General features: G+C 46.0%; 182 protein-coding genes and 3 pseudogenes (1 of these 185 cut by a window edge). 76 read left to right on the plus strand and 109 right to left on the minus strand.

From position 1 onward, the window contains the following. Together L5M17_RS01925 and L5M17_RS01930 are read left to right on the plus strand one after the other, a co-directional pair. Nucleotides 1-233 (plus strand): annotated as a pseudogene (locus L5M17_RS01925) (IS4 family transposase); the annotation flags it as partial. Between the two features lie 14 nt (nucleotides 234-247). Next, a pseudogene (locus tag L5M17_RS01930) lies at nucleotides 248-631 on the plus strand (transposase); the annotation flags it as partial. 457 nt (nucleotides 632-1088) lie between these two features. Here L5M17_RS01930 and L5M17_RS01935 read toward each other — a convergent pair. From L5M17_RS01935 to L5M17_RS01955, 5 genes are all read right to left on the minus strand, one after another. Further along, nucleotides 1089-2120: a DUF3137 domain-containing protein gene (locus tag L5M17_RS01935; protein WP_317629586.1), complete on the minus strand. Its 1032-nt coding sequence runs from the start codon at nucleotides 2118-2120 to the stop codon at nucleotides 1089-1091. Nucleotides 2121-2620: 500 nt separating this feature from the next. Beyond that, entirely contained in the window at nucleotides 2621-3331 is a 711-nt protein-coding gene (phoU, locus tag L5M17_RS01940; RefSeq protein ID WP_028760530.1) for a phosphate signaling complex protein PhoU, read from the minus strand. Nucleotides 3332-3401: 70 nt separating this feature from the next. Beyond that, the gene (gene pstB / locus L5M17_RS01945; protein ID WP_028760531.1) at nucleotides 3402-4220 is read right to left on the minus strand and encodes a phosphate ABC transporter ATP-binding protein PstB; all 819 of its coding nucleotides are present in this window, start codon (nucleotides 4218-4220) and stop codon (nucleotides 3402-3404) included. A gap of 33 nt (nucleotides 4221-4253) precedes the next feature. Beyond that, nucleotides 4254-5912: a phosphate ABC transporter permease PstA gene (gene pstA / locus L5M17_RS01950; RefSeq protein ID WP_028760532.1), complete on the minus strand. Its 1659-nt coding sequence runs from the start codon at nucleotides 5910-5912 to the stop codon at nucleotides 4254-4256. Between the two features lie 59 nt (nucleotides 5913-5971). After that, nucleotides 5972-8230 (minus strand): ABC transporter permease subunit, encoded by a 2259-nt coding sequence (locus L5M17_RS01955; protein WP_263144853.1) that lies wholly within the window; start codon nucleotides 8228-8230, stop codon nucleotides 5972-5974. 200 nt (nucleotides 8231-8430) lie between these two features. Between L5M17_RS01955 and L5M17_RS01960 the strand changes: the two genes are divergently transcribed. The 3 genes from L5M17_RS01960 (at nucleotide 8431) to L5M17_RS01970 (ending at nucleotide 11050) form a co-directional block, all read left to right on the plus strand. Next, entirely contained in the window at nucleotides 8431-8931 is a 501-nt protein-coding gene (locus L5M17_RS01960; RefSeq protein WP_028760534.1) for a glycine cleavage system protein R, read from the plus strand. Between the two features lie 470 nt (nucleotides 8932-9401). After that, nucleotides 9402-10055: a DedA family protein gene (locus L5M17_RS01965; protein ID WP_105249676.1), complete on the plus strand. Its 654-nt coding sequence runs from the start codon at nucleotides 9402-9404 to the stop codon at nucleotides 10053-10055. Nucleotides 10056-10228: 173 nt separating this feature from the next. Beyond that, the gene (locus L5M17_RS01970; RefSeq protein ID WP_105249677.1) at nucleotides 10229-11050 is read left to right on the plus strand and encodes a DUF2797 domain-containing protein; all 822 of its coding nucleotides are present in this window, start codon (nucleotides 10229-10231) and stop codon (nucleotides 11048-11050) included. Nucleotides 11051-11298: 248 nt separating this feature from the next. Here L5M17_RS01970 and L5M17_RS01975 read toward each other — a convergent pair whose 3' ends face one another. After that, nucleotides 11299-11982, minus strand: a complete 684-nt coding sequence (locus L5M17_RS01975; protein ID WP_113938903.1) for a DUF4136 domain-containing protein — start codon at nucleotides 11980-11982, stop codon at nucleotides 11299-11301. 400 nt (nucleotides 11983-12382) lie between these two features. Here L5M17_RS01975 and L5M17_RS01980 point away from each other — a divergent pair, with 400 nt between their 5' ends. Both L5M17_RS01980 and L5M17_RS01985 read left to right on the plus strand, forming a co-directional pair. After that, on the plus strand, nucleotides 12383-12976 hold the full coding sequence (locus L5M17_RS01980; protein ID WP_263144860.1) for a LysE family translocator: 594 nt from the start codon (nucleotides 12383-12385) through the stop codon (nucleotides 12974-12976). 26 nt (nucleotides 12977-13002) lie between these two features. Beyond that, complete coding sequence (locus tag L5M17_RS01985) at nucleotides 13003-13551, plus strand: DUF1415 domain-containing protein (protein ID WP_173497128.1); 549 nt, start codon at nucleotides 13003-13005, stop codon at nucleotides 13549-13551. 300 nt (nucleotides 13552-13851) lie between these two features. Here the strand turns inward: L5M17_RS01985 and L5M17_RS01990 are convergent, their stop codons facing one another. The 8 genes from L5M17_RS01990 to L5M17_RS02025 form a co-directional block, all read right to left on the minus strand. Continuing rightward, the gene (locus tag L5M17_RS01990) at nucleotides 13852-14754 is read right to left on the minus strand and encodes a cell division protein (protein WP_107946996.1); all 903 of its coding nucleotides are present in this window, start codon (nucleotides 14752-14754) and stop codon (nucleotides 13852-13854) included. Nucleotides 14755-15160: 406 nt separating this feature from the next. Beyond that, nucleotides 15161-16450 (minus strand): acetyl-CoA hydrolase/transferase family protein, encoded by a 1290-nt coding sequence (locus L5M17_RS01995; protein WP_263144864.1) that lies wholly within the window; start codon nucleotides 16448-16450, stop codon nucleotides 15161-15163. Nucleotides 16451-16619: 169 nt separating this feature from the next. After that, on the minus strand, nucleotides 16620-17756 hold the full coding sequence (locus tag L5M17_RS02000) for an ABC transporter permease (RefSeq protein ID WP_263144867.1): 1137 nt from the start codon (nucleotides 17754-17756) through the stop codon (nucleotides 16620-16622). Then, a complete protein-coding gene (locus tag L5M17_RS02005; protein WP_263144869.1) occupies nucleotides 17746-18702 on the minus strand; it encodes an ATP-binding cassette domain-containing protein in 957 nt (318 codons plus the stop codon). The genes L5M17_RS02000 and L5M17_RS02005 overlap by 11 nt, the downstream gene beginning before the upstream one ends. Then, on the minus strand, nucleotides 18699-19685 hold the full coding sequence (locus tag L5M17_RS02010) for an HlyD family secretion protein (RefSeq protein WP_411568930.1): 987 nt from the start codon (nucleotides 19683-19685) through the stop codon (nucleotides 18699-18701). Before L5M17_RS02010 ends, L5M17_RS02005 begins: the two co-directional genes overlap by 4 nt. 23 nt (nucleotides 19686-19708) lie before the next feature. After that, the gene (locus tag L5M17_RS02015) at nucleotides 19709-20410 is read right to left on the minus strand and encodes a TetR/AcrR family transcriptional regulator (RefSeq protein ID WP_198573577.1); all 702 of its coding nucleotides are present in this window, start codon (nucleotides 20408-20410) and stop codon (nucleotides 19709-19711) included. A 185-nt stretch (nucleotides 20411-20595) separates the two neighbouring features. Further along, nucleotides 20596-20943 (minus strand): hypothetical protein, encoded by a 348-nt coding sequence (locus L5M17_RS02020; protein WP_113938914.1) that lies wholly within the window; start codon nucleotides 20941-20943, stop codon nucleotides 20596-20598. Between the two features lie 593 nt (nucleotides 20944-21536). Continuing rightward, on the minus strand, nucleotides 21537-21737 hold the full coding sequence (locus L5M17_RS02025) for a hypothetical protein (RefSeq protein WP_198573578.1): 201 nt from the start codon (nucleotides 21735-21737) through the stop codon (nucleotides 21537-21539). Here L5M17_RS02025 and L5M17_RS02030 point away from each other — a divergent pair. From L5M17_RS02030 to L5M17_RS02070, 8 genes are all read left to right on the plus strand, one after another. Next, complete coding sequence (locus tag L5M17_RS02030) at nucleotides 21736-22593, plus strand: hypothetical protein (RefSeq protein ID WP_028760548.1); 858 nt, start codon at nucleotides 21736-21738, stop codon at nucleotides 22591-22593. The genes L5M17_RS02025 and L5M17_RS02030 overlap by 2 nt on opposite strands. Nucleotides 22594-22604: 11 nt before the next feature. Beyond that, nucleotides 22605-23933: a DUF4785 domain-containing protein gene (locus tag L5M17_RS02035; protein WP_263144875.1), complete on the plus strand. Its 1329-nt coding sequence runs from the start codon at nucleotides 22605-22607 to the stop codon at nucleotides 23931-23933. A 434-nt stretch (nucleotides 23934-24367) separates the two neighbouring features. Beyond that, complete coding sequence (locus L5M17_RS02040; RefSeq protein ID WP_263144878.1) at nucleotides 24368-27595, plus strand: winged helix-turn-helix domain-containing protein; 3228 nt, start codon at nucleotides 24368-24370, stop codon at nucleotides 27593-27595. Nucleotides 27596-27615: 20 nt separating this feature from the next. Further along, the gene (locus L5M17_RS02045; protein WP_219250208.1) at nucleotides 27616-27993 is read left to right on the plus strand and encodes a DP-EP family protein; all 378 of its coding nucleotides are present in this window, start codon (nucleotides 27616-27618) and stop codon (nucleotides 27991-27993) included. Nucleotides 27994-28576: 583 nt separating this feature from the next. Then, nucleotides 28577-29605 (plus strand): diguanylate cyclase, encoded by a 1029-nt coding sequence (locus tag L5M17_RS02055; RefSeq protein ID WP_105249692.1) that lies wholly within the window; start codon nucleotides 28577-28579, stop codon nucleotides 29603-29605. A 162-nt stretch (nucleotides 29606-29767) separates the two neighbouring features. Further along, the gene (locus L5M17_RS02060; RefSeq protein ID WP_263144881.1) at nucleotides 29768-32362 is read left to right on the plus strand and encodes an FAD-binding protein; all 2595 of its coding nucleotides are present in this window, start codon (nucleotides 29768-29770) and stop codon (nucleotides 32360-32362) included. Between the two features lie 105 nt (nucleotides 32363-32467). Continuing rightward, the gene (locus L5M17_RS02065; RefSeq protein WP_263144883.1) at nucleotides 32468-33346 is read left to right on the plus strand and encodes a DMT family transporter; all 879 of its coding nucleotides are present in this window, start codon (nucleotides 32468-32470) and stop codon (nucleotides 33344-33346) included. 119 nt (nucleotides 33347-33465) lie between these two features. Then, nucleotides 33466-33990, plus strand: a complete 525-nt coding sequence (locus L5M17_RS02070; RefSeq protein ID WP_263144885.1) for a lipocalin family protein — start codon at nucleotides 33466-33468, stop codon at nucleotides 33988-33990. Nucleotides 33991-34164: 174 nt separating this feature from the next. Here L5M17_RS02070 and L5M17_RS02075 read toward each other — a convergent pair whose 3' ends face one another. Both L5M17_RS02075 and L5M17_RS02080 read right to left on the minus strand, forming a co-directional pair. Further along, a complete protein-coding gene (locus L5M17_RS02075; protein ID WP_081729050.1) occupies nucleotides 34165-35757 on the minus strand; it encodes an ABC-F family ATPase in 1593 nt (530 codons plus the stop codon). Between the two features lie 382 nt (nucleotides 35758-36139). Then, complete coding sequence (locus tag L5M17_RS02080) at nucleotides 36140-38374, minus strand: heavy metal translocating P-type ATPase (protein ID WP_263144886.1); 2235 nt, start codon at nucleotides 38372-38374, stop codon at nucleotides 36140-36142. Nucleotides 38375-38529: 155 nt separating this feature from the next. On the opposite strand from L5M17_RS02080, the gene L5M17_RS02085 reads away from it, so the two are divergent. Further along, the gene (locus L5M17_RS02085; RefSeq protein WP_263144889.1) at nucleotides 38530-39009 is read left to right on the plus strand and encodes a MerR family DNA-binding protein; all 480 of its coding nucleotides are present in this window, start codon (nucleotides 38530-38532) and stop codon (nucleotides 39007-39009) included. Between the two features lie 14 nt (nucleotides 39010-39023). Here the strand turns inward: L5M17_RS02085 and L5M17_RS02090 are convergent, their stop codons facing one another. The 11 genes from L5M17_RS02090 to L5M17_RS02140 form a co-directional block, all read right to left on the minus strand. Then, nucleotides 39024-41072: an alpha/beta hydrolase family protein gene (locus tag L5M17_RS02090; RefSeq protein WP_028760559.1), complete on the minus strand. Its 2049-nt coding sequence runs from the start codon at nucleotides 41070-41072 to the stop codon at nucleotides 39024-39026. Nucleotides 41073-41150: 78 nt separating this feature from the next. Next, entirely contained in the window at nucleotides 41151-41393 is a 243-nt protein-coding gene (locus tag L5M17_RS02095) for a hypothetical protein (protein WP_028760560.1), read from the minus strand. A gap of 215 nt (nucleotides 41394-41608) precedes the next feature. Further along, nucleotides 41609-42367, minus strand: a complete 759-nt coding sequence (locus L5M17_RS02100; protein ID WP_011846385.1) for an SDR family oxidoreductase — start codon at nucleotides 42365-42367, stop codon at nucleotides 41609-41611. 24 nt (nucleotides 42368-42391) lie between these two features. Next, the gene (mmsB, locus tag L5M17_RS02105) at nucleotides 42392-43294 is read right to left on the minus strand and encodes a 3-hydroxyisobutyrate dehydrogenase (RefSeq protein ID WP_263144895.1); all 903 of its coding nucleotides are present in this window, start codon (nucleotides 43292-43294) and stop codon (nucleotides 42392-42394) included. 134 nt (nucleotides 43295-43428) lie between these two features. Next, nucleotides 43429-44598: an enoyl-CoA hydratase/isomerase family protein gene (locus L5M17_RS02110; protein WP_028760562.1), complete on the minus strand. Its 1170-nt coding sequence runs from the start codon at nucleotides 44596-44598 to the stop codon at nucleotides 43429-43431. Beyond that, the gene (locus L5M17_RS02115) at nucleotides 44598-45371 is read right to left on the minus strand and encodes an enoyl-CoA hydratase (protein ID WP_263144897.1); all 774 of its coding nucleotides are present in this window, start codon (nucleotides 45369-45371) and stop codon (nucleotides 44598-44600) included. Before L5M17_RS02115 ends, L5M17_RS02110 begins: the two co-directional genes overlap by 1 nt. Nucleotides 45372-45430: 59 nt before the next feature. After that, nucleotides 45431-46588, minus strand: coding sequence for an acyl-CoA dehydrogenase family protein (locus tag L5M17_RS02120; protein ID WP_113938930.1), 1158 nt, complete (start codon nucleotides 46586-46588; stop codon nucleotides 45431-45433). Nucleotides 46589-46676: 88 nt separating this feature from the next. Continuing rightward, a complete protein-coding gene (locus L5M17_RS02125; RefSeq protein ID WP_263144900.1) occupies nucleotides 46677-48176 on the minus strand; it encodes a CoA-acylating methylmalonate-semialdehyde dehydrogenase in 1500 nt (499 codons plus the stop codon). A 116-nt stretch (nucleotides 48177-48292) separates the two neighbouring features. Next, on the minus strand, nucleotides 48293-49483 hold the full coding sequence (locus tag L5M17_RS02130; RefSeq protein WP_263144902.1) for a thiolase family protein: 1191 nt from the start codon (nucleotides 49481-49483) through the stop codon (nucleotides 48293-48295). 291 nt (nucleotides 49484-49774) lie between these two features. Next, entirely contained in the window at nucleotides 49775-50716 is a 942-nt protein-coding gene (gene metA / locus L5M17_RS02135) for a homoserine O-acetyltransferase MetA (protein WP_028760567.1), read from the minus strand. Between the two features lie 70 nt (nucleotides 50717-50786). Next, the gene (locus L5M17_RS02140; RefSeq protein ID WP_113938934.1) at nucleotides 50787-51206 is read right to left on the minus strand and encodes a YbaY family lipoprotein; all 420 of its coding nucleotides are present in this window, start codon (nucleotides 51204-51206) and stop codon (nucleotides 50787-50789) included. A 117-nt stretch (nucleotides 51207-51323) separates the two neighbouring features. On the opposite strand from L5M17_RS02140, the gene L5M17_RS02145 reads away from it, so the two are divergent. Continuing rightward, entirely contained in the window at nucleotides 51324-52067 is a 744-nt protein-coding gene (locus L5M17_RS02145; RefSeq protein WP_028760569.1) for an SDR family NAD(P)-dependent oxidoreductase, read from the plus strand. A gap of 98 nt (nucleotides 52068-52165) precedes the next feature. On the opposite strand, the gene ompW is transcribed toward L5M17_RS02145, so the two are convergent. The 8 genes from ompW to phhA form a co-directional block, all read right to left on the minus strand. Next, nucleotides 52166-52813 (minus strand): outer membrane protein OmpW, encoded by a 648-nt coding sequence (gene ompW, locus L5M17_RS02150; protein WP_173497113.1) that lies wholly within the window; start codon nucleotides 52811-52813, stop codon nucleotides 52166-52168. Nucleotides 52814-53569: 756 nt separating this feature from the next. Beyond that, nucleotides 53570-54226 (minus strand): nucleotidyltransferase family protein, encoded by a 657-nt coding sequence (locus L5M17_RS02155; RefSeq protein ID WP_411568931.1) that lies wholly within the window; start codon nucleotides 54224-54226, stop codon nucleotides 53570-53572. Nucleotides 54227-54302: 76 nt separating this feature from the next. Then, the gene (locus tag L5M17_RS02160) at nucleotides 54303-54593 is read right to left on the minus strand and encodes a hypothetical protein (RefSeq protein ID WP_263144908.1); all 291 of its coding nucleotides are present in this window, start codon (nucleotides 54591-54593) and stop codon (nucleotides 54303-54305) included. Nucleotides 54594-54679: 86 nt separating this feature from the next. Next, nucleotides 54680-55330 carry a maleylacetoacetate isomerase gene (gene maiA / locus L5M17_RS02165; protein WP_263144910.1) on the minus strand — a complete coding sequence of 217 codons (651 nt, stop codon included), beginning with the start codon at nucleotides 55328-55330 and terminating at the stop codon, nucleotides 54680-54682. A gap of 87 nt (nucleotides 55331-55417) precedes the next feature. Beyond that, a complete protein-coding gene (locus L5M17_RS02170; protein WP_028760574.1) occupies nucleotides 55418-56404 on the minus strand; it encodes a fumarylacetoacetate hydrolase family protein in 987 nt (328 codons plus the stop codon). A 384-nt stretch (nucleotides 56405-56788) separates the two neighbouring features. After that, entirely contained in the window at nucleotides 56789-58327 is a 1539-nt protein-coding gene (gene tyrR, locus L5M17_RS02175) for a transcriptional regulator TyrR (protein WP_113938940.1), read from the minus strand. A 268-nt stretch (nucleotides 58328-58595) separates the two neighbouring features. Then, a complete protein-coding gene (locus L5M17_RS02180) occupies nucleotides 58596-58934 on the minus strand; it encodes a 4a-hydroxytetrahydrobiopterin dehydratase (RefSeq protein WP_028760576.1) in 339 nt (112 codons plus the stop codon). Nucleotides 58935-59065: 131 nt separating this feature from the next. After that, a complete protein-coding gene (phhA, locus tag L5M17_RS02185; protein ID WP_113938941.1) occupies nucleotides 59066-59866 on the minus strand; it encodes a phenylalanine 4-monooxygenase in 801 nt (266 codons plus the stop codon). Nucleotides 59867-60187: 321 nt separating this feature from the next. Here phhA and galU point away from each other — a divergent pair, with 321 nt between their 5' ends. The 6 genes from galU (at nucleotide 60188) to L5M17_RS02215 (ending at nucleotide 67303) form a co-directional block, all read left to right on the plus strand. Next, nucleotides 60188-61096, plus strand: a complete 909-nt coding sequence (gene galU, locus L5M17_RS02190) for a UTP--glucose-1-phosphate uridylyltransferase GalU (protein WP_028760578.1) — start codon at nucleotides 60188-60190, stop codon at nucleotides 61094-61096. Continuing rightward, nucleotides 61096-62109 carry a UDP-glucose 4-epimerase GalE gene (galE, locus tag L5M17_RS02195; protein WP_028760579.1) on the plus strand — a complete coding sequence of 338 codons (1014 nt, stop codon included), beginning with the start codon at nucleotides 61096-61098 and terminating at the stop codon, nucleotides 62107-62109. Before galU ends, galE begins: the two co-directional genes overlap by 1 nt. Before the next feature lie 91 nt (nucleotides 62110-62200). Further along, the gene (gene napF / locus L5M17_RS02200; protein ID WP_168823154.1) at nucleotides 62201-62683 is read left to right on the plus strand and encodes a ferredoxin-type protein NapF; all 483 of its coding nucleotides are present in this window, start codon (nucleotides 62201-62203) and stop codon (nucleotides 62681-62683) included. Nucleotides 62684-62794: 111 nt separating this feature from the next. Then, nucleotides 62795-63244: a polymer-forming cytoskeletal protein gene (locus tag L5M17_RS02205; protein WP_113938943.1), complete on the plus strand. Its 450-nt coding sequence runs from the start codon at nucleotides 62795-62797 to the stop codon at nucleotides 63242-63244. Between the two features lie 318 nt (nucleotides 63245-63562). After that, nucleotides 63563-64537: a LysR family transcriptional regulator gene (locus tag L5M17_RS02210; RefSeq protein WP_113938944.1), complete on the plus strand. Its 975-nt coding sequence runs from the start codon at nucleotides 63563-63565 to the stop codon at nucleotides 64535-64537. A gap of 468 nt (nucleotides 64538-65005) precedes the next feature. Continuing rightward, complete coding sequence (locus tag L5M17_RS02215; RefSeq protein WP_212600042.1) at nucleotides 65006-67303, plus strand: OmcA/MtrC family decaheme c-type cytochrome; 2298 nt, start codon at nucleotides 65006-65008, stop codon at nucleotides 67301-67303. A 107-nt stretch (nucleotides 67304-67410) separates the two neighbouring features. Here the strand turns inward: L5M17_RS02215 and L5M17_RS02220 are convergent, their stop codons facing one another. The 8 genes from L5M17_RS02220 to L5M17_RS02255 all read right to left on the minus strand — a co-directional run bounded on the left by L5M17_RS02220 (nucleotide 67411) and on the right by L5M17_RS02255 (nucleotide 78503). Next, on the minus strand, nucleotides 67411-68094 hold the full coding sequence (locus tag L5M17_RS02220; RefSeq protein WP_212600041.1) for a DUF2982 domain-containing protein: 684 nt from the start codon (nucleotides 68092-68094) through the stop codon (nucleotides 67411-67413). Nucleotides 68095-68151: 57 nt separating this feature from the next. After that, nucleotides 68152-68853 carry a YdcF family protein gene (locus tag L5M17_RS02225; RefSeq protein WP_263145386.1) on the minus strand — a complete coding sequence of 234 codons (702 nt, stop codon included), beginning with the start codon at nucleotides 68851-68853 and terminating at the stop codon, nucleotides 68152-68154. Nucleotides 68854-69071: 218 nt separating this feature from the next. Further along, nucleotides 69072-69989 (minus strand): fructokinase, encoded by a 918-nt coding sequence (gene mak / locus L5M17_RS02230; protein ID WP_263144916.1) that lies wholly within the window; start codon nucleotides 69987-69989, stop codon nucleotides 69072-69074. A 61-nt stretch (nucleotides 69990-70050) separates the two neighbouring features. Further along, nucleotides 70051-70857: a 3'(2'),5'-bisphosphate nucleotidase CysQ gene (cysQ, locus tag L5M17_RS02235; protein WP_263144918.1), complete on the minus strand. Its 807-nt coding sequence runs from the start codon at nucleotides 70855-70857 to the stop codon at nucleotides 70051-70053. Between the two features lie 357 nt (nucleotides 70858-71214). After that, nucleotides 71215-72324 (minus strand): dTDP-4-dehydrorhamnose reductase, encoded by a 1110-nt coding sequence (gene rfbD, locus L5M17_RS02240; RefSeq protein ID WP_263144921.1) that lies wholly within the window; start codon nucleotides 72322-72324, stop codon nucleotides 71215-71217. 6 nt (nucleotides 72325-72330) lie between these two features. Further along, the gene (locus L5M17_RS02245) at nucleotides 72331-73095 is read right to left on the minus strand and encodes a phosphatase (RefSeq protein WP_028760589.1); all 765 of its coding nucleotides are present in this window, start codon (nucleotides 73093-73095) and stop codon (nucleotides 72331-72333) included. 50 nt (nucleotides 73096-73145) lie between these two features. Next, nucleotides 73146-76367 carry a DEAD/DEAH box helicase gene (locus L5M17_RS02250; protein WP_263144924.1) on the minus strand — a complete coding sequence of 1074 codons (3222 nt, stop codon included), beginning with the start codon at nucleotides 76365-76367 and terminating at the stop codon, nucleotides 73146-73148. Between the two features lie 261 nt (nucleotides 76368-76628). Beyond that, nucleotides 76629-78503 carry a DUF885 domain-containing protein gene (locus L5M17_RS02255; RefSeq protein ID WP_263144927.1) on the minus strand — a complete coding sequence of 625 codons (1875 nt, stop codon included), beginning with the start codon at nucleotides 78501-78503 and terminating at the stop codon, nucleotides 76629-76631. Between the two features lie 567 nt (nucleotides 78504-79070). Between L5M17_RS02255 and L5M17_RS02260 the strand changes: the two genes are divergently transcribed. Continuing rightward, nucleotides 79071-79280, plus strand: a complete 210-nt coding sequence (locus L5M17_RS02260) for a cold-shock protein (RefSeq protein ID WP_006080998.1) — start codon at nucleotides 79071-79073, stop codon at nucleotides 79278-79280. A 110-nt stretch (nucleotides 79281-79390) separates the two neighbouring features. On the opposite strand, the gene L5M17_RS02265 is transcribed toward L5M17_RS02260, so the two are convergent. After that, nucleotides 79391-81337, minus strand: a complete 1947-nt coding sequence (locus L5M17_RS02265) for a monovalent cation:proton antiporter family protein (RefSeq protein ID WP_263144929.1) — start codon at nucleotides 81335-81337, stop codon at nucleotides 79391-79393. A 171-nt stretch (nucleotides 81338-81508) separates the two neighbouring features. Between L5M17_RS02265 and L5M17_RS02270 the strand changes: the two genes are divergently transcribed. Next, nucleotides 81509-82399 (plus strand): GGDEF domain-containing protein, encoded by an 891-nt coding sequence (locus L5M17_RS02270; RefSeq protein WP_028760593.1) that lies wholly within the window; start codon nucleotides 81509-81511, stop codon nucleotides 82397-82399. 140 nt (nucleotides 82400-82539) lie between these two features. Here the strand turns inward: L5M17_RS02270 and tilS are convergent, their stop codons facing one another. From tilS to rpsB, 17 genes are all read right to left on the minus strand, one after another. Beyond that, on the minus strand, nucleotides 82540-83979 hold the full coding sequence (tilS, locus tag L5M17_RS02275) for a tRNA lysidine(34) synthetase TilS (protein WP_263144933.1): 1440 nt from the start codon (nucleotides 83977-83979) through the stop codon (nucleotides 82540-82542). Nucleotides 83980-84020: 41 nt separating this feature from the next. After that, a complete protein-coding gene (gene dnaE / locus L5M17_RS02280) occupies nucleotides 84021-87494 on the minus strand; it encodes a DNA polymerase III subunit alpha (RefSeq protein ID WP_263144935.1) in 3474 nt (1157 codons plus the stop codon). Nucleotides 87495-87644: 150 nt separating this feature from the next. After that, nucleotides 87645-88277, minus strand: coding sequence for a ribonuclease HII (gene rnhB / locus L5M17_RS02285; RefSeq protein WP_263144939.1), 633 nt, complete (start codon nucleotides 88275-88277; stop codon nucleotides 87645-87647). Then, entirely contained in the window at nucleotides 88277-89455 is a 1179-nt protein-coding gene (gene lpxB, locus L5M17_RS02290; protein ID WP_263144940.1) for a lipid-A-disaccharide synthase, read from the minus strand. The genes rnhB and lpxB overlap by 1 nt, the downstream gene beginning before the upstream one ends. A 241-nt stretch (nucleotides 89456-89696) precedes the next feature. Continuing rightward, a complete protein-coding gene (lpxA, locus tag L5M17_RS02295) occupies nucleotides 89697-90467 on the minus strand; it encodes an acyl-ACP--UDP-N-acetylglucosamine O-acyltransferase (protein ID WP_028760598.1) in 771 nt (256 codons plus the stop codon). After that, the gene (fabZ, locus tag L5M17_RS02300; protein WP_006080990.1) at nucleotides 90464-90928 is read right to left on the minus strand and encodes a 3-hydroxyacyl-ACP dehydratase FabZ; all 465 of its coding nucleotides are present in this window, start codon (nucleotides 90926-90928) and stop codon (nucleotides 90464-90466) included. The genes lpxA and fabZ overlap by 4 nt, the downstream gene beginning before the upstream one ends. A 31-nt stretch (nucleotides 90929-90959) precedes the next feature. Further along, the gene (gene lpxD / locus L5M17_RS02305; RefSeq protein ID WP_105249717.1) at nucleotides 90960-91985 is read right to left on the minus strand and encodes a UDP-3-O-(3-hydroxymyristoyl)glucosamine N-acyltransferase; all 1026 of its coding nucleotides are present in this window, start codon (nucleotides 91983-91985) and stop codon (nucleotides 90960-90962) included. A 3-nt stretch (nucleotides 91986-91988) separates the two neighbouring features. Continuing rightward, nucleotides 91989-92486: an OmpH family outer membrane protein gene (locus tag L5M17_RS02310; protein ID WP_028760600.1), complete on the minus strand. Its 498-nt coding sequence runs from the start codon at nucleotides 92484-92486 to the stop codon at nucleotides 91989-91991. Between the two features lie 64 nt (nucleotides 92487-92550). Beyond that, on the minus strand, nucleotides 92551-95031 hold the full coding sequence (gene bamA / locus L5M17_RS02315; RefSeq protein ID WP_131523800.1) for an outer membrane protein assembly factor BamA: 2481 nt from the start codon (nucleotides 95029-95031) through the stop codon (nucleotides 92551-92553). A gap of 31 nt (nucleotides 95032-95062) precedes the next feature. Then, a complete protein-coding gene (gene rseP, locus L5M17_RS02320) occupies nucleotides 95063-96433 on the minus strand; it encodes a sigma E protease regulator RseP (RefSeq protein WP_028760602.1) in 1371 nt (456 codons plus the stop codon). 39 nt (nucleotides 96434-96472) lie between these two features. Continuing rightward, entirely contained in the window at nucleotides 96473-97663 is a 1191-nt protein-coding gene (ispC, locus tag L5M17_RS02325) for a 1-deoxy-D-xylulose-5-phosphate reductoisomerase (RefSeq protein WP_263138103.1), read from the minus strand. Between the two features lie 4 nt (nucleotides 97664-97667). Then, nucleotides 97668-98525, minus strand: a complete 858-nt coding sequence (locus L5M17_RS02330) for a phosphatidate cytidylyltransferase (RefSeq protein WP_131523803.1) — start codon at nucleotides 98523-98525, stop codon at nucleotides 97668-97670. 20 nt (nucleotides 98526-98545) lie between these two features. Then, the gene (locus tag L5M17_RS02335; protein ID WP_212600030.1) at nucleotides 98546-99373 is read right to left on the minus strand and encodes an isoprenyl transferase; all 828 of its coding nucleotides are present in this window, start codon (nucleotides 99371-99373) and stop codon (nucleotides 98546-98548) included. A gap of 81 nt (nucleotides 99374-99454) precedes the next feature. Next, complete coding sequence (frr, locus tag L5M17_RS02340; protein WP_012088724.1) at nucleotides 99455-100012, minus strand: ribosome recycling factor; 558 nt, start codon at nucleotides 100010-100012, stop codon at nucleotides 99455-99457. A gap of 21 nt (nucleotides 100013-100033) precedes the next feature. Beyond that, the gene (pyrH, locus tag L5M17_RS02345; protein ID WP_006080981.1) at nucleotides 100034-100771 is read right to left on the minus strand and encodes a UMP kinase; all 738 of its coding nucleotides are present in this window, start codon (nucleotides 100769-100771) and stop codon (nucleotides 100034-100036) included. A gap of 68 nt (nucleotides 100772-100839) precedes the next feature. Then, nucleotides 100840-101691: a translation elongation factor Ts gene (gene tsf / locus L5M17_RS02350; protein WP_028760606.1), complete on the minus strand. Its 852-nt coding sequence runs from the start codon at nucleotides 101689-101691 to the stop codon at nucleotides 100840-100842. Between the two features lie 120 nt (nucleotides 101692-101811). Beyond that, the gene (rpsB, locus tag L5M17_RS02355; protein ID WP_028760607.1) at nucleotides 101812-102540 is read right to left on the minus strand and encodes a 30S ribosomal protein S2; all 729 of its coding nucleotides are present in this window, start codon (nucleotides 102538-102540) and stop codon (nucleotides 101812-101814) included. A gap of 283 nt (nucleotides 102541-102823) precedes the next feature. Between rpsB and map the strand changes: the two genes are divergently transcribed. Genes map through dapD form a run of 3 tightly spaced genes read left to right on the plus strand, consistent with a single transcriptional unit; the run spans nucleotide 102824 to nucleotide 107119 of the window. Further along, nucleotides 102824-103654: a type I methionyl aminopeptidase gene (gene map / locus L5M17_RS02360; protein WP_226058787.1), complete on the plus strand. Its 831-nt coding sequence runs from the start codon at nucleotides 102824-102826 to the stop codon at nucleotides 103652-103654. Between the two features lie 33 nt (nucleotides 103655-103687). After that, entirely contained in the window at nucleotides 103688-106273 is a 2586-nt protein-coding gene (gene glnD, locus L5M17_RS02365; protein WP_131523804.1) for a bifunctional uridylyltransferase/uridylyl-removing protein GlnD, read from the plus strand. 21 nt (nucleotides 106274-106294) lie between these two features. Beyond that, entirely contained in the window at nucleotides 106295-107119 is an 825-nt protein-coding gene (gene dapD, locus L5M17_RS02370) for a 2,3,4,5-tetrahydropyridine-2,6-dicarboxylate N-succinyltransferase (RefSeq protein WP_028760609.1), read from the plus strand. A 134-nt stretch (nucleotides 107120-107253) separates the two neighbouring features. Here the strand turns inward: dapD and L5M17_RS02375 are convergent, their stop codons facing one another. The 4 genes from L5M17_RS02375 to L5M17_RS02390 all read right to left on the minus strand — a co-directional run bounded on the left by L5M17_RS02375 (nucleotide 107254) and on the right by L5M17_RS02390 (nucleotide 112287). Further along, on the minus strand, nucleotides 107254-109185 hold the full coding sequence (locus L5M17_RS02375) for an HD domain-containing phosphohydrolase (protein ID WP_263144947.1): 1932 nt from the start codon (nucleotides 109183-109185) through the stop codon (nucleotides 107254-107256). A 172-nt stretch (nucleotides 109186-109357) separates the two neighbouring features. Further along, a complete protein-coding gene (purU, locus tag L5M17_RS02380; RefSeq protein ID WP_263138433.1) occupies nucleotides 109358-110224 on the minus strand; it encodes a formyltetrahydrofolate deformylase in 867 nt (288 codons plus the stop codon). A 165-nt stretch (nucleotides 110225-110389) separates the two neighbouring features. After that, entirely contained in the window at nucleotides 110390-111871 is a 1482-nt protein-coding gene (locus L5M17_RS02385) for a PTS transporter subunit EIIC (RefSeq protein ID WP_113938960.1), read from the minus strand. Beyond that, nucleotides 111823-112287, minus strand: a complete 465-nt coding sequence (locus L5M17_RS02390) for a flavodoxin (protein WP_113938961.1) — start codon at nucleotides 112285-112287, stop codon at nucleotides 111823-111825. Before L5M17_RS02390 ends, L5M17_RS02385 begins: the two co-directional genes overlap by 49 nt. A 121-nt stretch (nucleotides 112288-112408) precedes the next feature. Between L5M17_RS02390 and L5M17_RS02395 the strand changes: the two genes are divergently transcribed. Then, a complete protein-coding gene (locus L5M17_RS02395; RefSeq protein WP_263144950.1) occupies nucleotides 112409-112603 on the plus strand; it encodes a hypothetical protein in 195 nt (64 codons plus the stop codon). Between the two features lie 121 nt (nucleotides 112604-112724). Here L5M17_RS02395 and truC read toward each other — a convergent pair whose 3' ends face one another. Both truC and L5M17_RS02405 read right to left on the minus strand, forming a co-directional pair. Beyond that, nucleotides 112725-113570, minus strand: coding sequence for a tRNA pseudouridine(65) synthase TruC (gene truC, locus L5M17_RS02400; protein WP_263144951.1), 846 nt, complete (start codon nucleotides 113568-113570; stop codon nucleotides 112725-112727). Further along, a complete protein-coding gene (locus tag L5M17_RS02405; protein ID WP_028760615.1) occupies nucleotides 113557-113877 on the minus strand; it encodes a YqcC family protein in 321 nt (106 codons plus the stop codon). Before L5M17_RS02405 ends, truC begins: the two co-directional genes overlap by 14 nt. A gap of 162 nt (nucleotides 113878-114039) precedes the next feature. Between L5M17_RS02405 and L5M17_RS02410 the strand changes: the two genes are divergently transcribed. Both L5M17_RS02410 and L5M17_RS02415 read left to right on the plus strand, forming a co-directional pair. After that, complete coding sequence (locus L5M17_RS02410) at nucleotides 114040-115053, plus strand: DUF3549 family protein (RefSeq protein ID WP_263144954.1); 1014 nt, start codon at nucleotides 114040-114042, stop codon at nucleotides 115051-115053. After that, the gene (locus tag L5M17_RS02415) at nucleotides 115050-115436 is read left to right on the plus strand and encodes a DUF3301 domain-containing protein (RefSeq protein ID WP_006080967.1); all 387 of its coding nucleotides are present in this window, start codon (nucleotides 115050-115052) and stop codon (nucleotides 115434-115436) included. The genes L5M17_RS02410 and L5M17_RS02415 overlap by 4 nt, the downstream gene beginning before the upstream one ends. 1745 nt (nucleotides 115437-117181) lie before the next feature. Here L5M17_RS02415 and L5M17_RS02420 read toward each other — a convergent pair. Together L5M17_RS02420 and L5M17_RS02425 are read right to left on the minus strand one after the other, a co-directional pair. Next, complete coding sequence (locus L5M17_RS02420) at nucleotides 117182-117487, minus strand: DUF962 domain-containing protein (protein WP_263144958.1); 306 nt, start codon at nucleotides 117485-117487, stop codon at nucleotides 117182-117184. After that, a complete protein-coding gene (locus L5M17_RS02425) occupies nucleotides 117480-118118 on the minus strand; it encodes a GNAT family N-acetyltransferase (protein ID WP_263144961.1) in 639 nt (212 codons plus the stop codon). Before L5M17_RS02425 ends, L5M17_RS02420 begins: the two co-directional genes overlap by 8 nt. 149 nt (nucleotides 118119-118267) lie before the next feature. Between L5M17_RS02425 and L5M17_RS02430 the strand changes: the two genes are divergently transcribed. After that, the gene (locus L5M17_RS02430) at nucleotides 118268-118501 is read left to right on the plus strand and encodes a DUF2789 domain-containing protein (protein WP_028760620.1); all 234 of its coding nucleotides are present in this window, start codon (nucleotides 118268-118270) and stop codon (nucleotides 118499-118501) included. Nucleotides 118502-118512: 11 nt separating this feature from the next. On the opposite strand, the gene L5M17_RS02435 is transcribed toward L5M17_RS02430, so the two are convergent. Continuing rightward, complete coding sequence (locus tag L5M17_RS02435) at nucleotides 118513-118920, minus strand: DUF3192 domain-containing protein (protein ID WP_028760621.1); 408 nt, start codon at nucleotides 118918-118920, stop codon at nucleotides 118513-118515. A 164-nt stretch (nucleotides 118921-119084) separates the two neighbouring features. Between L5M17_RS02435 and L5M17_RS02440 the strand changes: the two genes are divergently transcribed. Both L5M17_RS02440 and L5M17_RS02445 read left to right on the plus strand, forming a co-directional pair. After that, nucleotides 119085-119468, plus strand: a complete 384-nt coding sequence (locus L5M17_RS02440) for a hypothetical protein (RefSeq protein ID WP_131523814.1) — start codon at nucleotides 119085-119087, stop codon at nucleotides 119466-119468. Next, nucleotides 119468-120241, plus strand: coding sequence for a Zn-ribbon-containing protein (locus tag L5M17_RS02445; RefSeq protein ID WP_263144964.1), 774 nt, complete (start codon nucleotides 119468-119470; stop codon nucleotides 120239-120241). Before L5M17_RS02440 ends, L5M17_RS02445 begins: the two co-directional genes overlap by 1 nt. A 95-nt stretch (nucleotides 120242-120336) precedes the next feature. Here L5M17_RS02445 and syd read toward each other — a convergent pair whose 3' ends face one another. Then, on the minus strand, nucleotides 120337-120987 hold the full coding sequence (syd, locus tag L5M17_RS02450) for a SecY-interacting protein (protein WP_028760624.1): 651 nt from the start codon (nucleotides 120985-120987) through the stop codon (nucleotides 120337-120339). A 59-nt stretch (nucleotides 120988-121046) separates the two neighbouring features. Here syd and queF point away from each other — a divergent pair, with 59 nt between their 5' ends. After that, nucleotides 121047-121904 (plus strand): NADPH-dependent 7-cyano-7-deazaguanine reductase QueF, encoded by an 858-nt coding sequence (queF, locus tag L5M17_RS02455; protein ID WP_263144967.1) that lies wholly within the window; start codon nucleotides 121047-121049, stop codon nucleotides 121902-121904. 82 nt (nucleotides 121905-121986) lie between these two features. Here queF and L5M17_RS02460 read toward each other — a convergent pair whose 3' ends face one another. Then, complete coding sequence (locus L5M17_RS02460) at nucleotides 121987-122928, minus strand: LysR family transcriptional regulator (protein ID WP_263144971.1); 942 nt, start codon at nucleotides 122926-122928, stop codon at nucleotides 121987-121989. A gap of 123 nt (nucleotides 122929-123051) precedes the next feature. On the opposite strand from L5M17_RS02460, the gene L5M17_RS02465 reads away from it, so the two are divergent. Beyond that, a complete protein-coding gene (locus L5M17_RS02465) occupies nucleotides 123052-125040 on the plus strand; it encodes an alkyl/aryl-sulfatase (RefSeq protein ID WP_263144975.1) in 1989 nt (662 codons plus the stop codon). Between the two features lie 171 nt (nucleotides 125041-125211). Here L5M17_RS02465 and L5M17_RS02470 read toward each other — a convergent pair whose 3' ends face one another. Beyond that, a complete protein-coding gene (locus tag L5M17_RS02470; protein WP_263144978.1) occupies nucleotides 125212-125757 on the minus strand; it encodes a hypothetical protein in 546 nt (181 codons plus the stop codon). Between the two features lie 88 nt (nucleotides 125758-125845). Then, entirely contained in the window at nucleotides 125846-126715 is an 870-nt protein-coding gene (locus L5M17_RS02475) for a 4'-phosphopantetheinyl transferase family protein (RefSeq protein WP_317629583.1), read from the minus strand. A gap of 648 nt (nucleotides 126716-127363) precedes the next feature. Here L5M17_RS02475 and L5M17_RS02480 point away from each other — a divergent pair. The 10 genes from L5M17_RS02480 to L5M17_RS02525 all read left to right on the plus strand — a co-directional run bounded on the left by L5M17_RS02480 (nucleotide 127364) and on the right by L5M17_RS02525 (nucleotide 150885). Further along, nucleotides 127364-128233 carry a transcriptional regulator gene (locus tag L5M17_RS02480; RefSeq protein WP_263144980.1) on the plus strand — a complete coding sequence of 290 codons (870 nt, stop codon included), beginning with the start codon at nucleotides 127364-127366 and terminating at the stop codon, nucleotides 128231-128233. Next, nucleotides 128230-136311, plus strand: coding sequence for a type I polyketide synthase (locus L5M17_RS02485; RefSeq protein ID WP_263144982.1), 8082 nt, complete (start codon nucleotides 128230-128232; stop codon nucleotides 136309-136311). Before L5M17_RS02480 ends, L5M17_RS02485 begins: the two co-directional genes overlap by 4 nt. Further along, on the plus strand, nucleotides 136308-138572 hold the full coding sequence (locus L5M17_RS02490) for a PfaB family protein (protein ID WP_263144985.1): 2265 nt from the start codon (nucleotides 136308-136310) through the stop codon (nucleotides 138570-138572). The genes L5M17_RS02485 and L5M17_RS02490 overlap by 4 nt, the downstream gene beginning before the upstream one ends. Further along, nucleotides 138569-144574 (plus strand): beta-ketoacyl synthase N-terminal-like domain-containing protein, encoded by a 6006-nt coding sequence (locus L5M17_RS02495; RefSeq protein WP_317629584.1) that lies wholly within the window; start codon nucleotides 138569-138571, stop codon nucleotides 144572-144574. The genes L5M17_RS02490 and L5M17_RS02495 overlap by 4 nt, the downstream gene beginning before the upstream one ends. A 123-nt stretch (nucleotides 144575-144697) precedes the next feature. Beyond that, nucleotides 144698-146344, plus strand: coding sequence for an eicosapentaenoate synthase subunit PfaD (gene pfaD, locus L5M17_RS02500; RefSeq protein ID WP_263145393.1), 1647 nt, complete (start codon nucleotides 144698-144700; stop codon nucleotides 146342-146344). A gap of 726 nt (nucleotides 146345-147070) precedes the next feature. Beyond that, the gene (locus L5M17_RS02505; RefSeq protein ID WP_263144987.1) at nucleotides 147071-147619 is read left to right on the plus strand and encodes a hypothetical protein; all 549 of its coding nucleotides are present in this window, start codon (nucleotides 147071-147073) and stop codon (nucleotides 147617-147619) included. Nucleotides 147620-147847: 228 nt separating this feature from the next. Next, nucleotides 147848-148276, plus strand: coding sequence for a helix-turn-helix transcriptional regulator (locus tag L5M17_RS02510; RefSeq protein ID WP_131523824.1), 429 nt, complete (start codon nucleotides 147848-147850; stop codon nucleotides 148274-148276). A gap of 390 nt (nucleotides 148277-148666) precedes the next feature. Continuing rightward, on the plus strand, nucleotides 148667-148843 hold the full coding sequence (locus tag L5M17_RS02515) for a DUF1328 family protein (protein WP_028760636.1): 177 nt from the start codon (nucleotides 148667-148669) through the stop codon (nucleotides 148841-148843). A 23-nt stretch (nucleotides 148844-148866) separates the two neighbouring features. Then, nucleotides 148867-149061: a hypothetical protein gene (locus tag L5M17_RS02520; protein ID WP_028760637.1), complete on the plus strand. Its 195-nt coding sequence runs from the start codon at nucleotides 148867-148869 to the stop codon at nucleotides 149059-149061. A gap of 144 nt (nucleotides 149062-149205) precedes the next feature. Then, entirely contained in the window at nucleotides 149206-150885 is a 1680-nt protein-coding gene (locus L5M17_RS02525; protein ID WP_263144992.1) for a diacylglycerol kinase family protein, read from the plus strand. A gap of 50 nt (nucleotides 150886-150935) precedes the next feature. Here L5M17_RS02525 and L5M17_RS02530 read toward each other — a convergent pair whose 3' ends face one another. The 3 genes from L5M17_RS02530 to L5M17_RS02540 all read right to left on the minus strand — a co-directional run bounded on the left by L5M17_RS02530 (nucleotide 150936) and on the right by L5M17_RS02540 (nucleotide 154365). Then, nucleotides 150936-151595, minus strand: a complete 660-nt coding sequence (locus L5M17_RS02530; RefSeq protein WP_113941067.1) for a hypothetical protein — start codon at nucleotides 151593-151595, stop codon at nucleotides 150936-150938. A 213-nt stretch (nucleotides 151596-151808) separates the two neighbouring features. After that, on the minus strand, nucleotides 151809-152885 hold the full coding sequence (locus L5M17_RS02535) for an L-dopachrome tautomerase-related protein (protein ID WP_168823228.1): 1077 nt from the start codon (nucleotides 152883-152885) through the stop codon (nucleotides 151809-151811). Nucleotides 152886-152994: 109 nt separating this feature from the next. Next, a complete protein-coding gene (locus L5M17_RS02540; protein WP_028760641.1) occupies nucleotides 152995-154365 on the minus strand; it encodes a sigma-54 interaction domain-containing protein in 1371 nt (456 codons plus the stop codon). Between the two features lie 246 nt (nucleotides 154366-154611). On the opposite strand from L5M17_RS02540, the gene L5M17_RS02545 reads away from it, so the two are divergent. Both L5M17_RS02545 and L5M17_RS02550 read left to right on the plus strand, forming a co-directional pair. Beyond that, complete coding sequence (locus L5M17_RS02545; RefSeq protein ID WP_028760642.1) at nucleotides 154612-155067, plus strand: hypothetical protein; 456 nt, start codon at nucleotides 154612-154614, stop codon at nucleotides 155065-155067. Nucleotides 155068-155343: 276 nt separating this feature from the next. Then, nucleotides 155344-155898, plus strand: coding sequence for a BON domain-containing protein (locus L5M17_RS02550; RefSeq protein ID WP_105249747.1), 555 nt, complete (start codon nucleotides 155344-155346; stop codon nucleotides 155896-155898). A 249-nt stretch (nucleotides 155899-156147) separates the two neighbouring features. Here L5M17_RS02550 and L5M17_RS02555 read toward each other — a convergent pair whose 3' ends face one another. From L5M17_RS02555 to L5M17_RS02565, 3 genes are all read right to left on the minus strand, one after another. After that, on the minus strand, nucleotides 156148-156552 hold the full coding sequence (locus L5M17_RS02555) for a DUF3224 domain-containing protein (protein ID WP_113941065.1): 405 nt from the start codon (nucleotides 156550-156552) through the stop codon (nucleotides 156148-156150). Between the two features lie 129 nt (nucleotides 156553-156681). Beyond that, a complete protein-coding gene (locus L5M17_RS02560; protein WP_263144998.1) occupies nucleotides 156682-157458 on the minus strand; it encodes a hypothetical protein in 777 nt (258 codons plus the stop codon). A 213-nt stretch (nucleotides 157459-157671) separates the two neighbouring features. Continuing rightward, a complete protein-coding gene (locus tag L5M17_RS02565) occupies nucleotides 157672-158742 on the minus strand; it encodes a polysaccharide deacetylase family protein (RefSeq protein WP_263145000.1) in 1071 nt (356 codons plus the stop codon). A 395-nt stretch (nucleotides 158743-159137) separates the two neighbouring features. On the opposite strand from L5M17_RS02565, the gene L5M17_RS02570 reads away from it, so the two are divergent. After that, nucleotides 159138-161774, plus strand: a complete 2637-nt coding sequence (locus L5M17_RS02570) for a TonB-dependent receptor (protein WP_263145003.1) — start codon at nucleotides 159138-159140, stop codon at nucleotides 161772-161774. Between the two features lie 67 nt (nucleotides 161775-161841). Continuing rightward, nucleotides 161842-163398: a tryptophan halogenase family protein gene (locus tag L5M17_RS02575; protein WP_263145006.1), complete on the plus strand. Its 1557-nt coding sequence runs from the start codon at nucleotides 161842-161844 to the stop codon at nucleotides 163396-163398. Nucleotides 163399-163407: 9 nt separating this feature from the next. Here L5M17_RS02575 and L5M17_RS02580 read toward each other — a convergent pair whose 3' ends face one another. Beyond that, a complete protein-coding gene (locus tag L5M17_RS02580) occupies nucleotides 163408-164337 on the minus strand; it encodes an AraC family transcriptional regulator (protein ID WP_219250156.1) in 930 nt (309 codons plus the stop codon). A gap of 545 nt (nucleotides 164338-164882) precedes the next feature. Between L5M17_RS02580 and L5M17_RS02585 the strand changes: the two genes are divergently transcribed. The 4 genes from L5M17_RS02585 (at nucleotide 164883) to L5M17_RS02600 (ending at nucleotide 170420) form a co-directional block, all read left to right on the plus strand. Then, a complete protein-coding gene (locus L5M17_RS02585) occupies nucleotides 164883-166175 on the plus strand; it encodes an MFS transporter (protein ID WP_263145008.1) in 1293 nt (430 codons plus the stop codon). Continuing rightward, the gene (locus L5M17_RS02590) at nucleotides 166172-167044 is read left to right on the plus strand and encodes an ROK family protein (protein WP_263145012.1); all 873 of its coding nucleotides are present in this window, start codon (nucleotides 166172-166174) and stop codon (nucleotides 167042-167044) included. The genes L5M17_RS02585 and L5M17_RS02590 overlap by 4 nt, the downstream gene beginning before the upstream one ends. A gap of 197 nt (nucleotides 167045-167241) precedes the next feature. Next, nucleotides 167242-169983, plus strand: a complete 2742-nt coding sequence (locus L5M17_RS02595; protein WP_263145014.1) for a family 20 glycosylhydrolase — start codon at nucleotides 167242-167244, stop codon at nucleotides 169981-169983. A 194-nt stretch (nucleotides 169984-170177) separates the two neighbouring features. Further along, nucleotides 170178-170420 carry a hypothetical protein gene (locus L5M17_RS02600; protein ID WP_168823252.1) on the plus strand — a complete coding sequence of 81 codons (243 nt, stop codon included), beginning with the start codon at nucleotides 170178-170180 and terminating at the stop codon, nucleotides 170418-170420. A gap of 129 nt (nucleotides 170421-170549) precedes the next feature. On the opposite strand, the gene L5M17_RS02605 is transcribed toward L5M17_RS02600, so the two are convergent. The 3 genes from L5M17_RS02605 to L5M17_RS02615 form a co-directional block, all read right to left on the minus strand. After that, nucleotides 170550-171059 carry a YgjV family protein gene (locus L5M17_RS02605; RefSeq protein WP_028760654.1) on the minus strand — a complete coding sequence of 170 codons (510 nt, stop codon included), beginning with the start codon at nucleotides 171057-171059 and terminating at the stop codon, nucleotides 170550-170552. Nucleotides 171060-171198: 139 nt separating this feature from the next. Beyond that, the gene (locus L5M17_RS02610) at nucleotides 171199-171810 is read right to left on the minus strand and encodes a Crp/Fnr family transcriptional regulator (RefSeq protein ID WP_219253582.1); all 612 of its coding nucleotides are present in this window, start codon (nucleotides 171808-171810) and stop codon (nucleotides 171199-171201) included. 23 nt (nucleotides 171811-171833) lie between these two features. Then, the gene (locus L5M17_RS02615; protein ID WP_131525338.1) at nucleotides 171834-172460 is read right to left on the minus strand and encodes a fumarylacetoacetate hydrolase family protein; all 627 of its coding nucleotides are present in this window, start codon (nucleotides 172458-172460) and stop codon (nucleotides 171834-171836) included. Between the two features lie 207 nt (nucleotides 172461-172667). Here L5M17_RS02615 and L5M17_RS02620 point away from each other — a divergent pair. Then, nucleotides 172668-174695, plus strand: a pseudogene (locus L5M17_RS02620) (methyl-accepting chemotaxis protein). 19 nt (nucleotides 174696-174714) lie between these two features. Here the strand turns inward: L5M17_RS02620 and L5M17_RS02630 are convergent. Next, complete coding sequence (locus L5M17_RS02630; RefSeq protein ID WP_263145022.1) at nucleotides 174715-175728, minus strand: succinylglutamate desuccinylase/aspartoacylase family protein; 1014 nt, start codon at nucleotides 175726-175728, stop codon at nucleotides 174715-174717. Between the two features lie 124 nt (nucleotides 175729-175852). Then, a complete protein-coding gene (locus L5M17_RS02635; protein ID WP_173497081.1) occupies nucleotides 175853-176431 on the minus strand; it encodes a MarR family winged helix-turn-helix transcriptional regulator in 579 nt (192 codons plus the stop codon). Nucleotides 176432-176661: 230 nt separating this feature from the next. On the opposite strand from L5M17_RS02635, the gene L5M17_RS02640 reads away from it, so the two are divergent. Then, complete coding sequence (locus tag L5M17_RS02640) at nucleotides 176662-177867, plus strand: MFS transporter (RefSeq protein WP_173497080.1); 1206 nt, start codon at nucleotides 176662-176664, stop codon at nucleotides 177865-177867. Nucleotides 177868-177965: 98 nt separating this feature from the next. On the opposite strand, the gene L5M17_RS02645 is transcribed toward L5M17_RS02640, so the two are convergent. Together L5M17_RS02645 and L5M17_RS02650 are read right to left on the minus strand one after the other, a co-directional pair. Then, a complete protein-coding gene (locus tag L5M17_RS02645) occupies nucleotides 177966-178529 on the minus strand; it encodes a PhnA domain-containing protein (protein WP_263145027.1) in 564 nt (187 codons plus the stop codon). A gap of 134 nt (nucleotides 178530-178663) precedes the next feature. Further along, nucleotides 178664-180883, minus strand: a complete 2220-nt coding sequence (locus L5M17_RS02650; RefSeq protein ID WP_263145030.1) for a TonB-dependent receptor — start codon at nucleotides 180881-180883, stop codon at nucleotides 178664-178666. A gap of 336 nt (nucleotides 180884-181219) precedes the next feature. On the opposite strand from L5M17_RS02650, the gene L5M17_RS02655 reads away from it, so the two are divergent. Further along, nucleotides 181220-181933 (plus strand): DUF2461 domain-containing protein, encoded by a 714-nt coding sequence (locus L5M17_RS02655; RefSeq protein WP_263145032.1) that lies wholly within the window; start codon nucleotides 181220-181222, stop codon nucleotides 181931-181933. Nucleotides 181934-182027: 94 nt separating this feature from the next. Here the strand turns inward: L5M17_RS02655 and L5M17_RS02660 are convergent, their stop codons facing one another. Beyond that, nucleotides 182028-182624 carry a TetR/AcrR family transcriptional regulator gene (locus tag L5M17_RS02660; RefSeq protein WP_131525344.1) on the minus strand — a complete coding sequence of 199 codons (597 nt, stop codon included), beginning with the start codon at nucleotides 182622-182624 and terminating at the stop codon, nucleotides 182028-182030. A gap of 196 nt (nucleotides 182625-182820) precedes the next feature. Here L5M17_RS02660 and L5M17_RS02665 point away from each other — a divergent pair, with 196 nt between their 5' ends. The 5 genes from L5M17_RS02665 to L5M17_RS02685 all read left to right on the plus strand — a co-directional run bounded on the left by L5M17_RS02665 (nucleotide 182821) and on the right by L5M17_RS02685 (nucleotide 189636). Beyond that, nucleotides 182821-183447 carry a glutathione S-transferase gene (locus L5M17_RS02665; RefSeq protein ID WP_263145035.1) on the plus strand — a complete coding sequence of 209 codons (627 nt, stop codon included), beginning with the start codon at nucleotides 182821-182823 and terminating at the stop codon, nucleotides 183445-183447. A gap of 78 nt (nucleotides 183448-183525) precedes the next feature. Then, entirely contained in the window at nucleotides 183526-184194 is a 669-nt protein-coding gene (locus L5M17_RS02670; protein WP_014610189.1) for a glutathione S-transferase family protein, read from the plus strand. Between the two features lie 239 nt (nucleotides 184195-184433). Then, the gene (locus L5M17_RS02675; protein ID WP_263145040.1) at nucleotides 184434-185825 is read left to right on the plus strand and encodes an RsmB/NOP family class I SAM-dependent RNA methyltransferase; all 1392 of its coding nucleotides are present in this window, start codon (nucleotides 184434-184436) and stop codon (nucleotides 185823-185825) included. A 288-nt stretch (nucleotides 185826-186113) separates the two neighbouring features. Continuing rightward, complete coding sequence (locus L5M17_RS02680; protein WP_006080915.1) at nucleotides 186114-186275, plus strand: hypothetical protein; 162 nt, start codon at nucleotides 186114-186116, stop codon at nucleotides 186273-186275. 238 nt (nucleotides 186276-186513) lie between these two features. Continuing rightward, complete coding sequence (locus L5M17_RS02685) at nucleotides 186514-189636, plus strand: NAD(P)-binding protein (RefSeq protein WP_263145042.1); 3123 nt, start codon at nucleotides 186514-186516, stop codon at nucleotides 189634-189636. Between the two features lie 42 nt (nucleotides 189637-189678). On the opposite strand, the gene L5M17_RS02690 is transcribed toward L5M17_RS02685, so the two are convergent. Together L5M17_RS02690 and L5M17_RS02695 are read right to left on the minus strand one after the other, a co-directional pair. Then, nucleotides 189679-189897 carry a hypothetical protein gene (locus tag L5M17_RS02690; protein ID WP_251068800.1) on the minus strand — a complete coding sequence of 73 codons (219 nt, stop codon included), beginning with the start codon at nucleotides 189895-189897 and terminating at the stop codon, nucleotides 189679-189681. Nucleotides 189898-190079: 182 nt separating this feature from the next. Then, complete coding sequence (locus L5M17_RS02695; RefSeq protein ID WP_131525348.1) at nucleotides 190080-191753, minus strand: diguanylate cyclase; 1674 nt, start codon at nucleotides 191751-191753, stop codon at nucleotides 190080-190082. 245 nt (nucleotides 191754-191998) lie between these two features. Between L5M17_RS02695 and L5M17_RS02700 the strand changes: the two genes are divergently transcribed. Beyond that, nucleotides 191999-192850, plus strand: coding sequence for a DMT family transporter (locus tag L5M17_RS02700; protein ID WP_263145046.1), 852 nt, complete (start codon nucleotides 191999-192001; stop codon nucleotides 192848-192850). Between the two features lie 62 nt (nucleotides 192851-192912). On the opposite strand, the gene L5M17_RS02705 is transcribed toward L5M17_RS02700, so the two are convergent. From L5M17_RS02705 to L5M17_RS02715, 3 genes are all read right to left on the minus strand, one after another. Further along, nucleotides 192913-193452, minus strand: coding sequence for a YfaZ family outer membrane protein (locus L5M17_RS02705; protein ID WP_028760670.1), 540 nt, complete (start codon nucleotides 193450-193452; stop codon nucleotides 192913-192915). A 166-nt stretch (nucleotides 193453-193618) separates the two neighbouring features. Next, a complete protein-coding gene (locus L5M17_RS02710; RefSeq protein WP_263145049.1) occupies nucleotides 193619-194137 on the minus strand; it encodes a GNAT family N-acetyltransferase in 519 nt (172 codons plus the stop codon). 91 nt (nucleotides 194138-194228) lie between these two features. Further along, nucleotides 194229-195599 carry a magnesium transporter gene (locus tag L5M17_RS02715; protein WP_028760672.1) on the minus strand — a complete coding sequence of 457 codons (1371 nt, stop codon included), beginning with the start codon at nucleotides 195597-195599 and terminating at the stop codon, nucleotides 194229-194231. A 151-nt stretch (nucleotides 195600-195750) separates the two neighbouring features. Between L5M17_RS02715 and L5M17_RS02720 the strand changes: the two genes are divergently transcribed. Continuing rightward, a complete protein-coding gene (locus L5M17_RS02720; RefSeq protein WP_012588182.1) occupies nucleotides 195751-196236 on the plus strand; it encodes a glutathione peroxidase in 486 nt (161 codons plus the stop codon). A 1014-nt stretch (nucleotides 196237-197250) separates the two neighbouring features. On the opposite strand, the gene L5M17_RS02725 is transcribed toward L5M17_RS02720, so the two are convergent. The 5 genes from L5M17_RS02725 to L5M17_RS02745 form a co-directional block, all read right to left on the minus strand. Then, the gene (locus L5M17_RS02725) at nucleotides 197251-199104 is read right to left on the minus strand and encodes a M1 family metallopeptidase (protein WP_173245966.1); all 1854 of its coding nucleotides are present in this window, start codon (nucleotides 199102-199104) and stop codon (nucleotides 197251-197253) included. Nucleotides 199105-199717: 613 nt separating this feature from the next. Beyond that, a complete protein-coding gene (locus tag L5M17_RS02730; RefSeq protein ID WP_113941039.1) occupies nucleotides 199718-200689 on the minus strand; it encodes a PstS family phosphate ABC transporter substrate-binding protein in 972 nt (323 codons plus the stop codon). 495 nt (nucleotides 200690-201184) lie between these two features. Beyond that, nucleotides 201185-202483, minus strand: a complete 1299-nt coding sequence (gene phoR / locus L5M17_RS02735; RefSeq protein WP_105249762.1) for a phosphate regulon sensor histidine kinase PhoR — start codon at nucleotides 202481-202483, stop codon at nucleotides 201185-201187. A gap of 80 nt (nucleotides 202484-202563) precedes the next feature. Next, nucleotides 202564-203253 (minus strand): phosphate regulon transcriptional regulator PhoB, encoded by a 690-nt coding sequence (phoB, locus tag L5M17_RS02740; RefSeq protein ID WP_006085167.1) that lies wholly within the window; start codon nucleotides 203251-203253, stop codon nucleotides 202564-202566. A 186-nt stretch (nucleotides 203254-203439) separates the two neighbouring features. Then, entirely contained in the window at nucleotides 203440-204408 is a 969-nt protein-coding gene (locus L5M17_RS02745; protein ID WP_263145055.1) for a porin, read from the minus strand. A 291-nt stretch (nucleotides 204409-204699) separates the two neighbouring features. Between L5M17_RS02745 and rdgC the strand changes: the two genes are divergently transcribed. Next, a complete protein-coding gene (gene rdgC, locus L5M17_RS02750; protein ID WP_113941038.1) occupies nucleotides 204700-205614 on the plus strand; it encodes a recombination-associated protein RdgC in 915 nt (304 codons plus the stop codon). 171 nt (nucleotides 205615-205785) lie between these two features. On the opposite strand, the gene L5M17_RS02755 is transcribed toward rdgC, so the two are convergent. Further along, nucleotides 205786-207597 carry a M61 family metallopeptidase gene (locus L5M17_RS02755; protein ID WP_263145057.1) on the minus strand — a complete coding sequence of 604 codons (1812 nt, stop codon included), beginning with the start codon at nucleotides 207595-207597 and terminating at the stop codon, nucleotides 205786-205788. Nucleotides 207598-207731: 134 nt separating this feature from the next. On the opposite strand from L5M17_RS02755, the gene L5M17_RS02760 reads away from it, so the two are divergent. From L5M17_RS02760 to L5M17_RS02780, 5 genes are all read left to right on the plus strand, one after another. Further along, nucleotides 207732-209894, plus strand: coding sequence for a tetratricopeptide repeat protein (locus L5M17_RS02760; protein WP_263145060.1), 2163 nt, complete (start codon nucleotides 207732-207734; stop codon nucleotides 209892-209894). A 151-nt stretch (nucleotides 209895-210045) separates the two neighbouring features. Continuing rightward, nucleotides 210046-211602 (plus strand): GGDEF domain-containing protein, encoded by a 1557-nt coding sequence (locus tag L5M17_RS02765; protein ID WP_105249767.1) that lies wholly within the window; start codon nucleotides 210046-210048, stop codon nucleotides 211600-211602. 56 nt (nucleotides 211603-211658) lie between these two features. Continuing rightward, entirely contained in the window at nucleotides 211659-213014 is a 1356-nt protein-coding gene (gene ppnN / locus L5M17_RS02770; RefSeq protein ID WP_028760679.1) for a nucleotide 5'-monophosphate nucleosidase PpnN, read from the plus strand. Nucleotides 213015-213035: 21 nt separating this feature from the next. Further along, entirely contained in the window at nucleotides 213036-213854 is an 819-nt protein-coding gene (gene xni / locus L5M17_RS02775; RefSeq protein WP_263145062.1) for a flap endonuclease Xni, read from the plus strand. 99 nt (nucleotides 213855-213953) lie between these two features. Then, nucleotides 213954-214376 carry a DUF3192 domain-containing protein gene (locus tag L5M17_RS02780; protein WP_028760680.1) on the plus strand — a complete coding sequence of 141 codons (423 nt, stop codon included), beginning with the start codon at nucleotides 213954-213956 and terminating at the stop codon, nucleotides 214374-214376. Between the two features lie 99 nt (nucleotides 214377-214475). On the opposite strand, the gene L5M17_RS02785 is transcribed toward L5M17_RS02780, so the two are convergent. Continuing rightward, the gene (locus L5M17_RS02785; protein ID WP_263145065.1) at nucleotides 214476-217310 is read right to left on the minus strand and encodes a S9 family peptidase; all 2835 of its coding nucleotides are present in this window, start codon (nucleotides 217308-217310) and stop codon (nucleotides 214476-214478) included. A gap of 254 nt (nucleotides 217311-217564) precedes the next feature. On the opposite strand from L5M17_RS02785, the gene L5M17_RS02790 reads away from it, so the two are divergent. After that, on the plus strand, nucleotides 217565-218572 hold the full coding sequence (locus L5M17_RS02790; protein ID WP_113941031.1) for an isocitrate dehydrogenase: 1008 nt from the start codon (nucleotides 217565-217567) through the stop codon (nucleotides 218570-218572). A 221-nt stretch (nucleotides 218573-218793) separates the two neighbouring features. Here L5M17_RS02790 and rlmM read toward each other — a convergent pair whose 3' ends face one another. From rlmM to L5M17_RS02810, 4 genes are all read right to left on the minus strand, one after another. Beyond that, nucleotides 218794-219879 (minus strand): 23S rRNA (cytidine(2498)-2'-O)-methyltransferase RlmM, encoded by a 1086-nt coding sequence (rlmM, locus tag L5M17_RS02795; protein WP_263145067.1) that lies wholly within the window; start codon nucleotides 219877-219879, stop codon nucleotides 218794-218796. A 177-nt stretch (nucleotides 219880-220056) separates the two neighbouring features. Next, entirely contained in the window at nucleotides 220057-220449 is a 393-nt protein-coding gene (locus L5M17_RS02800) for a DUF423 domain-containing protein (protein WP_011918954.1), read from the minus strand. A gap of 28 nt (nucleotides 220450-220477) precedes the next feature. After that, nucleotides 220478-221152: an alpha/beta family hydrolase gene (locus L5M17_RS02805; RefSeq protein ID WP_212600334.1), complete on the minus strand. Its 675-nt coding sequence runs from the start codon at nucleotides 221150-221152 to the stop codon at nucleotides 220478-220480. Beyond that, nucleotides 221133-222044, minus strand: coding sequence for a transcriptional regulator GcvA (locus tag L5M17_RS02810; protein WP_105249769.1), 912 nt, complete (start codon nucleotides 222042-222044; stop codon nucleotides 221133-221135). The genes L5M17_RS02805 and L5M17_RS02810 overlap by 20 nt, the downstream gene beginning before the upstream one ends. Before the next feature lie 227 nt (nucleotides 222045-222271). Between L5M17_RS02810 and L5M17_RS02815 the strand changes: the two genes are divergently transcribed. Next, nucleotides 222272-222508 carry a hypothetical protein gene (locus tag L5M17_RS02815; protein WP_198572079.1) on the plus strand — a complete coding sequence of 79 codons (237 nt, stop codon included), beginning with the start codon at nucleotides 222272-222274 and terminating at the stop codon, nucleotides 222506-222508. A gap of 135 nt (nucleotides 222509-222643) precedes the next feature. Here L5M17_RS02815 and thiI read toward each other — a convergent pair whose 3' ends face one another. The 3 genes from thiI to pomA form a co-directional block, all read right to left on the minus strand. After that, nucleotides 222644-224098, minus strand: coding sequence for a tRNA uracil 4-sulfurtransferase ThiI (thiI, locus tag L5M17_RS02820; RefSeq protein WP_028760687.1), 1455 nt, complete (start codon nucleotides 224096-224098; stop codon nucleotides 222644-222646). A 452-nt stretch (nucleotides 224099-224550) separates the two neighbouring features. After that, nucleotides 224551-225477 carry a flagellar motor protein MotB gene (locus L5M17_RS02825; RefSeq protein ID WP_113941028.1) on the minus strand — a complete coding sequence of 309 codons (927 nt, stop codon included), beginning with the start codon at nucleotides 225475-225477 and terminating at the stop codon, nucleotides 224551-224553. 3 nt (nucleotides 225478-225480) lie between these two features. Next, nucleotides 225481-226248 (minus strand): flagellar motor protein PomA, encoded by a 768-nt coding sequence (gene pomA, locus L5M17_RS02830; RefSeq protein ID WP_173497062.1) that lies wholly within the window; start codon nucleotides 226246-226248, stop codon nucleotides 225481-225483. Nucleotides 226249-226562: 314 nt separating this feature from the next. Between pomA and xseB the strand changes: the two genes are divergently transcribed. From xseB to dxs, 3 genes are read left to right on the plus strand one after another with little or no spacing between them, the layout of a single operon-like run. Next, a complete protein-coding gene (xseB, locus tag L5M17_RS02835; protein WP_006080884.1) occupies nucleotides 226563-226802 on the plus strand; it encodes an exodeoxyribonuclease VII small subunit in 240 nt (79 codons plus the stop codon). Nucleotides 226803-226804: 2 nt separating this feature from the next. Continuing rightward, a complete protein-coding gene (gene ispA, locus L5M17_RS02840; protein ID WP_212600336.1) occupies nucleotides 226805-227686 on the plus strand; it encodes a (2E,6E)-farnesyl diphosphate synthase in 882 nt (293 codons plus the stop codon). A gap of 21 nt (nucleotides 227687-227707) precedes the next feature. Further along, nucleotides 227708-229576, plus strand: coding sequence for a 1-deoxy-D-xylulose-5-phosphate synthase (dxs, locus tag L5M17_RS02845; RefSeq protein WP_105249771.1), 1869 nt, complete (start codon nucleotides 227708-227710; stop codon nucleotides 229574-229576). A gap of 127 nt (nucleotides 229577-229703) precedes the next feature. Here dxs and grpE read toward each other — a convergent pair whose 3' ends face one another. After that, on the minus strand, nucleotides 229704-230324 hold the full coding sequence (gene grpE / locus L5M17_RS02850) for a nucleotide exchange factor GrpE (protein ID WP_028760692.1): 621 nt from the start codon (nucleotides 230322-230324) through the stop codon (nucleotides 229704-229706). Between the two features lie 100 nt (nucleotides 230325-230424). Between grpE and nadK the strand changes: the two genes are divergently transcribed. Further along, nucleotides 230425-230686: the 5' end (the start) of an NAD(+) kinase gene (nadK, locus tag L5M17_RS02855; RefSeq protein WP_081729057.1), read on the plus strand. 617 nt of this gene lie beyond the right edge of the window; only the first 262 of its 879 coding nucleotides appear in the window; its start codon is at nucleotides 230425-230427; the stop codon falls past the right edge of the window.

Below are 230686 nucleotides of genomic sequence, written 5' to 3' on the forward strand. Positions count from 1 at the left end.
TGATGGTTCAATGCCTGTTGTGGCTAGTTGGTTTACACGCACAGCAACAGGGCTGGGATAAGCATTTTCAGGCCAATACCATTGGGCATCGAACGGTACTCTCAACGATTCGCTTGGGATTGGAGGTACTCAGGCGGCCTGATTATCAAATCACGGAGAAAGAATTGCTGGCGGCCTGGGTATTATTCGCCAATCAGTTGCTCAAATATGGCTATGCTATGGCTGATTTATGAGGGGATCCTTCAGTGCCAAGCGACTGATGGGTATAAGAGGCGTTGCAGAAATCATTGCCACTGCCGCGGTGTCATTTGCCGGAGATGGCTCTGGCTATCATGGTGCTCGGCATTTTTCTGCAAATTTAGGACTGGTTCCTAAAGAGTTTTCCAGTGGGGGAAAACAAAAATTGGGCGGCATAACCAAACGAGGTAACAGCTATCTGCGGCGGCAACTGATCCAGGGAGCTTGGTCGATTATTCGCTATGCAAGTAAGAGTAATGACAGGATCTCCGTATGGGCCTTAAAGGTGATTGAGCGGCGAGGTAAACAGAAAGCGGCAGTAGCAATTGCAAACAAATTGGCGCGGATCATCTGGGCTATGCTGTTTCATCGCAGCGAATATCGGCCTTGTTAATATGTAAAAATCGAGTATTAAACTCACCCCAAAAACACGACTACAGATAATGAAGTAACAGGTAATACCGGCCTTTGCAGATGCTGAGAGAGTACAAGGAGCATATGACTCCGAAAGGACGATAAGCAGCAAAGGCGCGGTTCTCATTAAGGCCAGAGAACAAAGATTCTCACAAACAGGTCGGATATACGTACGCAGTATTACTTTCTGTTACTCAAAAAGTGGTTGATCTATTCGAGGTGTCCATATAGGACTTGCTGCGCGTCGGTGAGTAAATGCCATGGCAAGCCTTTATGAGTGGATACCAACAAACGCTAAGCCTTCAAGATCTGAGCAACCTCTTCTCTCGACGAATAAAAACCTGCTCAAAGTACAGTTCAAAATACAGAGAAAAGAACAGCTCTAGTTAACCCGCTAATGTATTAATCCTCTCAAGTGTCTGCTGTGTCGCCAGATTTTACGCGGCTAGATAATCCAGTTTTAACTGTTTGATGATGCCAGTAATCAAGACTAACTCCTGCTGTAACAGCGGAATTTTCGACATATCATGGGTGGGTAAATTGATATCGACGGTATCAAATAAATTGCCAAAATAGCTCGCCATGATCAGCACTTTATTGGCTTTAAATTCGATACTTAGCCCCGACCCGCGCGCCGTTTTACGGAATAACTGTTCCAGTTCGACGAGGCGCTCCATTACGGCGGGAGACAATAGATATCGCGCGTAATGCTGGTCGTGGGAATACACTTCAAACATCGCTTCAAAGGTCACGCTTTCGAGTTTCACTCTGGGTTTCTTTATGCCTGCCATGGTGTTACCAAGGGAGCCATAGTCTTGACTGACGATGGTATGGGATTCAAAGCTAAAGGGCATCGTCATGATCACTACCCCACCTTTAAATTGGATCTTGTCTGACTTGCTGCCGCGGGATTTTAAGGTTAATTCGCAAAATTCGAAGCTGATATCCTCTACCTTGCCGCGAATATGATCCTCTGATTGTTGCTTGCTAAAACGGGGCATAAGTTCGAAATCGGCCACTGAATCAAGGTTGACACAGGAGTCGGGGCTATAACGGTAATCCCCTAGTTTTTTGAGTAAAACAGGCAAGATTTTATATTTGTAATGGCGCTTATATTGCATTTCAGGCAGATGAACCCACATCAAAATGCCGGCGAGGACGATCAGGCTCAAAATGGTTGGGTCATGGTTAGAGGCTAACGAGATTAAATCAAAAGCCAGTGCGGGCAGGCACACTAGCCACCCTAGACGCTTCGCCCATTTTTTACGGGAGAGTTTAGTTTCAAGCTTTTCAATACGATAGGCTTCTAGCGGCGCTAATAGCTGCAATAGCTCGGCTTTAGCTTCCTCGTACAGTGGCGGTAATTCAGCGCGGGGGAAATCAGCGGGTAAATTCGCTTCAGAAATATGATTTCGAATACTTTTAAGGGCTTCGAAACCTTGCTTTAAAGAATGCAATAATGGGCTCATCAACTTATCCATGTTATCGCCGACACAGCGCCCATTCCGTTGCGCTGCTAACCCCAAACCTTAGCGGTAACAAATAGGAGTGGCGGTTAAATTCTGAGGTTAACATGCTGTGATATCAATCCACAGCTAAACACAAAAACGCTAGCACTTAGGCTTCGACTACTTTCACTATCTAGGTCTACCGCCCTTTTCCAACAGCTAAAACTTATTGCAAGCATCAGATTAAACAAAGGTTAATTTATTGTAAATACAAAAATGACCTTCTTTATTCGCAGTACCGTTCCAGAATGCCAGTTCATAATCTAATTTAACTATTTAATTTAGCTATCCAATTTCACAATCCATAGCCCAAAAGCCTAGCTCGCCTCTCTATTTCACGATCCTAGCTCACTATCCTAATCAACGATCCTAGCTCAGCATCCTAAAAGCAAAACGCTCCACAGAGACTGCGGAGCGTTGTATTCAGCGAATGGCATTAAGACAGCAGATTAATACTTGTGTTAGCCTTTCATGTCTTTTTCCATATCTTCGTAGGAAGTATGGCGAACGTCTTTGCCTTTCACGTAGTAGATGATGTATTCACAAATATTTTTACAGCGGTCACCGACACGCTCAACTGCGCGTGCTGCCCATAATACGTCGAGTATGTCTGGGATTGAACGCGGATCTTCCATCATATAGGTCATTAACTGGCGAATGATGCCTTCATATTCACGGTCAAGCTTAGCATCTTCTTTATGCAGCTCTAACGCGGTATCTGCATCCATACGGGCCAAGGCATCTAAAGTCGCATGCAACATCCGAGTCGCATGACGCCCCATATTTTCAATGCTAACTAACAAAGGCTGCTGATTATTCAAACGTTTATCTAATGCCGCTTTTGCAATCCGCACACAGGCATCACCAATACGCTCAAGATCTGCGATGGTTTTTGAAATAGCGATAATCAAGCGTAAATCACTGGCCGCAGGTTGACGCTTAGCAATAATACGTGTGCATTCTTCATCAATGGAAACTTCCATCGCATTGACCTTATGATCGCCTGCAATCACCCGCTGAGCTAACTCGGCATCAAGGGCACTTAAGGCATCAATCGCTTGCTCTAGCTGACGTTCAACCAAGCCACCCATGGCGAGCACTCGATTACGGATATCATCCAGCTCAGCGGTGAACTGACCCGAAATGTGCTTACTTAAATTCATGTTTTCCATTGCGTTCCAACCTGTTACTTAACTGTTGACCCATACCAAGCCGTGGTGGCCTTATCCGATACTCAAGCGATTAACCGTAACGTCCTGTGATGTAATCTTCAGTCTTACGTTTTTTCGGCGTGGTGAAAATCGTATTAGTATCAGCATATTCAACTAATTCACCCATATACATAAAGGCTGTTTGATCCGATACCCGCGCCGCCTGTTGCATGTTGTGAGTCACGATAACCACAGTGTATTTCGTCTTAAGCTCAGTGATTAACTCTTCAATCGTCAGCGTCGAAATCGGATCGAGTGCCGATGTTGGTTCGTCGAGTAATAGCACTTCTGGCTCAATCGCTATCGCACGGGCAATCACCAGACGTTGCTGTTGACCGCCAGACAAACCAAAGGCGTTATCGTGTAATCTGTCTTTAACTTCGTCCCAAATCGCCGCGCCGCGCAATGAACGCTCAGCCGCTTCGTCGAGTTCACGACGGTTATTCAGCCCTTGCAATCTCAAGCCATAAACAACGTTTTCGTAAATCGACTTAGGGAAAGGATTTGGGCGTTGGAACACCATACCGACATTACGGCGCAGGGCCGCGACGTCAATCTTTTTGTCGTAGATATTCTGGCCGTGCAGCAATATCTCGCCGCCAATATGACAATTATCAACTAAGTCATTCATGCGGTTAATACAGCGCAATAGTGTCGATTTACCACAACCACTGGGGCCGATAAAGGCAGTGACTTGCTTCTTGGGGATCTTCATCGATACATTAAACAGCGCTTGCTTATCACCATAGCGCAAATCTAAGTTACGGATCTCCAGCGCGGTGTCGTTCTGGCTTAAGTTAGCTAAATCAAAGTTATTGGTTTTCATTGCTGTCGAATCTATAGAAATCATATTTAGTCCTAATACTTTCAGGATAATCGCTGATTAGTGCTCAAGCGAACGATATTTTTCACGTAAGTGGTTACGCACGCTAATGGCCGTCAAGTTGAGTGCCACAATCACAGACACCAGCAAGAAAGAGGTCGCATACACCAGAGGACGTGCCGCTTCAACGTTAGGACTCTGGAAGCCCACATCATATATATGGAACCCTAAGTGCATGAACTTACGTTCTAAATGCACAAACGGGAAGTTAAAGTCCAGTGGTAATGTTGGCGCTAATTTAACGACACCCACCAACATCAGCGGTGCCACTTCACCAGCAGCACGAGCGACCGCTAAAATCAAACCCGTCATGATCGCTGGACTCGCCATCGGGATCACAATCCGCCACAGGGTTTCAGCCTTAGTCGCGCCCAGTGCCAAACTACCTTGACGCACCGCGCTTGGAATACGACTTAACCCTTCTTCAGTCGACACAATAACCACTGGCAGCGTCAAAATCGCGAGGGTTAATGCCGACCAAATCACCCCTGGCGAACCAAAGGTAGGAGCAGGCAAAGCTTCAGCGTAAAACAACTGGTCGATGGAACCGCCCATCATGTACACGAAGAAACCTAAACCGAATACACCATAAACAATCGAGGGCACACCCGCTAAGTTGATTACCGCAATACGGATCATCTTAGTAATCGGGCCTTTCTTAGCATATTCATGTAGATAAACCGCCGCGACCACGCCAAATGGCGTCACGATAACCGCCATCAACATCACCATAAACACAGTGCCGAAAATCGCGGGGAACACGCCGCCCTCAGTGTTGGCTTCACGCGGATCGTCACTCATAAAGCGTCCAATACCGACAAACCACTTACCAATTTTTCCTATGAGTCCTAAGTGATTCACATAGGTCACATCGAGAACGGTATCGAGCTTCAGTTCAACTTCTTCGCCGCGCATATCTCGGACAATAACCGAGTCACGCGCCGCATCATCACGCAGGGCAAATAACGCTTTTTCAAGCACTAAGTAATCTTCTTGCAGTTGAGCTCTCTTGGCGACCAACTCAGCTTTAATACTGTCGGTCAGTTCCCCATCCAGCTCGAAACGACGCTCCTGCAAACGCAATTTTTCAATGGCGTAGTTAATCGAGCCAATATCTTGCTTCTGCAAATCAACCGCTTTGTCCGATAAGGCAACTGCGCGTTCGATATGCTCCATTAAGGAAGATTCAATCGCATCATTCACTAAATCAAGACGCTTGCCATTTTCAATCACGGCTATCGGATAACCGTAGAAGTTACCGTTTTTAGCCCGCTCGATCAGTGCGACCTCGCTTGGCACAGAACGACTAACAATGTCCGTACCTAGTATCCAACGGAAATCCAAACCCACAAATTCACGGTTACCGGTTTTCACTAAGTAACGGGTCACAAACTCGCCCGGATGTTGCTTAAACACATGGCCAGCAGCAATCAAACGCTCAGTCGGTACTTCTTCCCTATCGTAAACCTCACCAATTAAGGTCGAACGTACACCCGTGTTATCTTCAAGCTCCCACTGGTAAACGGTTGCAGGCCAAAAGTAACTTAAGCCGCGCCATGCGATTAACAATAATAAGCCTAAGACGGCAATCAAACTGATGCTCACGGCACCACCCGTCATCCATATCCATGGCGAGCCTGATTTTACCCACTTACCCATTGCACAAACCTCTCAAGGTCACTGGCGAAATAGTATTTAATGTCATTGTCTTATCCCCGTTACAGCGAGCTATAGCGTTCACGTAGACGCTGTCTCACCACTTCTGCAATGGTGTTAAAGAAGAATGTAAAGATGAATAGTACGAACGCAGCAAGGAAGAGCACACGATAATGCGAGCTACCGATAGCCGATTCAGGCATTTCAACCGCAATGTTTGCCGCCAAGGTTCGCATCCCTTCGAACACACTCCATTCCATGATGGCGGTGTTACCTGTGGCCATCAGTACGATCATGGTCTCGCCAACGGCGCGGCCAAGGCCCATCATAATGGCCGAGAAAATACCCGGACTTGCGGTTAACAACACCACGCGTGTCAATGTCTGCCAAGGCGTCGCACCTAAGGCTAAGCTGCCGTTAGATAAATGACGTGGTACAGAGAAAATGGCATCTTCAGCGATGGAGAAAATCGTTGGGATCACCGCAAAGCCCATGGCAATACCGACCACCAGCGCGTTACGTTGGTCGAAGGTGATCCCCAGTTCGTTAGTGATGAATTGACGGGTATTACCATCAAACAGCGCCACTTCGATGATTGGGCTGACCGCAAAAGAGAACCACCCCACGAAACAGACCACAGGGATTAACATCAGCTCTTGGTACACTTCGGGTAAACGTTGTTTCCACTTACCCGGCAACCTGCTCCAGCCATAGGCAGACGTGAGTATCGAGGTCGGCAATAAGATCAGTAGAATTAAAATGCCGGGGAGATGCTCTTCAATCAGTGGCGCTAACCACAGACCCGCCAAGAAGCCTAAAATCACCGTTGGTAATGCTTCCATGATTTCAATGGTCGGTTTCACGAAACCGCGCACCTTAGGCGACATAAAGTAAGCCGTGTAAATCGCACCAGCAACGGATAAAGGCACGGCAAATAACATGGCATAAAATGCCGCTTTCATTGTGCCGTAGGCCAATGGCATTAAGCTCAGCTTAGCTTCGAAATCGTCAGAGCCTGAGGTCGATTGCCATACATATTTAGGCTCTGGATAACCTTCATACCACACCTTGTCCCACATAGCGCTCCATGACACTTCTGGGTGGGAGTTTTCCACACTGAAGATATGCAGCTTTTTGTCCGCCTCAACGACTATGCCGTTTGAGCGTGGGGTAAAGCCCATTTTACCGGGGTTTTTAAGGTCAAACTTTGCATCAAACAGTTCACGATGGCTCGTGGTATAGAGTAGTGTTAGCTCACCCTCAGGGCTCACAGTCGCAAAACTCTTACGATAAAACTCAGAGGTAATCGAGCTGATGGGCGGTAAGTCATCAAACTGACGAATCTCTTGATATAAACGCCCTTTTTCACCATTAACTTGGAAGTACTGCACCACAATACCTGTGTCATAACTGACCAGTAATGAACTCGCTCCCGCCAGCAAAGCCACGTTATTGACTTGTGCCTTAGCACGTTCAACATCAATCACCTGCAGCAGATCTAAGCTGTCAGTATCACGGATGTCGTACACGAAAATTTTATTGCCAGTTTGCAACATCAATTGACGTTGATCGGGCGTCATCAGCTCATGGGAGACTTTCTTCGGCGCATCTTGAATTTGTGACGTCGTAGAAACCCACTCCACTTCTTCAGTCATCATGTTCTCTTGCCCTTCGAGACGAGTGAGGCGCCAAACACCACTCTCATCTTGATAAGCAAAACTCATTTTGTCTGAGCTATAAGTAAAGGTCAGCTTATGAATCGCGCTGCCTGTCTCATCGACTGTTATGGGGGTTTCACCTGCGGGATAACGCAGTTTAGGTGTGATTAAACGTTTGTTATTGGGGTACGTTAAACCAAACTCTAGGCCCGCCACTATGACCTGACCATTACTTAATCCCAGCGCAAAACGTTGTTCGCTCGGTACAGCAACGGCGGCGCTGGTGACGGTAACACCCGCTGGTAACGTCGGGGTAAAGCTAGAAAGTAAGCTACCGTCGGCAACAGTATAGAAGTCCACTTGACCATGAACGCTCACACGGTACATCACCTCATTTTGCTCTTCAGCACCCACCATTAAGGTCGGCACATCCGCGTGTTGATAGCTCACACTCTTAACGGGTGTGACATCAGCACTGTCGAAAATGGGTTTAATCACATACAACAGATAAAAGAAGATCAACAATAAGGCGACAAATACCATAGTGCCGCCGATAGTGACGCTGATTTGCGCCGCTTTATCCTTAAATGCCCTGCGATTCGAGCGTCCGCCTTTAAGCATACTGTGCGATGCAGAACCAGGTTGAGTGACCTGACTTTCCATTAAGAACCTCTATTATTAATAGCTAGCGAGTTTTTTCGCTAGGATTTGCCGAGTGCTATGCTTACACTGTTTGAACGTAAACTGAGCAATAACAACATCCTTTATTCTAAGTGCGTTGGATTATATGACGCAAAGATGACAGTTGTGTTACACCCCGTTTTAAAACAGGTGCCTTTTACAAAAAATAGGAGTCAGTCACTATGCTACGATACTTAATCACACTACAAGCACCTGATAGAAAAGGATTAGTAGAACAAATCGCCCATGCTGTGAGTCGTCATGGCGGCAACTGGCTCGACTCAGAATTACGCCATATTGACGGTGTCTTTGCCGCGATATTGTTACTCGAAGTGCCGTCACTGCGCATGGACGAGCTTATTGAGGCCCTAGAATGCATCGATAGCCTGTCCCTCACCTACTCCAAAACCTCGGTCGCCCTTAAGCCTATCAAACGCTTAAGTTACAACCTAGTGGCCTATGACAGACCCGGACTTGTGCTCGATATATCTAATAAAATCAATGCAATTGGCATCAATATCGAGCAGTTTAGTAGTCAATATGAAACCGCAGGCCACACAGGTATAGCTTTGTTTCGGGCGACCATCGGCCTTGGACTCACAGATCTAGCCCAAGAAGATCAACTGGTAGAATCCCTCTATGCTCTTGGGGATGATCTCGTGCTCGATAGATTAAGCCGTTAATGCCATTAGCTTTTACGGCAAGCTAACACTTAGCACACCAATACATTTAGAGAGCGCTCTCGCAATAGTACTTTCAAACAGCACTTAAAGTGCGCTTAAAAACAATGCTTAAAAACCGACATTCGCGGCAAGGTGTTCAAATTAAGTTAAGCCAGTGCAATCAATACTGGATAGTTGGAATCGTTAGAATGCGCATAGGAATCAGGCAAGTGGGTTTGTAAGTTGATGTCATCATTTAAAATTTATTAACCCTATAATAATGCTTAATATTTTTACTATAAAAAGCCCACAAAACCCGATTACTGAACCATAAACACACTAACACCAACAAAATTTAATGTTGTAACTGCCTTTCGATTCATGCTCCCTTGGTAGAATAACCCACGAAACACCATAGCTCCGGTTCAAAATTGCCGCTTTCGAGCTTTTCCATCTTTATGTTTTATCAATTATTTTAGGGAGTAGTACGTATGGAGCAGTTATACGAACTGGCCCAAGCCATGATACACAATGATCTGGCGGTTTTAGCCAATCCTAAAATCGCCCTCATGGTCAGCGCATTAATTTGTGGCTTTTTAGTGTTAGAAAATGGCTTTATTCCCACCGCGTTTTTACCCGGAGATAGCCTACTCTTTCTCACTGGAGTGCTGATTTATCAAGATATTCTTCATATCGGTATTATGCCGTTATTGGTTCTAGCAACCTTTACAGGTACAGCTATAGGTTATTTACAGGGTCGATTTTTAGGGCATACCCAAATTTACCAAAAACTGCTGTCGAATATTGATATCAAACATCAGGAAAAAGCGACCCACCTTATTGATAACTATGGAGTGATAACCCTGCTACTCGCACGTTATATTCCTTTTGTTCGTACCGTTTACCCCTATATTTTAGGTGCAACGGGTATTTCTTCCCGTCGTTTTTTACTCATTAACTTCATCAGCTCAATGGTGTGGATTTTTTCCGTTGTTGGTTTTGGGTATCTCATTAGCCATACCCAATTAGCAACAAAATACCAAACACAATTTATGAGCATAATCATTTACTTACCAGTAGCCTTGCTTACTTTCGGTATTATTGCCTTAGTGTACAAATGGTTAAGTAAAACAAAAAAGGTTTAGGTGCACTCAGTCAATCGACTCACTTATCGACTTACTTATCGAAAAATCCTATCTAAACTGACTTGGATAATCTTGTATACTGACGGCCACGCAATGACGATATAACGAAAGCGTGCACTAGAACGCATGATGAGCGACTAAGCTGCACCAGAACGCAACACATTAGGATGACCATGTTAGGAACGCTAAAAAAGATGCGCGTGCAGTTAGATGACGCGCAACAAGTGCAATATCAACTCGTTGTCGGTGATGAGTTACTCCCTCTCAATCCATTGATAGGTAAGCAATTAACCTTGACCCACACGGGTAATATCTTCTGCTGCAACTGCGGTAAAAAGAGCAAGAAGAGTTACTCGCAGGGCCATTGTTTTGTCTGTATGCAAAAGTTGGCGAGTTGCGATATGTGCATCATGAAGCCGGAAACTTGTCATTACGACCAAGGCACTTGCCGCGAACCAGAGTGGGCCCAGAGCCACTGTTTTGTGCCGCATTATGTCTACTTGTCAAATACCTCGGGCGTTAAAGTCGGCATTACCCGCCACACTCAACTGCCCACCCGTTGGATTGACCAAGGTGCTACCCAAGGTTTACCGATTTTTAAAGTCTCAACAAGGCAGCTCTCAGGCTTAGTCGAAGTAGAATTGGCAAAACTGGTTAATGATAAAACCCATTGGCAAGCCATGTTAAAAGGCCATGCCGACGATATTGATTTAAATGCTAAGGCTGCGGAACTGATCCCACAAATTGAGGCTAAGTTACACGAAATCGGCATGCAAAAAGGCGATTACAGTATCGAGCGTTTGCACGAAACGATTCAGCCAATTCATTATCCAATTGACACCTTTCCGAAAAAGATCACTTCGCACAATTTCGATAAAGATGTGGTCGTCAGCGGAATTTTGCAGGGGATAAAGGGGCAGTATTTAATGTTTGATACGGGCGTGATTAACATTCGTAAGTTTTCATCCTACGAGATCACAGTCGAGCACGACTGAAACAGTCTGAAATCAAAATGGAACTTCCCTCCATTAAAATGAAAAAGCGCGGCAGTTTTCACTGTCGCGCCCTTTATTGAGATGGCTGTCACTAAAGTACCATGTCCCACAGTTCAAAAATGGGAGCTAGCACCACAAACATGGGACCAAGACACCTCAATTAAGCACTAATCCCGTTTATCTGACGAATGCTCCTACCCAAATGCTGACTCAATTCACTTAGAACTGAACTAAAGCTCAAACGCTGACTAAGGAGCCACATTAACCGACGGCATATTGGCTAACATACTGGCAATGAGACTGTCGAAATTTTCGGTTAGCTCATCCATCTTTTTAATGTTGCCAAAACCTTGGGCAAGCACTCGCCAAATTGGCTCATCAACGCCCTGTATTTTAGTGGGTTTAAAGAGCGCTATCACCACGGTACCTTTGTCATACTTTTGGGTATTCACACCGTCGGTTGACAGCCCAGCGACTAACCCTGTCACTGCCAAAATTTGTTCATCACTCATTTCAGTTCCCATAGCGACGCCAAAGCCAACCTGAAAATCCGCCAGTAGTGGATCTTCGACCCAGCGATATCCCTTACTCTGCAAAGTTTGCTTTAATACGGCTTGCATGTGTTGCAACACTGGCTGCGGATCTAAGCGTTTATCTGTGATGATTTTTTGAAATTTAGGATGCCAAGTGAATGTCATTGCCGTTGACGGTAATTCACTGAGATCGCCAGACATCACGATTGTGGTTCGCAACGGCTGCGCCGCGTTATCCGTCACAGTTACGCACCCAGTAAGACCTAAAACGCTGCTAAAAAGCAGTATTAACACTCTCAAATACCGACTTAACACTCGGTCGGGAACCCAGCAAGGAACTCGACTGAGCTGTCGATTTAGCACTCCACTTAGCTCACTATGTAATGATGGATTCATCATGCCCTGTTACCTCAATCTATAAAATGCTGTCTAAGGATAGTTGCTATTACTAAAACTGAAAGCTGATATCCATCATAGTGTTAAATCAGCATATTCCAATATATCTTGATATTCGTACTAACACAGAGAACCATCAAACTGCGCTAGCCCTATTCTCACGCCATCAATCCCATCGAGGCATGTACATATTTTGTTATTCTTTTTAGTTTATAAACTCGCTATGTCGTATAGGCGCGGCAACATTTAATCGCTAGAATGCCTCGCCTGCGTTGCAATCAAATGTCGCAATTATAAATAATAGCAACACAGTATTGCGTACCGTCCGATGAGTAAATCGCAGGCTCAATGCGGCAAATAATCACAATGCCATAAAACTAAAATAAAAGGTGTGGATCTATCTATGGAGTTAATACTCGCTATCGCGTTGTTTGCCTTTTCATCTGGGATCACCCCAGGGCCTAACAATATTATGCTGATGACCTCAGGGGTAAACTTTGGCGTAAAACGCAGTATTCCGCATCTTATGGGAATAAGCCTTGGCTTCCCGACCATGATCCTCGCGATAGGTTTGGGCTTGAGCGCCCTATTCCAAAGCTATCCTATCATCCATCAAGTGATTAAAGTCGTCGGCATAGGTTACCTTTTGTATCTGTCTTGGTTGATTGCCAACAGCAGTAGCAAGATGGAAGGCAAAGCCATTGCTAAACCCTTTAGTTTTATCCAAGCTGCAGCCTTTCAATGGGTCAACCCTAAGGGCTGGATCATGGCCGTGGGCGCGATTGCGACGTTCACGTCAGTACAGCAGGATTTGACCCCGCAGGTTATCACTATCGCAACGGTATTTTTGTGCGTCGCCTTTCCCTGCGCTATCGTCTGGCTCGGCTTTGGCGTAGCCCTTAAACGCATTTTGAAAAATGAGCGCCAACAGAAGGTTTTTAATATCAGCATGGCGCTCTTGCTTGTGGCGTCTATCATCCCTATGATCGCCCCCTAATTTTTAAGCACGAGCAAACGACCGCCATGAACGAAATTGACATGATCACTCAACAAACCGACGACTGGGTGAAAAAAGTGATCATGAAATACAATATTTGCCCCTTCGCCAGACAAGAAGTCGAACGCGGCAGTATTCGGTATCTGGTGGTGGAACAGACTAAAGTCAAACAAGTGCTTAAGGCATTGATTGAAGAATGCCAATACCTCGACGCCCACCCCGAAGCAGAAACCACACTGTTTATTCTACCCCGTGGTTTTGAGGGGTTTTATGCTTATCTCGACCTCATCGACATGGCAACCGATACGCTTATCGAACACGAGTACGAAGGCACTTACCAACTCGCCACCTTCCACCCAGACTATTGTTTCGATGGCGAACCACAGGACGGGGCAGCCAACTTCACCAACCGCGCGCCCTACCCAACCCTGCACATCATCCGCGAAGCCAGCATGGAGCTCGCTCTCGCCAGTTACACAGATCCCGAAACCATCCCAGAGCGCAATATCGCTTTTTGCGAACGCAAAGGCAGCGACTTTTTCGTCAAACTGTTAGCAGAGTGCATGGGGAAATAGCTTCGTTTCTTTAAACAACAGAGAGCAGTTATACAAAGCAAGACAGGATTTATTGGGCTGTTGACGTTATTCCAAGTTAGACATTAAGCACTATCATTCCAGTGACACGCCGTGAACTCGTCCATGAGGGCTCGACGACGGCATCCATGCCGCCAACGGTCACTTACATGCCAGTGCTTAATTCAGTTAACCTTTGCACATATCTTCGACCCAGCCAGAACAAATATTTAACCCAAATACACTGTCACTACCTTAACTATTTGATCTTCTTATATAAACTTATCAATAACGGCTGACACATCAACAGCGGGTCGCATTCACACCACCCTTATTATTGTTAGACTTGTTCACTTCAATTTCAGCCATTGATTCACGTTCAAACTTAAGAGCTTCGGAACGATCACCGAGATACCGAGGTAGACAACCTAATGCCATAAAGCCACCTAAACTTTGTTCGTGATGACCGACAATTAAGCCGCCGTAACAATTATGCGCATGACAACCACTGAGCAAGGTTGCATTATTTGTAATCAAAATATTACTCGGCCTTACTAAAATCTCTACCCCATTTCTTAAAAATCGGCCTCGTTTTATAACAACTTTATTTGGTGGTTTGAAGTCTATCTCTATAAGTATCTTACGATGTGCCTCCCGAATTGAAAGCCTTGTACCAACTAGCTGGATATCCCATGGTGCAGTAGAGTAATAAAGCTGATTATTTTTAATATGAAGAACTGGTGCATTAAATTCATCAAAAATAACAAGATTTAAGAGTAAATGTCCATCCGCCATAACCAGCCCAATCAAGGGAGTACCATCTACGCTAATAGGTACCATTGCGGTTCCATATCCTTGATCCTCACATGTGAAGCTATTTCCGCCAATCTCAATTTCAGCAGTTTTTCCCGAAAAATGAAGGCAGTATGGTTTAGAAACGCCTTCACGAAGATTAAATGGATCTGAATCAGCATTGCGTACCATTTCTTTGGGCAGGAACCCACCCGTTTTTTCTCTATGGTGTTGATCGCACAATAGCGTTATTTCTTCAGCGACATGGCGCTTAACGCTAGCCCATTCCTCCATATGCTCATATTCATAGAGTGGCATTCCGCAGATAACACAACCGAAGCCACAACGTTGCCTAACCTCTCGTTGAATAGGGAGAGGTATATTCCTACTATTACAATCTTGATCCTTGGTCATTCAGATTCCTTTTTGAAGCTAACCTTTAATTGATGTACTGCACGTTTACCTTAACTAAACCAACAAAATGCACACGCTCAGCCTCCAAACCTGCAGCCTGAACATCAACCTTACAATATATGATTGATTTTAAATGCCGCTAAACTTATCAATATTAATAAAAGTAAGCCCCAAAAATTTTCAAATGGTTAGCACCTCTATCAAATTAAAATTTTAACTATTCTTTAAACCGACTCAAAGATGATGATAAATATCAAATTTTATAATAAGAATCGAATGTAGTAGCTGACGTGACCTTCGATGACATGGATGTCATCGTAGAGCCGCCATGGATGGCTTCACGGCGTGTCACGGAAGCAACTGCACTCGATTTACAACAGGCAACGATTCAGATTCAAGCAATCACTCAAAGAAATCTTAATCCCCACACATCAAAGGCATCACGACTCAGTTGTTCCCGAAAATCTGGGTGAGCGATGGCGATCAGCGCTTGTGCCCGTTCGCGCAGGCTGCGGCCGCGTAGATTGGCGGCGCCGTATTCGGTCACAATATAATGCACATGGGCCCGAGTGGTAACGACACCCGCGCCGGGTGATAACACGCTTGCGATGCGAGAAAGCGTTCCCCCCGCGGCAGTGCTGGGCAGCGCAATCACAGAACGACCACCTTCAGATAACCCTGCTCCGCGGATGAAATCCATCTGGCCGCCAACACCGGAATAGATTTTAGTGCCAATGGAATCGGCACACACTTGGCCTGAAAGGTCGACCTGCAGCGCCGAGTTAATCGCCATCACATTAGGATTTTTACGGATAATGGCCGTGTCGTTAACTTGCTCTATGTCCATAAAGATGACCGCAGGATTATCATCAACATAGTCGTATAATTTCTGGCTACCCAAGGCGAAACCTGTGACGAGTTTTCCCGGATAAAAACGCTTCTTGCTGTTGTTAATCACGCCCTTTTCAACCAGTTGTAATATACCGTCAGAAAATAGCTCAGTGTGGACGCCTAAGTCTTTATGTTCGGTTAAACAAGACAGCACGGCATCGGGGATCGCACCTATACCCATTTGCAAACAATCGCCATTACGCACTAATTGGGCAACATTTTTACCGATCGCCAAACTCACCGCATCCCCCGTCGCGAAGGAATGAATGGGCAACGCCGCGCTCTGCTCATACACAGCGGCAAAACGGTCGATATGGATAAAGCTGTCGCCATGGGTGCGCGGCATTTGTGGATTAATATGAGCGATGATCTTACCCGCGACTTGGCAAGCTGCGAGCGTTGCTTCAACCGAAATGCCTAAGGAACACATGCCATGCTTATCGGGTGGCGACACTTGGATAATTGCGGTATCAATTTTTTGCTCGCCGGAACGAAATAACTTAGGCACTTCAGACAGGAAAATCGGCACATAATCCGCGTCACCACTTTGCAGTAATGCCCGCGTTGGCAGCCCACCGAAAAAACATCGATGGCGTAAATGCCCCTGTAAACTGGGATGGCTTAAGGATTCGGCGCCTTCAGTATGTAACTGTAACAGGGTGAGATTTTCTTTGGTGAGTGCATGCTGCGCCAACGCATCTAATAAAATGCGCGGAGTGGCGCCCATGGAATGAGTCCACAGCGTCTCGCCGCTTTGAATTAAAGCAACCGCATCGAGCGCGCTATGACAAATGATTGGAGGCATAATGAATTCCCTTCGCTAAGCATGATGGCGGCAATCGCCCTAGCGGCAGTGTAAGGGATATCCTAATTAAGCAACATCGATTTCAATGGCTTAGCGCGACTGTTTACTGATAATTTGCGCTATATCAAAACTCGGCACTTTGCCCTTGATGATGAAACTCAGTACAGGGCTAATCCAAGCGCTTCGAAAATCTCATACTGGCGATCAATAACCCAATACAAGTAAAACCTATCATCCACAGGGCATCAAATTGAAGATCCATCACTTGGGCATCGCGCAGCACTATGGCCCGTGACATGCGCATAAAATGGGTTGCGGGTAAGGCTTCGGCAATCCACTGCGCCGCGATAGGCATGGCTTCGTAGGGGAACATAAATCCCGACAATAGAATCGATGGCAGCAGGATAAATACCGTCATTTGCATCGATTGCAACTGGGTTTTCGCTATGGTCGAAATCACTAATCCTAAGGTTAAACTGGCGCAAATGAACAACATAGCGGCAAGGGCGATGGAGTCGATTCCGCCACGAATCGGCACATCAAACAACAAATGCCCTGCGCTCAGGATAATGGTCACTTGCACAAAGCCGACGATCACATAGGGCACGATTTTACCCAGCATCAACTCCAGTGGCCGCACAGGCGTAGTGATCAAAAACTCCATATTGCCCTGCTCGCGCTCACGCACTATGGCGGCGGAGGTGAACATCACCATGGTCATAGTCAAAATCACGCCCAACAGACCGGGCACTATGTTGACCACAGAACGTTGTTCTGGGTTGAAATATTGCACCACTTCAAAACTCGGTATCGCCGTTTTTAGTGCTCTTCCTGCGACTTCATCCAGTGGCATTTGCCTTAAGCTACGAATAGTTGAAGCGACAACCGTATCTGAACCATCCACCAGCCATTGGCCAGCGGGTTGTGCGATATAGGACTGCGCTAAATATTGCTGACCCACAAAGCTTGGGTGACGCACTAAGCGCTCATCAAGATCGGCGGGCAAATACAGCACAGCTTTGACTTCGCCGCGAGTGATCGCCGCCTCAGCCTCGGCTGCACTTAAATAACGCTGTTTAAAATCCACCACCTGCGTTGCTTCCACCGCCTTAACCAGTGCGCGACTGTAGGCTGAATCACTTAAATTGACTAACCCAGCAGGCAGATGGCGAGCATCGGTATTGATCGCATAACCAAACAACATCAGTTGCACTAACGGGATCATGATTATCATGCCAAAGGTCATACGATCCCGCGACAACTGCCGCAGCTCTTTGACCACAATCGCAAAAATCCTACGCCACATGGTCAGTCTCTCCCTTGGAAACCCCAGCCAAGCGCTCACCGGTGCAAGTGACAAACACATCCTCTAAGCTAGCGCGCACTTCTTCCATCGTCCGGCTGGCAACTCTTGGCTTAAGCCAAGCGAGCGGATCTTCAATATTGCTGCGCACTAACACCCGCAAACGACTGCCGATTTGCGCCGCCGACAATATCGCGGACTCGCTGATCAATGATTGTTTTAAAGTGCGTAAGTCGTCCCCTGAGATCTCAACCACCCGAGCCCCCATCGCCGCCATCAGCTGCTGGGGTGAACCGTCGGCGCGTTTTATCCCGCGCTCTAAAATCGCCAGACCATGGCAACGCTCGGCTTCATCCATATAGTGAGTCGACACAAGTATCGTGGTGCCTTGGGCGCAGAGATCGAATAAGCGCTCCCAAAACTCGCGCCGATTCTCGGGATCGACCGCCGATGTCGGCTCATCGAGAAACAATAATTCGGGGTGATGTAAGGTCGCTGCCGCTAAGGCCAAACGCTGTTTCTGGCCGCCACTCATGGAGCCCGCCATTTGTTTTTCTCGGCCGACTAAATCGTATAGCATGACTAACTCGGCTATTCGCAGCTTTGATGCTCGGCGGTTAAGGCCATAAATTTGCGCGACAAACTCTAAGTTTTCCCGCACCGAAAGATTGTCGTACAGGGAGAATTTTTGCGTCATGTAGCCAATGCGGCGACGCAGTTTTTCCTCGGCACCGGGTAAGGTTTCACCCAAAACACGAATATTCCCCGATGTTGGACTCAGCAACCCAGTTAACATGCGAATTGAAGTCGATTTTCCGCAGCCATTGGGGCCGAGAAACCCATAAATAGTGCCCTTGGGAATGGCGAGGTCGAGGTTTTCCACTGCATTGACGCCGCCAAAGGCGCGGGTCATGCCTTGGGTCTCGATAGCAAAATCGGCGTGGCTCATGGCTGTTTCACTTTTTGTTGCACTTTTGGCTGCACATCGAGTTGCAGCACATCGAGTTCAACTTCTAATGCCATGCCGGTAGGTAGATCCTGATCTGTGGCAGAGATAGTAATATCGGTCAAATACATCAGCCGCGCTCGATCACGTTCATTTAGCGCATAAAATGGCGTGTAAGCAGGTTGACTGCGAATATTTCGCACAGTGCCAGCAATCGGTATCTCGCGGCCATCCACAAGAATATTGACGCTATCGCCCGCCTTCACTCTGTCTAACCAAGTCGCGGGCAGGTAAACCCGCACATAGGGATCCTCGCTCGCCAGCAAACCAATCAACTGAGTGCCTGCGGCAATGCGATCACCGACTCGCCAAGGCAACGTATCGACAACGGCATCACGCGCCGCTACTAAGCTCAAGTCTGCTAAGGCTTTTTGTTCAAGTTCGACACTGGCGCGAGCTGCAGTCACCGCGGCTTTAGCTTGTTCAAGCTGCTCACTACGGGTGCCATTTTCTAGCAATCGCAGGCTTTGCAGCGCTTCAGCTTGTTTAGCGAAACTGGTATCTCGCGCCGCACGGGCCGTATCTAAATCCGCTTGGCTAAGTACTTTAGTGGCAAATAAACGGTTTGTTCGTTCAAAGGCTCGCTGAGCCTCTTTCACGCTGGCATTTGTCCCGTCGAGCACGGCCTTGGCGCGTTCTATATCCTCTAAACGCGCACCTGTGACCGCCTCAGAAAGTTTAGCTTTAGCCTGTTCAAGCTCGGCTTGGCGCAGGGCGAGGCGCGCATTGGCTGAGGTTGTATCGAGCTGAATTAACACCTCACCCGCCTTAACCTGTTGACCTTCAACCACATTCACTTGAGTAATCAACTCACCTACGGGCGCGGTAAGCGTCAGCCTGTCCCGCTCGACAGTGCCAAGCACTCTGGGCGGCGCTTCGGTGCAGCCGACTAATAGCAAGATCACACAACCCACACTCACGTGCATCAGAATTTTAAAATTCACTCTCATTACGACTTCCTCGGTTCACGCAGTACACCTTGGGTAAAAACCTGCATATTGTGCAGCGCTAGACGCTGTAAACCATCAGCATCGGCACTAAAAAAGCCGAACTGACGCATTAACACCGGGGGCGCAATAAGCGGAAAAACCATCAGACTCACGAAACTGAGGCGTACTAAATCGGGATCTAATCCCTCCTTCAATAGCCCCGCATTGACTAATGTGGATTCGAGCCATTGCCGCGAGAGGGATAAAATTTGCTCAAAAACAGACAACATAATGCGATAGGGTTCTGAGCCATCGCCTTCCTGTAACACCCGTATAATCAACCGTGGCAATCCCAGGTTGGGTGCCATAACGCGATAATATGTTTGCATAAGTTCACCCAAGTTATTAGGGGCATCCGCAGCGGATATTTCGCGAAAACGCGCTAATACGGGTTCAAGGGTTTCCCGCACCATTTGTTCGAACAAGCCCGCTTTTGAACCAAAATAATAACGAATAAGTGCGGCATCAACCTCGGCTTCGCGGGCAATTTCACGGGTAGAAACGCTGGGATAACTGCGATGACTGAAGAGATTTAGGGCTGCGATAATTAAGCGTTGGCGGGCATCGGAATCCCCTTTAGGACGACCAGGAGTCTGCGGCTGTGATTCAGTTTGAGCGGTAAATGGCACAACCCCCTTTGGGCGACCGGGAATAAGCGACATGGCAAGCTCCAGCAAAATTCATCTATTGATGAATATACTGAAAAGCCGCGTAAAAAGGCAGCAGTTAAATTCCTCATTTTCATTGATATTGAGGAATTTAACCCACGGACTACATGGTTAAAATTTAGATACCGTTCAATCGAAAAATTAAGCGGCCTTCTATTAAAGATTTATACAGTAAAAGCTTATGCGCCTTTCACTATCGCACTCAAACGGGTAATGAATTGCTGTACGGCTTCAACCGTGTCAAAACTAAAGGCAAGGCCATAGTGGGTTTCGGTCAAACTCTTATGTAAACGTTTGGGGAAACGTGTCATCTCGGCATTGTGGAAATAGTCGTATTTGGCATGCACGCCTGCAATAGTGGCAAGTTCGCCGGAAAAGACTTCGAATGCAGGGCGAATAATCAAGTTTGGTGATTTACCGTCGAGGTGTAAATAGAAAGCCTCTTTGGTTTCTGGGAGCATGTATTCAGTAATGTTTTTTATGGTGAAATTAGTGCGACATTGCAGTCCACTTAAGCAACTCACCATCTTATTATGTTCTATCGCCAAACTTATTCTCCCGTGTTTGTTGTCTATTTAGATTAAACCTGCCCATATCGCGCTACTTTTTCTACTCCCAGTCAATCCATGGCTCAGATGACTGATTAAGATAAGAAGAATATCATCTCGGCAATGTTGGTTTTTATCCCGTTTATCCCACTTTACCTCAGCTCAGCCTAATCGGTTTAGTCTTAAAATGCACTAAAGTGATACCCATATCCCAGAGTAAATGGGCGAGTTTGAATTATTTATCACAAAAACCTTTATATACAGAACGATAAACCTATTAACTCAAACGCTAAGTGGGTGTCACAGAAAATTCTTTTGTGTAAGCAAATCGCTATTTCAAACACGATAAAACACAACTTAGTTTATTAGGTATTGCTTATCATCAGGTTATCAGCCTTTAGTTTAACATTAAAACGAACCGTTCAAAATGCGACCCAGCGATTCCATTTTATGATGATTGTTTTACTTGCCAGCTTAAAATGTTGCGTCTAGGTTAATAAGCTTGAGTTAAGTCCTGTTGATAATGGCTAAGTTACGGCAATCACATTTGATGCCAACGTAAACTAGCGCATTCACGCTATCCCGTCGTATTCAGGCCTTAAGTCATGTTTTACCCAAAGTGAGTAACCCGCGCTTAAGCGCCTATAAACCGAGCCATGCCAGCCAATTTCAAGCTTATTTACGGCAAATCCTGCATTAACTGACTTGCCCTGAACTGTCGCAACGGACTGGCGGCCACAATCAACAAGACCAACAACACGAGATATAGCCATGAAGATCAAAAAAGCCCTCATGCTCTTGGGTCTGTTCGCTGTCAGCCCAGTAACGTTAGCCGCAACCGGAGTCGCCTTTATCCATGGTACGGGTCACCAGACCAATGCCTTAGCCGATTACTGGACGCCCGAATTTGTTAACTCAGTGCGCCAAGGCATCCCAGTGCCAAACAATTACACAGTGATCAACTGCGACTTTGACCAATATATGTGGGAAGAAAGCGCCGCAGGTTGTCTGGCAACGCAGCTCAATAGCTTTATCCAAGCCAAAAATATCGACGACTTAATTCTGCTGACCCACTCCAATGGTGGCAACGTAGTGCGGTGGATTTTATCTAATCCAACGTGGGACAGCCGTTATCCTGCAGTGATCAACGCCACCTCAAAGGTTATCGCCATCGCGCCTTCCAGTGCTGGTACGCCGCTGGCCGATGCGGTGAACCAAGGTAATGTGTTCGAAACCAGCTTAGGCTGGCTCTTAGGCTATGGCAGCAATGCGGTGAAACAACAGCAAGTCGGTTGGATGGCAAACTATAACAACGCTTGGCTTAATGGCACAGCGGGTCGCCCATCGCTGGGTAAACCCTTCGAAGTCGTGGTGGGCTCAGATGTTGATTCCGCTATTTGGGACAGCGACAGTTACTGCGCGGGTTATCAATACCAAGTCGCGCTCGAAACCACCCAAAACTGGCTCGATAGCTGCTCCGACGGCTTCTTAAATTGCAGCTCACAAAAGGCGGCTGGCACTGTCTGGTTTACTGATAAACAAAAGACCCGTGGCCAAGAGCCCTTAAGCCATCAGCAGAGCCGTCGTACGTGTTTCAACTTAGACACGCTGATCCGCAACCACATTTAAGGAGCACTAAGATGCACACACTCAGCAAACTTGCCAGTGTCTTGGCGCTAAGCGGACTGCTTGCAGCCTGCCAAGATGAAGCCACACCCATAGATCCCAAAACCAATGCCAGCCCAATGTACGCCAAAGGGTTAACCTTAGCCGCGCCGAGCGATACCGATTTAGTCGATAGCAATATTGCCAGCCCAACACTCACGCCCATCAACACCAGTTCGGATTACATTAGCTTTATCACCCCGCTGTACGGCGAGTATCAGGCAAGTGCGCCGCAGCTTGAGCAAGCCAGCCAAAGTGACGAGTATTGGGTCAATGTAACAGGCGCACAGCTTAATGCGGGCGTGGGCCTCACCATGAGCCAAGCGTCGAGCTTAGTGCGCATTGCACCTCGGGGCGATACCCGCTCTGGTGCCTTAATGCATGCAGAGGCTATTGCCCCTGAGCGCGTACAAATTCAGCGCGTTACCCCTAATCAGTCACCCCAAGGCAAAGCAGCCAATAGCAGCGGGATAAACACCAATGAGTCACTGGTTAAATCAATGGTCAACGCCGATGCTTTGGCTAGCGCAGGGTTAACCGATGATTCGAGTGCATTGCAAATGTCGGCGAAAGCCACACCGGGCCAATATCGCCTGCAGATCAGCCAGCCGTTAACACCGAGCGCCAGCTACTTAGTCAATGTGAAGGAAAAAGGCTCGCCCTATCAACTGAGCGTCAAAGCCCCCACCGCCATCGCGGCGGATGCGCAAAACCTTGGGCTTGAACTCGCTCTCAGCCAAAGTGATAACACCTTTGTACCACAGGCAAAACTCAAACAAGCCGATGGCAATATGCAACCGCTGGCGATGGTAAAACAAGGGGAGACATGGCAAGCGGTGATCCCCGCGGGCGTCGCACTTTCGAGCAGCAATGCAGGTTTCAGTGAAATTGAAATCACGGTACAAACCCAAGTCGATGGCCGACCTGTGCAGCGCACGGTCAAATCTGTCTTTAAGTCCTATGTCAATTCGGCGAGCATCAAGCCCGAAGTGCTCACGGTTTGGGATAAAGGCTTGCCTAACCAAATCAACTTTGAGTTAACTGTCGCCGAGGCGGGACGTTTTGGCTTAAGTGGCACGTTAACGGGCACCAACGCCGAAGGTCAAAAGGTGGCGATTCTACGCACCCAAGCGGCCAATTGGCTGACCCCAGAGTCGCCGAAGTTAAAGCTGATGTTAGATCCTAAGCTCATCCAAGCCTCGGGTTTACAGCCGCCCTTCGAACTCAATGAATTAGAACTGCAAGATCAAGGTCAAATGGCCAGATTAAGCTATCAAGCCAAGGCACTAACCTTAACGCGCTAATCCAAAGGGACGAATGTTAAGGGGCTAACGTTAAGATACTCAGCTTAACGTGCTGATAAGTCAGGCTTGTTAGCCTTAAGTTCCTCTCTAATACCAAGTGCCCAATCATGGGCACTTTTTTATTGTTGATCTTTTGCAATCGACATCCAAAAGCCATCACCTTATTTAACATCTAGCGTAAAGCACAAACTGTTGACAGAAAAATGACAAGCTAAAGACTATTTACCACACTTCACCCTGATAAAATTTACATTGATTATCAATGGTTATTCCTTTTAAATAACAATCATCAACGGCATAATGTCAAGGTCTTGACGTCAGACCTTTGAATGACAAGCATACGGTTCTTTATAACAATACGTATAACAATAAGAGTGACTCACAGCGCAAGTTTTTACCGTGCCATGGTCAATACTCAATAAATGGACATCGTTATGAGTGACAGCACATTTTTCTTTGGTGAATGGCAAATCAATCCCAGCGCCAATAGTCTGCTCCTTGGCAAACAAGTCAAACAACTTGAGCCCAAGGCGATGGATGTGCTGCTGTTTCTCTGTCAACGGGCGGGCGAAGTCGTCAGCAGTGATGAAATAGTCAGCCACTGCTGGCCAGGTGTAGATACCGGTGACAATCCACTACACAAGATTATCAATCAGTTACGTCGAGCATTAGGCGACAGCGCCACAGAACCCACCTATATAGAAACCATACGCAAACGCGGCTATCGCACCTTAGCCGAAGTGCGTTTTCCTATCGGACACCAAGCCACCGCCAGCCCACAGAGTTGGCAAGGCGGCTCGCCCTTTCCGGGGCTGCAAGCCTATAGCGCTAACTATGCCGAGGTGTTTTTTGGCCGCAGTGAACAAATCAGCACTTTGCTTAACCGGATAAGTCAACAAATCCTGTTTGGCCGTGCCTTCTGCCTGATCTTAGGTCCAAGTGGCAGCGGTAAATCTTCCCTGATTAATGCGGGTGTTGTGCCCAATTTAATGAAGGGCGACGGCTATAACGGCATTGGTGTCGCGTCATTCAGCAGCTTAGATTTTGCCGATGTGAGTAAAGGACAACTACTCACCGATCTTGCCAGTGCTATGCTCGACTGGGAAATCAACGACATCCCAGTATTCGAAGGCATGAGCGCTGAGACTCTGGCGATTCAACTCATCGAAGATATCCAAAGCGTAATCGACCAGTGCACCCAAGCGCTCAAGGCTAAACCCTTTTCTAATCCGTTTTTTGCCTTGTTTATCGACCGATTAGAAGTGTTGCTCTCATCACCGCTATTTAGCGATACCGAACGAACTCAGTTCATAGAATTATTGGAACAACTCGCCACCTCAAAAGCCGTGATTATCATCAGTGCCTGTCGCAACGATTTTTATCCTTTATTGGTCAATTACCCAAGCTTAATGGCGGGTAAAGCCCGCGGCGCCCACTTTGACTTAGCACCGCCAACACGCACTGAGCTATTACAAATGATCCGCCTGCCCGCAGTGGCTGCCAACTTAAGCTGGGAAGTTGACAGCGACACCGCGATGCCGCTCGATGAAATGCTCTGCAGCGATGCCGCCAGTAACCCAGATGCGTTGCCCATGTTGCAATACACTCTGCAGGCCTTGTATTTACAACGCAGCGCCGACGATAAGTTGTTAGTCTCTGTTTATCATGCACTTGGCGGTATTGAAGGGGCGATTGGCAAAAATGCCGAGCAGGCGATTTCACACTTAAGTGATGCCGAAAAAGCCAGTCTGCCGCGGATTTTATCCCTATTAGTCACCCTGCGCGAAGATGAAAAGTCCATCACCAGCCGCACCGCTCGCTGGTCACAACTGCAAAGCACGGCCGAAACCGCCCTAGTGCAAGCCATGGTCGATAGCCGCTTATTCGTGTCACATCTGCAAAATGGAGAACCCTGTTTTAGCATCGCCCACGAAGCACTTTTACGCCGTTGGCCGCGGGCGACGGCTTGGATTAGCGAACATAGCGACAGTTTGAGTATTAAGAGTCGCCTACAGCATTTATCTAAGCGTTGGCTCAGCGAAGCCAAACACAGCGCTTATCTGCTCGCCGAAGGCAAGCCGTTAAAAGAGGCCCAAAGCCTCAGCCAAAATCCGTTATTCGATTTAGACGATCCCGAAACCGCCTTTATCGCAGCCTCCAGCAAACGCGCCAATATGCTGCGCTGGACGAGGCGCCTAACCGTCGCCCTACTGTGCGTCCTCACCTTAACCTCCGTCATTATGAGCGTGCGCAGCATAGAAGCCGAAAAACTTGCCCTGCAAAAACGCCTTGCCGCCGAAGATTTGCTCGGCTTTATGGTGGGTGACTTCGCCGACAAGATGCGCGGCATCGGCCGTATGGACTTACTCGACGGGATCAGCAATAAGGCACTGGAATATTTCACTGATTTTTCCAATAAAGAGGATGATGCACACTTAAGCTTCGATGCCCGCTTCCAACACGGCCAAACCTTAGAGGCCATGGGTGAAGTGGCCTATTCGCGCAATAAAATCGATGAAGCTCGCAGCGCATTACTCGCGGCACAGGAAAAAATGCTGCCACTGCTCGAATTGCAGCCGGAAAACTTAGCCCTACTGAAAACCTTAGGTGCCAATGCCTTTTGGTTAGGACAGCTTAAGTATGATGTGAGTGATTGGGCGGCATCGCGCCCCTTCTTCGAGCAGTACTTAGCCTATAGCCAAACTATGTACGCCCTTGCGCCCGAAGATAAAGATGCGCTCATGGAACTTTCTTACGCCCATAACACTTTGGGCTCAGTTTCGATGAAGCAACAGGAATTTGCCAAAGCACAACAAGATTTTGAAGAGTCGCTAAGGCTTAAATTGCTCGCCTTGGCAAAAGCGCCTGAGGATAGTCAGCTAATTGCGGATGTGGCCAATGCACGTTCTTGGTTAGCGAGTGCGGCAGTGTCACAAGGTGATGTACTTTCAGCCATACAGATCCACACTCAACTCCAACAAGAACTAAGCAATAACATTAAACAGCCATATATATTAGATAGACTAGCAGCCAGCCATCAAATTCTTGCTAAGTTATACGATTATCAAGATCTACCAGAACAAGCCCTAAGACAAACCCGACTTGGTTTGGAAGCAATATCAAAAGCGCTAGAACAAGATCCTAAAAACGATATTTGGACAAGACAAAATTACTATTTACACTTCAATCTTCTAGCATTTGCACGCACTGATTCTAATGAGATTACAAGATTAAAATCTTTACTAGATTCAGATATTGATTTGAATTCTTCATCGAAGAGAGACGAAGTGTATGCAAGCTATTTTCTTGCATCAGCACAACACTTACAACGACAAGGTAAGTTTGATAAAAGTATAGAATATGCTGTGCTAGCAAAAAATGAATTTCTTAAGTTATCAAAAAAATTCAATCAAAATATTAACTTCATTTCAAACTTATCGGAAAGTATTCTATTTGAAGCTAAAACGGTCAAAAATTATAAAGCCAAGCATGAATTATGCAACACTTCAAAATATTTACTATTACCTATAGTAGAAAAAGATAAATCACCAAATTTCACCATTCATTATGTTAAAGCCCTTGACTGCCTTGGCGAAATTATAAGCGATGACAATCTTAAACATTTACTATTAAAATCTCATATAACCAATACCAAATTTTAACCAAAAGAAAGGAAGTTAATATGTTCGCACCACAAGGCTCGGCTCAATTTATTAAAGTCAATGTTAATCTAGAAAATGGCGAACCTGTATTTATTTATACAGATGCTAATGGTGAACAATGCCAAGGGGATGTGACTATCACCCAAGCTGGTACTGTTACCTACTTGCTAAATGATCAAACAGGAAAAGGTTTAAAATTTGTTGGGGTCGGCTTTGTTACCCCATTCGATGACATTGTCGATGCGGTAACCATCAGCAGCGATGGTATGTTAGTACAACTCGTCGATCTAGATAGAACGTCGGGAACTACTAAGTTCCAATTTGTATTGAGCAATACTACTAATACCTTACTGATATTAAGTCCTGATCCAGAAATTATCAATCGTCCTCAAAACTAATCGAAATGCCCAACCTTTAATCGGGCTGGGCAGTTTCTACACCCGAAGAAAAGGGGAAAAGCGGGGACAGCCATGTCTTTTTGTGCTTTGTCCCCTCTTATACTAGCCTTTACATTATCTTGATTGCGTCTGTTTGGAGCAGATGATGACCCCGGCCAGAAGAATGCTTATCGATGCTAATACAACGCCCTTCTATCATGTGATAAATCGCTGTGTCAGAAGGGCTTTTCTGTGCGGTGAGGATAAACTCACAGGCCGCAGTTATGAGCATAGACATGACTGGATTGTCGATAAAATCAAAGCATTATCCACCATCTTTAGACACTAAAATCCTTTGCGCTTGACGCTTAATACCCAAAAATCCACTCATGGGTGCCACTTTTTTAACTTAGCCATGCCCCAAAACCTCGCACGTTTCAGCTAAGCCTGAGAATTTACCGTGAGAAGATTAAATTTAAAACCTTTATAAACAATAGATTAAATCGGAAGGTAAGCAGAAGGTATCTTTTCTTTGCGAAGAATAAAGTCATCATCAGAAAAGCGCTTAGCGCAGATGGCATTAGGTTCACGGAGAATGATAACAATGACAAGCTCACCTAAACTGACACGTTCACAACATCCATTATCACTTGTGGGTGAAGGCAATGGTTCACAGTGTACTGCGCAGCAAGGCTTGGTCGAGCCCGCATTGCCGTTAACCTTCTTCGAACATGCCTCGATTGAAACGATTCAACAGTTTATTCAGCATCTGACTGAACCGGTGATTATCGTCAATGCCCAAGGTTACATTTACTTTAGCAATAGCAAAGGTGCTGACTTACTGACATGCCCGCAGGCCAGTTTGAAGGGACAAGATTGGCGCAACTTTTTGACAGAACACCACCAAGCTCGCTATGACAATTTGCTGAGCAATGATATTAAATTAGGCAAAAATTGCGGCATTCCAGTGCAGCACTCCGCCGAAGAAATCACCCTCATTACCGCCTCAGGCAAAGCAAAAGATGTCGAGCTTTCCATTTCCTACATCCCCAGCCATGAACCTCTGTTTGTGATGATGATGCACGATTTAACGCAGCACAAAGCAGAAAATCAAAAGCTACGTAAATTGGCCGCCACAGATTCACTGACAGGACTGGCGAACCGCCGATATTTTGATGAAATGCTGCATCACTATTGGGAAGAATGCACAGGTAAGCTGCGCCCGATCAGCGTGGTGATTATCGATGTGGATTACTTCAAAGTGTTCAACGACCAATTCGGCCATATCCAAGGGGACGAATGCCTACGTAAGATTGCCAAAGTGATTGCTGACATAGTACCGATAGAAATTGGACTAGCAGCGCGTTACGGCGGCGAAGAATTCGCGCTAATTCTACCAAGCCACAATGCCAAAATGGCACTAACGATTGCCCAAAAAGTGCAGCAAGGGATTAATGACCTGCGCTTTACCGAGCAAGGGCTGCGCGATTATGTCTCTGTGAGTGCGAGCCAAGGGATTGCGAGCGAAATCAATGGCCAGTTCCGTACCTCACTCGCCATGCTGTGCGCCGCCGATACCGCATTGTACCGCGCCAAAGCCGATGGCCGTGACAGGATCAATACATCGCTTTAATACCTATTAATTGGCGACTTGTTTGCCCGCAACTGATTTACCCAAAACATAGTTACCCGCGGCTTTGTTATCCGCAATTGATTAACAACGGGATGAATGACCTCAGTAGGCGCTTTAGCGCATTGAGGAAAACACGCAAAGCACACGAAAGGACGCATGAATATGGACAAGCTTGAGGCATCAAGAAATATACGGGCAGTGATTGAAAAAAGCTTACCCGTGAGCACGTCACCCCTTGCCATATTCACTTACCAGTGTTGGTTGAAAACCAGCGCAGGTGGGCGTGTGTTCCATTATAAAACTGATAGGGAAGATACCTATTTCGCGGTGGATATTAATTCACTAGGGCATATTGAATGCGTGATTAATACCACCTTGCTGCGGGTTGAAGCAATATCAACCTTAGGTGGACTTAACGACGGTCAGTGGCACTTATTGTCTATCTGCCATGAATACCATGAAATCAGTTGTTATGTAGATGGTGAAATTACCCATACACAACTCAATAATCTGTCACTGGTTGCCGACAATGAATTTTTAATTGAAAACGTGTCTTTACCGAATCATCGCGATACACATTTCGATGGTGAAATATTTGGCATCACCTTGCTTAATCGATTATTAACCCGAACTGAAATCGTTGACTATTACCGTAATCCAGCGCAACAAAGATCGATTAGCGAAAATAACCTTTATATTTACCAGCATCAAGATGCACATAATATTCGTGGTGAAAACTTTATCCCACTTAAAAGACAAAAAGTGCTGCTGGTCATATTTAATGACACTGAATATCAATTCATAAAAACCACTACGGATAGCAACACTTATAATCAACAACTGCCTAAGATTATTCCACCCCACGAACGCCGAGCCTATATTATTGAATGTAACTATAACACTTGGCCTAATTTTAGTTATTTAGTTAATTACACGGCGAGTAATCAAGCGGATATTACACTCAATGTTGAAGTGTTTAAATCGCTGACAGCCTATCGCTCTAATATTAAAGTCACCGTTGCAAATGAACTCGAACGGGATTGTTTGATTATTCAATCGACCGAAGAAGAATTAAGTGCTGAAGTGCGTATTAGTGAAAACTTAGTGATCACTCAAGCCAAAAACTTTGTTAATTTCATCAATGAAGTTCGCGCACACATTCCGGCCGATAATATTATTACCGGTGGCCATTATTATAGTGAGCAGCAACTCTCGGTCAGCACAGGTAAGCAAATGATTGCCTATCAACAGGCTTGCCAACTGTTCAACCGCAGGTTACAAAAAAAACCACTGGCGATCATCAAATGCACGTCTACTGAAGAAGTTAAAATCGCCTATAAAGCGGCTATTGATTATAACTTGCCAATCAGCGTGCGCTCGGGTGGGAATGATCACGAAGGTGAAAGCACTGAAACGAATACTGTAGTGTTAGATCTGTTGAAGATGGATAGTCTCACTTTAGATCCCATCACAGGTATTGCGGCCATTGGACCAGGCAATCGCTTTATCAATCTCACCACTGCCCTTGCGAAAAAAGGCGTGATGATCCCCCATGGCACCAGTGGCAACGTTGCCTTAGCGGGATTTATTATGGGCGGCGGCTCAGGACCTTGGACCCGCAAATACGGCATGTGCTGCGAATCCCTATTACAGGCAGAAATTGTCCTCGGCATTGGTGAAACCCAAGTCGTCTCGGTTGCCAATAAACCAGAGTTACTCTGGGCGCTCAAGGGTGGCGGCGGATTAAGTTACGGCATAGTGACCCGCTTTTTTGTGCAAACCTTTCCACTACCGCCTTGCCTGCTCAAGTTTGAATTAGAGTGGAATTGCTATGATAAACAAACCCAAGAACTCATTGAGCACACCCCAACCAAAGACATTTTACAGCGCTGGGAAGCCATCATTAATGCCGACAGCACAGGCTGTTTGATTGGCACCAATCTCAAGATAAATGCCAAACATTTACCCGCAGAACAACACAAAACGACTGACATAGACACAGAGTCAATTAAGCATAACTGCTTGATGTATGGCTTTTGGGAAGGCAATTCCGCCAGTCTGAATCACTTTATCCAGACACAATTTAATGAGTTTGACCTAATCCCCAATGATATTCGCATCGAGGGGATGGGCGGACTCACCAAAGCCTACGGTGAAAACTTAATGGCCAATTGGGAAAGGGAATCTTTTCATCATCTGCAAGCTGACTTACAAGGCATAAACCGCTCACCGACGCCACCCGATTTGGATGAGCCCGCGCCCCATAAAGTCACCTCGCGCTTAGTGAATCAAACGGGGCTCAGGGACGGTTATAAGCCACTGCTTGAAAGCTTAACTTCTCGCTATGTGCTTGAAGGTAATCGCCAATTGGGACTATTTACCTATGTCACCCTTGGCGCCATTGCGGGTGATTATTATCGCACTATGGGCGAAGAGCAAAAGAGCCGCAGCGCCTTCCCCTACAAGGACAGACAATACACGATTCAATATCAAACTTGGTGGAATAACGCCCTGCAAGAGAAACAACAATTGCAGGATAGCCAAGTGTTTACCCGCATTAATCGTGCACTCGATTGGATTGATGCCAGCCGAAATTATGACATCCCCAACACCTCGGGCGCCTTTATCAGCTTCAAAGATAAAGCCATCCCCACTGATGTGTACTTCGACCATAACTACGCCGAGTTAAAACGGATTAAGGCGGCCTACAGCCAAGATAGCTTTAACCATTTCCGCTCACGTAAAAGCATTATTTAGTTAATATATCGGCATAGCCTAGGGTGAGTTTTTAAGGCAAAATCGACGCCGTCCACAGGACGGTGTCGCCCCCTAACTCTCTATTCACTCTGTTGTAGGTTATCTATGCCCAGCTCAGCTTTAGCTATCATTTTTGCCCTATTGGCGGCCATTCTTATGGGCACAATCGGTGTATTAGCGCGCTTTGCCGCCCTGCCCGCCGAACACATTACCTTCTACCGCTTACTGCTCGGTGCCCTATTTCTATTGGCTTATATGCTGCTTACAGGTAAAGGCCATCAGATTCGCCATAGACCCAGTAAACGTACCTTAGTGAATGGCATTATGCTCGCGGGTTTTATGGCGTTTTACATTGAAGCCATTCAGTACACCCAAATGGCCAATGTAATCATGATTATTTACTTAGCCCCTGTGGTGCTGGCTATTTTCGCCCATTATTTCTTTGCCGAAAAACTCTCCCGCTTAAGCATGGCAAGCGTGGTCGTCGCGCTGGTGGGCTTTATGTTAATGATCCCAACAGGGCCGCAGCAAGCGAGCAATCACACTGAATTATTAGGCTATTTTTATGCCCTACTCGCCCTATTAACCTACAGCGGGTTTATGTTAATCAACCGAAAACCGAGTCTGAGTTCGCCCTACCAGAGCACTTTAGTGCAGCTTAGTGTCGGCGCTTTATGCCTACTGCCCTTAGTGATAAATGCACCGCTGACGCCAAGTTTGCCACAAATGGGTTGGTTAATTGCGATTGGATTCTTCCCCGGTTTTTTAGCCATTTTGCTGGCGGTAAAAGCCCTGCGGCAATTGCCTGCTGTCACTTTTGGCACCCTCGCCTATGTGGAACCAGTTATCGTAGTGACGCTAGCATGGTGGATATTTGGTGAAACCTTGAGTCCCATGCAATTAAGCGGTGTCGGCTTGATTATTCTGGCCGGCATTAGCCAAGGCTTTATCAGTCAGCGCAAAGTATTGATTACGAGCGGCTAACCAACAACACTTTGCCAAGTAGCTGAAATAATGTGAAGAAAATAGTGTAAGCTCGATAGAGGATTGATTGAACATTGCACCGAAGACGTGCGACTAAGACTTAATATCAGGAGGTCAAATTGAGAAAGCTACTGTTAGTCATTAGTATATTTTTGCTCAGCGGCTGCTTAGGCATGCCTAAACTGGTTCAACCCGTGAATGATTTTGAGCTGAATAAATACTTAGGGAAATGGTACGAGATTGCGCGCTTAGATCATTCATTCGAAAGAGGGTTAAGCCAAGTTAGCGCAGAATACAGCCTGAAAGACGATGGCGGTGTGATGGTCATTAACCGTGGATTCTCAGCGGCTAAAAACGAATGGAAAGAAGCCGAAGGTAAGGCCTATTTTGTCAATGGGGACTCCGAAGGCTATTTGAAAGTCTCCTTCTTTGGGCCATTTTATGGATCGTATGTGGTCTTTGAATTAGATCATGAAAACTATCAATACGCTTTTATATCAGGACCCGACACGGGTTATTTGTGGCTACTGGCTAAAACCCCGACTGTGCCACCCGAGGTACTGCAAAAGTTTGTTGAAATGTCTAAAGCCCGCGGCTTTGATACCGACAATTTGATTTATGTGCAGCAAGAGTCAGCGCCCTAACGAGTGCCACCAATGCACTAAAATCGAGTGCGCGAAAAGTTAATCGCTAGATAAAAAGACAGCCAATGGATACAAAAACGCCGCAATGAATCGCGGCGTTTTTATTAATGCTGCATTTAGCTGCACTGTATATAAATGCATGTATTTACACATGCAGCTAAATAACAAATAGCGTTAGACTTCGATGCCTTTGCTAGCAAGGAACTCATCGTAAGTGCCTCTGAAATCATTCACGCCTGAATGAGTGACTTCAAGGATACGGTTTGCCAGAGACGATACGAATGCACGGTCATGACTCACGAAAATCAAGGTCCCTTCGTACATTTCCAGCGCGTTGTTTAATGATTCAATCGATTCCATATCCATGTGGTTGGTCGGTTCGTCGAGGACTAAAATGTTGGCTTTTTGCATGATGAGCTTGCCGAATAACATACGACCTTTCTCACCACCAGACAGCACTTTGACTGACTTTTTAATGTCGTCAGAGCCAAACAACATACGGCCTAAGATGCCACGTACCGATTGGTCGTCATCTTCTGGCTTGCGCCATTGGCTCATCCACTCGAACAGCGTCATTTCGTTAGCGAAATCAGACTCATGGTCCTGTGCATAGTAACCAATGTTAGCGTTTTCAGACCATTGGATAGTACCTGCATCCTGCGGGATGTCATGGATCAGGGTACGTAACAGGGTTGTTTTACCGACGCCGTTTTCACCCAATACCGCAATGCGCTCGCCCACTTCAACAATTAAGTTTAAGTCTTTGAATAACGGAGTGTCGTAGCCTTTAGTTAGGTTTTCAATCACTAAGGCATTACGGAACAATTTCTTCTCTTGCTCGAAACGAATGAAGGGGTTCACACGGCTAGAGGCTTTTACTTCATCTAACTTAATCTTGTCGATTTGACGGGCACGAGATGTGGCTTGTTTCGCCTTAGAGGCGTTAGCCGAGAAGCGTGCTACGAAGGTTTGCAGCTCAGAGATCTGAGCTTTTTTCTTCGCATTATCAGACAATAAACGCTCGCGAGCTTGGGTAGCCGCTTGCATGTATTCGTCGTAGTTACCTGGGTAAACGCGCAGTTCGCCGTAGTCTAAGTCAGCCATGTGAGTACAGACTGAGTTTAAGAAATATCTATCGTGCGAAATGATAACCATAGTACTGCTACGTTGGTTCAACATGTCTTGTAACCAACGGATAGTGTCGATGTCCAAGTTGTTGGTCGGTTCGTCAAGCAGCAGCACGTCTGGATCAGAGAACAGAGCTTGCGCTAACAATACACGCAGTTTTAAACCCGGTGCGATTTCAGACATCAAACCAAAATGGCTTTCAATACCGATACCTACACCTAACAGTAATTCGCCAGCACGAGATTCGGCGGTATAACCGTCCATCTCAGCAAAATCCATCTCTAGGTTGGCGACGGTAATGCCATCTTCTTCACTCATTTCGGGTAAAGAATAAATACGGTCACGTTCTTGCTTTACCTTCCACAGTTCGCGGTGGCCCATGATCACGGTATCGATCAGGTTGAATTCTTCATAACCGAACTGGTTCTGGCTTAGTTTACCCAGACGCTCATTCACATCTAACGAGACGTTACCGCTGCTAGGGTCTAGATCACCACACAGGATCTTCATGAAGGTCGATTTACCACAGCCATTCGCGCCGATAAGACCGTAACGGTTACCACCGCCAAATTTAACTGAGATGTTTTCAAACAGTGGCTTAGCGCCGAACTGCATGGTGATATTTGCTGTTGTGATCAAAATGAACTTCCAAATCGAGTAATGTTGGCCGAGCCCGCTGGCGCCGCTTTAAATAAGCATAAACCAAATAACGCTATGCCGAAGGGGTAAAAATAAACGTGGCACTATAGCAGTTTGGGCTAAATTATCAACTACCAAGGCGGATCAAAAGCCAGAGGGAATGCCGAAATCGCCGCACTATGCCTGTATGAGAAGCGTAATTGATTTTACCCTATTGGCTTAGCTTTCAATGTATTCGAGCAGAATGACAATCTGATGACCCTTAGCGTCGTAAAGCTTGCCGACGCTAAAGGCTTATGCAGTAAGTGCTAATGTGGACATAGCCCTAAGCTAACTCAAGATACCCGTTTCAACATTTTAAGTTAGCTTAGGTATCGACAACTTATAACTTCTGCCGTCTTAAGCGGTTGGCGTTCGTGACGACAGTCAGTGAAGACAAAGCCATGGCTGCACCCGCAATCACAGGGCTTAATAACATGCCCGTAAGTGGATAAAGCACGCCCGCCGCAACCGGAATACCCAAACTGTTATACACAAAGGCGCCGAACAGATTCTGCTTAATATTGGTAATCGTCGCCCGCGACAATGCCAATAAGTTAGCAATCACTATCAATTGTTGCGACAACAAGGTGATGTCCGCACTTTCAATCGCCACCTCAGTGCCCGATCCCATCGCGATCCCCACATCGGCACTCATCAGAGCTGGCGCATCATTAATACCATCCCCTACCATAGCCACCACATGCCCTTGCTTTTGTAAATCCAGCACATGCTGTTGTTTTTGCTCGGGTAGTACACCAGCAATCACTTCGGTGATGCCCACTTGGTCGGCCACCGCCTGCGCCGTTTTTGGGTTATCCCCCGTTAACAGCACCACGCGAATGCCCCTTTGCAGCATGGCCGCAATGGCTTCTTTGGCATCGGGTTTAATCGGATCTGCCAGCGCGATAGTGGCCACTAACTTGCCCGCTTTAGCGACATAAATCGGGGTTTTACCTTGATTTGCAAAACTTAATGTCGCCTTAGGATCTAAGGCACTGCCATCGGAATTGACAATCTCCAATGCCGTCATCAAGGCGAGATTACCAATCGCCAGCGATACGTCATCGACCTTGCCCTCAATCCCCTTACCTTGATGGTTCGTAAATGCCTGTGTGTCGGGCAATTGCGTCAGTGATTCCTTGGCATAACTGACAATCGCCCCCGCTAACGGATGCTCAGAGTGCTGCTCAAGACTCGCAATTTCGCCCAGCAAGGTTTCTTTATCTGCATCACTCAGCGTTTGCACTAATACAAAGTCAGTGACTTGCGGCTTGCCTAAAGTGACAGTGCCGGTTTTATCCAGTACCACACAATCGACTTTACTGGCGGTTTGCAACGCTTCGCCATTTTTAACTAACACGCCCATTTGGGCGGCGCGGCCCACAGCCACCATGATAGACATAGGTGTCGCCAGCCCCAACGCACAGGGGCACGCTATGATGAGCACACTCGTCAGCACCACTAACGCATGGCTTAAGGCGGGCGCTGGACCTGCAAAATACCAAATAGCCGCCGCCAGCAGCGCTATCGCCACCACAGTCGGGACAAATACCGCTGAGATCTTATCGGCCAATCGACCTATGGGTAATTTTGACGTTTGTGCCTGTTGCACCAGTGCAATGATTTTGGCGAGTTTGGTATCTTGTTGTCCCGCCGTCACTCGGTAAACTAGGCTGCCATTGCCGTTGACTGTGCCCGCGCTCAGACTGTCTCCCCGATTTTTAAGTACAGGAATAGGCTCACCTGTGAGCATGGCTTCATCAAGTAGGGATTGTCCTGTTTCGACCTCACCATCAAGGGCAACTCTGTCTCCGGGGCGCAAACGCAGCTTATCGCCCAGTTTCAACTGACTTATCTCAACCTTTTCATCCCCCTTATCCGTAATACGAATCGCAGTAGTGGATTGCAACCCGAGCAGTCGCTGCACCGCTTCGCTGGTTTTGCCCCGCGCTTTGAGTTCGAGTCCATGACCTAAGTTAATCAAACCTAGAATCATCACACTCGCCTCAAAGTACACATGGCGGGTATCCATAGGGAATGCGCTAGGCATAATGACTACCAACATGGAATAGGCCCACGCGGTACTGGTGCCCAGCACAATCAACGTATCCATGTTGGTGGTTTTGGCTTTGAGCGCCCGCCACATACCTTGATAAAAATGGCCGCCTGTGGTGATGAGTAAAGCCAAAGTGACCAGTCCCATGATGCCCCAGCCTAGCTGCAGATTTGGGCTGTTGATCATCATTTCACCGCCCAGTAATCCCCACAGCATCATGGGCACACCCACAACGAGCGCAGCAATAGCTTGGCGCATCCGCAATCGATACTCGGCGGCATCTTCAAGGCGTTTTTCTTCGGCGGCGACTTTAGCATCAATAACGACCTGCGCCGGATAACCCGCATTTGCCATCACAGCCAAGGCGGTATCAACGCTCATCTTGCCTTCTACCGTCACTTGCTTATCGGCGAGATTAACACGCGCTTCAACGCCCGCTTGGGCGGTAAACGCCTTTTCAATTTTTGCAACGCAGCCAGCGCAATTCATATTGGCAACATAGAGTCTGGTCATAGACATGGGAGATCCCTCACTTGATGTTTCACACTATAGGTCTAAGATAAAGTCTCCCATCACTGGAGAGTCAAGGATGAATTTGCTCAATGTGATCACATCGACAATTAATTGCAGGGCGAAATGGGTGATACCAATCAGTTGGAAAAATAGAGGTCAAAATGAAGATAGGTGAAGTGGCGAAACAAACGGGCTTAAGTGTTAAGAGTATCCGTTATTATCATGATATTGGCTTAGTGTGCGGCGAGCGCAATGGGGCGGGTTATCGAGTTTATCGCCATCAAGATATTGAAGCACTTAAGTTTGTGCATCAATGTCGCGACTTAGGTTTTAGCCTAGAGGATTGCAAATCCTTGCTTGGTCTTAAGGGCAATGAAAGCCGTAATGCCGAGGACGTTAAGCAGCTTACCCAAACTCATCTTGCCTATGTCGAAGAGCAAATCAATAAGTTACAGCAGCTTAGGGCGCAATTGCAGCACATGGTGACCCAATGCCAAGGCGGCGATCAGCCCCACTGCGCCATTATCGACAGCCTAAGTCACGAGACTCATGGCAGCCTCGAAAATCACAAGAGCCAGCAAAATGCTGGCTCTGAGTGTTGCGGTAAAGCCAATCGCAATAGCGATGGCCAAGATCAATAACGGTAAATACCACGTTATTGACTTCTCACTATGGTTGGCTTTAGCGCTGCGGCGTTATCCAGTACCAGTGTTGCAAGCTTACCCGCAGGGGTAAAGTTAAACACTTGCCCATAAAATGCCAGCTCAGTTTCTAATCCTGCGGCCTTGTGCTCAGGTTTCCAACCGCCGTGGGGTTCATCCTGATAAGCGATATAAGCCGTGGGTACGCCTCTCACTTTTAACGCCTCATAAATCTGCCGCGACTGCTGTGGTGGTACGATTTGGTCACGTAATCCTTGAAAAATTAATAAAGGCTCATTCAATCCTTCAAGGTGATGCAGGGGCGACAGTTCCCTATAGCGGGCTTGATTTTCACCATAGGGGCCGATAAGCAGATCTAAGTAGCCAGTCTCGAATTTATGGGTACTCTTGGCGAGCTGTTCAAAGTCACTGATCCCCGCATAGCTCACCCCCGCTTGAAATACATCATAAAATGCCAAGGACGACATCACAGTTAACCCACCAGCGCTAACACCTCGAATCGCCAGTTTTTGTCCATCGACCCAACCCTTATCAACTAAATAACGGGCCGCATTGACCGCATCTTCCACATCAACTTGACCCCATTTTCCGTAGATACTTTGACGGTAAGCACGGCCAAAACCACTGCTGCCACGGAAATTAACATCGAGAACCGCAAAGCCTCGGCTGGTCCAAAATTGAATGTCACTGCGATAAGCCAGACTCGCCCGCGCCGTAGGACCGCCGTGTAACATTACAATCAAGGGCGGACGGGTATCATTAGGCGCAGTATAGTTGGGGTTAACCGGACCATAAAAATAACCGTAAGCTTGCTGGTTAGCACCTGTTTTAAAAGTAATATTTTTAGCACGGGAGATATAGTTGGGATTAAGTTTTGGTAAGTTAGGGGTATACACCAACTCAGTACCACGACCGATCACTTTATAAATGCCCTTCTCTGGCGTCGCCTTAGCGCCGACAAAATAAACAGCATCTTCCCCTCGGATCACTTGGGTGATTTCACCAAAGTCGACGGCCAAAGATTCGGTCAGGCCTGAATCTAGATGCAGTCGAATTAAAACGGCCTGACTACCAAGCATATAACTGGCAATAATCGTTTTTTCGGATTCAAAGGCATAGTTATGATTGCCTAAATACCAATCAGCCACCGCAAACTCGGCCTTTTTCTTTAGTACTGGGTCTAAGGTATTTTGTGCCGTGACTCGATAGATATTCCACCAGTTACTGATATCCGATACGACATACAATTGTCCATCAGGACTAAATAATGGCTGCGACACCGAAGAGTCTGCGGGTGTGTTTACCTTACGAATATTGTGTAATTGCCCTTTACGGTCCAGATCCCCAAGCCAGAGCACGCTATTATCCCATGGCATATAGGGATGTTCCCAAGTGATCCACGCCAGTTGGCTGTTATCGGGCGAGATGGCTGGCGAAGAAATAAAGTCATGGCCCGAAACAAAGGTATCGCCTTCACCGGCAAAATTAAGATTAATGGTAACAAGACTCGCCTTAGGCTCACCCGCTTGACGATGATCTTCGCGCACACAGATAATCCTCGACCCTTTGGGGTAAGCAATACAATCTGCATGGCGAGTACCATTTGGCGTTAAAGGCAAAGGGGGTTGATTAGGGGCAAAACGATAAAACAGTTGGTCCTGTGCCTTAGTGGCAAACAGACTCTGACCAATCCCCAAAAAGGCGGCACCACCGTATTCATGAACGGCGGATTTAACATTAAACGCAGGCGGTACTATGTCGGTAATTTTTCCACGTTGGTCGAGGCGTTTGATCCCGACTTGGCCTTGTTTTTCACCATCAGATTCAGAGAAATAAATAGCACCATCAACGCTTTGCAACTCAGCCACATTATCGGCCTGCTCAAAAACTTCAGTCGCCGATAGCGGTGACTGCCAACTACCATAGGGCGCAACTATGCGCGCGCCATTATCACTAAGATGCGGCGTCTCTTTGTTCGAGCGCTCGCAAGCACCTAAACAAAATAAGCCCCCCAGCATCCATAAATATCCATGTAGCTTCATTGTTTCTCCCCAATGTTTGCCAACTGCACAAACCGAAACAAAATATGAACTTGCAGAAATGAGTTATGTGTAAATTAGTTATTTTTTAAATTTTTTTAAGAACCAATTTACCACTTGCACTTGTTGTACTTGCGTTAAACCAAAATAAATACACACCCAAGGTGAGATAAGAAAAAACCATGGGATCACGGCCACAGAACGGCCACTAAAGAGCAGAAAAAAGAAACCGCAATAAATCACAACCAACCCTAAGATACCCACGATCAACATCATGCGCTTAGTGATTTTCTCAAGCCAGTGGGCTTTTTCCTGCCAAGACATCCGGATTTCAAGCTCCATTACATGTGATCAACATGTTTGTAAAGTTATGTAAAAAAACGGGAGAGCGATTGTTGAAGGTTAACAACTAAATGTCAACTCCAACAGTGAAATCTAAATAAATCCGAAAGCTAGAGCATAAGAACCATTATCTTTATTTACCCTATAAAAAAACCGAGCCTAAGCTCGGTTTTTATGCAAATCAATAAGATATCGCTCTAAAGACGGATACCACCATCGATTTCAAACACACGACCGTTAACATAATCGTTTTCAATAATAAAACGTACGGTAGAAGCTATCTCGTCGGCATGACCTAAGCGGCCAACAGGCACGAGTTTCTCTAAACGCTCCAACGCTTCTGGCTTCATTGCTGCCGTCATCTCGGTCGCAATCACACCTGGTGCTACGGCTGCACTACGGATATTGTAGCGCGCTAACTCCTTCGCCCAGCCAACAGACATAGCCGCAACACCCGCTTTTGAGGCCGCGTAATTTGATTGGCCCATATTACCCGCCTTAGCAAGGCTAGAGATGTTAACAATCACCCCCGCTTGACCCGATTCAATCATGGCCGCTGCGGCCTCACGGCCACAAAGGAAACTGCCGGTCAGGTTCACATTGATCACCGATTGGAATTGCTCGTAAGACATACGATCAGTGACTTTGCCGTCTTTGGCTTTGACTAACATGCCATCACGCAGAATACCGGCGTTGTTCACTAACACGTTCACTTGACCAAAATCTTCGAGAATATAAGCAAAACCCGCGACGACATCTTCTTCGTCGGTAATGTCTAAGGCATAACCTTGAACTTCAGTGTCCGATCCAAGCTCAGCGCAGGCTCGCTCGAGTTTTTCTTGGTCCACATCGATAAGCGCTATCTTAGCACCTGCCTGCGCAAAATTTTGCGCCATTGCTAAGCCTAAGCCACCCGCGCCGCCAGTAATGACGACAACCTTATCTTTTAAATCCATCTGGTGATCCCTTGTTATCTGTGTCTATTTTTTAAGTGGTGCAAATTGTTCAAATATACTGGAAAAATCTCGGCGACCATTGCCTTGTCTTGCATGATTGACATACAAGCTGCGGGCTAAAGCGCCCATTGGCGTGCTAGAGTTGCTCAATAATGCCGCTTCTTGTGACAGACCGAGATCTTTGACCATCAAATCTACCATAAAGCCACCCTGATAGCCCTTAGAAGAAGGCACTGTTTCCATCACGCCTGGGCAGGGATTGTACTTCTCTAGCGTCCAGTTTCCGCCACTGCTGACCTTCATAATGTCGGATAGCACTTTGGGATCTAGACCATGATCGACGCCCATTTGCAGGGCTTCGGAAGTACCGACCATCAACACAGATAACAGCATGTTATTGCAGATTTTCGCGACTTGCCCCGCACCTGGACCGCCTGCGTGGAAGATATTCACACCCATAGCCTTAAGTACGGGCTGCGCACGTTCAAAAGCGGTATCCGAGCCACCACAAATAAAAGTTAAGGTGCCCGCCGCCGCGCCTGCCGTGCCGCCAGAAACTGGTGCATCCATAAATTCGATGCCGCTTTTAGCCGCTTCGGCCGCCACTAATTGTGCGCTTTGTGCATCGATGGTTGAACAATCGATCAGTAAAGTATCACCCGCAACCACTTCAAGCAGACCTTTGTCTGTTCCATTGCCTAAATATAAACTTTTCACATGCTTGCCCGCAGGCAGCATAGTAATCACCACAGTTGCGCCCGCTGCAGCGCCGCAGGCTGTACTTGATACTAAGGCGCCTTTTTCAGCCAATTGCTGCATAGTTTCTGGGACTAAATCAAAGACGCGAACCGTCATGCCTGCTTTTAATAAATTGGCCGCCATTGGGCCGCCCATATTACCTAAACCGATAAAGGCTACTGTACTCATGCCATCACTCCTGTGTTGTTCTTTTTAGTGTTGTGATAATACTATCAAATTGATTATGCTGACTTTATCACAGAGTAAAGCGAGCTTGGCTAAGCAGATAAACACAGCGCTTAGCCAACTCGGCCCTTAAACGCTTAACTCAGTTGGTTAAAGGGATGCGCCTCGCCCCATGGGGAAGCCAATATTTGCTCAAGTACCGCTGTGGGTACTGAGTTAACATCCTTAAAACGCCATTGAGGTTTCTTGTCTTTATCAATCAAGAGTGCACGAACGCCTTCGCAGAAATCACCGTGGGCACACACGTTAACACTTGCGGTTAACTCCCACTTGAAACATTGAGCTAAGCTAAGCTTAGTCCCTAACTGCCCTTGGATATAGACCAAGTGCCAGCTGATAGGGCTACCCGCAAGGAAGGTGTCCCGCGCTTTCATTAACCACTTTTCTTCCGATACCAGAGTTGACATGCGTGCTGCAATATCCTGCAGACTGCCCGCCATAAGCCTGTCGATTATGTCTTGGCTTTCGGCTAATACACTGTCGCCCTTAGGAATATCCACTTGATTAGACAGCTCGTTGATCATGCTATCTAAACGTTGATGATTAAGAGCTGGCGTATCACTCCAATCTAAGGTTGCCATGGCATCAAACATCAACTCTTTGTCGTCGCGGTTCAGGTAATGATCCGCAAGGCCCACATAACAGGCATCGGCGGCATTGAGTTGATAGGCGGTCAATCCCAAAAACAATCCCATCTTGCCCTGCATACGATTAAGGAAATAACTGCCGCCCACATCGGGATACAGGCCGATAGTCACCTCTGGCATAGCGATACGCGAGGTTTCGGTAACGACTCTGTGGCTCGCGCCCGCCATCAAACCGAGGCCGCCGCCCATGACTATGCCATCGCCCCACACCAACACAGGTTTGCCAAAGGTATGCAGTAGATAATCGAGGCGATATTCCTCTTCGAAGAAAACCTTTGCTTCCTCAGTCACTTGCCCATTAGCGGCAATGGAAGCATGGTATAAAGCGCGCACATCACCCCCGGCACAAAATGCCTTCTCACCGCTGCCATCTAATACGATGCAAGCGATAAGGGGATCTTTCTTCCACAGATTAAGCTGTGCCGTCATAGCGCGCACCATGCCTAAATCTAAGGCGTTGAGGGCTTTTTCCACATTGAGTGTGACCACCCCAACCAATTTGCCAGAAGCAGTGGCTAAGGTTTGAAACACCACATTTTGTGTGGTCGTGACCTGATTTGCGACATGCTCGACCACGTCATTATCTACTACATTCGTCATTAGCGGTTTCTCCACTCAGCTTTACGTTTCCCTAAAAACGCATTCACGCCTTCGGCCTGATCTTCAGTATCAAATAATCCGACAAATAACTCACGCTCAATCGGTAGCGCTTGGCTACGCGCCATAGTGCGCCCCGCTTGAATAAGCGTCTTACACGCAGTCACGCTGCTTGGGCTTTGGTTAGCCACTTTGACGGCTAAGGCAATTGCCGCATTAAGCGCTTCGCCAGTATCGACCACTTCTTCCACTAAACGTAGATTCAATGCCTGAGTCGCATCGATACGCTCGCCGCATAAAATCATCCGCTTAGCCCAACCTTCACCGACGAGTGCGGTCAGATTTTGAGTGCCACCCGCACAGGGTAATAAACCGACCGTCGCTTCGGGTAATGCCATTACAGCTTGAATTTCGGCGATACGAATATCGCAGGCCAACGCGACTTCTAAGCCGCCGCCCATGGCATAGCCGTTAATCGCGGCAATCGACACACCGCGGAATTGGCTTAAGATTTCAAAGGCTTCACCAAAATGCTTGGCCATCGTTGCCGCATTACCTTTGTCACCATCGCTAAACAGTTTTAAATCGGCGCCAGCGGAGAAGAACTTTTGCCCTTGGCCCGTTAACACTAAGGCATAAATCTCTTTATTGGCATTCAGCTCAAGCACTTTGGCTTTAAGCGCCTGCAAACTCTCGGCGGTCCAAGTGTTGGCTGGCGGATTGTTCATGGTCAGAATCGCCGTGTGGCCTTCGATACGTTCAACTAAATATTCCATCTTTATAGGCTCCTTTTCAGTTATCGCCGACCTGTAAGTCACGCATATTGCGAGTTGAATTACAGGATTTGTCCTGCATTTTCATCGAGTAAACGACGGGCGATAATTAAGCGCATAATTTCGTTAGTGCCTTCTAAAATCTGATGCACACGCACATCACGGAAATGACGTTCCAGCGGGTACTCCCTTATATAACCATATCCACCATGAATTTGCAGCGCCGCATCGCAGACTTGAAAACCCACATCAGTGGCAAAGCGTTTCGCCATAGCGCAATAAGCCGTGGCCTCAGGATCGCCACTATCGAGTTTAAATGCCGCAAGACGCACCATTTGGCGGGCTGCGACTAATTCTGTCGCCATATCGGCAAGCTTAAATTGCAGCGCTTGGAAAGCCGCTAACGGTTTACCAAATTGCTGACGCTCATTCATATACTGAGTTGCGCGCTCTAAAGCAGACTGTGCCGTACCCACAGAACAGGTCGCGATATTAATGCGACCGCCATCTAAGCCTTTCATTGCAAAGGCAAAGCCTTGGCCTTCTTCACCGAGCAAGTTTGCCACTGGCACACGCACGTTTTCAAAGGTGATTTGGCGGGTCGGCTGGGCATTCCAGCCCATTTTATCTTCGGCTTTACCGTAAATAACACCAGCGGCATCCGCCGGAATGGCAATCGCCGAAATTCCCTTAGGCCCAGCTTGGCCAGTACGGCACATCACGACTAAAAGCTCAGTGGCGCCCGCGCCCGAGATAAACATTTTCGAGCCTGAAATCACATATTCATCGCCGTCACGCACCGCTTTGGTTTGCAAAGATGCGGCGTCCGAACCTGCACCCGGCTCAGTTAAACAATATGACGCTAACATCTGCCCTGTGGTTAACGGCTCGGACCAAGTCTGACGCAGCGTTTCAGTGCCCCAAGTCGTCACCATCCAAGTCGCCATATTGTGAATGGTCAGCATGGCCGTGGTCGCGGTGCAGCCCTTGGCAAGTTCTTCAAAAATAATCGAGGCATCGAGGCGCGATAAGCCCATGCCACCTTCGGATTCTGGCGAATACAGAGAGCAAAAACCCAGCTCACCAGCTTTTTGGATCACGTCTTTAGGGAAATGATGTTCTTCATCCCACTTGGCGGCGAACGGGGTTAATTCTTCCGCGGCAAACTGGCGCGCAAGATCGGCAAACTGGCGTTGGTCATCGTTGAAATTAAAATCCATTTGGCTCTCCTATGACTCTGTGGTCACTTTTTTATTGAATAAATTGGGCGCCGTAAAGACGCCGTGGTTTATCGATTAATCACCGAGCTTAGCGTAGGTTAATGCTCATATTTGGCGTTGAAGCTACTGCGATATCGGACTCAAACCAGCGGGAAGTGATGGTCTTGGTCTCGGTATAGAAACGCACCGCTTGCTTACCGTAGGCATGTTGATCGCCGTAGAAACTGCCCTTCCAACCGGTAAATGAGAAGAAAGGTAATGGCACAGGAATAGGCACGTTAATCCCCACTTGGCCGACTTCGATTTCATGTTGATATTTACGGGCAGCAGCACCGCTCGCGGTAAAGATAGACGTGCCGTTGCCATAAGGGCTGGCGTTAACTAATTCGATGGCTGCTTCTAAGGAGTCTGATTCCATACAACACAGTACAGGGCCAAAGATTTCTTCCTTGTAAATGCTCATATCAGTAGTGACTTTATCGAACATGGTTGGGCCAATCCAATTACCGGATTCATAACCTTCCACGGTAAAATCGCTGCCATCGAGTAAACACTCGGCGCCTTCGGCTTTACCTTGGGCGATAAGTTTAAGCACCCGCGCCTTAGCGGCTGGGCTGATAACCGGACCATAACCCGCTTCTTTATCGTCCCATAAACCTGGGCGAACTTTGGCTAACGCTTCTTTTAATTCTGGGATCCACTCTTTCGCGGCCCCCACAAACACGGCAACCGAAATCGCCATACAACGCTGACCCGCCGCGCCAACAGAAGCGCCGACTAAGTTGTTGATCACTTGCTGTTTGTTTGCATCTGGCATGATAACGCAGTGGTTTTTCGCACCCGCAAAGGCTTGCACGCGTTTTAAGTTATCTGTACCGGTTTTATAAATATATTGACCCACAGCCACAGAACCGACAAAGGAAATGGCTTTAATCGCAGGGTCTGCCAGCAGGATATCTACGGCTGTTTTATCGCCATGCACTAATTGCAATACGCCCTTAGGTGCGCCCGCCTCAACAAACAGCTCAACCAGACGCTGCGGCGTCATAGGATCTTGTTCTGAAGGCTTTAAAATGAAAGTGTTACCGCAGGCAATCGCCAGTGGGAACATCCATAACGGGATCATCGCAGGGAAGTTAAATGGCGTAATACCCGCACACACACCGAGCGGTTGAGTGTAGCTGTAAGTGTCAATTGAACGCGCGACGTTCTCGACAGTTTCACCCATCAATAATGACGCCACGTTACAGGCGTGTTCAGCGACTTCGATACCGCGCCACACATCGCCCTTGGCATCTTCGAAGGTTTTACCGGTTTCCTTTGCGAGAATGGTCGCCAATTCGTCGTGATGTTCTTTTAGCAGATGTTGATAACGCAACATGACGCGCGCGCGTTCAGACACTGGCACTTCTTTCCAGGTTTTAAAGGCCGCTTTGGCGCTAGCAATCGCAGCGTGAACTTCTTCGCTAGTGGCAGCATTAATCACAGCAATCGGCGAGTTATTCGCGGGATTGGTGACAATAATCTGTGATGTGCCCGTACCTTGGATAAACTCGCCGTCAATGTAATGCTTTACTTGTGTGGTCATGTTGCAATCCTTTCCTTGTAGAGTGATGGGCTGGCGGTGCGATATTATGATTATCCTCAAGGGAAGTGATTGCCCTTGCCAGCCCCGTCTTGTTGATTTAACTAAAACCTTTGCAATTAGACCTCAATGGCCATCGCTGTTGCTTCACCACCGCCGATACACAGCGAGGCGACACCGCGTTTAAGGCCGCGGGCTTTTAAAGCATGGATTAAGGTCACTAGTAAACGTGAACCCGAGCAGCCAATAGGATGACCTAAAGCGCAGGCACCGCCATTGACGTTAACCTTAGCGATATCTAAACCGAGCTCAGACACGGCAAGCATAGTCACCATGGCGAAGGCTTCGTTGATTTCGAATAAATCAACTTCATCCGTTGACCAACCGACATTGGCCAGTAATTTCGCCATAGCGCCGACAGGTGCAGTGGTAAAGAGTGAAGGCTCTTGGGCATGGGTCGTGTGGCCTTTAATGGTGGCTAATACAGTTAAGCCTAAACGCTCAGCTTCGCCGCGAGAGGTCAGCATCAATGCCGCTGCGCCATCAGAAATAGAGCTAGAGTTAGCCGCTGTGATAGTGCCATCTTTGGTAAAGGCTGGGCGCAGCGTAGGAATTTTTTCAGGGCGGGCATTACCGGGTTGCTCGTCGGTATCGATAGTCACATCACCGCGACGATCACTAACTGTGACTGGGGTAATTTCGGCCTTAAAGGCACCCGAGTTAATCGCGGCATTGGCTTTTTCGAGCGAACTTAGCGCAAAGGCATCCATCTGCTCGCGGGTGATCCTAAATTCATCGGCGGTTTTCTGGGCAAATGTTCCCATGGCGCCGCCAGTATAGGCATCCTCAAGACCATCTAAAAACATGTGATCTAACACTTTGCCGTGGCCCATGCGCATGCCGCCGCGGGCTTTATCTAATAAATACGGCGCTTGGCTCATGCTTTCCATACCGCCAGCGATCACCACTTTGGCACTGCCCGCTTTAATCAAATCGTGGGCTAACATCACCGTCTTCATGCCAGAGCCACAGACTTTGTTCACTGTGGTCGCACCAACGGATAAGGGTAATCCCGCACCTAAAGTGGCTTGACGTGCAGGCGCTTGACCTAAACCAGCGGGTAATACGCAGCCCATCAAGACTTCATCAACATGCTCACCCGCTAATTGAGTCTCCGCCAATAAGCCCTTAATGGCTGTCGCGGCTAAAGTCGGTGATGCAACAGATGACAAACTGCCTTGAAAACCACCCATAGGGGTGCGTTTAGCGGCAACAATAACAATATCTTGATTTAACGGTTCAGTACTCATGCAGGCTCCAACCCAAATTGACCACAAGGCCTAGTGCTAGCCTTGGGACGTTTAATAAAATCGACAATAAAACCACTCTGACGTTTACGCGAACGTAAAGCAAGTATTCCTTGGTCTAATGTGTCGATTTTATCGGGTGAAAATTGTCAGTAAGGATTTACAGCGAGGCAGGGATTAAGCACAGTCAAGCGTGGACAACAGCATCTAAGGGAGAGATAAATTAAGGGATTTTGGGTATCAGCTTAGGTCACATCCATGTGACCACATCACCATAAAAGGCTAAACAAAACCTTAGCGCGATTCCCACGGTGTCATCGCCGTCATATCACTTAAGTCATAAGGCGTTAACTGATAAACGTAATAATTGAGCCAATTACTGACCAACAAACTACCGTGGCTGTGCCAGCGGGCAATGGCTTCGGCTTCTGGATTATTATTTCGATAATAGTTTTGTGGCACATTTGGCGTTAAGCCCTGGGCTAAATCCCTATGGTATTCATCGTTTAAGGTCGATTTTTGATATTCAGGGTGCCCCATTACAAACAAGTTACGGTTATTGCGACTTAATACCAAATAGGCCCCGGCTTCATCGGACTGCGCTAACACTTGCAACTGCGGGTGTTGCCTAATTTCTTCCACATCCATCTCGGCAAAACGCGAATGGGGTGCAAAGAACTCATCATCAAAACCACGTAGTAGTGGGAAATGCTGACAAGTGCGCCTATGTACAAATACGCCAGAACGCTTCTGTTGCAATATTTTTCGATTTAAACCATAGAGATGATACAAGCCCGCATGGGCTGCCCAGCATAAAAACAACACTGAGGTGACATGCTCTTGGGACCAGTCGATGATTTCACGGATATGATCCCAATAAACCACATCTTCGAAATCGATTTGCCCAAGCGGCGCGCCTGTGATGATAAGACCGTCGTAATTTTTATGGCGCACAGCTTCAAAATCACGGTAAAAAGTATTCATGTGGTCGATGGAAGTATGCTTGGATTCTTTGTCGTGAATGCGCAGCAAATCCACATCGACTTGTAAAGGCGTGTTACCCAGTAAGCGCAATAACTGGGTTTCTGTCTCGATTTTGTTCGGCATCAAGTTCAAAATCAGCACCTTCATCGGCCTGATATCTTGATTCGCCGCCCGCGTCTCGGACATAACGAAAATATTTTCTGACTCTAACACCCCTGCTGCGGGCAGATGATCTGGAATTCTAACCGGCATACCGCGCCTCTTCTGTTCGTAAATACTAACGGATTCGGCGCGTATGTCAGCTCACTTCTGAGCGGGCTAACTAGCCACCGACTTTCTCTAGCAGTATCGTCATTGGCTCAGTGGAATTGAGATCAATGTGATAGGCTTGAGTATTAATAAACAATAACTTATCACCCAACATAATCCGGGCCCCTATGGCATAAGTGTGACCGGGTTGGAACTGATCGCTACCAATCGCAAAACTGAATGGCGCGGGTGTCGCAGCACCTTGTTGCACGCGCTCCGCCATCACTATGGCTGGCACATCCATTTTTGAGACATCAAGCAGCTGCACTATGACCTTAGCATCGGCAGGTAAGGCTATCCGTTCGCGATATAAGGTCTCGCCTTTTATCTCAACGATAGCATTAGGTGTCGCACAACCGGATAACACCCCCATGATGGCCATTAATGCTAAGGCTGTTAATCTCAACGCGCTTAAACGCAACCATTTGTTCATTTTGTTTCTCCTAATCATACATAAAGACTTCTAGATGTCCATACGCCCAAGCTATAAATCTTGTCTTGGTGAACATAACTTTCTATCATAAGCCACCATTTCGTTGCCGAAAAATCTATGACCCAAGCAACTGCAATCATTGTGGGAGCTAGCTCACAATTAAGTCGTGAACTTGCAAAGCAATTGGCAGATCAGCAGGTTGAATTAGTCTTATTCGCCCAAGATCCAGAATCACTGCGCGATTTTGCCTTATCCTTGCCAACAAAAGTACAAGTTTTTGCACTTCAAATTGAACAACCTCAAGCCATCATCAACCAACTTGAATCAGTCTGGCAAACTCTTGGCGGCGCGCACTTAGTCTTAGTTAATACAGGCCTCAATAGCTATGACCCCGAGTTGCCTTGGCTACCGGAGCAAGACATTATCGATGTCAATGTGCGAGGTTTTGCTGCCATCTGCAATACGGCATTTAGACTATTTCGCGAGCAAGGTTATGGACAACTGGCGGCAATCAACTCGATTGCGGGCCTGCGCGGCGGGCCGAGTGTGGCCTATCACGCCTCAAAAGCCTTTGGCCAGAATTACCTTGAGGGCTTAAGTATGCATGCTCAGCGCCTTAAGTTACCGATTACGATTACCGATATCCAACTTGGTTTGCTCGATAAAGCCGCTATGCAGCAAAGTGCAATGTGGCTTGCACCATTGCCACAAGTCGCAGCGCAAATCATCAAGGCAATGAAACAAGGCAAACGCCGCGTCTATGTGACCAAACGCTGGCGCCTCGTCGCTTGGCTTACTGTGTTATTACCCGAATTTATCTATAACACTCGCCACTGGAAAGCTAAAAAGCCAAAGCGCTAAATCGGCTTAGCCTAAGTGGAACAGAACATGGCGCGATAAAAAGTGCAGAAACGAAAAAGGAGCCTAAGGCTCCTTTTTACGCTTATCTAATCAGTGGATTAGAAAGTGTAACCCACGCTGACCATATAAACCCATGGGTTGATATCAGTGTCGATAACTACAGTGTCGCCCGCTAATTTAAACTTCACGTCACTGCTAATTTGCGCGTACCACACTGAAGCGTTCACTAACCAGTTTTTGTTTACTTGATAATCAACACCTGCTTGTGCCGCTAAGCCCCACGAAGTGCTCATGCTCAAGTCAGTTAACGCACCATTTAAATCGTTGGTGAACTCATTGTCGAAGAAATTAGTATAGTTAACACCAACACCCACGTATGGACGTAATTTAGATTGCGCATCACCAAAGTAGTACTGTGCCACTAAAGTGGGTGGTAAATGTTTAGTTTCTGCAATCTTACCTACACCTTTTAAAGAAACATCGTGGCTAAAAGGTGTGGCAGCTAATAACTCAACCCCAAAGTTATCTGTCAGCATGTAGCCAAAGTTTAAACCCACTTGAGTGTTATTGCTGATTTGGAACTCGCCATTACCCGCAACATCATCACTTGATTCATTTGGCGCAACAACCACAGCACCCGCACGAACAATAATGTCACCCGCTTGGTGAGCCGATACAGAAGCAGAAAAACCAGCGGCTAAAAGGGTGGCAGCGACCAGTGTAGAAACAGTGTTTTTATTCATCATCATACTCCATATGTACAACATAGGTTTTTGTTTTGTATTACATCCTTAACAATTGACGCCTACACTGCCAGAGATATGCGACTGATTTATTGATCCAAATCAAAGTGAGTGAGCAATACTCACTTATAGGTACTGCACATGGGAGCTGAATCACGAAATTCAAACATTTATTGATAATACTCCTTTGTTTTCTGTGAGCTAAGTGTTGTATTAGCCATCACTAATGACTACCGCAAGAGGTAGTGACCAACAACACCATAAACATTTCAGTAACAATGAAAAGCACTTAACTAAGAGGTTATTTGAACATTAATTTCAAATTATAGAGACAAGTTAAATGATACCAATCACATTAAATATCTAATCAGTTCAGAGCCTCACAGGCATCTCAATCCAAGGCGCATTGACGCAAAAATGGTTATTCCCTTTTAAGTCAATGCAACACCGGAGTGGGATGCCTGTGTGGCTCCCGAAGGGCGGCTGATGTTAACGGCATGGCAACGCGCTTTATACTGCGTTTAAGGCTTTCGACAGAGCACCACTATGCCTTCAAGCCTTCGCCTTGTCTAAAGCGCGTTGAACTCCCGCTGAATGAACAGATATTTAATACGATTGGTATTAGGATAAAAACAGAAAATGGATAAGTAAAAACGGCTTGAGGATGATACCTATCATGTTAGATAACTAGATTGCATGGAATGACAGTGTGAGGCGGTTAGATCAGTTTTAGACTGAACGAATAAGAAAGTGAGAAGATTAGCTTGAGTAACAACACGTAAGCAAAGGATAGCGAGTTAGCCAGCCCTTAGTCGCAACTCTGTGCTCAAACAGTGGTAATGATCGCTTTGGATTGGCGCTCAATTTGAGGGCAAACAGGGAGTTCAGCCCAAAGGGAACCACCAGCTCAATACCGTAATGCGTGGAATGATGATCAGTCTCTGCATCTACCTGAGTATCTGTCTCAACATGAGATTTTAAACCCACCCCAACCGCGGTTTCTAACTCTGGCCAATGAGCCATAGCATCAAGGCAAGATGTGTAAGCCATGTCTTGATTGCGACTATGCATGCGCGCCTGATTCTTAACCGACCAAGGTAACTCAGGGGCAAGCTGATGAAGATAGGTTTCAATCGCCAGATCCCGCTCAGGGCTAATATCTAAAGGGCAAAAATAGATCAGATCAATATCGTTCAGTGGACTCAACTCAAATTCGTGCAAGCGATCCCAGACTAAATGACGGACAAATCCTGCCGCCAGACACCACTGCGGCATTGAGTGTACTTTGGCGCATTGAAGCGCGAGTTCAAGCGCCCTCACCCGCTCGCAGTCTTGAGCTATCCATTCGAGTAATTGATGCTCTAGCGCTGCTTCACTCATTGCATCATTCATAACATTATTCGTAGCAACACTCATGACATTACCCCTAGCACCACTCATAACAGTATCGCCCGCTTCAATATCAGATAAAAACACGGGAAAGACATTAGGCTTACTCCACTTCGCCATCGGTTTCTGAGCACTTTACGACCTCATGACAGAGTAGTGAAACGAGACTATAAATCGGTGCCATCACCGCAACACAAATCCAAAAACCATGTACATCTTTGTCTAGCAGATTAACGCTAACAATATAGATAGGCACGAACAGGACCATCCATTTTATTATATTGAATTTGTACAGTATCGGCTTATCACAATGACAGCAGCGTCCTTCCTTAATCGGCACTTCCTTAGCGCCGAGTTTACCTTTGCAATACGGACATTTTTTACTGAAAAGCATTTAAACTCCATCGCTGAGATAAGACTTGTAAAGCAAGTCTCATCATCCATTCTTTCTATTCGTAAAAACCGTATCCGCGCAATTCGTTACATCGCATCCGCTTGGCGCTCTGGCGCAGCATTGGCAAAGGCTTCTAGCTGATTACACTCGGCCCACACGCGCATGATATTGGGATAAGGCGTTAAATCCACATTAAAACGCTGGGCGTTATACACCTGCGGTACTAAACACAAATCAGCTAATGTCACTGCATTTCCAAAGCAATAACGACCGCTATGCCGTGTTAACAAGGTTTCTAAGGCCGTAAAACCACTTGCGACCCAATGGTGATACCAAGTATTTTTGGCGGTGTCATCAGCACCTAAGGTTTGCGTTAAATATTGCAATACCCGCAAGTTGTTTAATGGATGGATCTCACAGGCGACCGTAAGTGCCATAGCGCGCACGTGGGCACGTTCAAGAGCCGATGCAGGCAGTAATGGCGACTGTGGATGTATCTCATCAAGATATTCGATAATCGCTAAAGATTGCGACAAGGCATCCACATCCAGCTCATCATCCACCACTAAGGTTGGCACTAACTCTAAAGGATTAAGCGCAATGTAGGCCGCTTTATGTTGCTCGCCGCCATCACGTACGAGATGCACTGAAAACTGTTCGGCTGAAATCCCCTTGAGATTAAGGGCAATACGAACCCGATAGGCTGCACTGGAACGCCAATAACCGTAAAGTTTCATATTTTCATGTCCTTATAAAAGTCAGTATAAAAACGGGGCAATTAAGCCCCGTTAGTTTGAGTCGGTGTCGCCCTTTAAGGGAAAGCCTTAGGCTTTGTATTCAACCACTTTTTGATCGATAGAACCAAAAATGGTTACATCATTATCATCGAGCATTTCGATGCGCACTGTGTCACCAAAACGCATAAATGGCGTAGTGGCTTTGCCTTCGGCAATCACTTCTAACATACGTTTTTCCGCTAAACAGCTCGAACCTGCACTACGGTCATAGTTAGAAATAGTACCAGAGCCTATAATCGCGCCTGCGCCCAATGGACGGGTTTTTGCAACATGCGAAACTAACTGACTGAAATTAAAGGTCATATCAACGCCTGCATTCGGACGACCAAATAATTCACCATTTAAATAGGTGATCAGCGGTAAATGCACTTTCGAATCTTCCCAACGGACACCCAATTCATCCGGTGTCACAGCCACAGGCGAAAAACTGCTCGATGGTTTAGATTGGAAAAAACCAAAGCCTTTCGCCAACTCACCAGGGATCAAGTTACGCAATGACACATCGTTAACTAGCATCAACAATTTAATGTGCTTAGCTGCATTGTCAGTGCTCACGCCCATAGGCACATCATCGGTAATAACCGCAATTTCAGATTCGAAATCGATCCCCCAGTCTTCACTCGCCAGTGGAATATCGGCTTTAGGGGCAATAAAGCTGTCTGAGCCACCTTGATAAAACAACGGATCTGTCCAGAAGGTTTCTGGCATTTCAGCACCACGGGCTTTACGGACTAACTCAACGTGATTCACATAAGCGCTACCATCGGCCCATTGGTAAGCACGCGGTAATGGCGACAAGCACTTAGCTTCGTCGAACGCTTGCGCGTTATCTAACATGCCTTCATTTAACGCATCGTACAATTCTTGCAATTGCGGTCTCAGTAAATCCCAACCATCGAGTAATTGCTGCATAGTGTGGGCAATGGCAGGAACGGCAACCGTTTTAGTGAGATCGCGGCTGACTAACATCAACTGACCATCACGACGACCATTGTTATAACTTGCAAGTTTCATATTGGCTCCAGTGCTCTTCGGCTAGGTGTACAATTTTATTGTGCTGGAAAACGCGTGACGTCACCCAGCTTATATTCGGCGATTTAAATCGGACTTTTTGACTCATTAAGGGCATACACGTTACGCAGTCCGCGCCAACGAGGCATGCTCTGTTACTTGCTTTAACGTATTTGTTGCGCGTAGAAATACCCGATGCAGCTCAAGATTCCTATAGCGTGACCAAAATCACATTTAGGTCAATTATTTCACATTTTGTAAACTAATCATTACGTTTATAACCTAGTTACCGCTTATCAATATCTCGGTAAGCAATATGCCTGAAAAGTCGGCAACTAAGTGGAACGATACTGTTACATTGACTGTGTCAACCCAACGAGACTCTGACTAACGGCGCTTGGCTATCTTGTATTCACGCAGTTTATTAGCAATAGCTGTGTGTGATACACCTAGCTTTTTCGCCAACTGGCGAGTGCTCGGATAGGCCGGATATAATCGACGCAACAGACTCGCTTCAAACTGCTTCATTGCATCGTCCAGATTGCCCTCAAACTCATTATCAAAGTAACCAAAACCTTCGGCGTATGACGGCAATTTCAGCTGTTCTACCGTCAACTCGGCCGAGCCATCCCACATAGACACGGCTCTAAATACCGCGTTCTTTAATTGGCGTACGTTACCTGGCCAAGCGTAGGTGAGCAAATGATCGCGGCACTGGGCCGAAATCCGTCGCACTGGGCTAGACAACTGTTGACTGTAATGTTCGAGGAACATTTCCGTCAGTGGAATGATATCGACTTTACGCTCGCGTAAAGACGGGATGTGATAACTCAACACATGGATGCGATAGTACAAATCTTCCCTAAACTCACCGGTTTGGCATAGTTCAGCTAAATTTTTCTGGGTCGAGCAGATAATTCGCACATCAGCACGCACTTCTTCATCGCCCCCTATGCGTCTAAAAGTGCCATCTTGCAATAGCCGTAGCAGCTTAACTTGAGCCGCCCTAGACATTTCCGCCACTTCATCGAGAAATACTGTGCCCCCCTTAGCTTCTTCAAAAAAGCCTCGTTTGACGACTTTACCCTGACTGACGTAACCGAATAATTCCTCTTCGGCAGCGCTGTCGGGTAGAGCGGCGCAGTTGATGGCGATAAAAGGTTTTTCACGGCGCATCCCCGCATCATGGCTAGCTCTGGCCATTAATTCTTTGCCAGTACCCGTTTCACCCGTGATCAACAAAGGTGCATCGAGCTGGGCCATACGCCGCGCTTGCTTAAGCACTTCCTTCATCTTGTCACTGCTGGCTAATACATTTTCAAAGCCAGTGGTTTGGTTCTGCAGCGCGTTAAACTGTTTTCCAACGCGCGCAGGGGATTTCAGCGACACCACAGCACCAACCAAGATGGTTTTTTCATCCTCATCGGGTAGGTAAATCGGCAGCATTTCCGCTAAATATTCGTTTGGACCGATTTGAACTCGCGCCGCTTGTGGCAATACTTGTGCTTCACTCAACCAACGGCTGAAGTTAAAACCTTGCACCCAATGATTAAGCGACTCTTCGAGCACTTCGTGCTCACCCATGCCAATATTGAGCAAGGCGGACTCATTAACGATACGGATACGAGCCTTGGCATCGATAGAAAAAACGGAGTCCGGTAAGGTTTTGAGCAGGGTTTTAAGGGCGTAATGTTCTTGCTCTGAGGGCATAAATGACACCGTACGCACATCGTGCACGCTTTCCACTTTGCGGATCTGCGGCATCAAGGCACTCAAGGTTTCAAAACTGATTTCGGCAAATTGTAAGTACAGGAATCCTTGGTTACTGGCATCAATAGCAATTAAATTAATACCATAACGCTCTAACACGACTAAGATATCTTTGGCTAAACCAACACGATCCTGACAGCTGACTTCCAAGCGCATAATGACTGATATTCCCTTTTTTGATTTGAATTTTGGGGATAAACCGTGCAGAGCTATTTTTCGCCTTAGGCTTTACAACAAAAATAACGCTTGCTAGGCAAATCGTTACCTTTGACGAAAACGTCAGCGATGAGGGGAAATAGCAGAGCCCGTATACGTTAGAAGGTTAAACTGAAAGTGGCAAGCCTAGTTTACAGTTGAATTGTAACAGGAAGAAAAAATCAGCATCATAAAACACATTAAGATGCTGATTAAATTGATTAAATAATTAACCTAGTAACTGGTCTGTCTTGGCGGCCATGATGAAGTCATTCTTATGTAGCCCCTTAATGGAGTGCGACCACCAAGTGACAGTCACTTTGCCCCATTCAGTGAAAATGCCTGGATGGTGGAATTCTTCTTCCGCTAAATCCGCCAGCTTATTCGTGAATACCATCGCCAGTTTAAAGTTTTTAAACTTGTAGACGCGCTCAAGCTGCATTACGCCGTCACGCACTTGCACGCCCCAGTCAGGGATCATACGAATAAGTTCTGCCAATTCTTCATCGGTCACTTTTGGTGCATCGGCTTGGCACGCTTCACATTTCATATTCGATAACGCAGTCATACATACTCCTGTTGGCAACATTGATAGAGATATTCAGTTGCACTTTACTCATTACTTATTAATTACTTAAATCACATGACTAAATTAGATGGCGACTCAAATAACACATCAAACCATCCATCGAATCGAGACTAGCTCGCCTTGGCTTTGGGAGGATATTTAGGAGCAAATAAACCTAACTGACGTGCCTTAGTGACATAACTCATGATGTCCATTTTGGCAATTTCATCAAGCATATCAATGTGCTCAATCACATAATAAATCGGCTGCATAATGTCGATGCGATATGGGGTTCGCAGCACATTCAATAAATCAAAAGGCTGACGTTCTGGCACGTCACTTTCCATTGCATATAAAGTTTCACCAGGTGAGCTTAAAATACCGCCACCATAGATACACAAGGGGCCATCTTTAGGCTGTAGCAAGCCAAACTCAACCGTAAACCAGTATAAACGCGCTAAAAACACCCTTTCTTCTTTGCTGGCATTTAAACCTAATTGGCCATACATATGTGAAAAATTGGCAAATGAAGGGTTGGTGAGCAAAGGGCAATGACCAAAGATTTCATGAAAAATATCAGGTTCTTGCAGGTAATCAAACTCTTCCTTACGGCGAATGAATGTCGCCACAGGAAACTCTTTATTGGCCAGCAGTTCAAAGAAACGGCCGAAGGAAATAAGCGCAGGTACGGCTGCCGTTTTCCAGCCGGTGGTCGCTTGCAATACAGTATCAATTTCAGTAAGTTGCGGAATACGATTCTTTGGCATAGCCAAGGCATCTAGCCCTTGCAAATACTCCTTACAGGCACGGCCAGGCAGGTTTATCGCTTGACGGGCATAAAGCTGGCTCCAAATCTCATGTTCTTCTTGCGGGTAGTTGATAAACCCTGTGTCATCAGCTCTGTGAGCGATGTACTCTGTTCCTTTCGTCATAGTCTTCACTTAGTGGCTAGCGCTCATGGAACCATAGTGATCTAAGCCTTTAAATTTGTTAACTCCCTCACACTTTATTCTTGCACCACTACTGTGACGTAAACGTAAAGCAAATATTACAAGGGTATTAAAAACGCCATGCAAGTGCACATCACCGATGCTGGATTAGATGCTCTGTGCTACCTTTGCTAAAACTTACGTCGACTTCGCTGTAAAAATACTTAAATATCTTAAGTTTTCAGCGTTTCTAAATAGCTTTTCTGTGCAGGTCATTTACAATATTGGCCATTAACCGCATCTCCTTGACCTAAAAGGTTCGCAATGAAACAACATCAAATTCGTAAAGCCGTTATTCCTGTCGCAGGCCTAGGCACTCGTATGCTTCCAGCGACCAAAGCAATTCCAAAGGAAATGTTACCTGTTGTCGATAAGCCATTGATTCAATACGTAGTCAGTGAAGCTATCGCGGCTGGGATCAAAGAAATTGTACTCGTGACCCACGCCAGTAAAAACTCTATCGAAAACCATTTCGATACCAGTTTCGAATTAGAAGCCCAATTAGAACGCCGCGTTAAACGTCAGTTACTTGAAGCCGTACAATCCATTTGTCCTAAAGATGTAACAGTGATCAGCGTGCGCCAATCTCAAGCTAAAGGCTTAGGTCATGCGATTTTGTGTGCTAAATCTGTCGTCGGCGATGCACCATTTGCCGTATTGCTACCGGATGTGATCATAGATGAAGCCAGCTGTGACCTTCGTAGCGATAACTTAGCCGCTATGGTTGCCCTGTTTGATGAAACCCAAGTCGGTCAAATCATGGTGGAAGGCGTGCCACATAACGTCGTCAACCAATACGGTATTGCCGATGTGAATGGTCATGATTTACAACCGGGTGAATCTGAGCCATTAGTCGAACTGGTTGAGAAGCCAGCCGTGGATGAAGCGCCGTCTAACTTAGCCGTTGTAGGCCGTTATGTGTTACCTGCCAGCATTTGGCCACTACTGGCTAAAACCCCTGCGGGCGCAGGCGATGAAATTCAATTAACGGATGCGATTGCGATGTTAATGAAGCAAGAAACCGTAAATGCTTACTACATGGAAGGTAAGAGCCACGACTGTGGTAACAAGCAAGGTTATATGCGTGCTAACGTTGAATATGCCCTGCGCCACAGCGAAATCGGTGAAGATTTTGCGCACTATTTAAAAACCGTTGTAAAAGGAATTAAGTAATGACGATTTTAGTGACCGGTGGTGCTGGCTATATTGGCACCCACACAGTAGTAGAACTGCTCAATGCTGGTAATGATGTGATTGTATTGGACAACTTGTCTAATTCAAGCATAGAAGCCTTAAACCGAGTCGAGCGGATCACTGGTAAATCGGTTACTTTCTATCAAGGCGATATTCTCAATAAAGCGTTATTGCAGAAAGTGTTTAACGATCATGCTATTGATTCAGTTATCCACTTTGCAGGATTAAAAGCGGTGGGAGAATCCGTCGCAAAACCCCTTAAGTATTATGAGAATAATGTTACGGGTACGCTTATCCTTTGCCAAGTCATGGCAGAGTTTAAGGTAAAAAATCTCGTATTCAGCTCATCGGCAACTGTGTATGGAGATCCCGCAAGTTTACCGATCACCGAAGACTTTCCCACAGGGGCAACAAACCCTTATGGTCAGTCTAAGTTGATGGTTGAACATATACTGGCAGATGTACACAATGCCGATCCTAGCTGGAATATCGCCCGTCTGCGCTATTTTAATCCAGTTGGCGCCCATGCCAGTGGCTTAATCGGCGAAGATCCTAACGATATCCCTAACAACTTGATGCCCTTTATTGCGCAGGTTGCCGTGGGTAAACGCACCGCCTTAAGCGTGTTTGGTAATGATTATCCAACTCACGACGGTACCGGCGTGCGTGACTATATCCATGTCGTGGATTTAGCCAATGGTCATTTAAAAGCGCTTGCAAAATTGGCCACTAAACCTGGTCTAGTGACCTATAACTTAGGCACAGGCCAAGGATATAGTGTATTAGACATGGTTAAGGCCTTTGAAAAAGCCTGTGGTAACACTATTGCCTACCAAATTGCGCCACGTCGCCCAGGGGATATTGCCGCCTGCTACGCCGATCCAACCCACGCAAGGGAAGATCTTGGCTGGCAAGCGACTCATACCCTAGAAGATATGGCCAACAGTAGCTGGCATTGGCAATCAACCAATCCGAATGGTTATAACGGCTAATAACTTGAATGGCTTGTGGAAATCTCCCAAGCCATTTTTCTTTACCCTCTAAATACCATCGCTTTACAGCATTAACCACCCGAGGAGCAACATGACTCAAAGTATTAATCACAGCCGTCGCAGCCTCTTTCGCCGGCGTAAAGATAATGCGATAAGGCCGCCTTGGGTACGTGATGATATCGAGTTTACCGATGTGTGTACTCGTTGTTCCGCCTGTCTTGAGGTTTGTGAAACTCACATTATCATCAAAGGTGATGGCGGATTTCCTGAAGTCTCCTTTAAGGACAATGAGTGCACATTTTGTACTCTGTGTGCTAAAGCTTGCCCTGAAAATATTTTCGATTTGACTCAAGCACCTTGGCAATACCAAGCCCATATTCAAGAAAGCTGCTTAACCTTTCAAGGGATCTGGTGCCAAAGTTGTAAGGATGCCTGCGAACCAAGAGCCATCAGTTTTGTGCTCAGTATTGGTCAGGCTCCGAGCCCTAAAATAGACCTTGATCTTTGTACTGGATGCGGTGCCTGCGTAGCTCCTTGCCCTAGCAAAGCCATTGAGATAAAACGACCAACTTGATAGAACACTGTAATTGCATTAACACATGCAGAGCTGTGCTTCTCATGGATTTTAAGCTAGTATCGCGCCTCTGTTGAACTCAGTTAATCCCTTCTCGAATTAAGTTAATTTATGATGATGTTTGTAAAAAAACTGTTTTTCCCGCCTAAAAAAAGTACCTCTTTTAGCTTTATTGCTCGAGGCACTAAACTCACGGGAAATATCGAATTAACAGGCGACGTGCTTGTTGGCGGTGATATCCAAGGTCAGCTGCTTTCTGAGGCCAATATCACCATAGAACAAGGCGGTATAATTCAAGGTGAAGTAAAGTGCCATGAATTTATCGTCGATGGGCACTTCAAAGGCAGACTTATTTGTGAGCGTTTAGTGATCCAACGTAATGGTGTTGTCGACGGCGAAGTGGCAAGTACCTCAATGCAAATCCTTGAGGGTGGCCAATTTATCGGGATGCGGATTAAAGAAGATGCACCAACCATTTATTCCCATGCAATAGGCCATACCCCAACAGCAGATCCACTCAACTTACCGTCCGTGCAAAACGACGTCATAGAATCTCGTTAATCCAAAATGCATCACTATCGTTTGCTCGCCGCCTTAGGTGAGCAGACTTTGACTCACTCTTTTAGCTCAATCATTCCTTATCGCTCGATGTTAAACATAGCGCCTACTCACCTAACTCCCCCCAACTCTCCTCTTTACAATGGTTAAATAATTGTTATTTTGCCGAGAGGGATCACAGTTAATCCGCATGCTGAATGTTAATCTTAGTAGTTAGTACCCATGATATTTGATCGCGGTGGTTCGGGTAATCGCAAGGACACAGAACTCCCCTAATAGCACCGCAAAAACATTTAAGACTCATACAGGGCAAAATACAAAATGAGCAACTTATTACTAAAACAGATCTGTGAACTCGATGTTTTTACCTTGCTTGTATTTAAAAGTATTTTCGACACTGGACACGCAAATAGCGCGGCCAAAGCGCTAGATGTTTCTGCCCCCAAAATAAGCCGCTGCCTCAATGCATTACGCCTAACCTTTAACGATGAACTATTTTATCGTCGTCAACAGGGGCTTAAACCGACGCCTTTAGCAGAAAGTCTCTATGTTGCTATTTGCCAGTTTACTGAATCGGTTTATCACCTCGAACAATCTGCAATCCAGATACAAAATGCGGCCATCAATACCGACTTACCGCTGCATATCGCTGCTTGTAATGGCCTGCTAAGCTTTTTAGCGCCTCAGTTAAGTACTCCTGAACTTGCCCAAAAGCTAGGACAAATACGCTTACATAAATGGCAGGAAAATAGCGCTGAGTTGATCCACGCAGGTGCGCTTGATTTTGGGATTACGTTTGAAAGTGCTGAAAATAAAGAATTAAGTTACACCAAACTTGGCTCAATCAATGGCATTTATATCGTTGCAGCCAAGCAACATCCGCTTTGGGACGTTGAGACAAATATTACCTTAGAGCAAATTTGTCGCCATCCGTTTCTATTTCAAGAACTCAAGGGCTTTAACAGTAAAATCGATCCCTTAGAATTATTTTGCCAGCGCCAAGGTATCTTACTGCCTACCGTAGAGAAAGTGATAGACAGGGAAGAATGGTATGCCCATCTATTAACCATGAAGAGTGTGGCTTTTTGTTCCAGCATTGATATGCACACAGTTAAACATATGCCCGGATTACATCTCGAGCGCCTTAGCGACACAGAGCTTAATAGACTCCACGAAACTATGATGGCGCCACATTATTATCTGATTGAGAAACCTGCAGTTCATCGGCGTTACAGCCAAAGCCAGTGTGATCTCGTCGTGCGCTCCTTACTTGCCGCACTCGAACCAGCACACTAATACAAAAATAGATTACACACTAAGTTCATCAACCTAGCTTACGTCATGGATGTTAAGTGGGTTTACTGGGCTATGGTTTCTATTTATCCAAGGCACAATTCAATCACTTTAAAATGCCATATCGTCCCCCTATCCTCGCTCTCTTATCCCATTGCTTTTGTGCTCAAAACCTTAAGATAACGACTTAAGATTCAGGCTCTCTTAACATCGTTCATTTTGCTTAACCGAAAATGAATTCATCATTTCGGCCTAAGTTTAAAGATTAAAATCGTGATACACATCATAGGCTAGCGGCTTAATTTCACTATTTAAAATATCAAAATGCAAAGTTTAGAATTACCATTCACGGGTGTTAAATCATCGTTCACATATCAGATACAAATTTGCAAATACCACTTTATAAGTAGATGAATCCTCCTATATTAGAGGCACTGCACACGCAGTCTTATAGATAGAAAAAGGGACGCGATGATGAAAAACTACAATAAATCTCTACTGGCACTGGCTCTCGTCAGTACCTTAAGTCTTACCGCCTGCGGGGACGGAAGCGATGGTCAAGATGGGGCACCTGGCACACCAGGTACACCCGGAACACCAGGTACTCCCGGAACACCAGGTACACCCGGAGCCCCTGCGGGTTCCTTCGCAACGACAGCTCAATCCATTACAGATCTGGCATTCACGTTAAGTCCTGCTGACATTAAAGTAACCAGCAGTGAAGGCTTCAGTGTTAAATTTACTGTTACGGGTAAAAATGCAGGCAAAGTAGTCCCTTTCAAAGGACTGGATAAAATTGCAATTTATTCTTTAACAGCAAATGAAAACACCTCAGGTACTGGCGCACCGATTGAGTGGCAAAATAATGCCACGGCAAATGCCGCTGGCACTTCGTTAACTTGTACTCTAAACGGCCTGAACGGAACTAAAAACGCTTGTACTTTAACCGAAGATACAGCGACGCCAGGCACTTACACAGCAACTTGGACTTATGGTGGCGCAGCGCCAATCATTAATCCAAATGATAATCCAAACGCAGTACACAGAGTCTTTTTACGTGCTTACAACATCGCCGATAGTACAGGTGTCGTCCTATCTGACAAGATTTTGTCTGTACCCGTTGATTTTATCCCTGCAACAGATGAATTAGGTGTATCGGGTAAAGACACAGTATCTAGTGCGGCATGTAAAAACTGTCACGGTGAAGTAGACGGCCATATCGCGAAGATTGAAGCCCACCATAACTACCAAGATGTTAAAAACTGCGTAACTTGTCATAACCCTGATCTCGTTCCAAGTGACGCACAACTGGCCGAAGGTTGGGTATTTGATTTTGCTCCCATGATCCATAGGATCCACGCAGGTCATCACATCAGTGACAGCTTAAGTGGCGAAGCAAAAGAATATTTCGGTGAAGTTGGTTTCCCATCTGATTTGAAAGAATGTAAATCTTGTCATGATGGTGCACCAAGTTATAACACCAATATTTATGCACAAGCTTGTGTGGGTTGTCATATCAATGTGAACTTCACCACTGGCGAAAACCATTCAGAATTTGGTTTAGCCCAAGCTGATGATACTCAATGTAAATCTTGCCATGGCAGCGGTAGCTTAACACCTGAAGCTGTACACAGTGTCGGTAAACGCGCTGAGTATGCAAGCCTATTCAAAGTTGACTTTACCAGTGCTGCAGTAGTGACTTCAGCAGCACCTGGAATGAAAACATTGACATTAAAAGCCAATGTGACCATGAATGGCGCTGCAATTCCTAACGGAACCGATTTAAAAGTGTATAACGCGACAACTAACCCTACTGGTATGTTTGTGGCTAACGGCTTATTACTGGGTAACGTAACCACTGATGGTACTGTTTATGCTTGGAGAGATGTCAAACCAACAGCAATCGCTCTTAAGCTTGAAAATGGTACGCTGGTCGATGGTGTATTAACCTTCGTAAAAGATATTCCCGATGCCCAAGCTGTAGGTACTATCTACGTCAGTTCAGAAGCCAACGTCTGTATCAAAGCAGGTAAAGTGAGTAGCTGTAATGCCACAGGACTTGAATTTGGCCCAACAAATCCAATTGGTAACACTGCTCCTGTTAAATTCTATAGCTTAGATGCTTCTGCAGTAGTTAAAGCTCGAATGACAGATCCTGCTCGAATTACCGTAGAAGAAGCAAAATGTAACGCCTGTCACGGCACCTTAGATTATATCAAGGGCACCAGACACGGAACTTACACTTTTGATCAATGTATGAACTGTCACAACGATACAACAGGTGCATCAGGCCATAAAACAGTGGTTTCTAAAGGTGAAGACGGTAGCAAAGTCATTAATCCAGAAGTCACTTTCAATAACAAAGACCTATTCACCGTCGCCCACCGCTTCCACAGTGGTAACTTTGATGTTATCGCAGGGATCTTCCGCGATGCCAATGGTGAATTAGTCGGTTATCCATCACCAGAAACTGCATGTTCTGCATGTCACAAAGATGATGCAAAACTGTTTGCGACTGACGGTGGTTTAGCCTCTGAGAAACGTTCAATCAAAGTGGGTAGCAACTACATTAGCCCAGTAGCTGAATCATGCCGTAGCTGTCACGCTCACTCTGATGCAGCGGCTGTCGCTCACTTTAGAAGCAACGGTGCTGTGGTTGAAGCTGACGCAATGACAGATCCTAACTTACCAGTAGAATCTTGCGCAACTTGTCATGCTGAAGGTAAAACCTACGGTGTAGATAAGGTACACGCAGAGGTAGCACACTAGTACCTTTGGGTTGCCCCTGCACAACCCAAACTTTAATCTCTGCAACTCATTGGGGACCCTAGGGTCCCCTTTTTTATTGCTGATGATCTTCAATTGAGATTGTAGATTTAACCAGCTGAGCGGCTACATTGTGCAATACGTTGTCTAAGTAACTTAATAAAGTCCTTAGGTTCCCTATCTAAACTGTCATGGGGAATATACAAGTGATACCCTAAACGCGTATCTAACATCACGCAGCGATGCCCAAACATAGCCAATACGCCACGATAACGATCCCCTTCTATCACTAAAGGGCCAAACTCAGCGCCGAGATAAGTTTCTAAAGTCGCTAAGTCTGCATCTTGAGAGGCAGCTGTCACCAGCAAAGGTCGCTGTTCAGTTAATAATCCTGTTGCTAGACGCAGGGAAATATTATCGAGAATGGGATTTAAATGTTTCAGTTTAATGCCTAAATAAGATAACTCTATAGTATCTAAACCATTAGTCACCCGCGGAATATCGACCCGCTGAATATTATCCCAATCGATAGCCACTTTGCCGCGGCGATGAAAATAGGTCAGCCCCTTGTCATCTAGTGCTAGAGTCGTTTCCGGCTCATACACCTTGGCTAAACCGAGAATGAGTGAAATAGCGCCCAAACTAAAAAACATCAAACCGACAGCAAACAAGGCCGGCCACGTCAGAAACAGTCCCAAACCCAGCACCAGACTTAAGCCTCCCAGCCAAGTTAAGGTTAACCCATTTCGTTTCGATAAAGGACGCACAGATACTATTTCTGACTCAATTGTCATTGTTCATCTTCCTGTTAAAACTCACTATCTTTAGACTGAACTTGGCAAACCACACCTTTAACTTACGGCCTTTACCCATAACCACAAACGGCCAATGTATTCGTGAATCGCCCGTTGAGAAGCCACTAAATTATCGGCGGTTAACCGCCACCCAAAATCATCTCGGCCAATAAAATCCGTTGGGGCAGCATCGGGGTGTAAGCCTTTAGTGGCGAAAATAGCCATCGCCCTTGGCATATGAGTGGCCGATGTGACTAAGCGAAAGGGCTCCTCCCCTAACTCCCACTTTAAGTATTGCGCTTCTTCTATCGTATCGCGCGCCAGTGGAAATTGAATAATTCGGCTTTTATCAACACCTAACTCTACCGCGGCTTTAGCCATCATTTCAGCATGGGAAAATTGAGTGAGTTCACCGCCCCAGCCGCTGACGATCAACATACACTCTTGACCCAACTTAAGTTGCCGAATTCCTTCAGTTAACCTTGTAAGGGCGACGTCCGATAAGGATTGCACCGCCGTCGCTCCCGCTATATCAGCATGCCCTGAACCTAATACCATCACAAAACAAGCGCCTGCGATGGGCGTGGAATTAATCGGGTAAGCTGATTCTAACGGCCGCACTAAGGTATTCACACTCAGTTGACTGCTGAAAAACAGTAAGAGAAAAAAAGCGCAGGATACTAAGTATTTCGCCATACTGCGACGGCGCCATACTAGAAAAGAAATCAGTAATAACAATAGGATAAAGGGAATCGGCATCATCCCCTGTGAAACAACTTTCTTAACCCAAAACATGATGTCCATGCCAAGCAATCCAAAGGAGCGCAATCATAGCATCAAAATACGGGGGGAACACATCGCACATAAAACTAGCCCAGCGTTTTACTGGGCTATTGTTTACAAGACTCTGATATCACTAGACGTTGATTTCATAGCGTAATGAGTTCACTGGTGGAGTTTATATCCTCAATAATGGATCACTTTTCCCACAACCAAGCGGCACCGCGCACTCCCGATGAACAACCGTATAGATTCTGCACCACAGGCGTATGACACTCACGCCCCACCACATAATGGGCCAGCAATGCCGGTAATCTTGGGTAAATCGCCGTGACATTCGACATTCCGCCGCCCAACACTATGGCATCGGGATCGAGCATATTGATCACATGGGCGAGTGAACGAGCGAGTCTATCCATATAACGATCAAATGCAGCAACCGCTATGGCGTCACCTTTATCGACTAACAACATAATATCGGCACCTGATTTTGCAGCAGCTCGAACTGTGCCCGCCGCCGTTAATGCCGCATTATAATCACGCACAAAGCCAGTGCCAGAGATAAAGGTCTCGATACAATCGGGATTGCCACAGAAACATCGGGTGGTATTGAACTCTTCCTTGGTCATCCAAGGCAGAGGATTATGACCCCATTCACCGCCGATACCATTACCACCACCGTGAACTTTGCCGTTAATTGCCACACCCGCGCCACAACCAGTACCAATAATCACGCCAAACACCACAGAAGCGCCAGCGGCTGCCCCATCGACCGCCTCTGATACCGCAAAACAGTTTGCATCATTGGCAACCCGCACTTCACGCTGCAACAATTCCCCTAAATGTACATCGAGGGGCTGACCATTGATCCACGTCGAGTTAGCATTTTTGACTAAACCTGAATAGGGCGATACCACACCTGGAATACCCACGCCGACAGTGCCTTTCTCGCCAAGAGTCGCTTCCGCTTCCTTAACTAAATCAACCACCGCAGCAAGCGTGCCCTGATAGTCACGTGGCGTCGTCACACGTTTGCGAAATAGCTCATTGCCCTCATCACTCAGTGCGACTAATTCTATTTTTGTTCCGCCTAAATCGACGCCCATGCGCATCATGAATTACTACTCCAGTGTTTAGCTTGCCCTTTCATCAAGTGAGATTGATGAAAGGCAATCGTTATTTTACCCAGCCAGGAGCTGTGGCAATAAAGTAAGGGTTTAAAATGTCAGGTTTTTGATTATAAGTTAATGGTTCACCTGAGTCATAACAGACAACTGTGCCGCCTGCACTTTCGAGTACAGCTTGCGCCGCCGCAGTATCCCATTCGCTAGTTGGGCCAAGTCTGGGGTACAGATCGGCACTGCCTTCTGCCAACATACAAAACTTAAGCGAGCTACCCACGCTTAAGATGTCATGCTCACCAAACTGTTGTAAATATTGCGCTAAGCCAGGGCTCAAGTGCGAGCGACTGCCGACAATCATCGGCATTTCGCGTGGCGTATTGGCGCCCAATAAGGGGCTCTCTTGACCCGCTTGTTGGCGCCATGCACCTAAATGTTTAGCGCCATAATAATACGTATCGAGCACAGGCGCATATACTACACCTGCGATAGCAACCCCTTGATGGATAAGCGCAATATTGACGGTAAACTCGCCATTGCGCTTAATAAATTCCTTAGTGCCATCTAAAGGATCAATCAACCAATAGGTTTGCCATTGACGACGCACGTCCCACACGATATCCGCCGCTTCCTCAGACATAATAGGAATACCGACAAACTGCTTTACCAATGCCGCCACTATCACGTGGTGCGCGGCTAAATCGGCGGCCGTCACGGGGCTATCGTCCCCCTTATGGCTCACCGAAAAGTCATCTTGACCATAAACTGTCATAATGGCATCGCCCGCCGTTTTGGCAATCGCGGCCACTTGCAGTAGATCTTGTTTGGTCAATGTCTGCGCTATTGTCGTCTTGTCTGTCACTGAAACTTCCTTAATGCATTAAATATCTTGGCATTATGCCATTGTCATCCAAGGGGAATTTAGAACAAATTCATCATACATCAAGCAAAATAGACTAAGACTTGCGGCTTAAACCACGGCGCACAAAACCACAGATAAACAAAGTGATTACGATACTAAGGCAAGCCATTGGCGCTGAGAAGAGTCTTAAGTCCAGCTGCATTCGTATTCACAGCCTATGTTTTCATATTGATAGTCTAAAGCCGTCGCTTAAATCTGATTATTGGCGGGCTTATTGTTTTCGACAGCGTTAATCACTCAGACGACGTAAACACTTAACGCCTGATTAAAGCAGCCTAAAGCAAAATGTGAGTCACGCTAATTATCGTCATGATAGCGTCGCAACATGCAATTCAGTTGCTGACGCCAATCTTGCCATACGACGTTATCAGGCATAGGCAGTGCGGTATTGACAGCCAAAGCGGACTGTACTTTGGCACTATTCAACACGCTATAACTCGGTCTTTTTGCCAAACTCACGCCGCGATTTAATGCTTGTTTAGCATAATGAGCGCTGGTAATCGGCTGGATAACCACAGGTTGACTTAACAGATTGAGCGCTAGGGCTTGTCGCTGGATTTCACAGGCAAACTCATACCAACTGCATTGGCCTTGGGCGCTGTAATGAAATACGCCCGAGCACTGTTGCATGACTAATTGCCAAATCACCTTAGCGAGTGCATCACTCCACGTCGGACAGCCGATTTGATCGACTATCACCTGCAAGCTTGGTTGAGTGCGCATCAAGTTCAGCATGGTTTGGACAAAATTATGCCCATCTTGACCGTAGAGCCATGAGGTACGCACAATCGTTGCGCGCTCCCCCAAGATGGCCACTACCTTCTGCTCGCCGAGCAACTTACTCTTACCGTATACAGACAACGGCTTGGGAGCATCGAGTTCAACAAAAGGCCTTGGTAAATGATTTGGAGCTGAGTCTTGATTTTGATGCTGCTCAACGCCAGTTTCTCTAACATCACGAACAGCATGACCACCAAACACATAATCGCTCGACACATGCAGTAAGCGGGCGCCCGACAGCCAACATTGCTGCGCCAGTAACTCAGGGCCGAGTGCATTCACACGATTCGCTTCGATTGCATCATGCTCAGCTGCGTCGACCGCATTATAGGCCGCACAATTGATCACCCAGCTTGGTCGATATTGATCAAATACGGCGGCAATATTGGCGGCATCGGTAATGTCTAACTGACTGCGACTTAGCGCATAAAGCTTAATTGGTGCGACTGAGTTTGTACTTGTGCTGCTATTTAGGGCTAGCTCGCCAATATCGGCAGCGACTCTCAGCAAGGCCTGAGCGAGCTGACTCTTAGCGCCAGTGATTAACACCACTTGAGGAATGTTAGCATCTGTGGCACTCGCCGCCCCGCATTGAAGTGGCGTCACTTTAGTTGCCACTATTTTCATTACTAATCAACAGCATGGCTCATCGTCACTGAATAAGGGGATCAAATCAGCAACGGTTTCATGGCCACGGGCGGCTAAAAAGGCCAAGAGTGCTGAAGGGCTACGATTGAGTAATCGTGATGGCGGATAAGCCACTTCATCGATAATCGCTTGCGCCCGCGCAAAACCGCCTAAGCTAAAAGCCACATGGGAATCAGAGCCCATAACTAAAATCGTGCCAAATTCCTTGGCCGCTTTGGCAATCGCAGTGCAATTGGCTTCGCTGCCCTTACGGGAAACTTCAAAGGAGGAATTGTTAATTTCAAGCGCCACACCGTATTCGGCAGCGGCACGGGCAACGGCTTCAATATCAATCGGATAGGCGGGGTTACCCGGATGAGTAATGATATCAACCTTGCCGCTCTTAATCGCATTAATCATGGCCTCTGTGTGAGTCGCTTTATCTGACGGAGGATAGACGGGCTCATGAAATCCTGCGAGCACAATATCGAGCTGCTTTAAATAATCGCCAAAGAAATCAATCTCGCCGTCGATATTTTTGATATTGGCTTCGATACCCCGCAAAATCCCGACGCCATCAACCATACGTGGCAAAACTCTTAAATTCACAAAGTGCCAAAAATGCGGCGCATCGGCCATCGCAGGCCCATGATCTGTGGTGGCAAATAGGCGAATCCCCTTCTGCTTTGCCACCGCTAAGTAGTCATGAATCGTGCTATAAGCATGGCTCGAAGCCACAGTATGGGTATGAGTGTCGACTTGGTACTGCATGGTTCACCTCAGTCAAATGATTCAATCAATTTAGAAAAACTGGCCACTATTTAGCTAAAAAGCGATAACAGTTCATCGGCACTTCCTTGCCATGTGCCCTTGCCTTTACCTTCGAGAATACTGTCCGCCAGACTTTGCTTATGCTGCTGCATTTCTTGGATTTTTTCTTCGACTGTACCTTCTGCAATCAGCTTATAGACAAACACGGGCTTATCTTGGCCGATACGATGGGCTCTATCCGTAGCCTGTTTTTCCGCCGCAGGATTCCACCAGGGATCATAGTGGATCACAGTATCCGCCGCGGTGAGATTGAGCCCAGTACCGCCCGCTTTTAAACTGATTAAGAACACAGGCGTATCGCCCTCTTGGAACTTATCTATCTGGGCTTGGCGCAGGCGAGTTTGCCCTGTGAGCTTACTGTAATCGAGCCCCAAGTCCACCAACTCAGCTTCAATCAGGCTGAGCATGCTAGTGAACTGGCTGAAGATCAATATCTTACGTCCCTCTTGCACCATCTCGGGCAAGTTCTGTTTTAGCCAGTCTAACTTAGCATTATTCTTCACTTTCTGCGCTTGCTCTAACTTCACCAAGCGCGGATCGCAGCAGGCTTGGCGCAACTTAAGTAAGGCATCGAGAAACTCGATATGACTGCTACCAACGCCTTGAGTGGCAAATAAATCCCGCAGTTTTTTCTCCATCACCAGTCGAATACTCTCGTAGAGATTTCGCTGATCTTTTTCTAACTCTAAGCTCTGGGAGATTTCGGTTTTAGGGGGTAATTCACCGACCACTTCATCTTTGGTTCGGCGCAGCACAAAAGGCGCAATCCGTTGACTCAAGATTTGCGCTTGTTCCATATCGCCATAACGTTCAATTTTGTGCCTAAAGGATTTGTTAAAGAAGGCATTCGTGCCGAGTAGTCCGGGCAAACAAAAATCCATCAAAGACTTAAGTTCACCCAAATGATTTTCAAGCGGCGTACCCGACAGGCACAATCTAAACGGCGCTTTAAGATCTTTAATCACTTGAGTCACTTTCGCCTGCGCATTTTTTATCTGCTGCGCTTCATCCAGCACGATATGTTCAAACACCTGCCGTTGATAATAGTCACTGTCGCGCACAATCAGCGGATAGGTCGTCACCACAATATCAAACTCACCTAAGCATTCGAGTAAAGGCTTACGCAAGGCGCCATGAATAACGACTACCTTTAACAATGGCGCAAATTTCGCGGCTTCTTTCGCCCAATTGCCCACCAAGCTGGTTGGGCAAATAATGAGGCTCGGTGCATGGTTAGCCCCTGCGGGTTTTAGTTCTTGCTGCTTAAGTAAAAAAGCCAAGGTTTGAATGGTTTTACCCAGCCCCATATCATCGGCCAAAATACCGCCAAGCTGATATTCCTTTAAGAAACAGAGCCAATTTAAGCCTTGCTGTTGATACTGGCGTAACTCAGCATTTAAGTTGTCTGGGACTGTGACCTCTAACACACCGTTAAAATTTTCGAGCTTAGTCGCTAAACTGCGCACTCGTTCACCATTAAGCAAACGAATATCACTGTCGGCAAAATCATTTAATAGGTGGGCACGGTATTTAGGCAAAGACACGCTATTGCCTTTGTGGCTATCGAACAGTTCTAAAATAATGCTGATCAGCGGTTTAATCACGCTGGCTTTGACTTTTAACCAATCACCATTTGGGCTGGGCAACAGCAGTTCTGCATCATCGGCGGGCTCACCGTACTGCTTAAGCCAAGTGGCAATTAAGGGCAGCATAGGCACTATTTGACCATCAATGTCAGCATTCAGTGACAGAGAAAACCAACCCTCTTGCGTATCATCCAGCTCAATCGCCAGCGGAGTATCAATGACATTTAAGCTGAAATTGTCGGCAAAATGCACTTGGTAACCTAAAGCCTCTAGCGCCGGGATTTCCTGTTGAATAAAGTGCAACCAAGCATCAATCGTTTCAGGCAGTGAACCTAACCCCCAAATACTGACATAGCTGCCACTGTTAGGGATAAAAGAAGGCGCCAGCTCCACCAGTTCCAATGCCATCAAACGATTAATCGCATCCATTTCCGCATCGAGTTGACGCGCGACTTGATAGGTTTTGCCTTGATGAGTGACTAAGGACAAGGGCTCGTCGGGATATTGGCCGCCGAGCACCACGTCTTGATAGACAAATTCCAACAGCACTAATGGCTGCGCCATAGCAAACTCAGGTAAATCCTGCGAGGTTAAGGTCAACCTAACTTGAAGCGGCACTTGCAGCTCGACAAAATCAATCAAAGCAGGCGTAGGTACCGTTTTCGCCGAAAAATGCTTAATCAGTTTGTGGCTCACCAGTTCAATCTGTGAGCTAGGCACTGGCGGCATCTGACTGAGTAATAACAGCTTTTCAACACTGATCTCAGTGTCCAATGCGCCAACTTTAAAATAATCTAAATCGATATAAGTCGGTGGCTCACAGGGGATAAGCTCCCAATTGTCTTTATTGGGCAGCATTAACTGCATTTGTTTATGCTCGGCATCCTTATCTAACCAAATGAATTCAGGCTTGCTCGCTTCACCTCGGGTGAGCGGTAAACGGCTCTCCTCCCAAAAACACCGCCCAGTGACGAGCATTTTTTCCAGTGCCATGGCACCTAACTGAGCTTTAAGATACAGGCGAGAGGCACCATGGCGACGGGTTGACATGATGAGATTGATGATGAGCACGTCTTCAGCGCCAATCCAAGCGGGCATGTAATATTGCACGTCGGATAAAGCGATTTTCGAGCCTTTGTTATAGCCACCATTCTTCGCCAACTTGCCTTTTCTTAGCTCAAGAAAGACACCGTTATCATCTTTAGATAACACGTACAGCACGCGATCGTCGTAGAGTAAATCAACATTTGAAACCGTGAGATCATCACTTTCGTCTAGCAGATGTAACCACTGAGCAATACGTTGATCTTCAACGGTTCTATCACTCAGTAAACTGTAAAGTACGGCAGCAATATGTTTGCAATGCCCAGTGGCGGGACATGAACAGAAGCCATTCATGATCAACTTATGGTTCATGCTGACAAGGCGAATATCCTGCCGATAGGGCTGGGATTCCGTCCCCATAACACGACCTTCAATATGACGAAAATCGGCGTTCGCTTTGGCGCTCAACACCCGTCCTTTCATCACATAATCACGGGCGCGCATTAAGGTTGGCGGCGTGAATAATGACTCAATCGTGGTTCGAGTCAATTGGATAGGATCTTGGGGGGACAAGCGATTCATGTAAAAACCTTGAAACTAAAAATATCAACTCCGAGCAATAGCAAGCCATTGCCGCGCGACATTTATCAATAAGTTGTGTGGGATTGTATTGAAAGCCTTGGCCGAAAGCCAGAATGATAGCCTCTATCGATAAACCCACCCTGCCTGCAAGATAAGAGAACACACTTATTCGCAGACAGGGTATGGGCTTTATCGAGAGAAAAGCAATTGATAAATATCAATTATTATCAATGAGTGAGCGTTAACTGCTATAACCAAATGCTAAACTTGCGCTTTAGCGTCTGTGGCTTTGGCCTCAGCATTTTTTGTATCAGCACTTTTTTTATCAGCAATGTAGCGATCGACTAATGTTTCTAAGATATCCAAAGGAACTGCACCATTCTTCAGAACTACATCGTGGAAATCCCTGAGATCGAACTTATCACCTAAGGCCAACTTGGCTTTTTCGCGCAGTTCGAGAATTTTCATCATACCGACTTTATAAGCCGTCGCTTGACCTGGCATAACGATATAACGCTCAATCTCAGCCGTGACATCGCGATCGGACATGCCAGTATTTTTCTTCATATAGTCAATCGCTTGCTCGCGAGTCCAACGACTATGATGAATACCCGTATCCACCACTAGACGCACAGCGCGGAACAACTCAGCCTGCAGACGACCGATATTATCAAAGGGATCCTTTTGAAAACCGAGCTCCCAAGCCAAACGTTCGCTATATAAAGCCCAACCTTCAATGTACGCCGTAAAAGGCGCCATCTTACGAATAAGTGGCATACCTTCTAACTCCATCGCCACCGCAATTTGGAAATGATGCCCAGGGATCCCCTCGTGGTAGGCTAAAGTGCGCATACCGTATTTAGGCGTGGCCTTGATGTCATATAAATTGGCATAGAAACGCCCTGGACGACTACCGTCAATCGCGGGCTGCTGATAATAGGCACCCGGTGCCGTTTTCTCTTTAAACTCAGGAATACGCACCACTTCCATGCCCGCTTCGGGTCGAATACGAAAGGCATCACCGAGTCCCGCATTCACTTCATCAAGAATCGCTTGATAATCGACGAGGATTTGCGCCCTACCCGCATCGCTATCCTCGTAGTAAAACTTAGGATCGGCGGCTAATGCTTCAATCGCGACCGAGAAACCTTGGCTTATATCGTAACCTTCAGCGGCTAAAATAGTCATGATTTCATTTTGAATGCGATCTACCTCAGCGAGCCCTTTGGCATGGATTTCGTCCGCAGTGTAATTAGTGGTCGTAAAGAACTTCAGCAATTGCTCATAGGCAAGGTTGCCATTTGGCAGCGCCCAATAACCATCATCCGTCCCAGCTTTGGCTTGTAGCTGGGTAAGGTAGTCGATAAATAATTGATACGCTGGATGCACGTAACTTTTAATGTCCGCTTCCACCGCTGCCAATAACCGTGCTTGCTCATCGGCACTGATATCCGTGTCAGCCAATTTAGTTTTAAATGAACTGTAGAGAATATTGTCTTGAATCGGCGTCGCGACAAACTCATTCATCTCGGTCAGAACACGCTCAATCACGAACTTAGGCGGAATAATCCCTTTAGCTTCACGGATTTTTAAGCCTTCGAGAGTTTGCGAAAACTTAAGTTTCACCTTTTGTAAACGCGACAGATAGTTTTCTGCATCGCCCACAGAATGCACTTGGTGCTGCGCCTGCATAAAGCTGGGATACCCGTTTTGCACGCCAAACAACTGATTCAGCGGATAGTTATGGTAACGATACGGCTCAGAGATCAGCGCGAAATCGGCAAGATATAAGGCAATATCCTTGGAGATACGTTGATTTTCATCTAAATCCGCATCGGAATAGCTCAATAGGGTTTCACGCAGATCTCGCACTTGCGCGAAAGTCTTATCCATCGCCTCTGGACTATCGTCATCCAACTCGGCGTTATGGCCTGTAATCCCTAACGATTCCAAGAATCCCAATGAAGTCAAGGTCTCTGGGCTTTCGAAAGCCATCTTGACCACACTTCGATCTAGAAATGCGCGAAAGAAAAACGGCTTTTTCGCAAACCATTCATGGGCGGCCAGCGCCACTAATAACAGCACTAAGACTAAGCTGCCGAGTCCAATCCGTTTTAGTACTGTTTTCAACGTCATTCTCCATTCTTATTATATTCAATCTAAAGTTATCGCCCTGAATCCATAGCTCAAGCACGTTTTTATTGAATGACGAGAATACCATTAACCACAAATAAGCAACAATTCAATAACGTAACGAATCATGACAGAATCCTTACCTAAGCATACAAGCCCGCATTTAAACCTCATGGAACGGATTGAAAGGTTAATCGCAAGTCAGTCGTGGCAAACATAAAAAAACTTTCACACTAGATAACAATCAAAAACAAAATCTAAACAGTTGAATATTAATAGTTATATCTAATTCCGCACTCAATAAGTCGCAAAAAAGCAGTTTCAATATGAGAGGTATTTAAAAATAAAACTATACAAACCCCTAGAGTATGTTAATCTGCACTCCGGCCTGTGATTCAGACCTATTTATAAGCAATATTATGTATTTGAAAACCTTCGCTACGCCTGTAATATTTTTTTTGCTGTCATGAAGCTTTCCACTCATAACTTATCATCAATGTAAATAATTCTATTTCTGGCTAACATACCGCATAATTGCGAATTATTTGTTTGAAAATTTTGGAGACATTCATGTCTAAAACTACTGGTGTAGTTAAATGGTTTAACGAAGATAAAGGTTTTGGTTTTATTTCTCCTGACAATGGTGGCGCTGACGCATTCGTTCATTTCCGCGCAATCGTTTCAGAAGGCTTTAAAACTCTTGCTGAAGGTCAAAAGGTTTCTTTTGACATCGAACAAGGCCAAAAAGGTCCTCAAGCTGCGAACGTAGTTATTCTGTAATTAGACTTTGTCTAATTTAAGTTAACAAGTTCCAGACAAAAATGCCGACACTATGTCGGCATTTTTATATCTGCATTTTCATCCATCTCAAAAGAGTGAACCTCAAGCCTTTAGCCATGTAGGAGCTTAGCCTCAGCTTTCTCAAGTCGCCGTGGTTTACCCACTATCAGTAAGATATCCCCTGCACGAAAAACCCAGTCCTGCTCAGGATGTTCCACTTCAGCGCCATTGCGACGAATCGCCCTTAACTCTACTTTCAATGTTTCCCACATGATATTGGCAACAGTTTTACCTATCGCATCAGCCCCACGCGGTAATGCCACCGCATGCAATGACTCTAAAGTAAAATCAGTTTCTGTACCGGAAAAGAAGCCGTGTAAAAATTGATAATGATTGCGCCGCTCAGATTCTAGCCGTTTTAGGATCCGTGTCAATGGCACACCACATTGGTGTAGTACCTGCGATACTAACATCAAGCTCCCCTCTAAAGACTCAGGGATAACTTGATTAGCTCCCGCCTTTTTAAGCAAGTCTAGATCACTGTCGTCTTTGGTTCTAACTAAAATTTTAACCTCTGGTGCCAATAACTTACATAAAGGTAAGACTTCTTCTAAACTACGTGACTCACAAAAAGTGATAACGATCATCTTGGCCTGTTTAACGCCCATTTGTTTTAAAATTGCCCGTTTACACACATCACCGAAATAAATAGGTTCGCCAGCACGACGCGCTTCAGTGACGCGCGTTGGATCGAGATCCAATACCAGATAAGGTACAGCTTCAGTTTTTAAAAAACGGGCAATGGTTTGTCCTACTCGGCCGTAACCAAAAATCATCACCAGCTCATGATCATCCATCATCAATGGCACAGCTTCATCCACATGCTTTGCCTGACGGATCCCCAGCGCCCACTTAGCAATATCCACACTATGACGAACTAACCAAGGAGCTATTGCCATGGAAAGCACGGCGACCATGACTAATATGGTACTGATCTCATTATTTAAAAGTTGATAGTTGACCGCTAAAGCCAATACCACAAAACTGAACTCCCCCACTTGAGCTAAGCTCATAGCCGTACTCATCGCAATTCGAAAAGGCTCACCTACTAATCTTAAAATGCCATGAATGATCAGCGCCTTACCTAGCACAACAGCCACTAAGATCAGCAGTATCTGCCACCAGAAACGCATCACTAAGGTAAAGTCCAGCATCATGCCAATGGAGATGAAAAACAGCCCCATCAATAGATCACGAAACGGTCGTATATCCGCCTCAAGTTGGCGGCGATACTGGCTTTCTCCCAGCAGCATACCCGCCATAAATGCCCCCAGCGCCATAGATAATCCTAGCCACTGAGTAAAAGCCCCTGTGACAAGCGCAACGACTAAGGTCGATAATACAAACAGCTCATTGGAGCGAGAACGCGCAACCTCATCAAATATCCGCGGCAACGCCCACTTACCAAACGCCATTAAGAGGAAAAAGGCCAATATGCCTTTGAGCAAGGCAAAGGCGATATCCGCGACCATCAAAGGTTCGCCGCCATTGGCCAGTAATGGCAATAGGATCAACAACGGCACAACCGCTAAATCTTGGAACAAAAGCACGCTGACGGAGAGTTCGCCGTGGCGGCGCCTCAGCCATCCCTGTTCATTGAGTAATTTGAGGACAATAGCAGTAGATGACAACGCGATGGCAGCACCGATAACCAAGGCTTCAACCCAATTCAGGCCGCACAATAGGGCCACGCCCATGGTCAACAGGGTCGTGATCACCATCTGCGCACTGCCTAAGCCAAATACAGTCCGGCGCATGGCCCACAGCCGCGGCACAGAGAACTCTAAGCCTAAGGTAAACATCAGCAGCACAACGCCAAGTTCGGCGACAGATTGCATTTGATGCTGGGTAAACCAGTGAAAACCACTCGGGCCACTCACGACCCCTGTGAGTAAATAAGCCAGAATTGCGGGTAGGCCCAAACGGCGCAGCACAGCAATGGCCACAATGGCAATCACGAGCATAAGTAATACTTGGATTAAAAAGCTATGTTCCATTGGGCGCTATGACTCCTGTCAAAATGCTGACGTGTCAAAAAATTTAACTCTCAGTTTTAAGCTTAACTGAATGACTAACAAAGACAAATTTTATTAACAAATATTGCGGCACGGTATTTGCTTAGACTAGGTTAGAGATGTATCGCACTAACATTTGCTGGAGTGATGATTATGGACTTTGGCCTAGCGACCGAGCTGTATCCCGACGAATATCGCTATCAAACAGAACATTATAGTCCCAATGATAATCCATTGGACTTGATACAAGTGATCCAACAACTGCACGCCAGTTTAGATCCTAGGACAGTCTTTGCCTGCTATGGCAAAGTGCTGGGACAACACTTGCCGATCCAAGGCGTGCGTTTAACCTATGGCGAGCACAAATTCAGCTGGGGCAAACGTTATGGTATCAGCGTCAAACGACAGCTCATGTGTGCAGGAATGCCATTAACGATTCAGTACCAACTGGTGACGCCATTTACGCCATCACAAACCTCAAACTTACAGGATATTGAACCGCTGTTATTGCAACCTTTATTAAATGCGTTGCAATATCAAGAAATGTCGATGCAAGCTATGTTTGACTCGCTCACTGGCTTAGGCAATCGCCATTATTACAGTCAGAGTCTCAGTAATGCGACCGCAAGAGCCCATCGAAAACAAGGAGCAGTCGCTCTCATAGTGCTCGATCTTGATAACTTTAAACAACTTAATGATAAATTCGGCCATAAATGTGGTGACTATATTCTGAAGGAATTTGGTGACATCATTCGTGTAACCATACGCAATACAGATCAAGCCTTCCGGATTGGTGGTGATGAATTCGTCATTATTGTCCAAGGCAATATTCATGCGGCTGGCTTGTTATGTGAACGGATTGTCTCGGTAATCAATCAGCACAGTAGTTTCAATCAATTTGGGGTGAGCTGTAGTTTAGGGGCGGCAGAATCACACGATACCATTGAAGCCGAACAACTTTATGAACTTGCCGATAAGGCGCTTTATCAAGCCAAAGCCGCCGGACGTAACTGCTATAAACTCAGCCAAAATCAATTAGTTTAACACGCGCAGGGATGCCAAATGAAATGCGATAACTCACTCGCAGCGCGTACCCCATAAAGGTCTAAATCAAACTGACGCGCTGCGTTCCACTCTCCTCTCGCTTTCCTAGAACACACCAATATTCCAAGATTAACTCTCGACTAGAATTCCTTTGCTTCCTCAACAAACACCTGTAAACCAAGTCCATTCGACTCAACAATAAAGCCCTTTTCAACCCACAGTCCAATTGCCATCACCAGTTGCTCGCCATAAAACACAAACCCCACCTTTTCGCGTACCCAAGGCGGAATGGCAAACTCTTGCCACAGTTTCTTTAATTCTCGCCCCTTACCCCGAGAATGAGGGTGGCAGCGAAATTGTCCCGCAAGTTGATAACGCACACTGACCACTTCATCAGGCCAAGGTAAGCGGACTCTGGGACCTTGTTCTGTCACTATCAGCCTAATCTGCTCACCATTCGCTAAGCCCTCTGGCGACACGACTAATTCGGCACTATCTCCCTGTAATAAAGAAATAAAGTCATGCTGTGGCAAGGTCCAACTCACAGGCTGAGTGTGACGTTTGTGAGTTTGATACTTGAATAAATAGACTTGATTAGCAAAGCGACGGATTTCACACTCACCCACTCGAATATGCACTTTAGCATCGTCTTTCGCGTTAAGAAGCTGAGTGATGATTTGCTTAAGCTGCACCTTTGAGGGCAAGGCGAATCCTTGGGATTCAATAAAGCCACGTAAGAGTAACGCTTGCCAGTCGACTGACTGTTCGGCAAAACCATCGAGCTTGAATACACTTTGAGTATGGTAAGGCGCTTGGGTTAACCATAAAGGTAAACGTTCACTCACCTGTAAATCCAGCGTCGCCTGTTGTTCGGCGCACAATGCCGCACTGCGACTCGCAGTTGTCGCAATACTCGGCCAACGCGCTTTTAAGCGGGGAATAATTTCTAAGCGTAAAAAATTTCGATCGTACTTATCGTCTTGATTACTTTCATCTTCGATATGCACTAAGCCTTGCTGTTTTGCGTAGGCTTCAATTTGCTCACGGCTGATATCCAATAACGGCCGCAGTTGTCTGCCTTGTGCTAATGCTTGAACTTGTCCCATGGCCGCCAGCCCTTTCGGGCCCTGACCACGTTTCAGCGCCAGCAGAATAGTTTCGAGCTGATCGTCTTCATGGTGAGCCGTCAGCAACACATCATTGGCACTTAAATGCCGCTCAATCGCCTGATAACGCACTTTTCGCGCTTCAGCTTCAAGGCTCAATCTTGGCCCGCGATTAACCGTAACTCGCTCAACCGTCACGGGTAGGTCGTAATACTGGCCCCGCTCAAGGCAATGCTGTGCCCAAGCCTCAGCGTTATCGCTTAGGCCATGGTGTACATACACTAGCTGATAATTAAACTCCGGATGTGTCCGTGCAAACTGGCTTAAACCAAAGGCCAAGACTTCAGAATCAACCCCACCACTGTAAGCCAGTACTAACTTGCTGTCAGGCGCTAAGGATTGCGCAGCCAAAAAATCACAGATATGTGCGCTGAGATCGCCAGCAGTCAATGCTTCGTCAAGCTTAGCCGACATAAGTTAACTTCATCTGTTTACACCTAAGACATTCACCAACATTAGAATAAAATTCTCACCTTGTTTGGCCCGAGGAGCGATTCGAGCGAGAGCATCAAGTCATCGGTCGGATTCACTCGCCAAGCATCGGCTAACCTAAACTGACCTTTGGCTTGAGCTTGAGTGTAATTGATCACCACAGGCACAGCGCCGTTACGCCACGGGCTTAGGGCTTGCTCGAAAGTGTCTAACGCCGATGGCGTTAACTCGCTGCCATCCATATCAATTTCCAGCGCTTTGGCAAAGTGGCTGCGCGCCTCACTGATATCTATGATGTTACGCGCCGTCATACGGTTGCCGCCGGCAAAATCATCGTAACTCACCTCACCTTCACAAATGAGGATGCGGTCTTTCTCCAGCAGATGATTAAACTTTTCAAAGGCTTCGGTAAACAACATGATTTCGAGACGTGCGCTCTTATCATCGAGCGTCAACAGGCCCATTTTCGAGCCGCGCTTGGTCAGCATCACTCGCGTTGCCACCACTAACCCCGCAGCCTTAGCGGTTTTACCGCGTTCGGTGGGATGTACATCTTTCAAACGACCGGACGTGTAATGCTTCAGCTCTTTTAAATATTGATTGATCGGATGACCGGTCAAATACAAGCCTAAGGTTTCGCGCTCGCCTTCGAGCCAAATTTTATCTGGCCATGGGGTACATTCGACAAACTGCTGCTTACTGTCTTCGGGTTCACTGTTGAGCAAACCAAACATATCGTGTTGGCCAATCGCCTCGGCTTTTGCATGTTGATCAGCAGCGCGAATCGCTTCGGGCAAGGTTGCCATCATAGACGCACGATGCGGCCCAAGAGTATCGAGTGCACCCGCGCAGATCAGCTTTTCAATCACGCGCTTGTTGAGTTTTTTCAAATCGATGCGGGCACAGAAATCGAATAAATCCACGAAGGGGCCATCTTTACGCGCCTCTAAAATTGATTCAACTGGACCTTCCCCCACACCTTTAATGGCACCAATGCCATAAACAATGCGCAAATCATCATCAACGGTGAATTTGAACAAGCCTTTGTTCACATCCGGAGGAATGAGCGGTAGCCCCATACGCTCGCATTCATCGACCAAAGTCACAATTTTATCTGTGTTGTCCATATCAGCCGACATTACCGCCGCCATAAACTGCGAAGGATAATGGGTTTTTAGCCATAAGGTCTGATAAGACACAAGCGCATAGGCGGCTGAGTGGGATTTGTTAAAACCGTAGCCAGCGAACTTTTCCACTAAGTCGAAGATCTTCATCGACAAGTCGCCGTCGACGCCGTTATTGATTGCGCCCTCTTTAAAGATACTGCGCTGCTTGGCCATCTCTTCGGGCTTTTTCTTACCCATAGCACGGCGCAACATGTCAGCGCCGCCAAGGGTGTAACCCGATAACACCTGTGCAATCTGCATCACTTGCTCTTGATACAGAATAATGCCGTAGGTCGGCGATAGCAGTTCTTTTAGGGATTCATGCTGGTACTGAGAATCGGGATACGATACTTCCTCGCGCCCATGCTTACGCTCGATAAAGTTATCTACCATGCCCGATTGCAAAGGCCCAGGACGGAACAATGCCACCAGTGCGATCATGTCTTCAAAACAGTCGGGCTGCAGACGTTTAATCAAATCCTTCATACCGCGGGATTCCAACTGGAATACCGCGGTGGTTTCATATTTTTGCAACAAGCGGAAAGATGCAGCATCCGTTAACGGAATCGCTTCGATGCGCACAGGTGGGCGACCGTTTTTGACCTCGACCTTGTTCACCATCTCCAGTGCCCAGTCGATGATTGTCAAAGTACGTAAACCCAAAAAGTCGAATTTAACTAAACCTGCGGTTTCAACGTCGTTTTTATCGAATTGCGTTACTGGGTTTTTACCTTCAGCATCGCAATAGAGTGGCGCAAAATCGGTAATTTTTGTTGGTGCAATCACCACACCACCAGCGTGTTTACCCGCGTTACGCGTTACACCTTCGAGCTTGCGACACATGTCGATCAGATCTTTTACGTCTTCATCGGCATCATAGGATTCTTGCAGGGCTGGCTCGACCTCAAACGCTTTCGCCAGCGTCATCCCAGGTTCTGGTGGAATGAGTTTAGAAATTCGGTCAACGAAGCCATAGGGATGACCCAGCACGCGGCCAACATCGCGAATAACCGCTTTTGCCGCCATAGTTCCGAAGGTGATGATTTGCGATACCGCTTCGCGGCCGTACAATTCGGCCACATGGTCGATCACTTCATCACGTCTATCCATGCAAAAGTCGACGTCAAAGTCGGGCATAGAAACCCGCTCTGGGTTGAGGAATCGCTCGAACAGTAAGTCAAATTCTAATGGGTCTAAGTCGGTAATCTTAAGCGCATAGGCCACGAGTGAACCCGCGCCCGAGCCACGACCAGGCCCTACTGGAATACCGTTATCTTTACCCCATTGGATGAACTCCATCACGATCAAGAAGTAACCTGGGAACCCCATCTGGTTGATCACTTTAAGTTCAATGTCGAGGCGCTCATCGTATTCGCCGCGTTTCTCGGCGCGCACCTCAGGATCAGGGAACAAAAACTCGAGCCGCTCTTCAAGGCCCTTCTTCGAACAATCAACCAGAAAGTCTTCGATGGACATATCGCCCGTCGGGAAGTTGGGCAGGAAATATTCGTACAAACGGATCGTTACATTACAGCGTTTAGCGATTTCGACACTGTTCGCCAACGCCGCAGGAATGTCGGCGAATAGTTCACACATTTCCTCTTCGCTACGCAAATACTGCTGTTCACTGTATTTTTTAGGTCGACGAGGATCGGCAAGGGTAAAGCCATCGTGAATTGCCACCCGAATTTCATGGGCATCAAAATCTTCGGGTTTAAGAAACACCACCTGATTGGTCGCCACAACAGGGATGCCCTTCTCCTGCGCTAAGGCCACCGCCATATGCAGATAACGCTCTTCATCGGGGCGACCTGTGCGGATAAGTTCGAGGAAATAACGGTCAGTGAAATGGGTCTGATAAAAGTCGCATAAAGATTCGACTTGTGTGCCATTGCCCTTGAGCAGTGCCTTACCCAGATCGCCTTCTTTGGCGCCCGATAACAGCAAAATGCCTTCGTTATAAGTGAGTAACCACTCTTGGTCTATCACTACACGGCCGGCCACTTGGCCACGCAAATAGGCTTGGCTGATGATTTGGGTCAGATTCTGATAACCGACATTGTTCATCGCAATGATGGTTAAGGCACATAATTCACCGTCAAATCCAGGCACTTGCATCCAAAAATCGGCACCAATAATCGGCTTGATCCCCGCACCATGGCAACCACTGTAAAACTTCACCAAACCACAAAAGTTATTTTGGTCAGTCAAGGCGACCGCGGCCATTCCCTGCGCTTCCACCTGCGCCAAAATAGGCTTGACCTTGGCCACGCCATCGGTCATAGAGAAGTCACTGTGGACACGAAGATGCACAAAACGAGGATCGGACATAATTAGGATTATCTTTGAATGGCAGGTTAACAATAACTAGAAAGCAGACTAACAAAGTCACGCAGCCAGAGCCAGTGACTTTGCTGGATAACGGGAACTTATACCCAAACAACCTGAAACTCGTATCTTCAGGTAGCTTGGGAGCACAGCTTACAGTCCCAGTAATGCCTTGACGGGTTTGAAACTTTTACGATATTGGTCAAATACCCCATGTTCGGCGATGGCCTCAAAATGCGCCTTAGTCGGATAGCCCTTATGCTTAGCAAAACCATATTGCGGATAAGCAGCATCGAGCACATCCATCTCACGATCCCGCGTCACTTTGGCGATAATCGATGCGGCACTAATACTGGCAATTAAACCATCACCTTTAATGATGCAGCGACTGGTAAGTAAGACGCCATTATGGGCAACAAATGCCGGACTGCGATTGCCATCGACTAACACCAACGCAGGCGCAATCTTAAGCCCAGCAACCGCGCGCTGCATTGCCAACATAGTGGCATGCAAGATATTAAGCGTATCGATTTCAGCAGGACTTGCGCGGCCCACGTGATAACACAGGGCTTTTTCACAAATCTCATCAAACAAAGCTTCGCGACGCTTCTCACTGAGTTTCTTGGAATCATTCAGACCACTGATGGGCTTGTTTGGATCTAAAATCACAGCCGCAGTCACTACATCGCCGACTAAAGGCCCACGGCCGACTTCATCCACACCAGCAATCAAACCCGTCGAAAAGGCCAGCAAATCGGCGTCGGTTAAACTTTTAAAGGTTGCCACTAGTTAGCCTCCTGCGTTTTAGCATGAGTTGGTTTAGGCTCAACCAGTGCCATTACCGCTTCAGCGGCTTTTAAGCTCGCATCACGGCGTAACACTTGGTGCAGGGCATCAAACTCAGCTTTGAGCGGTGTAAAATCTCGATTTAACTCTACAGTGACCGCCGCAGCTATTTTCTCTGGCGTGCAATCTTCTTGAATGAGCTCAGGGACGAGATCTTTTCCAGCCAGTAGATTCGGTAACGAGAAACGCTCGACCTGCATCATGCGCTTAGCAATCCAATAGGTCATAGGGCTAACACGATAAGCCACCACCATTGGACGCTTAACCAACATGGCTTCTAACGTCGCGGTGCCAGATGCCAATAAAATCCCATCGGCTGCCGCCATGACTTCGCGCGACTGACCTTCGACCATATGAATTTCGAGATCCGGTGCAAAATCCTTCAGCGCTTGCTCAAATTGCTCACGGCGTTTTTGATTGACCAGCGGCGTCACAAAACGTATATCAGGGAAGTTCTGCTTAATCAGTAAAGCCGCCTTCACGAAAGGCTCAGCCAGTTGCTTTAACTCGCCACCACGGGATCCCGGTAGAATCGCTAAATATTCTGCATCGGCATCGAGTTCGAGTAACTGGCGCGCCGCCGCTTTATCACTTCGCAACGGAATATCATCCGCTAAGGTATGACCCACAAAGGTGCAAGGTACTTGATGCTTGTCATAAAAAGCTTTCTCAAATGGCAATAGCGACAACACCATATGGGTCGCCTTCGCGATTTTGAATATACGTTTTGGGCGCCATGCCCACACGGATGGGCTCACATAATGGACGGTTTTAATACCGCGCGCTTTGAGTTTAAGCTCGAGGCCAATATTAAAATCCGGTGCATCTATGCCAATAAAACAATCGGGCTTAAGCGCGGTGATCTCTTTAATCAAGGATGACCGCACTTTTAATAAGCGAGGTAGACGAGATAACACTTCAACGATTCCCATCACTGCGAGTTCTTCCATCGCAAACAGGGATTTGAAGCCTAGGGCTTCCATGCGGGGTCCACCGATACCGACAAAGCGCGCATCGGGATGGGTCTTTTGCAGCGCAGCCATTAAACCTGCACCTAAAATATCGCCTGAGAGTTCTCCGGCAACCATGGCAAACACTAATGGAGTTTTATTGCTCATAAACCAATCACGTCTCATGAATTAATGGCATTGGATGAAGAGGTAAACCGCACCTAAAATGCATCGTTCCAAGCCTACACTTATGTTAAGTTAATGATTCAATTAATGACTAAGCTCATTTATGGTCGAATGCATTGATGAATAAACGCATTTTTAACGGCTACGTCTACCACAAAAAAGGCTTAAACCAATAATACAAAAGGGCATATAAATGCCCTTTTGCTGTCATGTGGTCATCAAGTTAGCGAATAATGCCGCGACTCGATGACTTTACAAACTCAAGCAGTAATTTGACTTGCTCATCATTCTGCGCATCTTCAGCTAATGCTTCAATCGCTTCTTCTACCGTTAAACTGCTACGGTATAAGGTTTTATAAGCACGACGCACGGCTAACTGGCTTTCTTTAGAAAAACCGCGACGCTTCATACCTTCGCTGTTTAAGCCGCGAGGCACCGTCGGTTGACCTGCTGCCATCACAAAGGGAGGCACATCCTGCAAAACTAAAGAACAACCAGCAGTAAACGCATGGGCACCAATATGCACAAACTGATGCACACCTGTCATACCGCCTAAAATCGCCCAGTCACCGACATGCACGTGACCTGCAATAGATGCGTTATTCGCCATGATGACATTATCGCCGACCACACAGTCATGGGCGATATGCACATAGTTCATAAACAGGTTATTCGACCCAATACGGGTTTCACTGTTATCTTGAACCGTACCGCGGTGAATGGTCACGTTTTCACGGATGACGTTATTGTCGCCAATGATCAGTCGTGTCGGCTCGCCAGCGTACTTTTTGTCTTGGCATTCTTCACCAACGGAGGCGAATTGAAAAATACGATTCCCTTTGCCGATAATCGTTGGGCCTTTGACCACCACATGGGAACTCAACCAACAATCATCACCAATTTCGACGCCCGCACCGATATAGGTCCAAGGGCCAATAGTGACGTTATTGCCAATTTTTGCATCGGGATGCACAAACGCTAATGTATCTATCACTGACTAATCTCTCTGCGGGCACACATGATTTCAGCGGAACAAACCACTTCACCATCCACTTTGGCCTCACCGTAGAAAACGCCAATCCCGCGGCGCTCTTTAATCATTTTGACATCAAAATGAATTTGATCTCCTGGCTCAACCACACGTCTAAAACGCGCATTATCGATACCAGCAAAGTAATACAACACACCTGGTGGTGGTACATCACTACTCATCGTTTTAAAGGCTAACAGGCCAGTTGCCTGTGCCATCGCTTCTAAAATAAGCACACCTGGCATCACAGGTTGTATCGGGAAATGTCCCTGAAAAAATGGCTCATTTATTGAAACGTTTTTGATCGCCTGCAGACTAACACCTGGAGTGTAATCAAGCACACGATCGATCAATAGGAATGGATATCTATGGGGTAGATATTTAAGTATTTCTTTAATATCCATAGTGTTCATTTGATTAGACACGAACCGAGTTCCTCAAATTGCCTTGGGGCAATTAATCTGGTGTTTTTAAATTTTTTTCCAACGTTTTAACACGCTGGAACAGTTCATCTAACTGACGGAAACGAACTGTATTTTTACGCCAAAGTTTATTGTCCATTGCCACGGTGGCAGAAGAGTATAAACCAGGCTCACGCATATTAGTGGTGATATTGGTAGCACCAGACACATGCACACCATCGGCTATGCTCAAATGACCTGCGATGGCACAGCTACCGCCAATAATACAATATTTACCAATAGTGACACTGCCTGCGACAGTAGTACTGCCTGCAATAGCAGTATTTTCGCCGATTATATCGTTATGGGCAATTTGTACTTGGTTATCAATAATCACACCGTCGTGGATCTCTGTATGGCCTAATGCCCCACGATCTACCGTTGAATTAGCACCAATCTCAACCCGATCGCCAATACGCACGCCACCTGTCTGCGGAATTTTAATCCACTGACCACGTTCGTTAGCATAACCAAAACCATCTGAGCCTAATACGGCACCCGAATGGATAATACAATCCTGTCCTAAATGCACATCGTGATAGACGGTGACATTAGCCCACAAACGTGTTTTTGAGCCAATAACCACATCTTGTCCCAGCACAACACCGGCACCAATCTGCACATTTTCACCTAAAATGACGTTCGCACCAATCACAGCATTCGCGCCAATAGCGACACCTTCCCCTAAATGGGCTGAAGGATCAATTTGTGCCGAAGGATGGATACCCACCGCCGCTTTGGGTGTCGTGTCCAAATACTGAGCAACACGAGCAAAACCGACATATGGATCTTTTACAATTAACGCAGTACCTTGATAATCCTGCGCATCTTTAGCTGACAATAACACCGCACTCGCTTGAGTTGCCTCAAGCTGAGAGCGGTATTTACTGTTGGCTAAAAAAGAGATCTGACCCGCCTTGGCATTTTCTAAGGTCGCCACACTATTAATAATTAGCGTTTCGTCGCCTTGGATATCACCGTCTAATAACAGGCATAGCTCTTTTAAAGTCACACTATTCATCTATTACTTGCCTTTGCTTAAGGCTTCAACCACTTTGCCACTGATGTCAGCGTTAGGCTTAACATAAATGACAGCACCACGTTGTAATACCAAATCATATTGGTCTTTTTCAGCGATAGTGTTGATGGCTTTTTGCACTTTAACTAACAGTTTATTTTGCTCTTCACCTTGGCGACGACGTAGGTCTTCATCCAATGCTTTGCCTTTTAACTGATATTCAGATTTTAGCGATTCCATTTTACGAACCAGCTCAGTTTTTTGTGCATCGTTCATTAACGCACCATCACGTTGCTGCTTCTCCATCAGAGAACGCATTTCTTCTTGCATTTTTTGGACATCAGCTACGCGATCACCAAACTCTTTCTTCAGAGATTGAGAGATCTGTTCACGTTGTGGGAGCTGTTCAAACACAGCGCCCATATCCACTACGGCAATTTTCTCAGCATGTGCCACTAACGGCGCGCCTAACAAAACTAACGTCATCAGCGCGCAATTTACCATCTTGTTCAAAATAAACTCCTTGTTACCTTGTTATTGTCAGCAAAACTTGCCGAGTGTATGCCTTTTAAAAAGTTTTGCCAATATTGAAAGAGAAGATCTCCGTTTGGTCACCTTCATATTCTTTAAGCGGCCACGCCAAGCTGAACACCATAGGTCCCATAGGTGATAACCATTGAACACTCAAGCCCCAAGAGGCGCGCAGGCGAGCTGGATCACTATAGTCTTGTAACTTAGCAAACTCGTCCGCCGGAAGTGTTTGATATGACTCGTAATCAAACTCAGTATCCCAGACGTTACCCGCATCGACGAAGAAACTAGTACGAACTGAGTTAGTGTAAGCCTCATCCAGGAATGGGGTTGGTACAATCAACTCCATACTTGCCGTTGCAAGGGCATTACCACCGATAGAGCGGCCAGAACTGACTTGGATACTATTAGGATCGCCAGGCAAGCTACAGCCATCGCCCGATGGATCCGGTGCACACGGCTCACTACCTCGATAGAGATAGAATGAACGTGGACCTACAGAGTTCGACTTAAAGCCACGTAGCGAGCTACTACCACCTGAGTAATAGTTTTCCCAGAAAGGTAAAATTTGGTCATTATCATTAAATTGACCATAACCGTTACCATAACCTAATCGACCACGGGCCAAGAGCACAACGCTCTGACTGCGGTTAACAGGGAAATAGTAGTTAGTGTCAAAGTCTGTCTTAAAATACTGTAAATCAGACCCTGGCGAAGTCATTTTGCCGTTCAGACGCTGGGACGAGCCATCTGTTGGGAAAGTGCCACGGTTCAAGGTGCTACGATACCAGCCCAGGCTGAGTTCGAAGTTATCGAAACTTAAGTCCGCGTTTGGATCGTCATCACGATAGATGTTATAGAAACGCAGTGCCTGCTCATAAGCTGAGATCTCAGAAATCGTGTTGTGACGATAGCCAATACCACCATTGATACGGTTGTATTCGTTAATCGGGAAACCCGAGTTAAGCGCCACACCATACGAACTGTTTTTATAGCGTTCTAAGTTAGCTTCATTGGCATCAAACTCACTCCAATAAACGCTCCCGCCTAAACTCACACCGTCTTTTGTCCAGTACGGATCGGTATAGGATAAGTTAACGTTTTTAGAGTACTTGTTGGTGCTCAAGCTAATACCCGCTTGATTACCTGTGCCTAAGAAGTTGTTTTGCTGTACACCAAACTGCAAACTCAGACCTGATTCAGTACCATAACCGACACCCGCGTTGAATGAGCCCGACGGCTGCTCTTTCACTTTAACCGCAACATCGACTAAATCATCGGTACCTGGCACTTGAATGGTTTCAGTGTCAACGGTTTCGAAGAAGCCCAAACGGTTAAGACGCGCTTTAGATTGCTCAACTTGCGCTGAGTTTAACCAAGCGCCTTCCATCTGACGCAGCTCACGGCGCATCACTTCATCTTTAGTCACTGTGTTACCAGTGAAGTTAATCGCCCGTACGTAAACACGTTTACCCGGTTTAACATTGATGTTTAAGGTGACTTCTTTAGTCTTATCATCAATTTCAGGGTAGGTTTTCACTTCAGGGTAAGCATAACCGAAGCGGCCTAAATACTTGCTGTACATTTCTTCGGTGAAAGTCACGTCACCGCCGTTGTACATATCACCCGCTTTGATTGGCAGAATTGATTTCATCAACTCTTCACGACCCATCAAATCACCCGTCAGGTTTACTTCTTTAACTTTATATTTCTCACCTTCATCTACGTTGATGGTGATATATAAACCTTTACGGTCAGGCGTCATAGCCACTTGAGTCGAGGTGACTTCGAAGCGGATATAACCTTTATTGTGATAATAGGTTTTGATGGTCTCGAGATCGGCCTGCAGTTTTTGCTTCTGATAACGACGCTCACCAAACAGATCCCACCAAGCCACATAATCTTTAAGTTCCAACATGCCGATCAGTTCAGCATCGGTGAACTCTTTGTTACCGACCACGTTAATTTGGCGGATTTCGGCCGCTAAACCTTCGGTAAACTTAAATTTCAGCTCAACCCGATTACGGGGTAAGTTAATCACTTGGGCTTCCACTTTCGCGCCGTATTTACCCACGCCGTAGTAGAAATCCTGCAGACCCTTTTCAATACCAGTCAACATAGTACGATCGAGCGACTCACCGACTTTAACGCCAGAACCGTCCAGACTTTCCTGTAACTGTTCGTCTTTAATGTCTTTGTTGCCATCGAATGTCACGGCACTGATGGTGGGACGTTCAGTGACTTTCACCACTAATACGCCGCCATCTCGGCTCACGGAGACATTTTCAAAGTTAGTCGATGCATACAAGCTTTTAATCGCTTGCTGGATTCTTAACTGGTCAACAGTGTCACCTACTTTTACTGGTAAGCTTAACAAGGCAGCACCGAGTGCAACTCGTTGCAAACCTTCAACTTGGATGTCGGTCACTTCAAACGGTTGGAAAGTATCTGCCAACACAGTCCCTGAAAACGACGCACCGACGAATAACATCGAGGCAAAAAGTTTATTCAATCTCATAGAGCACTTCTAATTATTAGTCTGTCCTTGCTCAGAGTCGGGCAAAATCATTGAAAAGCGCAACGCTCATCAACATCAGCAGTATTGCTGCCCCAAATCTGAATCCTATTTCCTGCACCTTTTCAGGTACAGGTTTACCAGTTATTACTTCAATAAAGTAATACAGCAGGTGTCCCCCATCGAGCACAGGTAAAGGCAGCAAGTTAATGATGCCTAAATTGACGCTGATGAGCGCGAGGAACCCGAGAAAATAGACCAAGCCATAGTTTGCACTACTGCCCGCACCCTGTGCGATCGAAATGGGTCCACTCAGGTTTTTCACCGACACATCGCCGGTAAATAATTTGCCAATCATCTTAAAGCTCACAGCAACAAGTTGCCATGTTTTATCCGCTGCTATGCCGAAAGAATCGATTGGTCCATATTCAAGTTGTAAACGCATATTGTCTGGCCATTGTGCTTGGGTCGGGCTCACCCCGAGCATACCTATCTCTTGGCCATCGGCATTTTTACTGCTTAAGGGTGTCACTGCCACATTAAACTGTTCGCCATTGCGACGCACAGTTAAACTCACAGGCACATTGGCAGAATGTTGAATAATGTCAACAAAAGCCTGCCAATCGGTATAATTTTTACCATTTATTGCGACTAAGGTGTCACCGACTTTTAGCTCACTATTTGCAGCGGCACTGTCAGGACTAATCGCAGCAATGGTGGGGACGATTTCGGGACGATAAATACCTAACCCTAATGCCGTAATCGGGGATTCTTTTTCAGGATCAAAACGCCAATTACGCGTATCTAAGGTGTAAGACCGCGCACTAGAATCCAAACCTTGCAAACCATTCAATGGCGTTAGCGATACACTCAGACTTTCATCACCTATGTGGCCGACTAAAGCTAAATTCACTTCTTCCCAGTTACGCACAGCCTGACCGGAAATGGCCGTTATTTGCATTGGCTCTGTGATTTGAATTTGCGCAGCAGCAGTCCCGGGGGTCGTCGAGGTGATCACAGGCTTAAGTGATGGCACACCAATCAGATACATAAAATACAGGGCAACGATGGCAAAAATAAAGTTAGCAATTGGACCTGCGGCCACAATCGCAATACGTTGCCATACGGTTTTACGATTGAACGCTTGATCTTTTAATTCATCGGGAACGTCTTCAACACGCTCATCGAGCATTTTGACATAGCCGCCAAGGGGGATCATGGCTAACACATATTCAGTGCCGTCTTTACCAACACGGCGCCAAATAGCCTTACCAAAACCAATGGAGAAACGTTCGACTTTCACGCCACAACGTCGCGCGATATAGAAATGGCCGTATTCGTGGGCAGTAATTAACAGACCCAGTGCAACGATGAAAGAACCTAAGTTCCATAAAAAATCTAACATCCCACTCCTTACGTTATAAATTTAATCACTCAGCTATTGCTAAGCGATGCTTGCTAATGTCTCACGCGCATAGACGCGGGTTTGCGCATCTAAGGCTAAAATATCTTCTATGCTGCCCATAGGACGTTTAGGCACAGTGACTAAACAAGCCTCATTCACTTTTGCAATTTGTGTAAAACCAATTTGCCCCTGCAAGAATGCTTCAACAGCGACCTCATTGGCAGCGTTTAATACGGTTGTAGCCTCTTGGCCTTGGGCACACGCCTCCATAGCCAAAGCCAAACAGGGGAAACGTTCAAAATCAGGTTCATAAAAGCTTAACTGTCCGACTTTGAAAAAATCTAAAGGTTCAACGCCCGAATGAATTCTTTGCGGATAAGCCATGCAATGGGCAATCGGTGTGCGCATATCTGGGTTACCCATTTGGGCGATAACCGAACCATCACGGTACTGCACCATAGAGTGGATCACGCTTTGCGGATGAATAACCACTTTAAGTTGCTCAGCCTGAGTATTAAACAACCACCGCGCCTCAATGAACTCTAAACCCTTATTCATCATAGTGGCGGAGTCAACAGAGATTTTAGGTCCCATGGACCAATTAGGGTGTTTACAGGCTTGGGCAGGCGTCATGGCCGCAAGTGTCGCAAGATCCGACCGCAGGAAAGGTCCGCCAGAACCGGTTAACAAAATATGGGATATACCCGACGCAGCTAAATCGCAACGGCCGAGGTTAGCCTGCACTTCTAGGGGTAAACATTGAAAGATAGCATTATGCTCACTGTCCACGGGCAATAGCACAGCACCAGAGCGCTTAGTCGCCTCAATAAACAACTCACCCGACATGACTAAAGCTTCTTTATTGGCCAGTAATACTCGCTTTCCCGCCTTCACGGCTTCAAGGGTTGGTACTAGCCCTGCCGCCCCGACAATCGCTGCCATTACGGTATCCACTTCGGCAGCCGTCACTAAACCGAGTAAATCGTTTATGCCAGTAGTGACTTGGATATTGAGCGCAGCGGGTAAAACGGCGCGTAACTGTTTCGCAGCCTCTTCATCCACCATATGTGCGACTTTCGGTTTATGGGCTACACACAAAGCCAGCATCTTATCAACGCTCGCATTGGCCACCAATCCATAGATGCTATAAGCCAATGGATTAGCCGAAATCACGCTTAAGGTACTAGCACCAATTGAACCGGTAGCACCCAAAATCACCATATTTTGCATAGCGTTACATCCAGAATGCAATGTAGATCAGGGTAAACACCGGCAAGGCTGCAGTCAGGCTGTCGATGCGGTCGAGCACGCCGCCGTGACCGGGCAAAATAGTGCCAGAATCTTTAATACAGGCCGCACGCTTAAACATACTCTCAGATAAATCGCCCAGCGCTGACACTAAAGCAACAAATAAGGTCACTGCCACAACTAAACCCAGTTCTTGCTCTGGTGAATAATACATAACACCTGCAACCACGAGCATAGTCGTCACTAAACCACCAAGTAGGCCTTCCAAGGTTTTAGCAGGGCTCACTGCAGGCATCAGTTTCGTTTTACCTATCGCTTTACCGACGAAGTAAGCCCCAGAATCAGCGGCCCACACAATCAACATCACTAACAGTACTAATACTGGGCCGTAATAGGGTGAAGTTTGTGAGCTAATGGATTTGAGTGCGATAAGAGCAACAAAGCAAGGCACTAAGGTTAACTGTCCAAACATGGACTTAAACATAGGATTCTTTTGCCAGAACTTAGCGCTTTTAGGATAAGTTACCACTAATAATAGTGATGCTAACCACCAGAATGCACCAATATAGAGAATGGCCAAATAGATAGGATGTAACTGATGGCTTAACCAAACTGCATCGATTGGCACAATAAGATTAATTGCCACCAATAAGATACCAACTGTGAAGGTAAAGCTCCACTGAGTGACATCACACTGATTATCGATAATTCTTCCCCATTCCTTTGCTGCAATAAGGAAGACGGCAACTAAGGCCCAGGCGAAGTAGCTGGCAGGGAGCAAAAATATCGCCCCTAAAACTAATGGAACTAACCAAGTTGCTGTTATTATTCGTTGTTTTAGCAAAAAAAATCCCTCATGAGGTTTTACAATGCACGCATCTCATCAATCTGACTTCCAGTCAGACCAAAACGGCGCTGGCGACTTGCAAAAATGGCTATCGCTTCATGAAAAGCCTGTTCATCGAAATCAGGCCAAAGGGTGTCGGTAAACACCAATTCTGCATAGGCCGCCTGCCACAGCACAAAATTACTGATGCGACAGTCCCCGCCCGTGCGGATCATTAAATCAACTTCACTCTGATTTTGCATGCACAAATGTGCACTTAAGGCTTCTTCGGTGAACTGACTGCTGGTCATTTCGCCAGTTTCGACCTTTTCCGCTAATTTTTGTGCTGCTTGAAGTATGTCCCAACGGCCACCATAGTTAGCCGCAACATTTAGAATCAAGCCAGTATTGCGAGATGTCTTCTCTTGAGCAGCAGCAATTTGCTTCTGTAATCGCGCCGAAAAGCGGCTGATATCGCCAATAATGTTGAGCTTAACCTGATTCTTATCCAGCAATTTAATTTCGCGCTGTAATACGGTAAAAAACAACTCCATCAGCAAGCTGACTTCTTTATCGGGTCTACGCCAATTCTCGCTAGAAAATGCGAATAAGGTTAGCGATTCAATGCCTAATTGGCTTGCCGTGCTTACGGCTCTTCTAACGGCCTTAACACCAGCCTTATGTCCCATCACTCGTGGTTTACCTTGGGTTTGTGCCCAACGCCCATTGCCATCCATGATAATAGCAACATGCTTAGGTAACGACTGTTTCACGAGTTCGGGTAATTGTCCCGGCAAGGTCGTTTGAGTGTATAAATCACTCTCACTCGTCCTAGGGTGCGGATCAAGTTCCACTGTGGATGACATCTAATACAGCCCTTTAAAATAGACAAACGCCGTGTAGTATACCCCTACACGGCGCATCAACTCTAGCTTATCGAACTGAGATTAGACTTCCATCAACTCAATTTCTTTGGCCGCTAAAATCTCATCGACCTTTTTAATGTGAGCATCGGTGAACTTTTGCACTTCTTCTTCACTGCGACGCACATCATCTTCAGTACAAGCTTTAGCTTTTTCAAGCTTTTTCACTTCAGAAATCGCATCACGACGCACGTTACGGATAGCAATACGACCGTTTTCAGCTTCGTTACGCACCACTTTGATGAAGTCTTTACGACGTTCTTCAGTCAACGCGGGTAATGGAATACGTAATGTCGCGCCAGCTGACATAGGATTCAGACCTAAATCAGAGCTCATAATAGCCTTTTCAACGGCTTGGATAGCACTACGGTCAAACACAGTCACAGACAAAGTGCGTGAATCTTCAACGCCCACGTTAGCCACTTGGTTTAGTGGCGTCATAGTGCCGTAGTAAGAGACTTGAATGGAATCCAGCAGGCTTGGGTGGGCACGACCGGTACGCACTTTTGCCATTTGGTTTTTAGTCGCGTCAACGCATTTACCCATACGCTCTTGCGCATCTTTCTTAATGTTCTCAATCACGTTAAATGTCCTTCTTGGTCATTAAATAACTTTTTTCGCTCTGATCAGCGTGCCTTCTTCTTCACCCATGATAACGCGGCGTAGAGCGCCGGGCTTGTTCATGTTGAAGACTAAAATAGGCATGTCGTGATCACGCGCCATAGTAAAGGCGGCTAAGTCCATTACTTTTAATTCTTTTTCCAGAATTTCCGCATAAGTCACTTCATCATACTTAACGGCGTCTGGGTTCTTCATTGGGTCTTCGGAGTATACACCGTCGACTTTAGTGCCTTTCAATACGACTTCAGCTTCGATTTCAATGCCGCGTAAACAGGCCGCAGAATCGGTCGTGCAGAAAGGATTACCTGTACCGGCAGCAAAAATAACCACTCGGCCAGATTTTAGCAAGCTGATCGCTTCAGCCCAATTGTAATCATCACACACACCCTTTAACGGGATAGCTGACATCAGACGAGCATTAACATAGGCACGGTGCAGGGCGTCTCGCATTGCCAAGCCGTTCATAACCGTTGCCAGCATACCCATGTGATCGCCCACCACACGGTTCATGCCTGCTTTTGCTAGGCCTTCACCGCGAAACAGATTACCACCACCAATAACCACACCCACCTGAATACCCAGCTCAACCAGCTCTTTCACTTCCTGAGCCATGCGATCTAATACTTTAGGGTCGATGCCGAAGCCTTCGTCGCCCATCAGTGCTTCGCCACTTAATTTAAGAAGAATGCGTCTAAATGCGGGTTTTGGATTGGTGCTCATAATTTTTATCCTGGTCATAACAAGACCGCAGCTATTGCCGCGGTCTTGGGGGTATTTAGCGTTGGCGATTAAGCCTTTTTAGAAGCAGCGATTTGAGCAGCAACTTCAGCCGCGAAATCTTCTTCTTTCTTCTCAATACCTTCACCCACTTCTAAACGAATGAAGTTAGTGACTTTAGCGCCTTTCTCTTTCAGAATTTCGCCAACAGTTTTCTTTGGTTCCATGATGTAAGCTTGACCAGTCAGAGAAATCTCACCGGTAAACTTCTTCATACGACCAAGAACCATCTTCTCAGCGATCTCTGCCGATTTGCCTTCGTTCATTGACATTTCGATTTGCAGAGCTTGTTCTCTTGCAACAATTTCTGCAGGAACATCTTCTGGGTTCACGTATTCAGGCTTAGAAGCAGCAACGTGCATTGCGATGTGCTTTAAGGTTTCTTCGTCAGCTTCACCGGCAACAACAACGCCAATGCGCTCACCGTGACGGTATGAAGATAGGTTTGCACCATCGATGTACTCAACACGACGAATGTTGATGTTTTCACCGATTTTAGTTACCAATGCAACGCGTGCATCTTCGAACTGTGCTTTTAAATCTTCAAGAGTCACTTTAGATGCTGCAGCAGCATCTAATACTGCGTTCGCGAATGCTAAGAAGTTTGAATCTTTAGCAACGAAGTCAGTTTGACAGTTAACTTCTAATAGCGCAGCGAAACCTTCGCCATTCTTGATCAGAATTGTACCGTCAGCAGCGATGTTACCCGCTTTTTTAGCCGCTTTAGCAGCGCCAGACTTACGCATGTTGTCAATTGCTAACTCCATGTCGCCGTTAGCTTCTGTCAGAGCGTTTTTACAATCCATCATGCCTGCGCCAGTACGGTCGCGCAGTTCTTTAACTTGGGCAGCAGTAATTGCCATTGTTAAATCCTCTATAAAAAATCGACTAATTTGCAGATATAAAACAGGGGCCGAATGGCCCCTGTTAACCAATCAAAAATCTTGGTTAATAAGGGTGATGATAATCATCCCGCCTTATTATTATTCGGCTTCTACGAAACCGTCTTGCTCAGCTTGAACAGCCAAATCTTGACCACGGCCAGCTTTTGCAGCAGCAGCAACAGAAGAAGTGTACAGGCGGATAGCACGCATAGCGTCGTCGTTACCAGGAACGATGTAGTTAACACCATCTGGCGCAGAGTTAGTATCAACAACTGCAACAACAGGGATACCCAGGTTGTTAGCTTCTTTAATAGCGATATGCTCATGGTCAGCACCAATGACGAATAATACGTCTGGCAGGCCGCCCATGTTTTTAATACCACCTAAAGATTTTTCCAGCTTTTCAAGCTCACGAGTACGCATCAGCGCTTCTTTCTTGGTCAGCTTGTCGAAAGTACCGTCTACTGATTGGCTTTCCAGTTCTTTCAGACGTTTGATTGACTGACGAACGGTTTTCCAGTTAGTCAGCATACCGCCTAACCAGCGGTGATCAACATAGTACTGGTCACAAGACAGAGCAGCTTCTTTGATCGCTTCGCCAGCAGCACGTTTAGTACCAACGAATAATACTTTACCTTTCTTTGAAGCTACGTTGCTGATGAAAGCTAGCGCTTCATTGAACATTGGCACAGTATGCTCAAGGTTGATGATGTGAACACCGTTGCGAGCACCGAAAATGAATGGCTTCATTTTTGGGTTCCAGTAACGGGTTTGGTGACCGAAGTGGACACCGGCCTGAAGCATATCGCGCATTGAAACTGTAGTCATTTCTATTACCTTAAAATTTAGGGGGTTAGACCTCCACGTATCCCATGTCTTCGACCCCTTATATAACAACTGAGGGCACCCCGAAGAATGTGTCGACACGTGTGTGATTTAGTATTTAGACAAATAGCCATGTATAATGGCCGCCATCTTTAGTCTTGCAAGTATCAAAGCAGCGCAAAAGCTGGCTTGGACAATTCATCAAGACTTAAACATAACGGCGCGCTTTATACCATAAATAGCCCTAAAGCACAAATTTTTGCATTAGGTTGCGTGGCCAACAGACATTAAAGACACAAGAGAAAACGCAATGAGTATAGTCATCAAGACCGCTGAAGAAATTGAAAAAATGCGTGCTGCGGGCAAACTAGCCGCACAGGTATTAGAAATGATCGCGCCGCATGTTAAACCGGGCGTGACCACCAATGAGCTCAATGACCTCTGCGCCAAATATACCGAAGAGCAAGGTGCGATTTCGGCGCCGCTTAACTACCATGGTTTTCCCAAATCCATTTGTACTTCTGTAAACCATGTGATTTGCCACGGCATTCCAAACGACAACCCACCATTGAAAGAAGGCGATATCCTCAATATCGACATCACAGTGATTAAAGACGGTTATCATGGCGATACCTCGATGATGTTTTTAATCGGTGAAGTGAGTGCGAAGGACAAACGTCTGTGCCGCATCGCGCAAGAAAGCCTGTATTTAGCTATTCGTAAGGTTCGTCCAGGTTTAAAACTGGGTGAAATCGGCAATACTATCGAAAAATTCATCAAAGCAAGTAAAACAGGCCTTGAGAAATATTCCATCGTGCAAGATTATTGTGGCCACGGTATTGGCTCGGGTTTCCATGAAGAACCTCAGGTTATGCATTACCGTAACGGCGATAACACAGTATTACGCCCAGGCATGTGTTTCACCATTGAACCTATGATCAATGCTGGTCGCCACACGACCATACTCGATCGCGATGATAAGTGGACGGTAACGACCTCCGATGGTAAAAATTCAGCCCAGTGGGAACATACCTTACTGGTGACTGAAAAAGGGGTTGAAGTACTTACCCTGCGTGAGGATGAGGATTTCCCACGTATCATCAATCACGAGCGATAGGCCACACTAACAAGCATAAAAACAAGGGACTCGATGAATATAGCTCTGCTCGCTAAACAATCATTAATCGAACAGAATCAGATTCTTTTGGCCAGTTTTAAGGCTAAAACCCCGATTGAAGAGCTCGTCACGCAGCGCTGTCAATTTGTCGATGCCCTTGTCAAGCAAGCTTGGGAACAGCACGGTCTAAGGGAATATAATATTGCCTTGATTGCCGTGGGCGGCTATGGCCGTGGGGAGCTGCATCCCCACTCGGATGTCGACTTGCTGTTCCTGTTTAATGATATCTTGTCACCCGCCGCCGAAGCGGCACTCAGTCAGTTTATTGCCTTTCTGTGGGATGCCAATCTGGAAATCGGCCACAGTGTCCGTACGTTAAACGACACGATTATCCTCGGCCGTGAAGACATCACCATAGCCACCAACCTGTTAGAGGCACGATTGCTCGAAGGGCCCGAATTTTTATTCGATCAACTTTATGATGCGATTCGTCAGAGTGACTTTTGGACTTCAAGCGATTTTTTTATCGCAAAACGGGATGAGCAAAATGCCCGCCATGCCAGAGCCAGTGCCTTCGATTTAGAACCCAATATCAAGAGTTGTCCCGGTGGTCTTAGGGATATTCAAACCATTGCTTGGGTAGCCATGCGTCACTTTGGCGCCGCTCGCCTCGAAGAATTAGTCCAATACGACTTTTTAGAGCCCGGTGAATTAGAAGAGCTGCTCGAATGTCAGCACTTTTTGTGGAAGTTACGCTTTGCCCTGCACATGGTGGTCGGTCGCGATGAAAATCGCTTACTCTTTGATGTACAACGCCAAGTTGCCGAGCTTATGGGGTATGAAGACGCCACCCAGCTTGCTGTTGAGCAAATGATGAAACGTTACTATCGAACGGTACGCCGAGTGATGGAGCTAAACGAAATGTTGCTGCAGCTGTTTAAACGGGCAACATTGGGCCATACAAAAGCTTTAGAAATTCAATCGATAGATAAACACTACCAGCGCCGCGGCACTTTTATTGAAGCGCTAAGCGATGATCTTTTCGATAGCGGCGAAGAAATTGTCCGGCTGTTTTTGTTAGTCGCTAAAAACTCCAACATCAAAGGTATCTACGCACCAACGCTGCGTTCGCTGCGCCGAGCAAGACGCGCCCAACCGCAAGCCTTGCAAGAAAACCCGCTTTGTCGCCAAGCCTTTATGGAAATTCTGCGCCACCCTCGCGGCATTGTTGCTTTGTCTTTAATGCATAAACACGGTGTGTTATCGGCCTATCTACCCGCATGGCGAAATATTGAAGGCCAGATGCAGTTCGACCTGTTCCACGCCTATACGGTCGATGAACACACCCACAGATTACTGCTCAATATCGAGCGTTTTTCCCAAGCCGAACAAAAAGAAGAATTTCCCTTAGGCTCGATTCTCATCAACCAACTGCCTAAAAAAGGTTTACTCGTATTAGGCGCTATCTTCCATGATATCGCCAAAGGCCGCGGTGGCGATCACAGTAAACTTGGCAGCAGCGATGCCCTCGCCTTTTGTAAGCTGCATGGATTAAATGATCACGATGGCCGTCTAGTCGCTTGGCTGGTTGAGAATCACTTGGTGATGTCTGTCACCGCCCAGCGCCGTGATATTTCCGATCCCGATGTGGTGGCCGACTTTGCCAATAAAGTCCGCGATGCCGTGCATTTAAGCTATCTGTACTGCTTAACCGTCGCCGATATCTGCGCCACCAACGAAAAAACCTGGAACAACTGGAAAGGCTCACTGCTACGCGACTTGTACTTTTCGACCCAAAGAGTGCTCGCCCGCGGTAAAGAAAAACCCGTCGATATTCGTGCCAGAGTGCGTGAATACCAAGCCAAGGCAAAAAAAGAACTGCTGCGCCGCGGATTGAAAGAGAAAGATCTCGATGCCCTGTGGCAACGTTTTAAGGCAGATTACTTTTTACGCCACCAGCCAAATCAAGTCGCGTGGCACGCCGAAGCGATTTTAAAGCACAAACAACAGGATGAGCCCTTAGTCTTAGTGTCCAAACACACCACCCGTGGTGGTACTGAGCTATTTGTCTATTGCCAAGACAGACCTAAATTGTTCGCAACTGTGATGGCGGTACTCGACAATAAAAATATCAACGTCCATGATGCCAACATCATGACGTCAAAAGATAATTATGCTCTCGATACCTTTGTGATCTTAGAGCAGGATGGTGAGCCCGTTAGCCAGCTTTCACGCATTCAAAGTATCCGTAAAGCGCTTGAGAAAGCCCTGTCGAGCGACAGTCCAAAACTGCCGCGCTTTAGAAAACTATCGCGCAAGATGAAACCTTTTAATGTGCCGACACAAGTGAGTTTCCTCGAAAGCAGTCGTCATGGTACAAGTATGATGGAGCTTATCGCCTTAGATTCGCCAGGATTACTGGCAAAAGTTGGGGATATCTTTTACCGTTGCAACACAACATTACTCGCGGCCAAAATCACCACCATTGGTGAGCGAGCCGAAGACTTTTTTATGCTGCAGACCAATGACGGCTTGCAACTTAACGAAAACCAAGAGAATACCCTCAGGGACGCTTTAATCAGTGCCCTGAGTGCAAAGAATATCGAATCAGTTAATTAACGAGACCAGTGGGAGAAGTAAATGGAGGCTTTACGCCAACGTATTGAGGCGGCTTTTGAAGCACGCGCCGACATCACACCAAGCACAGTTGACGCAGGTGTGCGCAGCGATGTGCAAAATGTCATCAATATGCTCGATAAAGGTGAAGTCCGTGTCGCCGAGAAAATCGACGGACAATGGCACGTACACCAGTGGCTGAAAAAGGCGGTATTACTGTCCTTCCGTATTTTCGATAACGTGGTTATCGATGGCGCCGAAACCAAATACTTCGATAAAGTGCCGTTAAAATTTGCCGAATATGATGAAGCTCGCTTTAAAGCGGAAGCCATTCGCGTGGTGCCTTCGGCTACAGTGCGTAAAGGCTCATTCATAGGTAAAAATACCGTGTTGATGCCATCTTATGTGAACTTAGGTGCTTATGTTGATGAAGGCACTATGGTTGATACTTGGGCGACCGTTGGCTCATGTGCACAAATCGGTAAAAATGTGCATTTATCTGGCGGCGTAGGTATTGGTGGCGTACTTGAGCCATTGCAAGCGGGCCCAACCATCATCGAAGATAACTGCTTTATCGGTGCGCGTTCTGAGATTGTTGAAGGCGTTGTGGTTGAAGAAGGCTCAGTGATTTCCATGGGCGTGTATATCGGCCAAAGCACTCGAATTTATGATCGCGAAACCGGCGAAGTGCATTACGGTCGTGTACCAGCAGGCTCTGTTGTCGTTTCTGGCAACCTGCCATCAGCCTGTGGCAAGTACAGCCTCTATGCCGCTATTATCGTTAAGAAAGTCGATGCAAAAACCCGTAGTAAAGTGGGTATCAACGAATTACTGCGTATTGTTGATTAACAGTCACAGCATTCGTTCGATAACATGAGTTCCATAAAAAAGATGCCTAAGGGCATCTTTTTTATTATCAGAACTATTTAACCTACGATTAAGCGATCACTGCCCAGCTTTATAATAACTGTCTAATAAAGCAATTAAATCAAACGCTCTACCTCACGGAATGCATTTCTCGTCATGGCAATGGCCCGCCAGCCGATAATCCCCAATGGCTGCTGCGCTTTGTTCACCACCACAAGATATTCTGAGTCTAGTAAATTCAACTGCAGTAATGCATCTTCCGATGTGGCCACCTCACTGATAATAGGCACTGAATGCTCCATGATCTGATGGGCTTTTTTATGCAGTGATGCCCTATCCAGTTCACGCTCAGCTGCAGTGCCAAGTAATGGGCTAAACCAATGTTCCAGTAAGCGACTCGTGATCACCCCAAGTATCTTATGTTGCTCATCCAATACCACGGCCACCTTAGCATGGGCAGTCGTAAGTAAACGCTTAATATCAACTAACTCATGGTCGAGTGAAATCGTGACTAAAGGTTCAAGCGGCGCAGCGCCGATATGATCGCTAATACTCAACTCTCGATTAATCAAAATCGCTAAACAGGTTTCGACTATCTCAGTGTCAAAAAGTGTCCCTTTACCCGCACGCAATACTTCAGTCATTTTCTCCAGCCCTAACGATGGGCGATAAGGCCTATGGGACAATATCGAATCGGCAACATCGGCGACGGCAATAATTTTCGCCTCATATAAAATCGCCTTATCCTTTAAGCCCGCGGGATAACCTGAGCCATCGAGTCGCTCATGATGCTGTAAAATCATCTCTTTAATGGGCCAAGGAAACTCCACATCCTCAATAATTTCAGCACCATGGAGTGGATGAGTCTGTATTAATGCGTATTCTTCTTTTGAAAGTTTTGACGGTTTTGTCAAGATCTGCGATGGAATCGCTAACTTGCCGATATCATGAACTAAGGCACCAATCTTCAGCCCTTCTAAACGCAGCGGGTCTAAACCTAATTTCTCACCAATCAAATAACTTAATTGCGCCACCGACTTTTGATGCCCTGCGGTATAGGCATCTTTCAGTTCTAATGCCTCAGAAATAGCACTAATAAGCTGGGTTAACGATTGAGATAATTGCTCTTTTTGCGCTTTAATGATTTTGGACTGGCGGGATACCGCGCGCAATGTGCGTGGTAGTTCAATGCTGTGCCATAAAATGCTGGCAAAAGTCAGTAATGATCTCGCATCATTACGACTATAAGGCTCGTTACGGTCGACCACGCACAGCATGCCCACTAAGCGACTGCGAAATAAAATCGGCACCGCCAAGTAACGCCCTCCAAGTAGCAGTTTATCTAAGGGCAAATCCCCTAAGCGCCTTTGGGAGTCGGTTTGATTTTGGATGATCGGCTTATAATCTCGCACACATTCGAGCCATACGCGGCTTTCAAGTTCTGACACTTGGGTATTATCTTCAACAAAATCGGCTTGATTAGCCTCTGCATGGGGATACTCAGAACGCGCAGCAAGTGTGAGTGTTTTTAACTTTTCGTTATGCAACAGAATAAAGCCATATCGACTGCCAGTGAGCGACATAGCCTTAGAAACTGCGACTTTAAATACTTCTTCTTGGGAGGATTTAATCACATCTTCAATGTGTTGCAGCCAAGCATCGCTGGCTTGAATCGCTCGACGATAATCCGAGTGCAACTCCTTCATCTGCGGATCTTCAAAATTGATGTCGGATAGAATCAAGTACCATCCCATTTCAGGCAAAGAATGCAGCGCGAGATGCACACGTATGCCGCGATGATCTTGTAATTGAAAACCTATTTCTTGGCCGCGTCGCCTCACTATATCGGCGCATAGTTCAGCATTAAAAGCACTAAACAATTGGCTAATGGGTTGATTAATGATTTGCGCCGCAGAGCGTTTGCAACGGCTGTAAAAGGCTTGGCTCATCCGTAGCACACAAAACTGCTCATCTAGCTGTGCCCAAGATAAATTCAAACTATCGGGCAAGTCTTTCATTCCAACGATAAGGCTTTGACGAGTTGACATCCAGCACTCCGACCTGTAATTCGAGCATGGGCAATACACTATACCGCTATGTTCACCCCAATGTGAGCACTATAAAATCTCCAATAAACATAATGATAGCTGATTTCATGACAAACGCGGGTTAAAATAAACGCCGCTGAATGTCATGCCATTGCCACGACTCACCTACATCTTAGAAAACGATCGTTTTATTGCCGTACACGACCACTTGTTCGTTGAGCACTAATTGCAGCGCTTTACTCAATACACTCTTTTCAACATCGCGCCCAGCACGTGCCATTTCTAAGGCGCTATAACTGTGGTCGACGGGAATGACGTCTTGTTTAATGATCGGCCCTTCATCGAGGCAATTATTCACAAAATGCGCCGTCGCACCGATAATTTTCACCCCGCGCTCCCAGGCTTGGCGATAGGGTGCTGCACCGATAAAAGCAGGTAAAAAAGAATGATGGATGTTGATGATGCGATTAGGATATTGCGCCACAAAATCAGGCGTTAATACCCGCATATACTTAGCCAAGACTAAATAATCGGGTTCGTATTGAGATACCGCAGCCAACAGTGCTTGCTCGTGTTGAATTCGGTCTAAGCCTTCGTGACTCACCAGATGAAAAGGGATGTTAAACTTCTCTGCCAATTCACGTAGTGCATCATGGTTACCCACCACAGCGGCAATCTCGACACTTAAACCACCGTAATAGGCTTTCATTAACAAATCGCCTAAACAGTGTGCTTCCTTTGTGACTAACACCACAATGCGTTTTTTACCCGCGCTAACTAACGTCATATGATTTTGCGTAGGCAGTACGTCACGCAGATCCTGCAATAACTGTTCGCTGTTAAAAATGCCCTCTAACTCAGTTCGCATAAAGAAACGCCCTTGGGCATTATCCACAAACTCACTGTTTTTAATGATATTCAATTTATGGGTAAAACAAACACTGGTGATTTTGGCGATAAGGCCTTGGGCATCGGCGCAATCCGTCAGTAAGATTTTACGTTCCATGGATGGCGAAGTATTACTGCGAGTTTCAGTCATTTGTTGCAAAGTTGGCTCTCCTATATTGTCCCTACATCGAGTTTGCCATAGCAAATCATGCTGAACAGTATGAAAACCCTATAATGCGAAAATAAAAATGATATTTCAGAGGCTTGAATCAATAAAATGTAAAAATTAAGCAGTTAATTTTGTAAAAACACAATCCTAGCGGCGAGTATCTAAGTAACGCTGCAATACTTTACGCAAGGTTTCGGCCTTAGTGCCATAAACCACCTGCACACCTTTGCCCATAACAATCACGCCCTTAGCACCCAACTGACTCAAACGCACCTTATTGACTAACTCAGGCTTGTGCACGCTCAAGCGTAACCGTGTCAAACAAGCATTAAGTTCAACGATATTTTCACGCCCGCCGAGCGCCGCAATAATCGCCCGTAAACTTTCTTTAGGTCCTTTACTGTCGTTATGCTCAAGCCTACCGGGAGTTTTCAAATTAAAGGCTAAAATACTCAGTCTAAACAACAGGTAATATATTATGGCGGTTAAAGGCCCAAGGAAAATAAACCAGCTGGCATTACGGGACAATGGAAATAGCAGCGTAAAGTCCACCAGCCCTTGAGAGAATACTATGCTGTGGTGAATATCCAGCATAATACAGACAAAATAAGCGAGCCCAGTGAGTAAGGCGTGAATAATAAATAGAATCGGCGCCACAAACATAAAAGCAAATTCGATAGGTTCAGTCACCCCAGTTAACCAACTGGCCGCCCCCGCCGAGAGCATAATACCCGCCACGCGATTCCGCTCTGAGGGATCAGCACAGCGCCACATTGCCAGTGCAGCCGCCGGTAATCCCCACATTTTAATCAGATAACCACCGGCAAGGTTTCCCGCCTGCGGATCGCCTGCTAAATAGCGCGCCACCTCACCACGAACGACTTCATGCCCCAATAACTGATATTGGCCCACCTCTAAGTAAAAAGGCGCATTCCAAATATGATGTAAGCCAAGGGGAATAAGTAACCGCTCTAATGCGCCATACACGCCAAAAGCAATGGCTGGTTTTTGATAAACCGCCCAGTCGGATACGCGCTCAATCAATAAAGCTAAGGGTGGCCACACATGGGCGAGTACATAACCTAGGCTCATCGCTAGGGGAATAATAAGTAAAGATGCACTGCGACGTCCCTCGAAGAAAGAGAAAATCGCAGGCAAGCGAATATATTGACTCCAACGGACTGCGAGGCAAGTGATACCACCGAGCATCATGCCACCTGCAATTCCAGTATCTAAGGTATCCATTCCTAATAAAGGTTGGGTTGGAAGTCGATACAAATCGGCCAGTGCGGCTAACGTCGCCGTCATCACCCCATAACCAAACACTGCCGAAAAGGCGGCAATGCCTTGATCGCGACAAAAACCAATAGCGACAGCCACGGCAAATAACATCGGCATAATGGCGAAAATGAGTTTACCTACCGCCAGCATCAGCACTGTCAGCTCTTCGGGCATAAAAGGAATCGGACTAACAGTTAAGCCGAGCATAACCCCAGCTGCGGGTAAAATGGCAATAGGAATAAGCAGCGCTTGGCTTAAGCGCTGGGCAAATTTAAACCACTGTAGATTGACGAAACTACCTAAGCGACGAGCTCGGTTTTGACGACTTGATTCCAGCGTTCTAGCCATTTTATCGCTTCAACCTCAGGTTCCATGGTTTCACAGGCATCAATTTCGAGTAATTCCACCAGCGGCTTAGCGCCAAGTTCACTCAAGAGTGCATCTACAGACTTACCTGCACCGCAGAAAGTCTCATAACTTGAATCACCTAGAGCTATCACACTGTATCTAAGCTCAGGTAAGTAGGGTGCTAGATGTTTAAGATTATGGTACCAAGACTGAATATCATCGGGTAAGTCCCCTTGTCCGGTCGTCGAAGTCACCACCACTAACAATTCATCCTGAGGAGGAATAAAGCTTGCTACCTCATTAGGTTGCCACAATGTGACATCATAACCTAAAACTTGCATTTCTTTCTCTAGGGTTTCAGCGGCAAATTGTGCACTACCATATACAGTGCCAAACACCAGATTCACCTTTTTCATGATACACTCCACATCGCGTTGCAAACCTTATTAGGCTGACCTTACTTTATTGTTCAGCGTATGAGCAAGCTAAGGCGCAAATTTTTTATAAATCAAGCCATTGAGCGTGAGAAAATATCTAATGCGACAGTCCACCCGCCAAAAACACCTCAAACAGCACCATAAAACAACCCATATTCGACGTAAAAACTACTTCCACTCCGCCCAGCAAAATCTCATATCGCCACTTGCACTCACGTCTGGATTCTCAACCTTAGCCGTTATGATGCAAGAGCTGCGGCCACAAACAGCACAAACGCCACAAATCCTCGATTAAGCAATCCACCTCGTTTTAAATTCGATGACTTTAGTTTCAATAACAAAGCAAAGTGAATGCACTTAATTTTATTCACGCTGCTAAGTTGATATCACCATATCAAGCATTGGCCGCTTGCTGTTCACGCCTCTTGGGCGATGAATAACTCAGCTTGCTGACTCAAGGTCGCCTCGTCCCAACCTAGCTCGGCAAACACGGTTTCCCACTCGGACTCGAGCTCGGTTTCTATGCTGAGCCGAGTTTGAGTTATTGGATGTGTAAAGGTGAGTTTTTTTGCGATAAGCCACAGGCGATTAATACCGAAATGCTCACGAAAAAATGCATTTTGCTTACCGTCGCCATGGGTGGTATCACCGACGATGGGGTGGCGTAAATGTGCCATATGCCTTCTAAGCTGATGCTTACGCCCCGTTTTAGGACTCAAGCGTACCAGTGCGAACCGGCTAGTGGGATATCGGCCTGACTGATACGGGATTTCAGTATTGAGTAGTGGCTCATACGCCGTCACAGCCTCCTGCGCTGCTTTATTGGGATCGGCATTCTTATCGCCTAATTCATCCAACTCAACCTTAAGCGCATAATCTAAAATACCGCTCTCATGCATATTACCGCGCACTAAAGCCAAATATTGTTTTTCAATCGTATGGGAGGCAAATTGCTCACACAGAGCATTGGCCACTTCACTACTCTTGGCAAACAAGAGCACGCCGGATGTCGGCCTGTCGAGACGATGTACAGGAAACACATGACAGCCCACTAAATCACGGGTCAGCTGCATGGCAAAAAATCGCTCCCGACGCGCTAAATAACTGCGGTGGACCAATAAGCCTGCGGGTTTATGAATTGCCACTAAATGCTCATCTTCATAAAGAATTTCAATCTCAGGCGCCTGCTCTTCTGAATCATCCTCTTGGGATACATTCACTGCATTTTCAGGCGTTTCAAGCCAGATATCATCTTGATTCATTTAACAACATATCCAATTCATTTAATAGGCTAATTAAAGTTTGGCGCGGGGGCATATCCAGCCAAACATGTTCAGCCATAGGGGCAATCGCAATTTGAGTCGGCAATGGCGCCCCCGTTTCGATTAAAGTCTGCATTCTAGGCAGCAAAATAAACTGCAGCCACTGCTCAAGGGGCATAAGATCACAGGCAAAAGGTGCTGTGCTTGCCATTGCAGCGGCAGAAGGCGCTTGCTCAGACCACAACTCGGCCGCTTGCAGCGCGTGGGTAATCTGAGCCAATTTAGCTTGGGTTTGACTGTATAACATAGCTTTCAGATCCATTCTCATATTAGCCATTGTGATTGAGGAACTTGCCACAATCCACAAGCTGAATAGGTCGATTAAAGTGCCGCAATCATACCATCCAGACGCACTTCCCCCTATAATGGCGCCAATTTATTGAGCCTCTTTGATTGATATGGCAGCCAAATGACTGAAATTACTACTTTAAGCCAGTTTTTAACCACAGCCAAAACCCAGTTCCAAGTGTATGATCTTGGCCGTAGGGTGCAACATATTGATATGCTCGCATTTCACCAAATCGAATCTCTGTCAGCCCCTTATCCTTATCCCATTCAAGGGCATGCACAATTTGCTATTGTCTTTTGGGATGCGAGCCAGCAACACTTTATTTGGTTTCTAAAACTGGCGTTAGATGAGCAAGGATTACTGTCGCCTGCACCGCGCTCACAATTTATCGAAATGATATTAGCGGCATTAGGGCAAGATCCCACTCAGTCACTCAGTGATGAGCTGCAAGAACGACTCGCGAATAATCCGTTTAATTTCAAGCCAAGCCAGGAAAAACTTGCCGTATTTAACGCACTCGTTCGTAAACAACTTGGCCAGCGCGCTTCATCACAATACGAGTTTGCCGTGCAATATCTGTCAGGCCAAATTGCCCCATCACAATGGCAACATATTGGAATGCAAGGCATAGCCGATGTGTGTGTACGCACAAAAGAATTTGATCATGAGCAGCACTTGGTATTGAGTTTTGATACAGCCGCCATCGAAGTGCAAATCGCCCTATGCCAATGCCTTGAACACTTGCTGATTAGCGACACACTCGCCGATAAGATTCTCGCGAAACTTCAAGATGCAGCCCCAGAGCACCAAGCCTATTTCCTACGAGCTTTGGCTTCTAGCGCCAAACACAGCCAACAAGCGTTTGAGCATCTACACGGCCAAGCCTCTTTAGATACCAATGCCCTAATCAGTATTGCCGGACGTAACTGGTCGGTATTAAAACAAGATTCAAGTCGCAGTCTTTACTTAGAAGCCCTAGCACTGCAGCCCCAAGCCTTTTTTAATCAGGTCTTTGCTGATATTGTGGCTATTCCTAGTTTGCGCAATCAACTACTAGGCGAATTAAGAAATCCCAATCGAAGTGTTCAACTATCACAAGCCATAGGTGGTTTGTTTAAGGCAGCTAGCAAATGATGTCAGATTTACTGTTAATTATTGGCCTCGTCGTGATTGCCGCATTTTTTTGGCAGTTACGCCAAATGGCAGAGTTGAGCCGTATTTTTGCCGAAAAAGAATGTTGGCGACAAAAAGTGCAACTATTAGCCATAGCAATGGAAACCGCCCGCCCTAGCATTGGCGGCACCACGGGGATTTGTTGGAAAGCGAAATATTTATTTGAATTCAGCACCGACGGCATTAACCAGTACAGTGGCCATATTTGGATGCAAGGCAAGAAAATTCAAAAAATCGAATGGCCTATCTTCCCGGAGCCCGAATGGCAAGAGGCGCCGACAGCGCAGGGGAAATTTGGCGGTTGTGGTACGCAAAGCGGCTGTAGCTCAGGCAAGTGTCATTAAGTATTATCGACTATGATGCCCAAATAAGCTGTTCGCCAGAATTGAGAATAATCAGTTATTCTCTGGTGCTGCAAAATAACTCACTGTAAAAGTTATAAAAGAAAGGGCGCGGCCCTAAAGCCACGCCCTCCTATTCTCTGTTAAGCTATCCCGCTATTTTTGTGCTCCCTGCACCATCCATGCGTCAATCTGCGTCCTGCTTCATCCCTGCTCAATCCTTGAGGTCCTTGTACTCATGTACTTCCCTATCTCTTGGTCATCCAGTCCCAAGCTTGCTCTTTCCTGAGCGGTTCCATCATCATCCATGAAACGGGTATTGCATCCATTCAATTGCACTCCCTGTGCCATTGCCATCCTATGCAATGAGTCTATCAATCCTTGATAGTCTCCCTTCCTTGGTATTGGCTCTCTTTCATCCTGAAAGGCCTATATCCCTATCTTTCCTTAAGTCACATTCCTTAGTCACTGTTCGATCATCCTGATCGCCAACATCCTGTTGCCCGCAATTCCTTCTACAAGATGAATTCTACGCCAACCAACGAAAGTACTCATTGTGGATTATTTAAAATGTTAACAAAAATGGTGAGCCCAATTGATAACAAACAGGTTAACCTACTGATATAAATTAAAATAATAACTAACCCAGAGACATAACCACCCTTTGGACTTACAAATTACTTACATACTTGTGAGAGATCTCTTACACGGAGGATGGCAATTCGAATCAAAAGCAAGCAAAGCGCTAGATGTTCTCCCCTGAAGGACTTATGCATAAACCGCTATCGCTCAAAATTCGACAAGCATTCGGCGCATGACCAAAACACAGTCAACACAGAGTAAATCATTGGGCAATAAGAGAAGTAAGACTGGTAAACATGTTTTACGGCAAGATGTCTTTAAGCAGCGTGAAGATAAAGTCTGTGTGAATAGCGTTATAGCGTGAATAGCGTTATAGCTTGGCAAAGCCAGATTAATGCGGAAAATGAACCAAAGAAAAGGGCGCAACTAAAGTGCGCCCCATTTATCCTTTGTAAGCCGTCCTGCTCGATTTGTGCTCCCTGCACCATCCATGCGTCTACTTGCGTCCTGCGTCGTCCCTGTAATTCCTTTTCGTCCCTGTGTATCAAACTTACGTGAGATAACACTCAGTCCCTTGACCTGTAAATCCTTTTTACAGAGCCTGTCACTTCCTATGACGTATTCCTATTGCATCCTGCAAAATTTATTTTCCATAGATTAGTACAAGCTGTTCACCCTTATACTTTATCCTTATCTCGACACATCCTGTTTCGAGTTCATGCTTAATCCTTAAGCGTGTCCTGTATTCTTCCTGAAATTCATCATCCTGACGATACAACTCACTGTCCCTAATCATCCTTGAAAAGCAATCCTGCTTTTCCTTAGCCTATCCTAGGCGAATGACAGTTTTCCTACCGTCAGCGATTTCAACCTTGAAATCTTAATTCGTTGCTTCTTGCGTCCCTTAGGCCTGTTTCGCTTTCCTTGCTATCCATTTACTTTGGCCATGAGTGAATTCTACGTTAACCCTAACGTTTTTGTTCGGCTCAAAGAACGGACTACAAAATTAATTACGGACCAACCAAAGAAAAATAAATACAACCCAATGATTCTATTTGAAATTAAATATTGTAGGACAAAAAACAATCAAAAAGAAAACATTATGTCCTACAACGTTTGTAAGCGATCTCTCACACGGGCATGGGCATCTCACTCGAGCAGTTTTTTTAACGTTTAAAAAAGCGGCGAATCATCTGAGCAAACATCACCCAATCTGCCATCAAACTGTAAAAAGGATACTGAAATGTCGCGGGTCGATTCTTCTCAAATACGAAGTGTCCCACCCATGCAAAACCATAACCAACAATAGGAATAAACCAACATAGCCACCAGGCTTGTGAAACCAAGGCAATGCCAATCAGCAGCAGAACTAAACAACTGCCAACAAAGTGTAATTTCCGACAAGTCGGGTGCTGGTGTTGGGATAAATAGAAAGGATAAAAATTGGCGAAACGTTTATAAGAGTTAGTCATCTTGTTGAACCGAATAGAATAAAAGCTGGCCATGGACACTGCCAATACTCAGCTCGCCTATGGATACAAAGTCATGCTGAGTAAACAGTTGCAAGTGGTTTTCCTGAGCGATAAACACACCAATGCCATCCAAATCAGGCTGCTCATCACACCAACTCACCACAGCTTGCACTAACTTATGTCCAAGTCTTTTATGCTGTTCATTTGGTGCAAGAGCAATAAACTGCAAAATACCGCAGTGCTTACTGGGTAAAAGTTCAATAATACTGGACTCTTTGTTCATTAGCGCTTGAGTCGATTGCCAACCTGTACCTAACAACATCTTTAAGCGCCAGTGCCAATAACGTCCTTCACCTAAAGGCACTTCTTGAGTAACTACACAGGCTAACCCAAAGAGTCTTTCATGGTCGAATAAACCAATGAGGGCTTGTTTTTGTTGCCATAACGTATTGAGTTCTTCCCTGATTGCGGCGCGCAATTTTTGCTCATAAGCGGCTTTGTCTGAGGTAAAGAGTGAATCGACAAAAAAAGGATCATCATGGTAAGCGTTATAGAGAATAGAAGCGGCAATGCGTAAGTCTTCCGCGGTCAAATAGACTGCGCGGCAGTCCTCCAGAATTTCATTGTCCATCGTTAGCATTCCTTGACTTAGCTCACACTTTTTATGCGTAACTGTTAATCTACCAAGGAAACTAAAAAGTGCAAATTTTAATCATAGATTGCATTTTTCAATCAGGCGCTTACTCTAAACGAAGGCACTATACTGAAAAGGAAATAATGATGGATACAACTCCAGTAGACTTAAGCCACTTGTTTGAGCAACTCGGTTTAGACAGTAGCGACGAGGCCATAGCGCAGTTTATTGCAACCCATGATATCGACCATCACATCCATTTAAGCCAAGCGCCCTTTTGGACCCCTGCCCAAAAGAGCTTTATCATTGAAGGTTTAGAAGCCGATGCCCTCTGGACTGAGCCCATTGAGCAATTAGACACTCAGCTACGTAAACGATAAGACTCGTTGGTTCAGATTTTACCGTAAGCCGTTTCACCCCAACCCACTAAGGCATTGTTGCTCAGCACGATAGGCGTGCATTCATCCTTAGTGGTTTTTCCATCGCCATTATTACGCTGGGTACGATAAAACAACACTAAGACTTCTTTATTGGCTTCACCTTGTTGAGCACTTTGTTGAATATAGGCTTCACTAAAATCAGCGGTGCCCATTAAGATCATCACTTGGTCTTTAGGCATACCTAAACTCAGTTTGGTTAAGTTAGTGCGATTTTTATCCTGCACTTTCTCCCAAGATTCGCTGCTATCCCAACCCGATTCTCCATCACCGACATTGACCACGCAGCCGCTAAGACCTAAGCTTGCGAGCCCTAAAAAAGTGATGGCGATAAGTTTGTTATTCAATTTATGGTTCATCATGTGACATCCTGTGTAATTATTATTGAAGCTTAAAAAATGGTATTTCGGCTGGACAATAAGCAAAATAAATGCCACAAGACAACACACTGTTTTTAAATGAAAAAATTAATTATTATTTTAAAATTGGTTTAAACAATTCAACAAATTAAGGAATTTTGCTAATTATGAGTCCCCTTGACCAAGTATTAGCGGCCGCACGTTCGCTCGAAGCCTGCGGTAAAGTACCGAGCCTTGCCTTAATTAAAACCCGTTTAGGTAGTAGCCTACCTTTACCTATATTGATCCAAGGCTTACAGCAATTTAAATCTATGCCTAAGGCGGATCGCGAGCGTTTAGCTGAGTTGCAAACTATCAGCCCTACAACTGACACTCCCGCAACTAACGATACCTTAACCCTTGCAGTGCTCGCCGAGCGCCTGCAGATGCAACAGGCGTATTTTGAACGTCATGCTGAGCAGCAAAAAACAGAAATAATGCAATTAAAAAACGAACTGCTTGAACTTAAACAACGCATCAACTTATTAGAAATCCAAGGAAAAACAGCTTAATGTTTGTCACTGAACTGCGCTTCGAATGCTTCGCCGACACCACGATATCTGCCGCCGAGAAGGCAATTAATCAGCTCCTTGAAGCCTATCGAGCTAATGGTCAAATCTTAGGACGAGAATTTGCGGTCGCCTTTAATGACGGTGAGTTTAGAGTGCGTTTATTGATGCCAGAGAAAAGCAGTTTAGCGCACAAATATTACAGCCCTTGGGTCAAAAAAGCCTTAGTAGAATTAACCGACGCTAAACTACTCGCGCCGCGGGAAAAGTTTATTGGTCAGGATATCAATTCTGAAGTAAGTAATACCGAAACACCCAGCTGGCAACTGCTATACACCAGTTTTGTGCATATGTGCTCGCCCCTACGCAGCGGCGACAATTTATTGCCCATTCCACTGTACCGTATACCCGCAACCTTTAATGGCGATCATAAACGTATTATCCGTTGGCAGAGCGAATGGCAAGCCTGTGATGAGTTACAAATGGCGGCGGCCACCAAAGCAGAATTTGCCGCACTTGAGGAATTATCGAGTCCGGACAGTGATTTATTTCGTAGAGGTTGGGATTTGCGCGGTCGTATCGAATATCTCACTCAGATCCCGACCTATTACTACTTATATCGCGTTGGCGGCCAAGATTTGGCTTCAGAAAAAACGCGACCTTGCCCACGTTGTGGCAGTCATGATTGGAAACTCGATGAACCTTTATTGGATATGTTTCATTTTCGCTGCGAGCCTTGCCGCATAGTGTCGAATCTGTCTTGGGATCATCAATAACATCTGTTTATCCCCTTGCAAAACTCAACCTAAAATAAGCCACGCTTAGGTTGAGTTAATACTTAGGTTGATAATAAAAATGTCGCTCACAGAAGTTAACGTTTACCGAAAAGGTTTTGCCACATACGTTTAAAACTGGCGAAAATACCAGGATGTTCTAATGCGGGCATAGGTAATTCTTCATGTTTAACGGGTGGTGCTATCCGTGGCGATAATGCTTCAATAAACGCAGTCAAACTCGAGGACAATTGCTCAGATTGCACTTCACCAGGGATTTCAATCCATACGCTACCATCACTGTTATTGATGGTGAGCATTTTATCTCCCTCATCTAACAGACCGATAAACCAAGTCGGTGACTGCTTCAGTTTTTTCTTCATCATCAGATGACCAATCAAGTTTTGTTGCAGGCAGTTAAAATCGTCATCATTCCAGACTTGCAGTAACTCCCCCGTGCCCCACTTAGAGTCAAATAATACTGGGGCGGAGAAATAATGACCGTAAAAATCATTGATCTCTGGCCATAAAGTTAACTCCAGTGCATGCTCTACATTGGCGAAACTGCCTTCAACTTTGCGTTTCACTGGCTGCCAAGAAACAGCCTGTTCAAGATCGGGTTGAAATTCGCCTTGAATACACACAGAAGGCTCACCCTGTGGGTAATAACGCGGTAGTTCACCTAAACTCGTTAAGTAAGCTTGATGATAGTTTTGCAAAAATTTATCGAGTGCGGGCAGACAAGACACTTAAGCACAATCCAATTTCAGGTATAATGTGCGCCTATTTTGACATGGAAACAGTATTGATGACACAGAATCACGATCCCTATAGTGATGCGCAAGCGCTTGTTGGCCTGACTTTAGGTAAAGCCACAGACTACCAAGCCGAGTATGATGCGTCGCTGCTGCAAGGGGTTCCACGCTCACTAAACCGTAATGCTATTGCACTCACTGGGACGTTACCGTTTCATGGTGCCGATATCTGGACGGGTTATGAGCTGTCTTGGTTAAATGCCAAAGGTAAGCCTATGGTGGCCATAGCTGAATTTCATTTAAGCTATGAAAGCCTGAATCTGATTGAGTCGAAATCGTTCAAACTGTATCTCAATAGCTTTAATCAAACCAAGTTCGATAGCATAGATTCACTGCAAAAGACCTTAGTCGCAGACTTAAGCCAATGTGCTCAAGGTGATATTAGCGTTAAAATCATCGAACCAAAAAGCTTTGGTATTCAGCGTATTATTGAGTTACCAGGCACTTGTATTGACGATCTCGATATTGAAGTCAGCGATTATAGTTTTAATCCTGATTACTTAGTTAACAGTACAGACGATAAGCAAACGGTCGCGGAAACACTTAATTCAAACCTGCTGAAATCCAACTGTTTGATCACTTCGCAACCCGATTGGGGCAGCGTGATGATCCGTTATCAAGGCCCTAAAATCGATCGCGAGAAACTGCTGCGCTATTTGATTTCTTTCCGCCAACATAACGAATTCCACGAGCAATGTGTCGAGCGAATTTTCGTCGATTTAAAACGTTTCTGTCATTGCACTAAATTGACAGTTTACGCCCGCTACACGCGTCGCGGTGGTTTAGATATCAACCCTTATCGCAGTGACTTCGAGCAACCTGGTGAAAGCCACAGACTCGCAAGACAGTAATGACCTTCTTAGGCGATTAGATTAACAATCTGAGATAGAAAATAAAATTTAAAAACTGCAACAAAGCTCTGAATCGCTAGCCCTAGCTGCTCGCTAGATTCAGAGCTTTTTTATTCACAGTGTTTGCACTCGCATTAAGCAATAAACGCCGTAGCCATTGGTGGCTCAGGTTTTGGGTATATTTACTGCTCCACACCATATACAAATCAATTGGCCTTGTTTTCAGGGGCATAGGTAAAATCTGTAAACCGAACATCTCAGCGTACTGACTGGCGTACCGCAAAGGCGCTATGCCTATCGCCTCACTTTTGCCGACAGTTGCAAACATACTCAATAAAGATGATTGCTCACTGTACATTTTGCGCCTTGGTAACACACCTTCGGTAAACAAATCCCCTGCAGTAAGATTAAAGCGCCGCATATTTAAAAAGACGTGTTTCTCCTCAAAATACTGCCCATGGGTGATAGCACCTTGAATACGAGGATGCTGCAAACTGACGATACAAACGAGGGTTTCGGTGAAGAGTAATTTGCTCGAGAGCAAACTTTGCTGCGCGGGCTTAATGTCTATCGCAACGGCGACCCGCTCAAGCAAAATATCGCGATATAGCTCATCCTCCTGCGGCGGCGACTCGCGGAAAATGACTTCAATATCCGCATTCTGTAACAAAGCCTGCACGCCTGATTGCAGCGCTTCGATAACCGACTCATTAGCATATACATAAAAGCGCCGCTGGCTCGAGTTGGGATCAAAATGCTCAAACCCCAGTAATACGGTTTCAATATCCGCCATGGGCTGCTCAAATTTACGGTACATCTCCCGTGCCACCGATGTAGGCTCAATTCCCCGTCCAACTCGATTAAACAGCGACTCCCCGACCCAAGCCCTGAACCGGCTTATCGCATTGCTCACGGAAGACTGAGTTAAATCTAACTCCTGTGCCGCTTGAGTGAATGAACGAGTACGGTAAACCACCATAAACACGCGTAATAAATTTAAATCTAATGGCTTTCGTGTCGGCATAAAAGAGTGCACTCATTCACTATATGAATATTACAACCCAAGCTAACTCGAGTTATCTAAATACACAAGCTGGCTATACTCAAACCATCAACGACACTATCCCACTTTTTGGTAGGTAAAATAATGCAAAAATCTTTGATGACAATGAGTATTATCGCCAGCTTCTCTTTAAGCGCCGTGGCTGCTGAACACGAGCATGAACATATCAGCCTGCACTATCAGGGAAAGCCTGCCACCGAGCAAACCATTGCGGTAAACAAAGCCTCAGCAGCAAGCCTTAATTTTGCCGATAAAAAAGCCTTTGAAGAGTTTTCTAAAAATCTTATTGCTGAACTAGATGAGCCAACAGCAGCCATTTTACGTGCCGATTTCAGCTTTATTGGCGACAAAACCCCAGACACAGTAAACCCTTCACTTTATCGCCAAGCCCAGTTGAATATGGTGTCTAACGGCTTATACAAGGTCACAGATGGCATTTATCAAGTGCGTGGCACAGACTTATCGAACTTAACCCTTATCCGCGGTAAAACGGGCTGGATCCTTTATGACGTACTGCTGACCAAAGAGTCTGCAAAGCAATCCCTTGAGTTTGCGCTTAAACACTTGCCCGAGGGCAATGACTTACCCGTAGTCGCAATGATTTATTCCCACAGTCATGGAGATCATTTTGGCGGTTCCCGCGCCATCAAAGACATGTTCCCAAACGTCAAAGTCTATGGTTCCAATAACATCACCAAAGAAATTGTCGACGAAAACGTCCTCGCTGGTAATGCCATGAGCCGCCGCGCCGCCTATCAATACGGCGCCACATTAGAGCGAAACGATCAAGGCATTGTCGATGCCGCACTTGCTAAGGGATTATCCAAAGGCGAAGTGACCTACGTTAAACCCGATGTCACCTTAAATGCCAAAGACAAGTGGGAAACACTCACCATTGATGGTATCGACATGGTGTTTATGGATGCCTCAGGCACAGAAGCCGCCTCGGAAATGGCCACCTATATTCCCTCAATGAAAGCATTGTGGACCGCAGAGCTCACCTACCACGGCATGCACAACATTTATACATTACGCGGGGCAAAAGTCCGAGATGCGATAAAATGGTCTAAGGATATCAACGAATTACTGACTCATTTTGGTAATGATGCACAGGTTATATTCACTGCCCACTCAGCCCCCGTATTTGGCAATACTGATATAAACCAATACTTAAGAATGCAAAGGGATAACTATGGCCTAGTGCATAATCAAACCCTGCGTTTAGCCAATAATGGCGTGGGTATTCAAGATATTGGCGATGCTATTCAAACCACTATCCCTAAGGCTGTGCGCGATACTTGGTACACCAATGGTTACCATGGCACCTACAGCCATAATGCCAAAGCCGTGTACAACATGTACCTTGGCTATTTCGATATGAATCCCGCCAACTTAAACCCACTACCGACAAAAGATGAAGCGACGAAATTTGTGGAGTATATGGGCGGTGCCAAAGCCGTCGTGAAACACGCCAAAGCCGACTATGCCCAAGGTGAATACCGTTTTGTGGCCACCGCACTCAATAAAGTCGTGATGGCAGAACCTAATAACAAAGAGGCAAGACAATTACTTGCCGATACCTATGAGCAACTGGGTTATCAAGCCGAAGGGGCTGGCTGGCGCAACATTTACCTCACTGGCGCCCAAGAGTTACGCGTAGGCATTCAACCCGGCGCGCCTAAATCGGCCTCAGCAGATATTTTAGGAGAAATGGACATATCGACCCTGTTTGACTTCCTCGCCGTAAAAGTCGATAGCCTCAAAGCTGCTGAACTTGGGCTAATCAGGCTTAATGTGATTAACCCCGACACCCAAGAAACGCTCTATGTGGAACTAAGCAACGGTAATTTAAGCAATATTAAGGTTGATAAACCAATGGAGGCCGATGCCAATCTTTATATTGATAAACGCTATATTACGGGGATTTTACTCGGAAAAGTCACACTTAAAGAGTTACTGGCCAAGGGTACTGCCAAGTTAGAAGGTGATAAAGATGCCTTCGGTAAGATAGCGTCGACCTTAGTAAAGTTCGATGAAAGCTTTGAAATCGTCCCATTACCAAGCACAAAATAACCAAATCAACGCCCTGAATCTTCAGGGCGTTTTATGGAAAAATTACACTAGCACTAACCATTCTGACACTTGGCGAGTCGTGTTCTGTAAGCAAAAGAGTGAAGTACGGATAGTCATTTGCACGGCATGTTCTCTCGTGCAATCTTTAAAGGCTAGATTAAAGTAAGAGAATTAATTCGCAGACTCTGGCGTTGGGACTGAAGTTTTGCACTCAAGCAATAACTGCTGAAAATGCCCGCCTAAGTCTTGCTGGGCAAATTGCTCGCTCGCGGTCACCATTTGCTTAAGGCTTTGTAAGGCTTGATCTAAACCTTGTTGCTCGATAAGACTTTTAGCATAAGCCGCCGCATCGGCGCCCTTTTGTAGCAAGCTCGCGACCTGATCAAAACTGATGTCTTGCTCCATTACTTTCTGTAAGTCACCCAGCAACTCTGCCACCTTAGCGGACTCCACCAGCGAGCCTTCAACATTGACTAACTTACCCAGCGGATCTTGGCTGAGTTTTTCAGCCACACAGGCCGAAACTGTGCCTGCTGCCGCGCTTTGAGCCACAACATCTAAGCCATTGGCACGAATTTGCTCAACCACTTGCTGCAACTGTGGATCTTGGGCTAACCAAGCCTGCTCTAATTGCTGCTTTTCATCGCCACCAAAATAACCACAACCAGATAGCAACACCATCATAGTGGCAGGTATTAGGCACTTAATCCGTTTCATTGTTAAACCTCATTTATTTCATTCAAATTCAAAATATTATGGGCGTGACTATACCCAGCAATGTTTAACCGAAGATGAATAAGACAAGTTAACCATAATCGGTAAGTAAGGCTTCTATGTTGCTCAGTTGCGCCGTTAGCATTATGGAAATCTCGGTGTTACCAGCATGCCCTAAGCTCACGGCAAAACGGTATTCCTCGGTCAAACGCCCAAAATAGGTTTGCCAATACAATGAACTTGCATCAATGGTTTGCAGCGGAATATTAGGATAGACACTCAGCAAAGGCGCTACACTACAGAACGGCATCAACGCTGCATCTTGGCATCTAAGCTCAACCGATCCGGCCACCAATTGCTCGAATGGCTTAAGATCAAAGCCGAAGGATTTAAGCGACTGCGCTAAACCTAGGCCAGTCGCCTTAATATAGGATTCCTTTAACGCCCATAAATCGAAAAAGCGCTGCCGCTGACTCGCTTCATCGACAAGGGTCAACAAAGCCGCAGTTTCTTGGGCGGAAAAATAATGATTTAGGATTGGATAGATATCCGTCTTCGGCCGCGATCTTTCAATATCGACCCCAAATAAACCAGACTCAACACCATGAAACTGAGCCACACCAATCAATAACCAATCGCCGCTATGGCTTAAGTTAAACTCAAGCCCCGTTTGCTGTTGCAATTTTGCCGTTAAACTCGGCTTACCCTTAGCGCCATATTCAAAACACCACTCGTGTGGCGATAAATCCGCATAGCGAGATAACACGGCCCGCAACGCTGCCCTGACCTGTAATCCCTTCATTTGCGCCTTGGGATCGCGATAACGCGCGACCTTGGCGAGTTCATCATCACTTAACCAAGACTGAGCGAGTGATGTTTGCGGCAATGAAATATCACTCAGTGGAATAAAAAATAGATCCACATTCACGCCGTTTTTGCTAGATGTTCTGGAGTCGGTCATTTGAGAGCCTTGCAGGACAAAGCCTTGCGGCTGATGGTTATCATTGTCTGGCTTTTTGGAGAGCACTTAGCAACATTCATATCTGGGTATTGTCTTGGTTCATCATTCTCTGAGTTCATTATGCATCTTAAATAGTTTCAACTAAGCCTGAGTTCAATTCTTAGCAGCACTCTAATTAGAGCAATTCTTAGAACGACCCTGAACGCCATCCTATGCGCAAATTTTTTGCTGCAATTGCGCCAAGGTTTTGCGCCCAAATTAACAGGTTTAGCCGCACAGTCTGATTCCTTGCAGAGGAGGCTTAAGCCAATATTGGGCTATTTTACCCCGCTAACTCAAAAAAGCGGTCTTTATCGCCCCTAAAAATTTAATTCTTCCACTATCAAAGTATTAAAAAGCCCAAGCGGTCAACGAAAACCCAACATAACGCACAGAAAATACCATTACTCAACGAAAGCCAATAAATTCCAGTCCCAGATGATTGTATCGACCCGAAACCTCAGGTAATCTGCATCCCCATTAAGTGACACAGATGATAAGCACAGGTTTTACGATGAGTGTCACTATGTTCTTCAAGAGTGCCACAGCTGACTCAGCCAAAATGGCTTCTCAGTCCCAATAGATTATGTCGGATGATAATTATTATTAATGGCAGCTCGCGACTCTCAATCTAAAGCGCCGTCTTACGCCCCTAAGAGCACAACTCAAGCGGCGAAAAAAGACAGCGCACCTCGGCATCGAAACGCCACCACCACGCCTGAAATGCGACTCTTTATCCAGCAATCGGATCTGAGCGTCAGCCAGCTGGCAAAAATTTTAAATATTACTGAGGCAACGGTGCGTAAATGGCGGAAGCGTGAGTCCATTAGTAACAGTTCGAACACGCCCCATCACCTCAATACCACGCTCACGCCGATGGAAGAATATGTGGTGGTGGGATTACGCTATCAACTCAAACTCACCTTAGATAGATTACTTCAGGTTACCCAAACCTTTATTAATCCCAATGTGTCGCGCTCCGGCCTTGCCCGTTGCTTAAAGCGCTACGGCATATCGCGGCTCGATGAATTTGAAGCACCGCAAGTCCCCGAACGCTATTTTAATCAATTGCCTGTGACTCAAGGCAGCGATATCCAAACCTATACGGTCAATCCAGAAACCTTGGCTAAGGCGCTCGCATTGCCGAGTACCGACGGCAATACTGTGGTGCAAGTGGTGTCACTCACCATACCGCCGCAGCTCACTGAGCAAGCGCCAAGCTCAGTACTATTAGGCGTAGACACAGCAAGTGATTGGATTTACCTCGATATTTATCAAGACAGCAATACCCAAGCGACCAATAGATATATCGCCTATGTCCTTAAACATGGGCCGTTTCATTTACGAAAGTTGCTCGTTCGCAACTATCACACCTTCTTAGCCCGTTTTCCCGGTGCCCATGGCACGCCAAAGACAAGCGCGGCTGGATCCCAAAACAAGGTCACCGTATCCAGGTCGACCCGTGGAGACTCTTTATGAGCCATACCCCTTCTGTACCTAATTCTGCGACTGAGTCAAAAAAAGATAAACGACTCAACAAACGTTTAAAAGATATGCCCGTTGCCATCGTCGGCATGGCCAGCATCTTCGCTAACTCGCGTTATTTAAATAAATTTTGGGATTTGATCAGCGAAAAAATCGATGCCATTACTGACATCCCAGACACCCATTGGCGCGCCGAAGATTACTACGATGCCGACAAAAGCAAAGCCGATAAAAGCTACTGTAAACGCGGTGGTTTTTTACCAGAAGTCGACTTCAATCCAATGGAATTTGGTCTGCCACCCAATATTCTTGAGCTAACAGATACCTCGCAACTGCTGTCGCTGATTGTCGCCAAAGAAGTGCTTGCCGATGCTAATCTGCCCGCCGATTACGACCGTGACCGTATCGGCATCACCCTAGGCGTGGGTGGTGGTCAAAAAATCAGTCAGAGCTTAAACTCGCGTCTGCAATATCCAGTGCTTAAAAAAGTATTCAAAAGCAGCGGCCTGAGCGATGAAGACAGCGAAATGCTGATCAAAAAGTTCCAAGACCAATATATCCACTGGGAAGAAAACTCTTTCCCAGGGTCCTTAGGCAACGTGATTGCAGGCCGTATCGCCAACCGTTTTGATTTTGGCGGCATGAACTGTGTTGTCGATGCTGCCTGCGCGGGTTCGCTTGCCGCTATGCGTATGGCGTTGACGGAACTGACCGAAGGTCGCAGCGACATGATGATCACTGGTGGTGTCTGTACCGATAACTCGCCGTCCATGTACATGAGCTTCTCAAAAACGCCAGCCTTCACCACCAATGAAACCATTCAACCCTTTGATATCGATTCAAAAGGCATGATGATCGGCGAAGGGATCGGCATGGTCGCGCTTAAACGCCTTGAAGATGCCGAGCGCGATGGCGACCGAATTTATGCGGTCATCAAAGGCGTTGGCGCCTCATCTGACGGTAAGTTTAAGAGTATTTATGCGCCGCGCCCTGAGGGCCAAGCTAAAGCTCTCGAACGCGCTTACGACGATGCAGGTTTTGCCCCGCACAGCATTGGCTTAGTTGAAGCCCATGGCACGGGTACTGCCGCAGGTGATGTGGCTGAATTTAATGGCTTAAAATCAGTATTTGCCCAAGGCAACGACACAAATCAACATATCGCGTTAGGTTCAGTAAAATCCCAAGTGGGCCACACTAAATCCACAGCAGGCACTGCTGGGGTGATCAAAGCCGCGCTAGCGCTGCACCACAAGGTATTGCCTGCGACCATTAACGTTAGCAAGCCTAATCCAAAACTGAATATCGAAAGCTCACCATTCTATTTAAATACCGAAACTCGCCCATGGTTCCAGCGCGCCGATGCAACGCCGCGCCGTGCAGGTGTAAGCTCCTTTGGTTTTGGCGGCACGAACTTCCATCTTGTATTAGAAGAATACAAACCTGAGCACAGCCGCGATGAGCAATATCGTCAGCGCAGTGTGCCGCAGACACTATTGTTTGCCGCAGCCAATAAAGCCGCGCTGCTTAGCGAGTTAAAAGCTGCGCTGAGCCAAAGCGTGAACACGAGTGCAAACGCGAATAAGAGCAGCGCTGCGAGCCTAAACGCTATCGCTCAGCAATATCCGCTGCGCACACTGGCAAGCACAGATGCCCGTTTAGGTTTTGTGGCTAAGGATATCGCTCAGCTACAAGCTCAGCTAAATCAATCGATTGCGCATATAGAAAGCGGGCACCTAGAAACCAGTGCAAGCGAGGCGTGGCAATTACCGTCTGGGATCAGCTACCGCTCCCATGCCTTGGTCGCTAAAAATGAATCAAAGAAAGTAGCTGCCCTGTTTGCTGGTCAAGGTTCACAGTACCTGAACATGGGTCGCGAACTCGCCTGCCATTTCCCGGAAATGCGCCAACAAGTGACGGCCAGCGATAAAGTATTTGCTCACCACGGTCAAACACCGTTATCGAACATCCTCTACCCTATTCCAGCATTCGATGCCGATGCGGTGAAAGCCCAAGAAGCGGCGCTGACCAATACCCTGTTCGCCCAAAGCGCCATAGGCGCGGTTTCAATGGCGCAATATTCGCTATTAACGCAAGCGGGTTTTGCCCCCGATATGGTGGCGGGTCATAGCTTTGGTGAATTGTCAGCCCTTTGCGCGGCAGGCGTGATTTCCAATGAGGATTACGTCGAACTGGCCTTCGCCCGCGGACATGCCATGGCGCAAGTGCCGAGCGATACTGGGACTCAAGTTGATTTAGGAACCATGTTCGCGATTATTCTTAAGCAAAAGAATGATATCGATGCGATCAATAGCTGTTTAGCCCAGTTTGATGGCGTTAAAATTGCCAACTACAACGCGCCGACGCAATTAGTCATCGCAGGTGGCACAGAGCAAACTCAGCTGGCCGCGAAAGCCATTAGTGAACTGGGCTTTAAAGCGATTGCCCTGCCTGTCTCAGGCGCGTTCCATACCCCATTGGTTGGACACGCACAAAAGCCATTTGCCAAAGCCATTGATAAAGCTAAATTCAGCGCGCCTTCAGTCGCACTTTATGCCAACGGTACGGGTCAATTGCACCCAAGCGATGGCAAAGCCATTAAAGCAGAATTCAAACAACACATGCTGCAATCGGTTCGCTTTAGCGAACAACTGCAGGCCATGTATGACGCTGGCGCCCGTGTGTTTGTTGAGTTTGGCCCTAAGAACATACTGCAAAAGTTAGTTGAAAATACCTTAGGTGAACACTTAAATGAGCTTTGCCTTGTCAGCATGAACCCGAATCCTAAGGGCGACAGTGACAGTCAATTACGCTTAGCTGCAGTGCAATTAGCCGTAGCCGGCGTGGCGTTAACTGAGGTTGACCCCTATCAAGCCGTCACGTCACAAGAAATTGCCGAACGTGAAGCGCCATCAGCGATGAACATCAAACTCACCGCCACTAACCATATTAGTGCTGCAACCAAAGCTAAGATGGCTAAATCCCTCGCCACAGGCAGCGTGACTAGCCAAGTGCAATATGTGGATCGCATCGTTGAAACGGTTGTCGAAAGAGAAGTCGAAAAAATCGTTGAGAAAGAAGTCATCGTCGAAAAAGTGGTTGAAAAAATAATAGAAGTGGAAGCGAATCAAGTGGCAACTGTTGAAATGAAACAAAAATCCTCAAGCGTGACGCAAGGCTTAAACAATCACCAGCAACAAGCGACGGCGCAATTGAACCCAAGCGTCAGCGGCGATGCATTAACGGCATTTTTCAGCGCACAATCTCAAGCGGCGCAGTTGCATCAACAGTTTTTAGCTATCCCGCAGCAATACGGCGATACCTTCACGACACTGATGACTGAACAAGCCAAGATGGCAAGCCTTGGCATTGCAATCCCTGAAAGCCTGCAACGCTCGATGGAAATGTTCCACCAGCATCAAGCGCAAACCCTGCAAAGCCACACCGAATTTATGCAGCTACAAAGCAGTAGCAGCCAAGCGGCCTTGGCGATGTTAAACAATGCGCCGATTAACTTTACTCCAGCAGTTGCAAGTCAGCCACGAGCAACTGCGCCGGCTCCAGCACCTTTTGCTGCATCGACAGTTGCGCACAATGCCGCACCAGTAGCGGCTCAGGCTGTTGCGATGAGACCAGCAATTAACACACCTGTTGCACCTGTTGTGCAAACCGCTCCCGTTGCTCATGCGCCTGCTGCGACAGTACAAGTTGCGCCAGCAGCTCCTGCCGCTCCTGCATTAGTCATGCCTGCTGTAGTGATGCCAGAAGTGACACCTGTGGCAACAGCAACGAGCGGTTTAAGCGCTGCATTAGTGCAACAAACCATGATGGCTGTGGTGGCTGACAAGACTGGCTATCCGACTGAAATGCTGGAGCTCAGCATGGATATGGAAGCCGATTTAGGTATCGATTCGATTAAACGCGTTGAAATTTTAGGCACAGTGCAAGACGAACTGCCGGGCTTACCTGAACTCAGCCCAGAAGATCTGGCCGAGTGTCGTACCTTAAGTGAAATCGTTGACTACATGAACAGCAAACTGCCTGCGGCTGGCCAAGTTGTAGTTTCTACAACAGCGCCAACAGCTCCTGCCGCCAACGGTTTAAGCGCTGCGTTAGTGCAACAAACCATGATGGCTGTGGTGGCTGACAAGACAGGCTATCCCACTGAAATGCTGGAACTCAGCATGGATATGGAAGCCGATTTAGGTATTGATTCAATTAAGCGCGTTGAAATCTTAGGCACAGTACAAGACGAACTGCCGGGTTTACCTGAACTCAGCCCAGAAGATCTGGCCGAGTGTCGCACCTTGGGTGAAATCGTTGACTACATAAACAGCAAACTGCCAGCGGCTGGCCAAATTGTAGTTTCTACAACAACGCCAACAACTCCTGCAGCCAGCGGTTTAAGTGCTGCGTTAGTGCTGCAAACTATGATGACTGTGGTAGCCGACAAGACAGGCTACCCCACTGAAATGCTGGAACTCAGCATGGATATGGAAGCTGATCTCGGTATCGATTCCATCAAGCGCGTTGAAATCTTAGGTACAGTACAAGATGAGCTACCAGGTTTACCTGAGCTGAATCCTGAAGATCTGGCCGAGTGTCGCACCTTGGGTGAAATCGTTAACTACATGCAAAGTAAGCTTACACAAAATGACAAGCTGCCTGCAGCGGGCGCAGTTATCGTAGCAACTCATAGCGGTTTAAGTGCTGCGTTAGTGCAACAAACCATGATGGCTGTGGTGGCCGACAAGACAGGCTACCCCACTGAAATGCTGGAACTGAGCATGGATATGGAGGCTGATCTAGGTATCGACTCCATCAAGCGCGTTGAAATTTTAGGCACAGTGCAAGACGAACTTCCGGGCTTACCTGAACTCAATCCTGAAGATCTGGCCGAGTGTCGCACCTTAGGTGAAATCGTTGACTACATGAACAGCAAATTGCCAGTAGTTAGCGCGGTAGCAGTTGCACCAGCGGCAAACGTTGAAGCAACGCCAGCACAAGTTCCTGCGAATAACGGCTTAAGTGCTGCACTTGTCCAACAAACCATGATGGCTGTGGTGGCCGACAAGACTGGCTACCCCACTGAAATGCTAGAACTCAGCATGGATATGGAGGCCGATTTAGGTATCGATTCCATCAAGCGCGTTGAAATTTTAGGCACAGTGCAAGACGAGCTACCGGGTTTGCCTGAACTCAATCCTGAAGATCTGGCCGAGTGTCGTACCTTAGGTGAAATCGTTAGCTATATGCAAGGCAAGCTAGGCCAAAACGCGGTAAGCCAGAATGCCGCGCCAGTTAGCGCTGTCGTTCAGCCTGAACCTACTATCGATTTACCACCACACAGTGAGGTGGTGCTAAAAAAGTTGCCAGCGGCGGCTGAGCTAGCGCAATTATCGCCACAGCAATCATCAAAGCAATCAGCGCAACAAGCTGTGACACGAACTTTCGCTAAAGATGCCTGCATTATCATTAGCGATGATGGCCACAATGCTGGCGTACTTGCCGAAAAATTGCATGCTCAAGGTCTAACGGTTGTGGTTGTGCGCTCGCCTGAAAGCCTTGTGGCCAGTGCATCACCGCTCAATAGCCACATTGCCAGCTTCACATTGGCGGCGATTGACGATGCCAGCATTGGTGCCGTAATTAATGAGATCAAAAGCTTAGGTACGGTTGCAGGCTTTATTCATCTGCAACCACAACATAAAAACTCAGCAGATACTAAAGGTTTAGTGCTGTCCAGTGCCGCCAAGGCATCCGTCGAGCAAGCGTTCTTGTTCGCCAAGCACTTACAACCGTTTTTAACAACAGCAGCGACCGCCAATACTGGTAGTAGTTTTATCAGCGTCAGTCGTATCGACGGTGGTTTTGGTTATCTTAACCACAGCCAAATTGCCCGCAGCGAGTTAAACCAAGCAGCATTGGCAGGTCTAACGAAAACCTTGAGCCACGAGTGGCCAAGCGTGCATTGCCGCGCCTTAGATATCGCGCCAGCACTTGATGCCAAGCAACTGGCCAATGCTGTGATCGCTGAGCTCTTTGCAACCGATAACGTATTGGAAGTCGGTGTTAGCCAAGGCGCAGCCCAAGCACTTGAGCGTGTAACCTTAGTTGCTGGCAAGGCTGATACCCGCCACAGCGCGGCAAACTTGACGAGTGCAGATAAAATACTGGTGACCGGTGGCGCAAAAGGCGTGACCTTTGAATGTGCGCTAAGTTTAGCCAAACGCAGCAAGGCGCACTTTATCCTTGCTGGCAGAAGCAGCCAACAAGCCATTCCCGCTTGGGCACAGGGTAAGAATAACAGTGAACTTAAAGCCGCAGCTATTTCCCACATTCAAAGCTTGGGCGAGAAACCCACGCCAAAACAAGTGGATGCCTTAGTATGGCCAGTTCAAAGCAGCCTAGAAATTGCAGCCGCACTAGAAGCCTTTACCGCTGTGGGCGCGAGCGCCGAGTACTTAAGTCTCGATGTTAACAATCCAGATGCGATCGCCAGCACGATAGTGCCGATCACCGAGTTGTCGCCTATTACTGGCATCATCCATGGTGCGGGCGTACTCGCCGATAAACACATCCAAGACAAAACCTTAGATGAGTTAGCACGGGTGTATGGCACTAAGGTCACAGGTATAAGCAATCTACTTGCCGCACTGGATTTAGATAAATTAAAACTGATTGCCCTATTCTCTTCGGCGGCGGGTTTTTACGGCAATACTGGCCAAAGCGATTACGCCATGTCCAACGACATACTCAACAAAGCCGCACTGCAACTGGCGCAGCAACTGCCAAATGCCAAAGTGATGAGCTTCGATTGGGGTCCGTGGGACGGCGGCATGGTGAATCCTGCGCTGAAAAAGATGTTTATCGATCGCGGTGTCTATGTGATCCCGTTAAAGGCGGGTGCTGAGTTATTTGCGAGCCAATTACTGAGCAACACAGGCGCACAATTGCTGGTCGGTACTGACATGCAAGGCAGCGCACCTCATGACGACACTTCTAATAAAGTGCAAGAGACTGAAGGTGGCAATCTAAAAAAGCCTGAAGCGGATCTGACCACTGACTCGTCGGATCCGCATGCTTTGCTTAACGCTTTAAATCCAAGCGCAGTAAATATAAGCGCTGTAAAACTGCAGCGCACACTGGACCCTAAGGCAATGATCTTTATTGAAGATCACTGCATTAACGGTAATCCCGTATTACCGACTGTGTGCGCGATTCAGTGGATGCGTGAAGCCGCCTTTGATGTGCTCAAGCAGCCTGTCAAAGTGCAAAGCTACAAGCTGTTGAAGGGCATTATTTTCGACGCTATGACGTTAGAAAACGGTGCGTTAGAAAACGGCGCGCCCATCACGCTAGAACTTGAACTTGCACCGATGGCGTTAACGGATAAAGCCGCGAAAGACACAGACGAGTACTTGAGTGGACAATTCAGTGCCTTAATCAGCTTTGAAGGTCGTCCGCAATATCAAGCCATCTTAGTGATTGATGATGCGCCTAGTGATAACTTAGCCACTAATAGCAAAGCAACTGCCTTTAACGCGCATAGCTTGGCAGGACTTTCTGCCATCACAACCGCAAGCAGCCTTTACAGCGACGGCACGCTTTTCCACGGCCCAAGACTGCAAGGTATTGAGTCTGTGGTGAAGTTTGACGATGCGAGCTTAGTCGCCAAGGTGAGTATTCCCCATGTTGCGTTAGCGGACTGCGGGAGTTTTGTGCCCAATCTGGCCCCTAAAGGCTCACAAGCTTTTGCAGAAGATTTGTTGCTGCAGGCGATGCTGGTATGGGCAAGACTCAAATATGGCGCGGCGAGTTTGCCATCAAGCATTGGTGAGTTTATCTCCCATGCGCCGTTTGCCTTTGGCGATACAGGGTATCTAGTGCTTGAGGTGGTAAAACACTCTGGCCGTGCCCTTGAAGCCAATATTGCACTTTATCATCAAGATGGCCGCTTGAGCTGCGAGATGAACAACGCCAAAGTCACCATCAGCAAAAACCTTAACGGTGCATTCTTAGCTAATAAAGTTGCTAATAAAAGCATTGAAAGCGTGGAGGCAAAAGTCGAGTGAACTTAGCCCCCCCTTTAGCAACGACCCATAACGGCCAAGCTGAAACGTCGATAGCTGACAAAAGCGCCAAGCCACTGCGTATTGCAGTGTTGCTTGGCGATGCCGTCAACCTTGACTCTCACTCAGCCCAAGTATTAGGGACGTTTACTGAACGTGAAAGAGTTCAGATTTGCGCTGCAAATGCCGACCAATCGTCAGTGCATGAGCAAAGCTCGCTCACTGCCTTGTTAGGCCAAGCAACAACAGCCATTGAGCAAGGCAAGCTCGTTGAACTTAAATTCAATGATGGCAATCTGCCCCAGTCTCTTTATTTGCTCGATGGTTTACGCGCCGCCAAACTGCGTCTTCACGCCCACGCGTTTATTGCTGGCTTTGCCGCTGGCAATGAGACAACAGATGTTGAAAATGCGGCGACTGTTGCTAATGCGGCCTTAGCGGCGGCAAAGCGCAGCCCTGCACAAACCGTTCAGCATCAGCTCGTCGCCAACACTCTCAACGAGGCATTTGTTGCGCTGCGCCAAGGCGTAACCGCCCTCGCGGCGCGAACACAAGCGCCGCTTAAAGGCACTACTGATATAAGACAGACAAACGACACTAATCATCAAACTGGCTATTGGTTTAGCGACCAACATCAAGCGCGGGTTTTATGTCTAAATCTTGTAGCAAAGAATCTAGCGGCAACAAGATCAAACCCAGCAGATACCTTGCTGGATTCAGGCCAAGATATTTGCCAAAGCCTAGTGCTGACCCAAGGCACACAAGTTATCGCGCCCAAAGCTCTTGTTGATGAAAACCGGCTGTTTGTGCCGATAAGTGGTGACAGTATTAATGAGCTAAAAACAAAACTGTTTCAGTTGCTTAGTTCACTAGAGATTGGCGCACTAAACACGTCATTTGCATCACATCAACTCGCATTCTTGTTTGAACGCTATGATACCAACGCACCACTGGCATTAGTCTTGATGGCAGCATCGATTGATCACCTCAAACTTGAAGCCAAAGCTATGCTTTCGGCCCTTGAAAATGATGCAGTGCGTCATCATGGTCAACACTTTAAGACGCCAGCGGGTAGCTGTTTCACCGCGAAGCCGCTAGGGGATGCGGGCCTGACCTTTGTATATCCCGGCGTTGGCACTGTTTACGCCAATATGTTCAATAACTTGCATGAGTATTTCCCCGCGCTGTATCACCAGCTAGAACGTGAAGGCGATTTAAGCGCCATGCTGCAATCACCGCAGATTTATGCCGATAATATTAAAACCGCAGCAAGCATGAGCTTAAGCCAGCAAGCGATTAGTGGCGTGGGCGCCAGCTACCTATTCACTAAGCTGTTGACCCAAGTCTTTAATATTAAGCCAAAAATGGCGCTCGGTTACTCAATGGGCGAAGCAGCCATGTGGGCCAGCCTAGATGTGTGGCAAACACCCCATGCTATGATCAACGCCACCGAAAATAGCGATATTTTCAACCATGCCATTTCTGGCGAGCTAACCGCAGTGCGCCGAGCATGGCAGCTTGCGGATAATGAATCCATAGTGTGGAACAGCTTTGTGGTGCGCGCCGACAGCAATGAAATCAAGGCATTATTGCCAGAGTTTCATCGTGCTTATTTAGCCATCACCCAAGGTGATACTTGCGTCATTGCAGGCTGCGAAACAAGCTGCAAAGCCCTACTTGCCAAGTTAGGCAAACGCGGCATTGCTGCCAATCGCGTCACGGCAATGCATACTGCGCCTGCCATGTTAGTCCACGGGCAAGTACAAGATTTCTATACTCAAGCGCTAAAACCCGAGGCGCTAAATCCCGAGGCATTAAAACCTGAGGCGCTAAAAGCGGCGGCGCAAGACTCGCCGATCCGCTTTATCAGTGCAGCGCAAACTGCGCCAGTCACCCTTGATAGCACAAGCATTGGCCGCGCGATTGCCGATACCTTTTGTTCGCCACTCGACTTTAGTGCGCTCATTCAAAATGCCACTGAGCAAGGCGCAAGACTGTTTGTCGAAGTGGGCGCCGATAGGCAAACCAGCACACTCATAGATAAAATCAGCCACGCCCATGCAGGCCAAAGCACGGCGAACGAGGCAACAGTCGCCATTGCCTGCAATGCCAAAGGTGCCGATGCGATTACCAGCTTACTCAAGTGTTTAGCTCAGCTAATAAGCCACAGAGTGCCGCTGTCGTTCGCGCCGCTCATGCAGCCATTAAGTGCTAACGCAGCCCCTTTATCATCAGCAGTATCACCAAAAGGAGAACCCCTGTGAGTTCTCAGCATTCCCCTACGATTGATAAAACTAACGTGCCTATGATTTTGTCAAAAAGTGCGTCAAACCGCGCATCAAAAAGTGCGTCAAAAATTGCGATTGTCGGTCTTGCGACTCAGTATCCTGACGCCGACAATCCTCAAACTTTCTGGCAAAATCTGCTGGATAAAAAAGACTCTCGCACCCAAATTAATCGCGAAAAGCTCAATGCCAATCCAGCCGATTATCAAGGTGTTCAGGGGCAATCTGACCGTTTTTACTGTGATAAGGGCGGCTACATCCAACACTTCCAGTTTGATGCCAAGGGCTATCAACTGCCTGAGTCTGCCTTTGACGGTTTAGATGAAAGCTTTTTATGGGCACTCGATTGCAGTCGTAAAGCCCTGCAAGACGCAGGGATTGCCCCAAGCGATGCAGTACTGACGCGCACTGGTATCGTAATGGGAACCTTGTCGTTCCCCACGGCCCGATCCAATGAATTATTTTTGCCTCTGTATCATCAAACCGTTGAAAAGGCGCTGCAAAACAAACTTAATCAAAGCGCATTTCAGCTGGCTGATTTTGGCAACTCAGTTAACGATCTCAATGCCAATAGCCAAACCTTAAACATCGCCAATGGTGCCGTTGCTCACACAGCCTCAAAACTGGTCAGCGATGCACTCGGTTTGGGTGGCACCCAGTTGAGTCTGGACGCCGCCTGCGCCAGTTCGGTTTATGCGCTCAAACTCGCCTGCGATTACCTAACAACAGGCAAGGCAGATATGATGCTTGCGGGCGCAGTATCGGGCGCCGATCCCTTCTTTATCAACATGGGATTCTCGATTTTCCACGCCTATCCAGATCACGGTATTTCGGCGCCCTTTGATAGCAACAGCAAAGGCTTATTCGCCGGAGAAGGCGCTGGGGTGTTAGTCTTAAAACGCTTAGAAGATGCCGAGCGCGATGGCGATAACATCTATGCCGTCGTTAGCGGCATTGGTTTGTCGAACGACGGTAAAGGCCAGTTTGTATTAAGCCCCAACAGCAAGGGCCAAGTGCAAGCCTTCGAGCGCGCCTATAGTGCCGCAAACACACTGCCCGCCAATATCGAAGTGATTGAATGCCATGCCACAGGCACGCCGCTTGGGGATAAGGTCGAACTCGCTTCGATGGAACGCTTTTTTGAGGACAAACTCGCGGGCTCTGCGGTGCCGCTGATCGGTTCGGCAAAATCCAACTTAGGCCATTTACTCACAGCCGCGGGCATGCCGGGGATCATGAAGATGATTTTTGCCATGCGCTCGGGTCGACTGCCGCCAAGTATTAACTTATCAGCGCCGATATCCTCGCCTAAGGGCTTATTTAGCGCTAAAAATCTACCTACAGAACTGCATGCTTGGCCCGATAAAGCCGGCAATGACCGCCGCCACGCGGGTGTTTCTGTGTTTGGTTTTGGCGGCTGTAACGCGCATTTATTGCTGGAATCCTATGTTGCCAATACAAACAAGAAGAATGAACAAGCCGCAGCCGCAGTAAGTTACCAGCACACGCCATTAAATATCATTGGCTTAGCATCGCACTTTGGGCCTTTAACCTCCATTAATGCACTGGATAACACGATTCATGCTCGGCAACATGCCTTTATCCCGCTGCCCGCTAAACGCTGGAAAGGCTTAGATAAACACCCTGAGATCTTAGCTAACTTTGGTTTGCCTGCTGTACCGCAAGGCGCGTATATCGACCAGTTCGATTTTGACTTCCTGCGCTTTAAAGTGCCGCCCAATGAGGATGATCGCCTGATCTCCCAGCAACTGCTGCTGATCAAAGTGGCCGATGAAGCGATCCGTGATGCCAACTTAAAACCCGGTGGCAAGGTTGCTGTATTAGTAGCGATGGAAACCGAACTGGAATTACACCAGTTCCGTGGCCGCGTAAATCTGCACACTCAACTGGCAGACAGTCTTAAAAAACAAGGGATAACACTCACACAAGCCGAGTATCTCGCCCTTGAAAAGATCGCCATGGACAGTGTGCTCGATGCCGCCAAACTGAACCAATACACCAGTTTTATTGGCAACATAATGGCGTCACGTATCGCATCCCTTTGGGACTTTAACGGCCCTGCCTTTACCATTTCGGCGGCGGAGCAATCGGTCGCCCGCTGTATCGATGTGGCCGAAAATCTGTTGTCCCAAGAATCCTTAGATGCCGTAGTGATCGCCGCCGTCGATTTAAGTGGCAGTTTAGAGCAAGTGATCCTTAAAAACGCCGTATCGCCAGTGGCATTTACTGCCACTGACACAGGCTGGAAAGTCGGTGAAGGTGCTGGCGCGTTAGTGCTCACAACAGCGCAATCAAGTGCAGCCCAGCCAAGTAATGCCGCTGACAATGCTAATGCCAATAGCAGCTATGGCGACAGTTATGGTCACATCAGCGGCCAAGTATTTGGCGCGATTTGTGACATACAAGGTAATAGCAACGCTGCGCGTATTTGCGATGACTTGCTAACCCAAGCCAAGGTGAATAGCAGCCAGATTAGCTTGATTGAAACCAGTATTGCGGTTGAGCAACTCAGCCGTCCAGAGCTGGTACTCAATACGCTGCTGCCGAGTGTGAGTGAGCGCAGCCAAGCCGCTGATACCCTAGGCCACAACTTTGCCGCTGCGGGTATGGCGAGTATTTTGAGCGCGCTGCTTCAGCTTAAAAATCAGGTGCAGCTTAAAAATCAGGTGCAGCTTAAAAGTCAAGCGCAACTTAACAAGCATTCTTCTCAAGCTCAGCAGCACGCGCTCGTAGCGACGTTTAGCCAAGGTAAATGCTCGCAGTTACTGCTCAGCCAAAGTGCCACGCAAGCATACAATTTGCAGCAAAGGCTAGATCAAGATTTAACGCTTTCTGAGCAAAAACACTTAATAAAACAAGTAACGCTCGGTGGCCGCGATATCTATCAGCATATCCTTGATACGCCGCTCGCAGGCCTTGATGCTATACAACAAAAAGCCCAAGCCATGACAGCATTACCAGCGCGCAGCCAGCGCAAACATTTGGCCCAAATAGCGAGCAAAGACACTAATAGCTTTGCAACAAGCAGCCCAACCACGGCTCAACAAAAAGAGACATTAAGCAGCATGCCAATGAATGCCCTAAGCACCAATAAAAACGCCACTCAAGCAGAGCTAAAAGACGCGGCATTTTTAAGCAATCAGCAACTCGCCCGTGAGGCGCATTTAGCCTTTTTGCAAAGTCGCGCTGAAGGACTGAAACTGGCCGATGCCTTGATGAAAGCCCAGCTTAAGGGCGAACTGACATCAATTGGCCAAGCTGCGCCAGTACAACAGCAAGCCATAGTTCTGGCATCTGCGACAGCGGTTCTTCCACATCCTGTGCTTTATCCCAATCATGCAAAAGTGCCTCTGTACACGCCGCCAACACCGATAAGCAAGCCTTGCATTTGGGATTATGCGGATTTAGTCGAGTACGCCGAAGGCGATATCGCTAACGTCTTTGGCCAAGATTACGCCATTATCGACAGCTATTCGCGCCGTGTACGTCTGCCAACCACAGACTATTTACTGGTATCTCGGGTAACGAAATTAAACGCCCAGATGAACCAATATCAGCCTTGCACTATGACCACAGAATACGACATTCCTGTGGACGCGCCGTATTTGGTCGATGGCCAAATCCCTTGGGCCGTGGCGGTCGAATCGGGTCAATGCGACTTGATGCTGATCAGCTACTTAGGTATCGACTTTGAAAATAAAGGCGAGCGCGTTTATCGCCTGCTCGATTGCACCCTGACCTTCCTTGGCGACTTACCGCGCGGTGGCGACACCCTGCGCTACGACATTTCCATCAATCACTTTGCCCGCAATGGTGATACCTTGTTGTTCTTCTTCTCCTACGAATGTTTCGTGGGCGACAAGCTGATCCTGAAAATGGATGGCGGCTGTGCCGGTTTCTTCACCGACAAAGAACTGGCCGACGGCAAAGGCGTTATTCACACCGAAGCCGAAATCAAAGCGCGCAACCTTGCGCTCAATAATCCCAATAAGCCGCGCTTTAATCCGTTACTTAACTGCGCGCAAAGCCAATTTAATTACAGCCAAATCCATAAACTGCTCGGCGCCGATATCGGTGGCTGTTTTGGCGGCGCCCATGCGGCGCATCAAGCCCAATATGGTTTGCAGCCCTCTTTATGTTTTGCATCCGAAAAATTCCTGATGATTGAACAAGTCAGCAATCTTGAGGTGCATGGCGGCGCGTGGGGCTTAGGCTCAGTTCAAGGCCATAAGCAGCTCGAAGCTGATCATTGGTATTTCCCGTGTCATTTCAAGGGCGACCAAGTGATGGCGGGGTCGTTAATGGCCGAAGGCTGTGGTCAATTACTGCAATTCTTTATGCTGCATATTGGTATGCACCTCGGTGTAAAAGACGGTCGTTTCCAACCGCTAGAAAACGCGTCACAAAAAGTGCGCTGTCGTGGTCAAGTCTTGCCGCAATCTGGCCTGCTCACCTATCGCATGGAAATTACCGAAATCGGTATGAGCCCGCGCCCGTATGCTAAGGCGAATATCGATATTTTGCTTAATGGCAAAGTGGTCGTGGATTTCCAAAACCTTGGTGTGATGATCAAAGAAGAAGCCGAATGCACCCGCTACCTCGCGGATAATGCCAACAGCACAGCTAACAATACGACTAGAAATGTAGCTAAAAATACTGCTTCGGCTGCGCCGCTGGTTTCAACAACATCAGTATCGTTAGCGGCGCCACTGATGGCACAGTTGCCTGATTTAACTGCGCCAACCAATAAAGGCGTAGTGCCGCTTAAGCATGTGAGCGCACCAGTCGCGCCAGCGGATTCAAAGTATGCTAACCGCGTGCCCGACACCCTGCCGTTCACGCCATACCACATGTTCGAATTTGCCACTGGCGACATCGAAAACTGCTTCGGCCCTGATTTCAGTATCTATCGCGGCCTAATTCCACCGCGCACGCCCTGCGGTGACTTACAGCTCACGACTCGCGTCATTGCCATTGACGGCAAACGCGGTGAGCTGAAAAAGCCATCATCGTGTATCGCTGAATACGAAGTGCCAGCAAACGCTTGGTATTATGATAAAAACAGCCATCACGCCGTAATGCCCTATTCAGTGCTAATGGAAATATCACTGCAGCCAAACGGCTTTATCTCGGGCTATATGGGCACCACCTTGGGCTTCCCCGGCCAAGAGCTGTTCTTCCGTAACTTAGACGGCAACGGTAAGCTACTGCGCCATGTGGATTTACGTGGCAAAACCATAGTGAACGACTCACGTTTATTATCGACTGTAATTGCCGGCAGCAACATCATCCAGAATTTCAGTTTTGAATTAAGCTGCGATGGCGAGCCTTTCTACCAAGGTAAAGCGGTATTTGGTTACTTCAAGGGCGATGCGCTGAAAAACCAGTTAGGCATAGACAACGGCAAGACAACTCAGCCTTGGCATGTGCAAAATGGCATAGTAGCCGATAGCCAAATCAATCTGTTAGATAAACAACATCGCAGCTTTAACGCACCAAAAGGTCAACCACATTACCGTTTAGCGGGCGGTCAACTTAACTTTATCGACAAGGCTGAAATCGTGAAAGCCGGCGGTAAAGCGGGCCTTGGCTATTTATACGCCGAGCGCACCATTGACCCAAGTGATTGGTTCTTCCAATTCCATTTCCATCAAGATCCTGTGATGCCAGGCTCATTAGGGGTTGAAGCCATTATCGAGCTGATGCAAACCTATGCGATTGACCAAGACCTTGGCGCGGGCTTTAACAATCCAAAATTCGGGCAGATTTTATCGGATATCAAATGGAAGTATCGCGGTCAAATTAACCCATTAAACAAGCAGATGTCACTGGATGTGCACATTACCAGCGTGACAGACGACAATGGCAAACGCATCATTATGGGCGATGCCAACTTGAGTAAAGATGGTCTGCGGATTTATGAAGTTAAAGATATCGCCATCTGTATTGAAGAAGCCTAGCGAGTTTACGCTGTTAGAAAGACGCTAATCTCGAATAACAAATAACGAATAACGAATAATAAATAGTTGCGCCGCCTTGGCTATCCACATCACCAAGGCGGCACAAATAACATGAGAACACCTATGACTAGCCATACTCTAGATCAATTCAATAGCAATAACGAAAAACTCAGCCCTTGGCCGTGGCAAGTCAACGATGCCGCGCTGAGCTTTGATATCGACTCATTAGGCAAAAAACTCAAAGATTTAAGCCAAGCCTGTTACTTAGTCAATCACAGCGAAAAAGGCTTAGGCATAGCACAAACTGCCGAAGTGACCACCAGTGACAGCCAAGCGCCATTGGGCTCACACCCTGTCAGCGCCTTTGCCCCAGCCCTTGGCACCCAAAGCTTAGGCGACAGTAATTTTCGCCGCGTCCACGGTGTCAAATACGCTTACTACGCCGGCGCTATGGCCAACGGTATTGCCTCGGAAGAACTGGTTATCGCGCTAGGTCAAGCGGGCATTTTGTGTTCGTTTGGCGCGGCGGGGTTAATCCCATCCCGCGTTGAAGCGGCCATTACTCGCATTCAGGCGGCGCTGCCTAATGGTCCTTATGCTTTTAACTTAATTCACAGCCCAAGCGAGCCCGCATTAGAGCGCGGCAGTGTTGAGCTGTTCTTAAAACATAAAGTGCGCACGGTCGAAGCCTCGGCATTTTTAGGTTTAACACCGCAAATCGTCTATTACCGCGCGGCGGGTTTGAGCCGCGACGAACATGGCGAGATAGTCATTGGCAACAAAGTCATCGCCAAAATCAGCCGTACCGAAGTCGCGACTAAGTTTATGGAGCCAGCGCCAGCCAAAATCCTCCAGCAATTAGTGAGTGACGGCCTTATCAGCCAAGACCAAATGGCGATGGCATTGCAGGTGCCTATGGCGGACGACATCACAGCCGAAGCCGACTCAGGCGGCCATACCGACAATCGTCCATTGGTCACGCTATTGCCGACGATTTTGGCGCTCAAAGATGAAATCCAAGCTAAGTATCAATATAAAACGCCCATCCGTGTTGGCGCAGGCGGCGGCGTCGGCACACCCGATGCAGCATTAGCCACCTTCAACATGGGTGCGGCCTTTATCGTCACAGGTTCAATCAACCAAGCGTGTGTGGAGGCGGGCGCGAGCGAACACACACGTAAGTTACTCGCCACCACAGAAATGGCCGATGTGACTATGGCGCCTGCCGCCGATATGTTCGAAATGGGCGTGAAATTACAAGTGGTTAAGCGCGGCACTTTGTTCCCGATGCGCGCCAATAAGCTTTATGAGATCTACACCCGTTACGATTCGATTGATGCCATCCCTGCGGACGAGCGTAAAAAGCTCGAAGAGCAAGTGTTCCGCTCATCACTCGATGATATTTGGGCGGGCACTGTCGCCCACTTTAACGAGCGCGATCCTAAACAAATCGAGCGTGCACTGGATAACCCCAAACGTAAGATGGCGCTGATTTTCCGCTGGTATTTGGGTCTGTCTAGCCGCTGGTCGAACACAGGTGAAGTCGGCCGCGAAATGGATTACCAAATTTGGGCAGGCCCAGCGCTCGGCGCATTTAATGCTTGGGCGAAAGGCAGTTATTTAGATGACTATAAGGCCCGTAATGCGGTGGATTTAGCCAAACATTTAATGGTGGGCGCAGCATATCAATCCCGCATTAACCTGCTGTTATCCCAAGGCGCGACCATTCCAGTTAGCCTGCAACGCTGGAAACCGCTAAATCGTTTTTAAGCACTACGGGACAATAGATACATCAAGTAGGGACTCAACTCCCTGCTTGATGCAGTCTTCTTCACTACCTCGTTAAATCGAAGCGCCTACGTTATTGCCAACCTAATCTCTTGAGTTATAGGCTTTGTTTGTGCCAATGCTGCTAAGCACTGTCGCTCTAGTGGCACGCCGTGAACCCATCCCTGGGGGCTCAACGGAAAAGTCCCTTTTTCCGATGGCCACTGCCGCGACAATGCCCGCCTGCAATCAATCGAATACATGCTGCCTAATTTAAGAATGGGTTGCGAGGCAAACTTTGATAGGACATATCCCCTCCCCAAAACTCTACATCCACCACATGATTTGTGAATAAGGCTTTTGTCATTCAAAAGTATTGTTTTTACGCGCTATTTCAGAAGTACTATTTATCTAACATTAATATTCAATGACTTATAAAAATGTGCAAAACAAAACGAGCAAAAATCATACCTGTGAGTACTTCCCAATCAGAATGATACCTGCTAACGTGAAAATTGTTTTTAATCAGTTAGTTGTGGTGTTCACCAAGAGCTCAAGGTGAAATTATGCGCATGCACACTATACAGCTCTTAGTTTTTGTTTGCCGTATCAAAATCAAGTGCAATTGATGGAATATGATTATCCTCTATTTATCTGTGGTTAAATTAACTCAAAATAGCACTTAGGGTTAGTAATCGCTTTCCAATGTAAACTTAATGTGGGGGCTGTATGACTGTTACTTATGCAAAAGATTTTCACGAAATTACAGAGTCATTAAGAAACAATACTTCACTTAAACGTAAAGTATTAGATTTAGTCCAGTCTGAGCCTATCGCTGGTCAAGTGACGACAGGCGGTTCCAGACTTAATGACTTTCGTGAAATACTGATCGATTTTTTCGATCTACAAATAGATTTAGACGCTACTATTGCTGAAACTGAACGTAGACTACCTCGTCCACAAAGTATGTTTTCTGATGATAACCGTGTTTTTGCAAGCGGTTGGGCAGAACGCCTAGTTAGAACACAAGTTAGCCGTTTTTATAATCAGGCGGTATTAGAATCTATCATTGAAAGTGGCAGTGATGGCTGCTTTGTTGAACATTCTGCAAATGAGCAGGCTTCATCAAAGTGTTCTCAACAATTAGCAGGTACAACTCATAGTGCTCAAGTTATGCTTGCTCGACTGAAATCATCCTATGGGGACGGAGCGTGGGATAAAGAATTAAAACTTCCTGAACATCCGCACTGTACACATACGTTTAGTCCACTGGAATAAAACCATACAAAAAAAGATGGACAGCCAACGCATAGCATTTTTACTATGCGTTGCGTTTTTGTGTTTAAGGAGGTTTGGAGAGGCTTTGATATTGCGTTGCTCATATCTTAACAGGGCCTAAGCAACTTGACGGGCCACTGTCGTAACTTTGACGTAAGGTTGTCATAACTAAAATCAAGAGTTTCGGATGATGATTACCCTCCAGCAATCATTATTAGGAACTAGAAAATGGAACAAATGATAAACAAAGACTTAGTTAAGAAGCTTCGAAACGAACGTTCTTGGTCACAAGATCAACTTGCCACAATCTCAGGACTGAGCATTCGTACTATTCAGAGAATAGAAAGCGAAGGTACCAGTTCTTTAGAATCAAAAAGAGCGTTAGCGGCAGCTTTTGATATTAACGTTAGCAATCTAGATATTAATACTACCGCATCTGGCACTTTGGCACCCATTCTTCGTGGTCGTAAGTTTGGGTTAGCGGGTGCCACCCTGGGTCTTTTAAGCGCCTATATTGGAATATCAATATCTTTTGCCTCAGGGCATATTACGTCGGGTGAAGCAGGAATATATTATGGAGGTCTTGGTGCGTTCTATGGTATTTGCTGTGCCATCATTGTCGTACTATCTAACAGATATCATGTAAACGTTGCTTAATAGAACGCTGTGAAGCTGCGCCTCTGCTGCTGGCGATGTTAGTTAATGCGCAAGTGCTGACAGTTTACCGCAAAGTACTGTCTCTTTTTCAGCCTCGCTATCGACGTCCATCTAAGCCGATACTCAAATAGCATCGGCTTTTTTATGCAGTGTTCCCACGATTTTCTGGCTGAAACTCTTACCGAAGCTTAGGTAAAAATTGCCTACCCCTCTTTTAATTCACTCACACCATTTTAAATAAAATGATTTAAATTATATTTAAAATCAATTAACTACTTAAAATTTTTAAAGTTGGCATTAAGATCGCAATCAAGTAAGAGCCATTAGCCGTTACCTTACAAGTGACACAAACGGTCATGAGAAGGATTAATACAAGGGCAGGAGGTTATTATGCTAGGTTGGACATTAGTATTTCTAGTTGTTGCCGTGATTGCCGGGTTGTTAGGATTTGCTGGGATTGCTGGCGCAGCGGCGGGAATAGCGAAAATCATTTTCTTCATATTTATTGTGTTATTAGTGATTTCTCTGCTGATCAATGCCCTTAAGGGTAAATCACCGCGACTATAATTTTTTTAGAAAAGGAGATAGATATGAAACCATTTACCCTGATGACAAGTGCAGCATTCGCATTATTACTCGCCCTAGGTTTAACGGCCTGTAGTGATAACAAAGCCGAAGACGCGGGCGAAAAAATCGATGAAGTAATGACTGATACAGGTAACGCCATCGAAGATGCCTGTGAAGAAGTCAAAGAAGGTGTTAAAGCTAAAGATACTAAGTGCTAAACAAACCTGACTTTAGGGTGGCAATAGACTCGTCTATTGCCACCCTTTTGGTTTAGACTCGCTCATTTCTGCATCTCTCATCTCGACATCTATCCATTCAAGTGCAACGATTTTAACCAAGAATAATGGCATTGGAGGACTTGCATGCTAACGAAGATCCACATCAAATATTTGTACACTGCAGGTGCAGTATTGTTAGCCTATTTTGCAGTAACAGACACTTCTCCCCTGCTCACTTTCATTTGTGCATGGACAAGTCTGTCACTGTTTTTAGTCGGTTCAGCCTATTGGTTTAATCTCGCCAGTATTTTTAGAAAACGCCAAGATGGCACTATTCCTTGGTATATTCGTTGGGGTTTTATTCCCTTTTTATTAGGCAGTCGACTCTATAACCACTGGGCCAGAAAATACGATTCAGTACCGCCCATGCAGAGGATTGATGAACATCTGTATCTCGGCTGTAGACTCTTTTCCGCAGATCTGGAAACGATTAAAGCCAATAAGATCACTGCCATTCTGGATGTCACCGCTGAATTTGATGGCTTAGATTGGTCGCAATTTGAAGATCATATCGAGTATTTAAATATTCCCATCCTCGACCATAGCGTACCGACCAGCGCCCAACTCAATCAAGCCGTTAACTGGCTGCACCGCCAAGTGCGCGCCAATAAACAGGTACTCATCCACTGTGCTATGGGTCGTGGCCGCTCAGTGCTGGTACTCGCCGCTTATTTGGTTTGTAAAGATAAACAACAGCACTTCGCCGAAGTACTGCAACAGATAAAGCAAATTCGCAAAACCGCTGGCTTAAACAAATGGCAATTACGCGCGCTAGATCGCATGCTCAGTCAAGGGAAAATTAACATCCACAAAGTGGCGTGGATTATCGCCAACCCAGTCTCTGGTGGCGGGAAATGGCAAGAATACAGCGAGCAAATCCAAGATGAACTCAAAGCCTATTTTGACCTGACTTTAAAACTCACAACAGCAGACGAAACTGCAAATGTCTTCGCCGAGCAAGCCCGTAATGCAGGCGCTGATATCATTATCGCCTGTGGTGGCGATGGTACTGTGACTGAAGTGGCCTCTCAAATCGTTGATACGGATATCGTCTTAGGCATCATTCCTCTTGGCACAACTAATGCACTCAGCCATGCCCTCTTTGGTTTAGGCAGTAAGCTTATTCCTATCTCTCAGGCGCTGGATAATATTATTCAAGGGCATTGCCAAGCCATTGATACCGCGCGTTGTAATGAGGCGTTAGTGTTGTTGCTTGTGGGCATAGGGTTTGAGCAACAAATGATTGAATCCGCAAACCGTGAGCGTAAAAATGCTCTCGGCCAGTTTGCCTACCTCGATGGCTTATGGCGCGCAGTGAATGCCGATATCACTTTAACCATCCAGCTCAGCTTAGATGATGCAAAACCCACAACATTGACGACCCATAGCCTAATCGTTGCCAATGCCGCACCGTTTACCAGCGTGTTGGCGCAGGGCGATGGCGAGCCAAACATGACCGACGGTTTGCTCGACATTACTTGGCTGGATGCTGGCGATGAACCCAAAGAGCAGTTGCTTAGCCTCGCTGAATTAGCGATTGCGGGATGGGTAAAAGAGGGCAATAAGAGTGTGCGAGATCAACAAGCGAGTGCAAGTAAAGTCCATCATGCACATGCTAAAAAGGTCACCATCAGCAGCCAGCCTAAGTGTAAATATGTGATTGATGGTGAAGTATTTGAGCCAGCGGATCTCACTATAGAAGTCCAGCCAGCATCTCTTAAAGTGTTTGTTCCTTATCAGGAAACCACTGAGCAAGATGAGTGATCGTTGTGGAGGACATCCAGCCTAACTTTTTAGGCTGGATGACTGAGCATTTATAGAACGAACAAAAAATATAAAATATTCAACAAAATAAATATAACCAGCAGAACCAGTACCCGCATGAAATTAAATTCACTACCTTTGGGAAGTGATTTTTGAGTGGTGTTACTAAAATCCTGAAATTTACAATCTATCGCCTGCGCACATTGCTGTAGAACTTGTTGTAATTCCTTTCTATCAGTGCTGTTAGCCAATTTTAGTTGCGCGCCCTTAGGCTGCTGCAATTGTAGATAGGCGAGATAATGCTCAACGATATCTTCTGCTTGGCGATTACGCTCGAACTGGTGCCAATGGGTTGTTTGCAGCAGATAGAGTTGCACGGAGTGAATATCCGAAAAGGCATAGGAACGCCACCGCCACAATCCCATATACCTCCCATTGAATAAACCTTTACCGAGCCACAATTGCTGTTGCTCAGCGTCTAACCAACACTGTTGCTGAACAAACGCAGTCGGTAACACGGGTAACAATAGAAACAGTGTTACCCAGCCGAGAACGAGCTGTAGTATCGGATCGGGTTGTAAATAGGTTGCTCTGGCGCAGAGTAAACCAAGCAGTAATAACCCAGCAGCAAACAGCCATAATAGAGGTCGGTACTGAGTACTCAGAGTTTGAATATAAAATGCATTTTTAGAAGGTTGATTGAGTTTCACTGAACTTGTTCCTTGTTCCAAAAATTATCTCACCATTCAATATTGACCTGTGCCAGTAACAATAAGAGGCATTGATAGTTTGCACAATCAACACCTAACTCATTTCTAGACGCTTTCGAGTTAAACCAAAGACTCACATCAACGTAAATAAACAGTTGCGATATAACTCATACTGCAAATATAAGCTGCAACTTTGCAGTTGCAGCTAAGGTGTTATTGACCCGCAGCAGTATCCTCACCGGTCCAGAGTCGCATGATGCGGTAAGGCGGTTTGGCGGTTTCGGCTTTTCCATTAAAGGCTTTTGCTTTATGTAATTGATTCACTGAAATATATAACCAGCCTGTTTCACCAAATTGCACACTATCTGGAAAATCCAGTAGTGGAGAACTGACCGCTGTTGTTAGCGTGCCTTTGTTATCTAGCATAGAAATGGCATTGTGGTTCAAATTGGTAAAGTAATGATTACCTTGTTTGGACGTTGCTGCGCCATCTGATACTGGCTTGGCTCCGACTAATTTTACCGTGGCGATAATTTTATCATTATTGCCTGTTTGTAAAGCCGCAGTCGATAACTGATACCAGTGAGTGCCATTCATTGCACCATAATAGAGTGTACTTCCGTCGGCAGATAAACTGATTGGATTGACCGCTACACTGGCGACTTTGCCATTAAACAATGTTGTTTTGTTATCTATGTTCATTACTGCATCCGTTTCGGCCTGCAGCGAGCTATGACCTGAAAAACGTATTGTATGACCATCGTCGATACGCACCGCTAAGAGGCCAGGGTTGGCGATATCGGCTAAATAAATCCAGCCTTTTTGAGAGTCGACAACCAGATCCTGCATAAAGCTGCCTTTAGGCGCGAGAGCTTGTGGTAAGACGATTTGTTTATATAGACTGCCGTCCTTAATATTGAATCCCCAAATCCTTGTCTGGCCTAATTCTAACCCCATATCTGCGGTCCAGAGGTGTCCAGCTTTGTCCTGAGCAATACCTAATAAGGTATCAAATTGAGCAGTATTGGCTGTCGATGTTTTTTGCAAATCCATTGAAGGCCAAGCTTTATAAGCGTTGGTCTCACGATTAACTTCAATCAATTGCAAACCTGATGGTGTATCAAATGGATGTACTGTGGCAAAAATCCGACCTTGTGCAGTGACGCTGACATTGCCAGGTCGTATTGGCAATTCAGCGACTGTTTCAAGACTTCCTACTACTGGGGTGGCGTTTACAAAACTACTGGCTGTCAAAGAAAGCCATAATGCTGTTGTTAATAAGTGTTTCATATTCTATCTCCGCTTTTTCTGTTTAAGGGCTGTAGAATAGGAGTTATTATTTACAAAAAAAAGAGTATAAAGTTTAGCTCTGTTTCAATATTAATTTGATAATTAATGTTTATTCAGCAGTCGTTTCACCAGTCTCGACTTGCTGCTCGTACTTGCTGAGCTTGTTGTAGAGGGTTTTAACGCTGATCCCCAGTTGTTCGGCGGTATCCGTTTTATTACCTTGAGTGGTTTCTAGTGCTTGATAAATAGCGATTCTCTCTAAATCATCTAAGCGCATGCCTTGGGGGATAACAACTTGTTCACCACCACATAAACCCACTTCATTCGTCTGAGGTAGCTGTAAATGGCTGGGTAAAATATCCTGATCGGCCAGAATATAGGCTCGCTCAATTGCATGTTTTAATTCGCGCACATTACCAGACCAAGGGTACTTAGCAATCATCTGAATACAGTCTTCAGCTAAGCTCTTATTCTGCTTTTCGGCCACGTTACGATAGGCAAGAAAATGCTGCGCAAGCCCAATTATATCCTCGCCACGTTCCCGTAAGGGCGGAACGCGAATGGGAAACTGAGCCAAACGAAAGTACAAATCTTCTCGAAATAACCCAGCCTCTATCGCCACTATGGGATCACGGTTAGTCGCTGCCACAATACGTACGTTTGCACGTTGCACTTTGTCGCCACCCACAGGACGATACTCGCTATTCTCCAACACTCTGAGTAACTTCACTTGATGATCAATCGGCATTTCGGTGACTTCATCGAGAAATAAGGTTCCGCCTTCAGCCTGTTCAAATACGCCTTTGTGATCGCGATTCGCCCCCGTAAATGCACCTTTGACATGACCAAACAGCTCACTGTCGACCAATTCAGGGCTTAATGCACCACAGTTAATTGCAATAAAAGGCTCGTTTACCCTAGGGCTGGCAAGATGTATGGTATTAGCAACCAGTTCTTTCCCGACCCCACTTTCCCCAATAATCAGCACATTACTGCCTGTCGCAGAGACGCGACGAATTGTGCGATATAGCTTGTGCATAGGAGCTGATGAACCAACAAGCAAACCGTATTGGTCTAGCTCGCTAGCAAAAGGATGCAGTCGATTAGGCGATGATGCTAAATACTGTGCAAAATCAGCAAAAATTTCGCTGATTAGCGGCATATCGTAAGGTTTGCGAAAGTGGTAACCAGCAAAATGAGACATTAACTGATCAAGATTAGGGTTTGGCTGACCATCGGAGAGAAAAATAAACTCAATATTTGACATGGCCGCATTATCCAGCAGCACAAGGTAATCTTCTCGACTAAGACTGGATAACTCAATAATGGCAACATCGACGTGATTTGCCCCTAGCTGCTCTATCCAAGGCAAATCATCGACACTGCGTAGCTTATTAAAGTCAGCAGCGCCAGCAAGTTCGATGATTGCTTGCTCGGCGCCAACATCCTGCAAGTGATAAAAAAGTGTCAGTCGAGCCATGCGTATCTACTCCCTGTATGAAAAACTACTGTATGTCAGCCATGAAATTTTAACAACAGCAACGGTAATAGTTGCCGATGTTCTAAGATGATATCTCGATGAACTGAGAATATCAGTCTAAAAATCAGCCTGTTAAAATATCATTAAAAACGAGAACAGAATATGCATGGTAGCTGAACGAAACAAAATCAGTTTACCCAAGCAGTTAAACAATCTATGTCGAACACTGGCATTAGGAGGCCCATAATGAAGTCTAATGTTGTGCAACATCAGACTGATATCCGCGCCGATATCATGTTGATCGATGAAATCATCAAGCTGAATCAGGAAGGACTCACATTTTACAACCAAGCGAGGAGGTATGTCGAAGACTATAATCTTAAGCGTGTTTTTTCCGCCAAAGCTAACATCCACCAACGAATGTTAACTCGGTTTGAACAGCTGAGACGTTTGGCTGACGAGCCAATTAATGGCCTAAGTCACACCGTGCCCGTCACTTATACTCAAGCAACAGAATTGCTGCAACAGTGCCAAATTTCGCAGGCAATGACCGCTCTTGTCGACATAGAGCAGCAAGTGCTAATCCAAATAAAACAAGCAGTAAGGCAAGCGCATCAGCCACAACTTGCAAACCAACTTGCAGAGGGTGCCGCTTGGCTGCAAATGAGTTACGACGGTACGGGATCGCTCAATCACCATTAATTCCCTGTCGCTAAGTGAGCCATATTTAACCGACTCCCCTCCACTTTTACTACAGACATAATACCGCACTGATGAGTGCGGTTTTTTATGCTCGAATGATGGCTCAGCATGCCAGAAAAAATTACATTTTGTCGGTAAAAAAGACCGACCTAAAGGAAAATGCCAAGGTATAAAAACGCCAGACAAAACAATTTAAACATTAAAAATCATTACCTTAAAAACATTGGCACGATTGGCGCATTATCTAGCTTCGAGAAAACAACGGAGGATATGATTATGAAAACTACAACAGCATCAGTACTAGTGGCTTTACTTGTCGGTTCAATCAGTTTAAATGTGGCCGCCGCCCAAGATTGGAAAGGCGGAACCAAGGATGCGTGGATCGATGGTAAAGCAGAAACCACTTTACTGCTCAACACGAATCTCAATTCCTTCGACATCATTACAGATGTCAAAGATGGTAAAGTGACATTAACAGGTAAAGTGGAAAGCAGTGTGGATAAAGCCCTCGCCACAGAGCTCATCAAGAGCTTAGATGGGGTGAAAGATGTCGATAACCAACTCACTGTGATGAATGAAAAAGAAGGCACCAGTGAAGTTGTTGCCACCTTAACTGACTCTAAAGTTGCCACAGTCATCAAAACGCGTTTACTGTTTTCAACTGACGTATCCGGCACCCAAATTAATGTGGATGTTGCCAATGGCATAGTCACATTGAAAGGTGAAGTTGCCAGCGATGCCGAACGTCAACTAGCACTGAAAATTGCCGAAAATACCGACGATGTGAAAAAGGTCGTTGATAAAATTAAAGTTGTTAAAAAAGTGTCTTAACTCTCGCGACAACGGCATTTTTTAAATTAAACGTATTTTAAGTAACAGCACACCGATCTAGACTCAAGGTTCGATAGTGCTTTATGAAAAAAGAATCAAAAAAACCAGCCTCAGCTGGTTTTTTTATGCCCATTTTCAGACTCAATCGAAAAGACTTACTCGCTTAAATTAAGAAGGGTGAATTCAGATGACTCGAATGATCATAAAGGAGAAGAGTTACAGAAAACTGAGCTAAAACACAGGCGTTACTCAAGCTTCAAAGCCAAACTGGAATGCATAAAAATGTTGGCCATTCTCAATATTGATGGTCATAGTGCCAGTTAACCCCTGCAACTCCCCCGCCCCAGAATGGGGTATCACTTCTAAGATCAGACGATTTTGTCCATCGGTCATAATGCCAAAATGTTGTAATACAAAACTGCCCTGCTTACCGCACAAATTACCAACCACTTGTTCAATGGCCACATAGCCAGCTGAGCCCTTGACTGACGTCATAGCACTGAGCATTTCCCCCTTGCTGCGCCCCTCAAGCTCACCATAAAAGGTTTTATCTAAGCCCATACGTCCTAACGTCACACCACCAATACCAGTAGCATAGGGGCTATCAGGAGTGAGCTTAACATCAAATTTCCCAGTGATTTTGCTAACTTGCATGACACTCTCCTTGTCGAAATCTTATGCTGACCTATTACCTGCTAACGCTTGCTACTGAAGCAAACATCACCCACAGACCGAAAAACAACTTAGCATAAGCCTACGTAGATCCATAATGGCATTTACACGTTACTTATGTATGCTGGTCTCACTCACTATCATCTCTATGGTTTTGACTATTTCAGGGGTTTCAGACATGGGTTGGTCAGACGCTCTATCACGATAAGTCACAGCAATTTTAAATGGGGCTTCAAAAGGATAAACAGGTTCAATACTATCCACCTCGATTCGATCGCCAAGCATGACACTGCCTAAGTGTTTCAAGCTATTGTGTTTAAAATCCAGATTAAACAATCCAAGATACCAAAATACGCCTGAACCTTGAGTCGTCACAATAAAGGGCGCCACAAAGGGCATAGTTTGCATTTTAGGATCATCTTGAATCGGTGCGTCACTTTGGGTGTCCGGCTCTAGAGCGGGATCGAAATTTAACGGTGTAATGCGCAAGTAATCGAGTAATGCTCGACCTTTTATCTCACCATCTTGGTAGTCGCCCATAGCAAACTCTGTTTGCTTGATCTTAATAAAATGTGTCAGTGCAACGGACTTGCCGCCCTCAGGCAGCGTTATTTCAACAGGATTGGCGGTATTTAAGCTAAAGAGTTTAAGCATCACTTCCGATGCATTCGCCACAGGCTTTACCTCAAAAGGTGTCACAGTTTCGATCTCATTCGCCTGAGCCTGAGTTTTTTCATGCGCCATGGCTTCATCGTATTGCATGACCTTACCATCTTCCATCACCATATAAATATCATCATTGGTCATGTTGAAACGGTAAATACCCGCAGCAAGTAAAGCTAATACCACTAAGGTTGCCGCTATGGTTAATTTTACAAACGTACTCATCTTCTCTCCCCAATCGCGCTCGTTATGCGCTACTTTTCTAACACCGATAAACTTCAAATCAATGTCGGAGCAGTATTACAGATACTGAGTTAAAGCGAAGTGGGTAAAGTGTAAAAAATGCCGCTATTTTGAATTTTGTCAGGCTAAGTTCAGCAACATGCCTTTTACTCGACCAATATGATGGGCTGAGTAAATACTCAGCCCAATACATCACTACTTTTCGTTTTTCCACAAGGCTGGGGTTTGGCTTGGTTGCCAATTGCTTTGGGAGAAATGCGCTTGCACTAAGGAATAGATTTTATCTTGATAGGACACAAACTCAGGTAGTTGATAATTATGCTGATCCTGCCAAGCAGGGGCATAGTTATCTAGCGTATCAAAACGATATCCTTGACGTTGAGCTTCTTCAACAAAACGCTTAATTTTAGGCAAGTTGATGGTTGCACCTTGTCCGCGGTGAGCATTCTCAAACAGGAAATCGTGGGTCAAGATAACCACTTTCCCGTTATGTAAACCATCACTACAATCTAAGTTCTGCGTACGACTGTTAAGCGGATTCATCGTCGTTCCAGCGCAGGTGTTGATCACTTGATTGACTTTTGCCACCAGCTCAACCCCATCAGCCATGGATTCAGCAGGAAAGGCAACCCCCCAATCCTCTGGTCCCCAGTCTAGATCCCAGCCAAATATTTTATAGTCACTCTCGGCGAGCATGTTTTGAATTTGCACCGCAACTTGCGAACTGTTGGTCGAGGTTTCTGCGGTACAAGCAAAAGCGGGGTCCCAAGGCGGCACAGTATCGGATGTCGCACACAAGCCATCGCCTTTGAGTTTACTGGTCACTCGCCAACCATTGGTGTAAGGCAAACGTGCCAACTTAGTCATCTTGTTATTGGGATAACTGGCGGCATTAGGAATAAGCTCAACCACTTTGGCCGTGTTCGTCACAAAATAGGTGAAATCGGTGGCCGCATCTTGATAGGATTTTACGGGCCAGAGTCCAACTTGATTACAATATGCCGCGCCAGATTGCACGCCATCAGTGCAGTTATGCAGCATATGATCGTAACTGTGGTTTGCCAGAATATGACCATCATCTAGCAAGCGTTGTAGAGCGACAGCCGCTAACGCCTCGTTTTCATCCCCTTCGCCATACATATGAAACGCATTAATAAAGAACGTCGCCTTGATATTGGCATCCTTTAACGCATCTAACAGCCCTAAGGTCGCGTCAATTGGACCATCATCAAAGGTAAATGGTTTTATCGCTGGCGTAGGCCGCACTTAAGCCAGTACTCAAGCTCGCAACACAAAGCCCAACTGCAACGGCTATCGATTTCAGTTTCATGATTTCATCCTATAAATAATGTTTAAAGATGAATAAGTTAGTTCTCTTTACGCACTGGTTAATTCATAACCTGTAGACAGCGAGTTCACTCATCCGTTTAGCTTATCTATAGTGAGTAATCCCGCCGGCATTAGTTATACCATCCTAGCAACAAGCCATACTTTTCTACGCTAAGTCGATAAATCCTGCCTTTGCACCCAGTTAACCATCCCCTTCAAAGACAATAGAAAAATACCAATCCTAGTGTGAAAAGTACCGCATCAACAATTCGATAACAGGTAAGTTAACTGGAGAAAAAAACAACATAAAAGCACTACAGGGATGCAATAACATGTCAGAAGGTCAACTATTTAAGAGCTCTTTGCTCGCATTATGTATCGCTAACGCCTTGTTCGGGATGAGCTCAACCGCAGTCGCGGCGGAGCAACAAGAGGCAACAGCAGAAAATATTGAGGTAATCCAAGTACGCGGCATACGTCGCTCGATTGAAGCCTCAATGAATACCAAACGCTTCGCCGACTCCACGGTCGATGCTATCACCTCGGAAGATATCGGTAAGTTTCCCGATAAAAATATCGGTGATGCGCTGCAGCGCATTTCTGGGGTGACGGTCGATAGGCAATACGGTGAAGTGAGTGGGGTCACCATTCGTGGTACAGCGCCAGAACAGAGTCGTATTTTGCTGAACGGTCAAACCGTTGCGAGCACCTCTTGGTATGATCTTGGTCCTGCCACTCGAACCTTCAACATGGAATTATTGTCAGCCGAGCAAGTCAGTGCGGTTGAAGTCCACAAAACGCCAACCGCTAGCCTTGAAGAAGGTGCGCTGGGCGGCACTGTCGATCTCAAAACCCGTAAGCCCTTAGATCTCGATGCTCACACATATCAAGTGGCGGGTGAGTTGAGCCAAAGCAGCCTGTACGATGAAACAGATCCGAGTGGATCTTTCGTCGGAAGCTGGAAAAATGACGATGAAAAATTTGGTATTTTAGGCGCTTACTCAGTAGAAAAACTCACCAGTGGTCGGCATGTATTAGAATCACTCAGCGGTTACTATGAATACTTTGCCGCCGATCCCGCGCAAAACCAAGAATCAACTGTAGGGACGTGGGGGATTGGCTCACAAGCATTTAGGGCCGAACGTGAACGGACCAGTGCCCAAGTTACACTGCAATTTGCACCGACTGAAAAAACAGAGTTCACCTTAGATTACTTTAATTTTGAACTCGATATCCCCCACGTAAACCATAACTTCTTAACCGTTGGCGCCCGCGGTTCGGGCTCCACCAACGTAGTAAATAACGCCCAAGGCGGCACAGCATCGGCAACGATTCTGCCAGCGTATGCGTCGATTATTTATAACCCTGTGGTACGCCACGCGGTCAATATGGAGTCTGACGTACTCAACTTAACCGGAAAATACGTCGGGGACAGTTTCACCCTTAGCGGCGTCATTGGCCAATCGACCTCAGATGGCGGCACCCAAGGCGGCTCATCTTCTTGGTGGATCCCTGCGACGGACCAAGGCGGCAAAATTGGCGATCCCGCCTTCCCTAATGGTCAAGGCAGTGTAGATGGTGGCTTTAGTTACGATGCCACAGGTCCCTATCAAGTGGTGCTCACGAGCCTAGATGCCAACGATGCTAGCCAGTTCAAGCATGCGCAGGAAGCCAACTACGAAACCACAGTGCAAGATCATAAAGTCACCTACGCACAGTCTGACTTCGAATATCAACTCGATCATGATTTTATTAATAAAATTGCGGTCGGGATTAAGTACAACACCAGTGATTTCGAGCGTAATGCCTTCAACCGTAACCCCGCAGAAATCCTAGGTTTCGTGCCCAATGGCAACCTAGCCAACTGGAGCGATGGCGTACTTTCTGGCCTGCATTCCCAGAGTGGCGGCAATGTACTCGACTCCTATGCCAAGTTAGATGAAGACAAATGGTGGGCGTTTATCAGCGAGAAATACGCCAATGGCGAGTTAGTGGAAGTCGCCGATCTCGGTAACACCTTCTCTGTCGAAGAGGATATGTTGGCCCTGTACGCCCAAGCGGATTTTAGCGGCGAATTCTATCGTGGCAACTTTGGTTTGCGTTACGTTAACACAGACCAAACCTCAACTGGTTTTGCCGATGGCAAGCCCTACAATGAATCCGTCAATTACGATAATTGGCTACCGAGCATCAACGTCGCCTTTGATCTGCAAGAAGATCTAATCCTACGTGCCTCGGCTTCTGCCGTGATGGCGCGTAACAACTACAGCGATCTTAAACCTGGTTTAGCCATAGCGAAAAACTTTGGTACTGCGACCGGCGGTAATCCAAATTTAAAACCCTATAAGGCAAACCAAGCTGACCTTGGCATCGAATGGTACTTCACTGAATCTTCTATGCTGTCGGCGGCCTTGTTCTACAAAGATATTGATAACGTAGTGTTTGTCACTGAGTCGACTCAGTACATTGAAGGTTGCGGCGCGTCAGAATCCGAGTGGGATAAATGCCGTGTCACAGCCCCAGCCAACGGCGGTAGCGGCTCAGTGACTGGGCTTGAAATCCAGTTACAACATAACTTTGAAAGCGGTTTTGGCTTCTTGACCAACTACACCTATGTTGACAGTAAAAGCACTCGCCCAGATGGCACCGAGCAGATGATTGAAGGCGTATCAGAAAACTCCTTCAACGGTTCACTCTTCTACGAAGATGATCTGTTCAGCGCCCGTATCGCCTATAACTGGCGTTCAGAATACTTAGGCGTAGGTAATATTCAAAACGTGTTAAACGACAGCTATCAACAAGTGGATGCCTCGATTATTTGGCATGCAATGGAGAACTTAGATATCTCACTCGAAGGGGTTAACTTAACCAATGAAGTGGTGCAATCCTATGATGTTAAATACGGATTAACCCAAAATACCATCGAATTTGGTTCACGTTATTTCGTCGGTGCCAGCTACAAATTTTGAACTTGAGTCACAGCATAGCCGACCTTAGTGTCGGCTTTTTGCGTTGGTAATGCAGAGGGTATAAATCATGAAAGTGAAGCAAGCAATCAGAAAAATCATTATCTTAGGCGGCGGCACCGCAGGCTGGATGGCAGCGGCCGCCCTCGCGAATAACCCCGTATTTGCCGCCATTGAGCTCTGTTTACTGGAATCGGACAACATAGGCACCATAGGCGTTGGTGAAGGTTCAACGCCACACTTAAAACGCTTTATGGACAACTTAGGCATTAGCGAAAAAGATTGGATGGAACAATGCCACGCCAGCTATAAAACTGGCATCGATTTCATCAACTGGAATGGGGACGGGCAGCAATACTTTCACCCCTTCTATTGTCAAATGGATGTGAAACCCGCTGAAGTTTTCTTTATCAACGCCAATGCAAGACGCCGAGGGCATGGGAATGCCGTTAAACCCGATGCATTTTTCTCCAGCGGCGTATTGGCCAAGCACAATCTCAGCCCAAGGCCGAATAAAACAATGCCCTGCGCTAACGGATACGGCTATCACTTCGATGCCACTGAGCTGGCCAATTACTTAAAAGATTATGCCTGCCAACGCGGCGTAAAACACCTCATCGGCGATGTCATTGAAGTTTCAACAACCCAAAACCAACATATAGACGCCTTAATGCTGGCGAATGGCGAACGACTTAACGCCGACTTTTTTATCGATGCCAGCGGCTTTAGCGCTAAGTTAATTCATAAAACCCTAGGCGTACCCTTTCAATCCTTCGCCAATGAACTGCTCAACGACAGCGCCGTCACTGTACCTGTTCCTGTTCCTGCATTAATGGACACCACTCAAACACAGCAAACCCATGATCTACAAAACCATGCATTGCAAACCCAAGCACAGCAAGCCAAGTACCATACCCGCGCAACGGCGCTCAGTGCGGGCTGGCTATGGCAAATTCCCCTCACCCACAGGCTTGGCAATGGCTATGTTTATAGCAGTCGCCACCTCAGTGCCAATGCCGCGGCCAAAGAATTATTGCACAGTGTTAATCTGCCTGAATCAACCCAAGTACGGTTTCTCAAAATGCGGGTCGGTGTCAGTGACAAGGCTTGGCACAACAATGTGTTGGCGATAGGACTCGCGCAAAGTTTTATCGAACCACTCGAAGCCACGTCCATCATGATGACCCAATTTACCCTTGAAAAATTTATGTCGTTATTCGAGCGCTATCAATTGAATAAGCAGGCAGAGACCTTAAGTCGACAAACACTCAATCAGGCGGTCATGCAGTTAGTGCTCGGCATAAAGGATTATATTCAGGCCCATTATGTCACCAGCCAGCGCAGCGAACCCTATTGGTTGGCGGCGAGAAAAGTCACCATTTCCCAAAGGCTGACGCAACTATTGCAAGCTTGGTATCAAGGGGAAGACTTTGATCTGCTGCTTTACCAATACGATCAGCAACTCGCCTACTTTCGCCCTTCTTGGTATGCGCTGTTAGCGGGAATGGATTACCGCGACCCAAAACTGAAGCGCCCATTTGAGCCGATTTCAGCGGAGATCACGGCGCAAGCGATACGCTACAGCCAAACCTTAGTGGAGCAGTATTTTCAGCCTAAGCATCCGTGATAAGAATGGTTAAATTGCCCTTTGTTTACTGCTAAAGCACTGACGAAAACGACTCGGCGTGACACCTTTAAATTGAATAAAACGCCGATTAAAATTGGATAAGTTGTTGAAACCACACTGATCGCTGATGGTTGATATCGGACTTTGATTTGACAGCAGTAACTTGCACGCCTTAGCTATCCTGAGTTGATTGATAAACTCAGTTAAGGTTTTCTCGGTGCGTTTTTTAAAGAAGCGATGGAAGTGATTGGTGCTCATATGCGCCAACTTTGCCAAATCCTGTGCCGACAAGGCCTGAGTGTAATTGTCATAGATATGCTCAATCACTTTATCGAGCTTTTTCACGGTAAAGTCGAGTTTACTACCGTGGGTAAACAAGGTGCTCGACAAGAGTTCTTGCTGACTATCCTGTTGTAATAATGCTAATAATTCCAATAACAAAATATAGCGTCTAAAAGGATTGGCCGTCTCCATCGCGATAAACACACTATGGGCCTTACGCGCCGTTTCCTCACTAAACAACACACCTCGTTTGGCATGGGTCAAAAGTGAATGCAAAGACGCTAACTCACGTTGCTCATTCACAATTTGGTGTAGCCAGACCGCTGGAATTTGTGCCACATAAACAACTTCCTGCACTCTCGCATTCGAAGTGTCGTCTTTTAGCGCGTTGCCATTTGATATCTCGTCAGTTGAAACACCAAGGTTAACCTCGGATTGCCAGCCGTGGGGCATATCTGGGCCTATGATCACTAAATCATAATCGCCATAACGGGCAATATGGTCGCCCACATAACGCATACCATAACTGTTGAGGGTTAAGCAGATTTCGTACTCGGGGTGATAATGCCAATTGAGATCCATGTGGTCCCATTCATAACGAAAGTAACGCCAAGAGCTATTTTCATCGGGGATCACTTTTTCACACAGAGGTTTCATCCATTAAACTCCAGTTGCTCATTCCTTTACCTTAGCTTCAATCAGCTCTTATAGTTCAACGCCATTCACTCAAGCTAGCCGTTATGCAAACCTGTTAAATTATTCAATTACTTAGACCTTATTTTTAATGCCAGCCTTGACCTATCAGCGCGGCGAAATAGCTGTGCCTTCGCGCACTATTGTCTATAGCAAGTCAGCCTTGCAGTGATACTAAAATCCGCCACTCCAATACTATTCTATTCTATTCTATTCTATTCTATTCTATTCTATTCTATTCTATCCAATGTTAATTAAAGGTAACTATTTTACAAGTAAATAGGTTATCAGCAGAGGCTAAAACATGGTTTTCTCTATGCTCATCCGCAGCAACTATCTGCTGCCCACTATCTACAGCAAGTATTTACAGCACCTGATGTAAATCAGCCCAATCAGCGCAAACACGATTTGACTATGTGAGAAAAGTATCGACAGAGGCACCATTCGTATCACCACCAAGGCGAGCGTCAAGCCACAATGAATTTCACTTAATTCAATTGGCTAAGCACATGAAACACAAACTCATCATTCTGTTTGTCCTCTGTACTTTCTTTGTGATTTCCTTGATGACCAACAGTATGGGGCCGATTTTCCCTGCGTTAATTGACAGTTATGCTATCGGCCTGACGTTGGCGGGGTTATTTCCCTTTGCGTTTTTTATCGCCTACGGCGTGACATCGATTCCTGCGGGAATTTTGGTGGACAAGTACGGTGAAAAACGGGTGATCATCTTAGCCTTTAGCCTCGCGTTTATCGGCGCCGTGACTTTTGTGTGTCTGCCCACCTTTAGCATCGCCATGTTTAGCCTGTTTTGTATCGGCACTGGCATGAGTTTATTGCAGGTAGCAGTGAATCCCTTACTGCGCCAAGCCGCGGGGCCTGAGCACTTTGCCTTTTTCTCCGTACTGGCCCAACTCGCCTTTGGCGGCGCCGCAACCTTAGCGCCGCTGGTGTACCAGCATTTTGTCGCCTTAGATCAAGCCAGTGCAGCATCAGCCAACTATGTGCAACAGCTATTGCCCGAGAACATGAGTTGGCTTGCCATGTACTGGTTATTTGCCGTGGTCGCACTCGCCATGGTGCTCTTTGCCAGCCTAGTGAAGATGCCCAAAGTGGATAAATTGGCAGATGAGTCTGCGGGGGCACTGGAGACCCATTTACGCCTTTTCAAAGATAAAACCGTTTTGAAATTCTTCTTCGCTATCGCCGCCTACGTTGCGCTTGAGCAAGGGCTTGCTAACAGTATCTCAGTCTTTTTACTGCAATATCATGGTCTTGATACCTTAAGTGTCGGCGCCAATGTGGTTAGCGATTTTTGGTTTTACATGACGCTCGGCTGCCTACTCGGTTTACTGCTACTTAAACTTATCGACAGTCAGATCTTGCTGCTCAGTTTTTCCCTTAGTTCACTGGTTTGTTTTCTGGTGGCGATTTGGGGACCGAGCCAACTAGCATTAATTTGTTTCCCATTGGTTGGCTTTTTCATTTCTATCATGTGGTCGGTGATCTTCTCGTTGGCGCTCAATTCGCGCACTCAAGATCATGGATCATTCGCCGGCATTCTCTGTACTGGCATTATCGGCGGTGCGTTTATCTCGCCGATCATTGGTGTTATCAGTGAGCTATCCGGCGAGTTACGGCTCGGGATGTTAGTGCTGTTAATCCCTATGGCTTACATAGGTTATGTGGCCCTAACGGCTCGTCCCTTGATTAAAAACACCACATTATTTTCAACAAAAGCGGCCTCAAAGAATAACGAGTCGATGGCAACAAACAACACGAGAGGCAACAAGCTATTATGAGCGTCCTATGTTTAGATCTTGGGGGAACTAAACTGATGTTGGCACAGGTGGAAGGTAAAACCTTACTCGACACTTGGCGGTATCCTGTTCCCGCCGATGGCAATTTTGAACAATTATTAGATTTCCTCGTGACCTGTATCCACAGTCACCTCACGCCTGAAACCTGTGGTATTTCCATCGGGATACCCGGTATGGTGGATATGCAGAGCGGCACTTTACTCGAAGTGCTCAACATCCCTGCGCTGACAGCAACGCAGTTAGCCCAGCAACTGCAAAATACCTTTGAAATGGATGTTGTTGTGAATAACGACGCTAACCTCTTTGCCCTTGGCGAAGCTGTGCTCAACAGCAATCAAGACATGCTCGGGATTACCTTAGGCACAGGCGTAGGCGCTGGGGTGATTTTTAATGGTCAGTTGTATTCGGGTAAACATTGCGCCGCAGGAGAAATCGGCAGTTTGAGTTATCGCGATGGCATTATTGAGCACTACTGCTCGGGGCAATACTTCACCACTCATCACCAGATGAGTGGTGAGCATTTGTACCAAAAAGCCTGTGAAGGTGACAGCCAAGCGCTACAAGCCTTCGCCCATTTTGGCGAACACTTGGCGCACATGATCGCCCAAACCTTACTAGTATACGATCCCAAAGATATCATCCTTGGCGGCTCAGTCAGCCAAAGCTTTCCCTTTTTTATTGAAGCGCTTAAACAGAAATTGCAAAGTTTAGTCTATGGCCCGCAACTGACAGACTTGACGATTTCAGCCAGCCAACATCACAATGCAGCCCTCATAGGTGCCGCGCAGTGGTTTTTACAACAACAGAAAATCAAGCGATTTCAACTAACATCACAATGCTCCAGCAATTGATCGGCGCGGCACAATGGTTTTTACAACAACAGAAAATCAAGCGGTTTCAACTAACATCACAATGCCCTAGCAATTGATCGACGCGGCGCCGTGGTTTTTACAACAACAGAAAATTACACAAGTTCAACCAACATCACAATGCTCCAGCAATTGATCGACGCGGCGCAGTGGTTTTTACAACAAAAGGACTCAGCTAAGTGAAAGGACAAATAACACAGAAAGGGATGATAAAGTGGCAGAGGATTAAGACGGCCTTAGTCAGCGGCGTCATGGCAGTGCTTCCCGTGGCGTCGGTGCTTTCAATACTTGCGATGCCATCAGTACAGGCCGCCAATGCTGTGCAGGAGGCAAATCATGTCGCGCTGAATCAATTGGCCGATAAGCTCCAATTAAATTATCAGCTAACCGCTAGTTATCTTGAAACCTGTCCCGCTAAAGAAGCCCAATGCTATAGCTCCGCCATTGAGCTAACCCTGCCCACTCAGCTATCCAACGACAAGTTATCCAGCGAAGAGTTAAATCATGGCGACTGGCAAATTTATTTCAGCCAATTATCGCCCGTTTATTTCGTCGATGCGGGTGACTTTAGCATTGAGCATATCAATGGCGATTTACATAAAATCACTCCTAAAGCCAGCTTTAAGGGCTTCGTCGCCAATCAAGTTTATCGTATTGAGTTTTATAGCAAAGGCAGCCAAATCACCCGTTCCGAGTTTATGCCAAACTTCTTTGTCGCTATGGGCGATAAGGCGCAGGTCATAAAGAGCACTCAAACAAGGCGCGATCCAGAAACGGGTTTAGCCGAGCAAGACTATCTGGCGCCTTTTAATGCCGAGAAACAATTCTTACTGGCAAAAAACGATGCAACCCCCTTTGCCGATGGCCAGTATTTAGCAGAGCAATATCAAGCCTTAGCCGCAGACAAAGCACCTGACATTAGCGGCAAACTTATCCCCACGCCACTTCATAGCCAAAGCCTAAACTCAGCGCCTTTATCCCTTGCTAAAGGTTATCGACTCACGGCTGCAACTGTCGATTTTAAGGGGCGGCAGGCGGCATTTGATTACCTCGATTCTTTAGGCTTTTCGGCCAAGGACAAAGGCACGCCGCTATTATTGCAACTCGATACTCAAACTCCTAAAGTCACAAGCACTGAAGCCCATGATAGTGAAATTAAAAGCAGCGAAGCCTATCGGTTAACCATAACGACTAAACAAATCAGTATTCGAGCGAGCAGTGAAGCAGGACTCTTCTATGGCCTACAAAGCCTAGCTGGGCTGATCAGTTTAAGTGACGATCAACTCGTCGCCATCGATATTCAAGACCAGCCTCGCTACGCCTTTCGCGGCCTGCATATCGATTTAGCTCGTAACTTTCACTCGCTCGATTTTATTAAACGCATTATCCCACAGCTCGCCGCCTATAAAATCAATAAGCTGCACTTGCACTTAGCCGACGATGAAGGCTGGCGTTTAGCCATCCCCGGCTTACCTGAACTGACCGATGTGGGTGCAAAACGCTGCTTCGATTTAACCGAGCAAACCTGTTTATTGCCACAACTGGGCAGCGGCATAGCGGACGTAAACCCCGTCGATGGCTACTTAACCGTGGCGCAATACCAAGCAATATTACAACTGGCTGATGCTCACCATATCGAAGTGCTCCCTTCACTGGACATGCCGGGGCATTCCCGCGCCGCGATAAAATCCATGGAGGCGCGTTATCACCATTACCTCGCCAAGGGAGACAAAGCTAAGGCGGAGGAGTTTTTACTAACTGAATTTGCAGATAAAACCCAATATTCGTCGATTCAGTATTACCACGACAACACACTCAATGTGTGTCTGCCGAGCACCTATCACTTTATCAATACTGTGATTGATGAAGTTAAAAAGATGCACCAAGCCGCGGGTGTTCCCTTAGTACATTACCACATAGGCGCCGATGAAACCGCGGGCGCTTGGGTAGAATCCCCCGCGTGTATCGCGATGAAGCAACAAAAAGCCGATGAGTTAGCCGGACTGCATTCGCTCAATGGTTACTTTATCGAGCGCGTTGCTAACATGTTGGCAGAGAAAGGAATTATTGCCGCTGGTTGGAATGATGGCATGGGTGAAGTGCGCCCCGAAAACATGCCCGCCCAAGTGCAATCTAACGCTTGGTCGCAGATTTCAAACAACGGCCATCAAATCGCCCATAAGCAAGCAAATCTTGGCTGGAAGGTCGTTATCTCAACGCCAGAAGTCACCTATTTCGATTTCCCCTACGCTAGCCATCCAGATGAGCGCGGCAATCATTGGGCCTCGAGGGCAATAGACAGTTTTAAGGTGTTTAGCTTTATGCCCGACAACCTGCCCGCCCATGCCGAGCGCTGGCACAATAGCTTAAATCAGCCATTTGTGTCGGACGATAGCCACAGCCAGCTCAAACCGGGACACCGTTTTTACGGCTTGCAGGGGCATCTTTGGAGCGAAATGGTGCAATCGGACGAGCAAGCAGAATACATGTTATTCCCGCGCATGGTCGCCCTCGCCGAACGGGCATGGCATAGGGCGCCATGGGAATTAGCCTATGATTATCAAGGTAAAATCTATAGCCAACAGACTCAACATTTTGCCAGCCAACTCAATGGCCAAGCCGAGCAAGTGCTCAAACAGGATTGGCAAGTTTTCGCTGCGGTTTACGCCAATAAAGTGCAGCCTAAGTTAGCAAAAGCGGGAGTTTTCTACCGCATAGCACCGCCTGGAATACGTGTTGAACATCAGCAGTTAGTGCTCAATAGCTTATATCCCAATGCCGAGTTGGAATACCAACTCGACTCAGGACCTTGGCTAAGCTACCGCCAAGCTTTCAAGCTTAATGATGTCAAACACATCCGCGCCAGAGTCAAAGATGGCGCACGTTACTCTCGCCCATCGACTTGGCAAAACACCCTCTAGTCGTTTCTCGCACAATATCGGCCATCGTATGTGATGGTCGATACGTTAATTGACTATTAATACCACTGGTCGATGGGTTAGGCACAAGCTTACATTGAGGCTTTTCAATAACCGCGCAACTCAGGCTATAATCTCGCTATTCGCGATGACACTCTCGTGATAATACTTTATCAAGCCTAAGGATCTGCCAACCGATGACAACTGCTTCTACTAGCCCCTTTGCCGTGTTAAACCAAAGCACAGCGACCTCGTTCAATGAGCAGAAAAATCTGATTAAACGGGTATTTAAAGGTAAGCCAGTGCAATGTCCTAGCTGTAAACAGACACTTAAAGTGATATTGCCAGAGCAGGCAAAAGCAGAACAAGCGGCAGGAATTTACTGTGCTAAAGGCTGCACAGATATCGAACTCGATATGGAAGCCGTCGCGGGACTCTAATCATTCCAGAGCCAACCCACACTGGCATTAGCTTCACATCGGCGGCCAAGCGACGATTACAATAGTCACTGTAACTCACCGTTATAAAGTAAATATCTCTCTAATTATCAATGAGATTATTTAAACTGATCACGGCAGTTGCTTAAGCTGCCCACGAAAATAGTGTCGATAATAGCCCACCAAATTACTGCCAATAAAGAGTACCTCCATTAACACTGCCACAGGCGATCCCACTAAGGCATTGTGAACGAGCCAAAAACTGGTTCCGACTATCATAAGCAGTCTGAGATCTTTATCCCTTTGACAGAATGCGGCGCGGGTTTGAAACAAGGTGCCTATACAACTGATCACAGTCGTTACCCCATTAAAGGTCACAATGCTCATCACAAGTGCAGCAATAGAGAAACACCATAGGGCTACTTTTGAGGTGGTAAAAATACTGGTGAGATAACGCACTGTGGCTATGCCCATTAAGCCTGCGGCAGTCCATTGCTCCAGCAAACAAAAATGAATTGAAATCAAGATGCCAGACACAAAAAGGCAGGCGACTATCCGCTCCCGCGCTTTAAATTGAAACGAAATCAGATCGAAGATAATGGCTATCGCCACCAAAATTTGAGACAAAGTAAACGCAGTCAACTTATTAAGCTCCTTCGCTTTAAGCAATAATGCGCACTCAGATTGAAAGCCTTACAGACTTGAGAGCGCAACTTAAAGCGCAGCATCATGGGAATCGCGCTTTAGCGCATTAACTTAAGTTAACTGGGAGCAAAAACCATTAAAGAGAGTCTTGAAGTCGTCTACGCATACGCGACAAACTGATTGCCGTAATGCCAATATAATTAGCTAGCTGACCTTGGCTTAACCGCTCAAGCCAAAGTGGTGAATGTTCGCGTAAATACAGATAACGTTGCTCAGGTGTGTGCAGCAGTAAAAAGGCTTCCTTTTGTTCTTTATACAATAATTGCTGTTTAAGTAACCCAAGTTGCACTGACTGCAGCGAAGTATCATCCAACACAGATAACGGCATTTGGATAAGTTTACAGGTGCTTAAAGCTTCTAATTGGTAACGAGCGGGAATTTGCTTAAGCCAACTGACATACAAAAAACACAGTTCACCCTCGAAATAAAACTCCTTACAGCGCTCTGTGCCCTCCTGTGTATAATGGCAAGCGCGCACGATACCATCCACAACAAAATATGCCTGTGACTGCTCATTTCCTTGGCCAAGAAGCACCTCTCCCGCCGGCACGTTCAACGCTTTAAACTGTGGTAAGTAACGTTCAACAGCAGCTTGACTCGCCCCTAACGCAATCAAATATTGTTGCAGTGGCTGGCAAGTTGGCACCTGCAATACAGCAGTCTTTTTTACGTCATCAGGTTCAATCATGCGAACAACTCAGCGATTTATCACTAAACACTTAACCACTGCCATTCGAGTAAGGGTTCAGCACTCGCTTGCAGGCCACGGCTCAGCGTGACGTTAAATACACTTTTAGCGGGAATGCTTCCCACGCCCTTGGGCGTACCTGTCATTACAATATCGCCCTCATCTAAACTGATAAATGCCTGTAGCTCGGACAATATAGTCTGAGGTTTGTAGATCATTAAATCGATATGCCCCTCTTGCACCAAGTTATCGTTGATACTCAAGGTGAAATGCAGCTGTGCCTCTGCATCATCAATCGCCACAAACGGACTGAATAACGCTGCACCATCGAAGGCTTTTGCTCGTTCCCAAGGTAATCCCTTAGCTTTTAACTTAGTTTGCAAATCACGTTTTGTGAGATCTAAACCGACGGCGACGCTACTGAAACGGCCATTTTGAAACATAAAACACAGCTCGGTTTCATAATGCAAGGTTTCCCCTTGATGCTCAGAATGAAGCACAGTCGAAATAGCCGAATTGGGCTTTAAAAATACCACCATATCCTCGGGAATTTCGTTACCTAATTCATGGATATGCTCAACATAGTTACGCCCAATGCAGAGAATTTTTGTCGGTACGATAAGGTTTTCACCTAACACGACTGATTTCATCTTTAATCCTTTTCAAGATAGGGTTGAGATTATTTTAAATAATAAAACCAATTAGTTAACCTAAATTAAATTTAAACGTTCAATTGAACTAATCACTGTACTTATGACGAACTCTGCTACACTTAAATCAATATTTCAACGAAAACAGCGATCTAACCATTAATAAACCCATTTTACAGGGACAGTCATAGAAGAGGTTTTCGCACTATGTTAACGCTTACCATAAAACAAAAAATCATCTTTAGTTTTAGTGCAATTGGCGCGCTGCTCATCGCTGGTAGTAGCTTTTTCTACTATTCACTCTCCCAAGTGCAAACCGCCTATCAAAATATTGAAACCTTAGCCGTACCCGTGCAAAAGCAGAGTAATAGCTTACAACTAGTGCTATTAAAAATGTCACGCCTTGCCACCCTAGCCCATAGTCAGCAAGACACTGCCGCCTTAACCAAAAGTCAGCAAGCATTTACCGCGCTGCAGAAGAAATATCAAAGTATCGAAAATGAGTTAATTGAGCGAGTTGCAGATCAACCTAAGATGCAAACATCCCTAAACGAAGCGCAGGCAAGATACCAAGCCTATTTGCAGCAAAGCCAAGCCATGTTTAGCGCTAAACTCGCCAATGAACAAGCAAAACGGCAGTACCTGCAACTCTTTGAGCGCTTTAACCATGCCAAGACCAACGCCAGTAATGCGATGATTGATCTCGAAACTCTTTCCATCCCCGATAATCCCACTTTACTCGAAGAAATTGTCGGCACAGGTACTCGCATTGACGACATGCTCTATACGCTAGCCAACACTATGGGGGAACTGATCCACACTCAAAGTTTGGATGTTATTCAATCGCACCAACAGGATGTCGGTATTTTACTGGGGAACCTCACCACTAACTTTACCTTTTTAAAACAACAAACAGATGGGCTTGATACCTTAGGCCTACTGCAAACATTCGAGCAAGAATATGCGATTATCAATACCTTACTCGCATCGCCTGCCGAACTTTATAAAGTGCAGGAAGCCGTAGTTGAGGCACAACGACAAGCAGAGCAACATTACCTCGATGCCGATAAAGAGTTTAATGCGAATAATCTCGCCTTAGATAAGTTAATCAACTTAGCCGACCGCCGATTTACCAGCCTGCAAACCATCGCCAGTAATGATATTCAACAGGGTCAAACCTTAGCGATTGTACTAGCACTGGTATTTATCGCCATGGTGAGCTTTATCTCTTTCTTCACCTCCAAGGCCATGCTCAATCCCTTGGCCTTAGTGAATGGCGCACTCGCCAGTATCGCCCGAGGGGATTTATCTAAACGCATTCATAAACGTCATAACGATGAATTTGGTGCCCTAATCGATAACATGAATACCTTGAGTGACGATCTTGCCAAGCTGTTAACCAATATCAGCCAAAATGCCCATTCATTGGACAGCTCTGCCACCCAAACCAATGAGCAAGGCCAGCGCATCGCCAATGCCGCAACGGCGCAAATCAGTCGAGTCGATGAAACGAAAGCCTTAGCAGAACAGATGTTTACTAGCTCAAATCTAGTGACAGAACAGGCCAGTGAGTCGGCGAGACAAATCAGTCAAGCCTCGAAATACGGTAATCAAGTGAAGCAAATTGCCGATGATAATCGCAATAAAATTGCCGAACTGAGCACCCGTTTAAGTAGCTCAGTTGAAGTCATGTCTCGCTTGAGCATTCAAAGCGATAATATTGGCAGCATTTTAACCACCATCAGCAGCATTGCCGAACAAACCAATTTGCTGGCACTGAACGCCGCCATTGAAGCCGCCAGAGCGGGGGAACATGGTCGTGGTTTTGCCGTCGTGGCCGATGAAGTGCGATCACTTGCTTCACGCACCCAAGCCGCCACCGCCGAAATTCAAACCATGATCACGGCCCTGTAAAAAGAAACGTCCACGGCAGCCGATGCAATTACTACGGGGCAAAATCAAGCAAATGAGTGTGTCGGACAAAGCCAAACCCTGCAGGATGCTATCGCTCACATAGAAAGCACCTTACATACCCTCAATAAAATGAGTCTAGAGATCACCCACGCCGCCCACGAGCAGTTAGATTACAGCCAGCGGATTGAGTCGAGCATGAGTGAGGCGGCACAATCTGCAGACCAAAATGCCAATGAAGCTATGGACATGGCCAAACGCAGCAACGAAGTCACTCTGCTTGCCCATTCACTCACCAGCTCAGTGGAGCGGTTTAAACTGTAGAGGTGATGGGACCTAGAATCTAGGCATATTCCATCAGGAATTCATCGAGCTGTTCGTTGGCAATTTCAATCTCGTCACCTTCGAACTGGGCGATATGAAACATACCCTCACCTTCGTTAGTCACAGGGATATTACTTATTCCTATGATAATACCGTCAGTTGGCGCGCGAATGGCCACACTGTCACCGCCGTGGGGGCTGACGATATGGGCAATGATATAACCCTTAGTCACCCGCTGGCCGAGTTTAAGCTTTATATTCACTAAACCATCGGATTCACTGCGCACCCAATAACTGCGAATAGCACTGACACTCGCGCCTTTGTTACTCACTCGCCCTTTAAGCATATCTAAACTGCGCATCACATTGAGCACACCTTTGAGGCCAGATTTTATCGACAACTCGCTAAAACGTAACGCCTCTCCAGCCTCATATAAAATGCAAGGAATGCCCTGTTGATTAGCATAACCTCGCATAGAAACACTGCGCGCTTTAGAATGCATGATCAGCGGTGCACCAAAGGCATTCGCCATGGCCAGCATAGTCTCATCATTAGTATCACAGCGAATTTGCGGCAAATTATCCCTATGGACGGCCCCAGTATGTAAATCAATCACATGGGTTGCATGAACTAATAACTGAGTGGCAAACAGATTAGCTAAACGGCTTGCGAGCGCCCCTTTGCTAGAACCAGGAAAGCAACGATTTAAATCACGACGATCGGGTAAATAACGGGATTGCTGAATAAAACCAAACACATTCACTATTGGCACCACAATTAACGTGCCCGTCAGATTCTTTGGATTTACTCTGGCTAATAAACGCCGACAAATTTCGATACCATTAAGTTCATCCCCATGAATGGCGGCACAAACCAGTAAAGTCGGGCCAGGTTTGGCTCCGTGAAACACTTCCACATGAATATCGAGTTGCGTATCGGTATACAACTTAGCGGCAGGTAGTTTGATCCCTAATTGCGTCCCGGCTGTGACTCGTTTTCCCGCTAATTCAAATGCTTCACGTCTTTTTACCATGGCAACTCCCTTGTTCTATCAAATGTTATCCCGCGCGGTTGGCTCATGTTTACCGCATTTTGCCAAAGTGATCCGCTATTGCATATCAGCCTACTTTAAAGACTAAAGTGGGATTTTAAACGAATTATTGCGGCTCAAATTGGTTCAGCCAAGATTTTAAAATCTGCAGCAACACAGGCCTATCTTCAACGCTCACGCCCGCAAACAACGCACTTTGACATTGAATATGCTGAGGTAATGCCTTATCAATGAGCGCCTTACCCTCAGCAGTTAACGAGACATGGACGGCGCGGCGATCTTCCTTACTGTGCTCCCGCTCAATCAGCCCCTTATTTTCGAGTCTGTCTAAACGACTGGTCATAGCGCCAGAACTTAGCATCATGCTCTGATAAAGTTGCGAAGGCGAGAGTGTGAATGGTTCTCCCGAGCGCCTTAACGTCGCGAGCACATCGAACTCCCCCTGACCTAAGCCAAATTCGGCGTGGCATTGCAGCAGTACCACTTCGATATATTTCGTTAAACGAGCGATTCGCCCGAGCACAGCCATAGGGATCAAATCCTCAGTCACCCCTTGCTGTTGCCACTGTTCAACAATTCTATCGAGGCCATCTTCTTTGGTATTCGAATCCGCTTTCTTTTTATCCGTAGAACTCGCGTTAGTATCCGCAGGACTGGCATTAGTTAGCGTCATTTTAGCTGTCATAGGTTTATCTCAATATAAAGATTCTTTACATCATTCTTTACATCTTAGTCATTTTCTCGCAGAATTAAAATATCTTTATATCAAGATACATCTGAAAGAGATTCTTTTTGAATTGTAGTGATGTAGTTTCAACCTACTGTTGTTGAAAGGAAATCATCATGAGTATGCTAAATGCTGCTACAAATCACTTTTTCAGCAAATCAAACTCAGCTTATTTTTGGAGACAATCCATGCGATCCCCCCAGACAGAGAAAGCGAATTTATTGCTGCTCGGACTCGCGTTCATCCTTATTGGTCTAAATCTACGACCCATTCTCGCCTCCGTTGGGCCTTTACTGCCCAGCATACAAAAGGATATCAGCTTAAGTTTTACCTTAGCATCTATGCTGACATTGCTGCCCGTGCTCGCCATGGGACTGGGCTGTTTTGCAGGCTTTAGTATCGCCAAACGCTTAGGATTCAATACCGTAATGACAGGATCATTGCTACTGCTGATCGCCGCTACTGCAATGCGCTTCTGGGCGATAGATGCCAATTGGCTTATCTGCTCGGCATTACTGGCAGGGGTCGCAATCGCCCTCATTCAAACCATAATGCCCGCCATGATTAAGCTTAATTTCGGTGAACGGGTGCCCTTAATGATGGGGCTTTACGTCACCGCCATTATGGGCGGCGCCGCATTAGCGGCGAGCAGTGCGCCTTTTATCGGGATGAACTTAGGTTGGCGCGCGGGTCTAGGTCATTGGACTTGGCTAGGCATATTCGCACTCGTGCTGTGGCTCCTGATTAAACATAAAGCCGCATTACCGAGCCAAGCAAAAGAGCAAGCTTTGCAACTTAACTTTTGGCGTTTTCGTCGCAGTTGGCTATTGGCGATATTTTTTGCATTAGGCACAAGTTGTTATGTCTGCGTACTTGCATGGTTAGCCCCCTACGCGGTCGAGCTAGGTTATAGCCAAACTCAATCGGGATTAGTGTTAGGTTTCTTAACCAGCATGGAAGTGATCGCGGGCTTAGTGTTTCCTTGGCTTGCCAGCAAGTCGACGGACAGACGCGCCATCATAGCCCTACTATGCTTGCTACAACTCATTGGCTTTATGGGACTGGCACTCGCCCCTCAAGTATCGCTATTTTTATGGGCGGGACTTGCAGGATTAGGTATTGGCGGGATTTTTCCACTCGGGCTGATTGTCACTATGGATCATCAACAAAACCCTATGTTAGCAGGTAAATTAACCGCCTTCGTGCAGGGTGTGGGATATACCATAGCGGCTATCTCGCCTTGGATTGCCGGATTAATTCGCGATAATTTCAACAGCTTTAACAGTGCTTGGTTATTACTCGGTGGCTTAAGTGTGATCGCGTGGATATTATCTTGGCAATTTAATCCGCAGGGCTATGCACGCCAATATCAAATCACCCGCTGCGTATCTTAACGACCTAACTCAACATAAAAAAACCGCCATGTCGGCTAACGATCATGGCGGTTTTTATTGTGTTGAGCTAAATAAATCGCGCTCACACTAAGCGAAACTTAAGACTTTTTAACGAAGCATGTCAGAATAACAATACGAGTGCCGTTAACACGGCCTTCGATATGCTCTGGGTTGTTGGTCAAAGCAATGTTACGCACAGCGGTGCCACGCTTAGCTACAAAGCTAGTGCCTTTCACGTTTAAGTCTTTGATGATGACCACTGTATCGCCAGCGTTGAGCACTGCACCATTACTGTCTAACGTTGGCGTCGCATCGTCACCTGCTGCGGCAACTTCGGCATCACCCCACGCTTTTACATCGTCTTCAAGATAAAGCATATCCAGCAAATCTTGCGCCCAGCTTTCGCCATTTAAGCGCTTAAGCATACGATATGACATCACTTGAACTGCCGGTACAGGACTCCACATGCTGTCATTCAGACAACGCCAGTGGTTCATGTCTATGGTATCCGGTGCCGCAATTTGGCCACTGCAGGTTTCACAAATCATGATCTCATTGTCACGGCCATCGGAGGCTGGCAGATCATAAATAGAGAGTTCAAGCTCGCTGCCACACAGTTCACACTTGCCGCCACAGCGACTTAGCAATTCATTTTCAGTCATTTTTCTGTTCTATATGCCTAGTAAAACGCGGATTATGCCATAAACTGGCATTTTTCGGCAGGGGGCTGAGGCAATATAACCCTATTTTTTATGAGCTATATATACCTAGTCCACACAGCCTTGGTGATTAGTCTTTAAAATTCATAGGCTAAACTCAAACGAATATCACGCCCTGCGGCGGGTATCCCATCGGAGAGAAACGGCACCACTTGCAGATCCGTAAGATTTTTTACCATCAAACGCACACTTAATCCCTTTAAGATGGCTTGAGGTTCATAGGCGAGATACACATTCTGTAGGAAGTAATTTTCGCTTGGCGACTCGGCATTAAAGATATCACCGTGGGGAACATTGGTTTGCGCATCATACCAAGCGCCCTGCCAAGCGATAGAAATGTCATCTGTGATATACATGCCTAAACGCAAACGAATATCGAGCGGGGCTATGTTAGCTAAATATTCATCGTCATCTTGGCTGTCTCTGAGTGACCCATTGTGCTGTCCTTGTAGCCATGAAACCGCAAGATCACTGAACACATCTTGATAGCGATATTGGGCTTCAAAATCGGCACCGTAAATATGGTAACCATCAAGATTTGTGTAACCACTTTGAATTAACTGGGTTTTATCAGACTTAGCTCCGCGGCGCTGGGCAATATCATCACGACCTAAATTGGCAAACAGGGTGATTTGCGTCGACAAAGCATCCTCATTGGCAAGTACATGCTGATGCTGCGTCATTAGGCCTAATTTGAAGGCATGTAAGCGTTCGACATCAATGTCGCGACTCGTGCCGGTAATGCTGGCTTTAGCGTATTGCACGGCATAAATCTCATCCACCACAGGGGCTTGCAAGCTATAAGCGTAATCAAAGTTTAACCGAGCGTGATTTGTCAGTTGATAATCTATGCCTAATCTGGGTGAGAACCCCGAATGATGGGTTGAGCTATAATCATGGCCTGCAGCAATATCATTGTAATCTGGTGCAATATTTGGTCGACCTATGCTGTAGATAAAGTCATATCGCAGCGAGGGAGTCACAGTTAAGTCATTAGTAAGATGAATTGCATCGCGAATATAGGCAGCATAGGTATCTTGACGGCCTTCAGGTTGATAATAAGGCGTGTACCAGCCAAAGTTTTTCTCGGGATTTGTTTCATAACTTTTGTTAAACACTAACGAAGTGCGGTCAAGACTACGGTACTGTAATCCTGTGGTGATCTCATGATCGCCAATCAAGCTCAAGTTGTTGATATCAATGTAATCACGTTTGTAATCTAGCCAAGATTCATGGCCGAAGTTGCCTACGGAAACCGTCATTTTCTCCCACGCGATATCGGGTCTTACCCAGTGGCGTGCATTCGCCGAATGGGAAATCACCACTTGGGTATCGATCAGGGGATTACTCGGCGAATAGCGATAATTTGCCGACCAAGTGTTGTCTTCATAGGTGTTGTAGGCGGTTGTGGCATACAGAGCCTGCTCGTAGGAACCGTACTTTTTGATGTTGTAGTCCGAAATTGCAGGCATAGGGCCACGGCGGTTAGCCCAAGGTTTGCGGCCCTCATCAAGATAATGGGTCACGCTCAAGGCTAATTGGTGATCGCCCTGCGCATAATCCATCTTACCTAGGTAGTTATCTTGCTCATAGCCCGAATATTCAAACTCTTCACCATTGGCTAAAGTGACATCCCCCGCATCGCGACGCGTAAGATGCAGCAAGCCAGATAGATGTGAATTCACGCGGCCATAAACGGTCCCCGTATAACCCATAGCGTCATTATTGCTGGCGTAGCTGGTTTTGACTCGAGCGCCAAGGGATTGATCATATTTAAGAAAATCATCGGCCGATTTAGTGACCACATACATGGCACCACCAAAACCGCCATTGCCCGAGCGCACATCATGGGCACCTTTAATCACTTCCACTCGCTTGATGAGATCAGGATCGAGGAAAAATGATCCGTAACGATACTGCTCAAATCCCACCGGAGCATTATCCACATAAACGTTAAAATCTTCCGTCTCGCCAAAGCCCCAAATATTAATCCGCTCACCGCCACTGCGGGTACCGCCATCGATATGCGCCCCCGCCATATCATCGATCACTTCGGCGAAAGTTGTCGCCTGCATCTCCTCGATTTGATCCATGGAAATAATCGCTTCACCGGGTTTAGCGACTGTGATAGCCCTGCGATATTGCTGCCCATGAACCTGCAGGATCTCAATCGGCTCAACCTTAGGCTCGCCCAATACCTCAGCGGCGTACAACGGCATTGAGGGCAATATACATAATCCCATGAGCGACAGATTTCTATTCGCTTTCCACTTCTCACACTTAGGCAGGCAACCCATTCAACGTCATCCTATTAACAAACCAATCTAAAAATAGGGCGGCATTATAGGCACCAATGAACAAGATAAGAATAGTTCTCACTTAGATTTACGTGTAAATAACCGACTTATTGAAAACAAGGTAGAAGCGGCACAATGCAAAAAATTAAGTGAAGATCTTGCCGAAGGATGGCAGTATTGGCACCCAACTTGGCAGTCTTAACTATCGTGTTTTAACTATCGTGAGTAAGAACGGGCGGGCGATATGGAAGGATATGTCAGCAACTCACCTTGCTCCTCAATCGGCATTAATACTGCTTGTGCTCGGTTTATCTGCATTAATAAGGTTCCCTGATAATGCCCACTCTAACAACTAAAATCCCCATCGCGACTGGTGCAACATTCAGCACGGCGAGCCTGCAATTTTTAAATCAACTGGCACAAAACAACTCCCGCGACTGGTTTAAAGCCCATCAGGCGGAATACGAAGAAACAGTGCGAACGCCAGCGCTGCAGTTTATCGAGCAAATGCAGCCCAGTATTCTCGCCCTCTCGCCTAGGCTCACTGCCGTACCAAAAAAAGTCGGCGGCAGCTTGATGCGTCCCCAGCGAGACAGCCGTTTTAGCAAAGATAAAACGCCCTATAAAACCAATGTTGGCATTCAATTTCGGCATTTTCAGGGCAAAGACATGCATGCGCCGGGACTGTATCTACATATTGCCGAAGATGGCTGTTTTATTGCCGCAGGGATTTGGCACCCAGAATCGAAAGCCTTAAATGCCATTCGCACTTGCATCGATGAGAATCCCAACGGCTATAAAAAGGCGCTACAAACCTTACAAAGTCATGGATTTAATATGGATGGCGATAGCTTAACTCGACCACCAAAGGGATTTGATAAAAACCACCCTATGCTGATAGAGCTAAAACGAAAAGATTTTATCGCAGTTAAAAATATCGCCTTTGAGGAACTCTGCCGCCCAGATGCAGCCAGTTTTTGTGCCGAGCAGTTTGCACACTGCACTCAACTGATGGCCTATCTGTGTTTTGCGCTGGACTTGGACTTTTAGAAATAGACTTTTAAAAATAAACTTTTAAAAAATAGATTTCTAAAAAACATGGCCTAGGCAAAAACCTAGGCCAATCAAACTATGTCATTTGCAGTTATGCCGTCTGATTAGCACTCAAACTACGTAAATAGTCTTGCAATACAACAAACGCATTGTCTAACAACTCATATTCGCCCGCCTTGCCTAACACTCTAATCCCTTGTAATTGCAGCACTAAAAAAGCAGCAACTTGATGTGGTTGCACATGGGCTAATAGCTCTCCACGCGCTTGACAAACTTGTAACACTTGGGTGAATGAGGTCTGTAATCGACAAAATAATCGCTGACATTCCTGCAGCACACTTTCATCGTTAAGGCTCTTTTCGAGCACAGCATTTTGCATAAAACAGCCGTACTTTTGCTCCCGCTGCAAAGCAACAAAGCGCGCTAAATAAGCTTCTATTTCAGCTAAGCCCGCTTTTTCATGCAGCAAAGTATCTGAAGCACCAAAGGAGTAGTTATCGAGGTAGAAACTGAGGCACTCGCGATAAAGATTCTGCTTGTCGCCGAAACTGTTATAGAGACTAAATCGATTAATGCCTAAATGGCCGACGAGATCGGAAATCGAGGTTTCGGCAAAGCCCTTTTGCCAAAAAAGCTCCATCGCCAATATGAGTTTTTCCTGCCGATCAAAATTACAACTTCGTGCCATAAGCCTGCGACCTAATCTCTTGAATACGCGCTCACGATCAGCTTTACCATTCCTCTTTACTACAGAAAGTTGAGGAGAAAACATTCTTGACTGATCGTTTAGATATAGCGTAAATTCTAACCTAACCGAACGTTCAGAAAAAGCCTTATATGCTCAAATCGAGCATAAAGCACTGATAAAAACTACAGGACTTTAGATGAAACTCTACGAATTAGCTCCGACTCCCAGCGCACGCCGCGTCAGTATTTTTCTTGCGGAAAAAGGTATAGAAGTGCCAAGAGTGAACGTCGATATCCGTGGAGGGGAAAATTTAAGCGCCGAGTTTAAAGCCAAAAGTGTAAATGGCCGCATTCCACTGCTCGAACTCGATGATGGCAGCTACCTGTGTGAATCCGTTGCCATTTGCCGCTATTTAGAAGAGATCCACCCGAGTGACCGTTCACTGTTTGGTAATACACCGCTTGAGCGCGCCAAAGTAGAAATGTGGCAACGTATCATAGAGTTACAAGGATTAATGGTCGGGTTTCAAGCCTTTCGTAATTTAAGCGGTGTCTATAAAGACAGGGAAAATTGTGTCGAGTCTTGGGGCGTAGAATCACGCCAAAGGGTCATTGACTTCCTACCAAGCTTAGACCAACAATTGAGCAAGTCAGCCTTTGTGGCAAGCGATGAATTCAGCATTGCCGATATTTCGGCTTACGTTTTTATCAGCTTTATTAAGAATTTAGATATTGAAGTCACTGACAGCTTGCCGCACCTTAAGGCTTGGTTCATCACTATGGCGCAGCGTCCTGCCATAGTATCGTTAACCCCTAAAAAATAGCGGCGCTAATGCCTGATGATGAATATTCATAGGCACTAAAGTGAGTAGCTATAAGCGTTATAACCTAAAGGAATCATCATGATAGATTTATACACAGCCGCGACCCCTAACGGTTTTAAAATTTCCATCGCACTGGAAGAAATGGGACTTGAATATCGCGTCCATAAATTAGATTTCAGCACCAGTGAGCAAAAACAGCCCGAGTTTATCGCCATCAATCCCAATGGTCGCATTCCCGCCATTATCGACCGCGATAACGAAGATTTTGTGGTATTCGAATCGGGTGCTATTCTGCTGTATCTCGCCGAAAAAACAGGTAAATTCCTGCCAGCCGATCCGAAAAAGCGCTCACAGGTGATCCAGTGGTTAATGTTCCAAATGAGCGGCGTCGGCCCCATGATGGGACAAGCCAACGTATTCTTTAGGTACTTCCCTGAAAAAATCCCCGCAGCAATTGACAGGTATCAAAAAGAAGGTCGACGTTTATTCGAGGTTATGAATACTCAACTAGCTACAAATCAATACCTTGCTGGTGACGAATACACGATTGCCGACATCGCAACTTGGCCTTGGGTGCGGATCCACGAGTGGAGCGGCATCAATATGGAAGGTTTGACCCATTTGCAACGTTGGTTAGATGAGTTAGCACTCAGACCTGCTTGCCAAAAAGGCATAGTTACGCCGCCACCGGTGGAAATGAGCGATGAAGAACGGGCTAAGCAAATCCAAAAAATGGTGACGAAATAGTCACCTTCCAAGCGGTAATTGAGCGAATAGCCTGCAAATAACCCTTTGGTACTGAATGCACCATGAGTCTCAGTGACTCAACCACAAAAAGCCCCGCAAGTTGATGCTACTTTGGGGCTTTTTTTCTGCCTGTTATCGGGCAAAACTGCTACACTCTGCGCCACTTATTTTTCCCCTCTGTTACAGTTATGCCTCCTACATAAGGCGCAGCCACAGAGAGCATAATTCAGGCTAAATTTATGGGTAATCCAAGCAGCTTCTCTTCCGGTAAAGCATCCAACTCAAACACATCGTCAGCATTAAATGCAGAGGCGAGCACCCCAGCGCAAAAACGTGCGCTCAGTTACGCCAGTACAATTAAGCAATTATTCGATGAAATTCAAAGCAGTAAAATGCCCGCCGACCGTATTCTGGCCAACTACTTTAGAGAACATAAAAAACACGGCTCGAAGGATCGTAAAGTCATCCGTGAATCCTTATTTAGTCTATTTCGTTGGTGGGGTTGGTTTCAGCGAATAGGCGATCAACAAGAATCAGCGACTTATTTTGCCAGCCTAAGCGCCAGTGCCCTATTGGAAGCTCACGCATGGCAAGATATTGCTAGCGCTTGGCATGAGTTATCACAATCGCCCATCGATTATCAGCAAGCTCAAGCACTTACCGTTGAAAGTCTCGACGACAAATTGGCACTGATACAGTATTTATTTCCCGCGACTGAGTTTAAGGCACAGGATTTATTACCCGACTGGTTCTGGCAAGTGTGCCCTGTAGATACGGCGCAGCAAACGCAATTAATTGCTGCTATGTCCAGTCGCCCGCCGATTTGGGGACGCGCGCAAGGGATCACGAGTCAAGATGCGGCGGCGCAGCTGCAAGCGATAGGTATCGATGCTAGTTATGGTCATTACTTTAACGATGCGATTAACCTTGGCAGCAAGAGTATGAATCTTAATGAAATCGCCCTGTATAAAGACGGCAACATTGAGATCCAAGATTTGGCTTCACAGGTTATAGGGCAAATTTGCGCGCCAGAACCCGATGCCCATTGGTGGGATGCCTGCAGTGGTGCCGGCGGTAAAACCCTGCAACTGCGGTCTTTGATGCTGACCAAGGCTGCTGATACTCAAACACCCTCTACGGGCAGCATTATATCGTCAGATATTCGCTCCAATGCCCTAGAAGAACTCACTAAACGCGCCCAAAGAGCTCACTTTAACGGTATTAGCGTTGCCCGTTGGAAGAGCGATGCCCTGCCGGTACCTGCGGATCATTTCGACGGTGTGTTAGTCGATGCCCCGTGCAGTTGCACTGGGACTTGGCGACGTAATCCCGATATGCGTTGGTTGGATAGTGTTGAAGCCGTGGCCGATAAAGCCGCGTTACAGCTCGATATTTTAAGCCGCAGTAGCCGCGCAGTTAAAGCGGGCGGCGTACTCGTTTACGCCACGTGTTCCTTGTCGCCGCTCGAGAACCAAGACGTGGTGACGGCGTTTTTAAAGCAACATCCAGAGTTCACGCTCACGCCGATACGCCATCCTTTTACGGGTGAACAAACAGAAATGTTGACCGTTTGGCCCTTTGAAGCTAATAGTGATGGTATGTTTGTCGCGCGTATGCTGCGCGTCAAGTAACACTAACTCATTATTTTGTATCAAAACTTGGCGCCTTTCATTCTGGGCGCCAGTTTCAATCATATAATATAATTTCTGATGATAATTACACTTATCCTTTAATTATCATAAAGATAACCAACGCACTCCCCATTAAAATCTCAGATACGGCCATTTCAGTGGCAAGATATAGCCTTTGGACAAAACTTTTCACCATCAGTGATGAAATATTTCGCTTTAGCTTCATCTCACCTTTGGGTAAAAAGATCGGGTGCTGCGAATGGCACAGGTATTTTTGGAATTTTGACCATGTCACACTCCTATGAATTTGACGACGATGATGCGCCATGGGGCGATAACGTCAAAGGTAAGCAAAAGAATAAACGCGTGAAACAGCGCCGCAGAGATACTAAGCGACGTTACTCGGACGATAATACAGAGGTGGATTTCTACCAAAATAAATCGAAGTAACTAAATCTAAGTACCCTTGCTCTCACGGGTTTGTTTTACAAATTCGTTCTGTGCTAAACCTGCCAAATCTGAGCAAGTTGGATAATATCCAACTTGCTACTCAACCCCCGTTATCACCTCTCAAATACTTAATCATTCCAGTGTAAAATCAATGGGCTTAATTGCTTATTTGCCCTATGCTTTTTGGGCTATAACTCCCAAATCATTGGACTTACACTGAAATTTAAGGATGAACGCCATGGAAAAACAGCGCCCCGACTTTATTTATCCCCAAGGCAGTATGTTGATGCACTCGCCCTTAGTGCTAAATAAAGCCAATATGTACGGTTTTTTTCTTAAGGGGAAACAGGAAAACCTGCAATGCTCTATCGATAAAACCCTGAATCAAGTTGCCGGTAGCGCAATGTATTTTAAGGTGCTGTCTCCCTACGTACTGACAACCTTCACTCAAATTGAAAAAGCCTACTCCGCTTATCCAGAGGACAGAGCTAAGGGCTGGATCCAAGAAACGGACATCATCACTTGGGTCATGGTCGGGCGCCAAGATAGCAGCGACAGTAAACAAATCAGCCAAGTGTATTTTCAGCCGCTACACATTTGGGTGAACGATGCCATGGCCTTAATTAATGGCAGAGAACTCTTTGGTTATCCTAAGTATTTATGTGAATACACTATGCCAGCGGTTGGCGAGCCTCTGACGCGATTATCCCTTGAGACCAAAAGTTTTTTACATTTCTCACCCGAAACCGAACTTGCCCTGCATCCATTAATTGAAGTGAATTGCGATGCCAAACCCGAGGCACAGCTTTCAACCCTTGAAGCGATAGCTCAAACTTGGCAACTCTTTAAAGAACAAACCGATTTTATTCCAGAACTTGACCAGCTTGGCGAAGAACAGCTATTTCATCTGTTATTTAAACCCGCTATCGATCAAGTATTTCTAAAACAGTTCCCCGACTCGTCAGGGCAAAAAGCCATTTATCAAGCCATCGTTGCCGCGCCAGCCCAAGTGAATAAAGTGCACAGTGTTGCCCTGCTAAAAAATGATTTTGTCGCGACCATTTTTGATAATGCCAGCTTCCCGTTAAAAGATACGCTCGGGGTCGAGATTGGTGAGCAGCACGTTTTACTCCCTTACCATGTGAACTTCGATTTTGAAGTGCCGCCCGGCGAGGTATTAGTCGATAACTCCGAAATCAAAAAACAGAAAATAGCCATTCTCGGTGGCGGTGTCGCGGCAATGACAGCAGCCTGTTATCTAACCGATAAACCCGGCTGGCAGAATCAATATGAGATTGATGTCTATCAACTCGGCTGGCGTATCGGTGGTAAAGGGGCAAGTGGCCGCAATGCCGCTATGGGGCAACGCATCGAAGAACATGGTTTACACATCTGGTTTGGTTTCTATCAAAACGCGTTTGCCTTAATGCGCAAAGCGTATGAGGAATTGGATAGGCCAGCAAACGCGCCGCTTGCGACTTTTTTTGATGCCTTTAAACCCCATAACTTCATCGTCTTACAGGAAGAAGTTGATGGCCGTTCTGTAAGTTGGCCAATCACTTTCCCAATGTTACCAGGCATCCCAGGTGATGGCACCGAAACCCTCACCTTCTGGAAAGTCGTTAAAGTCGCCTTTGCGTGGATCAAAGAATGGCTCAAAGACATGGATGACCTGCTCGATGCAGATGAAAAAGCCATGGGAACACCTAAAAACTGGCTCGATAGCAGCTGGTTTGAACGCTTAAAAGATAAGTTAGAGGATTCGGTCGAAGATGCCAAAGAATCACTCGACGCGCTCGGTGATAAGCTTGAATGCCATTTTAATCAAATGATTGGCCGCGAGTGCGATGAGCATGTACACAGTGAAAGTGACGATGGTTTTGTAGAATCGGCCGTCGATGCCCTGCATCAAAGACTCGTGAAACGTTTTAGCGGACATTTAGATAATAATGACGAACTGCGCCACTTATATATAGCCGCCGATCTGGGGCTCACGATCCTCAAGGGCATGTTTGCCGACGATGTATTTGAAAAAGGCTTTGATGCCATCAATGGCTATGATTATCGCGAATGGTTAACCAAACACGGCGCCAGCCTTAAGTACACAGTCGACAGCGCCCCAGTGCGCGGTTTTTACGACTTAGTGTTTGCCTATGAGAAAGGGAACTTCGACAAACCTAATGTCGAAGCGGGCACAATTATCCGCGCTATGCTGCGTATTGCCCTGTGCTATCAAGGTGGCGTGATGTGGAAAATGCAGGCGGGTATGGGTGATGTTGTGTTTACACCTTTTTACGAAGTGCTCAAACACCGCGGAGTCAACTTCCACTACTTCAATCGCATCGATAATCTCGAATGCCGTAATCAAAGCGTTCAAGCGATTGAGATCACTGAGCAAGTAGCTCTGGCGCCGACTGTCACAAACTACGATCCCTTGGTCGATGTTAAAGGGCTCGCTTGCTGGCCGAGTACGCCCAATTATGAGCAACTTGAGCCTGAACAAGCGGCATTGCTTAAAGCCCATAATATCAATCTTGAACACTTCTGGAACGATTGGGACAGCGTGTATGAAACTCACTTTGGCAAAGCCCTGCCGAAAAAGCGTTTAGTCAAAGGCGTAGATTTCGACAAAGTGATCTTCGGTCTATCCATAGGTTCTGTGCCCCACGTGGCGAGTGAAGTCATGGCACAAAGCCCAGCCCTCAAGCTTTGCGTTGATAAGGTGCAAACTGTCGCCACTCAAGCCTATCAACTGTGGATGAACCAAGATCTGAATGGGATAGGCTGGCCTAATTACTCTGAAGATGGCGAGGAACCCGTATTATCGGGCTTCACCGAACCCTTCGATACTTGGGCATCAATGAACCAACTGCTAGACAAAGAAGATTGGCGCGGCTTAGAACCTAAAAATGCCAGTTACTTTTGCTCGGCATTGCCTGTCGAGGCCTATCCACCAAGCTCGGATGTAGATTTCCAACAACGGAAAACCTTAGAAGCAAAAGCGGGCGCTATCCATCAACTCAATACCGAAATCCATAAACTTTGGCAAAATGTCGGTGATAGCTTCCCTTGGGAATGGTTACACGATGAACAAGACCGTCAAGGAGTTGCCCGCTTCGATAGCCAATATTGTCGCGCAAATGTAGACCCATCCGAGCGTTATGTCTTATCGGTAAAAGACAGCTCGCAGTATCGCATCACGACAGATGGCACAGGGATAGATAACCTGTATATAACGGGCGATTGGATAAAGACAGGCCTTAATGCGGGCTGCGTCGAAGCGGCGACGATGGCAGGAATGCACACTTCAAAAGCGATATCGGGTCATCCTGCGGTGATTAAGGGCGAAAAAGACTTCTAAGCTCGTCCTTAAATCTAGCTAAGTCGCAAACTTGGACACTGCTCAGTCCAAGCAAGATGAAGCTAATAAATCTAAGATAAAAACATAAACGGCGCAGATAAATTCTGCGCCGTTTATGTTTTCTAATGTTCTAATAATACCAATCGTATTAAATATCTGTTCATTCAGCGGGAGTTCAACGCGCTTTAGACAAGGCGAAGGCTTGAAGGCATAGTGGTGCTCTGTCGAAAGCCTTAAACGCAGTATAAAGGGCGTTGCCATGTAGTAAACATCAGCCGCCCTTCGGGAGCCACACAGGCATCCCACTCCCGTGTTGCATTGACTTAAAAGGGAATAACCATTTCTGCGTCAATGCGCCTTGGATTGAAATACCTGTGAGGCTCTGAACTGATTAGCTATTTAATGTGATTGGTATAAAACGATTATTTTAAATTTTTCAATAACTAGCTTAAATGTAGCCTCACATCGACACCGCGAGTATCTGCATACTCTTGACGACGCTTATCCATACGCGATTGATATAAGTGAGTGTCAGCGGAACGCAACCACTCATGGGGATCTGCGACCTCAGTGTTTAACGACATCCCAAAACTACACTGGCAATCTTTAAAACCATGGCTTGCTAATTCTTCACCTAAGCCACTCAAAGCACTCTGTAATAACTGGATACCAGCAGAAGGCGTCACAATCACAAACTCGTCACCACTAATCCGATAAACCTTCATGTGCGCTAAGTCTGTTGCTTGCAATAACTGCACTATCAACAGCAATAATCTATCGCCTTCTTGATGGCCAAGTGTTTCATTGACACTTTTCAGACTATCGATATTCAATAGTGCTAACGCCATCGGTTGCACGACTTTATCGGCAAATCCTAACTGTGAGTTCATATATTCGTCAAAGGCATAACGATTACCGACTCGCGTTAATCCATCTAAACGTGCCTTTTCCCATGCAATCGCTAACTCTTCAATATGCGCCTTACGTTCCTCAGCAAGTAATTTCAGCTTATTCGCTAACGCTAAGGACAGTAATAACGCATCAGCCGTACCGCCCATCAGAGTCGCAAGCTCTGCATGTTCAATGAAATCAGGAGTGAGCCCCATATTTCCGGGTAAAATAATCACCGCAGGCAACAGCAAGCAAGTAAAGGCAAGAATAAAATAACGCGCAGGAGCAAAGCCTTTCATCAAGCACACATTACCGCAGGTAATCGCTAAAGCAATCCATAGCATGATCAGTACAGAGGCAATAATTGCCGTATAGGACAACAACCAAATACTGGTCGGCAGAGCCACAATACAGGCAAACATTAAATACTGACTAAGACGCCACAGCCGCGGTGAGTAACTAGGCAACTGCAGGAAGTGCTTGTAAAACATGATATTAAAAATGGGCAAACTGATGAAAAACAGATGATGCAACTCAAGGTAATGAAAATTAAATAAGTGTGCGGGCAAATGGAAAGTCAGTGCCCAGCCACCAAAATAAGCAAATACATAAAGGCCATAGTAGAGAAAGGCTTTATCAAGAATAGAGATATAAATCAAAATATTATATAAGGCGATAAACAATAATCCGCCTAAACACAGCAGCACTGCCATTGCGAGACGGTCAGACATCAACTGATGATCCGCCACACTTTGCAATGCTATCTCAGGGGGAGAGGAGTAATAACGGCTACTCAGCTTCACCACCAGCCAATAATCCGTGCCCATATTCAAGGTGACCTTACGGCCATAATCGAATAAAAACTGGTATGGAGCACTGTAGCCACTGTGGGCATGTTGTACGCTGCCGTCACTGCCGAGTATCCAATAATCTACGGATTCAATAATCGAATTACTTGCATCCACTACCCAGTTTGATTGACGTTGATTGACCATCACAGGTGTAATCATCCAATAATCGCCACCGGTTAAGCTGACCGAACTAGCTTCGTCGAGTTGTCCCATCCAATGGGGCACGGTTTCAAACCGCTCAGGAGGCTGTTGATCCGCTTTAACATGGAACAAATACGGGGAGTCCAACGCAATTTCAGCGCTTAATACAGAGGGACTTAATGTCCACAAGAAAAGTAAAAAACACCCAAATAGAGTTTGTTTAAGTTTGTTCATCGGCTTATTTAGTTAAAGGGCCATAGATCATTTTTACAGCTATGAAGAAAATGCTAATGCTGTCAATCTTAGTCGATAGTTGGATTTGTAGGTTAACTTTATGGCTACATTTAGTTTTTTACAATCAGTTAGGCTAAATTAGTCGGATATACCATGCCTTATGATGCTATTTTAGTCTCAAAGTCCAAACTGCGGCATGAAATTCAAGATACACCTTAATACTGACTTATTTTTGCTGGGATCCTATGCAGCCTCTATTGATGATTTTAGCCGCACAACTACTGATTGCCAGCGGTAACCTATTGGTTAAGTTGCTTGAAACCAATGCACCTGTTTTTCAACTGGTGCTCTACAGGCAATTATTTGCCACCCTGCTTGTACTGCCTTTTGTGTGGCACTTACAGGGTAATCTTAAACTCAGTCCTTTTTACAAAGTGCATCTCGCCCGCGCGCTATTGATTGGACTGGGCAACGCCATTTTTATGCTCGCTATTTTGCATCTTCCGCTCGCAACAGTAACAGCCGTGATTTATACCTCACCCTTGTTACTGCTAGTACTATCGGCCATTTTTTTAAATGAACGTATTGGTTATCGACGCACGGTCGCAGGTCTTATCGGCTTTAGCGGCATTTTGCTTATCAGCCAACCAACAGAATTTAACCTGTATATAGGTTTAGCCTTTTTCGGTGCCATGACATCAGCATTGAATAGTTTGATTTTAAAGGCCTATTCGACCCATGAACATCCTTTTTCCATGCTCTTTTGGTCTAATGCCTTTGCGATGATATTTCTGATACCTGCGACCTTATACGAAGGCGCCGAATTTAGTTTACCAGTGGCGCAAGTGGGGCTGACTTTGGGACTATTTTACATTGCCATGACCTATCTCATCATCCATGCCTATCGACGTGCCGATGCGAGCCAAATGGCACCAGTAGAATATACAGGATTGATTTTTGCAGCCTTGTTAGGCTGGTGGATACTCGATGAAGAACTCAGCCTAGTGATTTTAATCGGTATTGGATTGGTCATTTTCTCATCCATATTGCCAAGCTACTGTGAGCTAAAGGCGAAATGGAAAAGCCGGCGAAGTTAACCTCGCCGGCTCTTTAATTCGACATCACGATCGCAATATAGCTAAATCAATAAGCCTTGTGCTTAGAAACGGAATTTACCGCCAATATACACACCATCTTCGAAAGTAAAATTGCGAGCATCATCGTATTCGAAGGCAATCTTGCGGTAACCAACATAAAGTGCCATGTTTGGCGTTATACGGTATTGCACTTTTGAGTCTAATTCATAATGACCATCAACATTGCCAAATGACAATACAGACGGTGCATAGTAAGCCGCGGCGTGCAGTGAAATATTGGGCCCCATTGATAGTGCATAACGACCACCAACAGAAACAGCACTGCCATTGGGTGAATAGTCAGACCAAAGCTGGCTTAACTGAGCACCGACCTCAAAGTGATGCACACCCGCATCATGGGTCATGTGCATTGCACCTTGAGCGATATGGCCGCCTTCATCCGCATAGATATAACCCAAAACCGCGTTAGTATCTTTGTTCAATTGCAGTTCTAACTCAGTTGAAACCACATCGTTGTTCAACCCAAGATTAAATTCTGACGCATTCACTTGCAGCGCTGCTGCACTCAATAATAAGACACTTGCTACTCTGAACTTAGCCATAAAAAAACACCTCAATAATGACTGTGGGTAATAGCCGCGGATCATACCGAATAAATAAAGAAAATCAGCCTATTTGCGTATAAAGAGGGATTATTTGCGAGGAATATACAAATGTAAAACAAGATGAAAACACATTAAGATCTAAGTCTTTTCACTTACAACACAATTAGACCGCAGGGGTACGATCGCCAACTAAAGACTGCATTATCGCTTCAGCATCGACATTAACGCTTAAAGCTAAGTAATACCAACCCACAGTATTTCCCGTGCCACGGATACTCAAATAATTACGCCAAAACTGAAAACCTGCCTTCAATAAATTAGCTTGACTCGACGTATTCTCGGCGCGAATAGTCGCATACAAAATCGACATACCTAGGGCCTTTGCCACCTCAATCCGTTTATGAGTTAACCCTTGTGCTATGCCTTGACGCCGATAATGGGGCGACACCACCAGATAACCCAGTTCACCGACAGTGCCTTTATCGACAGTGCCTTTACCAGCTTTTATCGCGGCGCAACCGACTATCTCACCCTCGATAGTTTTCGCTAAGATCACCGCACGGGAATGGAAAAAGACCTGATGATCCAACGGATGAGCATTATCATCACGCCCATCAATTAATTGTGCCGCCAGCGCTAATTCTTCCGGCTTTTTACCTATAACAAACTGAATGTTATTCATATCCAGATTAAACCGTTAATGTTCCCAACATACGGTGAATGCACACCAAATTGCCGTGCATTCATCTTCCAAACTCACCCAAGAACCCACGCTACAGATATAACAACGTCGCCATACCTAAGAAAGTAAAGAACCCCACCACATCGGTCACTGTCGTTAAGATCACTGAACCCGATAACGCCGCATCTTGATTAAACTTCTGCAACACCATAGGCACTATCACCCCAGCAATAGCGGCAACGGCCATATTAATCAATATCGCACAGCCAATCACTATACCTATCGTCGCTTCACCGAACCACCAGCCAGAGACTAAACCTATCACTATCGCCCACAAAAATCCGTTAACTATGCCAATGCCGAGTTCGTTTTTCATTAGCGAAAACAAGTTACCCGCCGAAATCTGTCCCATGGCCATACCGCGGATCATTAGCGTTAGAGATTGGCTCCCCGCGATACCGCCCATAGAAGCGACAATCGGCATCAACACAGCTAATGCAACCACTTGCGATAGGACATTTTCAAATAAACCAATAGTCGCTGAGGCAAGGAAAGCCGTCAGTAAATTGATCCCAAGCCATACAGCACGGCGCTGAGCACCTTTCATAATCGGGGCGAACAAGTCGTCGGATTCATCCATACCCGCTGTTGCCATCAACTGCGCCTCATAATGCTCACGCACTAATGCCGTTGCGGTTCGTAGCGTCACTCGGCCGATTAACTCTCCGGACTCATCAATCACAGGCAATTCAATTTCGCGGCTGTGCTCTATCGCTTCGGCCGCTTCTAAAAGACTCGTATCGGCGGATAACGCACGGCAGTCCTCAGACAAAAGTGAAATCAATAATTCATCGGGATTATGTTTAAAAATATCATAACGACGAACAGTACCTTGATACTTATCCAGATCATCAACGATAAACAAATTGTCGTTACAATCGAGCTCTATACGGCGAAAGAAGCGCTGCGCTTGAGCAACTGTCGCCTTATCACTGAGCACCAACATTTGATGATCGGTATAACGGCCGATTTCATTCTCAGAATATTGATCATAAAGTTCGAATCGTTGTCGCTGACGCTCCCCCATCTGAGCCAAGGCACGATCGGTAAAACTTTCAGGAAGATAATCACTCCACTCAATTAAATCTTCAGGGCTTAATTGCGCAAATAACAGATCCACTTCATTGTCAGGCATCCGCTTCAGGATCCCCATGCGCGGATCGGCACGCATTAAGCTCAACACTGTCACTCGGTCAGCAAATTCAACTTGCTGCCAACGCTCGTAACGCTCATCCAAGGGCAAGGATTCAAGCGCTAAGGCTATGGTTCCAGGTTCTGAGTCATTCAGAATTTCACTAAACACTTCAGCCTGTTCTTCGCCTTCAACTTCAGTGAGTTGTTGAACTACTTGCCCCACATCCGCTTGCATGTTTGTTTCGTATTCTGCGTCATTTTCTATCACACAGATGCCCTTTTCTTTAGCCACAAAATTGCTGTAACTATATTGATAATTAAGTAAATTAGCAAACTCACAAAATAAATTGCGCGCAATTATATTGCTGAAAAATATTTTAAAGTTTATGCTGTTTGGCTAAGATCCTACGGAGGTGAACATGACTACGAATATATACAGCCAATCAGCAACAGACATTCAAGGCAACGCGGTAAGCTTAGAGCAGTATCGGGGCAAAGTACTCTTAATCGTCAACACCGCCAGTGAATGTGGATTTACACCGCAATACAAAGGATTAGAAGCGCTATATCAAGAATACAAAGATCAAGGCTTAGTGATTTTGGGCTTTCCTTGCAATCAATTTGGCGCCCAAGAAAAAGCCGATGAACAAGGCATTCAAGCCTTTTGTGAATTGAATTTTGGCGTGACGTTTCCGCTATTTTCTAAAATAGAAGTGAATGGCGAACATACCCATCCACTTTATCAATACCTTAAGAAAGCCGCTCCCGGCGTATTAGGCACTCAAGGTATTAAATGGAATTTCACTAAATTTTTAGTTAATCGCCAAGGCGAAGCAATCGAAAGATTTGCATCAACGACCAAACCCGAAGCATTAGAAAGTAAAATTGCTGCTTTACTAAAATAATTTAATCACTATCTATTTGAAATCTTGCAGTTTATAAAAATTTAGATTTATTTTAATTTTTTTATGGAACTTTAACCGTACAAGGCCCCTCAAATGTATTGAACAGTGAATTTCTTTTTCATGTTCATCATCTCCCTGGGGCTTCTAGCGCAGTCCCCTTGACCTAGGAATAGGTCATTAGGCAACCATTAGGTTGCCTTTTTTTATCCCATCATTTTATATGTAAAACAAATGTAACAACTAAGTATGGGCACTCAATATCTCTCAAAAACTTTTTTTGTCTTTTTTCTGATATCTGTGAACTTAATTAAAAATGGCGACTCTGAGTATAGGTAAGGATTAACGGATAAGATTAAATGCACCTTGAGAATGAAATATGTGAAGTCGCAGTTTCATGCACTCAAATGACACAGTTTCTGTTTTATCGCATTGAGTCGAATTGGTTGGTCGTTCATCATCATCTCCCTTTTGGGACACAATAGAAAACACGCTAGCGCACTGAATTCTATTTGTATCCCGCACTGATTTCCTTGTGGCAACCTTAGGTTGCCATTTTTTTTGCTCAAATTTCAACAAGCGCTAACGCTAGCTCATAGATTAATAAATCTGGCACGCATTTAATTTTTATCCCCATGATTTTAATGTAAAAAATATAACACTTAAGTGTAAGCACTCAGTATTCCCCAGAAAAATGTCCCAGAAAATCTTTTTGAAACTTTTTGGGATTTTTTTCTGATATCAGTGAACTTAATTAAAAATGGCGACTCTGAGTATAGGTAAGGATTAACGGATAAGATTAAATGCACCTTGAGAATGAAATATGTGAAGTCGCAGTTTCATGCACTCAAATGACACAGTTTCTGTTTTATCGCATTGAGTCGAATTGGTTGGTCGTTCATCATCATCTCCCTTTTGGGACACAATAGAAAACACGCTAGCGCATTGAATTCTATTTGTATCTCACACTGATTTCTTTGTGGCAACCCATAGGTTGCCATTTTTTTACCTAAATTTCTATAAGCTGAGTGATTTGTCCAATTGAACTTGAATCGAAGGATGATAGCCTGCACGAGCCTTTGTATAGATGTCTTTTAATTCAGAGTGATATCCCGCAATTTGTAACTCAGCATAGAGTGGCCGCACAAATTTACCGCGTCCAATACGCACTAAATAGGCACTTAATGCCGGCAACACAGGATCATAATGATTACGAATCGCGACTCGAAACCAATCACAGGCAATTTCTGCATTAGTCGATTGGGTTAATTGGAAGGTTTCATCCAGATCCATCAATTGAACTTGACTAACGACTTCAGGTAATTGGGTCAGAAAATATTGCCAATGGTGCACTCGCCAATCTTTAACGCTTAATCGGCCCGCTGCTGTTCCCTGTAAAAAACACGCCAGCGCATCATCGACTTTATCTAAACTCATGGATGTTGGTCCGCAATAGCCCTCAGGTAAGCCTTCACCATAAATCCACGTTAATAGTTCAGCTTCAGTGATTTTATCTGCGTGTAATTGCAGTAAAGTTTGTTTTGCGTACTCGACAAACACTTCGGTGGTAATGGCTTTAAACGCAAAATGATTCACATAAGTGAGTAAAAATTTATCAAATTCTACTCGCCCTAGCCTGCGCTCTAAATCATGGACAAACATCGAAGCCTTATCATAAGTAAAACGATTAAAGGCAAGATTAGGATCGTCCTGCTGCACATTAGCGGGTAAAGTTTGCTTACCCGTAGGCAAAGACGCGATTTCTTCTTTTAAGCGACCAAACTCTATTACCCATTCTAATTCTGCCTGTTCTTTTCCATAGACAGCCTCGACAATACGGTTAGTAAAATAGGTCGTGAAACCTTCGTTTAACCAGAGATCACGCCAAGTTGCATTACTGACCAAATTGCCCGTCCATGAATGCGCTAACTCATGGGCAACGGTTGACACTAAGCTTTTATCACCAGCAATGAGTGTGGGCGTTAAAAAGGCTAAACGCGGATTTTCCATTCCACCGAATGGGAAACTCGGCGGCAAGATAATCATGTCATAGCGGCCCCATACGTAAGGACCTAACAATGACTCGGCAACGTCGAGCATGTGTTCAGTATCTTCAAACTCTTTTGCGGCGGCCGCTAGCATGCTCGGCTCGGTATACACGCCGCATCTTGGACCTATCGCTTGAAAGGCAATATCACCCACAGCCAAGGCCATTAAATGGGTCGGAATAGGCTGTTCCATCTCAAAGTGAAACACACCATTAAGTGGCGTATCGGGATGATTCATCGCGCTCATAACGGCGCGCATGCCTTTGGGCACTTGCACCTTAGCATCAAAAGTGATCCGCGCCTTAGGCGTATCTTGTAATGGGATCCAACTGCGGGCATTGATCGGTTGCGATTGACTAAAGAGGTAAGGTAACTGTTTACCCGCGGTTTGCTCAGGCGCTAGCCACTGTAATCCTTGGGCAGACGGCGAAGTTTGATAGTGAATACAAACCTGCCTGCAAAGAAATGCAGGTAAAGTGATACACAATTTTTGCCCGAGTATGGGGTCAGCTTCATTAAGCACAAAGTCGAGCGGTTCTTCATCCATTTCTGTTAATGCATTCACCCCCTCTGTAGCATTAAAGCAAGTCACAGCAAGTATGGTTAGATCTCGACTATCAAGCCAAAGCTCTGTTACATCACACTCAAGAAAATCCAAGGACAGCGTCGCTTTAGCGAAAAGACGCTGCGCGTCAAAATCCACCATGACATCCAAAGAGACATGGGTCACTTGCACTTGTTCGGTATTCGCAAAAGAATGGTAATCTCGGGTTAAATCCCAAGGGGCTACATCAGCTAATGTACTCTTAGTTGGTTGCAACACTGTCGCCTCGATATTCAAGTTTTGAGCGGTATGTTCTAAATAGTGAGTTATGAGTTACCTTGCTGTGGTGACGGGCTTGATAACTTATCACTAATCATTGGGAGGTATTATCGACTGCAAATTTACTCAGAGGCAAATCGTAACTGAGCTTTAAAGATCCTTAGGAACAAGTTTTTTGTAACAGTTCATCTTTAGGTGTAGGTACCGAGTTTGCAATAGGCTATCTCTAGCTTGCTGGATTTATCGGTAGTCACAGTAGAAGCAGCTAAAATTGAGACGTGCAAACTTGGCAAAAATCGAGTCAGCCTCTTTTTATAAAAACAAAATGCAAAATTATTTAAAATATTTCGCACTTTCCCTGAACTAATTTGATGATGCTGAGTCAGATATTATGAACCGAATCTTTGTAATGAGTTTCTTCGTTCATCATCATTCTCCTTTAGATGGTTTCTAGCGCGACCGTCCCAAGATTCCGAATTGGAATTTACAGCAACCTACTTAGGTTGCTTTTTTTATGTCTTTAATTTGGTCTAAACCTGACATCATCACACATTTAAAACCACAAAAACAAAAAGGACCTCCTGAGAGGTCCTTGATTAACAAGCCGTTTGGCTTACAAGCGAATACCTACTTGCTCTAAATCTTTAGCAACTACGCTATTAGGCACAGGTACATAACCGTCTTTTTCTACCACTTGCTGACCTTGCTTAGACAACACATAACGCAGGAATTCTTTTTCCATTGGTGCTAAGTCTTTGTTTGGTTGCTTGTTCACGTAAACGTATAAGTAACGTGATAGTGGGTAAGTACCATTAGCCGCGTTTTCAGCTGTAGCTTCGATAAACTCATTGCCTTTCTTAGCGATGGCAACAGCTTTAACACCTGCAGTTTTGTAACCGATACCTGAGTAGCCAATCGCATTCAGAGATTGAGAAACAGATTGCACAACAGAAGCTGAACCAGGTTGCTCGTTTACGTTAGCTTTAAAGTCACCTTTACAAAGCGCGTGCTCTTTAAAGTAACCGTAAGTGCCCGATACTGAGTTGCGACCGTAAAGTTGAACGTCTTTGGCAGACCAGTTACCGTCTAAGCCTAAATCGCCCCAACGTTGGATGTCACTGCTACCACATTTGTGAGTTGAAGAAAAAATGCCATCAACTTGCTCAACGCTTAAGCCTTTGATTGGGTTATCTTTGTGCACGAATACGGCTAAAGCATCGATAGCTACACGAATCGCAGTTGGTTTATAACCAAAATGCTTTTCGAACGCTTCAACTTCATTAGGCTTCATCTTACGGCTCATAGGACCGAACTGTGAAGTGCCTTCAGTCAACGCTGGTGGCGCAGTAGAAGAACCCGCCGCTTGGATCTGAATGTTGACGTTAGGGTACATTTGTTTAAATTCTTCTGCCCAAAGTGTCATCATGTTGGCTAAAGTATCTGACCCTACAGATGATAAGTTGCCAGATACACCGCTCGCTTTTTCATAAGTAGGCAGAGATGGATCAATCGATGCCATCGCAGTGGCAGAGAATACACCAGCGGCTGTTAGAGTAATCGCGCCGACAAGCTTTTTCAGTTTCATTATGTGCTCCAGTAGTAAGCTAACTAATTTGTAACTTAAGTTTCTTCAGACGCAGCCAGTATCAATCGCTACAATGACAATTCTATGTCCGTGATATGACACTTAAATGACAATGCACTATTTATCGCTTTTTTCTGTCATTAATACCAATCACATTAAATATCTAATCAGTTCAGAGCCTCACAGGCATTTCAATCCAAGGCGCATTGACGCAGAAATGGTCATTCATGCAACACCGGAGTGGGATGCCTGTGTGGCTCCCGAAGGGCGGGTGATGTTAACGGCATGGCAACGCGCTTTATACTGCGTTAAAGGCTTTCGACAGAGCACCACTCTGCCTTCAAGCCTTCGCCTTGTCTAAAGCGCGTTGAATCCCCGCTGAATGAACAGATATTTAATACTATTGGTATAATAAAGACTCAATAAACCTAGAAATAAAAACAGGCCCTAATGGCCTGTTTTTATTATTTATTGTAAATATTTCACTCACACATACTATTTCTTACGTTCGATAAGATGCAAAGGGATAATAAAGCTAAAAGTACTGCCTTTACCGACTTCACTGCTGATTTTAAGCTTACTGTGATGGTGGTTAAGCGCATGTTTTACTATCGCTAAACCTAAACCACTACCACCGGTTTGCCTTGAGCGCGCACTGTCTACCCGATAAAAGCGTTCCGTTAATCGACCAATATGCTGAGCCGCAATACCTTCACCCGTATCCGTTACGCTAAAGATGGCACCCGTAGCCACACTGCACCACTGCACTGTAATTTTCCCGCCAGGTTCTGTGTAACGAATCGCATTAGAAATCAAGTTAGAACAGGCACTTCTCAGCTGTAATTCATTGCCGTGAGAATCAAGTCCAGGCTCACAATAGAAACTCAATTCATACTTATCTTGTGCCAGCGCCTTAGCTTCCTCCTTGAGCACCTCCATCAACTGCGTCATATTCACAGTGTTTTCGAGGTTAATATCCGCCGCATCTTCAATTCGCGATAACATCAATAGCTGTTCCACCATAGATTGCATTCGTCGCGTCTGCTGCTGCATCAATGCTAACGGCTTGACGTTCATCGAATCAGGCTCAGCCATGCTTTGCATCATTTCGAGGTAACCCTGTAACACAGTGAGCGGCGTTTTTAATTCATGCGACACATTGGCGACAAACTCTTTACGCATTCCCTCAAGCTGACGTATACGAGTGATATCCCGCGCAATTAACAGTAACTGCCTGTCACCGTAAGCCATGATACGGATTTCAAGCAAACGCCTATCCGATACTGGCGAAGGTAACTCCAGCGGCTCTTTGTATTGTGCGGATTTAATGTAAGCAGAAAAATCAGGATGACGGATTAAATTATCGATTCGTTGACCATTATCCTGTGGCCACACAAAACCGAGAATGAGTTGCGCTAACTTGTTACACCATAAAATATTATGCTCTGAATCAAGCACGACAGCGGCATCGGGTAACGCCTCAGCACCTTGACGAAATCGTGCCAGCAGTGCGGCCAGTTGACCGACACGTCGACGATTCTTCCCTTGAAGGCGATAAATACCGTTAAATACACCTTCCCAGCTCCCACTGCCCTGCGGCGGCGTGAGTTTCCTATCCCGCCATAACCAAAAGTTAAGCCGTGATAATTGTCGGTAATGCCAGCAAACTAACCCTAGCGTGCCGATAAAGAGTATCCAGAGAAGTTTCCCTACCAATAAACCTATTAGCGCGCAAAGCAGTAGATATAAACCTAAGCGCGTAAACAACCGATACCCTGAATAAGAGTCAGACATAAATAAACCCAAACATCAGGCTAAATAAGAGGAGCACAAGATAGCGTAAAAGCTAACTTGTGCCTAACAGTTATTCAGCACTAAATGCGTGTAGAGAAACGATAACCAGCGCCACGAACCGTTTGGATCAAGCGATCATGACCAGACTCTTCAACGGCTTTACGAAGGCGTCTGATATGCACGTCAACGGTTCTGTCTTCAACATACACATTGGTGCCCCACACATTATCGAGCAGCTGTTCACGGCTGTAAACACGCTCAGGATGGGTCATGAAAAAGTGTAATAAACGAAATTCGGTTGGGCCCATATCTAATACAGTTTCACCCACACTCACCCTGTGACTCACAGGATCGAGCATTAAGCCCTGTACATCAATGGTTTCTTCTAAACGAGTCGGTGCACTGCGACGCAATACGGCTTTAATACGTGCGACCAGCTCTTTAGGGGAAAAAGGTTTAGTGATGTAATCATCGGCGCCAACTTCGAGGCCTTTGACTTTATCTTCCTCTTCACCGCGGGCGGTTAACATAATGATCGGAATTTGGCGCGTAAACTCATCTTGCTTTAAGCGTTTCGCCAATTGAATACCACTTCCGCCAGGAAACATCCAATCCAATAAAATCAGATCGGGGTAAGGCTCCTTTAGCAGCGCAATGGCCGAATCAAAATCTTCCGCCGCAGAGGTTGTAAACCCATGCTGTTCCATTACAAAAGTCAGCATCTCGCGGATGGCCAACTCGTCTTCTACTATCAATATCCTTGCAGTCATAAGTGATTTTCTGTCAGTGAATGTCAACACGGCTATTATTAGTCATTTTTATTACAGATTTATGAATAAACACGCCGCTTGAGCCATATAGTAGTAATATTTGTCATAATAAGTTTATATAACTGTTTGTTTATAGCAATAAAAAAGGAGGCTATATGCCTCCTTAATTGAGTTTTAATGCTGGATTTAGAATTTGTGTTCTAAGCCAACACCAATGTATTTGTCATCATCTGTAGACGCTTCTAATGAACGGTTCGTGTAGAAAGCGAATAGTTTAGTTGGCTTACCTAAGCTGTAGTCTGCACCTACCGACCATGAATCACCAAGTTCTTCCATATCTTGGAACTGAGCTTTTAAAGTAACAGCATCGATATCATAGGCTGCGCTTAATAGATAGCCGTTAGCACTTTCTGCAGTGACTTCAACTGGCATAGACGTTACAGAATCAAATTTATAGGTTTGCTCTTGTTGCTGGTACATACCACCCAGTTTAATTCCGGCTAACTTAGCTTGTAAGCTGGCACGAACAATCTCATATCCAGACACATCTGAGTCATAGGCAAGAGATGCATAAACGGGTGTTTTCTTCAGTTTCGCATCACCATACATGGCAGCTAAGCTAAAACCATCTTGAGCAAATTGACCTTTTACATCATTTCCTTCGGCAACATAGGTAACACCGAATACAAAATCACCAAAGGAAGGCGTAAGGTAAGTCGCCGTTTGAGCAGCGCGAACTTCACCCTTGAACAGCTTACCTAAGTCACCTGAAAGGTCGTTAAACTGATCAACATCACCTTGAGAAATTTTCAATAAGGTATCATTACGACCCACAGAGAACGAACCAAATGCGCCTTTCAAACCAACAAATTGGTTACGTGCAGTAAAGTTATCGCTTGATGCTGCACCTGTATCAACTTGATATTCCACTGTGTAGAAAGCTTCCAGCGAGCTAGACAGCGCAAAATCACCCTTCACACCAAAACGAGAAGCATTACTTTGAATAGTTGTTGTAGCATCACCTTTCTCATCATTTGATTGAGCAGTGACATTCAACTTACCATAAACAGTCAGTGGCTCAGCGGCATTAGCTGAAGCCAGAGTTGCAGAAGCTAGCGCAGAAGCAAGTAGAGTTTTACAAAAAACGTTCATCATTTAATCCTTTCGACGTTATGTTCGTCTTGGTTATTGGTTTGGAACGACCGAAAGTTTGCAATGAATGTGTTTCAATTTTATTTCAATTGTGACCATTAACGTTGGCGTGCAAAAAAGCTGACGCGAAGCCAGGCATAAAACCCAGTAAAAATGCGGGCTGCAGCTAAGCTAATTATTATGTTACAGTTTAATGAATTCTGATCCTCAGTTAAAAATCAGCTATTGAACACAGGTTTACCCCGCCCAAACTATGCCGTAAACTGCCACTTTAATTTTCAATGGGCGCCTCTTATGTGGTTTAAAAATCTTACTCTTTATCGTTTCAATAAACCTTTTGCCGTCGAAACCGAAGCGCTAGAAACTGCGTTGGCCGATTTCACTTTCTCCCCCTGCTCAAGCCAAGATGTCAGTAAATTTGGTTTCTCAAATGCGTTAGGCAAAAAAGGCAGTTCTTTGGTCCATAGCGCTGACAATCGCCATCTGATCTGCGTGACTAAAGAAGAGAAAATTCTGCCAGGCCAAGTCATCAAAGAAGCCTTAGAAGAAAAAGTGGCTCTCATTGAAGATGAAGAAAATCGTAAACTGGCGAAAAAAGAAAAAGATGCGCTAAAAGATGAAATCATCACTAGCCTACTGCCACGCGCTTTTTCGCGCCGAAGCCAAACCCACGCCTTGATTTTGCCTGAACTAGAAATGATCCTCGTTGATAGTTCAAGTGCCACTAAGGCCGAAGAATTATTAGCGTTATTACGTAAAGCTCTCGGCAGTTTACCTGTGATCCCACTAAGCTTTAAAGCGCCAGTCGAATCCAATTTAACTGAATGGTTAAAACTTGGCAGCGCGCCATTACCCTTTGAAATGCAAGACGAAGCCGAGCTCAAATCTGAAGCTGATGAAGGCGGAATTGTGCGCTTTAAACAGCAGGATTTGAAAGAAGACGAAGTGTTAGCTCACTTAGCAACAGGTAAGCAAGTACACAAGTTAGCGCTGCATTTCGGCCAATCGATTGCACTATTATTGCAATCAGATGCCAGCGTGAAACGCCTTAAATTCTCTGAAGAATTTAGAGCAGGGAACGATGAAGTCGGCACTGACGATCCTATGGCCCGTTTAGATGCAGACTTTGCCCTAATGGGCAGCGAGTTAGTCGCCTTGATGCATGCACTCGTGGCCGCCCTTGGTGGACTCGAAGACGCACAAGTTTAAGCAGAAATCGTTAAGCAGACGAGATCTGCAATTCGCTTGTTAGACTGAGCCGTACAAGATAAGAAAAGGCGCCCCCATCAAAATAATGGTTGCGCCTTTTTTATGACGATTTTACTTTAGGTGGCTTTAAGACAAAGGCATTTAGATGCTAAAGATGAAGTCCTAACCACATTAAGCTTTAGTCGCTAACTCGCCTTTATTGTCAAATGGCCAATCAATGCCTAACCAAGTCTTGAAGAAAGCTTTTTGCTGTTTAGTCGCTTTTGCATCCCCCTTGAGCACTAGCTTACCGCTTTGCTGCTCGCCAAGGGTGAGCTGTACTTGCTTGATTTTATCGTTGCTAAATAATATCACCTCTACACTATCGCCAACCTTAAAGTCTTTGATGCGCTTATAGAAACCCGCAGCAGTCACCTTGAGACCATTAATCGCTAATACTTCATCCCCCGCAACTATGCCCGCTTGCCAAGCAGGACCATTACGCAACACTTGGTCTAACACTAAAGAGCCATGGGTACTGCTCAAGGTCATTCCCGCAAATGCCTCAGCTTTTGAATCTTTACCATAGGACAGATTTAACCCTGCCTGTGATAATAATTCTGGGAAATCTAAACTCATGGGACTATTCACATTGGCTTGCCACCAAGACGCATAATCTTTGCCAGATAAGTCTTTAAGAATGTACTGAACATCACTAACACCATAGCCTTTTGGTACGCGATGTTCTTGATATAAACGACGGTGCACATCGCGATATGAATACTTAAGCTCGGAGTCTTGAAGCAATGAAAAATCTAAGGCTAAAGAGGTTAAGTAACCCTCTGAGTAAATATTTACACTGTGGTTAATGGCATAATCGCCACTGATACTGCTCCACTCCCCAGTACTCGCCTCTGCCACAGATTGAGTTTCACGACCCGGATTGAGTTGGTTTTTCTCGACGCGCTTGGCTAAATCTTCGAGGAACTCTTTAGCTGTTATCACTCCAGCCCGCAACAGCAACTGATCTTGAAAATAACTGGTAGAACCTTCAGCCATCCACAGTAATTCCGTCATATTTTCATGTTGATAATCATAGGGAACTAATCCCTCGGGGCGATAAGCCTTCACGTTCCAGGTATGGATAAACTCATGGGATGCAGTGCTAATAAAGCGCAGGTAGTCCTTGCGTTCACGGAAACTAAAGCGCGGCAGTTGAATGACAGTAGAGTTTAAATGTTCTGTCGCGCCACTGGCACCACTCGTTGCATGCACCATATAAACGTAACGATCAAAAGGATAATCATCCCAAATCACCTTAGCTTGACCGCTTAAGGCTTTAAGATCTTTTACTATTTTGTCCGTGTCATAGTTACCTTCCCCCCAAAACACCAATTCATAGTTTTTACCATTAGCACTAAATTGTTTATGAGTACTCACACCAGTTTCAATCGGGGAGTCGATCAACACATCATAATTAGGGGCAATAAAGGAATGAGCGGCCTTACCCGATGACATCCCAGAGTAACTTTGCCAATTTTTAGGCACTTTTAATTCTACGGATATTGGTTCAGAGCGAAATTGCGGACTGTACATGAACACACCGCTAGCATCCAAATAGGCATGGCTCGCGTCAATATGGCGCACCCTTTGGCCTAATTCATTAGCGTACAATTGATAACTGACGGTAACACGGGTTGGCTGCGTGAGCGCCACTTGCCATTCACCGCTCGCGGTGCGCTTCCATCGCAGTTCATGACCTTGACTATCTTTAGCACTAAATAAGCGCACACCATCGGCCAAAGGCAATACTTGATATTTGCCCGTCCGCCACACAGGGAGATTCACCGTAAAATCGTTCGTCTTCACTTCAGGAAAAGTGACACTCACTTGGGCAATATGGTGTTCGGGTTTAATAAGGTCGATTTGGTATTTCACATCGGCCAATACTTGACCCGAAAATAATGCGCTCAATATCAAGATTGATAGTCTGTTGGGTTTCACTCTTGCTTCCTTCTGTTATTATGCTTCTTATGATTTTTCCAAGTATAACAAGTCGATGTAGCATCCTCATTAGGCGCTAACAAAAGCTAACAAAATAAGTTCCTTGACTAAAGGAATGAGGAATCACAGTTCAAATGCAAAAACTCACGGTTATTTTATTTACTCTGTTGCTGTCACTGCCTTTTACAGTCCAAAGCCGAGATCTCGAAGCGGATGAGGTTGAGTTAAGAGAATCACCGCAGCAAATGTATGATGCACTCAACAAAACGATTTCCTTTCCCCTCGCATTTCAAAACCGTGACCAATTTGAGCGCGCAGCCCAAGAGCAAGGCTACAATCCACTCGAATTTGAACAGATTTTGTATTTACTGGCCCGCCTCAATATGGAGCCAAACGTTAAAACCAAGGTCGATTTTCAAAACGCAAAAAGCTTGATTGAACTCCTATCGACTGCGGCGCAATCGCCCTACGAACTTGCCATGGTCGCCATGTTAAATGGCCGTTACCTTGGCCGTACGGAACAGAAATATCAAGAAGCGATTGGTCTTTATAATGAAGCGCTCACCCGCATCAACGACAGCTATGACATCGAAGCATTAATTCTTAAACACAATATTCATGAACATCTAGGTGGCTTACATTTATTGATCCGCCAAGAAGTGCCAGCACTGATGCACTTCCACACATACCGCGACATTGCCTATAAACTCAGAAACGATTATTTAATCGCGGCGGCTGAAGCGAGGCTTGGCTTTTATTACAACTTTAATCAGCAGCTTACAAAATCATTACAGCATTATAGTGAAGCGATTCGGATCTCCAATCGTTCTAATTACCCATCAATGAAAACCAATCTGCAATTACAACTTTCAAAGGTATACCGTGATTTAAAGCAGTGGGATGAAGCGCTTAAAAACGCTCATGAAGCCGCGGCTGGCTTTAAAAAAATGGGCAATGACACTTATCTTTCAAGTTGTATGACAGTGATCGCTATGGTCTATGGCGAACAAGGGGATTGGCATAAAGCGATTGATTACTACCTAAATGCCCAGCAATTAGATGCAAAACGCGGTAACTACATCGCACAGGGGCTTAATTTCCATAATTTAGGACAAGCCTACTCAAATATTAAAGACAATGTTAACGCCCTAAAATATTTACTGATGGCCAATCAAATATTCAAAGAAAAACAAAGCCATCACTATCAAGTTTATAACGAACTCTTAATTGGTGAAATCGCCCAAACCAACCAAGATTGGCCGCTGATGATGGCCCATGCCGATATCGCATTAGCACTCGCGGTCGATTTAAAACTGGTCGATGAACAAAAATCCGCACTCACCCTTATCGCCTCGGCGGCGCAAAAATTAGGTGAATTATCAAAAACCATCGATGCCCAAGCCCGTATCATTGAGCTAAGTAAAAAGCCTGCGGAGACAGATAAAGACTCCCCAGTGTCGGCCTCTGCCCTTGCAGAGCAACAGCTTAAACTTGAGCTCAACATGCTACAGGGAAAACTCGTTGAGACAGTGAAAGAAAGCAACAACACTCACACGCTACTGCTCATTTGCAGCCTTATTGCCGGACTCTTGCTGCTAGTGATTATTTTCATGCTACAAAATCGCCGCAAAATAACGGCTAAAAACGCGGCATTAACTCAATTAACGCTACAGGAGCCCTTCACTCACAATTTAGGGTATGCCGCATTATTAGCGCACTTAAGCCATAATCAAAGTCAGGAATCCACAACGGCACTCGCGATTATCGCCTTCCCCACCCAACTTACGGCGGATCTGGACTACGGCCAATATTTTAGTGATGCAGTAACAGCGCAAATTGCCAATCATCTAACGGATGCACTCGCAGCATCTGTTTATGTGGTACGCCAAGGGGTATTTGCGGTTCGGTTCACGCAACCTATTGAGCCGAAACAAATACTCAGCCAAGTACGCCTGAAACTCGATGAACAGCAAATCACACATCATTTCCGTCTTGGCTTTGCGCATTTGCCACTTTTAGCGAAATCAGAAATTAAAATGGCCGCGAAATTAAAATTTGAAACAGTGCAGATGGCGCTTGCCTGTGCCCGTAGTTTAGGTGGCAATAACGACTATTATGTCGCTCTCAGAGCCCTCGACTTTGTTCCTTTGAGCTTATTTGCAAATCCGTTATTTTTACACCTTGAAAAAGGCATTGAGCGTGGATTAATCAGATTAGAGACCAACGGCAATAAAGAAGATATTCGCTGGCCTTGCTGGGAAAATAACCAAGATAGGCAATTATTGGAAAATATTTGATCAATATCGGTAATTAATCACAGAGTCACAGGCAAATCGCATTTGCACTCTACGCCCAGTGTTATAACATTAGTTTCATATGAGTTAACAGCTAATCTGGACATAGGATTGTCATGTTTTTTAGCCTTGCAGAGTTAGGACAATACTCAGGATGAAGGATTCAAGCGCTACAGTTTCACAACTTGCCTTGCTGCAACAGAAACTCCATTCGGCCAAACTTGCCCTTGATGAAGTTAATGAAGATAGAAATGCAAAGTTACAGACATTACTCCAATTTATTGGTCACTTAAGCCTCGCCTGTAAAGGGCAAAATCTTGAGCTGGATAATAAACTCGCCAAACTGCGCCATAACTTAAATACGTTTGAGCGAGTCGATGAGGCATTGCCAGAATTAGTTGATGTCGAGCGCCTGCTAAAAGGCCAATATCACCATGTGATGGTACAACTCGAAGAGAGTCGTACTGGTTTATCACAGGTGATCCGTCAGATCCAACGTGTTAACTCTGCACCTGAAAAGCTCAAAAAAGAAGTCAATTACTTCAAGCAAGATCTGGCGAAACCTTTTCATACTGTGTGGGAATATATACCCAAAGTTAAGCAAATCATTGGCTTCTACGAAACCATATTACAGCTACAATTTAGCGAATCTGAAAAACTCGATGTCTTACCAAAGCACAGGCAACTAGCCCATGAGCTGGCGCAGATGATTTCAGAAATCGAGTTCCGTAAAGATCAACGTGACCAAGTATTAGTGATCAAAGAAGTACTCTCTTCTGAGATTGAAGTTGATAGCTTGCTCGAAGCCTACCAAACCATTTTAGCGTTATTGCTTGATAACATCGCCCGCGAGAAATCGGCATCCCAAGAGTTTTTGTTTGCACTCAATGATGCCTTAGCCGCGGTACGTGAGGTGGTGAGCGAGTCTTACAATCACAATCAACGTAGCTTCCAATTAAAAACCCAGCTGAATCGTGAGATTAACACCCGCGTCGACAACGCCGGTGAAATCATTATCGATGTGGAAGACGTCGTTGACCTTAAAGCTCAACTAACAGAGCAACTTAACTCTATCCGCTCGGCATTAGCCCGTAAAGAAGCCCTAGAGCAAAGAGAGCAAGCTCTGCTGCGCAAGTCGATGGAGACAATGCGCAAAGAGCTTAATGAGTTAAGTAGTGAGGCTAACACCTACAAAGAGCGTTTGTTTGAACAACAAAAACTCAACTTACTCGACAGCTTAACTCAATTGCCTAACCGTGCGGCATTAGAAGAGCGCATGGAGCTAGAATACCGTAACTATCAACGGCATAAGTCCCCGTTGTGGGTTGCCGTTGCCGATATCGATCACTTCAAAACTATCAACGACAGTTTTGGCCACAGCACAGGTGATAAAACCTTGCAAGTTATAGCAATGGCATTGAAAAACTCCCTGCGAGATACAGAATTTGTAGCCCGCTATGGCGGCGAAGAATTTGTACTGCTATTACCTGATGTGGCCCCTGCTGATATCGCTCAACTTTTAAACAGAGTGCGCGAGAAAGTAAAAAATATTCCATTTAAATTTAAAAATCAGAGAATTACAGTTACAGTATCTATAGGGGCTGCGCAAGTTATGGGAAGTGAACTCATACATGAGACCTTTGAACGCGCCGATGCAGCACTCTACAAAGCGAAACACGAAAGCAGAGACAGGGTTGTGATTGACGTATAATTAAGCCCCACTATACGCCTCCTCTAATCACTCCTGTCATGACGAAGGAGTGGTAAATGATAGTAAAAGTCAGCCCAAAAGGCAGCATGGATCAGCTTTCGCAACTTGAAGTTGATCGACTCAAAAATAGTGCCAAAAGTGCCCTATACCAACTGTACCGCAACTGCTCCTTAGCAGTGCTTGCCGCGGGTTTAAAAACCGACAACTCTAAAGCCCTATTCGAGCAATACCATGATTTCGACATCAACGTTCTACAACGGGAGCGTGGTGTAAAATTAGAACTGATCAATCCCCCCGAACAAGCCTTTGTCGATGGTCAAATTATCACGGGAATTCAAGAACATCTATTCTCAGTCTTACGCGATATCCTTTATATCAGTGATAGATATGACTCACTAAAACACATTAATCTGACCAATGCCCACCATATCACCAATGTGGTGTTTGATATTCTGCGTAATGCGAGGGCGATAGCACCGATGAAAGACCCTAATGTGGTCGTCTGTTGGGGCGGACACAGTATTAATGCCATTGAATACCAGTACACACGTGAGGTAGGTTATCAACTTGGCCTGAGAGAATTAGATATTTGCACTGGCTGTGGTCCTGGCGCGATGGAAGGTCCGATGAAAGGTGCGGCGATAGGTCATGCCAAACAACGGATTAAAAATGCACGATATATTGGTTTAACTGAACCAAGTATTATTGCCGCCGAGCCACCGAATCAAATTGTCAATGAACTGGTGATCTTACCCGATATTGAAAAGCGCCTCGAAGCTTTCGTGCGCTTAGGCCATGGTATTATTATCTTCCCTGGCGGTGCTGGCACAGCTGAAGAATTGCTCTATATATTGGGTATTTTACTTAACGAAGAAAACCAACAAACGCCTTTCCCGCTGATACTCACAGGCCCAACGGAGAGCGCAGATTACTTCATTAAGATTGATGAGTTTATTGCCTCAACCTTAGGACCCGAAGCTCAGAAAAAGTACCAAATTATCATAGATAATCCCACTGAAGTGGCACGCATCATGAAGCAAGGAATGGAGCAAGTAAAAGCCTATCGCCGCTCAACGGGTGATGCTTACCAATATCAGTGGGCACTGAAGATTGAGTCTGAGTTTCAGTTACCTTTTATCCCAAGCCACGAAGTGATGGCAAACTTAGATCTACACTTCCAAACCAATAAAGCCGAACTTGCCGCCAACCTGCGTAAAGCGTTTTCGGGTATAGTGGCGGGTAACGTCAAGTCAGAAACAATCAAGCACATAGAGCGTGATGGCCCCTTCCAATTAAAAGGCGATCCTAAGCTCATGGATATGATGGATAAACTTTTAAGTGCATTTGTACAACAACAAAGAATGAAGCTTCCAGGAAGCGCCTATATTCCTTGCTATCAAATAGTGAAATAGAGAGCGAAGCAACAACACCCCATGAACAAGTTTTTAATCATCGATGGTCTCAACTTGGTTCGCCGCATTTATGCGGCGATCCCCGATGAATCCGATATGCAAAGTCTCACAGAGCGCGTCAGTTTGGCGTGCACTAAACTGCTGCGGGTGCATCGCCCTACCCATGTGGCTATCGTGTGGGATGGGGATGAAGTTTCATGGCGTAAACAGCTTTACCCCGATTACAAGAAAGGCCGTAAACCTATGCCTGAGCCGCTGGCAAAAGGCCTTGCTGCACTGCAAGATCACTTAACCATGATGAACATTGGCTCTATTTATGCGGCGGCTGAAGCCGATGATGTGATTGCCACTCTAGCGATAAAAACCGCCAAAGCGCAGGGTGAAGCCATTATAGTGTCCACCGACAAAGGGTTTAGTCAGCTTAATCATCGCCAAATCAGCCAGTGGGATCACTTTAATCAGCAGTACTTAGATATCGCTGCATTGGAACAAAAACTCGGTGTCGAACGCAGTCAATTTCTCGACTTGATGGCATTAGCGGGCGATAGCGGTAATAAAATTCCTGGTATTGCGGGCATAGGCCCTAAGTCGGCTGCCGAATTATTGAAAACCTTTAGAAGCTTACCAACCTTGTTTTCATCGCTATCTAACTTAGGCGCTAAACAAGCCAAAAAACTTGCCGAAGGTAAGGAGATGGCAAGACTCAGCTATAAGCTCGCACAGTTACAAACAGACCTGCCACTCAATATTAATTTAAAAGATTTTCGCGTGATGAACTCCTTGCCTGATAATAACTATCTGCCTGAAAACCCCAATCAATCCTGCCTAAACATCTGTTAATATAAAGTTGCAATTAACGCATTTACCTTAGAACAACAAAAGCGTATTTTATGGACGTAATAACGTGACTCATTTAATGAGGTAAAGGAATAACTGTAAATGAAATCAAAAGTTTCGGTAATCATCGGTAGCATTTTCGCCGCCTACGTCGCCTTTGTCGCTGTGGTGGTACTCGTTTATGAACCTACGCCAGATGACATGAGTTGGGAGGACCGACAGTCCTATAACAGCCAAAAAATGAACGAGTTAGCGCTAGGGCAAAATATCGTTTCAGTAAAACAGTTACTAGGTAAAGCTGACTTTTCAGAGGCCAAAGCCGTAAAAGAAACCAAGCTACAGGTGCTCTTTTATCGCACTCACCATGAAAAATCAGACGGTGTAACCACGAAAGAGGAATGTACCCCACTTATTTTTGAAAATGATCAATTGATTGCTTGGGGCCAAGATACCTATAAGCAATATCTCGATGCAGATACTGACACAGCCCTCAGCTCTGCCCAAGAGACATTAACCAGTAAATAAATACGACTGACAGTTAAATAAAAACGCCACCGAATCGGTGGCGTTTTTATTTTGACAATCAACGAATTGACTCAGTTGTAAAACAACTAAACCAATTGCCTATTCATCATCGGCCTTATACTCGACATAGGCTTCACCTTTGCTGAGCCATTCTGGCGCGGGTTTTCCCTTCAGATAATGGTCGAAATATTGCATCATGCGAATGCTGTAATCGAGCTTGTTCGGGTACTTTTTCAAGTGATGCGGCTCATCCTCGTATTGTAAGAACACCACTTCTTTACCCGCACGGCGCATGGCTAAGTACATTTCAACACCTTGTTCCCAAGGCACTGCATCGTCCTTATCACCAAACATGATCATCAAAGGCGTTTGAATACGGTCAGCATAAAATACTGGCGAGTTTTCAATATACTTTTGCGGCGCGGCAAACAAACTTGCGCCAATACGACTCTGTCCGGTTTCATATTGGAACTGACGCGCAATACCTGTGCCGTGGCGAATACCGCTATAGGCACTGGTCATGTTCGATACTGGAGCACCTGCAACCGCCGCCTTAAACATCTTAGTTTGAGTAATGGCAAACGCCGTTTGATAGCCACTCCAAGAATGACCTTGCAAACCAATAGCATCGGGATCAGCAATTCCTATCTCAATCAGCTTTTGCACGCCAGACGTGAGCGCTTGTACTGAACTCTCCCCTGGGTAACCAATTTCAAAGCGAATGTCCGGTAGAAACACCGCATAGCCATTATTGATGTACCAAGCAAAGTTAGGTCTGTGGTTAATGTTCATCTGCGGGAAGGCATGCAGTCTATCCGTCATAAAGCGATAGTAATAAACCAGTACAGGATAGCGCTTACCCGCTTGATAATTCGTCGGCTTGATCAGCACGCCATCTAACGGTTTACCATCGCCATTTGTCCAGTGAACTAACTCGGATTGGCTCCAGTTAAAGGCTTGACGCTGCTTATCTAAATCGGTTTGCTTAACTGCATTTTGCGGTGCGCTATAGTTAGCCGTATACAAGTCAGGGAATAAGTCAAAACGTTCCTTAGAAAACACGATAGTATCGCCGTCTTTACTGCGTCCCAATACTGTCAGCTTATACTCACCTTGCATCAACGTCTTCACGCCTGCTTCGCCCAAGGTGGCTTGATAAAAACCATCGGCCTTGGTTTTATCACTATAACCGTGGAGTAACACAGTGGCGTTATAGGCAAGCTCTGCCGGCTCATCGGGATTATCGACTAAGCCCTCAAGGCGATATTGAATTTTCTGGGTACGCCCTTTACCTGCGGTTAAGGCAAAACCCGCCTTAGATTCGGTATTAAACTGCCAAACATCGTATTTGTCGTAAACCAAGAAACCCGCATCATTTTTAAGCCAAAGACCAAAACCATATCCTGGAGCACTGGATGGATAATCGTGGTCTTCATCGGCAAAACTGACCTTTAGGGATTTTGTGAGATTAGTGCGACGGTCCTGTGCAATATCATAAAGATACACATTACCTTGCTGATAATAAGCCACATACTTGCCATTTCCCGACAGCGTAGGCTCGGCATCACTCGGCTGTTGTGTCAAAAATGGCACTTTACTGCCAGTATTAATATCGACCAGATAATAATCTTGGTAGAACCCTGCCCAAGTTGCCATCTTGCGATAGGGCAAATCTGAACTGGCCAACATAAAACGTTTATGTTGTGAAATCGTCACATCTGGAACAGTTTTATCGCCAAGCTGCACCACGTTATTCGAACCTAAATGCAATACCGCAAGGTAAGTGCGTTTTTGCTCATCCTCATATTGCTTGATTTCATTAGGCTTAATACGAGGATCATCCCCATGCCATACCTTAAGTCCACGCTGTCCGGTGACAATATTTGTATCGAATAGGTCTTTTTCTTCGGTGATCTTCTGCAAACTGAGCAGCTGACTCACCTCAGGTACGCGGCCAAAAAACAACCGTTCGCTGTCCAATGAGAAGCTTAAACTTGTGTAGCGATTCAGTTTCCACTCGGGTGATTCTGGGGGGGTACTGATTTTGCTCGACAGCAAATCGACCAGCGATAACTGATAGCTGCGGCCATAAGGTAACTCGCTGTCTTTGCCCTGCGTAAATGCAAGCCAACGACCATTTTTAGCCAGCGCTAACGCACCAATCTGTTGGCTAGGCGAATCAAAGGCAACGGTTTTTTTGTGAGTGTTTAAATCGACTAACTGCAATTGATGTTGCTTATTGGTGATATCGTTCACTGCCAGCGCGAGTCTACGGCTTGCCTTATCAAAAACATAGCCAGTAACCTGCTCGACATCAATTCGCTTTGTTTGGTCTTCTAAACTGAGCAACGTAAAACGTCGACCTTGGTCAAACTTATCGACCTTTGGCTTATCAATATTCGCAGGGCTTTGTGTGCCTGCTTCAGCGAGTTTTTCGGTAGTTTTAGGCCCAGCATCTTTTTTGGACTCTTCATCAGCCTCAAATCCAATCGCCAGATGCTTACCATCATCACTGAACACAAATTCCTTCACACGCTCGAAGCGAGTTTGCGTGCCAGTTTGAGTATCGAGCAACACCATGTCAGATTTGAGTTTTTTCTTCGCCTTGGCATCACTCGTTTCACGCGTGAGCAAACTCGGTTTAACCACCACAGCCACATAACGACCATCGTGGTTCACCAAGGGATCTGACCCCCCCGCGATTTGATAGCTTTGCTGCGACCGGACATTTTTCACAATGACGTGACTATCCCCGCGATCGGGCGCAGACTCGACCGCGATGACTTGCCCCTTATCTGAGATAACCGGCTTTTCAAGGGATTCAAAATGCATAATGTCTGTTAGGGTGAGCGGTTTAGTGCTGGTTTCAGCCTGCACTGCTGGCAATATTCCAAGGGATAACAAAACCAGAGATGTGATAGGGATTAACTTCAATGTCTTCCTCTTTTATATATTTGTTAGACTAAAGTAGACTTTTTTAACCATTGGCTCTCCATCATGGTGAGAACCCAGTATTTTTACAAGTTATACCACATAAAAAATCGTGATATTGCTCACTATTTCCTGTGAAGTTTGACCAAAGATGGTTAAAATAATAGGCAGAAAAAATACCAAATTCATAGTCCTGCTATCCAGTTAGCACTGGGGCAGACAATTGCAGTAACGACGAACCGTGGAAGGACTTCTCCATGTCAAAAAGAACGATAACCGTAATTCCAGGTGATGGAATTGGCCCAAGTATTATTGATTCAGCCTTAAAAATTCTTGATAAAGCGGGCTGTGATTTTGAATATGAATTTGCCGATGCCGGCCTGACTGCACTTGAAAAGCAAGGCGAGTTACTGCCAGCTCGCACTTTAGAACTCATTGAAAAAAACCGTATCACGCTGAAAGGGCCGCTGACGACTCCCGTTGGTGAAGGCTTTACTTCTATCAACGTAACCTTGCGCAAGAAATTCGGTCTGTATGCTAACGTACGCCCAGTACTGTCTTTCAAAGGTACCCAAGCCCGTTACGAAAATATCGATATCATCACAGTACGTGAAAACACCGAAGGCATGTATTCTGGCCATGGTCAAAAAGTGTCTGAAGATGGTTTAACGGCAGAAGCAACCAGTATCGTCACTCGCCAAGGTGCTGAGCAAATCGCCACTTTCGCCTACGAACTAGCTCGCAAAGAAAACCGTAAGAAAGTCACTATTGTACACAAAGCCAACATTATGAAGTCAACTTCTGGCCTGTTCCTGAAAGTGGCCCGCGAAGTGAGCCTACGTTACCCAGACATCAAAACAGAAGAAATGATCGTCGATGCAACGTGCATGAAGTTAGTTATGAACCCAGAAAACTTCGATGTGATCGTAACGACTAACCTATTCGGTGACATTTTATCGGATCTGTGTGCTGGTTTAGTGGGTGGTTTAGGTATGGCGCCAGGTGCAAACATTGGCCGTGATGCTGCGATTTTCGAAGCCGTTCACGGTAGTGCGCCTGATATCGCTGGCAAAAACCTCGCAAACCCAACCTCAGTGATTTTAGCGTCTATCCAAATGCTAGAATACTTAGGTATGGCTGACAAAGCTGAGCAAATCCGTAAAGCGGTATCTGCAGTGATCGAAGAAGGCGACCGTACGACTCGCGATTTAGGCGGCACTCACGGCACGACTGACTTCACGCAAGCGGTGCTTGAGCGTCTGTGATCTCAATGCTGAGCGCGTTTAAGACGAGCCTATAACGCGCGTGTTCAAGCAAAAGCTTATAAAGAAGCAAGCGCTTGAAACTCAAATGAGTAAACACAAAAAAGCCCCAAAGTTTCCTTTGGGGCTTTTTGTTATCTAGCTTTTAAACCTGCGTGGCTTTAAACCCGCATGACTATTACCATTCTAGCGACAACAAGATCACCGCAGGGTTAGCGCAGCAATTAATTCCACGCGGTATTAGGACGTAGCCATAAATGCACTGTCACTTCATCACGGTCGTGATAAAGATGCTTACACTGTATTTTAAAATCGGTCACACCATTCTCTTTAAGAATCGTCTGCATTGTCTCAAGGATAGCTGTCACTTCTTTATAACGGCTCTTCATCGGTAATTTAAGGTTAAAAATCGCTTCCTTAAACCAACCGTTAATCGCCCAAGCTTCAATCAGTTCGGCAACACGCGCAGGTTTCTCAACCATGTCGCACACCAGCCAATAGATATTTTTACGTTGCGGTTCGAAACGGAAACCGTCTTCACGGTAATGTTTCACTTGGCCCGTTTCCATCAGTTTTTCATCCATAGGGCCATTATCAACTGCCGACACAAACATGCCGCGACGCACCAGTTGATAAGTCCAGCCACCAGGGCAAGCGCCCAAATCCACTGAGTTCATGCCACTGCGAATACGCTCTTCTTGCTCTTCCTTAGGCACGAATTGGCCAAAGGCTTCGTCGAGTTTCAGACTAGAACGACTCGGTGCATCCGCCGCCATTTTAAGGCGTGGAATGCCCATAAAATGTGGCGAACTGTTATTGCTATAGGAATAACCCACATAGGCACGGCCGGGGCCAATAAAACACACGTGGATAATCGGACGTTTGGGATTTTCCTGCGCGAGCAAGCTACCCGATTTTTTCAAATGCTGGCGTAAAGGCACAGTGAACTTACGGCAAAAAGCCGAGAGCTCTTTCGCTTCGTTAGTGTCAGGTGTTTCAACCCGCACTTCACCCGCTTTGCTGACGTCACTGAGCGCCGCAACGATTGGGCTTATTCTGTCATTTTCAGGCAAGTCGACTAACAAGTCGCTAGCAGCAAACATCTGGCGGGCGAAAATGAGCGAGTCTAAAGGTAGTTGTTTGACTAACGTATCGGCAGCGTCGTCTTCAAAACATTGGTATACAACATAAGCGTCGTTATTGTTGGCCTTAACAAAGCCACCCACATTGAGCTCACCGGCTCGCTGTTGGATTTCTGCAGCGCATTCTTTTTCAAAGCCTGCGCGGCAAAATAAAAATAGGTTTTTCATGGGGATCCCTGAGAAATCCAAGCCAAAGCATTGGCTGACTATCGATTTGGGCGCCAGTATACCAATTTCAATCCACAAATGCCCTATTTGCCTACTGCTGAACCTTGAATTGCGATTAGAGAAATAAAAAAGGCTTAGGTGCACCCTAAGCCTATTAACTCACATAAGCATCAGCGATTAAGACTCATGACCATCGATAACTTTGTGACGCCATACCGCGGCGGCAAATAATAACCAACCGAGTAAGAAACAACCACCACCCATAGGCGTAATAGGACCTAACCACTTAGTCCCAAACAAAGCCAGTCCATATAGTGAGCCCGAAAATAGTACTATGCCTGCGACAAAGAGATATGCCGACCAGTCCAGTAAACGCGAGGTTAACCATTGGCCCGAGAATGCAACCATGATGAGGGCAAAGGTATGGTAGAAATGATATTGCACACCTAAGTTAAAGACTTCAATTAAGTTTGGTGGCGCGACCGCTTTTAAACCATGGGCACCAAAAGCCCCTAAAGCGACGGCTAAGAATCCGCTCACGGCGGCGAGTAACAATAAACCTTTACGCATTTAACGCTCCTGCTGGAATGAGATTAACTCATTCAACATTTATTCGCTCAACATCAAGCTCACGAATAAAATCACTTGATAAATCAATAGCACGTGCAAGGTTAGTGGCTTCACTGGTGCCTGACGACTTTCTTGGGACAAAACTATGATCGCCGTCGGTTATCCAAACCAATCCTATCTCAGCTTTCAAGGGCCAGCTTGGGATCTGCGCTTTGCCACCAAACTTATCCCGCTCCCCCTGTACGACTAATACTGGGACTTGGCATTCATTCAAAGGTTCCAATCTAGGCTCGCCGCCTTTGAGTGGCACAAAAGGATAACCTAAACAAATCACCCTATCGATGCGCGCCGCTAATGCAGGATCACAGGCTAATAGGGCCGCCATACGACCGCCCATGGATTTCCCCATTAACACCACACGTTCAACTTGTGGTTGTGAGTGGGCGATATCGAGCATATGTGTAAAACACGCAAGCAATTTAGGCGCACGGTCCGGTGGACGCCGTTTGCCATCGACTGCATTCGCCTGCATATAAGGAAAATTAAAGCGCATCACTCGGAAGCCCTGAGCAACGAATCCCGCCGACATGGCCTGCATAAAATCAGAATCCATGTTAGCACCCGCACCGTGGGCCAATAAAATCAAAGTACTCGCAGGCTCCCCTTCTAATACATAAATCGGCTTATCCGGGCAACAACTCACTGCGAGACTCCTCGGCAAACATGTCTAACATCCATTCACGAAACGCCACCACTTTACCTAACTCAGCATGGTTTTGTTGGCAAACTAAGTAATAAGCATCTTTACTGACCAAGACTTCTTGGAATGGGCACACAAGCCGCCCAGCTTTAATATCGGGGCGTGCCAGCACGCTGTAACCCAGGGCAACCCCTTGACCGTGGGCTGCCGCCTGCAATACCAAAGACGAATGACTGAAAATAGGTCCTTGATTCACATTAATATCGGTAATGCCACATTGCCTAAACCACGCCTGCCAATCGTGACGATTCATATCATGTAATAACGTGTGATACTTTAAATCGCTCGGTTTTGAGAGTGGTTTAGGACCGTTGAGCAACATGGGCGAACATACGGGAATAAGCACTTCGTTTCTGAGCTTATCTGCACGTAGCCCGGGCCAATTACCTAAGCCATAATAAATAGCCACATCCACATCATCGGTTAATGAACTCGCTTCGGTATCAACGGCCTTAATTCGCACATCGATATCGGGATTTTTCTCACTGAATTTAGCCAAGCGTGGCACTAGCCATTGAATCGCAAAACTGGGTGACATACTGACCGTCAGCGAACCAATCGCACTGCGGGCGAGTAATCTGTCGGTAGCATCGGCAAGCTGAATAAAGATATCTTTGATGTCGAGAAAATAGCTTTGCCCTTCTTCGGTTAATAGCAAAGAACGGTTCTTTCGACGAAATAATTTTAATCCGAGGAAATCTTCTAATGCCTTTATTTGATGGCTCACCGCAGCCTGTGTAACAAACAATTCTTCCGCTGCCCGCGTAAAGCTCAAATGCCGCGCGGCTGCCTCAAAAGCCTTAACCGCATTAAGCGGTGGTAATCGTCTCGACATAGTGATCTCAGTCTCGTTTTTTAATTAGTTTTTCTAATCCGTATTGTTACATTTAATCGTTTGTAAAGGCCAGCGTTTTTGGTTAAATTTTGCGCCAATGAAACAGCTTATCAACGAAACACCAATAGCGATGAAACATCCATAGCTATGAAATACCTAAGTTAGACAATCTCAAAGTTGATGATGGGAATGTCTGACAGCGTTAATTTGTCAGCCCGGAGGCGACTATGTTCAATTTAAAATCGGCATTTGCGTTAATATTAGTCTCAGCACTCAGCTTTAATGCCAGTGCAAATGTACTCGTTGACGAAATCGTCATTGACACAAGCGACTTGCAAGCCAATATCACTGCAGATTTAACCGCTGCAATGAATAAAATGCACCAAGAAGTGCTGCAAGAAGCCACTCTGTTGATTGCCACTGACGATGTCACATCTCATCAGCAAGTCGTTAAAGCCGAATAACCTAAACGACACTTAAATTCAGGTCACCATCAGTAAGACCAAAGAAAAAGCCGCATTAATATGCGGCTTTTTTGTACTTGAATAGCAAATCAATCCCACTGACGATATACGGCAATGGGCAAGTTTTCGCCCGACTTATGGACGATACACTTTCACGTTCGTGTAGCCTTGCTCGATTAAATACAATGCCTGCAATTTACTCATCACCCCACGCTCACAATAGAGCAAATAAGTCTTTTGCTTATCGAGATCGGCAAACTGAGTCGCTAACTTGAAGAATGGGATACGCTTTATCTCAATACCTTCAATTTGCAGCGGTTTGCTTTCCTCTTCTTCAGGGGCTCGAATATCAATGACCACTTGGTTAGTATCGATACTGGCAACCGTTTCTGTCTCAGTAATCCGAGTATCCATTTGTTCTGCGATCTCCCTGATATCGATAGTGACAGATTGGGCGATGATCTGATCGATCAAATCCTCAGAGAACTTTTTCTCTTCCGCTTCAACCTTAGCTAATACCGCTTTTACCGTCGGCTTTTGCGAAATTACGCCGCAATATTCAGGCATTGATTTAGCAAAATCTTCGGTGCCGATTTTACGGCTCTCGTTGATAATGTCTTGCTTATCCATGGCGATTAAGGGACGTAGAATCAATAACTCAGTACAACGGTCGATGACGTTTAAGTTGGTCAGGGTCTGGCTAGACACTTGGCCTAAACTTTCACCGGTAACTAAGGCTTGAATGCCCATACGCTCGGCTATACGCGCCGCGGTACGCATCATCATGCGTTTCAATACAACGCCCATTTGACCGTTATCGATACGCTCTAAAATCTCAGCAACCACAGGCTCAAAAGGCACGGAGATAAACTTCACTTTATGGGATTCACCGTAGGTTTTCCACAGATGGTAAGCTACTTGTTTAACACCAATTTCGTGCTGTGCGCCGCCCAGATTGAAGAAGCAGTAGTGGGTACGAGCGCCTTTTTTGATAAATTGATAGCTAGAGACGCCAGAGTCAAAACCACCCGAAATCAAGGACAATACATCTTCCTGTGTTGCCATCGGAAAACCGCCTAGACCTTCAATACGCTTAGTCACCATATAAAGGTTATCGCGCTCAATCTCTAAATTAACAGTAATGTCCGGATTCTTTAAACGTACGCCCAGCGCATCGGTAAACTGGTTTAAGCCACCACCGACATAACGCTCAACTTCAATAGAATTAAAATCATGATCGCCAGTACGCTTTACTCGCACGCAGAAGGTTTTACCCGCGAGCTGGTCACGGTAAACAGGCAAGACTTGCTGATAAATATCATCAACAGATTCAAAGCTATACTCATCCACTTGCACTACGTGTGCAATGCCAGGAATACACGCCAGACGCTCACCGAAAGCTTGGGCCAATTCAGGCTTATCCTTTGGTACCATCACCATAATGCGGTCCCATTGACGCTGCACTTTTGCATCTTCGTCAACTTTTTTAAGCACATTACGGATGTTAGTTTCGAGCATTTTGGTGAAGCGCATGCGTACAGGCTTGCTCTTCATCATGATTTCTGGATACAGCTTTACAATAAACTTCATGGGATTTCCGCGGGCAATTTTAAAACAGCAAAATTGGTTAAAAGAATAATCGGGGGATTATATACCCAAGCAACCTAAAAAGGCGAGTTTCAGCGCACATAGCCAACAGCGACACAGGCCACATTTATGGCGTATTCATTGCGTATTAATGACTAAATCACGGCAGCTAATTAGGCTGAAATAATGTCACTAAAGCCTATTCGAATGGTTTGAATTTCCCTGCTTAAAATAAGTGATTTGAGATGAATCATTAACAATAAGTCGTTGAGGGATAATTAAAGAAAACTTAGGGATTACACACTCAATGTGATTAACGTAAAGCCCAAATGGATTTAAATCAACCACAGCGATTTGATGCATAATACGTTAACTAAAAAGGGAAAAGTCCACATTAGCTCGATAAAAAAGCCGCAAGATTATTGCGGCTTTAGATTGGGAAAGTATCTAAACACTTAAGGCGAATTACCGATCTGAATTTCTTCAGACTCCTTAGCTTTACCTTGCTCAATAGCAATTTCAACCCTGCGGTTACGGGCACGATTTTCCGGAGAATCGTTAGGCACAATCGGATTGTTAGACGCCATACCAACCACTTTCATTCGATTAGAATCAAAGCCGCTGACCTGTACTAACTCATGGGCCACTGCCACGGCACGTTTGCTGGATAAATCCCAATTAGAACTATAAAGCTCATCGCTTATTTGCATATCATCCGTATAACCTGACACTGTGATGACACCTGGCACATCTTTTAACAATTCGCCGACTGAGCGTACCACAGGTTTAAATCGAGGCTGCAGGAAACCTGAGCCAGAAGCAAATGACCCCTTCTCACGTATACGAATAATAATCTGCTGACCTAATGACTCAATTTCAATCGCTCCATCGGTGATCTCTTTATTGAGCTCCTGCGCCATCTTCTTCACTTGCTGATTGATCTTTTCTTGCGCCGCTGCTGCTTCCGCTTTAACCGCATCGGCCACTTCTTGCGCCGTTGCACTCGCTTCGCCACCCCGCTGAGAACCATTTTGCTGCTGCACGCCGCCCGCACTATCGTCTTCACCCGCTTGGAAATCCAATACAGGTTCAGTCATTTCATTCGTTTGCTGGTTAATGATTTCAATCGGAGTCGGATCGGGGCGTCCTGGTCTAAATTCTAAGGCAATGACAGAAGTCCCTTTCGGGATATCTTTAACTTCCACCTTATTTTGCACACCAAAGGCATACTTCATTGAGCCCGCGATCTGCTTAAACTTCATCACGTCCATTTCAGAAAATGACAATAACAATACGAAGAAACACATCAACAGCGACATCAAGTCAGCAAATGTTGCCAACCAGAGCGGTGCTCCGGGCGGTGGACAATTGCACTTAGCCATGGGCTACTCTCCGTCCGTTGTATCGATTTTACGATTTTTTTCAGCGAGATAATTTTTCAAAAAGCCTTCAATCACCCGCGGGTTTTGTCCGTCTTGAATCGCCAATACCGCATCCATAATAAGGTTACGATTGAGCATTTCCTCCCCCATCCTAAGCGTTAGCTTATCCGCGATAGGAAGACAAACCATGTTAGCAACCATAGCGCCGTATAATGTGGTTAACAACGCAACCGCCATCGAAGGACCAATAGATTTAGGATCCGCCATATTTGATAACATGGCCACGAGACCAACGAGTGTACCTATCATCCCCATCGCTGGCCCAACATCGCCAAAGGCTCTAAATATGCCAATCCCCGTACGATGACGTTCTTCCGTTAGAGCGATGTCCTTCTCTAGAGCTGCACGCACTACTTCACCATCATGACCATCGACTAACATATCGACAGCCTTTTGCATAAAAGTATTGCTAATTTGCGCTTCTTCTAATGCCAAAAACCCCCCTTTACGGGCAGCATCCGCCATAGTCACTGACTGTTCAATCAAGTCTTCTGGTTTATCAATCTTAAATACAAAAGCTTTCAAAGCAATTTTAACGGCGCTTAAAAACTGTTTAAGAGTGAACTTCATCATTACCACGAAGAAGGACCCACCGAACACAATCAGGATCGAGGGCACATCAACGAAAATCATCAAGCCGCCACTGGTCACCATAGCGCCGAGAATAAAACCAAAGGCTCCCACAATTCCGATTATTGTTGCTAAATCCACAACGGCTCCTCAATTTTCGTAATAAACGACATAATACTTACTCTGGGTAAGCAAGAACACTCAGTTATTCTACCGAATAAGATAATCCCACCGACACACATACGAGCCTTGTTTATCCAGTTAAAAATTACCATACAAATGATGATACTATTGTCAGTTATCGGACACACACTAAGCAAGTTTAGCGACAATTTATATTTTCTGGAAAAATTTCAGTAACAAAGCGTGCTATTGAGCAAATATCTTTAGTCTGAATTTGACCCTTACGCCGCCCTGATATACCTTGTGTCCGCTAAATCAAAGGAAACCTGAACGTGGCGAAGAAACCCGAAAATCTTAGTTTTGAAGAATCCCTTGGCGAACTTGAACGCATCGTTGCCGATCTAGAACAAGGCGATATCTCCCTCGATGACGCGTTAAAACAATTTGAACGTGGCATCAATCTCGTTCGAAATAGCCAAGCAAAACTCGAACAAGCCCAACAAAAAGTGGCCATTTTACTGAAACAAGACGAAAATGCGCCCCTATCCCCCTATGCCGTTGAGGGCGAATAAGCGTGTTAGTCAGTACCATTCAAGAATATCAACAACGAGTTGATGATCAATTAAAACAGCGTTTTAGTACGCTTGAAGATACAGCTCCCCAATTAAAAGCCGCTATGACTTACGGTGCCTTATTGGGAGGGAAGCGCATTCGACCGTTCCTCGTATACAGTGTAGGACGCATGTTTGGGGTCGAACTCGAAAAGTTAGATGCTTGCGCCGCAGCCATTGAATGTATCCATGCTTATTCATTAATCCACGACGATTTACCCGCCATGGACGATGACGAGCTCCGCCGTGGCCAGCCGACAGTGCATATTGCCTTTGATGAAGCGACGGCCATTTTAGCGGGGGATGCTCTGCAAACCTTAGCCTTTGAAATTGTCACCGAAGCCGTAGCAGGGATCAGCAGCGAACAACATATTGCTATGGTAAGAGTATTAGCCAAAGCCTCAGGTTATCGTGGTATGTGTGGAGGCCAAGCGATAGACTTAGCCTCGACCGATAAACATATTGATCTTAACGCGTTAACTCAGCTACATAATATGAAAACTGGCGCCCTTATCAGCTGCGCCGTTGAGTTGGCTTTAATCGCCGCAAACGCGCCAAAAGATCAGTATGCTGCTATGATGGATTTTGCCCGTGCGGTAGGACTCGCCTTCCAAGTACAAGACGATATCCTTGACATCGTAGCCACCACCGAAGAGCTAGGTAAACCGCAAGGCTCTGATACTGAATCGAATAAGAGTACGTTTCCACAACTACTTGGACTACAAGGTGCACAAGACACCGCCAAACAACTGATCCAAGAGGCACTATCAGCGCTGGCTAAATTGCCATACAATAGCCAGTTAATTGCAGACTTCGCCCGCTATATCATTGAGCGAAGAATATAATAAGAGTCGAAGTATCTCGCTATGAGTTTGGACATTTCTCAGTTTCCCGTGTTGGCGCAGGCCAACACCCCCAATGAGCTCCGCCAGCTTCCTCAGGCACTTTTACCACAAGTAGCCGATGAACTGCGCGAGTTCCTTCTTAAGTCTGTTGGCATGTCCAGCGGACATTTTGCCTCTGGGCTCGGCACAGTAGAACTCACTGTGGCACTGCACTATGTCTACAATACCCCCTTTGATCGACTGATCTGGGACGTAGGCCATCAAGCCTACCCCCATAAAATTCTCACGGGTCGACGTGACAAGATGCACACCATTCGGCAAAAAGATGGCTTACATCCTTTCCCATGGCGTGAAGAAAGTGAATACGACACTTTCAGCGTTGGCCATTCAGGCACGTCGATTAGCGCCGCGCTGGCGATGGCGATAGCTGCAGAAAAAGAACAAGCAGGTCGTAAAGTTGTCGCTGTCATCGGCGATGGCGCTATGACCGGCGGCATGGTGTTTGAAGCCATGAACCACGCGGGCGACTTGCACAATGACATGCTCGTGGTACTGAACGACAACGAAATGTCGATTTCAGAAAATGTCGGCGCCCTCAACAATCATTTAGCACAACTGATGTCAGGCCGTTTCTACACCACACTGCGCGAAGGCGGCAAAAAAGTGTTAAAAGGTATGCCAGTCATCAAAGAAATGGCCAAGCGCACTGAGGAACACCTCAAAGGTATGGTCGTTCCTGGCACTCTATTTGAAGAGTTAGGTTTCAACTACATAGGTCCTATCGATGGCCATGATGTAGACGCTCTGGTCGAGACCATGCGCAATATGCGTAATCTGAAAGGTCCACAGGTGCTGCACATCATGACCAAAAAAGGTCGTGGTTATGAACCTGCTGAAAAAGATCCTATCGGTTGGCATGCTGTGCCTAAGTTTGACCCATCACTCTTTAAAAAGCCGGCCACCAAACCCGGATTACCGACCTTTTCTCAAGTCTTCGGTAAATGGTTGTGCGACATTGCCGAACAAGATGAGAAAGTGTTAGCGATTACTCCTGCGATGCGTGAGGGTTCTGGCATGGTGGAGTTTTCCCAGCGCTTCCCGAAACAATATTTTGATGCAGCGATTGCTGAGCAGCATGCCGTCACCTTAGCGGCGGGTTTTGCCTGCGAAGGCTTCAAGCCTGTAGTCGCAATTTACTCGACTTTCCTGCAACGCGCCTATGATCAGCTTATTCACGATGTCGCACTACAACAATTGCCCGTGTTATTTGCCATTGACCGTGGCGGTATCGTCGGTGCTGATGGTCCAACCCACCAAGGTGCATTCGATTTAAGTTTTATGCGTTGTATCCCTAATATGGTGATCATGGCGCCGTCCGATGAAAACGAATGTCGTCAAATGCTCTACACTGGCTATTGCTATGATGCGGGCCCAAGTGCGGTGCGTTACCCAAGAGGTAGTGCCACGGGAGCGATGCAAGTCGAGTCCATGACTGCGTTGCCAATTGGTAAAGGTGTCATTAAGCGCATCGGTAAGCGTATTGCCATACTTAACTTTGGTACCTTGCTCGCATCGGCATTAACCGCTGCCGAAAGCTTAGATGCGACGGTTGTCGATATGCGCTTTGTGAAACCACTTGATGTTGATCTGGTAAAAGAAATGGCACTAACCCATGAAGTGTTAGTCACTGTGGAGGAAAATGCCATTATAGGCGGTGCGGGTGCCGGAGTGCTTGAACAGCTTCAAAAGCTAAAAATGCCTAAAGCCGTACTCCAAATTGGTTTGCCAGACGAGTTCATTAAACATGGCTCGCCAGAGGAAGTCATCCACGACTTGCAACTGGATGCCGAAGGCATACTGGCGCAAATCAATGCTTATCTAGCGCAATAGGCTGAACTTGCTTATCTCGTTAAGACGCTAAATGTTATCAATAAAAAATTCCGCCCATAAAAAAAGGACTGCAATTGCAGTCCTTTTTTGTTGCTGTCTGTTATAACAGCTGCTGATCCAATAAAGCTTAAGCTTCGATATCTATCGTTGCACTTTCTTGGTTAGGGCCACCCTGTGACACCATCACCATAGCAGGGCGCAGCAAGCGACTATTCAGCTCATAACCCTTTTGCATCACCAACATCACAGTGTTCGCTGGGAACTCGGCGCTTGGCTGCATGCCAATCGCTTGATGTTGGTCAGGGTTAAATGACTGACCTTGTGGATCAATTTGCTTAACACCAAATTTAGCCACCGCAGTGAGTAAGCTTTTTTGAGTTAACTCAACACCTTGATAAATCGCTTTCGTCGCTTCATCTTCTGGGTTTGTACCCATTAGCGCGCGCTCCATGTTATCAAGCACAGGCAAAAGCTCATTGGCGAACTTTTCCAAGGCAAACTTGTTCGCCTTTTCCACATCCATTGCGGCACGACGACGAATGTTATCGACCTCGGCTGCGGCGCGGATGACTGAATCCTTCTGCTCTTCAACTTTCGCCAAAGCTTCAGCGAGTAACTGTTCCAGCTCTTCAATACGGAAATTGGCCTGGGTAAGCTCATCGATCAGACTTGCTTCTGCGGTAGATACTTCAGACTCTACACCCTCTTGGATCAGATCCTGTTCTGCTTTAATCGATTCGTTGCTCATTTTCACTCCAGCTAAAAATGCTTTGTTTCTGAAATACTCTGGGCATATTATGGGGATCAATTTTGACGTTTCAAGGCCTAAGGCCAGATCTAGCATAAATATGACCACAAAGTTTCATACTATCGGCCTTATCGGCAAACCTCACCACCAAGGGACCAACCAAACCTTAAAGCGTCTGCATTATTGGCTGACAATGCAGGGCTTTGAAGTCTTAGTGGAAGAGCGTGTTGCTACCGAATTAGGACCCAATATCATAGCGGTCGATTTACTAGAAATTGGCGCGCGTTGCGACTTAGCCATAGTCGTCGGTGGTGACGGTAACATGCTCGGCGCGGCAAGGGTATTAGCCCGCTTTGATTTAG

Origin of the sequence: Shewanella sp. SW24, from assembly GCF_025653395.1 — a bacterium.
In the GTDB taxonomy this organism is placed as follows: Bacteria; Pseudomonadota; Gammaproteobacteria; order Enterobacterales; family Shewanellaceae; genus Shewanella; species Shewanella oncorhynchi.

Excerpts from the sequence above, each read along its gene's own strand:
- L5M17_RS01935 (WP_317629586.1), bottom strand. The coding sequence starts at position 2,120 with ATGAGCCCATTATTGCATTCTTTAAAGCAAGGTTTCGAAGCCCTTAAA.
- phoU (WP_028760530.1), bottom strand. The coding sequence starts at position 3,331 with ATGGAAAACATGAATTTAAGTAAGCACATTTCGGGTCAGTTCACCGCT.
- pstB (WP_028760531.1), bottom strand. The coding sequence starts at position 4,220 with ATGATTTCTATAGATTCGACAGCAATGAAAACCAATAACTTTGATTTA.
- pstA (WP_028760532.1), bottom strand. The coding sequence starts at position 5,912 with ATGGGTAAGTGGGTAAAATCAGGCTCGCCATGGATATGGATGACGGGT.
- L5M17_RS01955 (WP_263144853.1), bottom strand. The coding sequence starts at position 8,230 with ATGGAAAGTCAGGTCACTCAACCTGGTTCTGCATCGCACAGTATGCTT.
- L5M17_RS01960 (WP_028760534.1), top strand. The coding sequence starts at position 8,431 with ATGCTACGATACTTAATCACACTACAAGCACCTGATAGAAAAGGATTA.
- L5M17_RS01965 (WP_105249676.1), top strand. The coding sequence starts at position 9,402 with ATGGAGCAGTTATACGAACTGGCCCAAGCCATGATACACAATGATCTG.
- L5M17_RS01970 (WP_105249677.1), top strand. The coding sequence starts at position 10,229 with ATGTTAGGAACGCTAAAAAAGATGCGCGTGCAGTTAGATGACGCGCAA.
- L5M17_RS01975 (WP_113938903.1), bottom strand. The coding sequence starts at position 11,982 with ATGATGAATCCATCATTACATAGTGAGCTAAGTGGAGTGCTAAATCGA.
- L5M17_RS01980 (WP_263144860.1), top strand. The coding sequence starts at position 12,383 with ATGGAGTTAATACTCGCTATCGCGTTGTTTGCCTTTTCATCTGGGATC.
- L5M17_RS01985 (WP_173497128.1), top strand. The coding sequence starts at position 13,003 with ATGAACGAAATTGACATGATCACTCAACAAACCGACGACTGGGTGAAA.
- L5M17_RS01990 (WP_107946996.1), bottom strand. The coding sequence starts at position 14,754 with ATGACCAAGGATCAAGATTGTAATAGTAGGAATATACCTCTCCCTATT.
- L5M17_RS01995 (WP_263144864.1), bottom strand. The coding sequence starts at position 16,450 with ATGCCTCCAATCATTTGTCATAGCGCGCTCGATGCGGTTGCTTTAATT.
- L5M17_RS02000 (WP_263144867.1), bottom strand. The coding sequence starts at position 17,756 with ATGTGGCGTAGGATTTTTGCGATTGTGGTCAAAGAGCTGCGGCAGTTG.
- L5M17_RS02005 (WP_263144869.1), bottom strand. The coding sequence starts at position 18,702 with ATGAGCCACGCCGATTTTGCTATCGAGACCCAAGGCATGACCCGCGCC.
- L5M17_RS02010 (WP_411568930.1), bottom strand. The coding sequence starts at position 19,685 with ATGCACGTGAGTGTGGGTTGTGTGATCTTGCTATTAGTCGGCTGCACC.
- L5M17_RS02015 (WP_198573577.1), bottom strand. The coding sequence starts at position 20,410 with ATGTCGCTTATTCCCGGTCGCCCAAAGGGGGTTGTGCCATTTACCGCT.
- L5M17_RS02020 (WP_113938914.1), bottom strand. The coding sequence starts at position 20,943 with ATGGTGAGTTGCTTAAGTGGACTGCAATGTCGCACTAATTTCACCATA.
- L5M17_RS02030 (WP_028760548.1), top strand. The coding sequence starts at position 21,736 with ATGAAGATCAAAAAAGCCCTCATGCTCTTGGGTCTGTTCGCTGTCAGC.
- L5M17_RS02025 (WP_198573578.1), bottom strand. The coding sequence starts at position 21,737 with ATGGCTATATCTCGTGTTGTTGGTCTTGTTGATTGTGGCCGCCAGTCC.
- L5M17_RS02035 (WP_263144875.1), top strand. The coding sequence starts at position 22,605 with ATGCACACACTCAGCAAACTTGCCAGTGTCTTGGCGCTAAGCGGACTG.
- L5M17_RS02040 (WP_263144878.1), top strand. The coding sequence starts at position 24,368 with ATGAGTGACAGCACATTTTTCTTTGGTGAATGGCAAATCAATCCCAGC.
- L5M17_RS02045 (WP_219250208.1), top strand. The coding sequence starts at position 27,616 with ATGTTCGCACCACAAGGCTCGGCTCAATTTATTAAAGTCAATGTTAAT.
- L5M17_RS02055 (WP_105249692.1), top strand. The coding sequence starts at position 28,577 with ATGACAAGCTCACCTAAACTGACACGTTCACAACATCCATTATCACTT.
- L5M17_RS02060 (WP_263144881.1), top strand. The coding sequence starts at position 29,768 with ATGGACAAGCTTGAGGCATCAAGAAATATACGGGCAGTGATTGAAAAA.
- L5M17_RS02065 (WP_263144883.1), top strand. The coding sequence starts at position 32,468 with ATGCCCAGCTCAGCTTTAGCTATCATTTTTGCCCTATTGGCGGCCATT.
- L5M17_RS02080 (WP_263144886.1), bottom strand. The coding sequence starts at position 38,374 with ATGTCTATGACCAGACTCTATGTTGCCAATATGAATTGCGCTGGCTGC.
- L5M17_RS02085 (WP_263144889.1), top strand. The coding sequence starts at position 38,530 with ATGAAGATAGGTGAAGTGGCGAAACAAACGGGCTTAAGTGTTAAGAGT.
- L5M17_RS02090 (WP_028760559.1), bottom strand. The coding sequence starts at position 41,072 with ATGAAGCTACATGGATATTTATGGATGCTGGGGGGCTTATTTTGTTTA.
- L5M17_RS02095 (WP_028760560.1), bottom strand. The coding sequence starts at position 41,393 with ATGTCTTGGCAGGAAAAAGCCCACTGGCTTGAGAAAATCACTAAGCGC.
- L5M17_RS02100 (WP_011846385.1), bottom strand. The coding sequence starts at position 42,367 with ATGGATTTAAAAGATAAGGTTGTCGTCATTACTGGCGGCGCGGGTGGC.
- mmsB (WP_263144895.1), bottom strand. The coding sequence starts at position 43,294 with ATGAGTACAGTAGCCTTTATCGGTTTAGGTAATATGGGCGGCCCAATG.
- L5M17_RS02110 (WP_028760562.1), bottom strand. The coding sequence starts at position 44,598 with ATGACGAATGTAGTAGATAATGACGTGGTCGAGCATGTCGCAAATCAG.
- L5M17_RS02115 (WP_263144897.1), bottom strand. The coding sequence starts at position 45,371 with ATGGAATATTTAGTTGAACGTATCGAAGGCCACACGGCGATTCTGACC.
- L5M17_RS02120 (WP_113938930.1), bottom strand. The coding sequence starts at position 46,588 with ATGGATTTTAATTTCAACGATGACCAACGCCAGTTTGCCGATCTTGCG.
- L5M17_RS02125 (WP_263144900.1), bottom strand. The coding sequence starts at position 48,176 with ATGACCACACAAGTAAAGCATTACATTGACGGCGAGTTTATCCAAGGT.
- L5M17_RS02130 (WP_263144902.1), bottom strand. The coding sequence starts at position 49,483 with ATGAGTACTGAACCGTTAAATCAAGATATTGTTATTGTTGCCGCTAAA.
- metA (WP_028760567.1), bottom strand. The coding sequence starts at position 50,716 with ATGCCGGTTAGAATTCCAGATCATCTGCCCGCAGCAGGGGTGTTAGAG.
- L5M17_RS02140 (WP_113938934.1), bottom strand. The coding sequence starts at position 51,206 with ATGAACAAATGGTTGCGTTTAAGCGCGTTGAGATTAACAGCCTTAGCA.
- L5M17_RS02145 (WP_028760569.1), top strand. The coding sequence starts at position 51,324 with ATGACCCAAGCAACTGCAATCATTGTGGGAGCTAGCTCACAATTAAGT.
- ompW (WP_173497113.1), bottom strand. The coding sequence starts at position 52,813 with ATGATGAATAAAAACACTGTTTCTACACTGGTCGCTGCCACCCTTTTA.
- L5M17_RS02155 (WP_411568931.1), bottom strand. The coding sequence starts at position 54,226 with ATGAGTGTTGCTACGAATAATGTTATGAATGATGCAATGAGTGAAGCA.
- L5M17_RS02160 (WP_263144908.1), bottom strand. The coding sequence starts at position 54,593 with ATGCTTTTCAGTAAAAAATGTCCGTATTGCAAAGGTAAACTCGGCGCT.
- maiA (WP_263144910.1), bottom strand. The coding sequence starts at position 55,330 with ATGAAACTTTACGGTTATTGGCGTTCCAGTGCAGCCTATCGGGTTCGT.
- L5M17_RS02170 (WP_028760574.1), bottom strand. The coding sequence starts at position 56,404 with ATGAAACTTGCAAGTTATAACAATGGTCGTCGTGATGGTCAGTTGATG.
- tyrR (WP_113938940.1), bottom strand. The coding sequence starts at position 58,327 with ATGCGCTTGGAAGTCAGCTGTCAGGATCGTGTTGGTTTAGCCAAAGAT.
- L5M17_RS02180 (WP_028760576.1), bottom strand. The coding sequence starts at position 58,934 with ATGACTGCGTTATCGAATATGAAATGTGAAGCGTGCCAAGCCGATGCA.
- phhA (WP_113938941.1), bottom strand. The coding sequence starts at position 59,866 with ATGACGAAAGGAACAGAGTACATCGCTCACAGAGCTGATGACACAGGG.
- galU (WP_028760578.1), top strand. The coding sequence starts at position 60,188 with ATGAAACAACATCAAATTCGTAAAGCCGTTATTCCTGTCGCAGGCCTA.
- galE (WP_028760579.1), top strand. The coding sequence starts at position 61,096 with ATGACGATTTTAGTGACCGGTGGTGCTGGCTATATTGGCACCCACACA.
- napF (WP_168823154.1), top strand. The coding sequence starts at position 62,201 with ATGACTCAAAGTATTAATCACAGCCGTCGCAGCCTCTTTCGCCGGCGT.
- L5M17_RS02205 (WP_113938943.1), top strand. The coding sequence starts at position 62,795 with ATGATGATGTTTGTAAAAAAACTGTTTTTCCCGCCTAAAAAAAGTACC.
- L5M17_RS02210 (WP_113938944.1), top strand. The coding sequence starts at position 63,563 with ATGAGCAACTTATTACTAAAACAGATCTGTGAACTCGATGTTTTTACC.
- L5M17_RS02215 (WP_212600042.1), top strand. The coding sequence starts at position 65,006 with ATGATGAAAAACTACAATAAATCTCTACTGGCACTGGCTCTCGTCAGT.
- L5M17_RS02220 (WP_212600041.1), bottom strand. The coding sequence starts at position 68,094 with ATGACAATTGAGTCAGAAATAGTATCTGTGCGTCCTTTATCGAAACGA.
- L5M17_RS02225 (WP_263145386.1), bottom strand. The coding sequence starts at position 68,853 with ATGCCGATTCCCTTTATCCTATTGTTATTACTGATTTCTTTTCTAGTA.
- mak (WP_263144916.1), bottom strand. The coding sequence starts at position 69,989 with ATGATGCGCATGGGCGTCGATTTAGGCGGAACAAAAATAGAATTAGTC.
- rfbD (WP_263144921.1), bottom strand. The coding sequence starts at position 72,324 with ATGAAAATAGTGGCAACTAAAGTGACGCCACTTCAATGCGGGGCGGCG.
- L5M17_RS02245 (WP_028760589.1), bottom strand. The coding sequence starts at position 73,095 with ATGCAGTACCAAGTCGACACTCATACCCATACTGTGGCTTCGAGCCAT.
- L5M17_RS02250 (WP_263144924.1), bottom strand. The coding sequence starts at position 76,367 with ATGAATCGCTTGTCCCCCCAAGATCCTATCCAATTGACTCGAACCACG.
- L5M17_RS02255 (WP_263144927.1), bottom strand. The coding sequence starts at position 78,503 with ATGACGTTGAAAACAGTACTAAAACGGATTGGACTCGGCAGCTTAGTC.
- L5M17_RS02260 (WP_006080998.1), top strand. The coding sequence starts at position 79,071 with ATGTCTAAAACTACTGGTGTAGTTAAATGGTTTAACGAAGATAAAGGT.
- L5M17_RS02265 (WP_263144929.1), bottom strand. The coding sequence starts at position 81,337 with ATGGAACATAGCTTTTTAATCCAAGTATTACTTATGCTCGTGATTGCC.
- L5M17_RS02270 (WP_028760593.1), top strand. The coding sequence starts at position 81,509 with ATGGACTTTGGCCTAGCGACCGAGCTGTATCCCGACGAATATCGCTAT.
- tilS (WP_263144933.1), bottom strand. The coding sequence starts at position 83,979 with ATGTCGGCTAAGCTTGACGAAGCATTGACTGCTGGCGATCTCAGCGCA.
- dnaE (WP_263144935.1), bottom strand. The coding sequence starts at position 87,494 with ATGTCCGATCCTCGTTTTGTGCATCTTCGTGTCCACAGTGACTTCTCT.
- lpxB (WP_263144940.1), bottom strand. The coding sequence starts at position 89,455 with ATGAGCAATAAAACTCCATTAGTGTTTGCCATGGTTGCCGGAGAACTC.
- lpxD (WP_105249717.1), bottom strand. The coding sequence starts at position 91,985 with ATGAATAGTGTGACTTTAAAAGAGCTATGCCTGTTATTAGACGGTGAT.
- L5M17_RS02310 (WP_028760600.1), bottom strand. The coding sequence starts at position 92,486 with ATGGTAAATTGCGCGCTGATGACGTTAGTTTTGTTAGGCGCGCCGTTA.
- bamA (WP_131523800.1), bottom strand. The coding sequence starts at position 95,031 with ATGAGATTGAATAAACTTTTTGCCTCGATGTTATTCGTCGGTGCGTCG.
- rseP (WP_028760602.1), bottom strand. The coding sequence starts at position 96,433 with ATGTTAGATTTTTTATGGAACTTAGGTTCTTTCATCGTTGCACTGGGT.
- ispC (WP_263138103.1), bottom strand. The coding sequence starts at position 97,663 with ATGCAAAATATGGTGATTTTGGGTGCTACCGGTTCAATTGGTGCTAGT.
- L5M17_RS02335 (WP_212600030.1), bottom strand. The coding sequence starts at position 99,373 with ATGTCATCCACAGTGGAACTTGATCCGCACCCTAGGACGAGTGAGAGT.
- pyrH (WP_006080981.1), bottom strand. The coding sequence starts at position 100,771 with ATGAGCACCAATCCAAAACCCGCATTTAGACGCATTCTTCTTAAATTA.
- tsf (WP_028760606.1), bottom strand. The coding sequence starts at position 101,691 with ATGGCAATTACTGCTGCCCAAGTTAAAGAACTGCGCGACCGTACTGGC.
- rpsB (WP_028760607.1), bottom strand. The coding sequence starts at position 102,540 with ATGACTACAGTTTCAATGCGCGATATGCTTCAGGCCGGTGTCCACTTC.
- glnD (WP_131523804.1), top strand. The coding sequence starts at position 103,688 with ATGAATATAGCTCTGCTCGCTAAACAATCATTAATCGAACAGAATCAG.
- dapD (WP_028760609.1), top strand. The coding sequence starts at position 106,295 with ATGGAGGCTTTACGCCAACGTATTGAGGCGGCTTTTGAAGCACGCGCC.
- L5M17_RS02375 (WP_263144947.1), bottom strand. The coding sequence starts at position 109,185 with ATGTCAACTCGTCAAAGCCTTATCGTTGGAATGAAAGACTTGCCCGAT.
- purU (WP_263138433.1), bottom strand. The coding sequence starts at position 110,224 with ATGACTGAAACTCGCAGTAATACTTCGCCATCCATGGAACGTAAAATC.
- L5M17_RS02385 (WP_113938960.1), bottom strand. The coding sequence starts at position 111,871 with ATGGCTAGAACGCTGGAATCAAGTCGTCAAAACCGAGCTCGTCGCTTA.
- L5M17_RS02390 (WP_113938961.1), bottom strand. The coding sequence starts at position 112,287 with ATGAAAAAGGTGAATCTGGTGTTTGGCACTGTATATGGTAGTGCACAA.
- L5M17_RS02395 (WP_263144950.1), top strand. The coding sequence starts at position 112,409 with ATGCGACAGTCCACCCGCCAAAAACACCTCAAACAGCACCATAAAACA.
- truC (WP_263144951.1), bottom strand. The coding sequence starts at position 113,570 with ATGAATCAAGATGATATCTGGCTTGAAACGCCTGAAAATGCAGTGAAT.
- L5M17_RS02405 (WP_028760615.1), bottom strand. The coding sequence starts at position 113,877 with ATGTTATACAGTCAAACCCAAGCTAAATTGGCTCAGATTACCCACGCG.
- L5M17_RS02410 (WP_263144954.1), top strand. The coding sequence starts at position 114,040 with ATGACTGAAATTACTACTTTAAGCCAGTTTTTAACCACAGCCAAAACC.
- L5M17_RS02415 (WP_006080967.1), top strand. The coding sequence starts at position 115,050 with ATGATGTCAGATTTACTGTTAATTATTGGCCTCGTCGTGATTGCCGCA.
- L5M17_RS02420 (WP_263144958.1), bottom strand. The coding sequence starts at position 117,487 with ATGACTAACTCTTATAAACGTTTCGCCAATTTTTATCCTTTCTATTTA.
- L5M17_RS02425 (WP_263144961.1), bottom strand. The coding sequence starts at position 118,118 with ATGGACAATGAAATTCTGGAGGACTGCCGCGCAGTCTATTTGACCGCG.
- L5M17_RS02430 (WP_028760620.1), top strand. The coding sequence starts at position 118,268 with ATGGATACAACTCCAGTAGACTTAAGCCACTTGTTTGAGCAACTCGGT.
- L5M17_RS02435 (WP_028760621.1), bottom strand. The coding sequence starts at position 118,920 with ATGATGAACCATAAATTGAATAACAAACTTATCGCCATCACTTTTTTA.
- L5M17_RS02440 (WP_131523814.1), top strand. The coding sequence starts at position 119,085 with ATGAGTCCCCTTGACCAAGTATTAGCGGCCGCACGTTCGCTCGAAGCC.
- L5M17_RS02445 (WP_263144964.1), top strand. The coding sequence starts at position 119,468 with ATGTTTGTCACTGAACTGCGCTTCGAATGCTTCGCCGACACCACGATA.
- queF (WP_263144967.1), top strand. The coding sequence starts at position 121,047 with ATGACACAGAATCACGATCCCTATAGTGATGCGCAAGCGCTTGTTGGC.
- L5M17_RS02460 (WP_263144971.1), bottom strand. The coding sequence starts at position 122,928 with ATGCCGACACGAAAGCCATTAGATTTAAATTTATTACGCGTGTTTATG.
- L5M17_RS02465 (WP_263144975.1), top strand. The coding sequence starts at position 123,052 with ATGCAAAAATCTTTGATGACAATGAGTATTATCGCCAGCTTCTCTTTA.
- L5M17_RS02470 (WP_263144978.1), bottom strand. The coding sequence starts at position 125,757 with ATGAAACGGATTAAGTGCCTAATACCTGCCACTATGATGGTGTTGCTA.
- L5M17_RS02475 (WP_317629583.1), bottom strand. The coding sequence starts at position 126,715 with ATGACCGACTCCAGAACATCTAGCAAAAACGGCGTGAATGTGGATCTA.
- L5M17_RS02480 (WP_263144980.1), top strand. The coding sequence starts at position 127,364 with ATGGCAGCTCGCGACTCTCAATCTAAAGCGCCGTCTTACGCCCCTAAG.
- L5M17_RS02485 (WP_263144982.1), top strand. The coding sequence starts at position 128,230 with ATGAGCCATACCCCTTCTGTACCTAATTCTGCGACTGAGTCAAAAAAA.
- pfaD (WP_263145393.1), top strand. The coding sequence starts at position 144,698 with ATGACTAGCCATACTCTAGATCAATTCAATAGCAATAACGAAAAACTC.
- L5M17_RS02505 (WP_263144987.1), top strand. The coding sequence starts at position 147,071 with ATGACTGTTACTTATGCAAAAGATTTTCACGAAATTACAGAGTCATTA.
- L5M17_RS02510 (WP_131523824.1), top strand. The coding sequence starts at position 147,848 with ATGGAACAAATGATAAACAAAGACTTAGTTAAGAAGCTTCGAAACGAA.
- L5M17_RS02515 (WP_028760636.1), top strand. The coding sequence starts at position 148,667 with ATGCTAGGTTGGACATTAGTATTTCTAGTTGTTGCCGTGATTGCCGGG.
- L5M17_RS02520 (WP_028760637.1), top strand. The coding sequence starts at position 148,867 with ATGAAACCATTTACCCTGATGACAAGTGCAGCATTCGCATTATTACTC.
- L5M17_RS02525 (WP_263144992.1), top strand. The coding sequence starts at position 149,206 with ATGCTAACGAAGATCCACATCAAATATTTGTACACTGCAGGTGCAGTA.
- L5M17_RS02535 (WP_168823228.1), bottom strand. The coding sequence starts at position 152,885 with ATGAAACACTTATTAACAACAGCATTATGGCTTTCTTTGACAGCCAGT.
- L5M17_RS02540 (WP_028760641.1), bottom strand. The coding sequence starts at position 154,365 with ATGGCTCGACTGACACTTTTTTATCACTTGCAGGATGTTGGCGCCGAG.
- L5M17_RS02545 (WP_028760642.1), top strand. The coding sequence starts at position 154,612 with ATGAAGTCTAATGTTGTGCAACATCAGACTGATATCCGCGCCGATATC.
- L5M17_RS02550 (WP_105249747.1), top strand. The coding sequence starts at position 155,344 with ATGAAAACTACAACAGCATCAGTACTAGTGGCTTTACTTGTCGGTTCA.
- L5M17_RS02555 (WP_113941065.1), bottom strand. The coding sequence starts at position 156,552 with ATGCAAGTTAGCAAAATCACTGGGAAATTTGATGTTAAGCTCACTCCT.
- L5M17_RS02560 (WP_263144998.1), bottom strand. The coding sequence starts at position 157,458 with ATGAGTACGTTTGTAAAATTAACCATAGCGGCAACCTTAGTGGTATTA.
- L5M17_RS02570 (WP_263145003.1), top strand. The coding sequence starts at position 159,138 with ATGTCAGAAGGTCAACTATTTAAGAGCTCTTTGCTCGCATTATGTATC.
- L5M17_RS02575 (WP_263145006.1), top strand. The coding sequence starts at position 161,842 with ATGAAAGTGAAGCAAGCAATCAGAAAAATCATTATCTTAGGCGGCGGC.
- L5M17_RS02580 (WP_219250156.1), bottom strand. The coding sequence starts at position 164,337 with ATGAAACCTCTGTGTGAAAAAGTGATCCCCGATGAAAATAGCTCTTGG.
- L5M17_RS02585 (WP_263145008.1), top strand. The coding sequence starts at position 164,883 with ATGAAACACAAACTCATCATTCTGTTTGTCCTCTGTACTTTCTTTGTG.
- L5M17_RS02590 (WP_263145012.1), top strand. The coding sequence starts at position 166,172 with ATGAGCGTCCTATGTTTAGATCTTGGGGGAACTAAACTGATGTTGGCA.
- L5M17_RS02600 (WP_168823252.1), top strand. The coding sequence starts at position 170,178 with ATGACAACTGCTTCTACTAGCCCCTTTGCCGTGTTAAACCAAAGCACA.
- L5M17_RS02610 (WP_219253582.1), bottom strand. The coding sequence starts at position 171,810 with ATGATTGAACCTGATGACGTAAAAAAGACTGCTGTATTGCAGGTGCCA.
- L5M17_RS02615 (WP_131525338.1), bottom strand. The coding sequence starts at position 172,460 with ATGAAATCAGTCGTGTTAGGTGAAAACCTTATCGTACCGACAAAAATT.
- L5M17_RS02630 (WP_263145022.1), bottom strand. The coding sequence starts at position 175,728 with ATGGTAAAAAGACGTGAAGCATTTGAATTAGCGGGAAAACGAGTCACA.
- L5M17_RS02635 (WP_173497081.1), bottom strand. The coding sequence starts at position 176,431 with ATGACAGCTAAAATGACGCTAACTAATGCCAGTCCTGCGGATACTAAC.
- L5M17_RS02640 (WP_173497080.1), top strand. The coding sequence starts at position 176,662 with ATGCGATCCCCCCAGACAGAGAAAGCGAATTTATTGCTGCTCGGACTC.
- L5M17_RS02645 (WP_263145027.1), bottom strand. The coding sequence starts at position 178,529 with ATGACTGAAAATGAATTGCTAAGTCGCTGTGGCGGCAAGTGTGAACTG.
- L5M17_RS02650 (WP_263145030.1), bottom strand. The coding sequence starts at position 180,883 with ATGGGTTGCCTGCCTAAGTGTGAGAAGTGGAAAGCGAATAGAAATCTG.
- L5M17_RS02655 (WP_263145032.1), top strand. The coding sequence starts at position 181,220 with ATGCCCACTCTAACAACTAAAATCCCCATCGCGACTGGTGCAACATTC.
- L5M17_RS02660 (WP_131525344.1), bottom strand. The coding sequence starts at position 182,624 with ATGGCACGAAGTTGTAATTTTGATCGGCAGGAAAAACTCATATTGGCG.
- L5M17_RS02665 (WP_263145035.1), top strand. The coding sequence starts at position 182,821 with ATGAAACTCTACGAATTAGCTCCGACTCCCAGCGCACGCCGCGTCAGT.
- L5M17_RS02670 (WP_014610189.1), top strand. The coding sequence starts at position 183,526 with ATGATAGATTTATACACAGCCGCGACCCCTAACGGTTTTAAAATTTCC.
- L5M17_RS02675 (WP_263145040.1), top strand. The coding sequence starts at position 184,434 with ATGGGTAATCCAAGCAGCTTCTCTTCCGGTAAAGCATCCAACTCAAAC.
- L5M17_RS02680 (WP_006080915.1), top strand. The coding sequence starts at position 186,114 with ATGTCACACTCCTATGAATTTGACGACGATGATGCGCCATGGGGCGAT.
- L5M17_RS02685 (WP_263145042.1), top strand. The coding sequence starts at position 186,514 with ATGGAAAAACAGCGCCCCGACTTTATTTATCCCCAAGGCAGTATGTTG.
- L5M17_RS02690 (WP_251068800.1), bottom strand. The coding sequence starts at position 189,897 with ATGGCAACGCCCTTTATACTGCGTTTAAGGCTTTCGACAGAGCACCAC.
- L5M17_RS02695 (WP_131525348.1), bottom strand. The coding sequence starts at position 191,753 with ATGAACAAACTTAAACAAACTCTATTTGGGTGTTTTTTACTTTTCTTG.
- L5M17_RS02700 (WP_263145046.1), top strand. The coding sequence starts at position 191,999 with ATGCAGCCTCTATTGATGATTTTAGCCGCACAACTACTGATTGCCAGC.
- L5M17_RS02705 (WP_028760670.1), bottom strand. The coding sequence starts at position 193,452 with ATGGCTAAGTTCAGAGTAGCAAGTGTCTTATTATTGAGTGCAGCAGCG.
- L5M17_RS02710 (WP_263145049.1), bottom strand. The coding sequence starts at position 194,137 with ATGAATAACATTCAGTTTGTTATAGGTAAAAAGCCGGAAGAATTAGCG.
- L5M17_RS02720 (WP_012588182.1), top strand. The coding sequence starts at position 195,751 with ATGACTACGAATATATACAGCCAATCAGCAACAGACATTCAAGGCAAC.
- L5M17_RS02730 (WP_113941039.1), bottom strand. The coding sequence starts at position 200,689 with ATGAAACTGAAAAAGCTTGTCGGCGCGATTACTCTAACAGCCGCTGGT.
- phoR (WP_105249762.1), bottom strand. The coding sequence starts at position 202,483 with ATGTCTGACTCTTATTCAGGGTATCGGTTGTTTACGCGCTTAGGTTTA.
- phoB (WP_006085167.1), bottom strand. The coding sequence starts at position 203,253 with ATGACTGCAAGGATATTGATAGTAGAAGACGAGTTGGCCATCCGCGAG.
- L5M17_RS02745 (WP_263145055.1), bottom strand. The coding sequence starts at position 204,408 with ATGATGAACGTTTTTTGTAAAACTCTACTTGCTTCTGCGCTAGCTTCT.
- rdgC (WP_113941038.1), top strand. The coding sequence starts at position 204,700 with ATGTGGTTTAAAAATCTTACTCTTTATCGTTTCAATAAACCTTTTGCC.
- L5M17_RS02760 (WP_263145060.1), top strand. The coding sequence starts at position 207,732 with ATGCAAAAACTCACGGTTATTTTATTTACTCTGTTGCTGTCACTGCCT.
- L5M17_RS02765 (WP_105249767.1), top strand. The coding sequence starts at position 210,046 with ATGAAGGATTCAAGCGCTACAGTTTCACAACTTGCCTTGCTGCAACAG.
- ppnN (WP_028760679.1), top strand. The coding sequence starts at position 211,659 with ATGATAGTAAAAGTCAGCCCAAAAGGCAGCATGGATCAGCTTTCGCAA.
- xni (WP_263145062.1), top strand. The coding sequence starts at position 213,036 with ATGAACAAGTTTTTAATCATCGATGGTCTCAACTTGGTTCGCCGCATT.
- L5M17_RS02780 (WP_028760680.1), top strand. The coding sequence starts at position 213,954 with ATGAAATCAAAAGTTTCGGTAATCATCGGTAGCATTTTCGCCGCCTAC.
- L5M17_RS02790 (WP_113941031.1), top strand. The coding sequence starts at position 217,565 with ATGTCAAAAAGAACGATAACCGTAATTCCAGGTGATGGAATTGGCCCA.
- rlmM (WP_263145067.1), bottom strand. The coding sequence starts at position 219,879 with ATGAAAAACCTATTTTTATTTTGCCGCGCAGGCTTTGAAAAAGAATGC.
- L5M17_RS02800 (WP_011918954.1), bottom strand. The coding sequence starts at position 220,449 with ATGCGTAAAGGTTTATTGTTACTCGCCGCCGTGAGCGGATTCTTAGCC.
- L5M17_RS02810 (WP_105249769.1), bottom strand. The coding sequence starts at position 222,044 with ATGTCGAGACGATTACCACCGCTTAATGCGGTTAAGGCTTTTGAGGCA.
- L5M17_RS02815 (WP_198572079.1), top strand. The coding sequence starts at position 222,272 with ATGTTCAATTTAAAATCGGCATTTGCGTTAATATTAGTCTCAGCACTC.
- thiI (WP_028760687.1), bottom strand. The coding sequence starts at position 224,098 with ATGAAGTTTATTGTAAAGCTGTATCCAGAAATCATGATGAAGAGCAAG.
- L5M17_RS02825 (WP_113941028.1), bottom strand. The coding sequence starts at position 225,477 with ATGGCTAAGTGCAATTGTCCACCGCCCGGAGCACCGCTCTGGTTGGCA.
- dxs (WP_105249771.1), top strand. The coding sequence starts at position 227,708 with ATGAGTTTGGACATTTCTCAGTTTCCCGTGTTGGCGCAGGCCAACACC.
- grpE (WP_028760692.1), bottom strand. The coding sequence starts at position 230,324 with ATGAGCAACGAATCGATTAAAGCAGAACAGGATCTGATCCAAGAGGGT.